Origin of the sequence: Xanthomonas sp. SS (assembly GCF_014236835.1) — a bacterium.
GTDB lineage: Bacteria > Pseudomonadota > Gammaproteobacteria > Xanthomonadales > Xanthomonadaceae > Xanthomonas_A.
Map to the genome: position 1 here is coordinate 3074451 of NZ_CP051190.1, position 230686 is coordinate 3305136.

The following is a 230686-nucleotide window of genomic DNA, read 5'->3' on the forward strand; positions in this document are numbered from 1 at the left end:
GCGAGGCCGCCAGCATGCCCGCCGGTGCGCCTTCCACCGCGGCCAGGCGCTGCGCCACGTCGCCGAGCGTCTGCTGCCGCTGCGGGTGCAACAACTGCCACACTTCCTCCCACAGCGCCTTCCAGTCCATGTCCGGAAACGGCAGGTGGGTCGGCCCGCTGAGCACGATCTGCGGCGCCAGCCGCCCGCTCGGCTGCGCGTCGCATTCGGCCAGGGCGCGGTACACCACCTCGCTGCACACCATGTGCGAGGGATTGTCGCGAACCAGGTGGTCCAGCGCCTCGCGCACCACGATCCGCGCCAGCCAGTGCTGCGGCCACTTGCCGCGGATCGCCACCAGCACGCCCAGGGTGGCCAGGCTGTCCAGCGGATACGGCACGCCGAGCAGCGACTGCGCCTTGGCCAGCACGCTGGCGCGATCGGCATCGTCCAACGCGACGCCGGCGTAGCTGAGCGGGCGGTAGGCGTCGATCAGCAGATAGTTGCCGGTATCGGCCAACCGTTGCTGCAGCGGATAGCGGCGCACGCCCTTGGCCGCGGCCTCGATGAGGTCGCCCTGGTCGGCCACGATCGCGGCATGGCTGTAGATGCTGTCGCCGCACCAGGCGATCAGTTCCGAAACCGGACCGCGGCCCAGCTGCAGCAGGATGTCGGCGACACGCAGTTGCGTGGGATCGATCGGAGAAACGGCGGGACGTGCAGTCATGGCGGCGACTCCTCGTGGGTGGACGTGATCGGGGATACGCTGACCCGGTTGCGGCCGGCGGCCTTGCTGGCGTAGAGCGCGGCGTCGGCACGCTGCAGCAGCGACTCGATGCTCTCGCCCGGTTGCCATTGGGCCACGCCGACGCTCAGCGTGCATGACAGCGTCTGCCCGCCGTGCTGCAGCGGCTGTTCGTGCAGATGCCGGCGGATGTCTTCGGCCACGCGCTGCGCCGCGGCGAGCGTGGCGCCCGGCATCAACACCAGCATTTCGTCGCCGCCCTGGCGGCCGAGCGTGTCGGTGCTGCGCAGGCGCGCGCGGGCGCAGGCGGCGACCCAGCGCAGGCAGTCGTCGCCGGCACCGTGACCATGCACGTCGTTGATGCGCTTGAAGTGGTCGATGTCGATATAGGCCACGGCCAGCGGCTGCGCGGCGGCCGTGGCGTCCAGCATCGCCTGTGCCAGGCGCTGCTGCATCGCCGCGCGGGTCAGCATGCCGGTGAGGCCGTCCACCGTCGCCAGCCGGTTCACCCGGTCGCGGTCGCGGCGCAGTTCCAGCATCTGCTCGGCCAGGCCGATCGTCACCAGCAGGCACGAAGTGGCCAGCGCCAGGCTGATGCCGTGCGCCACCCAGGGCGTGGCCTGGTCCAGGCGCAGCCATCCGCTCAGTTCCAGGCAGCGCAGCACGCAGAACGCCAGCAGCGGCGCCCACGACGCCAGCAGGTGCCAGGCGTAGCGCTGCCCGCGCAAGGCCAGCAGCAGCGAGCACGGCAGCAGCAACATGGCGCTGACGATCAGCGTGAGGTTGCCGAGCAGGCTCAGCCAGGACGCCGTCGAGATCACGCAGGCCGCGGCGATGCACAGCAGGAAGATGGCGCAGGCCCGCAGCACACGGTCCAGCCGCGGCAGATGCCGGTGCATTTCCAGCTGCCGGCGCTGGAAGTTGATGATGAAGAAGCCGCCGATCGCCGCCACGATCCGTATCGGCGCCGGCGAGGAAGCGAACAGCACGTCCAGGCCCGGTACCGCCCGCGCTTCGCCGCCGATGCCCAGCAGGTACAGCAGCACGCACAGGACGTTGGCGGTGAAATAGCCATATACCCGCTCGCGCAACCGCGCCCACAGCGCGATCGCCAGGATCGCCAGCACCGCGGTCGAGCCGACGATGAAGGCGCGCCAGCCGACGTAGTGCAGATCGTCGCGGTGCACCTGCGCCAGCGGTGCGATCGACACCGGCATCGGGACCGCCGCCGGCGCGTGTACCCGCAGCCACACCGAGGCGCCCTGCGGCAGGCCGTGCGGCAGCGCGATGACCAGCGCGCGGGTCGAATAGCGCAGGTCGGCGTCGGCGCCGTACAGCGCGTGCCGGGTCGGCGTGGCCTGGCCCGGCACCCAGGCTTCCACCTGGGTCAGATACGGCGCCTGCAGCACCAGTTGCGGATCGCCGTCGCTGCCGATCGCGCGGTCGGCGCGGACGCGCCACCAGGTCGGCGTCTTCAGCGGCTCGTACAGGGCGCTGCCATGCGCACCGTCCTGCAATTGCGCCAGATGCGCCCCCGTCACCACCTCGGCGGCGGGCGGATCGGCCGGCAGGCGTTGCAAGTGCACATGCTGCGCGAACGCGGCTTCGGCCACGCATAGGCACAGCAACAGCAGCCAGCGCGAGCAACGGCACAAACGCGTCATACGTCGATCAGGGCCTGTCGGCGCGACGGGGCTGGGCCATGTCGCGGTGTCCGGCGTGCGACCGCTGGCGCCTGGCGCCGCAGCCGGCGCACCGCGCGTCGGCGACGCGCGCCCCCGCCTGGACGACGGCCACGGCAGACCGACGGAACGCGCTTGAGCGCGCCCGGTGCGGCGGCATCGTGCGCTCGCTCATCGGCCTACATCCCACTCGGTCTTCCTCGTCGCGTCCGCGCCAACACGGCGTTGCCCGTCCCGCACCGGACTGACGGCCCCCTGAAATCTGCACCCGAGCATAGCGCAGCCGCCGCCACCGATCGTATCCAAATGCGGCCGCGGACCGAACCTGCGGCAGCCATGCTGCTTTGCGGTATAACCGTAAAGCGGCCTGCGTAAAAACGGCCGGCCCGGCGCCGGCACAGGCGCGCAATGCGCAATCGCAGTCCCCGCGGTGGTTCGCCGCGGCGTTCGCTCTCCCTCCCCCCGTCCAGGAGATGTGCGCAATGACGATCGACAAGCTCAAACCCTCCCTCGGCACCCTGCACCTGTGGGGCATCGCCGTGGGCCTGGTGATCTCCGGCGAATACTTCGGCTGGAGCTATGGCTGGGGCGCCGCCGGCACGCTCGGCTTCCTGGTCACCACGGTGCTGGTGGCGGTGATGTACACCTGTTTCATCTTCAGCTTCACCGAACTGACCACCGCCATTCCCAACGCCGGCGGTCCGTTCGCCTACAGCCTGCGCGCATTCGGCACCGCCGGCGGGATGATCGCCGGCATCGCCACGCTGATCGAGTTCGTGTTCGCGCCGCCAGCGATCGCGATGGCGATCGGCGCCTACCTCAACGTGCAGTTCCCGACCCTGGATCCGCGCCTGGCCGCGGTCGGCGCCTATGCCATCTTCATGACCTTGAACATCCTCGGCGTCGGCATTGCCGCCACCTTCGAACTGATCGTCACCGTGCTGGCGGTGATCGAGCTGCTGGTGTTCATGGGCGTGGTCGCGCCGGGCTTCAGCGTGGCCAACTTCGCGCGCGGCGGCTGGGCCGGGTCGGACACCTTCAGCCTGGCGGCGGTCGGCGGCATCTTCGCCGCGATCCCGTTCGCGATCTGGTTCTTCCTGGCGATAGAGGGCGCGGCGATGGCCGCCGAGGAAGCCAAGGACCCCAGGCGCACCATCCCGCGCGCCTACATCGCTGGCATCCTGACCCTGGTGACGCTGGCGTTCGGGGTGATGATCATGGCCGGCGGTGTCGGCGACTGGCGCACCCTGTCCAACATCAACGATCCGCTGCCGCAGGCGATGAAGGCGGTGGTCGGGCACAACTCGACCTGGCTGCACATGCTGGTGTGGATCGGCCTGTTCGGCCTGGTGGCCAGCTTCCACGGCATCATCCTCGGCTACTCGCGGCAGTTCTTCGCGCTGGCGCGTGCCGGCTTCCTGCCGCACGGCCTGGCCAGGCTGTCGCGCTTCCGCACCCCGCACCGCGCGATCCTGGCCGGCGGCGTAGTCGGCGTGGCGGCGATCTACAGCGACGGGCTGGTGCAGGTGCAGGGCATGTCGCTGACCGCGGCGATGATCACGATGTCGGTGTTTGGCGCCATCGTCATGTACATCATGAGCATGCTCAGCCTGTTCAAGCTGCGCCGCGCCGAGCCGCAGCTGGAACGCAGCTACCGCGCGCCGGGCTATCCGCTGGTGCCGGCGCTGGCCTTGCTGCTGGCGCTGGTGTGCCTGGCGGCGATGGTGTGGTTCAACGCGCTGCTGGCGCTGCTGTTCCTGGGCCTGATGCTGCTCGGTGCCGGCTGCTGCGCGTTGAGCCTGCGCGGCAACGGCGGCATCGTCGCCGCCGAGGCCAGCGGCGAGGCATGATCGAGAACACGGCGCCCGCCGCGCGCGGGCGCCTGCAGGAGAACCCGGCATGAGCGGTTTCGCACACAGCGTCGGCGGCCAGACCTGGCGCTTCGACGACCTCAAGGACCTGCTGGCCAAGGCCACGCCGGCGCGCTCGGGCGACCGCCTGGCCGGGCTGGCCGCGACCAGCGAGCCGCAGCGGGTGGCGGCGCAGATGGCATTGGCCGACTTGCCGCTGCGGCACTTCCTGCACGAGGCGGTGATTCCCTACGAGGACGACGAGGTGACCCGGCTGATCGTCGACAGCCACGACGCGGCCGCGCTCGCGCCGGTGGCGCACCTGACCGTCGGCGGCTTCCGCGACTGGCTGCTCAGCGAAGCGGCCGACGAGGCCGCGCTGGCGGCGCTGGCACCGGGCCTGACCCCGGAGATGGCCGCGGCGGTGTCCAAGCTGATGCGGATCCAGGACCTGGTGCTGGTGGCGCAGAAGATCCGTGTGGTCACCGCGTTCCGCAACACGCTCGGCTTGCGCGGGCGGCTATCCACCCGGCTGCAACCCAACCACCCCACCGACGACCTGGCCGGCATCGCCGCCAGCGTGCTCGACGGGCTGCTGTACGCCAACGGCGATGCGGTGATCGGGATCAACCCGGCCAGCGACAACACCCAGACCATCTGCGAACTGCTGAAGATGCTCGACGCGGTGATCTCTGGCTACCAGATCCCGACCCAGGCCTGCGTGCTGACCCACGTCACCACTTCGATCGAGGCGATCGAACGCGGCGTGCCGCTGGACCTGGTGTTCCAGTCGATCGCCGGCACGCAGAAGGCCAACGCCAGCTTCGGCATCGACCTGGCGCTGCTGCAACAAGGCTACGAGGCCGGGCTGAGCCTCAAGCGCGGCAGCGTCGGCGACAACGTGATGTATTTCGAGACCGGCCAGGGCAGCGCGCTGTCTGCCGATGCGCACCACGGCGTGGACCAGCAGACCTGCGAGGTGCGCGCCTACGCGGTGGCACGCCGCTTCAAGCCGCTGCTGGTCAACACCGTGGTCGGCTTCATCGGCCCCGAATACCTGTACGACGGCAAGCAGATCATCCGCGCCGGCCTGGAAGACCACTTCTGCGGCAAGCTGCTCGGCGTGCCGATGGGCTGCGACATCTGCTACACCAACCACGCCGAAGCCGACCAGGACGACATGGACGTGCTGCTGACCCTGCTCGGCACCGCCGGGATCAACTTCATCATGGGCATCCCCGGCTCCGACGACGTGATGCTCAACTACCAGACCACCTCGTTCCACGACGCGCTGTACGCGCGCCAGGCGCTGGGTCTGCGTCCGGCGCCGGAATTCGAAGCCTGGCTGGAACGGCTGGACATCCTGCGCCTGGACAACGGCCGCTTCCGCCTCGGCCACGAGCCGCCGGCCGCGTTCCGGCGCGCGCTGGCGCAACTGAGCTGAGCGGGCCGCGCATGCACGACGACAGCGACCGCCCTGCCCGCGCCGATCCCTGGGCCGCGCTGCGCCGGCTGACTCCGGCGCGCATCGCCCTGGGCCGCACCGGCACCAGCCTGCCGACTGCGGCGCAGCTGGATTTCCAGTTCGCGCATGCGCAGGCGCGCGACGCGGTGCACCTGCGCTTCGATCCGGCGCCGCTGGCCGCGGCGCTGGACGCGCGCGGCCGCGATCACGTCGCGCTGCGCAGCGCCGCGGCCGACCGCCACATCTACCTGCAGCGCCCCGACCTGGGCCGCCGGCTGAGCAAGGACGCGGCCAGCGAACTGCGCGGCCGCATCGCCATGCAACGCCGCAGCTACGACCTGGCCGTGGTGGTGGCCGACGGGCTGTCGGCGCTGGCGGTGCATCGCCATGCCACGCCGATGCTGGAACGCATCGACGCGCTGGCCGCGGCCGAAGGCTGGACGCTGGCGCCGGTGGCGCTGGTCGAACAGGGGCGTGTGGCGATCGGCGACGAGATCGGCGAACTGCTGGATGCGCGCATGAGCGTGGTGCTGATCGGCGAGCGCCCCGGCCTCAGTTCGCCGGACAGCCTCGGCCTGTACTTCACCTACGCCCCGCGCGTTGGCCTCAACGACGCCTGCCGCAACTGCATCTCCAATGTGCGCGAAGCCGGCCTGAGCTATGCGCAGGCCGCGCACAAACTGGCCTGGCTGATGCGCGAGGCGTACCGGCGGCAGCTCTCCGGCGTGCAACTGAAGGACCAGGCCGACACGCCGGCGCTGTCGGCCACCGACGAGGCCGCGCCCAAGTCGCTGGGCAATTTCCTGATTCCGGAGTGAGCCGCGCCCTGCCCGTCCGTGCGATGAGCAGGGCCGGCGCGGACGCATCGGTGCGCGCGCACGCCATGTCCAGGCAAGCATCGGCGCTGCGCGCGGCCCGGCTTGCGCAACGCGTCTTCATCGACGCTGCCGGCACCGCTGCCATCACCCGAATCCTGACCCGACACCCCTCAGGCGTCGCGCAGCGCCGTGGCGCAACGCAGCAGCCGGAGCGAAGCGCTAGCGCTGCCGCCGGCTGACCTGGGATCCGCTTCCGCCCAAGCACAGCAATCCATCACACAAGCTGTGCCGGCGGACGCATTGCCTGGAAACGCCTACCGCGCCAAAACGTGATCGCTCCGCCACAACCGGGATTTGGCTGCGGCATCGAACGGCAGCACGCCGAGGCGCGCCTAGCATTCGCGCCGGCCACGCCATGGCCGCCGATCGCCTCCCTGCGGCCACCGAATGACACCGGTATCAATCCGGTGTCGACGACGCCGCAGCCGGGCTGCAGCAGGTCCCATCCCAAACCCGAGAGCACACGCCATGACCGTATCGCGCTGGTTCCAGATTCCCGCCACCCTCGCCCTGGCCGGCGGCGCCATCGCCACCGCCTGGGCGCTGACCGGTACCGCCTCCAGGCCGCAACTGACCAGTTCGGAAGCGGCCAACCAAACTGTTGCCAAGCACCTGGCCCAGGCCGGCACCATCGGCGCGCTGACGACCGACAACTGGAACCCCAGCGCCGGCGTCGCCCTGCTCACTGCCGACTACGCGGTCGCCGCCGACGGCTCCACGCGCTACCGCACCGTGCAGGCCGCGGTCGATGCCGCGGTCGCAGCTGGCGGCACGATGCGGCGCTACATCAGCGTCAAGCCCGGCACCTACAAGGAAGTGGTCTGCGTGCCCGCGGCGGCGCCGCCGATCACCCTGTTCGGCCTGGGCAGCGCGCCGGCCAACACCACCATCAGCTTCGGCAACGCCAACCCGACGCCGAAACCCAGCGGCAGCGCCACCCACCCCTGCGCCAGCAACGCGTCCAGCAGCACCGTCGGCACCTCCGACAGCGGCACCGTCACCGTGCGCGCGGCGCAGTTCCAGGCGCGCAACCTGGCGATCGTCAACAGCTACGTCGAGGACACCTACGCCAGCAGCAACCAGTCGGCGGTGGCGCTGGCGCTGCGCGGCGACAAGGCGGTGCTGGAGAACGTGGCGCTCACCGGCAACCAGGACACCCTGTTGGTCAGCGGCGGCAGCGCCAACACGGTGATCCGTGCGTTCTTCAAGGGCGGCAGCATCGAGGGCGACACCGACTTCATCTTCGGCTCGGGCGTGGCCGTGTTCTCCGGCAGCACCATCCGCTACACCGCCGTGCGCCGCGGCGCCGGCAACGGCGGAGTGATCTTCGCGCCCAGCACCCGTCCCGGCAGCGGCTACGGTTTCCTGGCCGTGGCCAGCACCTTCGACGCGGTCGGCAGCCCGTCGGCGAACACCGTGTACCTGGGCCGCGCCTGGGACGAGAGCGTCGGCAGCCTGTCCAACTACGTCAACGGCAGCTCGCCCAACGGCAAGGTGGTGATCCGCGAGTCCAGCCTGGGCGCCCACGTGCGCAAGACAGCTCCATGGAACGCGTCCACGGTCGGCCGCCCTTATTGCAGCAGCGGCTGCACGCAATCGGCCAACCGCTTCTTCGAGTACGCCAACAGCGGCGCCGGCAGCGCCAACTGAGCAGCGCGCCTGGATCGGCCGTGCCCGGCGCTCAGCCCAGGCCGGCCCACCAGGCGCGCCACAGCGTGGCCATCTGGCTCGGCGGCTTGCGCGCGGCGCGGGCCTGCTGCGCGATCCGCGCACGCGCCAGCGCCGACACGATGCGCCGCGGCCGCGGCCCGTCCACGCGCCGCGGCCAGCGCTGCAGCAAGGCCTGCGCCCAGCGCTGCTGCGCCTGCGCCGCCTCGCCGCCGCGCAGCGACAGCGGCACCGCGGCGATGCCGGCATCGGCCAGCCGCTGCGCCAGTACCTGCGTGGCCAGCGCCGCCGCCGCGTCGCGCTGTCCCTCGAACAGCGCGCATTCGACCTGCGCCGCGGCCAGCGCGAACGCCTCCAGGCGCTCGTAGGCATGCGCCGGATCGGCCGCGGCCGCGCGCGAGGCGAGCAGCCCCGGCAAGGCCTCGGCCAGTTGCGCCCATGGCGCGGCGACCGGCTCCAGCACCCGTCCCAGCGGATGCCGTGAGCGCTGCCCGGCCCAGCTGCGCAATTCCTCGCCCCACCACGCCAGCTTGGCGTCGGCCGGCAGCGGATCGCCGGCGATGTTGAGGATGTCGTCGAATTCCTGCAGCAGCGCGAACCAGGCCACCGCGCGCGTGCGCTGCTGCTCCGGCACGAAGGTCTCGGCCACCGTCCATTCCGGCCAGCGGCTGCGCCATTTGTCGAGGAAGGCATCCAGGGCGGAGGTGCTGCTCATGCGATCGCGGAATTCCGGAAGGTCAGGGGTGTTGCGACGCGCCGGGCCAGGCGCTCGCATCGAACAGGTCGGACGGCGCGGCGACCAGCGCATCGGCGCGCCAGGCCAGCGGATCCTCGCCGTCCAGGCGATAGCCCCACAGCACCGCCACCGAGGCCATGCCGGCGGCGCGCGCAGCGAGGATGTCGCGTTCGTCGTCGCCGACGTAGGCGACCTGCGCCGGCGGTACGTCGATGCGCTGCGCGGCGACCTGCAGCGGCAGCGGATGCGGCTTGCGCTCGGCCAGCGTGTCGCCGCCGATCAGCACCGCGCAACGCCGTTCCCAGCCCAGCTGCGGCAGGATCAGCCGCGCCAGGTATTCGGGCTTGTTGGTGACGATGCCCCACACGCAGCCGGCATCTTCCAGCCGCTGCAGCAGCACCGCGATGCCGTCGAACAGCTGCGAATGCCGGCCGATCCGCGTTTCGTACTGGCGCAGGAAATCGGGAATCAGCGCATCGCGCTCCGCGGCCGGCAACTCGGGAAAGGCGACGCCCAGCATCGCCCGCGAGCCCTTGGACACCACCGGGCGCAGCTGCTCCAGGGTCAGCGCATCACGCCCGCGGTCGGCCAGCAGCGCATTGGCCGCGGCCAGCAGATCCGGCGCGCTATCGAGCAGCGTGCCATCCAGGTCGAACAGCACCGCGCGCGGGAAATTCCGCGATACCGTGGCCTGCGGCGGCTGAGCGCTGCGATCCTGGCTTCGGGAATCGGAAGGCATCACGCGCACGCACACATGCTTCTGCCAATCCCGAATCCCGACTCCCGAATCACGGCTTCACCGCACACGCCAAGTAATTCACCTCGGTGCGCGTGGACAGCCGCGCGCGGTTGCGCCACGGCTCGTACAGCATGCCGCTGACGTCGTGCAGCTGCAGCTCGGCCTGGCGCAGCCACGCCGCCAGTTCGGCCGGCTTGATGAAATCCTGGTAGCGGTGGGTGCCGGTGGGCAGCAGCCGCGCCACGTACTCGGCGCCGACGATGGCCAGCGCGAACGCGGCCGGGGTGCGGTTGAGCGTGGACAGGAACAGCTGGCCGCCGGGCTTGAGCAGGGTCGCGCAGGCGCGCACGATCGCCGCCGGATCGGGCACGTGCTCGAGCATCTCCATGCAGGTGATCGCGTCGAAGCTGCCCGGGCGCTCGGTGGCCAGGTCCTCGACCGACTGCACGCGGTAGTCGACCTCCACCCCGGATTCGAACTGGTGCAGCCGCGCCACCTTGACCAGTTCCGGCGACAGGTCGATCGCGGTGACCTGCGCGCCCTCCTTGGCCAGCGCCTCGCTGAGCAGGCCGCCGCCGCAGCCCACGTCGAGCACGCTGGCGCCGCGCAGCGGCAGCCGCTCGGCGACGTAGCGCAGGCGCACCGGGTTCAGCGCATGCAGCGGTTTCTGCGGACCGTCGGCGTCCCACCAGCGGGTAGCTAGCGCGCCGAACTTGTCCAGTTCGGCCTGATCGAAATTGGCGGACGTATTGGAAGCGGAAGCGGTCATGGCGGCGTCTCGGTTGGGCCGCGCGCGGATCGCGGCACGGCAGTAAAGCGGATCAGGCGTGCACGCTGCGGATGCGTTCGCGCCATTGCCGCGCGTTGGCGACCAGCGCGTCGGTATCCATGTCCACCAGCACGCGCTGATCGAGCTTGCGCTGGCCGGCGATCCACACGTCGCTGACCTGCTGCCGGCCGGCCGCATAGACCAGCTGCGACAGCACGTTGTGCAGCGGCTGGGTTTCCAGCGCCGACAGGTCCACGCAGATCAGGTCGGCCTGCTTGCCGACCTCGATCGAACCGATCTTCTCGCCGAAGCCGAGCGCGCGCGCGCCGCCCAGCGTGGCCGCGCGCAGCGTGGTCGCCGCGTCCAGCGCGGTGGCGTCGTTGGCCACCGCCTTGGCCAGGATCGCCGCGGTGCGGTTCTCGCTGAACATGTCCAGGTCGTTGTTGCTGGCGCAGCCGTCGGTGCCGATCGCCAGGTTCACGCCCGCGCGCTGCAGCGCGCAGGCCGGGCAGAAGCCGGAGGCGAGCTTGAGGTTGGATTCGGGGCAATGCACCACGCTGACCCCGCGCTCGGCGCACAGGTGGATCTCGGCGTCGGTGAGCTGGGTCATGTGCACCGCGATCAGGCGGTCGTTGACCAGGCCCAGCCGGTCCAGCCGCGCCAGCGGGCGCTGGCCGTACTGCTTGAGCGAGTCGGCGATTTCCTGCGCGGTCTCGTGGGTATGCAGGTGCACCGGCACGTCGAGCTGGTCGGACAGCATCCGCACCCGCTCGAAGTTCGCGTCGTTGACCGTGTACGGCGCGTGCGGGGCGAAGGCGATGCCGATCAGCGGATCGTCGCGCCACTGGTCGTGCACCTCGCAGGCGCGTTCGAAGTATTCGTCGGAGGTCTTGGCCCAGGCGGTCGGGAAATCGATGATCACCGTGCCCACACGCGCGCGGAACCCGTGCTGCTTGTACACCGCGGCCTGCACGTCGGAGAAGAAGTAGTTCTCGTTGGCGCAGGTGGTGCCGCCGCGCAGCATCTCGGCGATCGCCAGCGCGGTGCCGTCGGCGACGAACTCCGGGCCGATCACCGCGGTCTCCACCGGCCAGATGTGCTGCTGCAGCCACACCATCAGCGGCAGGTCGTCGGCGATGCCGCGCAACAGCGTCATCGGGTTGTGGGTGTGCGCGTTGACCAGGCCCGGCAGCAGCGCCGCGTCCGGGCGCGACACGGTGCGGGCGGCGGCGAAACGCGCGCGCGCCTCGGCGATCGGCAGCACCGCGACGATCTCGCTGCCGCGCACCGCCACCGCGTGGTCTTCCAGCACCACCGCATGCGGCTCGATCGGGACCACGTAGCCGGCTTCGATCAGCAGGTCGCAGGATTCGGGGATGGAGGTCATCGCAATGCTCTGGGAAAGGAAAGAATCAAGTCGCCGCGGCGGCCTGCAGGATGCGCCGCCGGTACACGCGCATCACCACCCACTGCAGCACGAACACCGCCACGAAGCCCAGCCGCCCGAGTACCGGAGCGACCATCGCCAGCGGGATGCACAGCGCGAACACCACCGGCGCGACCGCCACGCGCAGCGTCATCGCCCGCGCCTGCAGCGCGCCCAGCCGCTGCACCAGGCCTTCCTTGCGCACCGCGTAGGCATGCATCAGGTAGGCGGCCGCACCGATCGCGGCCAGGTGCGCGCAATACACCGCGAACGCCTGGTGGTTGCCGAAATAGTCCGAATACAGCGCAGTGGAAAACGGCAGCAGGCCGATCAGCAACAGTTGCAGCACATTGAGCCAGATCAGCCGGTCGTCGAACTGGCGGATATGCCGGCACAGCTGCAGGTGCGACTTCCAGAACAGCGCGGTGACCAGGAAGCTGACCGCGAAGCCGATGAACAGCGGCAACATCTGGTCCAGCGCGGCCAGGATGCCGCCGGCGGCCTCGACCTGGGCATGCCCCGGCACCTTGATCTCCACCGCCAGCAAGGTGATGGCGATGGCGAACACCGCATCGCTGAAGAACACGACGCGGTCGTGCGGGTACTTGGCGTCGGCGCTGTCGGCGTGGCTCATGGTCGCGGGAATTCCTGGAAACGGATCGGCCGCGCTCGCCGCACGGCGATTCGGCATTGCATGGGCATGGCGGCCGCACGCGGCGAACGCATGCGACCGGCTGCCGTCCACCGCAGCCGCTGCCGGCTGCCGGCGGGCGGCCACGTGCCGCCCGGCCGCGCGGGCCGTCGGCTTACTTGACGCGCGAGAAGTACTCGCCCGAGCGCGTATCGACCTTGATGATTTCGTCCTGGCCGACGAACAGCGGCACCCGTACCACGGCGCCGGTTTCCAGCGTGGCCGGCTTGCCGCCGCCGCCGGAGGTGTCGCCGCGCACGCCGGGGTCGGTCTCGACGATCTTCAGTTCGACGAAGTTCGGCGGGGTGACCTGGATCGGGGTGCCGTTCCACAGCGTCACCACGCAATCCTCCTCGCCCTTGATCCACTTGGCGGCGTCGCCGACGCCGGTCTTGTCGGCCTGCACCTGCTCGAAGGTTTCCTGCTGCATGAAGTGCCAGTACTCGCCGTCGGTGTACAGGTACTGCATGTTGGTATCGACCACGTCGGCCGCTTCCAGGCTGTCGGTCGCCTTCATGGTCAGTTCGACCACGCGCCCGGACTTGATGAAGCGGTACTTGATGCGGGTGAAGGCCTGGCCCTTGCCCGGCTTGACGTATTCGGTATCGGTGATGATCGCGGGCTCGCTGTTGACCAGGATCTTCATCCCGTTCTTGACGTCGTTCATGCCGTAGCTGGCCATCTGAAACTCCTCGGGTAAGGCAAACCCGCCGCGTTCGGCGGCCGGCCGGATAGAATGGAAAGCCCCGCCGCAACCGGCGGGCACTCGTTTTATGACCGCATATGATAACCGCAGCCCCCCGCCCGATGCAGCCGTCCCCGTCCCCCGCCGTCCTGGCCGCGCCGCGCTGGCAGCAGCTGTGGCGCGATGCCGTGCGCGACCCGCGCGAGTTGCTGGCGCTGCTGGGGCTGGACCCGCAGGCGCTCGGCGTCTCCGAACAGGCTGCGACACAGTTCGCGCTGCGCGTGCCGCGCGGCTTCGTGGCGCGCATGCGCCATGGCGACGCGCACGATCCGTTGTTGCGCCAGGTGCTGCCGATCGACGCCGAACTGCGCCGGGTGCCGGGCTTCGCGCTGGACGCGGTCGGCGACGCCGCGGCCAAGAAGGCCGACGGGGTGATCCAGAAATACCGCGGCCGCGCGCTGCTGGTCGCCACCGGCAGTTGCGCGGTGCATTGCCGCTACTGCTTCCGCCGCCACTTCCCGTATGCCGAGGAAACCGCCGCGCGCGATGGCTGGCGCGAGGCGGTGGCGGCGATCGCCGCCGATCCGGATATCGACGAAGCGATCCTGTCCGGCGGCGACCCGCTGTCGCTGGCCACCTCCAAGCTGATCGAACTGACCGAAGCGCTGGCGGCCATTCCGCATCTCAAACGCCTGCGCATCCATAGCCGCCTGCCGATGGTGCTGCCCGAGCGCGTCGATGCGCCGCTGCTGGCCTGGCTGCGCGCGCTGCCGTGGCCGGTGGCGTTCGTGATCCACGCCAACCACGCCAACGAATTCGACGCCAGCGTGGATGCCGCGCTGGCGCAGCTGCGCGACGCCGGCGCGCAACTGCTGAACCAGGCGGTGCTGCTGCGCGGGGTCAACGACAGCGTCGCCGCGCTGGCCGCCCTGAGCGAGCGCAGCTTCGCCGCCGGCGTGCTGCCCTACTACCTGCACCAATTGGACAAGGTCGAAGGCGTGGCCCATTTCGAAGTGGACGACGCCACCGCGCGTGCGCTGCACCAGGCCCTGGCCGCGCGGCTGTCCGGGTACCTGGTGCCGAAGCTGGTGCGCGAGATCCCTGGCGATACCGGCAAGCGCGCGCTCTGAGGGGCCGGGATTCGGGATTTGGGATTGGGGATTCGGAAAAGCGGGTTCCGGTGCGCGATACCTGAAAGGGCGCAAATGGCTTTCGCTTTTCCGAATCCCCAATCCCGAATCCCCAATCCCAGCTCTTCAAAGGGAGACCTCGATGAATGCCTTGACCAAGACCTGGTGCCGCCGGCGCTGCCGTTTCGGACTCGTGGCGCTGCTTGCGGCGACCGCAACCGCAGCGGTCGCGGTGGAGCCGACCCCGGCCGTCGGCTCCAATCCGATCGTCCGCGACACCTTTACCGCCGACCCCGCACCGCTGGTGGTCGGCGACACGCTGTATCTGTACGTCGGCCACGACGAAGCGCAGCGCGACGAGATGTTCACCATGCGCGAGTGGCTGGTGTATTCAACCCAGGACATGAAGACCTGGACCGCCCACGCCCCGATCATGAACGTCAAGGATTTCAAGTGGGCCAAGCAGGATGCGTGGGCATCCCAGGCGATAGAAAAGAACGGCAAGTTCTATTTCTACGCCGCGGTAGAGCACGACGCCACGCATCCGGGCAAGGCGATCGCGGTGGCGGTGGCGGACACGCCGACCGGCCCGTTCGTGGACGCGCGCGGCTCGGCGCTGATCAGCAACGAGATGACGCCCAAGGGCACGCACAGCTGGGAAGACATCGACCCGACCGTGCTGACCGACGACGACGGCAGCACCTGGATCGCCTGGGGCAACCGCCAGTGCTACCTGGCCAAGCTCAAGCCGAACATGATCGAACTCGACGGCCCGATCCGCGAGATCACCCCGCCGCATTTCGAGGAAGGCCCGTGGCTGCACAAGCGCGGCGATCTGTATTACCTGACCTATGCGTCGCTGGACCGGGCCACGCAACGCGACGAACACGTGTCCTATGCGACCGCGCCCGCCATCACCGGGCCGTGGACCTATCGCGGCGAACTGACCGGCTCGGGCAAGTACAGCTTCACCATCCATCCGGGCATCGTCGAGTTCAAGCGGCACTGGTACCTGTTCCTGCACAACGCGACCTTGGCGATCGGCGACTTGAACGGCGCCATCGGCCGGCGTGCGGTGACGGTGGAGTACCTGCATTACAACCCGGACGGCAGCATGCGACCGGTGCGGCAGAGCGAGGCCGGGGTGTCGATTCCAGACGTGACGCGATGATGCACCGCCTTTTGTAGGAGCGGCTTCTGCCGCGACGGGCGTTACTGACGATGCCTGTCGCGGCTGAAGCCGCTCCTACAAAAACGGACGCGATCTTGCGAATCGGGACCGCGCCTAGTCGCGCGGCATGCCCTCGTTCGCCAGCAGTTGCCGGAACTCGGCGGCGCTGAGCGGATGGCTGAGCCAGAAGCCCTGCCCCAGTTCGCAGCCGCGCTCGCGCAGCAGCTCGAACTGCACTTCCTGCTCGATGCCCTCGGCGACCACGGTGATGCCCAGCGAATGCGCCATGGCGATGATCGCGGTGGTCAGGGCCAGGTCGTCGGGATCGCGCTGCAGGTCGGCGACGAAGCTCTTGTCGATCTTGACCCCGTCCACCGGCACCTGGCGCAGGTGGCTAAGCCCGGAGAAGCCGGTGCCGAAGTCGTCCAGCCACACCTTGACCCCGGTGCGGTGCAGCCGCGCCAGCATGCTCGCGGCCTGCAGCTCGTCGCCGATCACCGCGGTCTCGGTCAGTTCCAGGTGCAGCTGCGCCGCCGGCAGCCCGGATTCGCGCAGGCAGTCGGCGACGATTTCCGGCAGGTCGCCGCTGCGCAGCTGCCGCGGCGACACGTTGACCGACACGAACAGGTCGCGGCTGCCGTCGAAGCGCTGCCATTGCGTGGCCTCCATGCAGGCCGCGCGCAGCACCTTAGGGCCGATGCTCTCGATCAGCCCGCTCTGCTCGGCCACGTCGATGAACACCGTCGGCGAGATCGTGCCCAGCGCCGGATGCTGCCAGCGCAACAGCACTTCCACGCCGACCATGCGCCGGTCCAGGGTGCGGAAGATCGGCTGGTATACCAGCTTCAGTTCGTCGCGGTCCCAGGCGCCGCGCAACTCGTGCTCCATGTGCACGCGCCGCTCCACCGCATAGTCCATCGCGCGGCTGTAGAACCGGTGGCAGTTCTTGCCGGCCAGCTTGGCCTGGTACATCGCGATGTCGCCGTTCTTCAACAGCGCCGAGGCGTCCTCGGCATCGCCGGGATAGACGGTGATGCCGATCGAGGTGCCCATGAACACCTCGCGGTCCTGGATCCGCAGCGGCTCGCGCAGCTCCTGCACCAGGCGCTCGGCCAGGCCGGTGGCGACCTGCACCACGTGCTCGTCCTCGACCAGGATCACGAATTCGTCGCCGCCGAAGCGCGCCAGCAGCGCGTCGTGCCCGCCCAGCTGATCCACCGCCAGTTGGATGCGCCGCGCGAACTGCAGCAGCGCCTCGTCGCCGGCCTCGTGGCCGAGGGTGTCGTTGATCCGCTTGAAGTCGTCGATGTCGGCGAACAGCAGCGCCAGGCGCCGGTGCGAGGCGCGTGCCGACAGCATGCGGTGGTCCAGCGCCTCGCGGAACGCGAGCCGGTTGGTCAGCCCGGTCAGGGCATCGGTATACGCCATGTGGCGCACGTCGCGGTCGTGGCGGGCGATCGCCTCGCTCATGCGCCCGAACGCGCGCAGCAGTTCGCTGACCTCGTCGTGGCGGCCGCTGTCGCGACGCTCCACCACGTAGTCGCCGGCCTCGATCTGGCGCGCGGCCGCGGCCAGCCAGCGCACCGGCGCCACCAGCGTGCGCTGCACGTAGATCGCCACCATCACCGCGGTCAGACCCAGCGCCGCCAGCAGCAGCGCCAGCCAGCCCAGGTGGCGCTTGCCCAGCGCGTCCAGGCGCTCGTCCAGGTTCTCGCCGGCCTTGCGCTCGTAGACCAGCGCCCGCGTCCAGGACATGCCCACGCGCACCCCGCCCACGCGCTGGTCGCCGATCATGATCGGCATCGACACGTCCAGGATCTCGTCGGACTCCTGCGCCAGCAGGCCGTTGGCCTTGATCGCCGCATCGGCCATCGGGCCGCGCATGCGCTGGCCGTAGCCGGGCAGATCGTCGCTGCCGTCGTGGATCAGGCGCCCTTCGGCGTCGTACACCAGCACGTAGGCCACCGCCACGTAGCCCAGCGCCGCGCGCACCTGGGTGCCGATCGCGTCCAGGTCCGAGTAGTACACCGGATTGGCCAGCGAATCGGACAGCTGCCGCGCCAGGGTTTCGCCGCGGGTACGCATGCTGCGGTCGAACAGGCCGTGGATCACGTTGCCGCTGAGCGTGCGCACCTCGTTCTGCATCGCCGCCTGCCGCTCCAGCATCAACGCCAGGATCGCCATGATCAGCAACGCGGCCACGCCCATCGCCAGCAGGAACCTGGCCTGCAATCCGAAACGCAGCCTCTTCATTCGACTTCCAGCTTGACCTGCGCAACGCCGGCACGCAGCTGGTCCAGCCGCTTCTGCGAGGCCCGGTCGACCGGGTAGAAGCCGGAGGTGCCGAAGAACTTGTGCAGCGCGGCGCTGCCCTGCGGGTCGTCGGCGGCTTCCAGCAGCACCTCGCGCAGGCGCGCCTCCACCGGCGAGGCCAGGTCGCTGCGCACCATCTCCACCGCGCGCGGGAACGGCTCGGTGCGGTAGATCACCCGGAAATCGCGGCGGAACGCCGGCGGCACGCGGCGGTCGTCGTCCCAGTCCAGGTTGCTCAGCGCGCCGGCGTCCACCAGGTGCTTGTGCACGTAGGAGGCGATGTTGAGCTCGGAGCGCGCGAACACGTAGCCGACCGTGTTCGCCGAGGCCTGATCCTTCGGCGAGAGCAGGATCTCCGGATGCAGATCGTGCTCGAACAGGGTCATCATCGGCACCAGGTAGGCGCTGGTGGACAAGGTGCTCTGCAACGCCAGGGTGCGGCCCTGCAGGTCGTGCAGGGTGTGCACCGGCCCGTCGCGGCGCACGAAGAACACCGTGTGGTAGTCGCGCACGCCGCTGCGCTCGGTCAGCAGCAGCGGCCGCACCCCGCCGCGCTGCTGCAGCGCCATCGCGGTGGCCGCGGTCTCGGTGACCCAGTCGACGCGGCCGCGGCGCAGGTAGCTGCTCATCTGCTGACTGTCGCGGGCCATCAGGATCTGCCCGGAGGTGATGCCGACGTCGCGCATGCGCGGCACCACGTAGTCCAGCAACGGCTTCAGCTGCTCGTAGTGGGCCTTGGGGTTGTCGCTGATGCGGCCCAGGACCAGCACCGTCGGACGCGCGTGCGCCAGCCCAGGCCAGCAGATCGCCAGCGCCAGCCACACCATGACGAAACGCCACCGCGAGTTTTGCAAACCACATTCCCCATGTAGAGGCTATAAGCCTAGCCGAAAGCGTCAGCCGGCGACAGCTGGTGAAGCCGGGACGCGGGACTGGGGACTCGGGACTCGGAGCGGCCATGGCGCGGCAAGGAAGCGAACATCCCATGCACCACGACAAGCGACCAGCCACCAAGGACTCGAAATCTCTGCTCTGCCGAGTCCCCAGTCCCCAGTCCCCAGTCCCGAGTCCCGAATTAGCTGCGCGCCTGTCCCGCCAGCCGCGCCATGCGCTGCGCATCGGACAGGATGCCGCGCAGCAGCCGCACTTCCTGCTCGGTCAGCGCGTTGCGCAGGAACAGCCGGCGCAGCTTGCGCATCGCCGAATCCGGCGCGCGGCCCTTGTGGAAGTCGATGTCGTCCAGGGTGTCGGCCAACTGCCCGAACAAGCCCTCCAACTGCGCATGACTGGCCGGCGCCTCGCGGAAACCGGGTTCCGCCGCAGCCGGCGCCGCGGCCTCGCCGCGCAGCAGCGCCAGGCGCAGTTCGTAGGCCAGCACCTGCACCGCCGCGGCCAGATTGAGCGAACTGAACGCCGGATCGGAGGGAATGTGCACCGCTGCGTGGCACAGCTGCAGTTCCTCGTTGGTCAGGCCGGTGCGCTCGCGCCCGAACACCAGCGCCACCTCGGCCTGTCCGGCGGCCGCGGTCACCAGGCGTTGCGCGCCGTCCGCCGGCAGCAGTTCTTCCAGCGACACCCGCCGGCTGCGCGCGGTGCAGCCGAGCACCAGTTGGCAGTCGGCCACCGCCTCGGCCAGGGTGGCCAGCACCGGCGCCTGCTGCAGCACGTCCTCGGCGCCGGCCGAGCGCCGGTAGCCGTCCTCGTCGAGCGCGCGCTCCGGCGCCACCAGCACCAGCCGCGCCTGGCCCATGGTCTTCATCGCCCGCGCCGCGGCCCCGATATTGCCGGGGTGCTGGGTACCGACCAGAACGAAGCGGATGTGAGCAGAAGCGGTCATGGCAGGAAGATGCGGAGCGAACGGGGCGTAGATGGTAAACTGCGCGGCCGGTCTTCGCGCCGGACTGTTCTTTTCCTCCGCCAGATCCTTCTCCGCCCTCTCGGGAGCCGTTGCCATGCAAAAACCCGCCGTCACCGTCATGGTCAAGGCCGCCCGCCTCGCCGGCAATGTGCTGTTGCGCCATATCAACCGGCTGGAAGCGCTGAACGTGGTGCAGAAGGACCGCATGGACTACGCCAGCGAAGTCGATGCCGACGCGGAGAAGGTGATCGTCAAGGAACTGCGCCGCGCCTACCCCGATTACGGGGTGATGGGCGAGGAAGGCGGCGTGCAGGGCGGCGGCCGCTACATGTGGGTGATCGACCCGCTCGACGGCACCAGCAACTACCTGCGCGGCTTCCCGCATTACTGCGTGTCGATCGCCCTGGTCGAAAACGGCGAGCCGATCGACGCGGTGATCTTCGATCCGCTGCGCAACGAGCTGTTCACCGCCAGCCGCGGCAACGGCGCGGTGCTCAACGACCGCCGCATCCGCGTCAGCGAGCGCAAGGAACTGAACGGGGCGATGGTCAACACCGGCTTCGCCCCGCGCGAGCGCAAGCGCACCAGCGCCCAGCTCAAGTGCGTAGACGCGCTGATGGTGCAGGCCGAGGACATCCGCCGCACCGGCTCGGCCGCGCTGGACCTGGCCTACGTGGCCTGCGGCCGCACCGACGCCTACTTCGAGGCCGGGGTGAAGGCCTGGGACATCGCCGCCGGCGTACTGCTGGTGCGCGAGGCCGGCGGCCGCATCACCGACTTCAAGGGCGCCACCCCGGGCCGCATCGACGACCGCGGCACCCCGCAGTACCAGATCGTGGCCGGCAACATCAAGGTCAGCGACGCGCTGCAGAAGCTGATCGTCAACACCGGGTATGCGGCGGAGTTCGACGCGAAGTTTTGATGAGCCGGGATTGGGGATTTGGGATTGGGGATTCGTAAGAGCAATTCCCCGGTGCCGATCCTCTCTCGATCCACCACCCCAAAACGAAAAAAGCCGCGCATCTGCGCGGCTTTTTTCGTTGCACAACTGGGAACCCGCTTTTGCGAATCCCCAATCCCGAATCCCGAATCCCGGCTCCTCAGGGCCTACGCGCCAACGCCTCGACGTCCTTGGTCTTGGGCAGCAGGTCCTGCTTGGTGACCTGGAACGGGCCGATCGACAGCAGCGGCACCGCCACGATCACCGAGGACACCACCACGATGATCGCGCCGATCATGTGGGTCAGGGCCAGGCCTTCCATCGAGTTGCCGCCGTACAGGTACAGCGCCAGCGCCGACAGGAAGAACATCACCGCGGTGATCACGGTGCGCGACAGGGTCTGGTTGATCGAGCGGTTCAGCACTTCCACCGGCTCCACGCGCAGGCTGCGGAAGTTCTCGCGCACGCGGTCGAACACCACGATGATGTCGTTGATCGCAAAGCCCATCACCGACAGCAGGCCGGCCAGCACGGTCAGGTCGAACTCGCGGCCGGTGAGCGAGATGTAGGCCACCGTCACCAGCAGGTCGAACAGCGCGGTCAGGCTGGCCACCACCGCGAACTTCCACTCGAAGCGGAATCCGATGTAGATCAGGAAGCCGACCAGCATGAACACGGTCGCGTAGACCCCGTTCAGCGCCAGGTCCTTGCCGACCTGCGGGCCGACGAATTCGCCCGGCTTCACCGTCGCCGGGTTCTCCGCGGTGGTCACCGCCTTGCGCACCTGCTCGGCGAGGTTCTTGGTCACGTCTTCGTTATTGTGCTCGCCCTGCGGCTGCAGGCGGATCACGATCTCGTTGCCGCTGCCGACGTTCTGCACCTGCGCGTTCTCGAAGCCGGCGGTGGCCAGCTGCGCGCGCACATGGTCGATGTCCACCGGCTTCTGGAAACTGGTCTGCACCAGCGCGCCGCCGGTGAACTCCAACGCGTAGTTGAAGCCCTTGGCGAAGATCACCCCGAGCGAGGCCACCGCCAGCACCAGCATCAGCACCAGGGTCGGACGCCGCCAACGCATGAAGTCGATCTTGGTGTCGTTCGGGATCAGATGAAGCGGGAAGATTTTCATGGAGACATGCTCTTCATAAATTTGGACCCCGCACATGGAGGTGCGGGCTCTTGCGAGGGACTCGCATTTTCGCCCCCCGCACATGGATGCGCGGGCTCTTGCGAAGGACTCGCATTTTTCATCCCCTGCGCAGCGCCGCGCAGGGTCTTGCGAAGGATGCGCGTGCGGGTCAGATCGCCAGCGACTTGAGCTTCTTGCGACGGCTGTAGATCAGCGTGGCCAGCGCGCGCGACACGGTGATCGCGGTGAACATCGAGGCGAAGATGCCGATGATCATGGTCAGCGCGAAGCCCTTCAGCGGGCCGGTCCCGAACGCGTACAGGGCCACGCCGACGATCAGGCCGGTGAGGTTGGCGTCGAGGATGGTGCCGCCCGCCTTCTCGTAGCCTGCGACGATCGCCGACTTCGGCGGCATGCCCTGCCGCAGCTCCTCGCGGATACGCTCGTTGATCAGCACGTTGGCGTCCACCGACAGGCCGACCGACAAGGCCAGGCCGGCGAAGCCGGGCAAGGTCATGGTGGCGCCGAACAGCGACATCACCGAGACCACGATCAGCAGGTTCATCAGCAGCGCCACCGAGGTGATCGCGCCGAACATGCGGTAGTACACGCCGAAGAACACCAGGGTGAACAGGAACGCGTACAGCACCGCGGTGACGCCGCGCTCGACGTTCTCCGCACCCAGGCTCGGGCCGATCACGTATTCCTCGACGAAGTCCATCGGCGCGGCCAGCGAACCGGCGCGCAGCAGCTTGGCCAGGTTCTCGGCCTCGACCTTCTCCAGGCCGGTGGTCTGGAAGTTCTTGCCGAACACGCCGGCGATGCGGGTCGGCGCCAGGGCTTCTTCCTTGACCCGCACGCTGCGCACTTCCTTGCCGTCGACCATGCTCACGGTCGGGATGCGCTCGATGTAGACCACCGACATCAGCTTGCCGGTGTTGGCGCTGGTGTAGTCGAACATGCGCTGGCCGGCGACGTTGTTGAGCGTGACCGACACCGCCGGCAGGCCGTTCTGGTCGTTGCTGACGGTGGCGTTGACCATCTGGTCGCCGGACACCAGCACGCGCTTGTTCAGCAGCACCGGGGCGCCGCTGTCGCGCAGGCGGAACACCTTGGCTTCCGGCGGGATGTTGCCGGTGCGCACCGCGTCCTCGGCGTTGCCCTCGACCACGCCGCGGAACTCCAGCGTGGCGGTGGCGCCGATCATGCGCTTGGCCTCGGCGGTGTCCTGCACGCCCGGCAGCTCGACCACTATGCGGTCCTCGCCCTGGCGCTGGATGATCGGCTCGGCCACGCCCAACTGGTTGACGCGGTTGCGCAGCGTGGTCAGGTTCTGCTCGATCGCGCCGGCGGCGATCTGCTTGAGCTCGGCGTCGGGCACGCCGACCGCGATGGTCTGCCCGGACACGGCATAGCTCAGCGTCGGCTGCGCCTTGCTCAGCGCGGCGCGCGCGGCATTGACGTCGGCGCCCTCGCCCAGGCCGACCTGGATGCTGTTGTCGGCACGACGCTCGACCGAGCGGTAGGGAATGCGGCTGTCGCGCAGCGTGGTGCGGATGTCCTCGGCGAAGGCATCCAGGCGCTTGTCCAGCGCCGCCTTCTGGTCCACCTGCAGCGCGAAGTGCACGCCGCCGACCAGGTCCAGGCCCAGCACCATCGGCTTGCCGCCGATCGCCGACAGCCAATGCGGCACGGTCGAGGCCAGGTTCAGCGCCACCGTGTAGTTCTCGCCCACCTGCTGGCGCAGGATGTCGTTGGCGCGGGTCTGCGCCTGCAGGCTCGGCAGGCGCACCATCAGGCTATCGCCCTCCTTGGCCACCGACTTGGGAGTGATCCCGGCCGCCTTCAGCTCGGCGCTGACCCGCTCGCGCAGGGCCTCGTCGAGCTGGCCGCCGCGACTGGCGGTGATCTGTACCGAAGGGTCCTTCTGGTAGACGTTGGGCAGCGCGTACAACGCACTGAACGCCAGCACGATCAGGATGAGGAAATACTTCCAGCGCGGAAACTCGAGCATTGCAGGACCCCGCGCAACGCCACGCCGGCGCCGCGCCTAGCAGTAAGAGAAATGAATCAGGCGGACTTCAGCGTGCCCTTGGGCAGCACGTTGCCGATGGCGCCCTTCTGCACGCGAATGCGCACGTTGTCGGCGATTTCCACGGTGATGAAGTTGTCGCCGATGTCGGTGACCACGCCGGCCACGCCACCGGAGGTGATGACCTCGTCGCCGCGACCGAGCTTGTCCAGCATCGACTTGTGCTCCTTCTGCCGCTTCATCTGCGGGCGGATCATCACGAAATACATCACCGCGATCAGGATGATCGGCAGCAGGAACATCTGCATGCCGCCGCCAGCGGCAGGAGCGGCACCGGCGGTCTGCGCCTGGGCCACGGGAATCAGGAAATCGAGCGGGTTCATCGGTGTGTCCTATTGGTTTGGGCAGCCCGTCGCCGGTGAAGGCACGGACTGCTGGTTTGTCGCCGGAGGCGGCAAGCAGCCGCCGATTATGCCACGATCTCCCCTTGCCCCCGGAACGACCGTCGCGCCATTCCCTTCTCCCTTCGGGAGAAGGTGCCGCGCAGCGGCGGATGAGGGTACGGGCGCAGCCTCGTATGCCTTCGATACTCGCGAGGCTGCGCCCGGACCCTCACCCCAACCCCTCTCCCGGTGGGAGAGGGGCTTATTCCTGCTACGACAGGCCACCGCCACTTACTGAAGCAGGCCGCAGCCCCCCTTCTCCCCCCGGGAGAAGGTGCCGCGCAGCGGCGGATGAGGGTACGGGCGCAGCCTCGTGTGCCTGCGATGCCCGCGAGGCTGCGCCCCGTACCCTCACCCCAACCCCTCTCCCGGTGGGAGAGGGGCTTTATCCCTGCTACGAGGGCAGCGGTGTGGCTTCCGCCCCGCGCGCCGCATAGAAGGACCGCCGGAACTGGGCAAAGGTTCCCGCGGCGATCGCCGCGCGCATGTCGGCCATCAGTTTCTGGTAGTACCAGAGGTTGTGCAGGGTGCCCAGCATCGGCGCCAGCATCTCGTTGCAGCGGTCCAGGTGGCGCAGGTAGGAGCGGGTATAGCCGCCGCTGCAGGCATGGCAGCCGCAGCCCGGCTCGATCGGCGCCAGGTCGCGCTCGTAGCGGGCGTTGCGGATGCGCACGGTGCCGAACGAGGTGAAATAGTGGCCGTTGCGCGCGTTGCGGGTCGGCATCACACAGTCGAACATGTCCACGCCGCGGGCCACGCCCTCGACCAGGTCCTCCGGCCGCCCTACCCCCATCAGGTAGCGCGGCCGGTTGGCCGGCAGCTGCGGATGCAGGTGTTCGAGCATCGCGTTGCGCTCGTGCTCCGGCTCGCCCACCGCCAGTCCGCCGATCGCGTAGCCGTCGAAGCCGATCGCCTGCAGGCCCTCGATCGAGCGCGTGCGCAGGTCCGCATGCACGCCGCCCTGGACGATGCCGAACAGCGCCGCATCGTTGTCCAGGCCGTCGTGCGCATCGCGCGAGCGCTGCGCCCAGCGCAGGCTCAGCTCCATCGAGCGGCGCGCGACGTCCTCGGTGGCCGGGTACGGGGTGCACTCGTCGAAGATCATCACGATGTCCGAGTCGAGCACCTTCTGGATCCGCATGCTCTCCTCGGGCCCCAGGAACACTTTGGCGCCGTCGGTCGGCGAGGCGAAGGTCACCCCCTGCTCGCTGATCTTGCGCCGATGCGCCAGCGAGAACACCTGGAACCCGCCCGAATCGGTGAGGATCGGCCCATCCCAGCGGGCGAAGCCGTGCAGCCCGCCGTGATCGCCGATCACGTCCAGGCCCGGCCGCAGGTACAGGTGGAAGGTATTGCCGAGGATGATCTGCGCGCCCAGCGCCTTGATCTGCTCGGGCAGCACGCCCTTGACCGAACCGTAGGTACCGACCGGCATGAACGCCGGGGTCTCCACCGTGCCGCGCGGAAAGGTCAGGCGGCCGCGGCGCGCGGCGCCGTCGGTGGTATCGAGCTGGAACTGCAATCGGGACATGGTCGGGCGGAAGTCGGCTAGCCGGCTATTGTCGCATTGCCGGAGCGCCGAGGCTCGGGCCGGCACCTGGCGGCCAGGCAAGCCCGTGTTTCAAGCGACTTTTGCGTTCGCGAAGGCCGCGGCCGCGCCAGCATGCCCGGCTCCGAGGGACCGCCGCGCCGCTGCACCGCAGCCCCGGCAGCGCAAAGGGGCCGACGCCGGACCGGCGCCGGCACCCGTTTGCGCCATCAGTAGCCGTAGATCTCGATTTCCGAATAGGCCAGCCAGGAGTACGGGTTGTTGGCCTCGATCTTCAGGTAGCGCGCGCCACCGCTAAGCGCGATGTAGACCGGCGCCACATCGGATTGATCGGCCTCGGTGTAGTAGACCGGCGTGCCATAGCTGACCTGCCCGCCGCCGGTACTGCCGCCGAACACTGCGCCAGGAACGCCGGACGACACTGAGAAGTCGATCGGTTGCGCCGCCCCCGCCAGATCGCTGGCCGCGGTGCGCACGGTGATCCGCACCCCGGTCACCGTGCGCAGCTGGCCCAGGTCCAGGGTCACGCTGCCCCAGTTGGTCTGCGCATTCCAGTAGTCGACGTCGCTGAAGAACTTGCCGTCGTACAGCGACACCAGGTTGGCCGAATTGGTCGGCGACGTCGCCGCCACCACCGGCAGGCGCTTGGGAATATTGAATTGCGCGGGCGCGACGTACTGCACCTTCTTCAGCGGCAATCCGGCTTCGCTGTAGCCGGTGGCGGCCAGGCCGGCCTTGATGTAGGCCTCGCGCTCGATCGGCCGGGTCTGGCTGTCGCCGTAGCGCGACGCGATCGCCGCCACGATCGGCGCGGCGAAGGACGTGCCGGACACCGCCTCGGTGCCGCCGCTGTAGATCAGATTGGTGATCTCGTGCGCCGGCGCCCACGCCTCGATGCAGGGGCCGACAGTGGAGCCGCTGGCGAATCCGCCCCATTGCGCGCTGTTCTCCGCGCCTCCGAAACGCGAGCCGTCGCGCTGCAGGCCGCCGACCACGACGATGCCATCCATGTCGCGTGCCGTGCCCGCATTGTCGTAGGCCAGCTTGCAGGCGTCGGTCTCCAGCGGCGATCGCCCATCGGTGTAGGCATTGCCCGCCGACTGGGTGATGAAGAAACGGTTGCTGGCGGCGCGGATCCGGCGGCCCCATTTCTGACTCGACGCGAACCAGTTGGCCGACCCGGGATAGGTGTTGAACGACATGTTCAGCACGGCGAACTCGCCGATCCCGTCGGCGTAGCGCGCGGCTGCGTCGAGCGCAGTGGCCACGGTGTCCTCGTTCAAGTCGTTCAAGCCGAATGCCTTGATCGGCTGGCCAGGATTGACCCCGCGCACCAGTTGCCCGTTCTGCCTGGCGCCGACCAACCCGGCCACGGCGGTGCTGTGCAGCGGATTGGGCACGGCCGACGGCGAATCCTGGCGGTACACGACGTTGAGTTCCGGATGCGGCGGGTTGTCCAGCACCGCGTCCAGCAGATAGACCGGGTTGGACGTGGTGAAGGCATCGTTGGTGTTGGTGTACGGCAGGGCCCACGAGGCGATCTCGGCGCCGTTGACGCTATCGCCCGCGGCCGAGAATGTCGCAGCGGATGCCTCTACTCCACGTACCGAGACGACGTAGTCGATCCGTGCCAGCTGCGCGGCCACGCGTTCCGGCATCCACGCATAGACGGTGTTGGAGACCGTCGAGAGCACCCGCTCGATCTTCACCCCTGGCATCCGCGCGATCTGGTCGGCGAAATGCACCATGCCCTTGCTGTTCTGATGCGGACGGATCGCCGGGTCGATGCTGCGGAAATCCGCGGGGCTGGTCTTCGCGTACAACCGTTCGGTTTCCTGCAGCACGAACGGGTTGAGGTTGATCGCGTAAAGCCGGCGACCTTGCGCGTCGCTGCGCGGCGTGCCCGCCTCTAGCAGCATGCGCTTGGCCGGAAACTTGCCGCCGCCCGCGGTCTGGGTCTGCGCATGCGCCGAGGCTGTCGCCAGGCTCATCAGCAGCGCGGCGAGCAACAGGTCGGTGGATGTCTTCTTCATGGAATCGTCCTTTGAGTGAATGACATGTCCCGCTCATCGGGACATCCGGAGCGCTGGCTCCGCTCATCAAGACGAGATGCTTGCGTCCATCCCCCAACGCCGCGCGGCATCGTCTACGCAAGAAGACGTTGCGCGTCACCCATCACAATCCCGCACGATCGACGTTGCCGGACAGGCGGCTTGCGGCAGTACGCTGCCGCGCGATCTCGCGCGCACGCGCCGATCCGCAGACAGAACGCAAACGCCAGATCGCGCCTTCGGGTACGAATCCCGAATCCCTACTCCCGGCCCCACAACAGCATCGCATCGCCGTAGCTGAAGAAGCGGTAGCGCTGTTCGATCGCATGTCGGTACGCGTCGAAGATGCGTTCGCGGCCGGCGAAGGCCGAGACCATCATCAGCAGCGTGCTTTCCGGCAGGTGGAAGTTGGTGACCATCGCATCGACGCTGCGGATGCGGTAGCCGGGCAGGATGAAGATCTGCGTCTCGCCGGCGAACGGATGCAGTTCGCCGTCCTTCGACGCGCTCTCCAGCGCGCGCACCACCGTGGTCCCGACCGCGATCACGCGGCCGCCGGCGGCGCGCGTGCGCCGTACCTGCTCGACCAGGCTGGCGCCGACGTTGAGCCATTCGCGGTGCATCACGTGCTGCGCGAGCGCCTCCACCCGCACCGGCTGGAAGGTGCCCGCGCCCACGTGCAAGGTGACATGGCCGACGCTCACGCCGCGCGCCTGCAGCGCCTCCAGCAACGGCGCATCGAAATGCAGGCCGGCGGTCGGCGCGGCGACCGCGCCGGCCTCGCGCGCGAACACGGTCTGGTAGCGCTCGCGGTCGTCCAGCCCAGGCTCGCGGCGGATGTACGGCGGCAACGGCAGGCGCCCGGCCTGTTGCAGCCACGCCTCCAGCGTGTCGGGCACGTGGAATTGCAGCACGTAGAACTCGCCGTCGCGGTCCAGCACCTCGGCCTCGCCGCCGGCATCCAGGGCGATGCGCGCGCCGGCCTTGGGCGACTTGCTCACGCCCAGCTGCGCACGCGCACGCTGGGCGCCGAGCAGGCGCTCGATCAGGATCTCCACGCGGCCGCCGCTGCTCTTGTTGCCGAACAGCCGCGCCGGGATCACCCGGGTGTCGTTGAACACCAGCAGATCGCCCGGCTGCAGCAGCTCGGGCAGATCGCGCACCTGGCGGTCGGCGAACGGCGCCGGTGCCGGCGGCACCAGCAGCAGGCGGCTGGCGGAGCGTTCGGCCAGCGGCGCCTGCGCGATCAGTTCCTCGGGCAGCTCGTAGCGGAAATCGGACTTCTTCAAGGCCGGCGTATCACAGTGCAGGTGGCCGGTCATTGTAGCTGGAGGGCCGGGATTGGGGATTCGGCATTGGGGATTCGCAAAAGCGCGGCGCCTGGCTCCGCTTTACCCAATCCCTAATCCCGAATCCCCAATCCCGGCCCCTCATCGCTCGAACTTGGTCGAAAGAATGATCGACGAGGTCGTCCGCTCCACCCCGTCGACCGCGCCGATGCGGTCGGTCAGCACGTCCATGTCGTTGACGCCCGGCACCACGCCCAGCGCGATCAGGTCGTAGGAGCCGCTGACCGAATGCAGCACGCGGACCTCGTCGATCTCGCGCAGCGCCTTGACCACCGAGGTCATCTTCTTCGGCAGCACGGTGATCAGGATGTGCGCGCGGATGTGGCCCTGCTCGAAGTCGTCGCGGGTACGTACGGTGTAGCCGCAGATCACCCCCTCGCGCTCCAGCCGCTCGATCCGGCTCTGCACGGTGGTGCGCGACAGGCCGAGCTTGCGGGCGATCTGCGCGGTGGAGGCGCGGGCGTCCTCGCGCAGCAGCGAGAGCAGGCGTTCGTCGGAGGAAGTGATCTTCATACGCGGCCGAATTTCGTCGAATCGACGAAATTATCCGATTTCCTGCACAAATCAACTCTGCCAACCGACGATCCGGTCCCGATAATAGAAGGTCTATCGCTGAACGCCCCGCCTCCAGGAGATCCCGCATGACCGTACTCGGCCCCCTCGCCCCGCTGCGCGCCCATGCCGGCGAACGCCTGACCGCCGGCCTGGACGATGCCAGCATCGAACGCCTGGCCGCCTCGCACCCGCAGCTGCGGGCCGCGATCGACGCCGCCGCCGCGGACCATCCGCGCCTGGCCGCGGAGTTCGCCGACCTGCTCGAGCTGGACGAGATCGAACAGATTCGCACGCTGCAGGCCGGCTTCGTCAACTTCTACGCCGACGACGCGGTGACCCCGTACGTGGCGCTGGCCGCGCGCGGGCCGTGGGTGGTCACACTGAAGGGCGCGGTGCTGTACGACGCCGGCGGCTACGGCATGCTCGGCTTCGGCCACACCCCGGACGCGGTGCTGGAGGCGATGGCGCGGCCGCAGGCGATGGCCAACGTGATGACCCCGAGCCTGTCGCAGCTGCGCTTCGAGCGCGCGCTGCGCGCCGAGATCGGCCAGCAGCGCGGCGCCTGTCCGTACAGCAAGTTCATGTGTCTCAACTCCGGCTCCGAAGCGGTGGGCCTGGCCGCGCGCATCGCCGACATCAACGCCAAGCTGCAGACCGACCCGGGCGCGCGCCATGCAGGCGCCCGGATCAAGCGCATCGTGGTCAAGGGCAGTTTCCACGGCCGCACCGACCGTCCGGGGCTGTATTCCGATTCCAGCCGCAAGGCCTACGTGCAACATCTGGCCAGCTATCGCGGCGAAGATTCGGTGATCGCGATCGCGCCCTACGACGTGGACGCGCTGCGCCGCGCCTTCGCCGATGCCGAGCACAACGGCTGGTTCGTCGAGGCGGTGTTCCTGGAGCCGGTGATGGGCGAAGGCGACCCGGGCCGTGCGCTGCCGCCGGCGTTCTACGCCGCCGCGCGCGAGCTGACCCGCGCCCACGGCAGCCTGCTGCTGGTCGATTCGATCCAGGCCGGGCTGCGCGCCCACGGCGTGCTGTCGGTGGTGGATTACCCCGGCTTCGAACAGCTCGATGCGCCGGACATGGAAACCTATTCCAAGGCGCTCAACGCCGCGCAGTACCCGCTGTCGGTGCTGGCGGTGACCGAGCATGCCGCGCAGCTGTACCGCAAGGGCACCTACGGCAACACCATGACCAGCAACCCGCGCGCGCTGGACGTGGCCAGCGCCACCCTGGCGCAGCTGACCCCGCAGGTGCGCGCCAACATCCGCGCACTCGGCGCCGAGGCGGTGCAGAAACTGGAGAAGCTCAAGAGCGAGCTCGGTGGATTGATCACCCAGGTGCAGGGCACCGGCCTGCTGTTCTCCTGCGCGCTGGCCCCGCAGTTCAAGTGCTACGGCGCCGGCTCCACCGAGGAATGGCTGCGCCAGCACGGGGTCAACGTGATCCACGGCGGCGAGAACTCGCTGCGCTTCACCCCGCACTTCGCGATGGACAGCGACGAGCTGGACCTGTTGGTCGGGCTGATCGGCCGCGCGCTGCGCGAGGGTCCCCGCCTGGCGCAGGCCGCAGCCGCCTGAGGCCGGCTGGCGCATGCTGCAGGAACTGGCCGAGGCGATCGCCCGGCCGCTGTTCGAACTCGTCCTGCAGTTGTTCGGCTACTGGAGCGGGCGCATGCTGCTACCGGTGCTGTCGCTGGGCTGGATCCGCGCCGAAGCCCGCCGCGACCGGCTACCGCGCCGGCCCGGCAAGCGCCGCCACGGCCAACCGTTGCTCTATCGCAACGCCAGCGGCAGCCTGATCGCCAGCGACGATGCAGTGATGATCCTGGGCCTGGCGTGCTGGGCGCTGCTGGCGCTGGCCGCGTTCCTGCTCTACCGCCTGGCGCCATGACGCGGCACTAACCAGTCGCTGGTCTATTACATCGCCTTGAAGAAGGCCGGCGTTCCCGTGGAAATGCATCTGTATCCGCACGGCGGCCATGCCTTCGGCTTGCGTCCCAGCGAGTTCCCGATCACCCGGTGGCCTGCGCTGGTGGACACGTGGTTGCGCACGATCGGCATGACGTCCGGGTAAGTTGCAATCCGATTCGTCCGCTCCGCATCTCGCGGCCGCGCTGGACGACAGGTAGTCCCGGAATACCTGGCCGCCGCCGCGCCGGCTGCGGCACACTGTGCGTATCCCCCTTGCGAGCGCGCCCATGAAGATCGTCGAAGTCCGCCATCCGCTGGTGCAGCACAAGATCGGCCTGCTGCGCGATGCCGCGCTGAGCACCAAGGGCTTCCGCGAACTGGTCACCGAACTCGGCACCCTGCTCGGCTACGAGGCCACCGCCGACCTGGAGACGGAGACGCACACGATGGACGGCTGGGCCGGCCCCACCCAGGTGCAGCGCATCGCCGGCGCCAAGATCACCCTGGTGCCGATCCTGCGCGCGGGGCTGGGCATGCTGCCCGGCGTGCTGGCGCTGATTCCGGCGGCGCGGGTCAGCGTTGTCGGCCTGCAGCGCGACGAGGAAACCTTGCAGCCGGTGCCCTACTTCGAGCGCCTCACCGGCCGCCTGGAAGAACGCGACGCGCTGATCCTGGACCCGATGCTGGCCACCGGCGGCACCCTGATCGCCACCGTGGACATGCTCAAGCGCGCCGGTGCGCGGCGGATCAAGGGCATCTTCCTGGTCGCCGCGCCGGAAGGACTGCAGGCGCTGGAAGCAGCGCATCCGGACGTGGAGGTCTATACCGCCGCGATCGACGACCACCTCAACGACAAGGGCTACATCCTGCCCGGCCTCGGCGACGCCGGCGACCGCATCTTCGGCACCCGCGTGGGTTGAAGGCGTGTCGTCGCTCCTGCAGTAGGCCGCATCGCGGCCAGCAGGCAATCGACTGGCGCTGCTGTGTGCTGCGTCGAACGGCGGTTGGGTTAGGCCATGCGGCGCAGGACGCGATTGAATAGGCCCAGCCGCGCTTGGGACAGCGCAAGGAAGAAGAAGCCGGCTCCAGCAGCGGCCTAGCCCGATTTCGCCCCGCGCATGCTCAAGTGCAGACCATCGTGCCCGCCCACAATCGCATCGCCAGCCGCTGAGCTCACAACGCGGCAGCGCGCGCGTTCATCCCTTTAGCGCCCCATCACAGGGCGCCACCGGGATGGAGCCGCGCGATGCTTACCTGCAGGGAAAACCAGGTCCTGAACCTGATCGGCCGGCGCCTGCGCTGCCGGCAGATCGCGCGCGTGCTGGCGATCGGCGAATCGACCGTGCGCAAGCACCGCGCCAATATCTGCAGCAAGCTCGGCTTCCACCACACCGCGCAACTGGTCGCGCATGCGCTGCGCACACGCCCGGCGGCGGCGGCCGATATCGGCAACGGTCCGTGGCAGACGCTGCGGCCGCGCGAATGCGAGATCGTGCGCGAACTCTGCCGCGGCCAGACCAGCAAGCAGATCGCGCGGCAACTGCGGATCAGCCATCGCACGGTGGAAAAGCATCGCCAGAACGCGATGCGCACGCTCTACGTGCACGACATGGCGACGCTGATGCGTCTGGCCGAGGACAACAACGGGAACGCATAGGCGGCACTCGCGGCAGTCGCCGATCGCGCAGGTATGCGTGGGAGTTAGGCGCGGCGCGCGTGCGGCCGTGCAAGGACGCGGTCCGCGCAAGGAGCTGATGCCCCTGGCATTTCGGAACCGATGCCGCAGACAGGAACACGGGGATGAAACGGACGCGCCGAAGCCGGCGCGTCCGTCGCGGATCAACGCGCCTCGACCCTGCCTTCCACGTCCACCGCGCGGGTCTGTCCGGGCCAGACGCCGAACAGATCGATGGTGCGCACGCCATTGAGCCACTGGCCGAGCGGCCGCTGCCAATGGAAGTGGCGGCGGTCGGTGGAGCGGATGCCGCGGAACCCCAGCTCCAGGCGCAGGTTGCTCGCATCCAGCGGAATGTCGCCGATGGTGGAGGTCAGCCCGCCGCTGATCGTCACCCGTCGCTGCTGCGCGCCGCGCGGCGTGTCGAACTGCAGATGCGCATCGACGATGTAGGTGCCGCCATGGTTGTTGCGCAGGATCAGGGTGAACGCGCCCAGATGGGTGATCCAGTTGGGCATCGGCAAGCGCTCGCCGAACGAGGCGAACGCGAAGGCCAGAGGCGCCTGCGTGTCGGCCAGCCGGCCGGCCTCGCTCGGCCACAGGTGCAGATCCACGCTGCGCTGCGCGCTGGTGGAGACGAACGAGCCGCGGCCGCGCACCTGGCCGAGCATCTTGTCCACCGCGCCGGCGTTGCCGGTGATGGAAAAACTGTTGTCAGCCGACTGCGATGCCACATTGACCCCGCTGCGCGCGTACAGCACGTCGGTGATCACCCCGAACCCCTGGGCGATGCCGTGGCCCTGCTGCATGCCCGCCTCGTGCGCGCGCTCCAGCAGCCAGTCCAGGTGCTGGGTCAGCAGCGCGGTCGGGTCGTTGAGCCCGACCGTTTCCTCCAGCGCGCACTGCGACACCATCGAGCCCTGCCGGCCGAAGCTCCAGGTGACCTTGGTGCCCGCGGTGATCTTGAGCCCGGTCTCCGGATCGGTGACCGAACCGTCCAGCTGCGCGGCCGCGCGCGTCTGCCGCACGTCGCTGGTCATCATGCTCCAGTCGATGCTGAGCGGCTGCCGACGCAACTGCGCCTCGCCCAGGCCCGGCAACGCCGCGGCGATTCGGCGGAAGCTGCCGTTGTGCGGATCGACGATGCCGACCGCGCCGGGCGCGATGTCCGGGCTCAAACCCCAGTTGCCCCAGTAGCCGGGATGGCTGTTGCGCACCATCTGCGTGAACTGCGAGTTCCACTGTGTCATGGCGATGTCCCTGCTCGATGCGAATTGCATCGCGGCCACGCTGGCATCGGCGGCAAGCGGTTTGAATTGCACCGAATGCGTAGCGCTGCGCCGTTGCTGGCGCGCTACGCATTCGGAAGAATTTATCGCGCAGGCCGACGCAGCCAAGCTTGCCGAGACGGCGAATGGCCGCCATTGCAGAGGAGCACGACATGCCCTACCAGTTCGAGCAGGCGAGCAGCCCGCAACAGATCGCCGAGCGCCAGTTCGCCTCGGTCTCGCTGGAAGCCGGCCCCACCACCGGCACGCTGTTGCAGTTCACCCCCTTCACCTCGTGCATCGGGGTGGCGGTCAACAACAACGGCATCCTGATCGGCGTGCACCTGTCGTTGTTCGGCGCCGACGGCACGCCGTTCTCGGCCGAAAGTGTGGATGAGGTGATGCGCCTCACCGGCAAAGATCAGCAGCCGGGCGCGCCGTGCATCGTGTTCGGGCAGACGGCGTACTGGGAGAACTCGCTGCCGGCCGCCTACCAGCTGCTGCTGCAGCAATTGCAGCCGAACGAGGTCTACGCGCTGGCCGACCTGACTCCGGGCGTCGGCGTGGACAACCTGGGCCGGCCGATCCTCACCGAGTACTGAGCGGCACGCGGTCGGGAATCGATGCACACGGTTCCTGGGGCGACCTGGATCGCCTGCCGATGCCGCGTCGCGATCGGGCGCCGCCATGCATCGCGCGGCACCCCGCCGACACCGACACCACTGAGCGCCGGCATCCGCGGGCGATGCCGGCGCTCAGCGCTGCAGGTTCTGCAGCGCCGCGCTCACGTATACCAGCGGCGCGTTCCAGTTGATCGCCACTTCGTTGCTGGCGTAGCTGCACTCCTGGTCAAGGTAGGACAGCGCCGGCAGCGACGAGGTGTAGGCGTGCTTGCACTCCTTGGCGTCCTGCTGGCCCGGCTGCGGACCGCCGACCAGCAGGCCCGGCACCGGCAGGGCGACGCCGTCGGCGATGGAGATGCGATGGTGAATGTGCAGCGGCGAACGCGAGCCGATGCCGGTCACGAACGACATGCCCAACGGATTGCGCCCGAGCACGTAGTCCAGCTGCGACTGCGCGGCCTGCAGGTACTCCGGCTTGCGTTGCAGCTGATAGGCCTGCAGCAGCAGCATCGCCTGGTTCAGCGCGGTGCTGTTGCTGCCCCAGTGGAAGTCGCCCGGGGCCATCGCCACTTTCCACGCCGAACCCTGCCAGGCATGCAGCAGGTGCGTGGCCACGGTATCGATCTCCTGCGCGATGCGCGCCTGGTCCGCATGCGCGGTCAGCCGCGTGCGGTGCTGCGCCAGCGACAGCCACGCCAGCCCGCCCACCGACCCCCAGTTCGGCACGCTGGCGTGCACGTTGCGCGCCAGCGCCGCGTCGTAGAACGCGTCCTCGCCGGTGGCCAGGTACAGCTCGGTGGCAGCCCAGGCGAACTCGTCGTCGAACTTGTCGTCGTTGTAGCCGCCGGTGTGCACGTCCGCAGGCTGCCGGTAGACCGCGTCCGGATGCGCCTGCGCCCAGGCCCAGGCACGGCGCGAGGCCTGCAGCATGCGCTTGGACACGCCGTCGAAGCGGTCGTCGAACGGTGCGTAGATGCGGCTGGCCTGGGCCATCACCGCCGCGAAATCGAGCGTGGCCGCGGTGCTCTTCTGCACAACGTAGCGCGGCGCGCGCGCCTGGTCCGGCATCTGCATGCCGCCGAAGTCCAGGTTGGTCAGCTTGTGGTAGACCCCGCCGTCGCCCGGATCCTGCATCGCCAGCAGCCACTGCAGGTTCCAGTCGACCTCGCGCAGGATGTCGGGCACGCCGCCGCCGCTGTCCGGAATGCCCTCTTTCTGCGCGGCGAAGTAGGCCGGGAATTGTTCGTAGGCGGCCAGCAGCGTGTACACGGTGATGCCGGAATTGACCACGTACTTGTTGTAGTCGCCGGCGTCGTACCAGCCCTTCGGCGCGGAGATCACGGTGCCGGCCGGGCGCCCCGGCGAGGCCGCCGAGGCGTGGATCAGCACGTGGGTGTCGGGGTGCCCTTCCGCACGCGCGTGGCGGCCAGCGTACTCGCCGGGCAGCGCGGTGCTGGCGCGATTGAAGTAGTAAGCCTTCAGCGCCGCGCGCGTCACGCCATCGTAGGCGTCGGCGGCGATGGCGAAGCTGTCCGATGGCGCCAGCCCGTCCACGCGCAGGCGATAGCGGCCCGGTTCGCGCAACGCGGAGAAGTCGGCGATGCGCACCGTCTGCTGCACCGGCGCCCAGGTCGCCGCCGGCCCCAGCGTGCCGCGCAGCACCACCTTGCCCGAGTCGGCGCGTTCGACCGCGAAGGCGTCGCCGTGGCCATCGGGCACCACCGCGAGCTTGCTGGCGGCCGGCAGATAGCCGACCTGGTTGAGCCGGATCGGCGACATGGCGGCATCCTCGGAACGCGAGGCGCAGCCACCGACGACCAGGCAGGCGAGAAGCAGGCAACGCAAGGCGGTAGGCAGATTCATGCGCCGATACTGGCCGGCCGCGATGACGGCTGCAAGCGCCGCGCGGTGGGCTTTCAGCCGCCAGCCGGAATGCCGTGGCGCCTGCAGCGCGTCGGCACGATCGAGGGCGGTACCCTAGCCCGCCAGCGACCGCGCCTGCAGCGACGGCACCTCGTGCGTGGTGAGGAAACGGCCCTTGCCGTCGCGCGCCAGTTGCGCCAGCGCGCAGTCCGGGTCGTGGGTAAAGAACAGGTGCACGTTGCGCGCCAGCGCGTCCTCCAGGAACGCGCGCTTCTCGTCGATCAGCAGTTCGGCGTTGCGGTCGTAGCCCATCGTGATCGGCACATGCACCCAGGAGCGCCCCGGGATCAGATCGGCGCAGAACGCGACGCCGCCATGCGCCTGTCCATCGACCTGCTGCGCGCCGACGATCTCGGCCAGCATCAGCCCCGGCGTGTGCCCGTCGCTGAAACGGAAGCGCACCGCCTCGCCCAGGGCGCGCGAATAGTCGCCATCGACCAGCTCCAGGCGGCCGCTGGCCTGCAGCAGGCCGGGCAATTCGGGAATGAAGCTGGCGCGGTCGCGGGGATGCGGCTGCAGCGCGCGCTGCCAGTGCGCCGCGCCGACCAGGAAGCGCGCGTTCGGGAACAGCAGCTCCGGCGCGGCGCCCTCGCGCCATGGCGCCAACAGCCCGCCGGCATGGTCGAAGTGCAGATGGCTCAGCACCACCACGTCGATGTCGGTATGTGCGACGCCGGCCTCGTGCAACGACTCCAGCAGCACGTGGCGGTCTTCCTGGATCCCGTAGCGTTCGCGCAGCGCCGGCGCGAAGAACGCGCCGACACCGGTCTCGAACAGCACCGTCTTGCCGGCCAGCGGGCGCGCCAGCAATGCGCGGCAGGCCAGTTCTATGCGGTTGCCATCGTCGGGCGCGGCCCACTGCTGCCACATCGCCTTGGGCGCGTTGCCGAACATCGCGCCGCCGTCGAGTTTCTGGGAGTTGCCTTGGATCGACCAGAGTTTCATTGCAGGGATTCGGGATTGGGGATTCGCAAAGCGGGCGGCGTGCGGCTCAGCGCGCTGGCGCTGCCAGTTGCAGGACCTCGGCGCTGCCGACCTCGTTGCGCGGATCGCTGCCGCCGCTGAGCACGTTGTTGCGCTTGTCCCACTCCACCGTCTGCAGGTTGCCCCACACGTGGCTGGAACCGCGCCCGCCCTCGGCGCTGTCGCCGGGCAGCTTGAGCGTGTGGCCCATCGCCTGCAGGCCCTGCACGGTGGCCGCGTCGAAGGTGCCGGTCTCGGCCTCGATCACGTCCGGCAGCCACTGATGGTGGTATCGCGGCAGCGCGGCGACCTGCTGCGCGCTCAGGCCGTCGTCGTAGCCGAGGATGCCGAGCAGGACCATGGTGATGATGCGGCTGCCGCCCGGGGTGCCGAGCACGATGGTCTTGTCGGCGTTCTCCATGAAGGTCGGCGTCATCGAGCTGAGCGGGCGCTTGCCCGGCTTGGGCGCGTTGGCGGCGTAGCCCATCACCCCGAACGCGTTGGGCGTGCCGGGCTTGAGCGCGAAGTCGTCCATCTCGTCGTTGAGCAGCACGCCGGTGCCCTTGGGAATCAGCCCGGAGCCGAACAGCAGGTTCACGGTCTGGGTCGCGCCGACCCGGTTGCCCTCGCCGTCGATGATCGAGAAGTGGGTGGTCTCGTCGTCTTCCAGCGGCGTCGGCTGGCCCGACAGCAGGTCGCTGGGCGTGGCCTTCTCCGGGTTGATGGTCGAGCGCAGGCCGATCGCATAGTCCTTGCTCAGCAGCACGCGCTGCGGCACCGCGGTGAAATCCGGATCGCCGAGAAAGAAGGTGCGGTCGCGGTAGGCGCGGCGCATCGCTTCCACCACCAGGTGGGTGCGGTGCACCGGGTCCATCGCCTTCAGATCGTAGCCTTCCAGGATCTGCAGCATGCTGGCCAGGGCGATGCCGCCGGACGACGGCGGCGGCGCGGTGGTGATGGTCCAGCCCTTGTAGTCGAACCGGATCGGCGTGCGCTGCTTGACCGTGTAGCCGGCCAGCTCCTCGGCGGTCCAGTGGCCGCCGGCCTGCTTGACCCCGGCCAGCAGCTTCTTGGCGGTGGCGCCGCGGTAGAACCCGTCGAAGCCCTTGGCGCCCAGCAACTGCAGCGTGTTGGCCAGTTCCGGCTGCTTGAACAGGTCGCCTTCGGCGATCGGCTTGCCGTTGCGCAGATACACCTCGCGGGTGCCGGGATAGCGCTCCATCACCTTGCGCCGCGACTGGTAACCCTCGGCCATGCGCCGGTACACCGGGAAGCCGTCGCGGGCGATGCGGATCGCCGGCGCCAGCGACTGCTGCAGCGGCAGCTTGCCATGCTTGGTCGCCAGCTCCACCAGCGCCGCCGGCAGGCCGGGAATGCCGGCCGACCACGGGCCGTTGACCGAGCGGTCGCGGTCCAGCGCGCCCTTGGCATCCAGGAACTTGTCGGCGCTCGCCGATTCCGGCGCGACTTCGCGCGCGTCCAGCATCACGTCCTTGCCGGTCTTGGCGTCGTGCAGCAGGAAGAAGCCGCCGCCGCCCAGGCCGGAGCTGATCGGCTCGACCACCGCCAGCGTCGAGGACACCGCCACCGCCGCGTCGAACGCATTGCCGCCCTCGCGCAGGATCTGCAGGCCGGCCTCGGTGGCCAGGCGGTGGCCGCTGGCGACGGCGGCGCCGGGCGGATGCGCAGCAGCGGCAGCGACCGGCGCCTCGGCCCACGCCGACGGCGTCAGGACCAGGGCGAGCAGCAGGACACGGCGGACGAGCGTTCTCATGCGGCGGGGGGCTCCTGTCGGTAAAACTCGGGATGATCGCGCTGCAGTTGCAGCAGCTTGGCCAGCAACTGGTCGTGGCTCTCCGGGATCGCCGGATCCGGGTCGATGCATTCGACCGGGCACACCACCACGCACTGCGGCTCGTCGAAATGGCCGACGCATTCGGTACAGCGGGCCGGATCGATCACATAGATCGTCTCGCCCATCGCGATGGCCTGGTTCGGGCAGGCCGGCTCGCAGACGTCGCAGTTGACGCAGAGCTCGTTGATCTTGAGGGACATTTCGCTGGATTCGGCACTAACCGCGCCATCTTACCGGATCGGGCGCTAAGGCCCCGGCATCGCGGTCACGTCCGGCGGGACGCTGCGTCGCGCAGGCGACGGCTTGATGCGCCAGAAGGCCGGACTGGCGGCGCAGGATGCCTATGGCAGTTGCTTGTGGCGTCCCAGGGAACGCAGCTGCCGCCCTGCTGGACCTAGGCGCGTGCAGGAACTGGATTGGACAATGGATGCCGCTGGCTACATGGAGACGCTGCCGGCGATGGCCGGACGGTCGCGGCCGCAGGCCAGCCGAAGCTGGCCCTGCGTCGGCCGGCGTGCCCATGCAGGCACGCCGGCGCTATGGCGCTTACTTCGCTTCGACGAAGATGTACTCGGCGCCGGTCGGCTGGATCACGGTCTGCACGCGCGCGTTGTCGGCGGCGTTGCCGATGTAGACCACGCGCACGCCCTTCATCGTGTTCGGCTCGACCTTGGCGAAGGCGGCGGCGATCAGGTCGGCCATCTTGGCCGAGGCCGAGGAGCCGAACGCCAGCATGTTGCCCGGCTGGATGCCGCGGCCGATGGCGGTGGTGGCGCTTTCGACCTGGCGATCGTACTTGGCCTGGAAATCCGCATCCGACTCCGGCGGCAGGTAGTACAGGAACGGGCTGTTGGTGATGGTGCCCATGTTCTGCAGCGCCACTTCCTGCAGGTACTTCTTCCAGCCGGCATCGTCGTCCTTGGACGGCGCGGTCAGCGCCGGCTGCGCGTCGGCGGCGGGCGCGGCGGCCTCTTCCTTCTTGCAGGCGGTGAAGCCCAGTGCCAGCGAGGCGATCAGCAGCACGCGTACGGTGTTCTTCATGGATGGCTCCCTTGTTTGTATGTGAATGACGGACGGCTCAGCGCTGCGCCGCGGCCTGGCGGGCCTGGACCAGCGCCTGCACCACCGACGGCGGCACGAAGCCGGACACGTCCCCGCCCAGCCGCGCGATCTCGCGCACCAGCGACGACGAAATGAAACTGTGTTGCTCGGCCGGGGTGAGGAACAGCGTCTCCACTTCCGGGATCAGATGCCGGTTCATGCTCGCCATCTGGAACTCGTATTCGAAATCCGACACCGCGCGCAGGCCGCGCAGCAGCACCCCGCCGCCGACCGAGCGCACGAAATGCGCCAGCAGCGTGTCGAAGCCGATCACCTCCACGTTGCGGTGCCCGGCCAGCGCCTCACGGGCCAGGCTCACGCGCAATTCCAGCGGCAGCGTCGGCCCCTTGGACGGGCTCTGCGCCACGCCCACCACCACCTGCTCGAACAGCGGCGCGGCCCGGTTGACCAGGTCGATGTGACCGTTGGTGATCGGATCGAAGGTCCCGGGGTAGACGGCGATGCGGCTGTGGGCCACGGTCATGCGTTGGATACCGCGTGAAGGTCGCCGGGAAGTGTAGCAGCGGTGCGCCGGTACAGGGCAGCGCGGACCTCGCGGCTGCCGCCCTCGCGGTACAGCGCCCACGGCGCCGGTACGGCCGGCACCTGCCCCGCCGGCGACTCCAGGTACAACCAGGCGTCGGCCGCCAGCCGCACCGGCAGCCGCTGCAGCACCGCCTCCCACAGCCCGTCGGCGAACGGCGGGTCGACGAAGGCGATATCGGCCGGGACGTCGGTGCCCGGCGCCTGCAGCCAGCGCAGCGCGTCGTCCTGCACCACCTGGATCTGCGCCTGCGCCTGCAACTTGGCGACTGTGGCCCGCAGCTGCGCGGCCAGCGCCGGGTCGCGTTCGACCAGGCAGGCCGAGGCCGCGCCGCGCGACACCGCCTCCAGGCCGAGCGCGCCGCTGCCGGCGAACAGGTCCAGCACGCGCGCACCAGGCAACGCCGGCAGCAGCCAGTTGAACAGGGTCTCGCGGACCCGGTCGGAGGTCGGGCGCAGCCCCGGCAGGTCCGGCACCGGCAGCCGCGTGTTGCGCCAGCGCCCGCCGATGATGCGCACCTGGCCCGCGCCGGCGCGGCTCATCGGCGGCCTCGCGACGGCCGGGAATCGGGAGGCAACGGGCACGGGATCGGCATCGACGGCGGCGGCACGGAACGGGGCCAGGATGATAGACCAGGGCCATGGCGCCCGCGCGCGCCGCCTGGCGCTTGAAGCCGGGCCCTGCCGCCACCATGTCCGCTGGCAGAGTCGCGCCCTCCTCCGCGCGGCCAGCCATCACCCATGGAGCAAGCACCGATGAGCGTGGAAACCCAAAAAGAAACCCTGGGCTTTCAGACCGAGGTCAAACAGCTGCTGCAGCTGATGATCCATTCGCTGTATTCCAATAAAGAGATCTTCCTGCGCGAGCTGATCTCCAATGCCTCCGACGCGGCCGACAAGCTGCGCTTCGAGGCGCTGGTCAAGCCCGAACTGCTGGACGGCGATGCGCAGCTGCGCATCCGCATCGGCTTCGACAAGGACGCCGGCACCGTCACCATAGACGACAACGGCATCGGCATGAGCCGCGAGGAGATCGTCTCGCACCTGGGCACCATCGCCAAGTCCGGCACCTCCGATTTCCTCAAGCACCTGTCCGGCGACCAGAAGAAGGATTCGCACCTGATCGGCCAGTTCGGCGTGGGCTTCTACAGCGCCTTCATCGTCGCCGACCAGGTCGACGTGTACAGCCGCCGCGCCGGGTTGCCGGCCAGCGAGGGCGTGCACTGGTCCTCGCGTGGCGAAGGCGAGTTCGAGGTCGCCACCATCGACAAGCCCGAGCGCGGCACCCGCATCGTGCTGCAGCTGAAGGAAGGCGAGGACAGCTTCGCCGACGGCTGGAAGCTGCGCGGCATCGTGCGCAAGTATTCCGACCACATCGCACTGCCGATCGAGCTGCCCAAGGAACACCACGGCGAGGACAAGGACAAGCCGGAAACCCCGGAGTGGGAAACCGTCAACCGCGCCAGCGCGCTGTGGACGCGGCCGCGCACCGAGATCAAGGACGAGGAATACCAGGAGCTGTACAAGCACATCGCGCACGACCACGAGAACCCGGTGGCGTGGAGCCACAACAAGGTCGAGGGCAAGCTCGACTACACCTCGCTGCTGTACGTGCCCGGGCGCGCACCGTTCGACCTGTACCAGCGCGACGCCTCGCGCGGACTCAAGCTGTACGTGCAGCGCGTCTTCATCATGGACCAGGCCGAACAGTTCCTGCCGCTGTACCTGCGCTTCGTCAAGGGCATCGTCGATTCCAGCGACCTGCCGCTGAACGTGTCGCGCGAGATCCTGCAGTCCGGCCCGGTGATCGACTCGATGAAGTCGGCGCTGACCAAGCGCGCGCTGGACATGCTGGAGAAGCTGGCCAAGGACGAGCCCGAGCGCTACAAGAGCGTGTGGAAGAATTTCGGCCAGGTGCTGAAGGAAGGCCCGGCCGAGGACTTCGCCAACCGCGAGAAGATCGCCGGCCTGCTGCGCTTCGCCTCCACCCACAGCGGCGACGCCGAGCACAGCGTGGCGCTGGCCGACTACGTGGCGCGGATGAAGGACGGCCAGGACAAGCTGTACTACCTGAGCGGCGAGAGCTACGCGCAGATCAAGGACAGCCCGCACCTGGAAGTGTTCCGCAAGAAGGGCATCGAAGTGCTGCTGCTCACCGACCGCATCGACGAGTGGCTGATGAGCTACCTCACCGAGTTCGACGGCAAGTCCTTCGTCGACGTGGCGCGCGGCGACCTGGACCTGGGCAAGCTGGACAGCGACGAAGAGAAGCAGGCCATGGAAGAAGCGGCCAAGGCCAAGCAGGGCCTGGTCGAGCGCATCCAGCAGGCGCTGGGCGAGGACGTATCGGAAGTGCGCGTGTCGCACCGCCTGACCGATTCGCCGGCGATCCTGGCGATCGGCCAGGGCGACCTGGGCCTGCAGATGCGGCAGATCCTGGAAGCCAGCGGCCAGAAGCTGCCGGAGAGCAAGCCGGTGTTCGAGTTCAACCCGGCGCACCCGCTGATCGAGAAGCTGGACGCGGAAGCCGACGGCGAGCGCTTCGGCGATTTGGCGCGGGTGCTGTTCGATCAAGCTGCGCTGGCCGCTGGCGACAGCCTGAAGGATCCGGCGGCCTACGTGCGTAGGCTCAACAAGTTATTGCTAGAGCTGTCGGCGTAAGTTGTGGCAAGCAATATGTGGAACAACGAAGCCGGCGACCTGCCGGCTTCGTTGTTCTGGGCCTAGGTGGCAGCTTATGGAACAGGCGACGCGACGTCCGGAACCTGTTGCGCATCGGGGCCGGCGCGCAGCCGCGATGGCAACCGCTGGTGTACGCAATAGTTGACGCACGGCGCGGACATCTATATATCCATCGATGTGCGCATATGCGGCCCGCTTCGCACGAGAGAATCATACGACTGCGGTATCGCTGCAGCACGTGTGAAGGTAGTCTCGCGACATAAGGCCGCGCGCGCATCAAAGGAAATGCATGCCGCAGACCATATTTAAATTTTTGATGGCTGCACGCACACGCACGGTGCGCCGAGGGCTTCGGTGTGAAAGTTGATCCATGTTCGCGGTCGCAGGTAATGGATGCGAAAGATGGCATGGCCTGGCGTCGAATGCACCACGATGACGACAAGATGCACTGGCCGACTGGCTACATCACTAAAATTGCCATCATCTAATCCACATTAGCTAGCCAGCCGCCTTTTCCCGACTTGCACTCAGCCGAAACGACCTATTGAAGCTCCACATCAGCACCCGCCACCCAGCGCTCAATACACCTTGTCAACTCGACAGCTGGCGAATTATTTTTTGCATCCAATTTTAGAAAAATCAATAATTTCAGCAAGTTTTCGCGATGTTGATTCATAATTAATTTCATTCATCTCAACGACTGGATATCTATACTGAACAAGCAGAGTCATATCTACTTCATCAAGATTTTCATTGCAGGAAATAACCTTTTCCTTCATCAAAACACTCTTTTTACAATCCCCAGTTTCATTTTTATTATATTTAGGCCACAATGATAACCTAAGGACATCCTTAGTCAGATCAGGAGGAAAACTTTGAACATTGAGTAGAATTCCTATAGCTGGAGCAGCAGGTCCTCGCCCTCCATCTATTGGAAAAAAAATCATCTCGCGCTTTAATTCAACCACTCCAACATCTTCAACGTTAATATCTCGACACAATTTATCTCCATGTGAACATCCTGCGACCAAGAGCGCAATAAAGAGCAAAGCAAACCTTACCTTAACCATATCAGCACCCATTCATTTGCCCATTCCTACACATATAATTGTACATATGCCAATCCGCCTGCTTCTCCGTACTCAGCTTACTGGGATCACGCGTATTTAGGTAGCCCTTAAAGTCGAAATATTTCCCGTTATTAAATATATCCTTGCTGAATATATGCCCAACGACAGGACTTACCCCATTCTGATATTGCCAGACATGCGTTAGTTCGTGAATGAACCAGCCACCATGCGCCCCCCCGTCACATGAAATAAAATCCTTGCATGACTCCATGTTGCCAGGGAAATGGATTGTATTGGCAGGCGTATAAGCAGCGCCCCAAGCATCATAATCTATCTTAATTGAATCAGCATCAATATTTGGGAATTCATCCTCCGCTGCATCTTTTTCATTTCTTGTCAGTGGGCGGCCGTACCAATCCCCCCATTTGGCCGGTTGCTGCCAGTTCCCCATGACCGAAGGTTGCCGCTGGGAATTAGGATCTTTTGATTCTGCCCTAGGCGTTGTAGTGTAACTGTCAGAGCCAGGACACCTCCCATCGCTATCAGAAATATGAGATCCCACGCATCTCCCATCCGGATCGAAAAACTTATAAGGATTATTACTCCCGTAACCGTAGCGATTGAAGTTATTCCCAGATTTTGAATTTACTGCAACCGGATCAATCGACAAGAACCGCCCAATCACTGGATCATAGTACCGCTGCTGCATGTACGTCAGCCCTGTGGCCGCATCCTGCACATGGCCAGTGAACCCGGGCCCATCGGTCACCGGGCGATTGAGCAGCTTGCCGTACGGCTCGTACTCGCTGGTCTCGATCAGGTTGCCGCTGGCGTCGGTGACCGCGACCGGGGTGCCGAGGGCGTCGGTGTGGATGTACTCCACCGTCTCGGCAGCCGCATGCAGCGGCAGCGCGAGGGCCAGCAGCCACAGCAGCTTGGTCAGGGGCTTGGCGATTCCTTTCATCTCGTATCCGATGCTCATTAGCCTCTCCCCTCAAGCGTCGGCGTGAAGACGGCTGACCAGGCCGAGCATCCGTTCTCGTTGCAAGCGCGCACCTGCACCGTGTTGACGCTGCCGGTCTTGCTCAATGTAACGAAGGTCTTGGGGCCGGAGTAGCTGACCGCACCACTTATCTCGTACCGTGTGGCGCGCGCGCTGGCGGTCCAGTCCAGTTCGAAAGTGGCTGGGGAGGTGTTGATGTAGCGATAGCCTGTATTGAACGACGGTGTAGTTGGTGGCGAGGTATCCACCGCCGTGGTCTGCGTATTCGAGTACGGTCCGCAGCCGGCGATGTTGCAGGCCTTAGCCCGGTAGGCATAGCTACCGTTGCCCTTGCCGGAGAACGCCTGGCTGGTGGCATTGGCGTTCTGAGTAGCCGTCCAGCCGCCGCCGTTGGCGCTTTCTTCCAGCGTGTAGCTGCTGGCAGTGGCCACCCCGCTCCAGCTCACCGTGTAGCCGTTGACGCCGGCGCTGGCTGGGGCACTCAGGCTGGGTGCGCCAGTGGGGGCGAAGATCACCTGGGTGGAGGCGTTACCGGAGTACGGTCCACAGCCAGCCGCGTTGCACGCCTTGATCCGGTACAGATAGGTGCCGGCACCGCGACCGCTGACACTTGCGCTGGTTCCGCCCACCGAGGCGATCCCGCTCCAGTTGCTGCCGCCGTTGCTGCTTTCTTCCAGGTTGTAGCTGACGGTGGTGGCAACCGTGCTCCAGCTAAGCATGTAGCTGCCGCTGGTATTGATTGCCGGCGCGCTGAGCGACGGTGCCGAACCCGGGGCATACACTGCCTGCACGGTCCCGGTTCCCGAGTACGGCCCACAGCCGGCCGGGTTGCAGCCGCGCACGCGGTAGGCATAGCTGCCCGCGGCCTTGCCGCTATAGGCATTGCTCTGCGCGCTGCCGCTGTAGGACACGCTCCAGCTGCCGCCGTTGGCGCTCTCTTCCAGCGAGTAACTGGCTGCGCCGGTGACCGTGCCCCAGCTGATGGTGTAGTTGCCGACCACGCCGGTGCCGGGCACGCTGATGCTCGGCGCATCGCTGGGCGCGAACTGCACCACTGTCGTGCCGGTGGCGCTCCATCCGCCGCAGTAGCTGCCCAGGCAAGCGCGGGCGCGATAGCCGTAGTTACCGGCAGGCTTGCCGGAGACCGCCTGGCTGGTCGCGGTGCCGGAGTAAAGCGCGGTCCAGTTGCCAGCGGTGGCCTGTTCCTGCAGTTCATAACGGTTGGCCGAGGCCACCGCCGACCACTGCACGGTGTAACTACCGGAACTGCTGTAGCCGGGAACGGTCACGCTGGGCGAGGCCAGCGTCGGCAGGTTGCTGACCTTGGCCAGCAGGCTGCCGCCCAGGTACACGTACTCGGTGATCTTGCCGACGCGTTCGTCGCGCTGGTAGCGCAACACGCCGTCCTGCCCATACAGCGAGACGATGTTGCCCAGGCTCGGGCTGTTGGCCAACACGCGACGGCCCTGCGCATCGTAGCGATAGGTCTCCACACCGGTGACCTCGCGCAGGCGGTTGCCCTTGTCGAACAGGTAGTGGATGCCGTTCTTGTTGGACAGATTGCCCTGCGCGTCGTAGCTCAACCCGATCACAGCCGAACTATCGGAGCTGTTGTTCACGCTCAGCAGCTGCCGGTTGGCGTTGTAGAAATAACTGTAGTCGCGACTGCCGCCAACCTTGACCGCGGTCAGGTCGTCGAGCACGTTGTAGCTGTAGCGCGCCAGGTTGTCGCCGCCGAACATCGCCGACTGCGTGGTGGACAGGCGATCCAGCCCGTCGTAGCTCATGCTGCGGGTCTGCCGGCCGCGCGCGTAGTCGGTGATGCCGCCGACGTTGCCGTTGGCGTCGTAGGTATAGCCCAGGTCCAGAGGATTGCTGGCGCCGCTGTCGCTGCTGCGCGCCGGCAGCTGGCGGGCGTTCTGCGCCATCGTGTGCACGATGCCGTTACCGTAGGTGAACTGCTTGATCGCCCCGTTCGGGTAATAGCCGACGCCGAGCGCATAGCCGTTGGCCTGGGTGGCCTGGCCCAGTGCGTTGGGCGCGTAGTTCAACGCCAGGCCCGAGGGATAGGTGACGCCGGCCGGATGGCCGTTGGCCGTATAGGCATAACCGATGCTCAGCGCGCTGGACCCCGGCTGGGTCATGCTCTCGCTCAGCAGCAGGCGCCGCTTGTTGTAGGTATACGCATTGACCACGGCGTTGCCGCCGTTGCTGTTGTTGGTGGTGACCTGCGCGGGCAGGCCGTCGGCGGCGTAGACGAAGGACTGGTTGCCGACGCCGTCCGGGAACGCCAGCGTGGCCAGACGGTTGCGCGCGTCGTAACTTCTGCCGACCTTGACGCTGGCAGCGACGTCGGCGCTGTTGCACGACGAGGTCGCCGTATAGCTCTGCCCGCTGGCCGACCAGGCCAGGTTGCCGGCCGCATCGTAGTCCATCACCGTGGCGCCGGTTTCAGGCTCGATGGTCTTGCACAGCTGCTGATAGCCGTCGTAGACGTAGCTGCGCGTGACCGACAGCGAACTGTCGGCATTGCGGCGGCGAATCGACGTCGGCTTACCGAACACATCAAGCGTGATATCGGTATTGGCGCCTTCCGGATGCATGATCCACACCGGCTTGGCGTAATCCGGCTGATCGAATATCTGGAAACCGCTCACCGTCTGCTGGCCGCGCGGATTGGTCACGCGGGTCTGGTTGTTGGGCAGATATTCGGTGCGCGTGGTCAGCAGGCCCAGTTCGCTGTCCTGCGATACCGAGGTTGCGCGCCCCAGCGCGTCGTACTCGCTCCAGGTGCCCGTGCTCAGCGTATCGCTGGTTCCCGGGTAGGAACTGAAGGTGGTGCGGCCGTCGTAGTCGTAGGCGAACTTCTGGAAGCGCTGGGTACTGGCTTCGTTGCCGACTTCGAACTCGCGCGTGAGCAGCGGGCGCCACAGCGCATCGAAATAGGTCAGCTTGCGTCCGTTGCCGGTGGCCACGGTTTGCCGCCAATGTCCGGCGTCCAGCCCATACTCGCTGCCATTGACCTGCTCGAACGCCTGCGTCGTGGTGTTCCAGGCCACGTTGTCGTTGGCCGGATAGCCGATGCTCGCCAGCCGTCCCATCGTGTCGTAGCCATAGGTGGTGGTGTAGCCGTTCTCGTCGGTGGTCGAGGTGATCCAGCCGCTGTCGTTGACCGTGGCCGACTCGGTGCTGCCGTCGGCGTAGCGGATCGACTGCGGGACGCCACGCTTCCAGTTGGAGACGGTAGTCGTATTGTTGTTGCCGTCCTTCACCGTCGCCAGCGTGCCGTCGCTGTTGTAGCCAAGCGTCAGGCGCAGCTTGCCGAACGACCAGCGCTGCGACGGCATCGCATTGGCGTCGTAGCTGGCCTGCGATTCCACCAGCCCGGTGTTGCTGTTGGTGTTCTTGGCGCGTTGGCCGACGATCCACTTGCCCAGGTCGTCGTAGTACTCGGTCGCATCGGTGCGTGAGTGCCAGGGGCTGGCGCGGGTGACGCTGAGCGTGCGTGCGAACGCGTCGAAGCCGTTCGCCGTCCACGTGTAGCTGATGCCCTCCTGCTGTACCACCTTGCTGCGCAGCGGACGCAGCACGTTGGTCAGGGGATTGGGGATTCCGAGCAGGGATTGGCCCATTTCTGCAGGAAAGGGCTGCGCGTCCACGTCGGCATCGGCGAAATAGGTGTTGCTGGTCTTGGACACCGTATTGCCATTGGCGTCCAGCGCCGTGGTACTCAGTAGGCGTCCGTCGTTGAGGCCGTACATCATCCCGAACTCGTAAGCCGTGGCTGTACCGTCGGGATCGACAACCTTGGCTGTTTTGCTCGGCCTGCAGGTCGGGCAAGGATCGGTCGCTTTGCCCGTCTTGTAGAGCTGAGTCGTTCCATCGCCAGCCAAGTAATGCCAGACCAGCTGCGCAAGACCCGGTCCGGTCACGGTCTTCGACTTGAGAGCATAGTTGTCGAAATAGCTCGGCACGTAAGGAGTTGGCGGCTCTTGGCCAAAAGGCACATCGCATCGACCAGCGGGCGTATGAGTGCGGTACTGGCGCTGGTACTCGAACGCGAACAGACCGGTGGCACCGGAGGGATGGGTGACCTGCAGGGATACAGCGCCGTTCATCGGATCCGGTTCGGAGACGCAATTGCTAGCGCCGCCACCGGCTGGCGGCTCGCGTGTAGGCAGCATGCTGCCGCTGACGATGCTGTAGGTCCATTGCGAACCGTCGGGCTGGGTGACGGTCTTCAGACGATAGGCACCTTGAGGCGTCGGGTAGGCCGTGCTGAGTTCGTAGCCGTAGTTCCACGTCTGGCCGTTGGCCTGGATGCTGCTGATCAGATCGCCGTTGTAGGTCAGCGTGATCGCACGGCCATCGTTGGATTGCACCGAGGTTAGCTTGCCGTCGGTATAGCTATAAGTAACCCAGTTGCCGAAGCGATCCTCGACACGGCTGGCCATCAGTGCAACGCGTGTACGCTGGGCATAAGTAAAGCCGCCGGGAAGACTAGCCATCGGGAGCTTGTAGCTTTTGATGGCGGTAACAACCGCATAGTCGAAGTAATACTTGACGCCGCTAGGCGAAATGGCCAGGAAGCCTTCGCCGGCATAGTTGCTGACGCTGGCAAGACAACCCAGCCGCCAGCCTTCCTTGGTGATCCAGGGTCGTGCGACGCCATCGGTCGGGCGCGGGGTCTTGGTTTGGTTATCGACCAGCAATTCCTGATCGCCGGCACCGGGGACATGCAGGTAGTAGCCGTGCCAGATGTCGTCGGCTGTGCCGGGATATGTGTTGCTGCCGACTGTCATTGCTGCATTTGGTCGGGCAGGAACGGAACACCGCGCAGTAGGCGAGGCGCTGATTGTGACCCACCCCTTGTCTGCAAGGAACTCGCCGTACACGCGCGGCGTGTCGATTTCCCAGTCGCCGAAGCCTTTCGCCACGTACTCGGTGCGCCGGTTCATGACCTTGAATTCGCGCCCGACCGTCACCGGCAGCGCGTTGTTGCCCGGCACGTCCACATCGGTGGCATGGAAGCCAACACTCATGTCATACAGGCTGATGTTCTCGCCGAAGATGTCGCCCTTCAACGGACCGACGACCTGCGATGCCTTGATCTTCTTCTCGTATTCTTCGTAAGGCGCCACCTCGTCCGCCGCGTGCGCACGCGCACCCAGGCACAGCAGCAGCATGCCGATCACCAGCCGTACTTTGAACATCCGCCCGCCTCTTCCTTTTCAGCCCGTTGCAGGCCAAATTCCCTGAACGATCGCGAGACTCCCAGCCGCAAGTATCGCGATAACGAAAATCGTAAAAAACGCAATACGAATCCATCGCGCCAAGGCACGAGGCAATGAGTTGAACGGAAAACCCCCTGCGGGCCGGATCCCGGCCTTGTCGAATTATCGGACTAATTCAGGGATAGCTGTCAACAAAATTTTTCGGCACCCGACAAGCGGTATCGTCTCCTGAAACGTTCGACACCGTCAGCTTGGTCGCTGCGCAATTCGCCCATAGCCGAGTCATTACAACGTCACCTAAGTATGTCGGCGTCGCGTGTGGCGCGATGCCTAATCGGCACGCGGGTCAAGCGACTCGGTACCTGGCAACCCGAGGGTTTTCACGAAGCGCGGCACGGGCGAGAATCCGGGTCACTCTCTTTCGTGCTTTTCCCATGAATGCCAGCGATACCGTCGCACTGTCCCTGGACCAAGCCGCCGCGTTGGTCGAACGTATCCTGCGCCACGCCGGCTTCGGCCTGGCACATGTGCGAACCCTTACCGCCACTATCGTCGCGGGCGAACGCGACGGCTGCGCGTCGCATGGGCTGTACCGCACGCTGGGATGCGTGGCAACGCTGCGCAACGGCAAGGTCGTGGGCGATGCCGAGCCGGTCGTGCACGATCAGGCACCCGGGATCGTTCGCGTCGACGCATGCGGCGGCTTTTCGCTGCTGGCATTCGAGCGTGGCCTGCCGTCGCTGATCGAAAAGGCGCGCGGCAATGGACTGGCGGCGCTGGCGATCAACCATTGCGTGCATTTCTCCGCGCTATGGCCGGAAGTCGAACGCATCACCGAAGCCGGGCTGGTCGCGCTGATCTGCAATCCCAGCCATGCCTGGGTCACGCCGGCCGGCGGCCACACGCCGTTGCTGGGAACCAACCCGCTCGCGTTCGGCTGGCCGCGCGTGGACGCGCTTCCATTCGTGTTCGATTTCGCCACCAGCGCGGTGGCGCGCGGCGAGATCGAATTGCACCGCCGCGCCGGTCTGCCGATTCCCGAAGGCTGGGGCGTGGACGCCACCGGCAAGCCGACCACCGATCCGAACGTGGTCGCCGGCGGCGGTGGTGCGATGCTGACCTTCGGCGGACACAAGGGGTCGGCGCTGTCCGCCATGATCGAATTGATCGCCGGGCCGCTGATCGGCGACCTCACCAGCGCCGAATCGTTGGCGCACGACGCAGGCGCCGGCTCCTCCCCGTACCACGGCGAACTGATCCTGGCCTTGGATCCGGTGCGGTTCCTCGGCGCGGAGTGGGCCGGGCACATGGCGCGCGCCGAAGCGTTCTTCGCCGCCTATCAGGACACCGGTGCACGGCTGCCCTCGCAACGCCGCTATCAGGCGCGTGCACGCAGCGTCCTTGAGGGCGTGCGGATTCCGCAAGACCTGCACCAAGATCTGTTGAAGTTGCTGGAGTAAGCCGGCGCAGCGCGGCTGCGGCGCGAGCGCCAAGCGGCACCCAACGTCATAGCTGCGCAGGCAACAAAGCGCCGCACCAATCGATCCGAAAGCCGTGGCTATCCAGCGTCAACGACAACCAGACATAACGCCCATCAACGGGATTGTCCGGATTCCTGCGGTCGCAGATGTACCGGCACCCTTGCACTCGCCGAACCAGTAGTCGGCGCCGTCACGGTCGCGCGGCGGGCCGGCGCCATGAGCGTTGATCGCCACACCGTAGCGATCGTTCCACAACACCCCAGGGGGATCTGCCCGGCGCCAGCGGCAGCCATATAAGGGCTGCCGCCAGCATCGCGCGACTACGTCGAGGCACGCGTGCAGACGCCGACCGGGAACGGCATCCGCAACGCCCCGGTTCGGACTGGCCGAACGCAGGCTTAGAACTTCACCGTCGCCCGCGCCCAGTAGTAGCGGCCGAGCAGATCGTAGGTGGCCACGTCGGTGTTGGCGTTGCCGACGTTGTTGGCGTAGTACAGCGGCGGCTGCTTGTCGGTGAGGTTGTCAACGCCGAACTCGACACGGGTGCGCCACTGCGCGAACTGATAGCCGACCTGCGCGCTGTGGTAGACGTAGGCGCCGATGCCACGCACCACGCTGGCCTCGCCGACGTCGGCCGACAGGTTCTGCCGCGCGTCGGCGCTGCCGATCTCGGTGGCGCCGATGTAGCGCATGCGGTAGTTGGCGCTCCAGTTGCCGAGGTTCCAGCCCAGGGTGCCCAGCGCGCGCCAGCGCGGGAAGTTGCCGTAGGCCTGGGTGTACTTGCCGGCGTTGTGGATGGTGACGGTGTTCGGGTCGGTGCTGTCCGGATTGACGTCGTAGCGGATCGTGTAGGTGCCGTTGAGGCCGGCGTTGAAGCTGCCCCAGGCGGTGTCCGGCAGGCGGTAGTTGAGGCTGAAGTCGGCGCCGCTGGCCCACAGCTTGCCGAGGTTTACAGTGGGTTCGGCGACGTAGTTGATGGTGCCGTTGTCGTTGCGGTGGATCAGCGCGCAGAACGCGCTGCCCGAGTTGGCGTAGCACTGGTTGAACACGGTCTGCGCCGATACCTGGGTGATGGTGTCCTGCAGGTTGATCTTCCACAGGTCCGCGCTCATCGACAGGCCATCCAGCCAGCCCGGATCGTAGACCACGCCGAAATCATAGGACTTGCCGGTCTCCGGCTTGAGCTGGTAGCCGGCCACCACCGCACCGGACGCCTTGGCGCCGACCTGGTTGTCCGCCTGCTGGTAGCTGCCGTCGGTGGGCACGTTGACGCAGGCGCCCTCGTGGCCGCCGGTATAGCCGTTGCACGGATCGTTGACCGTGGCCGAATCGCCGGCCACGCCGGCGTACAGTTCGTTGATGTTCGGCGCGCGGAATACCTGCGACACGGTGCCGCGCAGCAGAAGGTTTTCGATCGGACGGTACTCCAGCGAGACCTTGCTGTTGGTCTTGCTGCCGACGGTGTCGTAGTCGGAGAAGCGGCTGCCGATGGTCAGGTTCAGCGAATGCACCAGCGGCAGATCGGCCAGCAGCGGGAACAGCGCCTCGGCATAGGCTTCCTTGACGCTGAAGCTGCCGCCGAGCACGGTGGCGCAGAATTCGATCACCCCGCACATGCCGTTCTCGTCGCCGGTCCACAGCGGATCGGCGGCGGTGGAGGTGCTTTCCTTGCGGTAGGACACGCCCGCGGCCAGGCTCACCGTGCCGGCCGGCAGGTCGAACAGGTTGCCGTTGGTGTTGGCCTCGAACTGCTTGACCGTGTAGACGCTGGTGACGATCGGGTTGACCACCAGCGCTTCCAGCGCGGCCTTGTTGCTTTCGCTGTTGAGGTTGAACACGTCGATCGGTGTACAGCCGGCGATCGCCGCGCCGGCGCTGCCGCACTTGACCGTGCCGTCGCTGTCCAGGAACGAGGGACCCACCGCGGCGTTGAAGCCGGCGTAGTCGAGGAAGCCTTGGTTGATCGACTTCTGCTTGACCTTGCCGTAGTTGACGCTGGCATCCCACTGCCAGGAGCTGTCGCCGAAGCTGCCGCGCAGGCCGGGATTGATCTGGAAATTGTAGGTGTTGTACTCGTAGCGGCGGTTGCCCAGCACCGTGGCGCGGCTGTTGAAGCTGTTGTACGAGGTGCCGGTGCTGCGGTCGGTGCCGAAGTTGACGCCGAACGGGTTGTAGTAGCTGTCGGCGGAGACCAGGAAATTGTCGCCGTTGGCGAAGATCGGAATCGGCGCGATGATCGACGACGAGGTGGTCTTGCTGAAGTAGGTGTTGACGTAGCCTTCGAGGTGATCGTTGAAGCGGAAGCTGCCGATCACGAAGGCGTTGGTGCGTTCCTGCGGGGTCTGCAGCAGGTTGTACGGCTGGTAGTTGTAGGAGTCGGCCGAGGCGTTGTAGCAGTGGTACTGGCCGGCATTGGTCGGGCTGCCGCTGCCGCCGTTGAAGGTGACCCGCGAGCAGCCGTTGCTCGCCGCCAGCGCCTTGGACTGGGCGGAACCTTCGTCGAAGCTGATGCTGCCGGTCGGCGTGGCCGAGGACCCCTGCTTCACCGGCACGCCGTCGATCAGCGACAGCGCATCCTTGGAATAGCCGCGCTCGCCGGCCGAGACCGGATCGATGTTGTGGTAGGACAGGCCGGCGACGATGCTGCCGCGCTCGCTGGTCTTGCCCGCGGTCAGCGAGAAGTTGCGACGGTTGCCGTCGCTGCGCGAACTGGTGCCGAAGTCGGTGCTGGCCTCGATGCCGTCGAAGCCCTTGCGCAGGATGAAGTTGACCACGCCGCCGATCGCGTCCGAGCCGTACACCGCCGAGGCGCCGTCGCTGAGCACTTCCACCCGCTCGATCATCGTCGCCGGAATCGCATTGACGTCGTTGCTGGCCAGGCGCGTGCCGTTGACCAGGATCAGCGTGCGCTTGTCGCTCAGGCCGCGCAGCGAAATGGTCGAGGCGCCGGTGCCGCCGCCATTGTTGGTGTTGGGATTGGTCGCGTTGCCGGCGATCGACGGCAGTTCCTGCACCAGATCGCCGAGCGTGGCCTTGCCGGTCGCCTCGATCTGCGCGCGGTTGATCGTCACCACCGGATTGGCGGTCTCGGTATCGACCCGGCGCAGGCGCGAGCCGGTGACCACGATGCTGTCCAGGGTCTGGGTCTTGCCGTCGTCCGCGCTCGCCTCCTGTGCCAGCGCCGACCAGGAGCTGCCCAGCGACAATGCGGCGACCACGGCCAGGGCCAGCGGCTGTTGCACCGGTGCGCGACGATGGGAAGGATGGGATGCGTGCGGGAACGACATGAAGATCTCCTGAGCGATGGCGACACGTGGCGTAAGCGAAAACGATGGGCCGAACGGCTCCACGCCGGCTTGCGCCAGCGACGGAACATGCAATGAGGACGACGCTGCACAGCGACGCCGGTGATACGCATCCTGCGCCGCGGCCTCAACAAGGCCGGACACAATCTCGGGGATGCTGGTTGTCCTTCGCACGCAGCGCGTGCGCAGATCCCCGGTCCTGCGGTGGGTGGCGAAGGGCGGTGGCGGATCCTGTCCCGCGCACCGGCCGCTGGGCCGGAAAACAAAAGGTCATCACGTTTTAACGATGCGATCACAATGTGCCCGGAACCACGGCTGGCGTCTTGTCGCAATTAGCGGTTCTGCATGCGGAATAACGCATGGTCGCGACACAGCGGCGCGATCGGGCGACCGACCGGCATGCATGTTCGTTGCTTTCCATTCAGCCAGGCAGTCGGTGCACGTCGGCGCTTCGCTGCGTGCAACTCGGCACAATGTCGTCGAACTATGGCAATGGCTGCGATATATCGCCAAGCAACGCCACGCACGAAACAGGCAGGACGAACCACGCGCGTAATGGCGCGTCATTCGCCCTCCCGTCGAACTCAATGCAGGCGCGCAGCAGCCGGCGGCGACAGCCGCAGCAACACCACGCCATGCGCGGCGACCTGCACGCTGCGCAGCTCGCCGGCAGGCCGGCTGCCACCGCGCCACAGATCGCGCCAGCGGCGTCCGCGCAGCGCGCTGCCGGCATCCTCCGCCGACAGCGCCACCTGATGCGGCTGCGCATCGCGATTGAACACGCCGAGCGCGACGCCGCCATCGACCAGCGGCTTGCGCCAGATCTCGATCGCGCCGTCCTTGCGCACCGCCCTGCCCTGCACGCCCAGCGCATCCTGGTCGATCGCCAGCACGTCGCGGTTGCGCAGCAGCGCCAGCGTCGCCGGCGTCATCTGCCGCAGGTCGTTGCCGAGCAGCAACGGCGCCGCCGACAGCGCCCACAGCGCCAGGTGCGTGCGGTACTCGTCCACGCTCATGCCGCCGTTGCCGACCTCGAGCATGTCCGGATCGTTCCAGCCGCTCGGCCCGGCGTCGGCGGGATCGCCGTTGCGGTCGAAACCGATCGAGGCCATCTTCGCGTAGCTGTCCTCGATGTCGCCGGTGGTGCGCCACAGGTGGCCGCCGACTTCGCGCCCCCACTGGCCGACATGGTCGCGGCCGTACTGGCACAGGCTGTAGACGATCGGCCGCCCGGTCGCGCGCAGCGCCTGGCCCATCTGCAGGTAGGCGCGGCGCACCTGTTGCGGCTCGCGAAAGATGCCTTCGCCGGAGCACAGGTCGTACTTGACGTAGTCCACGCCCCAGCCGGCCCAGGTGCGCGCGTCCTGTTCGACGTGGCCGTAGCTGCCGGTGTAGCCGGCGCAGGTCTTGGGTCCGGGCGAGCTATACAGGCCCAGCTTCAGGCCCTTGCCGTGCACGTAGTCGGCCAGCGCGCGCATGTCGGGAAAGCGCGCGTTCGGCTGCAGCACGCCGTCGCGGTCGCGCTGGCCCTGCCAGCCGTCGTCGATGTTGACGTAGACGTAGCCGGCATCGCGCAGCCCGGAGGCGACCATGGCGTCGGCGATGCGGCGTACGGTGGCGTCGTCGATGTGCTCGGCGAAGCGGTTCCAGCTGCTCCAGCCCAGCGGTGGGGTCCGCGCCAGGCCATCGCTCGGTAGCGCTGCGTAGTCCGGCAGCGGTGCGACCGGAAACGCCAGCCGTGCCGCGTCGGCCTCGCTGCCGCGGCTTGCGCGCACATCGACCTGCTCGTCCCAGATGCGGCCGGCCACGTGCAGCTGGCCGTGCTCCAGGGTCGCGGTCCACGGCTGCGCCGGCAGCCGCGGATTGCCGTTGTCGATCTGGAAGTGGGCTACGTCGCCGTCGATGCGCAGTTGCTGCATCGGCACGTCGCCGTACCAATCGGTGGTGATGCTGCCCTGGGCCTGGCCGTCGCGCTGGACGATGCGCAGGTAGCGCGGACCGGGAAACGACGGCCCCTGCGCGATCACCCAGATGCCGTGCAACGGGCTGGCCGGCACCACGGTCGCGGCCTGCGGCGGCGCATGCGCGCAGCCGCCACTGCCGGTCACCGCGAGCGCGAGCAGGCCACGCCACAGCCAGCGGCGGGCGGGAAAAGCGAAGCGCGTGCCTGACGCCATCGATGGTGCCTGCCGGGGCGCGACGCCAGCGCCGCGTGCGTGCGCTGCCGCAGCCGTCACGCGCTCGCGGCCGGGATCAACCAGCCGCCGAACAGCGGCCCGGCGGTATCGCCGTGCTGCGGCTCGATGCGGAAGGTCAGCTGCTTGGCGCCGGTCAGCGCGGGCGGCAACACATAATCGCGATCGACGAAGTCGATGACCTGGCTGCGGTCCACCTGCACTTCCACCGCCAGCTTGCCGTCGATCAGGATGTTGAAGCGGCCCTTGTCGCTGCCCCAGAAACGCAGGCGCAATGCCAGCGGCTGCGCGCTGCCTTTCATCTGGAACTCGACGAAGCCCTTGCCGCGCACGTCGCGGCATTGCTGCCGGCGGTAGGCGCCGCCGAAGGAGGTATCGCTGCGCAGCTTGTGCGCCTGCTCGGAGGCCTCGTCGCCGAACTGGATCATGTCCACCGCGGTGGCCTGCAGCGCGGCGCGCTCGGCCTGCTGGCGCGCGCGCCGCGCCGCTTCCTGCGCCCACTGCGCCGGCGCCAGGCGCTTGAAGTACAGCGCGCTGCGGCGTTCGTACTGCGCGTAGAACGGCACGAAGGTCAGCCCCGGCGGCTGCGTGGCGGCGGCCAGGAAATGCCCGGGCTGCGGCAACTCGGCGAACCCTGCCAATGGATCGGCCGCGGCCACCAGCGCCGGGTCCGGCGCGTCGTAGGGCTCGGCGATGGGACCCAGATCGGCGGCCAGCGCCAGCGGACCGCGCATCACCACCACCGTGTCGGCGTCGCCGGCGGCATGCTCCAGGCGCAGCGGCATCGCCAGGTCCAGTTCGATCACGTCGCCGCTGCGCCACTGCCGCTCCAGCGCCAGGTAGCCGTCGGCGGCCGTGCCGCGCTGGGTCTTGCCGTTGACGCGCAGCGTGTAGCCGCCCTGGCACCAGGCCGGCAGCCGCAGCAGCAGGCGGCGCGGCGTGCGTGCGCCGGCGCGGCGCAGTTGCAGCCGCACCTTGCCGTTGTCGGGCACGCCGCTGTCCAGCTCCAGCGCCAGATCGCGCTCGGGCCAGTCTAGGGTCGAGGGGATGTACAGGTTGACGTAGAGCGAGGACGCGTCCTGCCAATAGATCGAGTCGCCGAACTGCGCGTGCGCCTCCATGCCGCTGCCGACGCAGCACCAGAACGAATCGAACTTGTCGGAGAAGCCGCGCTCGCCGCCGCTGATCATCGGCGTCATATAGGTGAACATGCCGGTGGCCGGATGCTGTGCGGCCATCGTGTGGTTGTGCAGGGTGCGCTCGTAGTAGTCGAAATAGCGCGCCTGCGGCGTCCACTGGTACAGGTGCCGGGTCAGCTTGAGCATGTTGTAGCTGTTGCAATGCTCGCAGGTCTGCTCGGTCAGGAACGCGGCGATGGTGTCCGGTTCCTGGAAATACTCGCGGTCGGCATTGCCGCCGATGACATAGCTGTAGTGGCCGGTCACCGTCTCCCAGAAGAAACGCGCCGCCGCCGCCGCGTCGGCATCGCCGGCGACCTCGAACTGGCGTGCCTCGCCGATGAACTTGGGCACCTGGGTATTGGCATGGATGTGCGGCAGCTCGTCGCGGCCGGCCGCGGCCGGATCGATCACCTTCTCGTGGCGCAGGCGCTTGCCCAGCGCGATCCAGCGCGGATCGCCGGTGCGCGCGCCCAGTTCGATGTAGGACTCGTTGAGGCCGCCGAACTCGGTGTCCAGCAGGGTCTGCATCTGCGCGTGGTCGAGCGCGTCGAACACCCCGCCCAGATAGCCGGCCAGCGGCAGCAGCACCTGCAGCGCCTGCGCGTTGCCGGCCAGTTCGTGCGCATCGAGCAGGCCGGCGAACAGCTTGTGCACCGTGTACAGCGGCGACCAGCTGCCGTTGAGATTGAACTTGCTGCCCTTGATGATGCCGCGGCGTACTTCCTCGAACACCACCTTGCCGTTGTCGATGGCGCCCTTGTCGTTCTTGCGGGTGAGCCCGCCGACGTAGCCGTCCGCGTCCTTGGCCTGAGCGCGTGCCAACTCGGCGACGATGTAGTCGATGCGCTGGCGCAGCGCCGCATCGCGGGTCTGCGCATGCATCTTGGCCAGCGCGCTGAGGTAGTGGCCGAGCGTGTGCCCGGCAATGGTGTCGCCCTCCCAGCCGCCGTAGACCTCGCCCTTGGGCGGCAGGCCGGCGTACTGCAGGAAGTTGTGCAGCAGGCGGTCCGGTTCCAGTTCCAGCAGATAGCGGCGGTTGGTCTGCAGCGAATCCAGGAACAGCGACGGCTTGAGCGTGACCTGCTTGAGCGGCAACGCCTGCACGGCGCCGGCGCTGGACGCGGCCGCATCCAGCGGGAAGCGCAGCAGTCCCGCGGCCACCGCGAGCGCGCTCCATTGCAGGAACCGGCGCCGCGACGGATCCAGCGCCGCCATATCGGCGTCCGCGGACGCGCTGTGCACGCAGTGCGCGCTGTGAACGTGTCCGCAGCGCGCGTTCATCGGGCACCGCGCGAAGGGATGGTCACGGGGAACCGAGAGGAAATGCGAGACGGCATTGCTTGCTCCTTTGCGCTTGGCGGCGGCCGGCGCAGGCCCGACCGCGGCCACGAACGGGCGGCCTGTCGCCACTGTGTCATCGATACGTCATCGCGTCTTGTCGCCACGGCTGCGCGAACATGCGGATTTGTGCCGAATCGCGTCTGGCCTTCACAGCGCCAGGCGGATCCCGCCGTAGTACATGCGCCCGATCACGTCGTACACGCCGGCGTGGTAGCCGAGCTCGAAATTGGCGCCGCCCGCCTCCGCCCCCGGCACCCGCGGCGGCGCGCGGTCGAACAGGTTGCTGACCCCGCCGAACACTTCCAGCCCCGACTTGAGCCGGTAGTAGCCGGACACGTCGCTGTAGAACACGTTGCCGGTCCACACCTTCTGGTACTCGGTATCGGTGATCTGGGTGCTGCTGCGCATCTTGGAGAAGTGGCGCAGCGACCAGGTCGCACCGGCATGCGCATTGGACCAGGTGCCGCGCAGCACGCCCTTCCAGGACGGCGAGCCGAACACGCCGGCGAAGCGGGTGACCTCCTCCGGCTGGTCCGGATCCAGCGTGTAGTCCTGGCGGATCAGGTGGGTGTAGTTCAGGTCGAACGACAGCGCGCCGGCATTCTGGCCCCAGCGCTCTGCCAGGTCGTAGCGGTACTGCGCGAAGAAGTCGACGCCGCGGGTCAGGTAGCGCGACAGGTTGAGCTTCTGGGTGACCGCGTTGAGCAGGTTGCCGTCGGCATCGCGACTGACGAAGGAGCAGAACTGGTTGTCCAGGGTCGGCGCGTCCACGCACTTGTTGATGATGGTCTGCGCCGGGAACGAATCGATCGCGCCGCGCAGGTCGATGTTGTAGTAGTCCACCGACAGCGAGAAATCCTTCAGGAAACGCGGGCGCAGCACGATGCCGACGGTGCGGGTCTTGGCGGTTTCGTTGGCCAGGTCCAGGTTGCCCTTGGTGATGATGTCGCGGTACAGCCAGTAGGTGCTCTTGTCCGACGGATTGAGCTGCGCGCAGTTGGCCGCGGTGTACTGGGTGCGGTCGGTGCGGTAGCGCTGGTTGTAGGTGTTGCACGGATCGGTGACCCACATGCCGCCGATGCTGCTGGCGGTGTACAGCTCGCCGATGTTGGGAGCGCGCACCGCCTTGCCGTAGGTGCCGCGCAGGGTGATGTCCTGGATCGGCGCCCAGTCGATGCCGAACTTGTTGGTGACGGTGCGGCCGGCGGTGTTGTAGTCGGACACGCGCACCGCCGCGTCTACGCCCAGGCGCTGCGCGAACAGCTTGTCGGCCAGCAGCGGCAGGTGCAGCTCGCTGTAGAGTTCCTTGACGTCGTACTGGCCGACCAGCGGCAGTTGGGTGGTGCCCAGGCTGGCGTTGTAGGCCGGATTGGCCGGATCGTACTGGGCGATCGCGCCGATGTCGTTGCGCTCCTTGCGGTACTCGCCGCCGAACGCGATCTGCGCCTCGCCGCCGGGCAGGTCGAAGATGCCGCCGGAGGCGTAGGCCGACAGCACCTGCTGGGTCATGGTGGTGGTGGCCCAGTCCGAGGTGTAGCGCAGGTAGCCGATCTCCTGCGCGGTCAGGCGCTTGAACGGATTCAACGGCACGCAGCCGTTGCCCGGGTCGGTGAGCGTACTGCGGCAGATCGCACTGCCGTCGGCGGCGGCGGTGGAATCCACCGCAAGGTAATAGCGCTTGTAGGACACCGTATCGATGTCGCGGTTGCGCTGCTCGGTGCGGCCGTAGGAGTAGTAAGCGCTGTAGTTCCAGGCGCGCCCGCCCAGGCTGAAGTCGCCCTCGAGGCCGACCACGCCCTGCAGCAGCTGGCGCCGGTACTGGCTGCCGCCCTGCCCCAGTTCGTCGTCGAAGTGCCGCGCGAAATAGACCCCGTCGGTGATCGTGCCGCCGTTGGCCGCGCGCATTTCGTCGGTGATGAACGGGCTGTCGGCCGGCACCGCCTCGCTGCCGAACGCGCTCAGCGCGCGCCACGCCGATTGCGAGGTGGTACGCGAATAACCGACGTTGGCGAAGAAGCGCAGGCTGTCGCTGAAATCGAAGTTGAGCGTGGCGCGGCTGGCGAAACGATCCGACGGCACCGCCAGGTACCACGAGTCGTAGCGGCCGCCGTACTCGCCGCCGTCGGTGAGCAGGCTGCCCAGCGCGGTGGATGGATCGGCCAGGCTCAGCGGCACGCTGTTGACGTAGCCGCCCGGGCCGAGCACCGGCGCGCGCAGCTGGCCATCGGCGGTCATCGCATAGTGGCGGCCGCCGAGGATGAGCTGCGCGTCCTCGGCGTTGTTGATGTTGCGGTTGTTGTCGGAGATCCAGTAGCGCTGGTTGCGGTTGTTGCGCGTGTACATCGGGTAGCCCATGGCGGTCCACGGCCGGTCCTGGCCGGACACCGAATCGGGCTCGCGCTCGTAGAAACCATACACGGTGACATTGCCGCGGTTGTCGGCGAAGTTGTGCCCGAACAGCGCATCGACGCTGCTGCTGCGCATGTCGCCGCGGCTGGAGATGCCGTAGCGCGCGCTGGCGTCCAGGCCCTGGAAGTCCTTCTTCAGGATGAAATTGGCCACGCCAGTGACCGCGTCGGCGCCGTACAGCGCCGAGGCGCCGCCGGTGATGACTTCCACCCGCTCGACCAGGCTGGACGGAATATTGCTCACGTCCACCGCCGAGGTGCCCGGGATCGCCGGCACCTGGCGGCGGCCGTCGACCAGCACCAGGGTGCGCTGGGTGCCCATGCCGCGCAGGTCCAGCGCGTTGATGCCGGGATTGCCGGCCAGGTTGCTGGTCTGGCTGGTCTGGGTCAGCGCCAGGCTCGGCAGCTGGTTGACCACGTCGGCGATCTCGGTATAGCCGGCCGCGCGGATCTGCTCGGCGCCGATCACGGTCAGCGGCGTGGGGCCGTCCAGCGCATCGTTGCGGCGGATGCGCGAACCGGTGACGACCACGCTGTCCAGGGTCTTGGCGTCGGCGGCGCTGTCGCTGCCATCGGCCGCCGCGGTGGCGGGGTCGCGCACGGTAGCCGCCTCCTGCGCCGCCGCCGGCAGCGCCGCGAGCAGCGCCATGCCGATCGCAGCGCACAACAGCGTGCGCCCGTGTCCGCGTCGATCGCGACAGGCGGAGACCGGAGGTGGGGAAGGCAAACGAACGTCGCGCATGGGTTGTCTCTCGGTTGAGCGGCCTGCACGCAAAATCCAGGCCGCACGACGCCGCGCCCGCGCTGCGCATGGCAACGAGAACCCGCATCGATCGATGGAGGCCGTGCATCCCCGCACGGCGCAGAATGCGGTGCGCTTATTGCGCATCGGAAACCCGTTGCGCGTCTTCGCGTTTTGGGAAAACCCGTTGCGCGTCGCTGCGTACCGCAACTGCAGAGTTTCACGTCGGCACGGTCAGCGTCTTGTGGAAAAACGTCGCCTTTGACGTGGAAATCTGTCGATATGTTGCGCTGTGTCGCAGCGACCGCCACACGCCGCGCGCCACCTCATGCAGGCACGCGCGCAACCCTCAGTGCGCGACGGGCGCCGATGCCGCCGCCTGCCGGTTCCAGTCCGGCGTCGGCGCCTGCTGCAGCCAGCGCACGAAGAAGTCCGCCAAGCGGCGCCGGCCGTAGTCGCCGCCGGCGCCATGATCGCCGCCCGGCACCACCAGCAGATCGAAATCCTTGCCGGCCTTGATCAGCCGATCGGCGACCTGGAAGGTGCTGGCCGGATCGACGTTGTGGTCCATGTCGCCGGTCACCAGCAGCAGATGCCCCTGCAGGCGCGCGGCGTTGTCGACATTGGACGAGGCCGAATACCACGGCCCGACCGGCCAGCCCATCCATTGCTCGTTCCACCAGATCTTGTCCATGCGGTTGTCGTGGCAGCCGGAATTGGCCACCGCGGCGACGTAGAACTCCGGATGGAACAGCAACGCGCCGAGCGCGCTCTGGCCGCCGGCGGAGGTGCCGTAGATGCCCACACCCTGCTCGATCGCGTACCACGGATACTGCGCCGCCACGGCGCGGTGCCAGGCGATGCGATCGGGGAAACCGGCGTCCTTGAGGTTGCGCCAGGCCACGTCGTGGAATGCGCGCGAACGGTTGTTGGTGCCCATGCCGTCGATCTGCGCCACGGCGAAGCCGAGCGCGGTCAGCGCCGGCACGCGCGCGCTGAAGGTCTTGGGCACGAACGAGCCGTGCGGCCCGGCGTAGATGTTCTCGACCACGCGGTAGCGCTGCCCGTCGGCTTGCGCCTGCGGCCGATGGATCACGCCCCAGATCTCGGTCTTGCCGTCGCGGCCGGGCGTGTGGAACGGCAGCGGCGGCAGCCAGCCGGCCGCGAGCAGCCGGCTCAGGTCGGTGCGCTCGACCTGCCGCACCAGCGCGCCGTCGTCGCTGCGGCGCAGTTCCAGCACCGGCCCCAGGTCCACCCGCGAATACAGGTCGAGCAGCCAGCGTCCGTCGGGCGACAGCACGACCTCGTGGTCGGCCTGCGCCGGGGTCAGCGCGGTCAATCCGCTGCCATCCACGCCGATGCGATAGGCGTGACGGTAGTAGGGATCCTCGCCGGGCGTCATGCCCGAGGCGATGAAGTAGATCTGCTGCGCGACCTCGTCGACGCGCTCGACCTTGCGCACCACCCACTCGCCGCGCGTGACCTGGCGCGGGGCGCCGCCGCTGCGCGTGTCGTACAGGTACAGCTGCTCCCAGCCGTCGCGCTCGGAGGCCCACAGGGTGTGCGCGCCATCGGCGAAATCGTGGCGATAGCGTTTGCCGCCATTCTCGTGGGTGCCACTGAGATCGGAATACTCGATGAAGGTCGGCGAGGTTTCCTCGATCAGCGTGCGCGCCTGCGCACTGCGTCCATCCGCCTCGATCACCCGGTAGCGCTGATGGCCGCGTTCGTTGTACTCGAAGGTGAAGCCGCTGCCGTCGCTGCGCCACTGCGCCCAGCTCAGCGCGAACGCATTCGGGAACAGCGCTGCCGGCACTGCCTTCGCCTGCCGCGAGGCCAGGTCGAACAGCACCGGCTGCAGCACCGGCAGCGGATCGCCGGGCTTGGCGTAAATCTGCTGGTGCAGCTTGGGCTGCAACTGGTCCGGCGGCGCCGACTCGATGTAGTACACCGTGCGCGGCGCTGCCGGCTTGATGCGGTAGGCGACCAGCCGGGTCGAATCCGGCGACCAGGCGATGCTGTCCGCCGCGTAATACTCGGCGGTGCTGCCATCATGGCTGAGCGCGACCGGGCTGCCGCCAGCGGCCGGCGCGACCACCACGTTGCCGGCCTCGACCCAGGCACGCCACTTGCCGTCCGGCGACGCCTGCGCATACGCCGGACCCTGCTTCAACGGGATGCTCATGTCGTAGGAATCGGGCGGCAACGCGCCCATCTCGGTGCGCGTGCAGCGGTACTGCGGCAGATCGCACTGCCAGCGCACGCGATCGCGCTCGAACACCAGCCGCTGCGCGTCCAGCTTCACCTCGTCCAACCGCAACGCCGCCGCATCGACCGGCTTGCCGCTGGCCGCGGACATCGCCGCCGCCAGCCGCGCGTGATCGAACGCAGGTTCGTTGCGGCCGTCGGCGACCGCGACCCGGCGGTACTCGATCGCCGGTGCGGCGCCGCTGCGCGCGAGCGTACGCCGATACAGGAAATGCCCGGCGTCCAACCACACCGGCTGCGACGGCTGGCGGTCGACCAGCGCCTCGTAGCGTTGGCTCAGCGCCTGCGCGCGCTGATAGTCGTCCGCGCTCGGCGCGGCCAGCGCGCAGGGCGCCAGCGCCGCCAATGCGAGCAGCAGTGCGCCCGGCGCGGCGACGCGCCGTCCGTTTCGATCCGTCTTCATCCGTCAATCACCCGATGCATCAAAGCGTGTCGCAGCGCTGCGCATCCGCAACGCCGGCCTGGGCCAGGCGCTGCGCGCGCGTGGCCCACATTTCCCATTCCTGCACCGCCAGCGCGGCATAGCGGCCGTCGCCGCCGGAGGCATCGAACACCGCGCGCACGCAGCGCGTGGTCACCGGCGCGAAACGCAGCGTCTGCACCTGGTCGGCAACCGCGCCGCTCTTCGCCTCCGCCAGCGGCAGCCACTGCCCGTCCTTGCGGTATTCCAGGTGCCACCGCGCCGGAGGGGCCACACCTTCGTTGGCGCCGGGCGGATGGTCGGCCCAGAACACGATGCGGCTGCGCTGCAGCGTCACCGGCTGCGCCCAGCTGTACTGGATCCACTGCTGCGGCGGATTGTGCGCGGTCCAGCTGCCCCACATCTGCGGCGGCAGCGGATTGCGCTTGACCACGCCGTCGTTGAGCGCGGCGATCCAGTATTGATGCGGGATGTCCGGGCCGTTGGAAGCGCTGGCGGATGCGTAGCGGGCGACGTTGCGCTGCAGCGGCTGCGGCGGCTGCGGCGCGCGCGTGGCCAGCACCGGGCGAATGCGTGCCGGCCGCTGGGTGTCGTCCCAGTCCAGCCGGTCGATCGCCACGCTGCGGCGGAAGTGGCCGCCGCCCTTGGCATCGGCGGTGTGATAGACCAGATACCACTGGCCCTTGAACTGCACGATGCCCGAATGCGAGGTGGTGGAGGACACCGGCGGCAGGATCACCCCGCGGTAGGTCCACGGCCCCAGCGGCGACGGCGCGCTGCCGTAGGCGATGCAGGCGTGATACAGCGTCGGCGTGCACTCCGAGTCCGGCCCGGCGCGGTTGCCGGCGTAGGCCATGTAGTAGGTGCCGTTGCGCTTGAACAGCCACGGCGCCTCGAAATAGCCGTCCAGCGTGGTCACCGCCACCGCCGCGCCCTTGGGTGTGACCATGTCGCGTTCCAGTTCGATGCCGAACAGCTTGCCGAAGGTGCCCCAGTACAGATACACGCGGCCGTCGTCGTCGACCAGCACGGTCGGGTCGATGTTCTGGATCGTGTTCTTCACCGGCAGCGACTGCGACAGGATCGGCCCTTGCGGATGCGCATCGCGCCACGGCCCCAGCGGGCTGTCGGCGACCGCCACGCCGATCGCGAACGGATCGGCGTTGGGCGAGTGTTTTTCCTCCACCGGCGCGTACAGGTAGTAGCGTCGGTCCGGTCCCTGCACGATTTGCGCGGCATAGGCGCGGCCCGCGGCGGCCCAGGCGAACACCTGTTCCGGACGCAGCAGCGCCGGATAGTGGGTCCAGTTGCCGCTGCCGACATCGTGGGTCGCCAGCATTTGCCAGCGCTGGATCACGAAGTCGTTGACGTCGGGCGGCGCCTCGTCGCGGCCGGCGATGATGTACAGCTTGCCGTCGGCGACCAGCGGCGCCGGATCGGCGGAATAGTCGCGGCCGTCGGCCAGGATCGGATTGCCGGCGCTGTGCACGCTGCGCGCGGGCAACGCTGCCGCCTGCGCGCCGGCAACGGCAAGCGCCAACAGCAGGCAGGCACCGACGCGCCGGGCAACACGCGCGCCGCGACGCAGGCTCATGGCGCCACCGCCGCGTCGACCACGATCTGCAGCCGCACCGGCAACTGCCCGCTGCCGCCACGCCCCTGCGCGCTGCCGACGATGCTGCTGGTGCCCGGCGCGGCATACGCGGTCGGCGCCAACGGCGGCCACTGCACCGGCACGCGTTCGCGCGAGCCGTCGTTGTACTGCACGCCGACGAAGGCCGGCAGCGCCGGCACCTGCCCGGCATGCACATGCAGCGGCGGCGGCGCCTGCACCGTGTTGATCTGGCCCGGCGCGGTGGCGCGCACCCAGATGCTGGCGCTCACCGGCAAGCCGCCATCGGCCAGGCCCTGCACCTGCACACGGCCTTCGCCGGCCAGCGACGACGCGTCGAGTTGCGGCCAGCGCACACCCAGCCAATCCCAACTGCCGTCGGCGAAGTAAGCGGCGATGCGTTGCGGCAGCACCGGCATCTCGCCCGGCGCCACCCGCACGTCGATCGGCTCGACCGCAGCGGCGCGCTCGGCGAACACCTGCCATTCGTCGATGCCGACCGCGGCGTGGCCGTCGCCCTGCACCGCGGTATCCAGCACCGCACGCAACGCGCTGGTGGTCACCGCTGCGAACGCCACGCGGCTGGCTTCGCCGCGCGCGGCAACCGGATAGCCGCCGCGCACTGCGATGTCGCGCCACTGCTCGCCATCGCGGTATTGCAGCTTCCACGCGCGCGGCGGCGCCACCCCGCCATCGGGCTGGTCGTCCCAGAAATACAGCGCCGCTGCGTTCAAGCGCTGCGGTTGCCGCCATTGGTACTGCACCCACACCGAGGCCGGCTGCGCGCGACCCCAGCTGCCCCAGCGGCGATCCGCGGACGGCACTTGATCCGGCGCGGGCAGCAGGCCGTCGTTGAGCGCCTGCAGCCGGTGATGGCCGGCGGTGACCTGCGCGCTGGCCTCGGCCTCGCCCTGTACTTCCAGGCCCTGCCCGGCCGGCGTCGGCGCGGCGACCACGGCCACGTCGGCATGGCCCTGCAACGCACCATCGTCGGCCTGCAAGCGCAGCGTGTAGGCGCCTGGCGCGGTGAAGCGTACGCTGCTGCTGGCCGCCTGCGGCTCCTCGAAGATCGCCGCGCCGCCCGGCGGCGCCTGCAGCACGCTCCAATGCAGCGCCAAGCTGCCGTTCGGCAGCGCGTCGTCGCCGACGCGGCCAACGACACGCAGCGCGCCGCCGCCAACACCGTCCTGCTGCCACGCCTCGACCTGCGGCGCCTGATTGGGCTTCGCTGCCGGCACCCGCGCGCCGCTGGCATAGGCCTGGATTTCCTTGATTCCGGTGCGCAGCGCGCCGGCATGGGTCACCAGCACGCGCAGCCGTTGCACGCGCAGCGCCGGGAAGCGCACGCGATTGCGGTTGCCCTGCGCGATCGGCGCATCGCGCACCTGGCCGGGCACGGTCTTCCAGGCATGTCCGTCGAAATACTGCAGCACGTACAGCCACGGCGGCGCGTAGCCGGCGCGGGTGCCGGAAGCAAAGCCGTGCTGCTCGCCGGGCGGCGAGGAGCTGCGGTAGAAGTACAGGCGCACGTCGTCCAGCAGTTGCGGCCGGCCCAGGTCGAGTTCGATCCAGTCGCTGCGCGACGGCGACCCGGCCGTGCCCCAGAACGGTTCGTTGGCGGTGCTGCCGTCCACCACCGCGCTGGCCGGGAAACCGTCGGCGGCATAGCTGGCGCTCACCGCCGCGCCTTGTGCGAGGTTGTGCGCGGTCGCCGGCAGCGTGGTGTCCACGCCGGCGTCGGCCAGCACCGCGGTGATCCGCGCATCGGCGGCGAAGCGCACCTGCGCCGGCGTCTGCACGGCGATGGCCTTCGAACCGAGCACACGCAACTGCGCGGCATCCGCATTGAGCGCATCCGGCAGCGCCTGCACGCGGCCGCTGGCCGGGTCGTAGAGCACATGCGCCAGGCGATCGACGGTGAACGCCAGCTTCCCGTCCAGATACAGCGAATAGCCCTTGGGCAGCGCGCCGCCGTAGTGGCGGCCGTCGCGGTCCCAGACGATGGACAGGTCGCGATCGCGGTAGCGCACCGCGTCGGCGGCGAAATGATCCCAACCGATGTCGATCGGATACAGCTCGATCTGCGCGTCGCTGCGCGGACGCAGGCCCATCGCATCCTCGATCACGGTGAAGTTGGTCGCGCCGAGCTGGGTGTGGTGGATCCACGAACGGTAGCCGATGCTGCCACCGTCGGCGGCGCTGCCCTGCGCCCAGAACTCGTTCTGGTCCGGATAGCGGTTGTCGCCGTCGATGTAGTGCGCCCAGGCGTTCCAGTACAGCAGCTTGCGGTAGCTGCCCGCGTCCAGATATGGACTGGGATAGTCGCGCAGCGCGCTGCCGAGCAGGCGGAAGGCGACGGTGGAGTTGATCACCGAGAAATTGTTGCTGCCGCCGGCGCCGCGCGCCTGCCGGTCGGCCTGGTTGGCGGTATAGAACGGGAAGATCGGGTACTGCCGCGTATCGGCGAACAGGCGCAGCGCGCGCACGTACTTCGGATCGTAGTCGGCATCGCCCTGCTTCGGCATCAAGCCGACGCTGAACGGGTAGTAGTTGTTGGTCTCCTTCCAGTCCACCGGCAGCCGCGCGCCATCGGCCTGGCGCTGCTTGAGCAGGTCGCCGTGCAGGCCCATGCCGTCGGCGGTGGCGCTGTGGTCCTGCCACAGCACGGCGAGCACGGCGCTGCGGATCTTCGCCGCCAGCGCCTGCATGCGCACAGCGGTGGCCGCATCGCCGGCGAGCTGCGCGGCCTGCGCCGCGGCCAGCGCGTTGGCGTAGACGTAGGCGCTCTCGCTGCGGTCCATGCGGATCTGGCCGTGCTGCTTGGCCCAGTCGAAGGACACCGCGTCGGCGTCGTTGCCGGTCATCGCCGCCCAGTCGTACTCGATCAGGCCGTTATTGTTGCGGTCGTAGGCGCGCAACAGCGCGTCCACGTCGGCGCTGGCGTAGCGTGCCAGCTGCGCCGCTACAGCCGGCGGCCCGCCGTGCAGCTGGTAGGCGCGCCAGGCGGCGGCGCTGAGGTATTGGGCGTAGGAATTGGACCAGTTCTCCGGCGCGCCGGGATTGTCCACGTACTTGCCGCCGCCGGCGGTCTCGCCGGCGCCCAGCCACGAGCCGTAGGCGTAGCTGGGATCGCGCAGGTACTTGAGGTCGTCGATGAACATGCCGGTGGTCAGCACGATCGCATTGTCGTAGCCGAGCACGCCTTCGATCGCCACCGGGAACTGATAGTCGTTGCCGGGCACCGCGGCGTCGAGGAAATTGAAGCGGAGCAGCCACCAGCGATAGAACAACGTCTTGTCGATGTTGTCCTCAGGCGTGTCCAGGTACGGCAGGTTGTCGGCCCACCAACGGTTGTAGGCGACCACGTGCTCGCGGTACGCCTGCTGCGGCGACTGCGCGGCGATGCGCCGGTATTCGCTCAGCGACGCCGGCAGTTCGCGCGTGACCAGCCCGAGCTGCACCTTCAGCGTGGCCGCTTCGCCGCTCGCCGGCAGCGCCACGCGGCGCGCGATGGAACCGCCCTCGACCGCGAAGCCGTCGCCCGACAGGCGCGGGAAGACCGTGGTGATCGCATTGTGGGTGGCGAACGCGCCGGTGAGCTCGGCGCCGTCGGCATGCGCGGCCATCGGCGAGATCGCACGCAGGGTCAGCGTGCGCGCCACGCCGTCGCTGCTGGACAGCGTGGCCTCGGCCACGGCCACGTTCTGCTCGCTGATGAACTTGACCAGGCGCAGCCGCACGCCGGCGTCAGCATCGGCGTAGACGCTGCTGAAGTAGCTCGGCGTCTGCCGCCGCTGCGCGCTTTCCTCGACCAGGTGCAGCGGCTTGCCGTCGATCTCCGCCTGCAACCGGAACAGCGCATCGTGGCCGGTCTTGTGCGCATAGGCGACATCGCCGACGAAACCCGGCTGCTGCGGCTGGTGGGTGTACATGTACGCGGCGCGGCCGCGGCTGAACAACCAGTTGTTGTCGTCGTCGAACCCACCGCCGGTGCCGCTGCGCGCGAGCATGCGGTCGATCCAGAAATCCTTGCCCGGCGCCGTGCCGGCGCCGGCCGCCAGATCGGCGGCGAACACCCGTTGCAGATGCCCGCCCGGCGCGAAGGCCACGCCGCTGTCCGGAATCGGTGTCGGCGTACCCTTGAAATGCGGATAGCCGAGCGAAGCGTTGCTGGCCTGCAATGCTTCGCCATCCGCGGCGGCGACGGCGCTCGCCGTCACCGTGCCGCATGCCGCGCCCAGCAGCACCGCGAGCAATGCGGCGGCGGCGCGCGGCCGCCGCCATGCCGCGGCCACGCCGCTTACCCGCAACCTCAAAACTCGGTCCTGAGCCGCGCCCAGAAGTAGCGTCCCAACGTGTCGTAGGTGAACGCGTCGGTATTGGCCGCGCTCGCATAGCCGTAGTACTGCGGCGGCTTGCGATTGCCGACGTTGTTGGCGCCGGCCGACAGCGTGGTGTGCAGGCTCTCGAACTTCCGGCTCAGCGAGACGTCGTGATAGGTCACCGTGCCGACCTTGAAGTAGACGCAGCTGCCGTCGGCGGCGGTGTTCACGCAGAAGTCCTCGTAGGCGCTGCCGACCGTGGTCGGGCCGAGCAGGCGGGTGTTCCAGCTGGCGTGCCACGGCCCGTTGTCCCAGCCCAGGTTGAAGCTGGCGCGCCAGCGCGGCATGTTGCCGTAGCTGGACATCTCGCCGACGTAGTTGTGGTCGTCGCCGCTGAACTTGTAGCTGGACAGGAACGTGGCATCGACGCCGGCCTGGAAGTTGCCCCAGGCGGTATCGCGCAGCGCGTACTTGATGCCGATGTCGTAGCCCCGGATGTCGACCTTGCCGCTGTTGATCGCGAACGGCACGGTCACGTTGACCAGTTGCCCGCTCGCGTTGCGCTGGATCAACGGGCAATACGCGCTCTGGCCGTCGTAGCAGTTCTGCAGCACCTGATCCAGGCCAGTGCCGTTGATCATGTCGTCGAGGGTGACCCGCCAGCTGTCCAGGTTCACCGACAAGCCGTTCGCCCAGCCCGGATCGTAGACCGCACCGACGTTGTAGGAACGCCCCTGCTCGGGCTTGATCGCAAAACCGGCATTGGCCGAGCCGGTGGTCAGCACGTTGAACGAAGAGGTGTTGACGAAGCTGCCGTTGGTCGGCACGTTGGCGCAGGCTGCGGCGTTGCCGCCGCCGGTATAGCCGTTGCACGGGTCGGTGTAGGTGCCGGTATCGTCCACCACCGACTTGAACGGCGAGCCGTACAGGTCGCCCAGCGCCGGTGCACGGAACACCTCCGAACCGGTGGCGCGGATCAGCAGGTTGTCGATCGGGCGCCATTCCAGCGCGATCTTGCTGTTGGTGGTGTTGCCCCAGTAGTCGTACTTGGAATAGCGCGTGCCCAGGTTGAGGTTCAGCGCCTGCGCGCCGGGCACGTCCTTGAGCAGCGGGATCAGCACTTCGGCGTAGGCTTCCTTGATCGTCTCGTCGTGGCCCTGGTTCATGATGCAGCCGTCGTTGTAGTCGCAACCGCCTTCGGGATCGGCGGCGGCGACCGGATTGCTGGTGCCCTGCGAGAACCCGTTCTTGCGGAACGACAGCCCGAACGCGGCCTGCACCATGCCCGCCGGCATCGCGAACAGGTCGCCGTTGACGCTGGCCTCGGCGAACTTCATGGTGCTCTCGTCGATCAGGTCGACCGCGCTCTGGGTGGCCTTGATCCCGGCGATGGTCGCCGGATCGTCCGGGTTGAACACGTTGATCGGAGTACAGCCGGAGATCACGTTGCCCGGCGTGCCGCACTTGACCACGCCGTCGCTGTCCAGGAACGAGGCGCCGACCGCGTTGTTCAGCGCCGAGGTGATCGAGAAGCCGTTGCGCACCAGGGTGTCCTTGTAGCGCGCATAGCCGGCCGCCGCATCCCACTGCCAGCTGGTGTCGGCGAACTTGCCGCGCAACCCGGCCACGATGTTGGTCTGGTACATGGTCGAGGTGTAGACGCGGGTGTTGGCCGCCTCCGAGCGCAGCAGGTAGCGCGACAGTTGGCTGCCGAACGGGTTGTAGTAGTTCTGCGCGGCGTTGGGCAGCTCCAGGCCGTAGGCGGTCAGCTGCGAGGTGGTCTCGCTGCGGGTCCAGAACATGTCCAGGTAGCCCTGCACGTTCGGGGTGAAATCGAAGCTGGCGTGGGCGGAGAAGTTGGTGCGCTGCACCGGGGTGATCAGATATTGGCCGTAATAGGAGTTATAGCCATCGGTGGCACTGTTGTAGGTGCGGAAATCGCCGGCATCGACCGCGCCGGGCGCCAGGCCGCTGTTCGGGGTCAGCACGCTGCCGTCGCCGAGGAAGGCGCGGGTGCCGTTGCCGCGGCGTTCCACCACCTGGCCGTTGAGGTAGTTCACCGCGGTCTTGGCGTAGCTGCGGTCTTCGTCGTACAGCGCGTTCATCGAGCTGCGGCTCAGGCCCAGGATCAGCCCGCCGCGCTCCCAGGTCTTGCCCCACTCCACGCCCACCGAACGGCGGTTGCCGTCGCCGTGCGTGCTCTGGCCGTAGTCGACGGTGGCGGCGGCGCCGTCGTACTTGTCCTTGAGGATGATGTTGACCACGCCGGCGATGGCATCGGAACCGTACACCGAGGACGCGCCGTCGGTCAGCACCTCGATCCGCTCCACCATCGCCGCCGGGATCGCGTTGATGTCCACGCCGGGCGCAGCGGACACGCTGCTGGCCGGCCCGGCCATGCGGTGGCCGTTGACCAGCACCAGGGTGCGCTCGGCGCCCAGGTTGCGCAGCGAGACCAGCGCGCGGCCGTGGCTGAAGCCGGAATTGAGCGAGATGTTTGGCATGTTGCCGGCCATCGCCGGCAGTTGCTGCAGCAGTTGGCCGAGCGTGTCCTGGCCGCTGTCCTCGATCCGCTGCCGGTCGATGGTGATCACCGGGCTGGCGGTCTCCGCATCGACGCGGCGGATATGGCTGCCGGTCACCGTGACCTTTTCCAGCGTGGTGGCGGCCGCGCCATCGGCGCTGGCGTCCTGCGCCAGTGCGGCCGGCGCCGTGGCGGCCAGCGCCAGTGCGGTACAGATCGCCGCTGTCAGCGGGCCCGGCCGCTGCGCGCGGCGCCACGAAGACGGGAAGAGCGGCGCAGCGCGTTCAGACAAAGACGACATCGGATTCTCCTGGGCGGCGACGCGTGGCGATCGGCAGGGCCGGCATGCCCTTCCCCGGGCTGCCATCCCCATCGCCAGCGGTCGTTGGCGGGGCGGAACAGGGCGTCGTATGCAAGGCGCGACGGCAGCGCGAGCTGCCGCCGTCGCCGCTGCGTGCGGCGCTGCATCGTGCAGGAATCTCCCCCGGAGACTTCATTGCACCGACACAATGTGCGCGTACTGTGATGGCGTCGTCTTGTCGTATTTATCGGCTAAACGTGCGGAATATCGCACTGCGCGACGCGCAACGGGACATTTCCGACTTTTTCGCCACTCAGCCGTAGGCGGCCGAAATCGTCATTTCCCGCGCCGCGCCGGCGGGCACCTGCACGCGCTCGTCGCGCGGCCCGGACAAGGCCACCGCACGCCCGTCGATCAGCACCTCGCGCAATTGCGTGCCGGCCGGCACGCGCAGGGTCAGCCAGGTCCGCGCCGGCGCCTGCGCCGGCAGGGTCAGCGTGCCGTCGATGCGCTTGCCGGCCGGATCGCCGCGCAGAGTCAGCGACACCGCGCCCCAGCGGGTCGGCGCGGCGGCGATCGCGACCTCCTCGCCGCTGCCCAGCCACTCGCGCGGCAGCGCGCGCGCCAGGAACAGTTCTTCGCCGGCGCTGTCCTCGAACACCAGCATCCAGCGCAGCAGTAGCGGGATGGTCATCTGCGCCGGAATGCAGAACAGCGGCATGCCGCCGGTGATGCCGCTGACTTCGCCCGCGGTCCAGCTGCCACGCGTGTGCACGTGGTAGCGGTGCGCGTACAGGAACAGCAGGTATTCCTCGATCCGGTCCAGGCGCAGCAGTTGCTGCGCGTAGCCGTAGGAAATGAAACCGAGCAGATCGCGCCCTTCCGGCGTCGGCGGCGCGATGTTGCCGACCACACCAAGGCTGGTGCCGCCATGGCCGCGCACGCAATCGATGACCAGGTGCGCGAGGTCGGCGGGCAACACGTCGGCCTGCAGCAGTTCGGCGTAGGCGCGGTGCGGCCAGCCCTGTTCGCTGGGGCTCTCCTGCTGCAGCGACTGGCGGAAGGTCAGCTTCACTCCCGGCAGCGGGCCGATGTAGGGCGGTTTCAGGTCGTGGCGGATATTGGCCCGCAGGGTCTTGTGCAGTTGCGCGGTCAGTTGCTTCGCACGCCGCTGCCACTGCGCCGCGGCGGTTTGCGCGCCCGGCCCGGCGATCGCGGCCCACACCGCGGCGATGTCCTGCCAGCCGCGGATCGCCAGCGCGCTGTTTGCGTAGTACGGCTTCCACCACAGGGTCGGATCCGGGAACAGGCAGGCGTCGGATTCGTTCCAGCCATGGATCAGGCCGTACCCGGGCGTTTTGGTTGGCAGCTTGAGGCTGGCGTCGTGCAGCTCCAGCAGCACCTGCACTGTCGCTTCGATCTTGCCGCGGTGCTTGCGCAGCAACGCCGCATCGCCGGTGTAGCGCAGGTAGCGCGCCAGCAGCGACAGGGTCAGGCCGAACTGGCCGGTCTCCGCGCCGCGCATGTTGACCATGCCGTCGTCCTGCACGAAATCGCTGAAATAGCCGTCCAGCACCGCCGCGGCCTGGGCGAAGCGGCCCCACTCCAGGTTCGCGTACAGCGAGCTGGTGAAGGTGTCCTGGAAGCCGTCGTATTCGTTGCCGTAGTAGTCGCGATCGACCGCGCCGTATTTCGGATAGGTGCCGCCGGGGCGCACCACCAGTTCGCGGGCGAAGGCAAAACGCGCCATGTCGCTCCAGCTGGCGTCGGGCAGTTGCGCCTGCACGGTGTCGGCAAGCAGGCCCTGCCAGTAGCCGGCGAAGGCGAGCAGGCCGCGGTAGAAGTCCTCGGCGCTGCGCGGGCCGCGCCGCGGCGGGTAGTCGGGATAGCTGTAGCCATACACCACCTTGGTCACCTTGCCGTGCTCGACCAGTGCGCTGCGGTGCCAGGTCTGCACGATGAAGCGGTCGGTGGCTAGCACGTCGGCGAACAGCAGCACGTCGTAGTAGCGGCCCTCGCCGGCCGGCACCACCTTGCGCACCGCCGGCATCCAGCCGCCGATCAGGCCTTCGTGGCGGCGCGCGACCAGCTCGGCCTTGCCCAGCTCGGGAAAGGCGTGCAGCGCACGATAGGCGCGGGTGCGGCCGTCCGGATACACCGGCATGGTGTCGGCGCATTCGCGGGTGCCGACGAAGGTGGTCCACGGCAGGCGCCCGTTGTAGTCCTTGGGATCCAGTTGCGAGGCCGGCGGCGGCGCCGCATCGCGTACTTCGTCCATGCGCGGATCGCCGTCGCGCAGCAGGCGGTCGGCGAGCAGGTCGGCTTCGGCCATTGCGACGTCGGCCAGCTTCATGCCGAAATACGGCGCCTGCGCGCTGGGGTAGACCGCTTCGGTGCGCTTGCCGAGCACCAGCGCGCCGCCGGGGCCGAGCAGGGTCAGGTCGCCATCGGCGCTGCGCAGGTCTTCGTACACCTGCCACTGCGCGCCGGCCTCGGTGAAGCGGCACTGCAGGGTGTGGCCGGCGAGCGCATCGGCGGACAGCGGTTGCAGGCGTGGCGCCGCCGGCACTGGCGGCGTGGCCGGCGCGGCGTTGGCGGGTGCGGCGATGCCGCCGGCCAGGGCTTCGACACCGGCGACTGCGCCGACCGCCAACCCCTGACGCAGGAAATCTCTCCGATCCATGTACCGTCCCCCGATGAGCAATAGCGCATCATCGTGCGCCGCAGGGACGGCGACGTCTTGTGCGCTGTGTCGAGGATCGGTGCGGAAAATTGCATAGCGTTGGGTGGCGCAACGGTGGCTGCACCGGGCTTCGCGGGTACTTTCAGGGTTAAACAGGAGCAGGTGCGCGAGGCTTCGCCCGTACCCTCATCCGCCCCTTCGGGGCACCTTCTCCCGGAGGGAGAAGGAACAGCCTTAGCCCCTCTCCCACCGGGAGAGGGGTTGGGGTGAGGGTCGGCGCGAAGCGTCTCGCGGAGTTGGGCGCACGAGGCTGCGCCCGTACCCTCATCCGCCCCTGCGGGGCACCTTCTCCCGATGGGAGAAGGAACAGCCGCTAGCCCCTCTCCCACCGGGAGAGGGGTTGGGGTGAGGGTCCGGCGCGAAGCGTCTCGTGGAGTTGGGTGCACGAGGCTGCGCCCGTACCCTCATCCGCCCCTGCGGGGCACCTTCCCCCGAGAAGGGGGCCATGGTCCCGAGGGGAGAAGGAAGAGCGGCGTGGCCTCAGGCCAGGACGTCGAGCAGGCTGCCGATGGTGTCGTCTGCCGCGCGCAGCACCCGCGCGTTGGCCTGGAAATCGTTGCGTGCGGACAGCCCGCCGACCATGTCGTCGACCAGGTCGCTGCCCTCGCCGCCCGCCGCCTGCACCTGGACGCTCACGCCGCCGCCGGGCGCTTCCTGGTTGGCCGTCACCTGGCGCTGGAAGCCTTCGGTGGCGGCGTTGGCGACATTGTTCGCGCGCGCCTGCAGACCGGATGCGGCGGCGCGCATGCCGGACAGGGCGATCGAGGACACCGAGGCGATGGAACTCATGCGCGTTTGCTCGTCGGGCGGCCGCACTGCGGCCACAAGGTCAGTAGGTTCCCACGGTCACCCGCAGCACGTAGGGATCGCTGCGCCGAAAGTTGAGCCCGTAGTCGGTCTCGTCGCCGTTCAACAGGCGCACGAACCGCCACTGGCCATCGACGTAGCGGCCCTGCTCCACGCGCAGCAGTTGCCCGTATTTGCCATCGGCACGATCGCGCACAAATTCAACGCGGGAATTGAATCCTGTGACCAGGAACACGTTCGGCTGCAGTTCCTGCACCAGCACGCGGCCATCGTGCTGCGGCGTGCCGGGCAGGATCGCCGGCGCCTCGCCCCAGCCCGGCGCGCCGAACGACACCTGCGCCTGCCAGGGCCCGAAGCGCAGGCTCTGCTTGGGCACCCCCGCCTTCTCCACCGCCGCCTGCAAGGTGCCGGCGAAGGCGCCGGCGGCCAGTTCGCGCTGCAACGGCGCGAGCAGGCCGAAACCGGCCGCGTGCGCGGCGATCGCGGCCTGGTTCTCCGGCGTGTCCTCGTTGCCGTCGATGCCGAACACCGAGAACCCGATGCCGCCGCGGCCGAGCACGTGGAAGTGGTACGGCGCGGTGGCCGCCTCGAAACCGGTTTCCGAGACCCACGCCGGGTTGTCGGCGCGCGCGTACTGGCCGACCACCTTGGTGTATTCGTCGTAGTCGCTGGTGTAGATGTCGGTGCCGATGAAGTCGATCGCCGGCGTGGCCAGGCGCCACAGGTCGAACACGTTCCAGGTGGCACCGCCGGCCGGGTATTCCTCGCCGGGCTTGGTGCGGCCCTTGTAGCGTAGCCAGGTGTTCACATACAGCGGCAGCGGATACGCCACCTTGCCGGCGGCGGCGACCTGCTGGATGTAGCTGGCGTTGCTCCAGGCGCTGAACATCTCCTCGGCATCGCTTCCGAACACCTGACTCCAGCTGCCGGCCGGCTTGCCCAACCGTTGCAGCACTTCCGCCGGCACGGCGGCATCGAACGCGCGCTCGCCGGCCTCGCCATGGTCGCGCACGGTACCGATCGCGCCGGGCTCGTTCTGCACCTGCACCGCGATCACCGTGTAGCGGCCGGCGTCGATCTTGCGCAGGTGCTGCATCAGCGCGGCGAAGGCGCGCGCGTCGGCCTGCACATTGGCTTGGGCATGCGGCGACAGCACATCCACCGGCTCACCCTTGGCGTCGCGCATGCGCGGATACGTGGCCGGATCGCGCTTGATCCATTCCGGCACGTAGTGCATCTGCCCGTTCTTCCAGGTGCCGAACCACAGCACGATCAAACGCAGCCCGCGCGCGCGGCTCTGCTCGACCAGCGCATCGACGTTGCGGTAGTCGTAGCGGCCCGGCTCCGGCTCGAACTGTTCCCAGTACACCGGCGCCTCGACCGTGTTCGCATGCAGCGCCTGCACCGCGTCCAGCGCCTGAGGCAACACCTGCGGCCAGGCGCTGGAGTTGTGCAGCTGCGCGGCCATGATGCTGTACGGCGCGCCGTCAACGAACAGCGCGTGGTGGCCGTCGCGGCTGACGTAGCGCGGCATGTCTTCGGCGTGGGCGAGCAGCGGCAGCAGCATGGCCAGCACGGCGTAGCGGACCAACGAGGCCGTTTTTTGTAGGAGCGGCTTCAGCCGCGACACCGGCACCGAATGGATTCTGGTTTCGGAAACATCTGTCGCGGCTGAAGCCGCTCCTACAAAGGCGTGCGGATGGCGTTCGATCATTTCGCTCCTCCTGCGGAAATCGCATTCCAGCGCGGCGTCTGCGCGCCCAGCAGATGCCGCACGAAGAAGTCGTACTGGCGCCGCTGCACGTAGTCGATCGGGCCAGTAGAGCGACCTACCGTGTGCTCGCCGCCGGGCACGTTCAGCAGGTCGAAATCCCTGCCGGCCTTGATCAAGGCATCCACCACCTGCGCGGTCGAGGCCGGATCCACGTTGCTGTCCTGCTCGCCGACGATCAGCAGCAATTCGCCACGCAGTTTGGCCGCGTTGTCCACGCCGGAGGCGGCGGCGTAGCTGGCGTCCACCGGCCAGCCCATCCATTGCTCGTTCCAGCTGATCTTGTCCATGCGGTTGTCGTAGCAACCGGCGAACGCCACGCCCACCTTGTAGAAATCCGGATGCCGTTCCAGCGCGCCGAGCGTGCTCTGCCCGCCGGCCGAGGCGCCGTAGATGCCGACGCGGGAGATATCGTAGGACGGATCCTGCGCGGCCAACGCCTTGTGCCAGGCGATGCGATCGGGGAAGCCGGAATCGCCGAGGTTCTTCCAGGCCACGTCGTGGAACGCCTTGGAGCGGTTGGCGGTGCCCATGCCGTCGATCATCACCACGATGAAGCCCAGGTCGGCCTGCGCCTGCATGCCGATCTGCTTGTCGCCGCCGGAGTGGTAACCGAACGGCCAGAAGGTCTTGGGCACGAAGCTGTCATGCGGGCCGGCGTAGATGTTCTCGATCACCGGGTATGTCTTGTGCGGGTCGTAGTCGCGCGGTCGCACCACCATGCCCCAGATGTCCGTGCGACCGTCGCGGCCCTTGGCCACGAAGGTCTGCGGCGCGCGCCAGCCGGCGGCCAGCAGCTTACCGATGTCGCCGCGCTCCACCACCTGCAGCAGCGTGCCCTCGATGGCATGCAGCTCCATCAGCGGCGGCAGGTCCGGGCGCGAATAGGTGTCCACGTAGTGGCGGCCGTCGTCGGCGATGGCCACGTCGTGGTCGGCGTCGGCGGTGGTCAGCCGGGTCAGGTGGCGGCCGTCGAAATCCACCGCGAACAGCTGCCGGTAGTACGGGTCCTTGCCCGCATCCATGCCGCTGGCGGAAAACCAGATGCGGCGCTGCGCGTCGTCCACGCGCAGCACGTCGCGCACGATCCATTCGCCCTTGGTGACCTGCGCCTTGACCTTGCCGCTTTGGCCATCGAACAGATAGAGATGGCGCCAGCCGTCGCGTTCGGAGATCCACAGGATCTCCTTGCCGAGTCCGTCCACATCGTGGCGGTAGCTGCGGTCGGCGTAAACGAAAGTTTTGGCGTCCTCGCCCACCGCCACGCGCGCGCGGCCGCTGGCCGCGTCCACCGCGATCGCGCGCATGCGCTGGAAGCCACGCTGCACATAGTCGAACACGAAGCTGCGGCCGTCGGTGCGCCACTGGATCGGCGACAGCTGGTACGGATTGGCGAACAGCGCATCGTCGATGGCGATGCGCCGCGCGCCGGCGCCCGCGGCCACGCCGGCGAGATCGAACAGCACCGGCCGCTCGATATCCACCGCGTCGCCGGGCTTGGGATACAGCTGGGTGCGCACGCGCGGCTGGCCGCCGCCAGGCGGCGCCGCCTCCACCCGCGTCACCCGCCGCGCGAAACCCGGACGCACTTTGTATACCGCAAGCCGCTGCGAATCCGGGGACCAGGCCAGCGTTTCCGGATCGTAGAAATCGTCTGCGCGACCATCCTCGCTCAGGCGCAGCACGTGGCCGTCGGCGACGCTGCGCAGCACGATATCGTGACCGTCGGCGAACGCATCCCAGCGCCCGTCGGGCGAACGCCGCGGCGTGTTGTCGGCGGCCACCGCCGGATCGCGGACTACGCCGAAGCCGCGCGGCCGCGACTGCGCGCCGGCATCGGCGCGCGCGCAGACATAGTCGGCGAGCGTGCAGCGCCACGGCGCGTAGTCGATCTGGAACACGATCGCGGCGTTGTCGCGGCCGGCATCGGCCGCATAGCCGAAGCGCTCGAACGGCAGCCGCAGCGCCGGGTACTCGGTCCCGGCGGCGGTGCTCAGCCCGCGCGCCAGCCGCAGCGCATCGAACGCCGGCTGCTTGCTTTGCGTGGCCACGTCCTCGAGCACGAAGGCGAAGCCGCCGGGCACCGTCTTGCGGTAATAGAACGTGCCGTCGTCGCGCCATTGCGCCGGCCAGGCGAGGTTCTCGGTCAGCGTCATCCACGCCTCGCGCAGGCCGAGCGAGCGCTGGTAGTCGGCGGCGCTGGGCGCGGCCTGGGCGTGGCCGGCAGCGATGGACACCGCGGCCAGCAAGATCGATGCAGCGAATCTGTTCATTGCGTTCCCATTCCCCCTGAAACAGCTTTTTTTGTAGGAGCGGCTTCAGCCGCGACAGGATGTGTCAGCAAGTCTGTCGCGGCTGAAGCCATTCCTACACAAGCGCGCACACCCTATTCCCCGTCGTCCTCTTCCAGCGCCAGCTCGTCGCTGCGCAACCCGGTGCGCGCGCCCCAGTGGTAGCAACCGAACGCGATCACCGCCACGCTCAGCGTGTCCCACGGATGCGCGATCTGGCCGGTGCCGCCGAAGGTGCCCAGGTAGGACACCAGCAACACCAGCACGAAGAACCCGATCAGCCACAACGCGCCGCGCACCTGCCGCCACAGCTGCGCGCGCCCGGCCGCGCTCGGCAGCCGGTACAGCACATACAGCGCGAACATCGCCACCTGCAGGCCGAGCAGCCACGACAGCGTGTTCCAGGTGGACCAGTAGACGATCAGCGCGGCGACGATGAACGACAGCGGCCCGAGCACGGCGAAGCCGCGCAGCAGGAACGGCCGCGGCAGCTGCGGCGCACTGCGGCGCAGCGCGGCCACGGTCACCGGCGCCACCGCATAGCTCAGCACCAGCGCCGCCGACACCACCTGGATCAGCGTCTCCCACGACGGGAACGGCAGGGTCCAGAACACCGACAGCGCCAGGCTCAGCCACAGCGCCGGACGCGGGATGCCGGACTTGGCGTCGACCCGGGTCAGCACCGACAGGAAGCCGCCGCTGCGCGCCCAGCCGTAGACCACGCGCGGCGTGGCGTTCATGTAGATGTTGCCGGTGCCGCTGGGCGAGATCATCGCATCACAGATCACCAGCGCCGCCAGCCAGCCCATGCCCAAGGCCAGCGCGATGTCGTGGTATGGCAGCGCGAACGCCTTGTCGATGCCGCCCCAGCCCTGGGTCAGGTACTCGGCCGGCACGCTGCCCAGGAACGCCAGCTGCAGCAGCACATAGATGACCGTGGACAGCGCCACCGACAGGATCAGCGCGATGGGGATGTTGCGCTGAGGATCGCGCACCTCGCTGGCCACCGACACGATCGGGGTCAGCCCCAGGTAGGCGAAGATGATGCCGCCGGCCGAGATCGCCGCCTCCACGCCGGCCGCACCCGACGGCGCGAAGCCCTGCACGTGCAGGTTCTGCGGATTGAAGTGCGCCATCAGCAGCACGATCACCAGCACCGGCACCAGGAACTTGAACACGCTGACGATGTTGTTGGCGGTAGCGAAGGTCTTGACGCTGAAGTAGTTGAGCAGGAAGAACGCCACCAGCAGCGCCAGCTGCAGCAGCCAGCCGGCCACGCTGGGATGGGTGCTGCCGGCCTGGTTCAACGACGGGAACCAGGCGGCGGCGTACTGCCGCGCCGCCTCGACTTCGATCGCGATCAGGCTGGAGAACGCGATCAGGGTGATGAAGCCCATCAACCAGCCGAGCAGCGCGCCGTGCGAATACTCCGGGTAGCGCACCACCCCGCCGGCACGCGGCAGCGCCGCGCCCAGTTCGCAATACACCAGGCCCAGCAGCAGCACCGCCACGCCGCCGGCGATCCACGACACGATGCCGGCCGGGCCGGCGATGGCCGACACATGGCTGGCCGAGAACAGCCACCCGGAGCCGAAGATCGAACCGAGCCCGATGAAGGTCAGGTCGGTCAGGCTCAGACGCTTGTGGAACTTGCCTTGTGTGGTCATGGTGCCCCCGTTTGAAAGGTTGTAGCCGATTCCCAACTACCTGTAGCTGTGTCCCCTTCTCCCCCCGGGAGAAGGTGCCCCGAAGGGGCGGATGAGGGTACGGACGAAGCCTCGTGTCGTTCCGACTGCATGAGGCTTCGCGCCGTACCCTCACCCCAACCCCCGCTCCGCGCCCCGGCCCGCGCCAGCGGCGCGGGCGCTCCAGCACGCGCGCCAGTGGCGCGCAAGCTGTGCCCTGTCGCCCCGATGAGAGCGGGGCTTCAGCATGCCTACTGCTTTGACGCCTCCTGCGCCCACGGCGACTTCCCGCCCTCTGCAATGAACCGATCGATGCGCTGCTCCAGCACCGGCAGCGGCACCGAGCCGGTTTCCAGGATCGCGTCATGGAACGCACGAATGTCGAATTTCTCGCCCAGCGCGGCCTCGGCCTTGCGCCGCAATTCGATGATCTTCAACTCGCCCAGGTAGTACGACAGCGCCTGCCCCGGCCAGGCGATGTAGCGGTCCACTTCGGTGGTGACCTCGTGCTGGCTCAGCGCGGTGTTGTCGCGCAAATAGGCCTGCGCCTGCTCGCGGGTCCAGCCGTAGTGGTGGATGCCGGTGTCGATCACCAGCCGGCATGCGCGCCACATCTGGTAGGTCAGGTAGCCGAAGCGGTCGTACGGTGTGTCGTACAGGCCCATTTCCTGCCCCAGGTACTCCGAATACACCGCCCAGCCTTCACCGTAGGCGGAGATGAAGGTGTAGCGGCGGAAGTCCGGCAGGTTGTCCTGCTCGGCCGCCAGCGGCATCTGCAGCGCGTGGCCGGGCGAGGACTCGTGCAGGGTCAGCGCGGTCAGGTTGTACAGCGGGCGCGACGGCAGGTCGTAGGTGTTGACCAGGTAGATGCCGGGGCCGCCGCGGCCGCCGGTGTAGAACGGCGCCAGCTCCGCCGGCACCGGTTCGATCGCGAAGCGGCGCCGCGGCAGGCGGCCGATGTAGTCGCCGACCTTGGCATCCACCCGCTTGGCGATCCAGGCCGCGTCCTTCAGCAGTTCCTCCGGGGTCTTGGCGTAGAACCGCGGATCGGTGCGCAGGTAATTCAGGAACGCGGGGAAGGTCTGCTGCCCGGCCGGCGTCTTGAAGCCGCTGTCGGCGATGGTCTGGTCCATCTCCTTGCGCAGGCGCGCCACTTCCTTCAGGCCGACTTCGTGGATCTGCTCCGGGGTCATGTCCAGCGTGGTGTATTCGCGGATCTGCGCACGGTAGTAGGCCGCGCCGTCGGGCACCGACTCGATGGCCAGCGCCGGGCGCGTCTTGGGCAGGTATTCCTCGCGCATGAAGCGCAGCAGCTTGGCGTAGGCGGGCGCCACCTGCTTGGCGATCGCCGCTTGCGCCTGCGCACGCAGCTGCGCCTGCACCGCGGCGGGAATCGTCGCCGGCATCTGCTTGAAGGGGGCATAGAACAGGTTGCCCTCGCCCTGCGCCTGCGCGACTTCGGCGATCGACTCGGTGCGGCCGTCGAGGGTCACCTTCGGTTGCGCGAAACCGCGCGCCAGGCCGGCACGCATGTTGGCGATCTGCTCGTCGAAATAGCGCGGGATGTCGGCCAGCTGGCCGAGGTAGCGCTGGTAGTCCTCGCGGCTGTGCAGAGTGCTGCGCGCGGTGAAGCCCAGGTCGCTCCAGAACGCGCTGTCGCTGTTGAACGGCATCTCCCAGGCACGGAAATGCTGCTGGTCGAGCAACACCTGCAATTGCTGCCGGTAGACCTGGTAGTTCACCTGGTCCTGCGCCGACAGCTGCGCCGGGTCGATCGCCTCCAGCTCGCGCAGCGCCTGCTGCCAATACGCGGTGCGCTGATCCTGCGTGGCCGGATCCACCTTCGGCAGATGGTCGGCGGCCTCGCCCTGGCTGTCCTCATCGTCGGCGCCGGCGGACTGCTGCTGGCGCCATTTCCACTCGCGCAGGTACAGCGCCTTGAAGCGTGCGCCGGCATCGCTGCTCGCCGCGGCGGCCGCAGGTCGCGCGGGTTCGGCGGCAGTGGCGACGCCCTGCCCTGCCAGCGCGCACAACATGGCCAGCAGCAGCGGCGCACGGAGTCGGGAATTCGGGCTCATTGCGGTTTCTCCGGAGTGGCGGGTGCGCCGGCCTTGGCCTGCGCGATCCAGGCGTCGATGCGTGCATCGAGCAGGTCCAGCGGCATCGCGCCGCCGCCGAGGATCTGGTCGTGGAAGGCGCGGATGTCGAAGCCTGCGCCGAGTTCGCGCTTGGCCTTCTCGCGCAGCGCCAGGATGTCCAGTTCGCCGAGCTTGTAGCCCAGCGCCTGGCCCGGCCACACGATGTAGCGGTCGGTCTCGGCCTGGATGCTGGGTTCGTCGTCGGACGGATGCGCGTGGAAGAAATCGATCATCTGCTGCCGGGTCCAGCGCTTATAATGCACGCCGGTGTCCAGCACCAGGCGGTTGGCGCGCAGCAGTTCGCCGGCCAGGCGCCCGTAGTCGCTGTACGGGTCCTGGTAGAAGCCCACGTCCTTGCCCAGCCGCTCGGCATACAGCGCCCAGCCTTCGACGTAGGCGTTGTAGCTGGATTGCTGGCGGAACGGCGGCAACGGCAGGCTCTGCGCGAGCGAGATCTGCAGGTGATGGCCGGGCACGCCTTCGTGATACGCGGTGGCCTCGATGTTGACCAGAGTGCGCTGCGCGTAGTCGCTGGTGTTGACCATCACCAGCGCCGGCTTGCTGCCTTGCGCATCGCTCTGCCAGTACTCGGCGCCCGGCGCGGTGCTGCGGAACTCGGCCATCGCGCGCACTTCCAGCGGCGTCTTCGGCAATTTGCCGAACAGCTTGGGCAACTGCGGCTGCATCTGCGCGATGTCGTCGCGGTAGCGCTGCAGGATCTGCTCGCGCGAACTGGCGAAGAACTTGCGGTCGCGCGCCACCGCCTTGCGCAGCGCGGCCAGGTCGGCATAGCCGAGCTGCTTGGCGATGGCGCTCATCTCGCCCTCGATGCGCGCCACTTCGGCCAGGCCGATCTGGTGGATCTGCTCGGGCGATTTGTCGGTGGTGGTCTGGGTATGGATCGCGTAGCGGTAGCGGCGCTCGCCATCGGGCAGCGACCACAATCCTTCCTGCGCGCGGCCCTGCGGCGCGTATTCGTCGGCGACGAAATCGGCCAGCTTGGCGTAGGCCGGACGCACCTGCTGGTCGATCGCCGCGAGCATCGCCTCGCGCAGGCGCGCGCGCTCGGCCGCCGGCACCGCATCGGGGAACGTCTTCAGCGGCAACGCGAACGGGCTGTCGGCGCCGGCCGGCGCGGCGATCGCGCGCACCTGCTCCGGGATCCGCTCGAGCAGGTATTTCGGCTGCACCAGCCCGTCCTTGGCGCCGGCGCGCGACAGCGCCACGACCTGGTCGAGCAAGGCCGGGATCGCCTGCAGGCGCTTGATGTAGTCCTCGTAGTCCTTGACGCTGGCGAACGGGAACGCCTGCGCGTAGCCCGGCAGCGTCAGCTGGATGCCGCCGACCGGCTCCAGCGGCATCTCGTCGTTTTTCAACGCGATCGCTTCCAGCCGATCGCGCAACTGGCGCAGCATCATCTGCAGGCTCAGTTGGTCCTGCGCCGACAGCGCCTTGCCGTCGATCGCCTCGAACCGCTTCAGGAAATCTGCGGTCGCCTGCTGCTCGGCCTGCAACGCCGCCGGCGAATAATCGCTCCAGCGGTCGTTGTAGCGCGTGTCGCCGATGATGCTGGCGAACTCCGGATGGTGTGCGAGCTGGTATTGCCACTGCGCGTCGAGCAAGGCGGCGAAGGCCTGGCCCGGCTGTTGCGTCGGCGCGCCCGCCGCGGCCGCCGGCTGCGGCGACGCGGGCGGCGTGGCCGGCTGGCAGGCGGCCAGCAACGCCGCGGCCAGCGCGCAGGGGACGAACAGGCGGGCGAATCTCATCGACGGACTCCGGTAAGCGAATGGAACCTCTGCGGCGGCGCCGCGACGGCGGCCGCCGCCTGCATCAGGCGAACGGCCGGTCGATCGCCGGCGACGGCGGCGTGAACCACTGCGCGCCGTGTTCGGTGACGTAGAAATGGTCTTCCAGGCGCACCCCGAACTCGCCCGGCACCACGATCATCGGTTCGTTGCTGCAGCACATGCCCGGCGCCAGCGGCAACGCATTGCCACGTACCAGGTACGGCGCCTCGTGGATGCTCATGCCGCAGCCGTGACCGGTGCGGTGCGGCAATCCCGGCAGGCGATAGTCCGGGCCCAGGCCCGCCGCCTGCAGCACATCGCGCGCCGCCTGGTCCACCGCCGCGCAACTCACGCCCGGACGCACCGCGGCGAACGCGGCCGCCTGCGCATCGTGCTCCAGCTGCCAGATGCGCCGCTGCTTCTCGCTCGGCTCGCCGAAGATGTAGGTGCGGGTGATGTCGGAGTGGTAGCCGTGCACGGTGCAGCCGGTGTCGATCAGCACCAGTTCGCCCGGCCGCAACGCCTGCACCCCGGGGATGCCGTGCGGATACGCGGTGGCATGGCCGAACTGCACGATGCAGAAGGTGGAACCGTTGTCGGCACCGAGCGCGCGATGCGCCTGGTCGATGAAGCGCACCAGTTCGGCGGTGGTGATGCCTTCGTGGATCAGCCCGGCGGCCAGCCGCTGCACCTGCAGGGTCATGTCGCAGGCCTGCTGCATCAACGCCAGTTCCGCCGCCGACTTGCGCATGCGGCAGCCATCGACGATCGGCGTCGCGTCGCGGATCGCGACCCGGTCCAGCACCGCGCTCAGCCCGCTGTGCACTGCGAAGGCGATGCCCGGATCCAGCGCCAGCGCCTGCGCGCCGAGTTCGCTCAGCGCCTCGGCGACCAACCCGTGCGGGTCCTCGTGTTCTTCCCACAGCCGCTTGCGCACCGGGATGCGCAGCACCGCATCCAGCGAGCCTTCCTCGAACGCCGGGCAGATCAGCAGCGGATCGCCTTCGGCGGTCAGCAGCATCGCCACCAGGCGCTCGCTGGCGCCCCACGGCACGCCGGTGAAATAACGCAGCGAGGCGCCGGCGCCGATCAGTAGCGCATCGGCGCCCTGCGCGCGCAGAAACTCGCGCGCCCGCGCCAGCCGCTGCTGGTATTCCTGCGGCTGGATCGGCGGCGCCTGGGTCGGCCATGGCGCCAGCTGCGCCTGCGCCATTGCCAGGCTCAGCCCGCCGATCTGCGCGGATGCGCTCATGCCGCGCGCTCCACGTCGGCCACGCTCCACTGGCCGTCGATCAGGCGCTGCACGCCGCCGGGATTGCGGTCGCGCAGCAGTTCCGGCAACAACGCATCGGGCAAGCCGTCGTAGCTGTGCAGCGCGGCGAAGCGACGGATCGCCGCCGGCATGCCGACCGCGGTGAAGCCCGGATGGCCGGTGCTCGGGTATGGGCCGCCGTGATTCATCGCCGCACTGACCGCCACGCCGGTCGGCATCTTGTTGCAGATCAGGCGCCCCACCCGCGGCCGCAGCGCGGCGGCCAACGCCGCGAACAGCACGTCGTCGCTGCCGTCGGCGGCACGGTACACGGTGCCGGTGAGGTTGCCCTCAAGGCTGTGCGCCAGCGCGGTCATCTGCGCCAGGCCGGCGGCACGCACCACCAGGCTGACCGGGCCGAACGCCTCGGTCTGCAGCGCCTCGGGCTGTTGCAGGAAGTCCTGCGCCGACACCGCCAGCAGGGTCGGCGCGTGCCGATAGCCCGGCTCTGGCGCGGCATCGCCGCCGGCCAGCACGCTGGCGCCGGCATTGCGCAGCGTGGCCACGCCGCGCTGCAGGTGCTCGAGCACGCCGCGCGAGAACAGCAGGCTCGGCGCCGCGCCAGCGAAGTGCGCACTGGCCGCGGCGACGAACGCATCGCCGTCCTCGCCCTCGGGCACCACCACGATGCCAGGATTGGTGCAGAACTGGCCGCTGCCCATCGTGCACGAGGCGAAGAATTCCTGCGCCAGCGCGGTGCCGCGCTCGGCCAGCACGCCCGGCAGCAGGAACACCGGATTGACGCTGGACAGCTCGACGTAGGCCGGCACCCCGGCACGGTCGGCCGCGGCCTTCAGCGCCAGCCCGCCGGCACGGCTGCCGGTGAAGCCGATCGCGCCCAGCCGCGGATCGCCGGCCAGTTCCAGGCCCAGCGTGTTGTCGAAGTGGTACAGCAACTGCACCGCCGCGGCCGGCAGGCCGTTGTCCAGCAGGGCCTGGTGCGCGAGCTGCGCCAGGCGCTGGCTAGTGGCCGGATGCGACGGATGCGCCTTGGCGATGACCGGATTGCGCGCGGCGATGGCCGAGGCGAAATCGCTGCCGGCCACCGCGTTGAACGCGAACGGAAAATTGTTCGGGCCGAACACCAGCACCGGCTTGTGCAGCGGCCCCAGCTGCGCGCGCAGCCCGGCCGCGGTATCGATCACCGGCTGCGTCCAGCTATGGCTGCGCACCGCCTGCGCGGCCTGGCGCAGTTGCCCGCTGGCGCGCGGCAACTCCACCTTGGCCAGGCGCGGTTCCATCGGCAGGCCGGTCTCTGCATGCGCCAGCGCGACCAACTGCTCCACGTCGGCATCGATCGCCGCGGCGTAGCTGTCGAGGAATCCGGCGATGCGCTCGGGCGCCGCCGCGGCCAGCGCGTCGGCGACCAGCACCGCCGCACTCAGAGCAGCTTCCAGATCGGCGGCGCCGCTGACCGGGAACTCCGGTCCGAACGCGTTCCCGTCGCGCGGGTCCTCGGCGCGGAAGCTGCCGCGCGCTTCCAGCGACGGCTGCCAATGGCCGGCAAGCAACAGCGGCTGCATGCTCATCTCACAGCCCGGGGTGAGTGGCGATGGCGTGGTCGATCACCTTCAGCGCCGCTTCGCGCTCGGCGCCGTCGACCACCAGGCGCGGTGCGCGCACGCGCTCGCTGCCCAGGCCGACCTTCTCCTGCACCAGCTTGATCAGCTGCACGAACTTGGGCACGGTGTCCAGGCGCAGCAGCGGCAGGAACCAATCGTACAGCGCCTTGGCCGCCGGGTAGCCGCCGTCGCGGGCCAGCTCGAACAGCTTCACCGACTCCTTCGGATACGCATTGACCAGGCCGGCGATCCAGCCCTTGGCGCCCATGCTGAGGCCTTCGACGATCGCATCGTCCATGCCCACCAGCAGCACCAGGCGGTCGTTGAGCAGCTCGCCCAGCGCGGCGAAGCGGCGCACGTCGCCGGAGGATTCCTTGACCGCCTGCAGGTTCGGGAATTCGGCGGCCAGCTCGGCGATCTGCGCCGGGCTGAAATCGGTCTTGTAGGCGACCGGGTTGTTGTACAGGATCACCGGCAGGTCGGTGGCGGCGATGACCGCACGCGCATGCGCGCCCATCTCGCGCCAGTCGGTGGAGTAGACGTACGGCGGCAGCACCATGATCCCGCCGCAGCCGACCTGCTTGGCCGCCTGCGCCAGGCGCACGGCTTCGTCGGTGGACAGCGCGGCGATGCCCGGCACCACCGGGATGCGGCCGTCCAGCGCCTGCACCAGGGTCTTCAGGACCGCGACCTTGTCGTCGAAGCTGAGCGTGGCGGCCTCGCCGAGCGAGCCCAGCGGCACGATCGCGGTGCAGCCGGCGTCGACCATGACCTGCGCATGCTTGGCCAGGAACGCGTGGTCGATGCTGCCATCGGCGTTGAACGGGGTGGTGATGGCCGGCAGCACGCCGTACCAGAAAGAAGCCTTGCTCATGGGATTACACCTTGTCGAGGGTTGTGAGTGGAGGTTGGGAAAGAAATGGATCGGGAAGCGATTGGGCGAGCGCGTCCAGGCGCACCGGGAACAGCGGCGGCCGGCGGCCGTCGTCGGAAAAATCGTCGTGCCGCGGCGCCAGCCCCAGCTCGGTCAGCGCGCTGCCGCAGATGCGGCCCTGGCAGGCGCCCATGCCACAGCGCGAGACCAGCTTGGCGTCGCGCAGGTCGGCATGGCCGCGCAGCGCCGACAACGGCACGTCCTCGCAGCGGCATACCAGCGTATCCGGTGCGGCCAGCGCGTGGATGCGCGGGTCCAGGGCGAACTGGCGCTGCAGCAGCGCGGCGAACGCGCGCGCGCGCCGCCGCTGCGGTTGCAATGCCTGCGCGGCGGCCTGCTGCCCCGCCGCCAGGTGCCCGGCGATGGCGCCTTCGACGCGCGCACAATCGCGCCCGCCGATGCCCAGCGCCTCGCCGGCGGCGTACACGCCTGCGACGCTGGTACGCAATTGCGCGTCCACCGCCACGCACGGATGCGCGCCGCTGCGCGCCAGGCGGCAGCCGAGCAGTTGCGCCAGCTCCACGTTCGGCACCAGACCGTAGCCGACCGCCAGCTGGTCGCACTCGAGACGGCGGCGGCCGCGCGGGCCGTCGATCTCCACCGACCGCAGCTGGCTGTCGCCATGCGCCGCCAGCACCACGCTGCCGCTGTGGTAGCGCACGCCGGCCAGCTGCGCGCGCAGGCTCAGCGCCTGCAGCGCCTTGTCCGGCCAGCGCCACGGCAGCTGCGCGGCGAAGCCGGCCAGCGCGCGCAGCGGGGCCTGTTCGACGATGCCCAGCACCTGCGCGCCGTGGCGGCGCAGCGTCGCCGCGCTGGCCAGCAGCAACGGGCCGCTGCCGGCGACCAGCACGCGCTTGCCGGCCAGCGGCCAGCCCTGCTTGGCCAGCGCCTGCGCGCCGCCGGCGCCGGTGACGCCGGGCAGCGTCCAGCCGGGGAACGGCAGCAGCAGTTCGCGCGCGCCGGTGGCCAGCACCAGCGCGTCGTAGCCGATCCAGCGCGCGCCCTGCGGGCCGTCGGCCAGCAGTTGCCGGTCCTGCACCATCAGCAACTGCGTCTGCGACAGAAATTCGATCTTGCTCGCCGCCAGTTGCGCCAGCACGCGCGCGGCCAGCTTCGGCGGCGCATGGGCCACGTCGTGGCGCCAGATCTGGCCGCCGGCGCGCGCCTGCAGGTCGACCAGCGCCACGCGCCGGCCATGCCCCGCGGCGGCCAGCGCCGCCGCCAGTCCGGCCGGACCGGCACCGGCCACGACCACGTCGTAATGCAGCGCGCGCGGCTCAGCCATCGGTCCACACCTGCATGCCGTCGCGAGCCGGAGTGATGCAGGCGCGCAACTGGCCGATGCCGTCGATGCGCACCCGGCACTCGCTGCACACGCCCATGCCGCACAGCGGCGCGCGCGGCTGGCCGTTGCGCGAGCGGCGGAAATGCACCGCCACCTGCGCTACCGCCGCGGCCACGCTGCTGCCGTCCAGCACCTCGAGGGCCTGGCCATTGACCTGCAGGCGCAGCATCGGCGCGCTCACGAAAGCGCCCGCGCCGGCGCGAACGGCGCCGGGTCCAGGGCGGGCGCGCGCTGCAGCAGCAGATCCAGCAGCAGCCGCGCGCTGCCCAGCGCGGTGGTCACGCCCAAGCCTTCGTGGCCAGCCGCGACCCACACGTCGGCACGCCCCGGCACCGCGCCCAGGTAGGGACGGCCGTCGGGCGTGGCCGGACGCAGCCCGGTCCAGACCCGGATCGCCTGCAGCTGGCGCAACGCCGGCAGGAACGCGAACGCGCGCTCGAGCATGCGCTGCAGCATCGGCATCGACACGCTGCGATCGCTGGCATCGAATTCGCGCGAGGAACCGATCAGGATCTGCCCGGTCGGCCGCGGCTGCACGTTGAACGCCACGCTGCTGCCGTCGCTGCCGTGCGCGCTGTCGGCATAGCCCAGCTCCAGCAATTGGTGCCCGACGAAGCCGGGATAACGATCGGTGATGACCAGTTGGCCCTTGCGCGCGCGCATCGGCAGTTCCGGCAGCAACTCCGGCAACGCGCAGCCGGTGGCGACCAGCACCGGCCCGCTCAACGTGCTGCCGTCGTCCAGGCGCAGTCCGCCGGCGGCCAGCGCCAGCGCGCGGCGCCCAACATACAGCTGCGCGCCGGCGGCGAGCGCACGCTCGACCAGGTGCCGCGCCATCCGCGGCGGATACACCACCGCTTCGGCGGCCACGCGCATGCCGCCGGCCAGGCCCGGCACCAGCGCCGGCTCCAGCCGGTACAACGCCTCGGCATCGATTGCCTCGGCGTGCACGCCGGCCGCGGCCAGGCGCTGGATCTTGGCCGGGATCGCCTCCAGCTCGCGCGCCTGCCGCGCCACCCACAGCGTGCCGCAGCGGCTGAACTCGGCCGCCGGCAATTGTGCGAATTCTTCCCACAGGCGCAGCGAATACGCCGACAGCGCCAGTTCCGCAGGATCGTCGTCCATCGCCACCAGATGGCCCATCGCCGCGGCGGTGGAACCGCCGCCGATCGTGCCCGACTCGACGATCGCCACCCGCAGCCCGGCGGCGGCGGCCGCATCGGCGCAGGCCGCGCCGACGATGCCGGCGCCGACGACGATCAGGTCGAAACCGCTCATCCGGCGCCGATGCCCCAGGCGAACGGATCCTGCGCATCGATCAGCAACTGCGCGCGGGCGGTGATGTGCGCCTGGCCGGTGATCCGCGGCAGCACGCCACGGCTACCGGGCACGTAGCTGCCTTCGAACAGGCTGCCGAGGATGCCTTCCTGGCGCCACACCTGGCCGGCGGCCAGCTTGCCGTCGGCGGCCAGGCACGCCAGCTTGGCGCTGGTGCCGGTGCCGCACGGCGACCGATCGTAGGCCAGGCCCGGGCACAGCACGAAGTTGCGCGCATCGGCGCCGGCGTGCGGCGCCGGGCCGTTGATCTCGATATGGTCGATCTCGCCGTCGTCGGCACCGCGGATGCCGGCCGCCTCCAGCGCCAGCCGCAGCGCCTCGGTGTAGGCGGTCAGCGCGCGCTGGTTGCGCAGCTCCAGCGCGCACGGGGTCTGCTCGGTGATGAAGAACCAGTTGCCGCCCCAGGCCACATCGCCGCGCACGCGGCCATAGTCGGGCACCTGCACCTCGATGCCGGCGGCGTGGCGGTAGCTTTCCACGTTGTCCACCGACACCCGGCCGTCGGCGTACAGTTCTACGCCCACCGTGCCCACCGGGGTCTCGATGCGATGCGTGCCCGGCGCCAGCCGGCCCAGTTCGGCCAGCGTGCGCACCAGGCCGATGGTGCCGTGGCCGCACATGCCCAGGTAGCCAACGTTGTTGAAGAAGATCACCGCCGCGCATGCGTCGGCCGCGATCGGCGGCAGCAGCAGCGCGCCGACCATGGTGTCCGAGCCGCGCGGTTCGCAGGCGATGGCGCTGCGCCAACGATCGAAGCGATCGCGGAACAGATCGCGCCGTTGCGCCAGCGGGCCGGTACCCAGGTCGGGGAAGCCGGCGACGACGACACGGGTCGGTTCGCCGCCGGTATGCGAGTCGATCACATCGAGTGTATGCATAGGTCCATGCTCACATTCCGGGCCGCCGGCGGCTAGCAGCGTTTGCTTGTCATAAATGCGGAAATTCGCACAACCCCGGCGTCCCCGCAGGCCCGACTTAGGCTAGGATCGGTCCTCAGGGGTGGGCATGCCGCGGCGTGCCTGCCGCCGCAGCCTACAACCGCCCGGTGAGTGCAGATGGATACTTTGATTTCCGCGTCGGAAATGCAGACGCTGTTCGATGCGTTGCCGGACGTGGTGTTCTTCGTCAAGGACCGCGACGGCCGCTACACCCACGTCAACCTGACCCTGGTGCGGCGCCTGGGCAAGAAATACCGTGCCGACCTGATCGGCAAATCGGCGCTGGAAGTGTTCCCGCTGCCGCTGGGCGGCAGCTACCTGATGCAGGACCGGCGCGTACTGTGCGGCGAGATGATCGAGAACCAGCTGGAAGTGCACCTGTTCCCGAACCGTACCCCGGGCTGGTGCCTGACCTTCAAGCGCCCGCTGTGCGAGCACAACGAGGTGATCGGCGTGGTCGGCATCTCCCGCGACCTGGGCCAGCCCGACAGCCGCCATTCGGCCTACGAACGCATCAGCCGCGCAATGGAGCACATGCAGATCCACTACGGCGACAACCTGCGCGTGCAGACCCTGGCCGACCTGGCGGAACTGTCGGTGGCGCAGCTGGAACGGCACTTCCGCCGCGTGTTCCAGCTGACCCCGCAGCAGCTGCTGACCAAGATGCGCATCGAAGCGGCGATGCGCCTGCTGCACGGCGAGGACAGCATCGCCAGCATCGGCCAGGCCTGCGGCTTCGCCGACCAGAGCGCGTTCGCGCGCCAGTTCAAGGCAACGGTGGGCATGACCCCGCGCGACTACCGCTCGATGAAGGGAAAGCTCTGAGGGGCCGGGATTCGGGATTGGGGATTGGGGATTCGTAAGAGCGCTGCGTCTGCTGGAGGCAGGAATGCCGCTGTTGCGAATCCCGAATCCCAAATCCCCAATCCCGGCCCCACAGGGGCGTAACAGGCCCAAGTGGTAGCATTCCCGGTTTCCGGTACACGCGTTATCCATGGTCAGCCTATTCCGTCGCAACAAGCCCCAGGACCACGCTGGCGATAGCCGCAGCACCCAGCGCTACAGCATCGAGGAGCTGGCCGCCGCCTTCCCCAAGCCAGCTGATGAAGCCGCCACGCCGGCACCGGTGCCGGCAGCACCTGTAGCGCCCGCGGCCGAAGCCGCGCCGGCATCGCCGCCGCCGGAGGTAGCCGCGCCCGTCGCCCTGCGCGAGGCGCCCACGGTCGCGCCCGATCCCATCCCCGCGCCCGGCCACGTCGCGCTCCCGCCACAGGCGCCCACGCCGCCGCCCGAGGTGCACGTGCCGGCGCCCGCGGCGACCCCGGCTGCGGCTGCGCCGCTTCCCGATCCGGCCGCGGCATTCGCCGCCGCGTTCGACGTGCGCGCCGACGCGCCGCCCGCCGCCACCGCCGGCAAGTCCGGCTGGCGCGAACGCCTGCGCAACAGCACCATCGCGCGCAGCTTCGGCGGCCTGTTCTCGCGCAACCCCAAGCTCGACGACGACCTGCTCGACGAGATCGAGACCGCGCTGATCACCGCCGACGTCGGCGTGCCGGCCACCACCGCGCTGATCGAGAACCTGCGCAAGCGCATGAAGGCGCGCGAATTCGTCGATGCGCAGGCGCTGCTGCGCGCGCTGCGCGCCGACCTGATCGCGATCCTGCAGCCGGTCGCCAGGCCGCTGCAGATCGACCGCAATGCCAAGCCGTTCGTGGTGCTCACGGTCGGCGTCAACGGCGTCGGCAAGACCACCACCATCGGCAAGCTGGCCAAGCGCTTCAAGGACGAAGGGCACAGCCTGATGCTGGCCGCCGGCGACACCTTCCGCGCCGCCGCGGTGGCGCAGCTGCAGGCCTGGGGCGATCGCAACGGCGTCACCGTGATCGCGCAGGGCCAGAACGCCGACGCCGCCTCGGTCGCGTTCGACGCGCTGCAGGCCGGCAAGGCGCGCGGCACCGAGGTGCTGATCGCCGATACCGCCGGGCGCCTGCACACCCAGACCGGGCTGATGAACGAGTTGGGCAAGATCCGCCGCGTGCTCGGCAAGCTCGACCCGGCCGCGCCGCACGAGGTGCTGATGGTCATCGACGGCACCACCGGCCAGAACGCGCTGTCGCAGCTGCGCCAGTTCCATGCCGCGGTCGGCGTCACCGGGCTTGTGGTGACCAAGCTCGACGGCACCGCCAAGGGCGGCGTGGTGTTCGCGCTGGCCCGCGAGTTCGGCATCCCGATCCGCTTCGCCGGCATCGGCGAGCGCCCGGAAGACCTGCGCGTGTTCGACGCCGAAGCCTTCGTCGACGCCTTGCTGCCCGAAGCGCTGGGCGCCTGATCTTGAGCCCCTCTCCCACCGGGAGAGGGGTTGGGGTGAGGGTACGGCGAAGTCCGCTGCGCAGGCACTTGCGCTGCCCAAACCGCACCAGGCTTCGCTCCGTACCCTCATCCGCCCCTTCGGGGCACCTTCTCCCGATGGGAGAAGGAACGACTCGATGCCAGCATGCGCCAGCCCCCAGACACCTTCGCCCCCCGCCTGCTCGCCTGGTTCGACCGCAGCGGCCGCCACGACCTGCCCTGGCAGCATCCGCGCAGCCCGTATCGCGTATGGCTGTCGGAAATCATGCTGCAGCAGACCCAGGTCGCGGTGGTGATCCCGTACTTCCTGCGCTTCCTGCAGCACTTCCCCACCCTGCCCGACCTGGCCGCGGCCGACACCGATGCGGTGATGGCGCAATGGGCCGGGCTGGGCTACTACGCCCGCGCGCGCAACCTGCATGCCGCCGCAAAGCGCTGCGTGGAGCTGCACGATGGCGAACTGCCGCGCGACTTCGACGCGCTGCACGCGCTGCCCGGCATCGGCCGCAGCACCGCCGGCGCGATCCTGAGCCAGGCCTGGAACGACCGCTTCCCGATCCTGGACGGCAACGTCAAACGCGTGCTGACCCGCTACCACGGCATCGCCGGCTATCCGGGCCTGCCGGCGGTGGAGAAACCGCTGTGGGCGATCGCGCAGGCCCACGTGGCCGCGGTCGCCGACGGGCGCATGGCCGACTACACCCAGGCGCAGATGGATTTCGGCGCCACCCTGTGCACCCGCGCCAACCCGGCCTGCGTGCTGTGCCCGCTGCAGGACGATTGCGTGGCGCGCCGTGACGGCCTGACCGAGTCACTGCCAACGCCCAAGCCGGGCAAGACCCTGCCCGAACGCGAGGCGCTGGCGCTGCTGCTGGAAAACGCCGCCGGCGAGTTGCTGCTGCAGCGGCGCCCGCCGAGCGGCATCTGGGCCTCGCTGTGGACGCTGCCGCAGGCAGAGAGCGAGAGCGAACTGCGCGCCTGGTTCGAACGGCAGACCCGCGACCGCGACTTCGACGCGGCCGAGCCGATGCCGCCGATCGTGCATACCTTCAGCCACTATCGCCTGCACCTGCAGCCGCTGCGCCTGCGCAAGGTCGCCTTGCGCGACGCGGTACGCGACAATGACGACCTGCGCTGGGTCGCGCGTGCCGACCTGTCCGCACTTGGCCTGCCCGCCCCGATCCGCAAACTGCTCGACGGCCTCTGATCGTCGCCCACCGCGCCACCAGGAACCGCCATGTCCCGCACCGTCTTCTGCCAGTACCAGCAACGCGACGCCGAAGGGCTCGACTACGTGCCGTATCCCGGCGAACTCGGCCAGCGCGTGTTCGCGCACATCGGCAAGGCCGGCTGGCAGGCGTGGCTGGCGCACCAGACCATGCTGATCAACGAGAACCGGCTGTCGCCGCGCGATCCCAAGCATCGCGCCTTCCTGGAAACGGAGCTGGACAAATTCCTGTTCCAGGGCGGCGCGCCCAAGCCCGAAGGCTACGTGGAACCCGAACAGGAATCCTGAGCCGCCCACACCCAGCTCACTGTAGGAGCGGCTTCAGCCGCGACAGAACCCATCCGCAAAGCCCGCTGCGGCTGCAGCTACGCCTACAAGCTGCAACCACCCGTTCGAAACCGATCGAAACCCGCTGACGCCTGCGCTATTGCGCCGGCGCCGGCTGCGCCCGCTCCTGCACCTTGGCCTCGCGCAATTCCTTTTCCGAGATACGCAGCGCCTTGATGTCGAGCGGGCGGATGCTCTGGATGCGGCACGGCAGGCGGATCGCGCCCGGGCTGCCGCCGATCACCAGCACGTCGTCGAAACGCGCCGACACCCGGTCGCTGAAGTGGGTGATGGCGATCGTGGGCGCGAAGTCCAGATCGGCGCAGCGGCCGCTCAGTTCCAGCAGATAGGCCTGGTTCGGCCGCGTCCACACCGCCAGCGCGCTGTCGCCGAGCGCGGTCCAGCCGCTGATCCGGTTGTAGTACTGGAAGTCGCGCACCGGCGCGGCGGCATGGCCGCGGTACAGCGCCAGGCGCTCTTCGTCGCTGATCCGGTTGGTGGCGCAGCCGGCCAGCGCGGCCAGTCCGAGCAATGACAGCAAGAGGCGTTTCATGGCGAATGCTCCGGTGGCGATGCGCGAATGATGCACCCGCGCCATGCGGTGCCACGTGCGCGCACGCAGCGCGTTCAGCCACAAGGCAGCATGGCGGACCGAAGCGCGGCCGCGGGCCAAACCCCGTTGCCGGCCGTCGCGCGTTTACAGCCTCGGACCCACACCGAGCGCCCACCATGCAGCCACGCCCGCACCGCATCCTGCCGTCCCTGATCCTTGCCGCGCTGCTGGCAAGCTGCAGCACCACCAGCGACGATCGCGTCGCCGCACGCACGCCGGCAGTGACAGATGCCACCGCCTTGCCCGAGGCCTACGCCGCCAGCGAAGGCCTGGCCGAACCCGCGCCAGCACCGGCACGGATGCTCGCCCCGCCCTCCCCACCGGCGCCGCCGGCGCAGGCCGCGGCACCAGTCGCGCCGTCGGTCGCCGGCGACACCTACATCGCTGACGCCCGCATGCGCATGGCCAAGCCCGCGGCGCCGATCCCGCCGCTGGACCGCGAACGCTACGAACACCCAACCGACAACCCGGTGCACAGTGCGCGCGAACAGCCGCTGTCGACCTTTTCGATCGACGTGGACACCGGCAGCTACGCCAACGTGCGGCGCATGCTGCGCGACGGCCAGCGGCCGCCGGCCGACGCGGTGCGCGCCGAGGAATTCATCAACTACTTCGACTATGCGCACCCGGCGCCGCGCGACCGCGACACGCCGTTCCGGGTATCCACCGAACTGGCGCCCGCGCCGTGGAATCCGCAGCGGCAGCTGCTGATGATCGGCATAAAGGGCTACGACGTCCCGCGCCAGGCATTGCCGCCGGCGAACCTGGTGTTCCTGATCGACACCTCCGGCTCGATGGAAAGCGCGGACAAGCTGCCCTTGCTCAAGCAGGCCTTCGCCATGCTGGTGCCGCAGCTGCGCGCGCAGGACCGGGTCTCGATCGTGGTCTACGCAGGCGCGGCCGGACTGGTGCTGCCGCCGACGCCGGGCGACCGCCATGCCGAGATCCTCGCCGCGCTGCAACGGCTGCAGGCCGGCGGCAGCACCAACGGCGGCGACGGCATCCGCCTGGCCTATGCGACTGCACGGCGGAGCTTCATCGCCGGCGGCAGCAACCGGGTGATCCTGGCCACCGACGGCGACTTCAACGTCGGCACCGTCGACCGCGGCGCGCTGGAGACCCTGGTCGCCGACCAGCGCCGCAGCGGCGTGGCACTGAGCACGCTCGGCTTCGGCCGCGGCAACTACAACGACGCGATGGCCGAACGCCTGGCCGACGTCGGCGACGGCAACCATGCCTACATCGACTCGGCGCGCGAGGCGCACAAGGTGCTGGTGCAGCAGATGCAGGCCACGCTGCTGACCATCGCCCGCGACGTCAAGATCCAGGTCGAGTTCAATCCGGCGCAGGTCGCCGAATACCGCTTGATCGGCTACGAGAACCGGCTGCTGGCGCGCGAGGATTTCGCCAACGACAAGGTCGATGCCGGCGAGATCGGCGCCGGCCACAGCGTCACCGCGCTGTACGAGATCACTCCGGTGGGCGGCGCGCCGCAGCGCCTGCCGGCCTTGCGCTATGCCGTACCGGCGCAGGCGGCGCAGACGCCGCTGCACGCCGGCGAACTGGCGCAATTGCGGCTGCGCTACAAGCTGCCCGGGCAGGAACGCAGCCGCCTGTTGCAGAGCACGATCGCGACCGCCGCGGCGACGGCGCAGCCAAGCGCGGATCTGCGCTTCGCCGCCGCGGTCGCCGCCTACGCCGACCTGCTGCGCGGCGGCACCCACATCGATGGCTGGGACTGGGCGCAGGTGACCAGCGCGTCGCGCGCGGCGACCGGCGAGGACCGCAATGGCGACCGCCGCGAGTTCGTCGAACTGCTGGCGATCGGGCAGCGCCTCGTCGCGCCACAGGCGGCGGACACGGACGCAACGGAAGATGCGGCAGCAGCAGCGGACGCGGCGGCAGAAGCGGCAAAGACCGCGGCGGTGCAAGTGTCCAAGCACTGAGCACAAGCGCGCGCGGACTGCGCATACCCCGGCGTGCGCAGCTGAAGCCGGGGAACGGCGGACGCCAGCTCAATCGCCCGCGGCCGCCACCACGCTCATCGCTGCGCCGTCTTCGCCGATTCGCAGAAGCGCTGCCGGTACTCCATCGCCTTGGGCATCAGCGCCTGCAGGTTCTGGATCCGCGTACCCGGATTCGGGTGGGTGGAGGAGAACTCCGGCGGCGCCTGACCGCCACTGCTGGCGCTCATCCGCTCCCACAGTGGCACCGCCTCCTGCGGATCGAAGCAGGCCGCCGCGGCCAGCATCAGCCCGACCTCGTCGGCCTGGGTCTCGTGGCTGCGTGCGTACGGCAGCAGGTAGCCATAGCCCATCGCCGCCATCGCCATCTGCTGCTGTTGCGGGTCCATGCCGCTGGCCGCGCCGGCCATCTGCCCGATCTGGGTCAGCTTCTGCTGCGCCATGCGTTGCGCGCCGTGGCGCAGCAGCGCGTGCGCGATTTCGTGGCCCATCACTACCGCCATCGCATCGGCATTTTTGGCCACCGGCAACAGGCCGGTGTAGACCGCCATCTTGCCGCCGGGCAGGCAGAACGCATTGGCCTGCTCGGACTCGATCACGTTGACGTCCCAGTCGAAGCCGCGCGCGTAGTGCTTGGCCTGCATGCCGTGCTCGGCAGCCAGGGCGTCCTCGACCACATCGACCTTGGCGATCAGCCGCTGCGCGATCGCGCGCACCTGCTGCGCCACCTGCGACTGCGGATCGACCGGATGTTCCTGCGCCAGGATCTCCTGGTACGCCTGCAGGCCCAGCGCCTTCTCGTCCTCGACGCCGAGCGAATTGTCGATCAGCACCTTCTCGCCGGTGTACGGATCCTCGCTGCGGTTGGAGAACCAGTAATACCCGGCGTACACCGCGAAACCCAGCAGCACCAGCCAGCGCACGCCGCCCAGCGGCCCGCGGCGGCCCCCACCCTGTTCCCCGCCCTGGCGGCCGAAGACGTTGCTCATATCCAATCCCCTTGCTGGCTGGTGGGCGGCGATGGCGCCTGCCTGTCCGCGGCACTGTAGCGACGGGCGGCGCGAGGCCGCGTCAAATTCCGCGCACCAGGCGGAAACCGACGCGGGCGCTGGTGGTGTCGGAGTCCTGCATCAGCCGCCAGGCGGCACGGGTCTGTTCCGGCGCGTTGGCCCAGTTGCCGCCGCGCACCACCCGCGAGCGGCAGCCGGGGTTGTACCAGGCGGCGCCGTCGGCCGGCGCACGGCGGTAGCTGGAATGCCAGCAATCGGCGACCCACTCGCTGAGGTTGCCGCCCATGTCGTGCAGGCCCCAGGCGTTGGCCTTGAAGCTGGCGACCGGCGCCGGCCCCCAGAAGCCGTCGGCATAGCCGACGAAGGCGTTGTTCCAGTGCCGGCCGCTGGGCGAGACGTCGCCGCCGCCGGTGAAGTTGCCGGCGCCGCGCGGCGGGGTGCCGGCGTTGCCCCAGGGATAGCGGCCGCGGCCGCCGGCGCGCAGCGCGTATTCGAACTCGGCCTCGCTGGGCAGCCGGTAGTGGCGCCCGGTCTGCTGCGACAGCCACGCCGCGTAGGCCTCGGCATCGCGCACGCTGACGTGCATCACCGGGCTGTTCGGCGCGGCGCGCGCACCGTTGTAGCCGGACTGCCAGTCGGTGCCGCTGCGGCGCACGAAGTTGCCGCTGCGCTCGTCGTAGACGATCGAATGCCCGCGCCGGGTCGCGCGCGGCCGCGCGCCGCTGACCTCGACGAAGCGACGGAACTCGGCCACGGTGACCTCGGTGATCGACATCGCGAAGCCGCGGTCGAAGCGCACGTAGTGCAGCGGCTGCTCCGCCGGCATCGCGCCCGGCTCGGTCTCGCTGGCGCCCATGCGGAAGCCGCCGTGCGGCACCACGATCATCTGCGGCCCGCGCTCGCCGTTGCTCATGCCGTCGGTGAACACCTGGCCGGGGCGGAAGCTGCCGTAGTGGGTGGCCAGGTCGATGCGCTCGCGCAGCATCGCCGCCACCGCATCGCCCGGATCGGCGATGCGCAACACCTCGCCCAGTTTCTCGCGCGCCGCCTTCAGTCCGGCCGGCGTGGCCAGGTCGCGCAGGCCGGCATCGCGCAGGCCGGCGATGCGCGCGCTGCGCACGCCTTCCACCCGCGCACGCGCGTCGCGCACGGTGGCGGCGGCGTCGCGGATCCGCGCCGCCCGCGCCAGCCAGCTGCCGGCGGCGGCGAAATCGGACACCGTCGCGGCCGCCTCGGCGCGCCGGATCAGCGCGCTCTCCACCGCCGCCACGCCCTGCCGCGCGCGCGCATCGTCGGCGTCCAGTTGCAGCGCGTCGCGGAAGTTGGCCAGCGCGCCGTTGCCGTCCTCGCCGAGCCGACCGGCACGCAGATCGTCTTCACCGGCACGGTTGTAGGCCAGCACCCGCTGCGCGGTCTCCACCCGCTGCTGCAGGCGCCGCACCGCCGGATCGTCGGCATCCAGCGACAGCGCCACCATCGCGATGCGATCGGCGCGCTCCAGCGCCTGTTCCTGCTGCTCCGATGCGCGCAACAGTTCGTCGCCGCGTTGCAGCAGCCGGCGCCGCGCGGTGCGCAGGCCGTCGCGCGCGACCGGGTCCTGCGGCGCCAGCGCGCGGATCGCCAGGTACAGCGGGATCGCCGATTGCGCGTCCTCGAACAGGCGGTCCTCGGCCAGCGCGCGCGCGGCGTCGCGGCGCGCCTGCGCCAGTTGCGCGCGCTCGAGCGTCGGCAGCGGCGGCTGCCAGCGCGCCACCGTCTCGGCCGCATCCTCGCCGCCGATGGTGACGCTGGGCGCCTGCACCGGCTTGCCGGCGGCCGTTGCCGGCGCCTGCGCAGGCTTGGCGGGCGCCGGTCTGGCGGGTTGCGCCGGCGGCGCAGGCGCCGGCCCGCTGCAGCCGCACGCCAACGCGGCCAACAGGTTCCAGGCGATCACGGTGCCGCTCGTACGCACGCTTCCTCCCAACGACATTGGCCTCCCGATGGCATCCGCGCCACCCCGTCCGTGCGGCCGGCGGGCCGACGTTAGGCTATTCTCGCCTGCCTGAGCAAACCCTGCATTCGACGGAAACCACGTGCCCTATTGGATCAAGCAACCCGCCGAGCTGGCCGAACGGCTGGCGCAGCGCCCGGCCAGGATCGGCCTGGATACCGAATTCGTCCGCGAACGTACCTACTGGCCGCAACTGGCGCTGGTGCAGATGGCGGTGGCAGACGAAATCCTGCTGATCGACCCGCTGATTCCCGGCATGCCGCAAGCGCTGGCGCCGTGGCTCTCGGACCCGGCCATCCTCAAGGTCATGCACAGCGCCAGCGAAGACCTGGTCGCGTTCAAATGCGCCTGCGGCGCGCTGCCGCGGCCGTTGTTCGACACCCAGATCGGCGCCGGCCTGGCCGGCATCGGCGCCGGCATGGGCTACCAGAAGCTGGTGCTGGAAATCACCGGGGTGCACCTGGCCAAGGGCGAAACCCGCTCGGACTGGCTGCGCCGCCCGCTGTCGCCGGCGCAACTGGACTACGCCGCCGACGATGTGCGCCACCTGTTCGCGATCCACGATGCGCTGCAGGAACGGCTGCAGCGGCTGGACCGCAGCGCCTGGCTGCACGAGGACGGCGAGCGCCTGCTCGGCACCGTGGAGCATGACGAAGGCGAACGCTGGCCGCACCTGGGCATGCGCTCGGCGCAGTTCATGGACCGGCCCGCGCAGCAGCGGCTGTTGCGCCTGCTGCGCTGGCGCGACGTGCAGGCGCGGCACAGCGACAAGCCGCGCAGCTGGATCCTGGACAACGAACTGGCCGCCACCCTGGCGCGCTTCCCGCCTTCCGACCGCGACGAACTGCAGGCGATGCTGGACAAGCACCCCAAGGCGCCGCGCAAGCTCGGCGACGCGCTGTGGCAGGCGCTGACCACGCCGCTGCCCGACGAAGCGGACGCGCCGCTGGCGCTGACTTCCAGCGACGACAACAAGGCGGCGTTGAAGCGGCTGCAGGACGCGGTGTCCGCACGCAGCGCCGCACTCGGCCTGCCCGACGGCCTGCTCGCCTCGCGCAAGCACCTGGAAGCCTTGCTGGAAAGCGGCCAATGGCCGCAGCCGCTGGCCGGCTGGCGCCGGCGCGAACTGGAAGCGACGCTGCAGCCACTGCTCGGCAACGCGGGCTAACGACCTGAAGCTATTTGTAGGAGCGGCTTCAGCCGCGACGGGCGTTACCGATAGCGTCTGTCGCGGCTGAAGCCGCTCCTACAGGGGGCCACAGCGGCGACACGGTCGCAGCGACGACTATGTCGCCGCCGGCCTTCGATTATTCCAGGCGCATTCCCTTCAACGCCCCGCTTTCTCCGCCACGGTTTTTATCCGCGACAAAGCGCAGGCGGCGCCAATGCCGCGCATAAAATCATCGCGCATAAAAAAGGCCAGGAACCCTGGCCTTTTTCGACCGATCAGTATTTGACCAGCGGGAACTTCAGATCCGGATGGCGCGCCTTCCATTCGTTGTAGGCGGCGGTGCCTTCCCATGCGGCGAACGCCTTCGGCGTGCGGCCGCGCCCGGACCAGGTCTCGCCGGTGTGCGGCAGCTGGTACTTCGGCTTGACCTCGCTGCGGCCGCCGGCGGACTTGGTGCTGGCAGCCTTCGGCGCGGCGCTGGTCACGTAGGCGGCGATCTCGTTGCGCTGCTTGGCGCTGAAGAACTCGGCGAACTGCTCGAGCAGCGACAGGATGTTGGCGTGCGCAGCGCTGGTCTCGCCTTCGCGCGCCTGCTTCTCCTGCTCTTCCAGCTTGCGAATCTCTTCGTGCAGCTTGGCCTTGGCTTCGGCGAGTTGTTGCAAGTTGCGAACTTCCGTCATTTTTTCAAAGACCCGTGGATAAAAGATTTGGAACGGACGGAATATTTCATCCGGAACGACGAAATCGTCTGGCGAAGATTTCGGCCCACGATTATATCGACTCTGCCTGGCGGTTGCCCGGAGACGGCGTCGCATTCCCGCGTTCAGCGACGGCGGACCGGCAGGTGTGCGAAGGCCCTGCGCGCGCCGCGCCGCCCTCGCCCCGCATCGCCCCTCTTGGCACGCATGCCCCGGGCCAGTTAGACTATGCGTCTGATGTGGGGCGGTAGCTCAGCTGGGAGAGCGTCGCGTTCGCAATGCGAAGGTCGAGGGTTCGATCCCCTTCCGCTCCACCACTTGTTCAGACGAAAAGCCTCGGAGTCGCCTCCGGGGCTTTTTTGTGTCTGCGCGTTTGTGTCTGCGCGCTGGCGCCACGCCGCGGCCACCACGCAGGCCACGGCGATGGCGGCGCGCGAAACGCGGCTCAGCCGGTCTTCTGGCCATCGCCGGACTTGGGCCCGCGCTCGTGCGCTTCGCGCAACTTCTCGTCCTCCAGGCCGGGGCGCTGCTTGGCCACATCGTCCTGCGCGCGGTCCTGCCGACCGTCCTGGATGCCCTGCTGCTGGTCGGGCTGCTTGTCGTTGTCTGCCATGTCCGGATCTCGCGATGGCGGGCGGATGCCCTGTTGCGCAGACACTAGCGAGGCGGCCGTTATGCGCATATCACGGCGAGCGCCTGTCGCTTCGGACGATGCCGCTTCTGGCCGGCACACCACCGCCTGCGGTGCCCGCGGCCGCAGCGCCCGCGTTGCGCAGGCGCCGAGTCCACACCGCCACGAAGCATCCAACCACCGCGCCGGTGCAGTGGCGCGGCTGCGCCGCCTCAGGCCGCGGCCGGCAACGCCACGTCGGCGATCTCGTCCACGCGCAGCAGGCGCGCGCGATCCAGCAGGATCACCAGCCGGTCTTCCAGCTTGCCCATGCCCTGCAGCAACTCGTCGCGGATGCCGCTGCCGAACGAGGGCGCCGCCTCGATCTGTTGCGCCGGGATATCCAGCACGGCGCTGACCGCATCGACCAGCAGGCCGAACGCCTGGATCGTGCCGCCTTCCGCGGCGCTGACGATGACGATGCAGCTGCGCCGGCTGATGCGGCTGGGCGCGCGACCCAGCCGCAGTTGCAGGTCCACCACCGGCACCACCGCGCCGCGCAGGTTGATCACGCCGCGCACGCAGGCCGGCATGGTCGGGACCGGCGTCGGCGCACGGTATTCGATGATCTCGTGGATGCCGTCGATGTTCAGCCCGAACAGCTCCTGTTCCAGCTGGAATGTCAGGAACTGCGACGGCGCCTCCTGCGTCTGCAGCGGCACCGCCGCTGCGTTGTCCAGATGCGTAGCCATGGTCTGCTCCTCAGAAGCTTGCGAACTGGGATTCGTCCGGATTCGCCATCGCGTACGCCGGCTGCGCCACGCGCGGGCGCGCACGCTTGGATTCGACGCGGCTGCTGCCGACGGCCTTGGCGCTGGGCTTGTCCACGGCGCGCGGCGGGCGCGGCGCTTCGCCATGGCCCAGGCGGAAGAACGCCATCGACTGCTGCAGGTATTCGGCCTGCGAACTCATTTCCTCGGCGGTCGCGGCCAGCTCCTCGGACGCGGTGGCGTTCTGCTGCGTGGTCTGGCTCAGCTGCACTACCGCCGAATTGATCTGCGCCACGCCGGAGGACTGCTCCTGCGACGCCGCGGCGATCTCCTGCACCAGGTCCGAGGTCTTCTTGATGCTGGGCACGATGGTCTCCAGCAGGCGACCGGCCTTCTCCGCCAGTTCCACGCTGGAGCCGGCGACCTCGCCGATCTCCTGCGCGGCCACCTGGCTGCGTTCGGCCAGCTTGCGCACTTCCGCGGCGACGACGGCGAAGCCCTTGCCGTGCTCGCCGGCGCGCGCCGCTTCGATCGCCGCGTTCAGCGCGAGCAGGTTGGTCTGGTAGGCGATGTCGTCGATGATGCCGATCTTCTGCGCGATCTGCTTCATCGCCGCCACCGTGGCGACCACCGCTTCGCCGCCTTCCACGGTTTCCTTGGCGGCCTGCGCGGCCATGCCGTCGGTGATGCGCGCGTTCTCGGTGTTCTGCCCGATCGAGGCGGTCATCTGCTCCAGCGAGGCGCTGGTTTCCTCCACGCCCGCGGCCTGCTCGGTCGAGGCCTGGCTCAGCGACTGCGCGGTCGCGCTGACTTCCTCCGACGCGCCGGCAAGGGTCTGCGCGCTGGCGTTGACCTCGCCGACCACCTGCTGCAGTTTCTCGACCATGCGCTGCATCGCCAGCAGCAGTTGCCCGGCCTCGTCCTTCGACGTGCTCTCGATCACGATGCTCAGGTCGCCCTCGGCCAATGCATTGGCGACATCCACCGCCCTGCCGATCGGCCTGGTCACGCTGCGGCTGATGAAGAAGCCCAGACCGATGCCGAGCAATACGCCGCCGGCGATGATCGCGGTCAGCATCCTGGTGCCGCTGACATGGATGGCGGTGGTCGCAGCGCTGGCCTCAGCCGCACGGGTTTCCTTGATGGTGGCCAGTTCGCTCATCAGCGTGTCGAGTTCGTCGGAGGCGCCACGCACCGCGGCCGACAGCGCGATGAGTTCCGGATTGGGCTGCTGCAGCGGTTGCTGCGCCGCTTTTTCGATGAACTGGGCGCGATGCGTCAGGTACTGCTTCCATACCTCGTCGAAGCGCGCCAGCTTGGCCTTGGACTCGGGACTATCGAACGAGGTACGCGCCTTGGCCACGTAGTCGATCACGTTAGCCGTGTATTTATCGATGCTGGCCAGATGCTTGGCGCGCTCTTCCTGGGTGGTGGCCAGTTGCAGGTTGGACCGCGCGCGGCCGGCATAGATCAGGTTGACGTTGGCTTCCTTGATGTTGGACAGGCCGAGCAGTTCGCGCTCGTACAGCACCGTGGCGTAGTCGTTGATGCGTCCGGAATTGCGGATGCCGATCGCGCCGATGCAGGCGCCGATGGCCGCCACGATCAAGAACGCGCAGGTGAGCCTGACGCCGATTTTCATATTGCCCAACATGATGTCTTCCCCGATTGTTTGCTGACGACCGCGCCACGACGACGCGTCTGGATGTCCTTCCCGCTGCACCTCGTGGATCGGGAACGATGGCGACGGCGTATGCGATGCGACCGAGAGACCCGACGCGGCGCTGCGTTCGCCCGTTGCCTGAAGGCTATCGGCAACCCGGAAAGTCGCCTTTAATCGACGCAGCAGCTGCGGAATTCGGCACACAAGCGCTCGTTTGTAATGCTTTTGTGAATACGGGCAGAGCCTTTAGGAACGTTGTTTTAGCGGCGCAGAACGAGGCTCGGCCAGGCTCGGAGGTGCATGCAGCACTTGTCCTGCATGGCGGATTCCGCCCGTTTGCAGGCAGATTCGAACTGGGATGCAAACCTAGGATATTTGTAGACAAGACGTGAAAATTTCACCCGCGGGCAACGTCGCCGTGCAGTCCCTGAATGAAATACGTTACTGAACAGGGGTGTCGGCGAGCGTCGCGCGTCCGCGCAAGCCGGCAAGCATCGCGGCGATCGCATCCCGAGTGCCCGATCCCGCCGTCTCGGTCAGCCTTTGCCGCGCCACCGCGCTGTCGGCCGCGCTCAGGTCCTGCAACGGCTCGAACCGCTCCGCCACCCACGTCGCCATCGGCACGCCGTCGCGGTACAGCACGCGCGCGCCGGGCACGCGCGGCACCCGGTTGCCCGGCAGCACGCTGCCGAGCAGGTTGGCCGGATCGGCCGCGGCCACGCACAACCAGGCGCCGTCGTGCGGCTGGCGCCGCACCTGGCGCAGCAGGCCGATCGCCTCGGGCAACGCGAACTGTTCGCCGGACAGCCCGCTGATGAAGCGCCCGCCGCGGATCTCGCCGCGCGCCTCCAGGCGCTGATAGACGCGCAGCAGCTCGCGCCACGGCGGCAGCCACGCTGCCTCGCGTTCGAGCAGGCGCCAGCAGATCACGCCGTAGCGGCGCAGCAAGGTCCGCGCCAGGTGGTCGAGTGCCTCGCCGCGCGCCGCGGCGTCGCCGGCATCCGCAGCAACGCGCAGCAGCGCCCAGCGTCCGGCATCCTGGATGCCGTACAGCGGCACCCGCCGTCGGCGCCGCGCCAGCGCCGACGGCCGCTTCGATGCCGGCACCAGCAATGCGCGCAGGCCGGCGTAGCTGTCGCAGTGGATGCGGCCTGCGGCCACCAGCTCGGCCAGCGCCTCTTCCAGTTCGGTGGACAGCAGCCGCGTCGCATCGGCGATCTCGTCGAAGAACGAGGCGCCGTGCGTCCCCAGGTAATCGGCGACCTTCTGCGCGCGCGAACCGAGCGTGCCCGGCTCAGCCGCCGCCGGCGCCAGGCGCGACCACTGCGCGGCGCTGCGCCGCGGCAGCAGCAGGATCGGCGTGCTGCGCAGCGAGCCGGTGCCGCCCGCACCGACTGCGCTGGCCGCGGTCGGGCGCAGCCGCGTCCACAGCGTGCGCCCGGCACTGCACAGTTCGTCCAGCCAGGCCGGCGCGTAGTCGCGCACCCGTGCCGGCAGCAGGTCGGCCTCCCACAGCGCCGCCGGCGCCTCGAAGCCCTCCAGCTGCGCCAGCACGCTGGCCAGCGCTTCCGCGCCGGCGACGCGGCCTTCGCCGTCCAGGTGCTGCCAGCGGAACAGGAAGCGCGCGTAGTCACGCGGCGCCACCGGTTCGATCTCGCGGCGCAGCCGGCCCAGCGTGTAGCGGTGGATGCGCGCCAGCAGATGGCGCTCGCACCACTCGTCGGCGCCGGCCTCGGGAGTGAAGCGGCCGGGCAGGATGTAGCCATCCTGTTGCAACGCCAGCAGGGCCGCCTGCACCTCGCGCAGCGGCATCTGCAGCGGCGTGGCCAGCGCCGCCGCGGTCACCGGCCCCAGGGCCGCCAGGCGCGAGCGCAGCAGTTCGCGCAGCGCGTGGTCGCGCTGCCATTCGTCGATCGCGTAGCCCTGCGGCACCGCGATGCGTGGCTGCGCGGCGGCCTGCGGATACAGCGGCGCGATCAGCGCCAGCGACTCGGCCGCGACCCACAGCGCGATGCCGTCGCCGCCGCTGCCCTGCAAGCGGGTGGCACGCGCATCGGCGGCCAGCTCGGCCAGCCAGTTCGACCACGCCGGGTGTGCGGCGGCCTCGCGGTCGGTCAGCACGCCGAGCGCGACCAGCGCCTCGTGCATCTCGTCGCGGCTGCGCGGCTGCGGCCAGGCTTCCTCGCGCACCGCGGCGATCGCCTCCGGATCGAGTTGACCAAGGTCGTCGGCGCTGCCCGGATCGTGGTAGCGGCGGCTGTGCACGGCCTGGGTGCGGCGCTCTTCCAGCGGCGCATCGTCGAGGAACGCGTACGGCCGCGCGTCCAGCGCCTCGGCCGCCAGCGGCGACGGTGCCGCCAGATCGCGCGCCAGCACGCGCACGCTGCCGTCCTCGATGCCGCGCAGCAGCTGCAGCCAGCCGTCGCTGTCCATCGCCTCGTGCAGGCAGTCGTGCAGGGTCTGCGCGACCAGCGGGTGTTCGGGGATCTCGCGCTCGCCGGCCAGGTTCTCGGCGCAGGCGACCTGGTCCGGGAACACCGTGGCCAGCAGGTCTTCCGACTTCATCCGCTGCAGCTGCGGGGCGACCTTGCGCCCGCCGGTGAAGCGCGGCAAGGCCAGCGCGTTGGTGGCGTTCCAGCGCCAGCGCACGCCGAACAGCGGCGCATCCAGCAAGGCCTGCACCAGCACCTCCAGCGCCGACGACGCATGCAGATAGCGCGCGACCTCTTCCAGCGCGAAGCTGTGCCGGGTCGACAGCGACAGCACGATCGCGTCCTCGGTGGCGGCCGCCTGCAGTTCGAAATTGAAGGTGCGGCAGAAGCGCTTGCGCAGGGCCAGGCCCCAGGCGCGATTGATGCGGCTGCCGTACACGCTGTGGATCACCAGCTGGGTGCCGCCGCTGTCATCGAAGAAGCGCTCCAGCACGATGCAGCGCTGCGTGGGCAGCGCGCCCAACGCGGTACGCGCGCGGCCCAGATAGTCCAACAGTTGCTGCGCGGCGGCGGCGTCCAGCGCCAGTTCCTGCTGCAGCCAGGCCAGCGCCTGCGCCGCGCCGCCCTGCTCCAGACACTGCTCCAGCTGCGCGCGCAGCCGCGACACGCCGGCCGACAGCTCGTCGCTGCGCCCCGGCGCCTCGCCGAGCCAGAACGGGATGTTCGGCGGCGCGCCGCGCGCGTCTTCCACCCGCACCTTCCCCGGTTCCACGCGCAGGATGCGATAGCTGGCATTGCCGAGCTGGAACACGTCGCCGCTGAGGCTCTCCACCGCGAAGTCTTCGTTGACGGTGCCGATGGTCTCGGCCTGCGGCTCCAGCAACACGCTGTAGTCGCCGGTCTCGGGAATGGTGCCGCCGGAGGTCAGCGCCGCCATGCGCGCGCCGCGGCGCTCGCGCACGCGGCGATGCACCGCGTCGCGATGCAGATAACCGGCGCGCGGACCCAGCCGCGTGCTGAAACCGTCGCACAGCATTCGCAGCACCGTGTCGAAGCGCTCGCGCGGCAGCGTCGCGTACGGCCAGGCGCCGCGCACCAGCGCGTACAGCGCGTCCTCGTCCCATTCCTGGCAGGCCACCTCGGCCACCAGTTGCTGCGCCAGCACGTCCAGCGGCGCGTCGAGGATGCGCAGCGCATCCAGTTCGCCGCGGCGCACGCAGTCGAGCAGTGCCGCGCATTCGACCAGGTCGTCGCGCGACTGCGGGAACAGCCGCGCCTTCGGCGTGCCGCCGACGGCATGCCCGGAACGCCCGGCGCGCTGCAGGAAACTGGCGATCGAACGCGGCGAGCCGAGCTGGCACACCAGGTCCACGTCGCCGATGTCCAGGCCCAGTTCCAGCGAGGCGGTGGCGACCAGCACCTGCAGTTGGCCGGCCTTGAGCCGCTGCTCGGCGAGCAGCCGCGCCTCGCGCGCCAGGCTGCCGTGGTGCGCCGCCACCGCATCGTTGCCGAGCAACTCGCCCAGGTGCCGCGCGGTGCGTTCGGCCATACGCCGGGTGTTGACGAACACCAGCGTGGTGCGATGCGCACGCACCAGCTCGGCCAGGCGCGCGTACACCTGCTGCCACTGGTCGTTGGACATGGTCACGCTGAGCGGCGTCGGCGGCAGCTCCAGCGCCAGGTCGCGGGCACGCGCATAGCCGATGTCGACGATCGCGCAATCCGGTTGCCCCGCGTGCACCGCCGCGCTGCCGACCAGAAAGCGCGCGACCGCATCGATCGGCTTCTGCGTCGCCGACAGGCCGATGCGCAGCGGCGGCGTCGCGCACAGCTGCTGCAGCCGCTGCAGCGACAGCGCCAGGTGGCTGCCGCGCTTGTTCGCCGCCAGCGCGTGGATCTCGTCGACGATCACCGTGCGCACGTGGCGCAGCGCGTCGCGCCCGGACGCCGACCCGAGCAGCACGTACAGCGACTCGGGCGTGGTCACCAGCACATGCGGCGGACGCCGCCGCGCCTGCGCGCGCTCGCGCTGCGGCGTGTCGCCGGTGCGCACCGCGGTGCGGATCTCCACATCGGGCAGGCCCAGCGCAGCCAGCTCGGCGCGGATGCCGGCGAGCGGCGCCTCGAGATTGAGCTGGATATCGTTTGAAAGCGCTTTCAGCGGCGATACGTACAGCACCTGGGTGCGATCGGCGAGCCCGCCACCGCGCAGGCCTTCACGCAGCAGCGCATCGAGCGCGGCAAGGAACGCGGTGAGGGTCTTGCCGGAACCGGTGGGCGCCGCCACCAAGGTATGCCGCCCGCCCTGGATCGCCGGCCAGGCGGCCAGCTGCGCCGGCGTCGGCGCGGCAAAAAAGCGCTCGAACCAACGGGCGACGGCAGGATGGAAGCGTGCTTGCACGAACGACATGCGGTCTCCTGCGACGCACCGTCGCGATCGAATGCACTGCGGCGAAAAGAGGGAATGTCCGGATTGTCCTCGGTACGACAATCGAGTCAATCGCGTAATCGAAAACATGGTGACGTTACCAACGCAGATCAAGCGCGCCTGCGCGGCGCAGCTGTTTTCAAGGGGGTTTCGGTTAATGGTTCAGTGAAAGCGTCGCTGTCTACCACGCACCCCGACATGCGCGGTTATGTTGTCGATGACGTCACGTCTGCGCATCCAGGATTCGCGCAACGGACGTGAAATTCGCTTCGGGGAGCCTTGCATGCAGCATGGCAGCATGATCGAACAACCGCGTCGACGCCGACGCAGCCACGCCGTCGCGGCACATGCCTGCGCGCAGGCGGTGGCATTGCGCAACGCACGCATGGTCCGCGCTGGCGTCAACGCGCAACAGCGCATCGCGACGCGCGTGCGCGGCATCGGCGGACATCGCGGCAACGTCCGCACTGGCGACGATCGTTTCTCCGCTCCATCCATTCGCTCGCCATCGGCGGCATGGCGATTCCGCGTCGACTCCACCTCTTCACTTCACTAGCCAAGGAGCATCACCAATGGCACACAGCAGCTCGAATGTTTCCACCGCCCACTGGGTGCAGCGCGTCAACGAGAGCAGCGATGCGCTGGAGCTCACGCCCAGCGTGTTCGAACGCGACGACCCGGTGTCCATCGCCCGTTCGCTCAAGCACTCCGCCGACCAGAGCGCGCGGCGCCGCACCGGTCCCTACCGTTCGGCGATGTCGATGCTGACCTTCTACATCAACCGCGCCGGCAAGCAGCTGCCGGCCCAGCGCCGCGAGGTGCTGGAACAGGCCAAGGACGAACTGCGCAGCCTGTACGGCAAGCCGCGCAAGGGCGCCACGGGCTGAGCGCCGCGATACGGCATCCGGCGGCGCAGTGGGATGCGCACGGCAGTTCCGTGCTTCGCTAGCGCAACCCCGGCGCGTGCCGATTGCCCTGCGCCGAACCATGAGCGCATGATCGCGGCATGACCAAGGAACCCGACGTTTCGGACTGGGTCCAGCGCCCCGCCGATACCGCTGCCGAACGTGGCCCCGTTGCCTCGGCGATGAGCGAGGATGCGCTGCTGCTGTCGCGGATCATCCTCGCCCAGGGCGAGATCGCCGCCGCCGGCAGCGACCCATTGCAAGTGGTCGATGTGGTGACCCGCCGCGCGCAGGAGCTGACCCGCTCCAACGGCGCGGTGGTGGAGATGTGCGACGGCAACGACATGCTGTACTGGTCGGCCAGCGGCACCGCCGAACAGCATCTGGGCCTGCGCCTGCCCAGCAACGGCAGTCTGTCCGGACTGTGCATGCGCAGCGGCAAGGTGCTGCAGTGCGACGATTCGGAACAGGACCCGCGGGTCAATCTCGATGCCTGCCGCAAGGTCGGCCTGCGCTCGATGCTGGTGGTGCCGCTCAGCTATGGCGATCGCGGCATCGGCGTGCTCAAGGTGATGTCGCCCTACCCCTGCAGCTACACCCCGCAGGACGTGCGCACGCTGGAAATGCTGGCGACCCTGGTCGGCGCGACGCTGGCGCTGGCGATGGACCGCGCCGCGCTGCAGACCGATATCGCGCGCCGCCAGAACGCGGAGAAGCACGCGTTCCGCGAGAAGGCGGCGATCGCCACGCGGATCCGCGAGGTGGTCGCCAACGAGCGCCTGCAGATCGTGACCCAGCCTGTGCTGACGCTGTCCACGCAGCGCATCGTCGGCGTGGAAGCCTTGTCGCGATTCCCTTCCAATCCCGGCCTGGCGCCGCTGCGCTGGTTCGACGACGCGAGCAAGGTCGGGCTGGCGCTGGAACTGGAGCTGGCCGCGGCGCGCAAGGCGCTGCAGTTGCTGGCGCAGCTGCCGGCGCCGCTGTACCTGGCGATCAACGTCTCCGCGCAGACCCTGCTGCACCCGCAATTGGAGGCGCTACTGCACGGCCACGACCTGTCGCGGGTGGTGCTGGAGATCACCGAGCAGTTGCAGGCGCCGGACTACCCGCGCCTGTCCGAGCATATCGGCGCGCTGCAGCGACAAGGCCTGCGCATCGCGCTGGACGACGCCGGCACCGGTTTCGCCAGCCTGCGCCACCTGCTGCACCTGTCGCCGGACATCATCAAGCTGGACCTGACCCTGACCCGCGGCATCGACGCCGAACCGCGGCGCCAGCGGCTGGCGCTGGCGATCCTGTCCTTCGCCGCCGAGACCGATGCCAGCGTCATTGTCGAGGGCATCGAGACCGAGAGCGAACTGGCCACGCTGCAGGCGCTGGGCGCGCGCTACGGGCAAGGCTATCAACTGGCGCATCCGGGGCCGCTGTCGGCGCACCTGGCGCGCTATGCGGCGATCGGCGACGAGGCGGACTGAGTCCCTCGCTAGAACTTCTGGATCGCTCTTGTAGGAGCGGCTTCAGCCGCGACCGAAGTCTTCCTTCTTCCCGGTAACGCCCGGTCGCGGCTGAAGCCGCTCCTACAGGGGGATCGCAGGGAATCGCGAGGGACCGCGGCCTGCCGCATTCCAGCCGCTCGCGGAGCGCATCGCGCGCAAACGCCGTGCATGAAAAAAGCGGGCCGAAGCCCGCTTTTTCCTTGGTGCAACGTTGACGCCGACGGCTTACTCGGCCGTCACGCCCTCGCCTTCTTCCACGGCCTTCATCGACAGGCGGATACGGCCCTGCTTGTCGACTTCCAGCACCTTGACCTTGACCAGATCGCCTTCCTTCAGCACGTCGCTGACCTTCTCGACGCGGTCGCTGGAGATCTGCGACACGTGCACCAGGCCGTCCTTGCCCGGCAGAATGGTGACGAACGCACCGAAGTCCATGATCTTGGCGACCTTGCCTTCGTAGATGCGGCCCGGCTCCACGTCCGAGGTGATCTGCTCGATGCGCGCCTTGGCGGCCTGCGCAGCGATCGCGTTGACCGAGGCGATGACGATGGTGCCGTCGTCCTGGATGTCGATCTGGGTGCCGGTTTCCTTGGTGATCGCCTGGATGGTCGAGCCGCCCTTGCCGATCACTTCGCGGATCTTGTCCGGGTGGATCTTGATCGTCAGCAGGCGCGGCGCGTAGTCGCTCAGCTCCGAACGCGGGGTGGTCAGCGCGCTGGCCATCTCGCCGAGGATGTGCAGGCGGCCGGCCTTGGCCTGCGCCAGGGCCTGCTTCATGATCTCTTCGGTGATGCCTTCGATCTTGATGTCCATCTGCAGCGCGGACACGCCTTCGGCGGTACCGGCGACCTTGAAGTCCATGTCGCCCAGGTGATCTTCATCGCCCAGGATGTCCGACAGCACCACGAAGTCGTCGCCTTCCTTGACCAGGCCCATCGCGATGCCCGCGACCGGCGCCTTCACCGGCACGCCGGCGTCCATCAGCGCCAGCGAGCTGCCGCACACCGAGGCCATCGACGAGGAGCCGTTGGACTCGGTGATTTCCGAGACCACGCGGATCGTGTACGGGAACTCTTCCATGCTAGGCATCACTGCCAGCACGCCGCGCTTGGCGAGGCGGCCGTGGCCGATCTCGCGACGCTTCGGCGCGCCGAAGCGGCCGCACTCGCCCACCGAGTAGGGGGGGAAGTTGTAATGGAACAGGAAGTTTTCCTTGTACTCGCCGCTGACCGCGTCGATCACCTGGCCGTCGCGGGCGGTGCCCAGCGTGGTGATGACGATCGCCTGGGTCTCGCCGCGGGTGAACAGCGCCGAGCCGTGGGTACGCGGCAGCACGCCGGCCTTGACGCTGATCGGACGCACCGTGTCCAGCGCACGGCCGTCGATGCGCACCTTGGTGCTCAGCACCGAACCGCGCATGGTCTGGTATTCCAGCTCGCCGAATTCCTTGGACAGGTCGGCAACGACCCAGCCTTCGACGGCGGCGCGCGGCGTCAGCTGCGCCAGCACGTCCTTCTTGATCGCCGAGATCGCGTCGCGACGCTGCAGCTTGTCGCGCACCTGGAAGGCCGAGGCCAGTTGATCGCCGACCGCTTCCTTCAGCGCCGCGATCATGCCGTCGTTCTTCGCCGGGGCGACCCAGTCGGACGGCTTGGTGCCGGCTTCGACGGTCAGCTCGTTGATGATGTTGATGACCTTCTGCATCTCGCGATGGCCGAAGGTGACCGCGCCCAGCATCACTTCTTCCGACAGCAGCGCCGCTTCGGACTCGACCATCAGCACCGCATTGGCGGTACCGGCCACGACCAGCTCCAGCTGCGAATCCTTCAGCTCGGTGATGGTCGGGTTGAGGATGTACTCGCCGTTCTTGTAGCCGACCTTGGCGGCGCCGATCGGGCCGTTGAACGGGGTGCCGGCCAGCGACAGCGCGGCCGAGGCGCCGATCAGCGCGGCGATGTCGCCGTCGATGTCCGGGTTCATCGACATCACCGTGGCGATGATCTGCACTTCGTTCTTGTAGTCCTCCGGGAACAGCGGACGGATCGGACGGTCGATCAGACGCGAAATCAGCGTCTCCTTCTCGGTCGCACGACCCTCGCGCTTGAAGAAGCCGCCGGGGATGCGGCCGCCGGCGTAGAACTTCTCCTGATAGTCGACCGTCAGCGGGAAGAAGTCCTGACCTTCGCGCGCGCTCTTGGCGGCGACGGCGGTGACCAGCAGTACGGTGTCGTCCATCTTGACGATGACGGCGCCGCCGGCCTGGCGGGCGATCTCGCCGGTTTCGAGGGTGACGGTGTGCTTGCCGTACTGGAAGGTTTTGGTGATTTTTGCCACGGGGTTTCCTTGGATGATGCTGTCTTCGAATGGACCGCTGACGGCCCATGCCGCTGGCGGGTGGCCGGGAGGATCCGGCCGGCGGCGCGGAGCATTCCCCGGGCCACGGTACTACCCAAAACAAAACCGCGGCGCATCACTGCGCCGCGGTGGGGTTCGTTGCCTCAGCGACGCAGGCCGAGCTTCTCGATCAGCGCCTTGTAGCGCTCGCCATCCTTCTTCTTCAGATAGTCGAGCAGGCTGCGGCGGCGGTTGACCATCTGCAGCAGGCCGCGGCGGCTGTGGTGGTCCTTCTTGTGGGTCTTGAAGTGGCCGGTCAGCAGCTCGATGCGCGCGGTCAGCAGGGCGACCTGCACTTCCGGGGAGCCGGTGTCGGCGGCGCCGCGCTTGTTTTCTTCGATGACTTTCTGGGTGTCGATGGACATGGTGTGTTTTCTCTAAAGATGCGGGGCCGGCAGGAACGTGCTGATGGACGCACCGCCTGGCTCGCCGATTGCGAAGGATGCGCCGGAGCGCAGGGTTGCCGTAAAGGCCGCCGAATTGTACCGGCCCCAGCCCGGACGAACAAGGTGTTAACGCCGCGTCACGGCCAGGCCGGCGCCATGGCAGCCCGCGCCGGGCCGCTCGGCAGGCCGCGGATCAGAGGTTGAACATGCGCTGCGGCGCCAGCAGCCCGCCGCCATCGACCTGGCCCAGCCCCAGCGGCAGGCCGTCGTCGCCGAACACCGCGACCGCGCCCGGCGCCCAGGCGGCATCGCGCAGGCGCTGGCCCATGCGGAAACGCTGCGCCGCAGCAGGGTCCAGGCGCAACGGCGGGAAGTCGACCAGGCCGGCGGCCAGCGGCAGCAGCTGCGTTTCCAAAGCCTCCGGCTCCTGCGCGGCCAGCTGCTGCAGTTGCTCAAGTGTCACCATCTGCGGTTGCCGGAACGGCTCCACCCACAGGCGCCGCAGCCCGGCGATATGCGCGCCGCAGCCCAGCGCCTCGCCCAGGTCGCGGGCCAGGCTGCGGATATAGGTGCCGGAGCCGCAGGCCACGTGCAGGCGCAGGCGCTCGCCTTCGTGGGCGAGCACATCGATGGCGTGGACCTCGACCTCGCGCTCCGGCGCCTCGATCGCCTCGCCGCGGCGCGCCTTGGCGTACAGCGGCTCGCCGCCCTGCTTCAGCGCCGAATAGATCGGCGCGCGCTGGCGGATGCGTCCGCGCAGCGGCGCCAGCGCCGCCTGCAGGGTCGCCGCATCGATCGGCGGCACCGGCCGGGTGCGCAGCACCGCGCCGTCGGCATCGTCGCTGTCGGTGCTCACGCCGAGCACGATCTCGGCTTCATAGGCCTTGGCCGATCCCAGCAGCAGCCCGGCCAGCTTGGTCGCCTCGCCGAAGCACAGCGGCAGCAGGCCGGTGGCCAGCGGATCCAGGCTACCGGTATGGCCGCCCTTCTCGGCACGGAACAGCCGCCGCGCCGCCTGCAGCGCCGCGTTGGAACTCATGCCGGCCGGCTTGTCGAGCAGCACGATGCCGTCGAGGCGGCGGAAGGAGATGCGGGGCAGTCGGGGGCCGAAGACGGGCATGGGGCAATCGGGACCGGGGACTCGGGACTCGGGACTCGGAAAAGCGAATCGGGAGTCGGACGGTGAGGCCTGCGATGCTGCAGGCCGGACTTGGGGAAATAGCCGCCGAGCTGCGGCGGACAGCGGATGCGACTACGGCAGGCGACGACGCTGGAGCAGCACGGCCACCGATGCACAGAAGACCTGCTTGCCGCTCGTCAACACGACTTGCATACGGCATCGATGCTTGCGCATCGTGCGACCGCTCACTCCTTGGACGGAGCCGGCTCGTTGTCGCCGTCGCCGTCGTGGTCTTCCGGCTGCTGCAGTTCTGGCATGTCGCGCAGCAGGTTGTCGATGCGCTCGCCGCGATCGACCGAATCGTCGTAGTGGAAATGCAGTTCGGGCACGTGGCGCAACTTCATCGCCCGTGCCAGTTCGCTACGCAGTTGCGGCGCCAGCTCTTTGAGGCCCTTGACCGCCTCGACCGAGCGCTCGGGCAGCAATGCGGTGACGAACACCTTGGCATGTGCCAGGTCGCGGGTGACTTCGACATCGGAAACGCTGACCGACGGCAGGCCGTGATCGCGCACGGCCGAATGCACGATCGTGCCAAGGTCGCGGCGGATCTGCGCGGAAACGCGATCGGTACGGTGAAAGGATTTTGTTGCCATGGTCCGGAATCTCTTTAATGCGGGACTCGGGACTCGGGACTCGGGACTCGGAAAGCAAGAGCTGTCGCCTTTGCTTTTCCGTGTCCCGAGTCCCGGGACCCGAGTCCCGGCTATATCACAGCGTGCGCTGCACTTCGATGCGCTCGAAGCACTCGATCTGATCGCCCGGCTTGACGTCGTTGTAGGCCTTCACGCCGATACCGCACTCGGTACCGTTGCGCACCTCGTCGACGTTCTCCTTGAAGCGACGCAGCGATTCCAGCTCGCCCTCGAACACCACGGTGTTGTCGCGCAGCACGCGGATCGGCTTGTTGCGCTTGACCACGCCCTCGATGACCATGCAGCCGGCGACCGCACCGAACTTGGAGCTGCGGAACACGTCGCGCACCTGGGCGGTACCGATGATCTCTTCGCGGATTTCCACGCCGAGCAGACCGGACGCCACCTGCTTCACCTGGTCGATCACGTCATAGATGATCGAGAAGTAGCGCAGGTCCACGCCGTTGGTTTCGATGATGCGCCGCGCCGAAGCGTCCGCACGCACATTGAAGCCGATCACCGTGGCCTTGGAGGCCAGCGCCGAGTTCGCATCGGACTCGGTGATGCCGCCGACGCCGGAGTGGATCACGTTGATGCGGATCTGCTCGTTGGACAGCGCCACCAGCGACTGCTTCAGCGCTTCCACCGAACCCTGCACGTCGGCCTTGATCACCAGATTCAGCGACAGCTGGCCTTCGCCCTTGCCGAGCTGCGACATGATGTCTTCCATGCGGCTGCCCGCCGAGGACACCAGGCGCGACTCGCGGCGCTTGGCCTCGCGCTGCTGCGCCACGTCCTTGGCCAGGCGCTCGTCGTCGACCACGACGAAGTCGTCGCCGGCATCCGGCACGCCGGACAGACCCAGCACCTGCACCGGGATCGACGGACCGGCCTCGGCCGGCTGGCCGCCGGTCTCGTCGAACAGCGCACGCACGCGTCCGTACTGCACGCCGCACACCAGGTAGTCGCCGCGCTTCAGGCTGCCCTGCTGCACCAGCACCGTCGCCACCGGGCCACGGCCCTTGTCCAGCGAGGATTCGATCACCACGCCGCTGGCGCGGCCATCGAACACCGCCTTCAGTTCCAGCACTTCAGCCTGCAGCGAGATCGCGTCGAGCAGCGTGTCGATGCCCGCGCCGGTCTTGGCCGAGACTTCGACGAACTGGGTGTCGCCCCCGAATTCTTCGGCGACCACGTCTTGCGAGAGCAGTTCGTTCTTGACCCGCAGCGGATCGGCGCCGGACTTGTCGATCTTGTTGACCGCCACGATCAGCGGCACGCCGGCCGCCTTGGCGTGCTTGACCGCCTCGATCGTCTGCGGCATCACGCCGTCGTCGGCCGCCACCACCAGCACCACGATGTCGGTCAGCTTGGCGCCGCGCGCGCGCATCGAGGTGAAGGCCGCATGGCCCGGGGTATCCAGGAAGCTGATGACGCCGCGATCGGTTTCGACGTGGTACGCGCCGATGTGCTGGGTGATGCCGCCGGCTTCGCCCGAGGCGACCTTGGTGCGGCGAATGTAGTCCAGCAGCGAGGTCTTGCCGTGGTCGACGTGACCCATGATGGTGACCACCGGCGGCCGCGAGCGCTTCTCGCCCTGCTCGTCCTCGGTGTGCGCCAGCAGCGCGTCCTCGGCATCGGCACTGCCCGCGCGCACCGGCTTGTGGCCGAGCTCCTCGGTGATCAGCGCCGCGGTGTCGTGATCGATGGACTGGGTGATGGTGGCCATCACGCCCATCTTGAACAGCGCCTTGACCACGTCGCCGCCCTTCAGCGCCAGCTTCTGCGCCAGGTCGGCCACGGTGATGGTCTCGCCGATCGCCACTTCGCGCACCACCGGTGCGGTCGGACGCTCGAAGCCATGCGCGCCGCCGCCGCTGCGCGAGACCTCGGGCTGGCGACGGCCGCCGCTGTTGCCGCCACGCGGCTTGCCGCGCACGTTGGAACGGCGCGCGCGATCGGCGGCGGACAGGTGCAGCTGGCCGGCGAAGCGGCTGGTGCTGTCGTCGTCCTCGACGCCGGCGACCATCACGTGCGAGCCGCGGGTCTTGTGCTTGTTGCCGGCGTTGCGGTCGTCGCTGCGCGGCGCGGCCGGCTTCGGCGGATGGTGCGGTGCGCTGGCCGGACGCGGCGCGCGCGGCGCGGCGGCGGCACCGGTGCCGGCATTCGGGGTCGCAGCGGCGGCAGGCGCAGCCGCGGACGCAGCTGCCGGCGGCGCCGACTGGGCTTCCAACGCGGCCTGCGCGGCCTTGCGCTCGGTTTCCACGCGGTCGCGCGCATCCTGCTCTTCCTTGCGCTTGCGCTCGATTTCATCGGCGCGCGCACGGTCCTGCTCGGCGAGCTTCTGCTGTTCGGCCAGGTTGCGCTGCTTGGAGGCTTCCAGCTTGCGCAGGATCTCCGCGCGCTCGTCATCCACCCGTCCGCCCGACGACATGCCCGCGCGCTCGGCAGCGAGGTCTTCGGCGGTCTTGACGTAGGTCCGCTTCTGCCGGACCTCGACGTTGACCGTGGTCTTGCTGCGACCGGCGCTGACCGTCACTTCCTGCAGCTTGCGCCGGTTCAGGGTGATCTTCTTCGGCGCGGCCTGGGCTTCTTCCTCGACCGGCTTGTCGGTCTTGCCGTGGGTACGGCGCAGGAAGCCGAGCAGCTTCATCTTTTCGGTACTGGTCACGACCTGGTCGGGACCGCTGAACTTCATTCCGGCCTCGGCCAGTTGAACCAGCAGTTTATCGACCGGCGTATTCACCAGTTCGGCCAGCTTACGGATGGTGGTTTGCTGCGACATTCGGATCCTATGATCTGGTTGGCGCCCCCTCACGTGCGAAGGTAGCGCGGATTCTAAGCCCTGATCGGTTCAGGGCGGCATTCATCGCTGACTCATTCGCCGCGTTCCAATCGGGCGATCTCCTCGGCACGGGCTGCCAGGATGAGCGCAGCGGCGCGCTCCTGGTCCACATCCTCGATGCCGAACTCGAGGATTTCGTCCGCAGCCAGATCCGACAGGTCCTCGCTGGTCCGCACGCCATGGCTGGCCAGCGCGTACGCGGTAGCCTCGTCCATGCCTTCCAGCGCCAGCAAATCCGCCGCCGGCACGCCGCTGTCGTCGCTTTCCTCGGCGGCCAGCGCCTCGTTGAGCAACGCATCGCGCGCGCGGGCCCGCAGTTCCTCGACGATGTCCTCGTCGAAGCCTTCCACCGCCAGCAACTCGCCGACCGGCACGTAGGCGATCTCCTCGACCGAGTTGAAGCCCTCGGCGACCAGGATCGCGGCGATTTCCTCGTCCACTTCCAGCTTTTCCATGAACAGCTGGCGGGCGACGGTCTGCTCGGCCTCGGACTTGGCCGCGACCTGCTCGGCGGTCATCACGTTGAGCTGCCAACCGGTCAGGCGGCTGGCCAGACGCACGTTCTGGCCGCCCTTGCCGATCGCCTGGGCCAGCCGGTCTTCGGCCACCGCCAGGTCCATCGAGTGCTTTTCTTCATCTACGATGATCGACTGCACCTCGGCCGGCGCCATCGCGTTGATGACGAAATTGGCCGGGTTGTCGTTCCATAGCACGATGTCCACGCGCTCGCCGTTGAGTTCGTTGGACACTGCCTGCACGCGCGAACCGCGCATGCCGATGCAGGCGCCGATCGGGTCGGTGCGGGTGTCGTGCGCCAGCACCGCGATCTTGGCGCGGTCGCCCGGATCGCGTGCGCAGGCCTTGATCTCGACCAGGCCCTGGCCCACTTCCGGCACTTCCAGCTTGAACAGCTCGATCATGAATTCCGGCGCGGCGCGGCTGATGAACAGCTGCGGGCCGCGCGGCTCCGAGCGCACTTCGGCCAGGTAGCCGCGGACGCGGTCGCCGGCGCGCAGCACATCGCGCGGAATGCCCTTGTCCTTGGGAATGAAGGCCTCGGCGTTGCCGCCCAGATCGACATAGATGTTGCCGCGCTCGGCGCGCTTGACTATGCCGGTGACCAGTTCGCCGATGCGGTCCTTCCACGCGTCCACCACCTGCTGGCGCTCGGCCTCGCGCACGCGCTGCACGATCACCTGCTTGGCGGCCTGCGCGGCGATGCGCCCGAAATCCGGGTTCTCGATCTGCTCTTCGATGTAGTCGCCCACATCCACGCCTTCGGCTTCGTCGACCGCGTCCATCAGACGGATCTGCCGGTCCGGCGATTCCATCACCACGTCGTCGGCCACCACTTCCCAGCGGCGGTAGGTTTCGTAATTGCCGTCCTTGTGATCGATGGTGACGCGCGTCAACACGTCCTGATCGGGGTAGCGCTTCTTCGCCGCCGAGGCCAGGGCGGCCTCGATCGCGTCGAAGATCACTTCGCGCGGCACGCCTTTTTCGTTGGCCACCGCGTCGACTACCAGCAACAGTTCCTTGCTCATTCTTTCGCTCCGCGCGCAGCCTTGTCGGCTGCCGGTTCGTTGGATGGTTTCTTATTGGATTTTGCGGTCTTGCCGGCCAGCTTGGGGCGCTTGGTGGGGCGCTTGGCCGGCAGCTTGGGAGTGCTACCCGGCTGCTTGGGGGGCTTGCCCGGCTTGGTCGGGGCCAGGCCCAGGGCCGCCCAGTCAGGCAGGATCCGCGCCTTGTCGATATTGTCGAAGTCCACCGCCAGTTCGGCGCCGTCGACCTCGAACACGATGCGGCCGGCGTCCACGTCCACCTGGGCGATGCGCCCCTGCAGGCGCCGACGGCCCTGCTGCGGCAGCTTCAACACCACCTTGGCCGACTCGCCCTGGTGGCGCGCGAACTGCGCGGCGGTGAACAGCGGACGGTCCACGCCGGGCGAGGACACTTCCAGCGTGTAGTTGCCGCTGATCGGATCTTCCACGTCCAGCTGCGCCGACACTTCGCGGCTGACCCGCTCGCAATCGTCGACATTGACGATGCGCTCGGGCTGCTCGGCCAGCGGCACGTCGATATACAGGCGCAGCGTGGCGCCGCCCGGGGCCGGCAGGTATTCCGCCCCCAGCAGTTCCAGGCCCAACGCGTCCACGGTCGGGCCCAGCAGATTCGCGATTTCGTTTGCCTTGTCGCTCACAGCCTGCCTTGCATTTGAATGAATGAAATCAATCGGTCCTGGCGGTTTTCTCGGACCCCGGAAACGACAAAGGGCCCGTTGGGCCCCTTTCCGGTACGACTCCGGTAAAACTGGATTCCGGTTGCAAAGACGGGAACATGCGTCTTCGCGAAGCCCAAATTTCCCTACCGCAGGCAACCGGTGAACTGGTTGCCGCTGTAGACAAATATGGTAGCGGGGGCAGGATTTGAACCTGCGACCTTCGGGTTATGAGCCCGACGAGCTGCCAGACTGCTCCACCCCGCAGCAGAAGCGGAATTATGAAGAACCAGCGCGATTATTGCAAGCCCTGATTTTCATCCGACCCGGTGGCGATGCCGCCGGTCTTCGAGCGACATGATAACCGCAAGCGACCGATAACGGAATAGCGATAGCATCGTTCGATGCACAAACGACAACGCCGCCAAGATGGCGGCGTTGTCGCAAACAGCTTGAAAACAGCGCTTTCGCGCGCGATCAGGCCAGATGCGCGAACGCGCGCTGGCACCACGCCATCAGCGGGCTCCAGGCCAGGCCCAGCGCCAGCAAGCCGATCGCATTCACACCCAGCACCACGCCGAGCACACGGTCGTCGTTGGCCGGCAACGGCTCGCCGACCGGCTCGTCGAAGTACATCACCTTGATCACGCGCAGGTAGTAGAACGCGCCGATCACCGCGCACAGCACCGACAGGATCGCCAGGCCGGTCCACCAGAGGTTGTCGGTCGGCACCGCGAGCACCGCACCGAGCACCGCCAGCTTGGCCCAGAAGCCCAGGAACGGCGGCACGCCGGCCAGCGAGGCCATGATGCACAGCACCAGCAGCGCCATCCACGGGTTGCGCGCGTTCAGGCCCTTGAAGTCGTCGATGTGCTCGGCCTCGAAGCCCTTGCGCGACATCGCGATGATCGCGCCGAACGAGGCGGTGGACATCACCGAATAGCAGATCGCGTAGAACAGCGCCGCCGCATAGCCGCGCTCGCCGCCGCCGGCCACGCCGAGCAGCAGGAAACCGATGTGCGAGACAGTCGAATACGCCAGCATGCGCTTGAGGTTGCTCTGCGCCAGCGCCATCAGGTTGCCGACCAGCAGCGACAGCGCCGCCAGGCCGCCGATCACCCAGTGCCACTGCTCGGCCAGCGGGCCGACGCCCACTTCCAGCAGCCGGTAGGCCATGCCGAACGCGGCCAGCTTCGAGGCCGAGCTGATGAACAGCGCGATCGGTGCCGGCGCGCCCTGGTACACGTCGGGCAGCCACATGTGGAACGGCGCGGCGCCGAGCTTGAACGCCACGCCGGCGATCATGAAGATGGTGCCGGTCAGCAGCAACGTGCGCTCGTGGGTGGAGCCGATCGCCTCGTGGATGCCGGTCAGGCTCAGCGTGCCGGTGGCGCCGTAGATCAGCGACATGCCGTACAGCAGCAGGCCCGAGGCCAGCGAGCCGAGCACGATGTACTTCATCGCCGCCTCGGTGGCCATGCCGTTGTCGCGGTTCGACGCGACCAGCGCGTAGGAGCACAGCGCCAGCAGTTCCAGGCCCAGGTACACCATCAGCAGGCTGCCGGCCGAGACCAGGATCATCATGCCGACCGTGGCGAACAGCACCAGCACCGGGATCTCGCCCTGGTACAGCTTGCGCTCGCGCAGGTAGCTCCAGCCGTAGATCAGGGTCAGCGCGCTGAGGCCGACGATCACCGTCTTCATCACGTCGGCGGCGGCGTCGCGCACGAACATGCCGTTGAACACCTCGCCCTGCCCGCCCACGCCGGCGAGTAGCATCGCGAACACCGCGACCAGGATCGCCACCGAGACGATGTGGGTCCAGGCCTTGTTGCGCTCGCTGACGAACAGATCGAGCATCAGCAGGGCGAAGGCGCCGCCGGTCAGCACCAGCTCGGGGAGCAGGGGCGGCAGGTCGACGGCGGTCAGGGGCAGTAGCGCAGGGGTGGTCATCATCAAATCTCTGGAATCATTTCGCTCGACGGCCCGATTACAGCTTGCTGGTGGCGATCTGCGCCGCCAGCTTTGCGATCGAGGGTTCCATCAGGTCGGTCAGCGGCTTCGGATACAGGCCCAGGACCAGCACGCCCACCGCAAACACGCCCAGCACCAGCGCCTCGCGGCCGTTGATGTCCTTCAGCTCGGCCACGTGCGCATTGGCCACTTCGCCGAAGAACACGCGCCGGTACAGCCACAAGGTATAGGCGGCGGTGATCACCAGGGTCGTGCCCGCACCGACGGCCAGCAGCGGATGGGTCTGGAAGCTGGCCATCAGCACCATGAACTCGCCGACGAAACCGCTGGTTCCCGGCAGGCCGGCATTGGCCATGAAGAACAGCATCGAGAACGCGGCGAACCACGGCATCACGTTGGCCACGCCGCCGTAGTCGGCGATGCGGCGGGTATGCATGCGGTCGTAGAGCACGCCGACGCAGGAGAACATCGCGCCGGACACGAAGCCGTGCGAGATCATCTGCACCATCGCGCCCTGCAGGCCCAGGCGCGCCGCATCGGCGCTGCCGAAACCGACCAGGGCGAAGGCGATGAAGGTGCCCAGGGTGACGAAGCCCATGTGCGCGATCGACGAATACGCGATCAGCTTCTTCATGTCGTCCTGCACCAGCGCGACCAAGCCGACGTAGATCACCGCAATCAGCGACAGCGCGATCACCAGCCAGGCCCATTCGTTGCTGGCGTCGGGCAGGATCGGCAGGTTGAAGCGCAGGAAGCCGTAGCCGCCGATCTTCAGCGCGATTGCGGCCAGGATCACCGAACCGGCGGTCGGCGCCTCGACGTGCGCGTCCGGCAGCCAGGTGTGCACCGGGAACATCGGCACCTTGACCGCGAACGCGATCAGGAACGCGAAGAACAACCAGGTCTGTTCCTTGGAGGTCAGCGACAGCTGGTACAGGTCGGCGAGCTGGAAGCTGCCGCCCTTCAGGTACAGGTAGATCAACCCGACCAGCATCAGCACCGAGCCGAGGAAGGTGTACAGGAAGAACTTGACCGCGGCGTAGATGCGGCGCGGGCCGCCCCAGATGCCGATGATCAGGAACATCGGGATCAGCATCGCCTCGAAGAACACGTAGAACAGCATCGCGTCGGTGGCGGCGAAGATGCCGACGGTGACGCCTTCCAGGATCAGGAACGCGGCCACGTACTGGTTGACCCGCTTCTCGATCGAGGTCCAGGCGCCGATCAGCGCCAGCACCGTGACCAGCGTGGTCAGCACGATCAGCGCGATCGCGATGCCGTCGACGCCGAGGTTGTAGCCGATGTCGTAGGCCGGGATCCACGCATGGGTCTCGACGAACTGCAGCGCGTCGCTGGCGTAGTCGAAGCCGGTGAGCAGCGGCAGGCTGAGGGCAAAGGTCAGCAACGCGACCAGCAGCGACGCCCAGCGCGCCGCCTTGGCGTCGCGCAAGGCGAGGATCAGCGCGCCGCCGAGGATCGGCAGCCAGATCAGGAGAGTCAGTAGGGGCCAGTTCGACACGTGTTCTTATTCCGTACAGGTCAACGCCAGAAATGCATCAGCACGCCCAACAGGGCAATGAGACCGATGATCATCGCGAAGGCGTAGTGATAGAGGAAACCGGATTGCGTGCGACGCAGCAGATTGGCCGCCAGGTCGATCACGCGCGCGGTGCCGTTGACCATGACGCCGTCCACGACATGCGTATCCACCGCGCGCGACACCTTGCCCAGGCCCAGCCCGCCGCCGGCGAAGCCGTCGATCCAGAGCTTGTCGAAACCGTACTTGTTCTCGAGGATCCACACCGGCAGCGAGAACGTCTTGCGCGCCTTCGCCGCCAACTCGGGCTTCCACAGGTACAGGATCCAGGCCAGGGCGAAGCCGGCCAGGGTCAGGAAGAACGGCGGCTGGGTCAGGCCGTGCAGCGCGAACGCGACCGGGCCGTGGAACTCTTCGGCCAGCGCGCCGACGCTGTCGCGCGCCGGGTTGTAGAAGTCGATGATGCCGCTGAAGAAACCGACCGCCTGGCCCTTGATCGCCACCGCGGCATGGTGCCCCGCCCAATCGGTGCCGAACAGCATCGGGCCGATGGTGAAGAAGCCGATCGCGATCGACGGGATCGCCAGCAGCACCAGCGGCACCGTCACCACCCACGGCGATTCGTGCGGCTCGTGCGCGCCATGGTGGCCGTGGTCGTCGTGCGCGTGATCGTCGTGCGCATGCGCCTGCACCTCGGCATCGGTGTGCGCGCTGTCGTGGTGTGCATGCACGTCGTGCGCATGCGCATCGCGGAAGCGTTCCTTGCCGTGGAAGGTCAGGAACAGCAGGCGGAAGCTGTAGAAGCTGGTGATCAGCACGCCGCCGAGCACCGCCCAGTAGCCGTAGGTCGCGATCCAGTTGTGCGATTCGTGCGCATGGTGCGCGGCCGCCTCGATGATCGTGTCCTTGGAATAGAAGCCGGCGAAGAACGGGGTGCCGACCAGCGCCAGGGTGCCGATCACGCTGGTCCAGTAGGTGACCGGCATGTACTTGCGCAGGCCGCCCATCTTGCGCATGTCCTGCTCGTGGTGCATGCCGACGATCACCGAGCCGGCGGCCAGGAACAGCAGCGCCTTGAAGAAGGCGTGGGTCATCAGATGGAACACCGCCGCCGAGTACGCCGACACGCCCAGCGCCACGGTCATGTAGCCCAGCTGCGACAGCGTCGAATAGGCGACCACGCGCTTGATGTCGTTCTGCACGATGCCGATCAGGCCGGTGAAGAACGCGGTGGTGGCGCCGATGAACAGCACGAAGTTCAGCGCGGTCTGCGACAGCTCGAACAGCGGCGACATGCGCGCCACCATGAAGATGCCGGCGGTGACCATGGTCGCGGCGTGGATCAGCGCCGAGATCGGGGTCGGGCCTTCCATCGAGTCGGGCAGCCACACGTGCAGCGGCACCTGCGCCGACTTGCCCATCGCGCCGATGAACAGGCAGATGCAGATGATCGTCGCCACGTTCCACGGATGGCCCTGGAACAGCTGCACCTGGGCCAGGCCGCCGGCCGCCTCGTTGCCGAGCACCGCGGTTGCGTTGGCGAACACGCTGGCGTAGTCGAGCGTGCCGAACCACAGCAGCACGCCGGCGATGCCGAGGATGAAGCCGAAATCGCCGACGCGGTTGACCAGGAACGCCTTCATGTTGGCAAACACCGCGCTCGGACGTTTGAACCAGAATCCGATCAGCAGGTACGACACCAGGCCCACCGCTTCCCAGCCGAAGAACAGCTGCAGGAAGTTGTTGCTCATCACCAGGCTCAGCATCGAGAAGGTGAACAGCGAGATGTAGCTGAAGAAGCGCTGGTAGCCCGGGTCCTCGGCCATGTAGCCGATGGTGTAGATGTGCACCAGCAGCGACACGAAGGTCACCACCACCATCATCATCGCGGTCAGCCGGTCGACCATGAAGCCGACGTGGGCCGAGTAGTGGCCGACCTCGAAGAAGGTGTACAGGTTCTGGTTGAACGGCGAGGCGCCCTGCCCGACCAGCTGGTACAGGGTCCAGCACGACAGCGCGCAGCTGACCGCCACGCCGAGGATGGTGACGGACTGGGCGCCCTTGCGCCCGACCTGGCGACCGAACAGGCCGGCGACGATGCTGCCGAACAGCGGCGCAAGCACCACCGCGATCAACAGACTCTTGGAGAGAGTGATTTCCATCTACGGGTCAGCCCTTCAGCGAATCGACTTCGGCCACGTTGATCGTGTGGCGGGTACGGAACAGCGTCACCAGGATGGCGAGGCCGATGGCGGCCTCGGCCGCGGCCACGGTCAGGATGAAGAACACGAACAGCTGGCCGGCGGCGTCGCCGAGTTCGCGCGAGAACGCGACGAAATTGATGTTGACCGACAGCAGCATCAGCTCGATCGACATCAGCAGCACGATGACGTTCTTGCGGTTGAGGAAGATGCCGGCCAGGCTGATGCAGAACAGCACCGCGCCGAGCGCCAGCATGTGGCCTAGGGTGATCATGGCTGGCCCTCCTGCGGTGCCGGAGCCGGGGTGTGCAGCGTGGGCTTTTCGGCATCCATCTTGACGATGCGCAAGCGGTCGCCGGCCTTGACCCGCGCCTGCTCGCCCGGGTTCTGGGTCTTGATGCCGGTGCGCTTGCGCAGGGTCAGCATCACCGCCGCCACCACCGCCACGGTCAGGATGATCGCGGCGAATTCGAACGGCAGCAGAAACTGGGTGAACAGGGTCTTGGCCAGCCAGGTGATGTTGGAGGTGTCGGCGGCCTGCGCAGCGGCGTTGTCGGCCGGGAACGGGGTGGCGGTACGCGCCTTGACCCCGATCAGGGTGACCATTTGCACCAGCATCGCCACCGCCACGACCAAGCCGACCGGCAGGTAGCGCACCCAGCCCTGGCGTAGCCGCGCGGTATCGATGTCGAGCATCATCACCACGAACAGGAACAGCACCATCACCGCGCCGACATAGACCAGCACCAGGGTCACGCCAAGGAACTCGGCGCCCACCAGCAGCCACACGCAGGCGATGGAGAAGAAGGTCAGGATCAGGCACAGCACCGCGTACACCGAGTTGCGCACGCTGATCACCGCGCCGGCCGAAACCGCGGCGGTGGTGGCGAAGATCCAGAAAGCGATATTTACCCAATCCATTTCAGGACCTCAACGGAAGGCGGCGTCGGCGGCGCGGCGCTCGGCGATCTCGGCTTCGAGCCGGTCTCCGATCGCCAGCAGCTGCGGCTTGGTGACGATGTTCTCGCCGCGGTTCTCGAAGTGGTACTCGAGCACGTGGGTTTCCACGATCGAGTCCACCGGACAGCTTTCCTCGCAGAAACCGCAGTAGATGCACTTGAACAGGTCGATGTCGTAGCGGGTGGTGCGGCGGGTGCCGTCCTCGCGCTTGGCCGAATCGATGGTGATCGCCAACGCCGGGCACACCGCCTCGCACAGCTTGCAGGCGATGCAGCGTTCCTCGCCGTTGGGATAGCGGCGCAGCGCGTGCAGGCCGCGGAAGCGCACCGACTGCGGGAACTTTTCCATCGGGTACAGCACGGTGTACTTGGGACGGAACGTGTACTTCAGGGTCAGCCACAGGCCGCCGAGCAGCTCGAGCAGCAGCAGGCTCTTGAAGTAATGGGTGACTTTATTCATCGCTTACACGCCCTTGTGGATCACGCCGTAGAACACCATCAATGCCGTCACCGCGATCCATACGATCGTCAGCGGGATGAACACCTTCCAGCCAAGGCGCATGATCTGGTCGTAGCGGTAGCGCGGGAAGCTGGCGCGGAACCAGATGTAGGCGCTGGCGAAGAACAACACCTTCATCAGCAGCCACGGCCAGCCGCCGGTCCAGATCCAGTTGACCCACGGCGAAATGTCCGCCGTGATCCAGCCCTGGATCGGGCTCAGCCAGCCGCCCAGGAAGAAGATCGAGACCAGGAAGCTGACCAGGATCATGTTGGCGTATTCGGCCAGGAAGAACAGCGCGAACGCGCCGCCCGAATACTCGACCATGTGCCCGGCGACGATTTCCGACTCGCCCTCGACCACGTCGAACGGCGCGCGGTTGGTCTCGGCCACGCCGGACACCCAGTACACGATGAACAGCGGGAACAGCGGCACCAGGAACCAGTCAAAGAAGCCGGAGTTGCCGGCCTGCGCCGCCACGATCGTGCTCAGGTTGAGGCTGCCGGCGGCGATCATCACCCCGACCAGGGCGAAGCCCATCGCGATCTCGTAGCTGACCACCTGCGCGGCCGAGCGCATCGCGCCCAGGAACGCGTACTTGGAGTTGGACGCCCAGCCGGCCAGGATGATGCCGTACACGCCCAGCGAGGTCATCGCCAGCAGGTACAGCAGGCCGGCGTTGGCGTTGGACAGCACCAGCTTGGCGTCGAACGGCACCACCGCCCAGGCCGCGAACGCCGGCGCCAGGGTGATCAGCGGCGCGATCACGAACATCGCCTTGTGCGAACTGCTGGGCTGGATGATTTCCTTGAACAGCAGCTTGAACACGTCGGCGAAGGCCTGGAAGATGCCCATGCCCACGTACATCGGCCCGTGGCGCACGTGCATCCAGCCGATCAGCTTGCGCTCCCAGACCACGTAGAACGCCACCGAGATGATCACCGGCATGGTGATCAGCAGGATCTTCAGCACGATCCACAGGACCACGCCGATCGCGCCCAGGCCGACGAACCACTGGTGCAGCGGATCGACCACGTTCAACAGCATCTCGTTCATGCAGCCACCACCGTTACCCGGCCGGCACCGATCGGCGCCGTCGCACCATGGCCGGATTCGATCCAGGCCACCCCTGCCGCGACCCGCGGATCCAGCACCACCGGCAGCGTCGCGTTGCCGACGGCGTTACCGACCTTGACCACCTGCCCGGCGGCCACGCCCAGTTGCGCGGCATGCTCGGGATGCAGGCGGATCGCCGGCGCGTCGTTGAGCGGATGCGCCTGCAGCGCGGGCGCACGGCGCACCACCGCATCGGTGCGGTAGATCGCCGGCGTCGCCGCCACTTCGATGCCCTCGCCCGCCGCCGCGGCCTGCGCCGAACCGCGCAGGCTCACGCTGCGCGGCTGCACGCCGGCACGCAGGCCGGCCAGGTCGGTGAAGTCGAAGCCGGCCAGCTGCAGTTCGCCGCCAAGCGCACGCAGCACCCGCCAGCCTTCGCGCGCCTGGTCCGGCAGCTTGCCGGCGGCACGCGCCAGCTGCTCGACGCCGTCCAGGTTGGTCAGCGTCGCGTCGATTTCCGGCAACGCGCCGATCGGCAGGATCACGTCGGCGACGTCGCGGGTGGAGGCGCAAGCGAACTGGCTGAACGCCACCACCTTGGCCGCGCCCAGCGCGGCGCGCGCGGCGCCGGCATCGGCGAAGTCCAGGCCCGGCTCGATGCCGTAGAGCACATAGGCGTTGCGCGGCTCGGCGAACATGCCGGCCACGTCGCGCGCGCTCGGCAGCACGCCAAGCTTGGCCAGGCCGACCGCATTGGCGCCCTGCGGCACGCGGCACAGCGCCGCGCCGGTGGCGGCGGCGAAGTCGCGCGCGACGGCGCGCAGCGCGGCGGCCTGCGGATGGTTCTCGACCAGCGCGCCGACGATCAGCACCGCACGCCCGGCGGCGCCCTGCACTGCTTCGCGCAACGCCGCATCGGCGAGCGCGGCGGCGAAGCCGGACGGCGCCACGATCTGCTTGCCGGCCTGGTCGAAGGCGAAATCGAAATCGACCGGGTTGATCGAATACACGCGCGCCTGGCGCTGCATGCGTGCCTTGCGGATGCGGGCGTGCAGCAGCGGCAACTCGTGGCGCAGGTTGCTGCCCAGCACCACGATCACGTCGGCCTGTTCGATCTGCGCCAGCGGCACCGCGAACGGCTCGGCCACGGCGGCATCGGAGAAATCGCGGTTGCCGATGCGGTAGTCCAGGTTGCCGCTGCCCAGGCCATCAGCCAGGCGCGCCAGCAAGGCGCCTTCCTCGTTGGAGGTGGCCGGGTGCGCGAGCACGCCCAGCGCATCGCCGCGGTTGCTCTTCAGGATGTCGGCGGCGGCGGCCAGGCCATCGGCCCAGGACACTTCCTGCCACTGGCCATCGATCTTGCGCAGCGGCCGCGTGGCGCGGTCGGCCGCGTACAGGCCCTGGTGCGAATAGCGGTCGCGATCGGACAGCCAGCACTCGTTGACCGCTTCGTTGTCGCGCGGCACGGTGCGCAGCACTTCGCCGCGGCGCACGTGCAGGAACAGGTTGGAGCCCATCGCGTCGTGGTAGCCGAGCGATTCGCGCGCGGTCAGTTCCCACGGACGCGCGCGGAACTGGAACACCTTGTTGGTCAACGCGCCGACCGGGCACACGTCGATGACATTGCCCGACAGCTCGGTGGTCAGCGGCTTGCCGTCGTAGGTGCCGATCTGCAGGTTCTCGCCGCGGTACATGCCGCCCAGCTCGTAGGTGCCGGCGATGTCCGCGGTGAAGCGCACGCAGCGCGTGCACTGAATGCAGCGGGTCATCTCGGTGGCGACCAGCGGACCGATGTCCTCGTCGGCCACCACGCGCTTGCGCTCGTTGAAGCGGCTGACCGAACGGCCGTAGCCCAGCGACACGTCCTGCAGTTCGCACTCGCCGCCCTGATCGCAGATCGGGCAGTCCAGCGGGTGGTTGATCAGCAGGAATTCCATCACGCTGCGCTGGTACTTCAGCGCCTTCTCGCTGCGCGTGGCGACCTTCATGCCGTCCATCACCGGCGTCGCGCACGCGGGCGACGGCTTCGGCGACTTCTCCACGTCGACCAGGCACATGCGGCAGTTGGCCGCGATCGGCAGCTTCTCGTGGTAGCAGAAGCGCGGGATCGGAATGCCTGCCTTGTCGGCGGCCTGGATGATCATCGAACCCTTGGGCACGACCAGGGACTGGCCGTCGATCTCGACGGTCACATGTCCCTCCGGCACCACGGCCGGGGTCGCGCCAGGATTGTTGGGTTGCGCGCTCATGCGGCGGCTGCCTCCAGCTTCTTGCCGTCAACCATCGAATGGCCGTTGACGATGTAGTACTCGAATTCGTCCCAGAACTGGCGCAGGAAGCCCTGGATGGGCCATGCCGCCGCTTCACCGAACGCGCAGATGGTGTGGCCTTCGATCTGGCCGGCCACCGTCCTCAACTGGTGCAGGTCTTCCATCGTGGCCTTGCCGGCGACGATGCGCTCGAGCACGCGGTGCATCCAGCCGGTGCCCTCGCGGCACGGGGTGCACTGGCCGCAGGATTCCTTGTGGAAGAACTGCGAGATGCGGCAGGCGAACTTGACGCAGCACACGCTGTCGTCGAGCACCACGATCGCGCCCGAACCCAGGCCGGTGCCCAGCGCGCGCAGGGTGTCGTAGTCCATCTGCAGGCCCTTGAGCTGCTCGGCCTTCAGCACCGGCATCGACACGCCGCCCGGCACCGCGCCCTTCAGCGTGCGGCCCGGCTTGAGGCCGCCGGCCATCTCCAGCAGTTCGTCGAAGGTGGTGCCCAGCGGCACCTCGAAGTTGCCGCCCTTCTGCACGCAGCCGGAGACCGAGAAGATCTTCGGCCCGCCGTTCTTGGTCTTGCTCAGGCCCAGGAACCATTCCGGACCGTTGCGGATGATCGCCGGCACCGAGGCGTAGGTCTCGGTGTTGTTGATCGTCGACGGCTTGCCGTACAGGCCGAAGTTGGCCGGGAACGGCGGCTTGTAGCGCGGCTGGCCCTTCTTGCCTTCCAGCGACTCCATCAGTGCGGTCTCTTCGCCGCAGATGTAGGCGCCGGCGCCCAGCGCGCCGTAGATGTCGATGTCCACGCCGCTGCCGAGCACGTTCTTGCCCAGCCAGCCGTTGGAGTAGGCGTCCGCCAGGGCCTGTTCGAAGTGCTCGAACGGCTCGTGGTGGAACTCGCCGCGCAAGTAGTTGTAGCCCACCGTGCTGCCGGTGGCGTAGCAGGCGATGGCCATGCCCTCCACCACCGAATGCGGGTTGTAGCGCAGGATGTCGCGGTCCTTGCAGGTGCCCGGCTCGGATTCGTCCGAGTTGCACAGGATGTACTTCTGCGGCGCGCCCTTGGGCATGAACGACCACTTCAGGCCGGTCGGGAAGCCGGCGCCGCCGCGGCCGCGCAGGTTCGACTGCTTGACCATCTCGACCACCTGCTCCGGCGCGATCTTCTCTTCGAGGATCTTGCGCAGCGCGGCGTAGCCACCGGTCTTCAGGTAGCTCTCGTACGACCACGGGGTGTCGTAGTGCAGCGTGGTCAGCACGACCTGGTGCGGCAGTGGGGCCGGCCCGACCGGGCCGGTGGGAGCGTGGGGATGCTGTGCCATTGCCGTTACTCCAACCCGTCCAACAGCGCGTCGACCTTGTCCTTGGTCAACTGCTCGTGATAGTGGCCGTTGATCACCATCATCGGCGCGCCGGCGCAGCCGGCAAGGCATTCTTCTTCGCGCTTGAGGTAGACGCGGCCATCGGCGGTGGACTGGCCCAGCTTGCAGCCGAGCTTCTTCTCCGCATGCGCGACCAGGTCTTCGGCGCCGTTGAGCCAGCAACTGATGTTGGTGCAGAAGGCGACGTTGTTGCGGCCGACCTTCTCGGTCTCGAACATCGAGTAGAAGCTGGCGACCTCGTAGGCCCACACCGGCGGCAGCTCCAGATACTTGGCCACGCCGACGATCAGCTCGTCGGTCAGCCAGCCCTGGTTCTGCTCCTGCGCGGCGTGCAGGCCCTGCAGCACCGCCGAACGCTTGCGGTCCGGCGGGAACTTGGCCAGCCAGTGATCGATGTGCGCGCGCGTCTTGTCGCTCAGCACCAGCATCGGATCGACGTCGCGCGCCGCTTCGAAATTACCTGTCGCCTTCATCGGTCGACCTCACCAAACACCAGATCATAGGTACCAATCATCGCCACCACGTCGGCCAGCATGTGCCCGCGCACGATCGCGTCCATCGAGGACAGATGGGCGAAGCCCGGCGCGCGCAGGTGCACGCGGAACGGCTTGTTGGCGCCGTCGGACGCCAGGTAGCAGCCGAACTCGCCCTTCGGCGCCTCGACCGCGCAATAGGTCTCGCCGGCCGGCACGCAATAGCCTTCGCTGAACAGCTTGAAGTGATGGATCAAGGCTTCCATGTCGTCCTTCATCTCCGCGCGCTTGGGCGGGGCGACCTTGAAGTTCTCGACCATCACCGGGCCAGGATTGGCCTTCAGCCACTTCACGCACTGCTGGATGATGCGGTTGGATTCGCGCATCTCGGCCACGCGCACCAGGTAGCGGTCGTAGCAGTCGCCGTTGGTGCCGACCGGGATGTCGAAATCCACCGCGTCGTACTTGGCATAGGGCTGCTTCTTGCGCAGGTCCCACTCGATGCCCGAGCCGCGCAGCATCACCCCGGTCATGCTCCAGCCATAGGCCTGCTCCGGCGTGACCACGCCGATGCCCACGGTGCGCTGCTTCCAGATGCGGTTGTCGGTGAGCAGGGTCTCGTATTCGTCGACCCGGCCCGGGAAGGTGTTGGTGAAGTCTTCCAGGAAGTCGAGCAGCGAGCCTTCGCGCGCGGCGTTGAGCCGCTTCAACGCGTTGCCCTTGTGCCAGCGCGATTCCTTGTACTTGGGCATGCGGTCCGGCAGGTCGCGATAGACGCCGCCGGGCCGGTAGTAGGTCGCGTGCATGCGCGCGCCGGACACCGCCTCGTAGCAGTCCATCAGCTCTTCGCGCTCGCGGAACGCGTACAGCATCACCGCCATCGCGCCCAGATCCAGGCCGTTGGAACCGACCCACATCAGGTGGTTCAGGATGCGGGTGATCTCGTCGAACATGGTGCGGATGTACTGCGCGCGCTCCGGCGCCTCGATTCCCATCAGGGTCTCGATCGCGCGCACGTAGGCGTGCTCGTTGCACATCATCGACACGTAGTCGAGGCGATCCATGTAGCCGATCGACTGGTTGAACGGCTTGGACTCGGCCAGCTTCTCGGTGCCACGGTGCAGCAGGCCGATATGCGGATCGGCGCGGACCACGGTCTCGCCGTCCATTTCCAGGATCAGGCGCAGCACGCCATGCGCGGCCGGATGCTGCGGGCCGAAGTTCATGGTGTAGTTGCGGATCTCCTGCTTGCTCTCGGCAGGATTGCTGGCGAAGGCGTCGTGCGCCTGGTGGTACTCGCTCACTTGGCGGGCTCCTTGAATGCTTCGCCCGCGGCGGTCTGGTAACGCGCATCGTCGCGGATCACGCGCGGCACGCCGACGCGCGGCTCGACCGAGGTCACCGGCTCGTAGACCACGCGCTGCTTCTCTTCGTCGTAACGCACTTCGACGTTGCCGATCAGCGGGAAATCCTTGCGGAACGGATGGCCGACGAAGCCGTAGTCGGTGAGGATGCGGCGCAGGTCCGGGTGGCCGGCGAAGACCACGCCGAACAGGTCGAACGCCTCGCGCTCGAACCAGTTCGCGCCCGGCCAGATGTCGGTGACCGAGGCCACCACCGGCAGGTCTTCGTTCGGCGCATAGCAGCGCACGCGCAGGCGCTGGTTGTGGCGATAGGAGATCAGCTGCGCGAGCACCGCATAGCGCTGCAGCGGCACCGGCAACGGCTGGATGTCACCGGCGGTCTCGCCGCTGGGGAACTCGCCCCAGCCGAACCGGCCCATGCCCTTACCTTCGACGCCGCGGCTGAAGCCCTGCGACGACACGTCGGCGGTATCCCACTCGTCGCTGCCGTAGCCCAGGTAGTCCACGCCGCACAGGTCGGACAATTGCTCGAAACCGAACTCGTCGCGCAGCGCCAGGCAGGTGGCGTGCCAGGCGTCGGCCGGCACTTCCAGGGTGACTTCGCCACGCGGGAGGACCACGAACACCTGGCTGCCGGGGAAACGGGCGCCGAGTCGGTCGCTAAAGGAAGATGCTTGCTCTGCCATGGGGGCTTGGCGTGCTCTTAAGAAGTAAGAGGAATCAGCGCGCGATGGTCTGGGTTCGCCAGATCTTCTTCTGCAGCTGCAAGATGCCGTAGACCAGCGCTTCGGCGGTCGGCGGGCAGCCCGGGACGTAGATATCCACCGGCACGATGCGGTCGCAACCGCGCACCACCGAATACGAATAGTGGTAGTAGCCGCCGCCGTTGGCGCAGCTGCCCATCGAGATCACCCACTTCGGGTCGGGCATCTGGTCGTAGACCTTGCGCAGCGCCGGGGCCATCTTGTTGACCAGGGTGCCGGCGACGATCATCACGTCGGACTGGCGCGGCGACGGGCGGAACACCACGCCGTAGCGGTCCAGGTCCAGGCGCGCGGCGCCGGCGTGCATCATCTCCACCGCGCAGCAGGCCAGACCGAAGGTCATCGGCCACATCGAGCCGGTGCGCGCCCAGTTCAGCAGCGCATCGACGCTGGTGGTCACGTAGCCCTTCTCGAGCAACGGGTTCTCGCCTTCGGGACGCAGGATGTCGTCTACCCGCCCTTCCGGGATCGGGTTGGTCATCAGGCGATCCAGGGTCTGAATCACTCCCATTCCAGCGCTCCCTTCTTCCACACGTAGATAAAACCGAGGAACAGCATGCCCACGAACAGGCCCATGGTGACCAGGGAGCGAGCCCCCAGATCCATGAACACCTGCGTCCACGGCACGATGAAGATGATTTCCAGATCGAAGACGATGAACTGGATGGCGATCAGGTAGTAGCGCACGTCGAACTTCATGCGCGCGTCTTCGAAGGCCTCGAAGCCGCACTCGTAGGGCGAGAGCTTCTTCGCGTCGGGACGCCGGGGACCGAGGAACCGTCCCACCAGCATCAGCGCGACGCCGATTCCGGTGGCCACGATCAGAAACAGTAGGGTGGGCAAATATTCGGCCAGCACTCGCAATTCTCTCTTGCCTGTGCCCGCGCGCGTGCCGCGCAGGCATGGGATAGACGATCTTCCGGCAAGGGACGTGACGTTCCTGCGCAGAAACCGTAGCCAAACAATGGTGCCCAAGAGGGGACTCGAACCCCTACGACCTAAGTCGCTACCACCTCAAGGTAGTGCGTCTACCAATTCCGCCACCTGGGCTTGCGTATCGCGCGCGGCATCCCGCCGCGCAACATATTGTAACCGTCTTCAGTCTTTCTGCGATGGGGCAGGCGACTTTTGTTGTGCATTTTCCGGCGGCTGCTGCGCGGGCACCGCAGCGGCAGGTGCGGCGGCGGCCGGCGCGGTCGAGGCCGGGGCCTGCGGGATCTGCAGCTCGCCGGCCGGCGCGGCCGGCGACGGGGTCGCGGCCTGCGACATCACGCCGAGATTGGCCTCCGCGGCCGGGCGCGCGCTGTGGCCGGCATACCAGGCCATGAACAGACTGATGCCGAAGAACACCACCGCCAGCCACTTGGTCGACTTGGACAGGAAGTTGGACGCGCCGCGCGATCCGAACACGGTGCCGGACGCACCCGCGCCGAAGCCCGAACCCGCCGCCGCGCCGGAACCGCGCTGCATCAGGATCAGCGCGATCATCGCGATCGCCACCAGCACGTAGACCACATTGAGGATGACCATCAGCATTTCGAAATCCGTCCGGACAGTTGCGACTTGAGTAGCGAGCGGCCGCCAGCATGGCGACCGTTCGGTTAACGGGCGGCCGCCGCTCGCGCGATGGCCAGGAACTCTTGGGCGACCAGCGAAGCGCCGCCGACCAGCCCACCATCGACGTCCGGCTGTGCGAACAGCTCGGCGGCGTTGTCGGGCTTGACGCTGCCCCCATACAGGAGCGGCAGCGAATCAGCGATTCTAGCATCGTGGGCGGCGACTTCGCCACGGATGAAGGCGTGTACCGCCTGCGCCTGGGCCGGGCTGGCGGTGCGCCCGGTGCCGATCGCCCACACCGGCTCGTAGGCGACCACGGCCTGGGCGAAGCCCTGCGCGCCGACCAGCGCCAGCACCGGCGCCAGCTGCGCGGCGATGACCGATTCAGTCTGGCCGGCCTCGCGCTGCTCCAGGGTCTCGCCCACGCACAGGATCGGGATCAGTCCCGCATGCAGCGCCGCGGCGAACTTGCGCGCGACCAGCTCGCTGTTCTCGTGATGGTACTGGCGCCGCTCCGAATGCCCGACCAGGCCGTACTCGGCGCCGACATCGACCAGCATCGCCGCCGACACCTCGCCGGTATAGGCGCCCTTCTCGTTGCTGCTCACGTCCTGCGCGCCGAAGCGCAACGCATGGTCCTCGAAATCCTCGATCAGGTCGCCCAGGTACGGCAGCGGCGGCAGGATCACCACCTCCACGCCGTCGGCGGGCAGGCCCGCGGCCACCTCGTGCACCAGCGCTGTGGCGAAATGGCGATTGCCGTGCAGCTTCCAGTTTCCGGCTACGATCTTGCGTCGCATCGGCGCGTTCTCCGGCGAAAAAGTGCCGAAAGGATAGCCCATGCGCGGTGAGGCCCGGCGCCGCCGCCCCGCTTCGCCGCCTCCGCTGCCGCCCTGCCCCACCCTTTGCCGCCTTCTGCGAGACCGCCATGCCCCAGCCTTCCGGCCATGCCCTGATCACCGGCGCCTCCAGCGGCATCGGCCGCGAGATCGCCCGCGAATACGCGCGCCGCGGCGTGCCGCTGATCCTCAGCGCGCGGCGCGAGGCGCTGCTGCAGGCGCTGGCCGAGGAACTGCGCGCGCAGGTGCCGGTGCAGATCGTGGTCGCCGACCTGGCCGACCCGGCGGCACCGGCCGCACTGGTGGCCGAACTGGAACGGCGCGGCCTGGCGGTGCGGATCCTGGTCAACAATGCAGGCTACGGCGTGCCGGGGCGCTTTCCCGACAGCGACTGGGCCACCCACGCCGCGTTCCTGCAGGTGATGGTCGGCGCGGTCTGCGAACTGACCTGGCGCCTGCTGCCGGCACTGCGCGCCAGCGGCCAGGGCCGCATCCTCAACGTCGCCTCGTTCGCCGCGCTGGTGCCCGGCGCCGACGGCCAGACCCTGTACGCGGCGGCCAAGAGCTTCATGCTGCGCTTCAGCGAATCGCTGGCGCTGGAAAACGCTGACCGCGGCGTCAACGTCTGCGCACTGTGCCCGGGCTTCACCTGGTCCGAATTCCACGACGTGACCGGCACCCGCGAACAGATGGACAAACTACCGCGCTGGGCCTGGCTGCAGACCGCCGCGGTCGCACGCGCCGGCATCGACGGCGCCGAACACGGCCGCGTGCGGGTGGTGCCGGGCGCGTTCTACCGCGCCCTGCTGGGCCTGGTCGCATTGCTGCCGAATGCGCTGCTGCTGAAAGTGATGCGACGCGGCTCCCAACGAATCAGGCCGTTGTGAGCCGGGATTGGGGATTCGGGATTAGGGATTCGCAAGAGCGGATTCCCGAGCCGGCGTTTGTATCCGCAGCGCACGCCCCGCTTTTGCGAATCCCCAATCCCGAATCCCAAATCCCGACTATTTCAGCTTGATCTCGCGCAACCGCTCTTCCAGATAGCCCTGCGCGGTGATCGGCTCTGGGTAGCGGCTCGGGTTGTCGGCGCTGATGCACGAGGGCAACACGTCGATGACGAAATCCGGGTTCGGGTGCAGGAAGAACGGTACCGAGTAGCGCGGCTGCCGCGCCTGTTCGCCCGGCGGGTTGACCACGCGGTGGGTGGTCGAGGGATACACGTGGTTGGTCAGGCGCTGCAGCATGTCGCCAATGTTGACCACGATGGTGTCGGCGTCGGAGGTGAACGGCACCCACTCGCCTTGCTTGGACTTCACTTCCAGGCCAGCGGCGCTGGCGCCGACCAGCAGGGTGATCAGGTTGATGTCCTCGTGCGCGCCGGCGCGCACGTTGGGGATATCGTCGGCGGTGATGGGCGGGTAGTGGATCGGGCGCAGGATCGCGTTGCCCGAATCGGTCTTGTCGGCGAAGTAGTGCTCGGGCAGGCCGATATGCAACGCCAGCGCCGCCAGCACGCGCGCGCCGAGCTGGTCCAGCGCCTGGTACAGGCCGTAGCCGTGCTCGCGGAAGCCCGGCACTTCGCTCGGCCACAGGTTCGGCAGCATCACGTCGCGATATTTTGAATCCTCGCCAATCTCGCGGCCGATGTGCCAGAACTCCTTCAGGTCGAAGTGCTTGGAGTCCTTGGCGGTTTCCACGCCGAACGCGGTGTAGCCGCGCGCGCCGCCACTGCCGGGCACGTGGTACTTGCGCTTGACCTCCTCCGGCAAGGCGAAGAACGCCTTGAACACGCCATAGGCCGCATCGATCTGCGCCTGCGCGATGCCATGGTTGCGAATGCCGGCGAAGCCCCACTCGCGGTAGGCCGCGCCCAGCTCGGCGACGAAGGCGTCGCGGTCAGTGTCGAAGCGGGTGATGTCCAGGGTCGGGATGCGCGCAGTCATGGCGGTAACCGTAGTCGTGAAAGGGAAAGACGCCGCGATCAGATCAGCAGGCGGTACAGCAGGTAAAAGGTGGTCGCCTTGGCGATGACCACCACGATGCCGATGGCGATCGACTCACGCCGCGTCACGGACCGCCTCGGCGAGCTTTTCCAGGGTGTCGCGCATCAGCGCGGCGTCGTCGGCCTCGACCGTGACCCGCACCACCGGCTCGGTGCCGGACGGACGCAGGAAGGCGCGCCCGCGCCCCTGCACCGCCGCCTGCGCCGCGGCCAGCGCGGCCTGCACGCTGGCCGCCTCGGCCGGGCGCGCGCCTTGCTGCAGGCGCACGTTGACGGTCTGCTGCGGCACCTTGCGCAGGCCCTGCAGCGCCTGGCGCAGGCTCTGCCGCGAGCGCTTGAGTACCTCCAGCACCTGCAGCGCGCTGACGATGGCATCGCCGGTGGTGGCGCGGTCCAGGCACAGCATGTGCCCGGAGGTCTCGCCGCCGAGCACGCCGCCGTGCTCGACCAGCGCCTGGTGCACGTAACGATCGCCGACCTTGACCCGCAGGAACGGCAACTGCAGCGCGGCTAGGGCCTGTTCCAGCCCGTAGTTGGTCATCAGCGTGCCGACCACCGGCCCGCGCAGGCGGCCGCTGGCCTGCCAGCCGCAGGCCAGCACGTACAGCAGGTCGTCGCCGTCGACCGGGTTGCCCTGGTCGTCGGCCATCAGCACGCGGTCGCCGTCGCCGTCGAAGGCGATGCCCAGCTGTGCGCCATGCTGGCGCACGTTGCTGGCGAGGTTGTCGATGTGCATCGAGCCGACCCCGGCATTGATGTTGAGCCCGTCCGGCGCGGCACCGATCGCGATCACCTCGGCGCCCAGCTCGCGGAACAGCAGCGGCGCGATGTGGTAGGTCGCGCCGTGCGCGCAGTCCAGCACCACCTTCAGCCCGCGCAGGTCGAAACCGCGCGGCACGCTGGCCTTGCAGAACTCGATGTAGCGGCCGATCGCGTCGCGCGCGCGCATCGCCTTACCCAGACGCTCGGATTCCACCGTGGCGAACGGCGCGTCGAGCGCGGCTTCGATCGCGCTCTCGGTGGCGTCGTCGAGCTTCTCGCCCTCGGCGGAAAAGAACTTGATGCCGTTGTCGTAGTGCGGATTGTGCGAGGCGCTGATCACGATGCCGGCGTCGGCGCCGAGCGTGCGGGTCAGGAACGCCACCGCCGGGGTCGGCATCGGCCCAAGCAACTGCACATCGACACCGGCAGCGACCAGCCCGGCCTCCAATGCCGATTCGAACATGTAGCCGGAGATGCGCGTGTCCTTGCCGATCACCACCGTCGGCCGCGCAGTGCCGGCGGCGCCGGCGCCGAGCACGCGGCCCAGCGCATTGCCCAGGCGCATCACGAAATCGGCGGAAATGGCGCCCTGCCCGACCCGGCCGCGGATGCCGTCGGTGCCGAAGTACTTGCGGGTGCTCATGCGGCTGGGAATCGGGAATCGGGAATCGGGAATCGGGCAAAGCCCGGGAATTGCGTCGGCCCAACGAAACGCGCGCTCGCCGCGCAATCCATCGGCCGCGCGGGACCACGAATCCCGAATCCCGAATCCCGAATCCCGGCCGTCATGCCACCACCTCGGTCTTGGCCGGAGCCGGCTGGCGCATCATCATCGCCAGCAGTTCGGACAGGCGGTCGCGCAGTTCGCGGCGGTCGCAGATCTGGTCGATCGCGCCATGCTCGAGCAGGAACTCCGAGCGCTGGAAGCCTTCCGGCAGGGTCTCGCGCACGGTCTGCTCGATCACCCGCGGGCCGGCGAAGCCGATCAGCGCGTACGGCTCGGCGATGTTGATGTCGCCGAGCATCGCGAAGCTGGCCGAGACGCCGCCGGTGGTCGGATGGGTCAGCACCGACACGTACGGCAGGCCGGCTTCGCGCAGGCGGCCGAGCGCGGCCGAGGTCTTGGCCATCTGCATCAGCGACAACAGGCCTTCCTGCATGCGCGCGCCGCCGCTGGCGGAGAAGCACACGAACGGCGCGCCGATCTGCAGCGCGGTCTCCGCGGCCAGCGCGAAACGCTCGCCGACCACCGAGCCCATCGAGCCGCCCATGAAGGCGAAATCGAACGACGCGGCGACCAGCGGCTGCGCCTTGAGCAGGCCCTGCATCGCGATCAGCGCGTCGTACTCGCCGGTGCTCTTCTGCGAGATCTTGATGCGTTCGCTGTACTTCTTCTGGTCCTTGAATTTCAGCGCGTCGGTCGGACCCAGGCGCGCACCGATCTCGGTCGGCGTGGTGTCCGGATCGAACAGCGAGGCCAGGCGCGCGCGCGCGCGGATCGCCATGTGGTGGCCGCACTTCGGGCACACCTCCAGATTCTCCTCCAGCTCCGGCCGGTACAGCACAGCGCTGCAGTTGGGGCACTTCTCCCACAGGCCTTCGGGGACGCTGCGCTTCTTGCTGGGCGTGCTATCGGTGCGGATGCCGGAGGGCATCAATTTGCTGAGCCAACTCATGCGGAATGACGATCCAGTCGCGCGGCCCACCAGGCCGCCAAGGGGCGACAGTCTAGCGCGGAGCTAGATATCGCGCCGCAACGAGATCACGCGGGCCGCAGCGCCACGCCGGTTGATGCGCCGCAACATCCCTACCCCGTCGCCGGCGCGCAATCGCGTCGCATAGCAAGCGGGGCCTGGCCTCTGGCTTCCGGCGGGGTTAGGGGGCAAGGCATGCGCCGCTACTGGCAGGCGTGCCGTGAAGCGCCAGCCATTGGTGCGGGCCGGGGCGCGGAGCGGGCGCAGCGGCGAAGGTACGGGCGAAGCCGCGCAACCTACCCTCGTCTCCAGAAAATCCGCAGCCGAGCGCCCCACCGCAAACGCCTGCCAACCTTACCGATGGATGGCGCCAGCCGCCGGTGGATCCAGGCCCTCAGTCCTGGTCCAGCGCCTGCCGCAACGGCGCCAGGAAGGCCAGCGCGCGTTCGCGCACCGCCTCCAGGGTCGTCGCCTCGGCCAGCGCCGCGACCAGCGCGCTGCCGACCACCACGCCGTCGGCGTCCACCGCCATGGCCTTGGCGCTGGCGGCGTCCTTGATCCCGAACCCGGCCACCACCGGCACCGCCGAACGCGCGCGCAGCTGGCGCAGGCGGTCGCCGGCGGCACGGGTGTCGAGGTGGTCGGCACCGGTGACGCCGGCGAAGCTGACGTAGTACAGGTAACCGCGTGCCGCGTCGCACAACAGGCCGATGCGCGCGTCGCTGGTGGTGGGCGAGGCCAGCACGATCAGGTCCAGGCCGGCGGCGGCGAAGATCGCCAGGGTTTCGGCCGACTCTTCCGGCGGCAGATCGACCAGCAGCACGCCATCCACGCCGGCCGCCACCGCTTCCTCGGCGAAGCGTGCGGTGCCGTGGATCTCGACCGGATTGAGGTAGCCCATCAGCACCACCGGCGTGGCCGCATCGTCGCGGCGGAACGCGCTGACCGTCTCCAGCACGTAGGCCAAGCCGGCGCCGCGCGCCAGGGCGCGCTCGGAGCTGCGCTGGATGGTGGGACCGTCGGCCATCGGGTCGGAGAACGGCACGCCGAGTTCGATCACGTCGGCGCCGGCCTCGACCAAGGCATGCATCGCCGGCACCGTCGCCTCCAGCGACGGATCGCCGGCGGTGACGAACGGGATCAACGCCTTGCGCCCGGCCTGGCGCAGCGCGTTGAAGCGCGTAGCGATGCGGTTCGCGGCGCGGCTCATGCGCAGCCCTCCATCAATTGCACGGCGTCCCAGCTTCCCCAGTACATCGATGTCACGGTGCCTTCTCCGGTGTCGTAGCGAACCGCGAACCCGTGTTGCGGGTCGCGCCAAGTCAGATAAAGATCGTTGCCGCCGCCGCGCCCACTCACAGCACCATGCCTTCGCGCGCGGCGATGGTGTGCACGTCCTTGTCGCCGCGGCCGGACAGGTTGCACAGCACCAGCGCATCCTTGGGCAACTCGCGCGCCAGCTTGATCGATTGCGCCACCGCGTGGCTGGATTCCAGCGCGGCGAGGATGCCCTCGGTATGCGCCAGCAGGTGGAACGCGGCCAGCGCTTCGTCGTCGGTGATGCCCTGGTAGACCGCGCGGCCGCTGTCGGACAGGAACGCGTGCTCGGGGCCGACGCCCGGGTAGTCCAGGCCGGCGGACACCGAATGGGTTTCGATGATCTGGCCGTCGTCGTCGCAGATCACGTAGGTGCGGTTGCCGTGCAGCACGCCAGGCCGGCCGGCGGCGATCGAGGCGGCGTGGCGGCCGGTGGCGATGCCGTCGCCGGCGGCTTCGGCGCCGTAGATCTTCACCCCCGGATCGTTGAGGAAGGCGTGGAACAGGCCGATGGCATTGCTGCCGCCGCCGACGCAGGCGCTGATCGCGTCCGGCAGGCGGCCGTAGTCCTCGAGCATCTGCACGCGCGCCTCGCGGCCGACGATGGCGTTGAAGTCGCGCACCATGCGCGGATACGGATCCGGGCCGGCGACGGTGCCGATGATGTAGAAGGTGTCCTGCACGTTGGTCACCCAGTCGCGCATCGCCTCGTTCAGCGCGTCCTTGAGCGTGGCCGAGCCGGAGGTCACCGGCACCACCCGCGCGCCGAGCAGCTGCATCCGGTAGACGTTGATCTTCTGCCGCTCGATATCGGTGGCGCCCATGTACACCACGCATTCCAGACCCAGCCGCGCGGCGACTGTGGCGCTGGCCACGCCGTGCTGGCCGGCGCCGGTCTCGGCGATGATGCGGGTCTTGCCCATGCGGCTGGCCAGCAGCGCCTGGCCGATGGTGTTGTTGATCTTGTGCGCGCCGGTGTGGTTCAGGTCCTCGCGCTTGAGCAGGATCTGCGCGCCGCCGACTTCGCGGCTGAGCCGCTCGGCGTGGTAGATCGGGCTGGGCCGGCCGACGTAGTGCTTGAGGTCCTTGTCGTACTCGGCGATGAAGGCCGGATCCTGGCGCGCCTGGTCATAAGCCGCGGCCAGTTCCTGCAGCGGCCCGATCAGGGTCTCGGCGACGAAGCGGCCGCCGTAGCGGCCGAAGTGGCCATTGGCGTCGGGATAGGCGTGGAAGTCGCTGATGGGGGCGGAGGACATGGCGATCACGGCGAGTAGGACAGGCCTGCACTTTAGCGCACGCGTCGCCCGGCAAAAACCGATAAAGTCTGCGCATATCCGTCAGGAAATCTCACATGTCCAGTCTGCGCCGCCTGCCCTCGCTGAATGCCCTGCGCGCGTTCGAGGCCGCCGCGCGGCTGCGCAGCGTCGGCGGCGCGGCGGCCGAGCTGCACGTCACCCATGGCGCGGTCAGCCGCCAGATCCGGCTGCTGGAAGAGGAACTGGGGCTGGCGCTGCTGCAGCGCGAGGGCCGCGGCATCCGCCCGACCGCGGCCGGCGAGCGGCTGCGCGACGCGGCCGGCGACGCCTTCGCCCAGTTGCAGGACGCGGTGGCGGAACTGCGCCGGCCGGCGCGGCCCAGCGCGCTGGTGCTGGGTTGCCCGGGCAGCATCCTGGCGCGCTGGATGATTCCGCGGCTGCAGGCGCTGCAGCGCGACCTGCCCGCGCTGACCCTGCACCTGTCCGCGCACGAAGGCGAGTTCGGCCCCGAGCTGGACGGCCTGGACGCCGCGCTGCTGCTCGGCCAGGCGCCGTGGCCGGACGGTTGGCAGGTGCACGTGCTGGCGCCGGAGCGGATCGGCCCGGTGCTCAGCCCGGCCATGCCGCAAGCGCAGGCGCTGGCGGCCGGCCCGCCCTCGGCGCTGCTGCAACAACAGCTGCTGCACACCGCCTCGCGCCCGCAGGCGTGGCCGTCCTGGGCACAGGCGCATGGCGTGGACCCTGCCGCGCTGCGCTACGGCACCGGCTTCGAACACCTGTACTACCTGCTCGAAGCGGCGCTGGCCGGCATCGGCGTGGCGATCGCGCCGCAGCCGCTGGTCGCCGACGACCTGGCCAACGGCCGCCTGCTGGCGCCGTGGGGCTTCGCGGAGACCGGCGGCGAGTGGGCGCTGTGTGCGCGCCGGGAGCAGCAGGAGGACCCGCGGGTGCAGGCGCTGGCGCGGTGGCTGGCGGGCGAGTTGCAGCAAGGCGGCGATTGAGCGTCTTTCGCTTGTTTGCCGGGAACCAGCGCTACGGCAATGACATCGAGCAGGCGGCCCTCGGGTGCGAGGCGTTGTTGAATGTCTGTCGCGGCTGAAGCCGCTCCTACAGGGGCTCGCCGGCTGCTGAAAGGCATCGGCCGCTGCGTGCGACCGGCGCGACCGCGTCAGCCGGCAGGGGTCGGCGCGGCCAGGCGCTGCTGCAGCTCGTCGCGCAACCGCGCCAGCTCGACCTCGGCCGCGCGCCGCTGCTGCATGCCGTCGCGGTGGATCTCGCGTACCTCTTCCACCGTGGCGATCAACTGCTCGTGCACGTGGCGCAGCGTGTCCATGTCGATCACCGCGCGCTGGTTGGCGCGCGCGGTGTCCACCGAGGTCTGCCGCATCAGTTCGGCGTTGCGGCGCATGATGTCGTTGGTGGCATCGTCGATGGCGTTGGACAGCGCCGCGGCATTCTGCTGCTCGCTCAGCGACAGCTGGATCGCGAACTGGCGCTTCCACGACGGGATGGTGATGTCGCGCACGGTGTTGAACTTTTCGATCAACTGCAGCGCGTTGGCCTGGATCAGGCGGATCATCGGCAGCGCCTGGTCGGCCGCATGCTGCATCACCTGCAGGTCGCCGACGCGCTTGTCGAGCAGCCGAATGGCGGTGTCGATCTCGGCGCGCTGGCCGCGCGCCTGCGGATCGTCCTGCCCCGCCAGCGCCAGATGCTGATGCTGCAGTTCGGCCAGCCGCAGCTTGCCGGCAGCGACGTGCAGGCCCAGCTCGCGGCGTTCGGCCTGCACCATCTGGTGCATGCGGTCGAACTCGCCCACGCGCTGGCTCAGGCTCGCCTGCTGCGCGCCGACATCGCGCAGCAGCTGTTCGATCTGGCGGTTGGTGTCGCTGAATTTCTGCACCAACTCGCCCTTGGAGGCACGCAGCCGGTCGATCAGGCCGCCGATCAGCGGCACCCGCGAACGTTCACCTAGCTGGTCCAGCTTGAGCGCGCGGGCGATGCGCACCACCTCGCCGAGCTTGTCGCCGGTGGCTTCGAGATCGCGGTTGCGCACCTGCTCCAGCAACTGGCTGGAAAAGGCCGCAGTATGCGCGGCGACCTCGCTGCCGAACAGGTGCAGGCTGCCCGGAGTCAGCTCGCGCAGCCCTTGCGCAAGCGCGGCGATCTGCTCGCGATCGTCGGCCACCAGGCCCAGCGCCTTGAGCTCGGCCTCATCGGGTGTGGCCGGCGCAACCTGCGGCAGCAGCGGATTTTCCTGGGTCATCGTGCTTCTCTCCTTCGATAGCGGGACGCGGCGGCTCGGGCGCAGGCTCAGCGCAGTCTAGCCCGCATCGCCTGGAGTTCGGCCAGGATGCGCTGCTGCGCCTGCGCGGCGCGGGTGGTGTGGGCCGCGCCATGCGCCGCCTGCAGCGCCGACTCGGCCTGGCGCCATGCCGGCAGCAGCACCTCGCGGATATGTCGATAGCGCTGCAGCAACTCGTTGCCCTGCTGTTGCAGCAGGCGCCACTGCGCGGCCTCCAGCCGCCAGGCGGCGGCGACGCGCTGCAGGTGATCCAGGCGCCGGCTCCAGGCCTCGGCCAGTTGCGTGCCGCTCGCCGGCACCGACACGGCGGCGATCCAGCGTTCGAGCGCGGCGACGCCGGCATCCGCCGCAGCAACCATCGCGCCATGACCATCGAGACGCTGCTGCAATCCGGCCGCCTGCTGATCGGCGCGCAGCAGCACCACGCCCATCTGCGAACTCAGGGTCTCGGCCTCGGCCTGCGCTTCCAGGTCGCGCCCGAGCAGCCGCCCGAGCACGCCGCTGGCGCGACGGATGCGCTGCGGATCGCGCGCTTGCAGCGCCTGCTGGATGTGCTCCAGCTCGCGGACCAGCGCGGCACCGCCATCGGCTGCGGTGTCGCGCTGCGCCAGCGCCTGGCCGACGGCGTCCAGCAACGGCGCCGCGTAGCTCGCCGCGGCCTGGGCGTCGCCCATCTGCAGCGGCGCGGCAGGCGGCTGCGGCAGCGCCGGGGCGATGTCCGCGCTCACGCCGGGCCGGGCTCCGGATCGTCGCCGCGCGCGGCCCCGGCCTCGCCGTAGAAATGCCGCGCCAGCGCTTCGTCGAGTTGGCGTTCGGCCAGCGTGCGCGGGCGGCGCTCGCGCGGCGCGACCGCGGCCGGCGGCGCCGGCTCGCGCAGATAGGCGCGGACTGCCTCGGCCAGGCCCGCGAGCGCCTGCCCGGCCTGGGCGTGGCCTTCGTGCGAGCGCGCCAGCGCGTCCAGCAACGGCTGCAATTCAGGCATCGGCGGCGAAGCAGGCGGCGGCGCCGAAGCGGATTCGGAAACGGCAGGGGCCGGCAGCGCACGCTCGCGCTCGGCCAGCACCTGCTGCAGCAGCGCCAGCATCTGCTCCCAGCGCTGTTGCGCCGATGCGGGTTCCTCGCGCAGCACCTGCAGGCCGCTGGCGATGTCGGCCAACTGCGCCACCATGCGTCCGCCGACATCGGCCTCGTCCGCGCCCATCGCCTTGTTGCGCAGGAAATCGCGCTTGATCTGTTCCCAGCGCGCCAGGTCCTCGGCGCCCATCGCGCCGCGCAGTTCGGCCAGCTTGAGCAGGTTTTCCTCGGCACCGCTGGTCAGCAATTGCGCCTCGCCCAGGTAGTGGTCGGAGATCAGCTGCTGCAGCTCGGCCTCGTTCATCACCGGCGAGATCTTCTCCGCCAGCTTGTTCATGTTGCGGTAGCTGCCCTGCAGCCGGAACGGCGGCTCGCTGCGGTAGCGATCGTCCTGCGCGGCGCTGGCGATGTACTGCTGGTTGACCCGGTAGACCACGTCGCGCACGCGCAGCATGCGCTGCAAGGTGGCGACGATCTCGTTGATCTCCGCGCCGCTGTAGGCGTGGCTCAGCGCATTGGTGGAAATCTCCTTGCCGCGCGCGCGCTCGACCAGCAGGTACAGATCGGCCAGCTCGCGGGTGGCCAGCGGCGCCAGCACCGGATTGGAGGTCAGGCTGTTCTCGATGTAGCTGAGCACGAACGCGTCCTCCATGCCGCCGAGCACGTCGCCCAGGTTGTAGACGTCGGCGCGGTTGGCGAGCATGTCCGGAATCTTGAACACCTCGCCGGACTCGGTGTACGGATTGCCGGCCATCACCACGCAGAACTTCTTGCCGCGCATGTCGTAGGTGCGGGTGCGGCCCTTCCACACGCCCTCGATGCGGCGGGTGCCGTCGCACAGCGAAATGAACTTCTGCAGGAATTCCGGATGGGTGTGCTGGATGTCGTCGACATACAGCATGGTGTTGTTGCCCATCTCCAGCGCCAGGTTGAGCTTGAGCAGTTCCTGCCGCGAGGTGGCGTCCGGCGCCTGCGCCGGATCCAGCGAGCGCACCGCGTGCCCCAGCGCCGGGCCGTTGATCTTCATGAAGACCAGGCCGAGGCGGCTGGCCACGTATTCCATCAGCGTGGTCTTGCCGTAGCCCGGCGGCGAGATCATCAGCAACAGACCCATCAGGTCGCTGCGCTTGTTCTCGCCGACGGTGCCCATCTGCTTGGCCAGGTTGTCGCCGATCACGCCCAGATAGACTTCGTTGATCAGCTTGTTGCGCACGAACGAGGACAGCGGCCGCGCCTTGAACTCGGACAGGCGCAGCTGCTCGCGTTCGCGCACGATGATCTGCTGGCGCAAGGCCTGGTAGTGGCGGAAGCCCGGCACGAAGGTTTGCTCGTGGCGGTGCAGGCGCGCCAGGAAATCGTCGATGGCGATGGTCAGGCGGCCGCCCTCGATGCGCGGATGCTCGCCGAGCAAGCCCTCCACCGTGGTCATCAGCAGCACCTCGCTGTGCTGGCTGCGCAGCCGCGAGGCCAGCAGCACGATCGCCACCGCTTCCGGCACGTAGCCGGCATAGGCGACGAAGCGCGGATCCTGGCACAGGCCGTGCAGCCAGTGGCTGGCCAGGGCCCAGCCGGCGGCGAGCTGGCCGCGCACGCGCTCCAGCGAACGATCGAACTCTTCGCGCAGGCCGGCCTCGCCCAAGCGCGTATGCAAGGCGTCGAGCAGCTCGCGCGCGTGGCGGCTGAGCGGGAAGGTCGGCTCGCCCAGCGCCAGCTCGGCGGCCAGATAGGCGGCGGAGGCCGCCGCGTGGCCGCCATCGAACGGCAGCAGGCTATCGTCGATGAAGCGCTGCAGCGCCTGCTGCATCTCGGCCTGCAGCGCCTGGCGGCCCTCGCCTGCGCCGAACAGGCGGAAGATCGCATCGGCGCCGGCTTGCCGCGCGACCCACGCCGCGACCGCAGCGTCGCGCTGGCGCTCGGCCCAGAACGCCATCGCCAGCGCGCGCGCGGCCGGCGCATGCACCAGCGTGCCGGCCGCCTGATGCAGCGGCAGCAAGGCCTGCAGGATGCGCGTGGCGTCGTGGTCGTGGATGCCGCGCTCGTAGCCTTCGCGATAACGCGGCGCGGCGAAATCGCGCACGCTGCGGGCCAGCGCGTCGGGCGTGGCCGCCTGCTGCTGCAGGCCAGGCAGGTCGAGTCCGTCGCGGCCGGCCAGCGCGGCTTCGAGCAGGCTGCCGGCCAGGTATTCGCCGCGGTACAGGTCCGGCGATTCCGAATCCAGCGTCACCTGCCAATAGGCGCGCGTGGCCTCCAGTGCGGCGTCGTGCAGCGGCTCCAGATAATCGGTGCCGGTGAGGTGCAGGGCCAGTCCGTCCTCGCGCGGCAACAGGGTCAGGTCCAGCGCCTGGGTGTTGACGCTGAAGCGGTGCCGCGGGCCGAGCCGGACCACGTTGCCGCCGGACTCGAACAACTCGCTGCGGTCGCGCAAGGCGCGCACCGCCTGGTCGCGCACGCCCTTCAGCCGCGCCTCGACATCGTCGGCCTTGACGCTGTCGCGGTAGCCGCGCAGGCGTTCGGCCAGTTCGCGCAGCTTGAGGATCAGCGGATCGCCGGCGAAGAAGGCATTGAGTTCGTCGGCCGTGGCGAAGCGTTCGGTGCGCCTGGGCAGGCCATCGAGGATGCGCGTGGCGGCGTCGAGCAGCGAGCGCGCCTTGCGCTGGCGCTCGTCGAGCAAGGCCTGCTTGTGGCTGTCGAAGGCCTCGATCAGTTCCTCGCGCTTGCTGAGGATGTCGCCGAGGAACTGCTCGTGTTCGCCGAACTGGCTCTCCAGTTCCTCCAGCTGCAGCAGCAACCGCGACAGCTGCTCGTCGGCGCGCTCGGGATCGGTGGACAAGGACAGCGCGCTGGTGATGGCCTGGCCGAACAGCGCGAACTGCGCCGCGAACTGGGCCACGCTCTCGGCCGAGCCCAGGGTCTTGCGCCGCTGCTCGGCGCGGGCGCGCGCCTGATTGAGCCGCGCATAGACTTCGGACAGGGTTTCGACCACGCGGGTGCGCTCGGTGGCGTCGTCGACCTTGAGCCCGGCCATCAGCTCGGAGAGCAGGTCCAGGTCGTTGGACAGCGCCTGCATCGCCTGCAACTGTTCGGACAGCGCGCGCGCGGTGTCCGCCGCTTGCGCCGCCGCGTCCAGTTCGGCCAGGCGTGCGTTCAACGGCGCCAATGCGGTCTCGCTGCCGAGGAAGCGGCCGGTGGCCGCGCCGACCGTCTCGTGCGCCTGCTGCAGCGCCGCCCCCATCGCATCGATCGCCGCGGTATCGATGTAGCGGTATTCGCGGATCGTCAGCAGTTGACCGCGCTGGGCGGCGATGGCATTGAGCGGCTCGACGAACTCCTGGATTCCAGTCCAGTTTTCTGGCTGCAGCCGTGCCAGCAGCGCCTTGTGCGCGGCGACGGCGTCGACCATCGCCTGCTCGGACTGCTGGCGGATCGACAGCACCTTCTCGTATTCGTCGAGCACTGCTTCGCCGGTGGCGCTGATGCCGCGCAGCACGCCGCCGAGACCGCCGCAGTGTTCGTCGTCCAGCCAGTGGTGGGCGTCGAACAGGCGCCGCGCGTCCTCGACCAGCAGCTCGTAGCGTTGCACCGAGACCTCGTCGTGCTCGATCGCGCGCGCCAGCCCGAACAGGTTGGAGATGCCGCGCACCAGTTCGGCGTTGCCGATGCGGCCGAGGAAGCTGTTGCCCGGCGCGCGCCTGGCGGCGAATTCGTCGCTGCTGAACGGGGTCTGCCAGACCTGCATCGGATGGATCCGGGTCGGCTCGGTGCCTTCGGCATGGAACAGCACCATGCGCCCGTCCTGCAGCAGCGCATAGCCGTGGCCGAACACCGGGTTCTGCAGCGCGCGGCGGATGGTGTTGTAGACGAATAGCGCCGACTTGCCGCCTTCGCGCTCGTAGAAGATGTACAGCACGTCCTCGCCGTTGGGCGAGCGGATCGCGCGCTTGAACTGCATGCCGTCCATCGCCGCGTCGAACGCCTTGTGGTCGCCGTTCTGCAGGTAATAGCCGCCGGGGAAGATGATGCCGTGGTCCTCGGGCAACTGCACGCAGGCCTGCACGATGGCGTCGTTGCGCACGATACGGCCGCTGAGCGTGTTGTAGATCAGCCCGCGCCATTGCGTCTCGCGGTACGGCAGCACCTTGAGCAGGACCAGGGTGCCGACCCGCGCGAAATCGAACTGCGCGTCGTCCAGCGACTGGGTCTTGTCCTCGACCGGCTCGCTGTAGATGCCCTGCCCGGTCTCGGTGTTGTTCTCGACCTTGATCGTCAGGTCGCCGCCGATGGTCTCCACGAACAGGGTGTCGAGGATGTTCAGGTGCGAATGGCGGCCGTTCACCGCCATCTCGCGGGTGGCGCGGGTCCATTCGAAATCGAACGGCGGCGGCAGCGCGATGTCGCGTTCGCCGCGCGCGTCGATGTAGCTCAGCTCGCCGGCTCTGTCGATCGCCCAGCGGAACACGCGCACGTCGGCGCTGCGCTCGCCGATCTGGAACGACGCCAGCAGCTTGCCGCCGATGACGATCAGCTGCAGCAGCCGCGCGTGCTTGTAGTAGGCGTACAACTCGCCGAAGTCGTGCACGAAGCCGGGCTGGCCGAGGAAACTGCCGGCCAGGTCGATCGGGCTGACGTCGTAGCCGTCGGCGCCCTCGACCAGCCGGTACAGGCCGAACACGTCCTCGATGCGGGTCTGGTTCTTGAGCCCGAGGAACACGTTGTAGCCGAACAGCAGCATGTCCTGGCCGACCTGCACGATGTCGCGGCCGACGCAATTGTTCTCGGTACGGATGCGGAAGCGCCCGACCACCTCGAGCCGGCTGTCGCCGAATTCCTGCAGGCGCTGCGCGTTGAGCGCCTCGACCGCTTCGTGCAGGCGCGCGCCCTGCTCGACCAGGCGCCGGCGCAGCACGTCGTAGGCGCCGCCCTGGGCGACGGCCTGGTCGACCTGGGACGTATTGGCGCCCTCGGGCTGCGGATCGGTCGGGGATTGGGTTGCTGCCATCGTCAACGGCTCCTGCCGGCTTGCATGCGGCCGGCGCGCGTCGCCGCGCGCCGTGTTCTCAGCGGGGTCCGGCGGCACGCGGCCGCCGCTGGATCGCGCAGCGCGCGCGGATCAGCCCTCGTCCAGGCTCACGGCTGCGCGACGGGCAGCGCGACGGCGCCCTCCGCCGCCACCGGCTTGTGCCGCTCCACGCCCAGGTAGCGCTGCATCAGGTCCTGCACGATCGGACTCTTGTCGGCCAGGCCCTCGATCGACTTGCCGAGCGAGACCGCCTTGATCAGGTTCTCGAACATGCCGCCGTCGCCGCCGACCAGGTCGATATCGGCATTGCGCAGCGCGCTGGCGATGACCTCGGCGTTTTCCTTGGACACTTCCTTGCCGGCCTCGATCGAGGCCAGCGCCTGCTTGAGGCTGGTGTCGAGCATCATCCGGAACTCCTCGTGGCCGCGCGCGGTGTCGCTGAGCGCGCCGATCGCCTCGAACTTGCGGGTCAGGCCCTCGGCCTCGGCGAACAGGCGCTTCTCGACCACGTTCGCCTCGGCCAGGCCGATCGACTCGGCCGCGCTGGCCTTGGCCTTGCCCATCTGTTCCTCGCCCTGCGCCTTGGCCTGCAGCGTCTCGGCCAGCACGCGCGCATCGTTGCTGCCCTGCTTGAAGCTGGCGTCGGCCTTGGCCTCGATCACCCGCGCCTCGGCGATGCCCACCTTCTCGATCGCCAGCGCCGAGGCTTCCTTGACCTGCGCGTCGGCCAGGCCGGGCGCGGCCTTTTCGGCGCGCATGCCGTCGGCGAGCAGCTTCTTGGCTTCGGCCTGCTTGCCCGCGGCCTCGTGTTCGGCCTGGGCCAGGGTGGTCAGTTCGACCGCGCGGTGCTTGGCCGCGGTCTCGCTTGCCTGCGCTTCCTTGACCTGGCGCACCAGCTGTTCCTGCGCCTTGGCCTCGGCTTCCAGGATCGTCACCTGCTTGTGCCGGTCGGCCTCGGCCACTTCGCGCACTTCCTTGATCCGCTCCTCTTCCTGGGCCACGGTCTTGTCGATGGCGATGCGCTCGCGGGTGATGTTGGCCACGTCCATCTTGCCGTTCTCCACCACCTTGTCGCGCTCCACGCCCTGCAGCTGGACCTCGCGATCGGTGGTGACCTGCTCCAACTGGCGCGCGCGTGTCACCCGCTCGACCTCGATGGCGACCGCGCGCTGGCGGTTCTGTTCGGCGACCTCGACCTCGCGCATGCGGTTCTGCTCGCGGATGTCGATCAACTGCTGCGCCTCGATGCGCGCGTTCTCCGACAGCTGGCGCTGTTCTTCCTGCACCTTCAGCGTCTCGGCCTGTTCGCGCGCGCGGATCGTGTCGACCTCGCGCTTCTGCCGCGCCTCGGCCTCGGCCTGCTGCCGCTCCAACGCCAGCAGCGCCTCGCGCGCTTCCACGTTCTTCTTGGTGATCGCCAGCTTCTCGTTCTGCTCCAGCTCGTTGGTCACCACGTTCTGGGTGGCGGTCAGCTCGGTGATCTTGCGGATGCCCTCCGCGTCGAGGATGTTGTGCGGATCCAGCAGCGACTTCGGCGTCTGTTCCAGATAGTCGATCGCCACGTCCTCGAGCACATAGCCGTTGAGGTCGTTGCCGATCACCGCGATGATCTCGTCGCGGAATTCCTGGCGCTTCTCGAACAGCTCGGTGAACTGGAACTTCTTGCCGACCGTCTTCAGCGCCTCGGAGAACTTGGCGTTGAACAGCTCGTCGACCGCATGCTTGTCCGAGGCGCGGTCGGCGCCGATCGCCTTGGCCACGCGCAGCACATCGGCCTGGGTCTCGTTGACCCGCAGGTAGAACGCGACGGCGATGTCGGCGCGCATGTTGTCGCGGCAGATCAGGCCTTCCTTGCCGCGGCGATCGACCTGCAGGGTGATCAGGCTGATCCGCATCAGCTCGGCGCGATAAAGCACCGGCACGATCAGCGCGCCGGTGAAATGCACCTTCGGCGTCGAACTCATGTCGTTGACGATCAACGCCACGCCCTGGTCGACCTTGCGGTAGAACGCCTTGAACAGGCCGGCCAATCCCAGCAGCAGCACCAGCAGGATGCCGACGCCGATCAGAAACGGCGCCATCGTCGCAAAACTCATCGGTGGATCTCCTTATCGCCCGCAATCAGGCTGTGGGGTAACGGCGAACCCGGCTGATCCTGCTCGCGGGCCACCAGGTAATGATTGTGCGCATGCACGTAGTCGACCAGCACGACGCGCTCGCCGCGCAGGTACTGGCTGCCGGCCGGCGCGCGCACCTGCAGCACCAGTCCGGCGCCGCCGTCGTCGACATTGGCGTAGCCGCTGCCGGCATCGACGCGCGGCGAGGCGATCACCCCGACCTTGCCGAGCAGCGACTGCTGCGCGACCGGACGCAGCTTCAGCAGCAGGCGCCGCAGCGGCCGCAGCATCCACGAGGTCAGCGGCACCGCCGGCACCAGCGCCAGCAACGCGACCGCACTGCCCAGGCCCCAGCGCAGCCCGTCCGGCAATGCCTGCAGCAGGAACAGATGCGCGAAATAGGTGCCGGTCCAGGCCCAGAACGACAGCAACGCCACCACCAGCATCAGCGGCGCGCCGCCCAGGCCGAGCCGCGCGAAGATGCCGGAAATGCCATGCAAGCCGTGCTCGGCGCCGTGCGCGCCATCCACATGCAGATGCAGATGCCCGTCAGCGAGGTGGTGATCGGCAATGCCGGTCGCGGCCAGCAGCCAGTAGATCGCCGAGAACCCCAGCAAAATGCTGTACGGCAGCGTGGGAAACCCCAGTGCGACGCTCAAGAACTCGGCCATTCCCTCTATCCATCCCTGTGCGGGCAGCGCACACCGCCATCGGGCGCGTACGCTGTCGCTTCATCCTCATCGGCCGGCAGCGCGCATCACGCGCGGCGCGGCATCGCCGACCGACCCCTGGCCCGGATCATACGATAAAGGCGTGACCGCACCCAGCGCGGCGCAAGCGCCATGGCGGTGGCGCGTCTGGATCTGGCGGCGCGCGGAGCGGCCGATTGCGCAGCCATACTGCTGCGTACGCGGCCTTGGCGACCTAGCGTGGCGGCGCAGTCCGCTCTAGCAGTTGGTGTTCAACTCGTGGCAATCGGCGCGGCGCACTTCCTCGACGAACTTGCGCATCTTGTGCCCGTCCTTGATGCCCGGCTGGCTCTCGATGCCGCTGGACACGTCCACGCCCCACGGCAAGGTGGCGATGATCGCGTCGAACACGTTGTCGGAGGTGATGCCGCCGGCGAGCAGGAACGGCCGGTGCAGGCCGGTGGGCAGGCGCGTCCAGTCGAAGGTCTTGCCGGAGCCGCCGCTCTCGCCCGGGGCGTGGCTGTCGAACAGGAAGCCCGCCGCGTTCGGGTACTGCAACTGCAGGGTGCGCGCGTTGATGTCGCTGCCGCCCATCGGTACCGCTTTCAGGTACGGCAGGTTGAAACCGCGGCAGAAGCCGTCGTCCTCGTCGCCATGGAACTGCAGCAGGGTCGGCCGCACCGTGCGCAGCACTTCGCGCACCTCGTCCTTGGGGTTGTCGCGGAACAGCGCGACCACGTCGACCATCGGCGAGGCGGCCTGGCGCATCGCGCGGGCTTCGGCCGGCGCCACCCGCCGCGGGCTGCCGTGGGCGAACACGAATCCCACCGAATCCACCCCAAGTTCGCCCGCCAGGCGGATGTCGCCGGCACGGGTCATGCCGCAGAACTTGATGCGGGTGCGATACAGGGTTCGATTCATAGGGTGACCTCGGCCGGTAGCTTCCAGATATCGGGGTAGAGAGGACCGACGAAGACCAGTCCCTGCGGCGGCGCCGTCGGGCCGGCGACGCTGCGGTCGCGCCCGGCAAGCAGTTCGCCGATCCAGGAAACCGGCTTCTCGCCCGTTCCTACCATGATTAAGGAGCCTACGATATTGCGCACCATGTGATGAAGGAATGCATTGGCCTGGACCTGGACCTCGACGACCTCGCCGATCCGGGTCACCGCGATCGCCTGCAGCTCGCGCCGCGCATGCAGCGCCTGGCACTGGATGCTGCGGAACGCGCTGAAATCCTGCTCGCCCAGCAACGCCTGCGCGGCGGCATGCATCGCCTCGGCCTGCAGCGGCCGCCGCTCCCAGCTCAACGTCTGCCGGTACAGCGCCGGGCGTACCTGGCGGTTGAGCAGGCGGTAGCGGTAGCGCCGCGCGCGCGCCGAGAAGCGCGCGTGGAAATCGTCCGCGGCCGGCACGCACCAGCGCACGCACACCGACGCCGGCAAGCGCGCGGTGGCGCCGAGCATCCAGCCGCGCGGCGCGCGCGGCGCATCGCAATCGAAATGCACGACCTGGCATTCGCCGTGCACGCCGGCGTCGGTGCGCCCGGCGCAGACCACGCTCACCGGCGTATCGGCCACCGACGACAGCGCCGCCTGCAGCGCCGCCTGCACGCTCGGCCCGCCGGATTCGCCGAGCTGCTGCCAGCCCTGGAACTCGCTGCCGTCGTATTCCACGCCCAGCGCATAACGCATCGCGCCCTACTCCGTCACAACGCGCAATGCGGGCCGCAGCGGCCACGGCGCTGCGCTGCGGCACGCTAGCGCATATGGGTTCGTGCGAGGCCCAGCGGCGCTCGCCGCGGGCGGGCGCAACCGCGGCAACAGCGCAGCCGCGATGCAGGTCCCCGGCGCCGCCATGCTTGCCTCGCGCGCCAGCCGGGACAGCGCCTGGCGGCGTGTCGGCGGCATCATCGCAAGGTCGAGGAGGTGTTCGCGCATCGTCGCATTCCCTGTCGAGGCAGCGCGGCGGCGGCGACTGCGCCGCACGCCGCCTGCGCGCATCAGCTCAAGCGGGCCAGCAGTTGCTGGGCTTCGGCACGCGCCGCCGGATCGCCGCCGGCCGCCACTTCGGTCAGCAGGGTGCGCGCGGTTTCGTTGTCGCCCAGGTCCATGTAGGCCACTGCCAGCTCCAGGCGCTCGCGGCCGATCGGCGGATACGCGGGCGTCGGTTCGACGCTCGATTCGGCGGCGGCAGGCAGATCGCCCTGGTGCCAGGTCGGCTCCTGGCGCTCTGCAAGCACCGGCGCGACCGGCGTCGGCGCCGACACCGACGGCGGCTGCCGCCATGGTTCGTCGGCATCGAGCGGCGACTGCGTCGCCGGCGCGACCTCGGCGTCGGGCTGTAGCGCGAACTGCGGATGCTCCGCGGCAGGCGCAACGTCGGCGTCGGCTTCGTCGTGACGCGGCGCATGGCCGGCAAGCTCGCGCTCGAATGCGTGGTTCTGGTACGCCCGGTCTTCGTCGGCCGCGTCTTCGGCCAGTTCGCGCTCGTGTTCGTCCAGCGGCGGCAGGTCCGGCGCGTCCACCTCGCGATGCGCCACCACCGGCACCGCCGCGGCCAGTTCCGCCGCGTCGTAGCCATGCCGCGGCAACGGCGGCAACGGCGAAGGCTTGCGCCGGCGCGACAGCAACAGCGCGCCGATGCCCAGCACCAGCAGCGCCAGCCCGCCCCACAGCCACAGCGGCCAGCCGTTGGAGGCCGCGGCCGGCGCGGGTTGCGCCTGCGCCTGGGTCTGCCCGGATTGCGCCAGGCGCTTCTGCGCCGCGGCCAGGTCGCTGTCCTTCAGTGCGATCAGTTGCTGCTGCTGGGCCTTGAGCTTTTCCAGCTGTTCGACCCGCGAGCGCAGTTCCTGGACCTCGGCATCGCGTGCCGCGAGATCTTCGCGCGCCTGCTGCAATTGTTGAGTCGCCACCATGTCTCCCTCGTCGCCGGCACCGGTGCCGGACTTGGTTCCTGCGTTGTCGCGCTGCGCCGGCACCGCCGGCGCGATTTCCAGGCGTGCGCCCGACGCCGCCGTGGCCGTCGCGGCGGCGGGTTTGGCGGCGGCCGGCGCAGGCGCATCGACCTGCTGCGCCTGTGCCGGCTGCGGCACCGGCGCACGCGCCTGGCGCCATTGTGCGGCCTGTTCGCGGACGATGGCGGTGGCCGCAGCGGCATCGATGCTGGCCAGTTCTTCCTGGCGCGGCGTGCGCAACACCGCGCCCTGCTTGAGCAGGTTGACGTTGCCGCGGATGAACGCATCCGGGTTGGCGCGCAGCAGCGCGACCATGGTCTGGTCCAGCGAGTGGCCGCCGCTGCGCGCCAGTTGCCCGGCGATCTGCGACAGGGTCTGCCCGCGCTGCACCGGCGCCAGCGCATCGCCCGGCGCCGCCGCGGGCGCCGGGACGCTGCGGACCGGCGTGGCGGGAGCGGCCGACAGCGCAGGCGGCGGGGTGTTGGCGACCGCTGGCGGCGCCGTTGCCGGCCCCGGCAACGGCTCGCTGCGGACGATGCGGTCGGACGGCGCGGCAGCGGCCGGGGCGTCGATCGCCGGCGCGTCGATCGCCGCGGCGGTGTTCGGCGCGTCGAGCAACGCCGAATATTCGCGGATCAACCGGCCCTGGCCCCAATCGACCTCGATCAGGAAGCTCAGCGACGGCACCTCCACCGGCATCTGGCTGCTGACGCGGATCACCGCGCGACCCTGGTTGGTCTGCGCGAAGCGGAACTGCAGGCTCCCGACCAAACCGTCCGGGCGCTCCAGCCCGACCCGGGCGAAGGTCGCCGGCGAGGCCAGCGCGACGCGTGCGTTTTCCAGCTCGCCCGGTTCGTTGGAGATCACCGGGATCTCGGCCAGGAACGGCTGGCCGGGTTTGGACAGGACGCGGATGTCGCCCAGTCCCAGCGCCAGCGCGGCCTGGCTGCAGGCCAGCAACAGCAGCGCGCACGCCGCGCGCAAGCCGCGGCTCGTGCCAAATGGAATGGAAATGCCTGCGCCGCCATTGCGGCGGCGGAAGAAGCGTGGTTGTAGGCGCATCACGCCCCTGCCCTTGGTGTCATGGCGTGCAATATAGCCGTTGCCCTTTGGATTGTGGCGTTCGTCTACGCGGCTGTGCGACGGGACCCTTGCAGCAACGCGTCGCCTTGCTCCCCTTCTCCCATCGGGACCACGGCCCCCTTTTGGGGGGAAGGTGCCCCGAAGGGGCGGATGAGGGTAAGGGCGAAGCCTCGTAGGATCGAAACAGTACGAGGGCTTCGCTCCGTACCCTCACCCCTACCCCTCTCCCGATGGGAGAGGGGGTCTTGGCTTCGGTTGTTGTGTTGCACGCTCGGGCAGCCATCCCTTCTCCCACCGGGAGAAGGTGCCCCGAAGGGGCGGATGAGGGTACGAGCGAAGCCTCATGCAATCGAAACAGTGCGAGGGCTTCGCTCCGTACCCTCACCCCCGGCCCCTCTCCCGAGGGGAGAGGGGAGTCTCGGCTTCGGTTGTTGTGCTGCGCGCTCGGGCAGCCATCCCTTCTCCCACCGGGACCACGGCCCCCTTTTTGGGGGAAGGTGCCCCGAAGGGGCGGATGAGGGTACGGGCGAAGCCTCGTGGGATTGAAACAGTGTGAGGGCTTCGCCCCGTACCCTCACCCCCGGCCCCTCTCCCGCCGGGAGAGGGGAGGCATCGCTCAGCCTTCCTGCGCCACCAGCTCGGCCAGTTGCACCGCGTTGAGTGCGGCGCCCTTGCGGATGTTGTCGGAGACGATCCACAGGTTGAGGCCGCGCGGATGCGAGATGTCTTCGCGGATGCGGCCGACGTAGACCGCGTCGTTGCCGGAGGCGTGGGTGACCGGGGTCGGATAGCCGCCGGCCTTGCGCTCGTCGACCACTTCCACGCCCGGCGACGCGGCCAGCAGCGCGCGCGCCTGCTCGGCGCTGACCTTGCGCGTGGTCTCGATCGCCACCGCTTCGGAGTGGCCGTAGAACACCGGCACGCGTACCGCGGTCGGGTTCACCTGGATGTTGTCGTCGCCGAGGATCTTGCGCGTCTCCCAGACCAGCTTCATCTCTTCCTTGGTGAAGCCGTTTTCGAGGAAGTCGTCGATGTGCGGGATCAGGTTGAAGGCGATCTGCACCGGGAAGCGCTGCGGGTCGATGGCCTGGAAGTTGAGCAGCTGACCGGTCTGCTTGCCCAGTTCTTCCAGCGCCGAACGGCCGCCGCCGGACACCGACTGGTAAGTGGCCACGTTGATGCGCTCGATGTTGTACTCGCGGTGCAGCGGCGCCAGCGCCACCAGCATCTGCATGGTCGAGCAGTTGGGGTTGGCGACGATGCCGCGCGGGCGCTGCTTCAGCGCTTCCGGGTTCACTTCCGATACCACCAGCGGCACGTCGTCGTCGTAGCGGAAGGCCGAGGAGTTGTCGATCACCACCGCGCCGGCCGCGGCGAACTTCGGCGCGTACTCCTTGGAGATGCCGCCGCCGGCGGAGAACAGCGCGATGTCCACGCCGGTCGGGTCGAAGCTGGCCAGGTCAAGCACGGTGACCTTCTGGCCCTTGAACTCGACCTGGCCGCCGGCCGAGCGCTCGGAGGCCAGCGGATACAGGGTGGCGATGGGGAAGTCGCGCTCGGCGAGGATGGCCAGCATGGTTTCGCCGACAGCGCCGGTGGCGCCGACGACGGCGACGTTGAAACGACGGGATTCGTTGCTCATGGGAGATTTGTTCGATCGGGTAGGAGAAAGGGGGAACAGCCGCAGTGCCAGCTGGATTCGGGGAACCTCCCGAGCGCGCCGCTCAGGTCGCCGGAGGTTCCCTATCGTTTTTTGCCCGCGATGCCGCCGTCGCCATTGCCGGCGCCCGCGATCGCATCCAGGTTCAACGCATTCGGCGGACGCCCGGCGTCGGCGCCGAAACCCAGTGCGGCCAGCAGGTTGTCCACCGCCAGCGCCACCATCGCGCGGCGGGTGGCGGCACTGGCGCTGCCGATGTGCGGGGTCAGCACCACGTTGCGCAGCGCCAGCAGCTCCGGGCGCACCGCCGGCTCGCCTTCGTACACGTCCAGCCCGGCCGCGGCCAGGCGCCCGTGCGCGAGCGCATCGGCCAGCGCCAGTTCGTCGATCAGGCCGCCGCGGGCGATGTTCACCACCGTGGCACCCGGCTTCATTTGCGCCAGCGCGGCGGCATCGAGGATGTGGTGCGACTGCGCCGAATACGGCAGCACCAGCAGCAGGTGATCGGCGCGTGCCAGCAGCTCGTCGAAGCCGACGTAATCGGCAGCGTGCGCGCGCTCCACCTCGGCCGGCAGGCGGCTGCGGTTGTGGTACAGCACGCGCATCGAGAAACCGGCGGCGCGGCGCGCGATGGCCTGGCCGATGCGGCCCATGCCGAGGATGCCAAGGGTGCTGCCGTGCACGTCGGCGCCAAGCATGGTCTGGAACGACCACTGCCGCCACTGCCCTTCGCGCAACCAGCGCTCGGACTCGGTGATGCGCCGCGCGGCGGCCATCAGCAAGGCGAAGCCGAGGTCGGCGGTGGTTTCGGTGAGCACGTCCGGCGTGTTGCTGGCGACGATGCCCGCCGCGCTGAGCGCGTCCAGGTCGAGGTTGTTGTAGCCGACGCCGACGTTGGCGATGGCGCGCAGCCGCGGCGCGCCGGCGATCTCGGCCGCGCCGATGCGCTCGTTGAGCGTCACCAGCGCGCCGTCCAGCGGCGCCAGCGCCGCGGCCAGCTCTTGCTGCGAATACTTGGTCACGTCCGCGGTGGTGGTCAGCGCGCAATGTTCGCCGAGCCGTGCGACGACATCGTCGAACAGCGGCTGGCTGACCCATACCCGTGGCCGCGACTCAGCCATCGCCACCGCCGGGAATCCGCGGGGTCACGCCGCCGACGTCGCCGCACTGCGCGCGGTGGCGCAGCGCCTGGTCCATCAGCACCAGCGCCATCATCGCCTCGGCGATCGGGGTGGCGCGGATGCCGACGCAGGGGTCGTGGCGGCCGGTGGTGATGACGTCCACCGCCTGCCCGTCCACGTCCACCGTGGCGCCGGGGAGGCGCAGGCTGGAAGTGGGCTTGAATGCCAGCGAGGCGACGATCGGCTGGCCGGTGGCGATGCCGCCGAGCACGCCGCCGGCATGGTTGGACTGGAAACCGTCCGGTGCAATCAGGTCGCGGTGCTCGGTGCCCTTCTGCGCCACCACGGCGAAGCCGTCGCCGATCTCCACGCCCTTGACCGCATTGATGCTCATCAGCGCCGCGGCCAGTTCGCCGTCGAGCTTGCCGTAGATCGGCTCGCCCCAGCCCGGCGGCACGCCGTCGGCGACCACGGTGACCTTGGCGCCGATCGAATCGCCGGACTTGCGCAGCGCGTCCATGTAACTTTCCAGCTCCGGCACCTGCGCCGCGTGCGGCCAGAAGAACGCGTTGTCCTCGACCGCGTCCCAGGCGAAACCCTGCGGCAGCACCGGCCCGAGCTGCGACAGGTAGCCGCGCACGCGCACGCCGTAGCGCTGCGCCAGCCACTTCTTGGCGATCACGCCGGCGGCCACGCGCATCGTGGTCTCGCGCGCCGAGGAGCGGCCGCCGCCGCGCGGGTCGCGGATGCCGTACTTCTGCCAGTAGCTGTAGTCGGCATGGCCCGGGCGGAACTGGCGGGCGATGTCGGTGTAGTCCTTGCTGCGCTGGTCGGTGTTGCGGATCAGCAGGCCGATCGGGGTACCGGTGGTGCGACCCTCGTAGACCCCGGACAGGATCTCCACTTCGTCGGCCTCGCGCCGTGCCGAGGTGTGGCGGCTCTTGCCGGTGGCGCGGCGCTGCAGGTCGTGGGCGAATTCGGCCGCGTCCAGTTCCAGCCCCGGCGGGCAGCCGTCGATCACGCAGCCGATCGCCGGCCCGTGCGATTCGCCGAAGGTGGTGACGGTCAGCAGGGTGCCGAAGCTGTTCGCGCTCATGGCCGCCGGCTCACCGGCTCGCGGCCAGGTCGGCGATGCGCGCGTGGTGCGCGACCAGTTCGCTGGCTTCCACCGCGAAGATGCCCATCTGCCCGACCTTGAACTCGACCCAGGCGAAATCCACTTCCGGCAGCAGTTGCACCAGCGCGCGCTCGGATTCGCCGACTTCGCAGATCAGCAGGCCGTCCTCGCTGAGGTGCGCCGGCGCGTCGCGCAGGATCTTCAGCGCCAGGTCCAGGCCATCGTCGCCGGCGCGCAGCCCCAGTTCCGGCTCGTGCGCGTACTCGGGCGGCAGCGCGTCGGTCTCGGCGTGGGTGACGTAGGGCGGGTTGGTCACGATCAGTTCGTAGCGGCGGCCATCCAGCCCGGCGAACAGGTCGGACTTGACCAGCTCGACGTTGTCGGCCAGCAGCCGCGCCTTGTTCTCGGCGGCCAGGGCCAGCGCATCGTCGCTGATGTCGACCGCGTCCACCTGCCAGTTCGGGTTGTAGTGGCCCATCGCGATGGCGATGCAGCCCGAGCCTGTGCACAGGTCCAGCGCGCGGCTCACCTCGCGCCCGGCCAGCCACGGCTCGAAGCCGGCCTCGATCAGCTCGGCGATCGGCGAGCGCGGCACCAGCGCGCGCGCGTCGCTCTTGAAGCTGAGCCCGGCGAACCAGGCCTCGCCGGTCAGGTAGGCGGCGGGGATGCGCTCGGCGATGCGGCGCTCGAACAGCGCCAGCACCTGCGCCTTCTCCGGCGAGGTCACCCGCGCGGCGCCGTAGGCCGGGCCGAGGTCGTGCGGCAGGTGCAGCGCGTGCAGCACCAGTTGCGTGGCTTCGTCCAGGGCGTTGTCGTAGCTGTGGCCGAAGCTCAGGCCGGCGGCGTTGAAACGGCTGGTGCCGTAGCGGATCAGGTCGATGATCGTGTGGAGTTCGGCGGCCGCGTGGGCAGTCATGGCAACAGGCAAGGCAATTCGGCCCCCGATTATAGAGGCCCGGCCGCTATCATGAGCGTTCGTTGCAAGGGAAATCAGTATGTTCAACCGCAACTTCGGCATCGTCCTGGTAGTCGCCCTGGCCGCCGGCCTGGGCCTGCTGCTGGCCCAGAAGTACTTCGGCGGCGGCGCTTCGGCGTGGCCCGAGACCCGCAGCGTGCGCCTGTACCCGCAGCCGCGCGCCCTGCCCGACTTCCACCTGCGCCAGTCCGACGGCACCCCGCTGATCCCCGGCGAGCTGAAAGGCCACTGGACGCTGGTGTTCCTGGGCTTCACCGCCTGCCCGGACGTGTGCCCGACCACCCTGGCCGACCTGGCCCGCGCGCAGAAGCAGTGGGAATCGATCCCGGACACGCTGCGCCCGCGGGTGCTGTTCGTTTCGGTCGACCCGGAGCGCGACACCCCGGCGCGGCTGGGCGCCTACGCGCACGGCTTCCACAAGGACACCCTCGCCGCCACCGCCGACGTGCCGGAGCTGGAACGCTTCGCCACCGCGCTGGGCTTCGTGTTCCAGAAGGTGCCCGGCAAGCATTTCCAGGAAAACCCCAACGACTACAGCATGGACCACTCCGCCGCGATCGCCGTGCTCGACCCGCAGGGCCGCCAGGCCGGGCTGATCCGCCCGCCGTTCGAGCCGGCGGCGATCGCCGCGGACCTTCAGGCGCTGACCAAGGCGACCGCGCCATGAGCCTGCTGACCTCGCTGACCTACGTGCTGCCGCACCGGCTGCTGTCCTCGCTGGCCCGGCGCCTGGCCTACTCGTCGCGGCCGGGGCTGAAGCAATGGCTGATCGACACCGTGGTGCACCGCTTCGGGGTGGATCTGGCCGAGGCCGCCGAGCCCGATCCGCGCACCTACCCGACCTTCAATGCGTTCTTCACCCGCGCGCTGAAGCCCGGCGCACGCGTCGCCGCCCCCGACCCGCAGGCGCTGCTGATGCCGGCCGACGGCCGCATCAGCCAGCTCGGCCCGATCCAGGACGGGCGTATCTTCCAGGCCAAGGGCCAGTCGTTCACCGCCGCCGAACTGCTTGGCGACGACGCGGCCGCGGCACCGTTCGCCAACGGCCTGTATGCCACCGTGTACCTGTCCCCGCGCGACTACCACCGCGTGCACATGCCCTGGACCGGCACCCTGCGCGAGACCGTGCACGTGCCGGGACGCCTGTTCAGCGTCGGCCCGGACGCGGTGCGCAACGTGCCGCGGCTGTTCGCGCGCAACGAGCGGCTGGTCTGCCATTTCGACACCGAGTTCGGCCCGATGGCCTCGGTGATGGTCGGCGCGCTGCTGGTCAGCGGCGTGGAGACGGTATGGAGCGGCGTGGAAATCCCGCGCTACGGCGACCGCATCACCCGCAAGGACTGGCGCGGCAAGGGCATCGTTTTACAGCGATTCGAAGAAATGGCCCGTTTCAACTACGGCTCGACCGTGATCGTGCTGTTACCGCCGGGGGTGGCGCAGTTGGATCCGGCACTGGCGGCGGAAACCGCGGTCCGGCTCGGCCAGGCGCTGGCGCGGCGGCAGCAAGGCTGACGCACGGCGACGCGACGGACGCAGGGGCGCCGTCCTTGTCCTGCGGCGCGGCACGATTTCAATTACGGCTGCGCCGTGATCGTGCTGCCGCGGACAACCATGGCGACGCTCGATCCGGCGCTGGCAGCGGAAGCGCCGGTCCGGCTCGGTTAAACGCCGGGCACGCAGGCGCTCATCCAACGTCGCGGTATTGGGGGGCAACAGTGCGCCCTGGCGGCCTTGCATTCCTGGCGCTGCCGTACCCTCACCCCAACCCCTCTCCCGACGGGAGAGGGGCATCATGGCTTCGCTTCTGATGTGGGGCGCGACTGGATCATCGCGGCGCGTTGCATGCGCCGCACGCCCCTTCTCCCCTCGGGAGAAGGTGGCGCGCAGCGCCGGATGAGGGTGCGTCCGCAAGCAGTGCTTGCGAGAAACCTTCTAGCGTCACCCGCCTGGCTGCTGCGCCGTACCCTCATCCGCCCTTCGGGCACCTTCTCCTGAGGGGAGAAGGGAAGCCCTACTTGTCGCAGCCAGTCATCTTCAGCGACTGCCCCGGCTTCAAGGCATAGCCCGGCGCGCGCAGGCCGTTGGCCTTGGCCAGTTGCTTGATGTCGCAGCTGTAGCGGTCGGCGATGCGGCCCAGGGTGTCGCCCTTGGCCACGCGGTAGCTGCGCACCTGCTTGGGCTTGGGCTTGACCGGCGCCGGGCGTCCGGTGGCGATGGTGGTCGGCACGCCGGCCACCGGGGTCACGTCGCCCACCGCCACGTTGCCGGTGGGATCGGCGACCACGGGCGTGTTGCTGCGGATCGCGGCATTGACGTCGGCGGTGATCAGCGCACGCGCCAGGTCGGCACGCGGGCCGCTGACGCAATAGCGGTTGTACAGGCCGACGATCTTGGTGGTGGCGTTGATGGTGACCCCGGCCGGGATCCAGCCATCGGGTTCGTAGCGCGGGTTGAGGTTGCGCAGCGCGCGCATGTAGCCGTCGCGGGTGCCGTCGCTGCCCAGGCAAATGGTCAGCTCGTAGATCGTGGTGGACTTGGCCAGGCGCAGCGTCGCCGGCTGCGCGTTGATCTTCGGGAACGCCACGCCGTACTGCTGCGGGTGCAGGAAGATCCACGCCGCGGCGATCACCATCGGCACGTAGTCCTTGGTCTCGGCCGGGAACTGGTTGTACACCTGGGCATCCCAGAAGCTGCGCCCCTGCATCTGGTTGTACACGCGCGCGGCACGGCCCTCGCCGCCGTTGTAGCCGGCCAGCGACAGTTCGATGCTGCGGTTGAGCTCGGCCATGCGCTCGTTGATGTACACCGCGCTGGCCTCGGCGGCGCTGCGCGCGTCGTAGCGGGTATCGAAGCCGGTGCCGTCCGGGCCCAGCCCGAAGCGGCGCCCGGTGGCCGGCATGAACTGCATCAGCCCGGCGGCGCCGACCCGCGAATTGGCGTGCACGCGGCCGTTGGATTCCTTGGCGATGATGCCGAACAGCAGCGCCTCCGGCAGCCCGCGCTTTTCCCATTCCGGCCACATGATCGCGCGCAGGTTCTGGTAGTTCTCGTAGCTGTTCATCAGCGACGGACGCATGTCGGTGAGCCAGCGGCGGATGCCGGCCTGCACCGCCGGGTTGTATTCGACCATCGCGTCGAAGGCATGGCGCTGGTCGTTGAGCAGGCTCGCCGCGCGCGCCGCTTCCGGCACATTGGCGGCCAGCGGACTGATGTGGTCCGGATCGGCCTGCAGCGGCGTGGCGTCATCGTCGCTCGCATCGGCATCGGTCGCCGCGCCCTGCGCGTCGGCCTTGGCCTTGAGCAGGCGCTTGTACGCGCTCAGGTAGGTACCGACCTGGCAGCCGCGCTGCTTGATGCAGGCATCGACCACGTCCTCGATGTCCTCCAGCGCCGCATCGCTTTCCTGGGTGCCCTTGGGGTCGCTGTTGCCGACCAGCACCATCGCGTCGTTGTAGCGCTTCTCGGCCGCCGCCAGGCGCTGGTCGAGGACCTCGATGGCGGCCTTGTCGCGCGCGGAGACGCGTTCGGCGTGGGCAGAAGGCGCGGCGCAAGCCAGCGCCAAGGCAGCCACGGCGGGCCATCCATGGGTGATACGGAACGAAAGGGGCATGATGGGACGCGACGACGGAAAGGCCGCAGGGTAGCCGCCGCTGTCACATCGCGGCAAGGTCGGGCACGCGCCGGCACCGCGCCGGCGGGGCATCCGTTCATCGCTCAGGCCAGGCAAACCGCGGCCCCGGCGCCGTCGCGGCGAGCGGGCGCCGGCGCGAACGCCTAGAATCCGCCCACCTCACCGCGGAGCTGTTCATGGACCCGATCCTGCTGGGCAAAGGCCTGACCGACGACATCGCGGTGCTGCTGCAGCCGCGCCTGGGCAATCGCCACGGCCTGGTCGCCGGGGCCACCGGCACCGGCAAGACCGTGACCCTGATGACCCTGGCCGAGGGCTTCTCGCGGATCGGCGTGCCGGTGTTCATGGCCGACGTGAAGGGCGACGTGGCCGGGCTGGCGGTGGCCGGCGACGGCAGCGAGAAAGTGCTGCAGCGCGCCAAGGACATTGGCGTGGCCGACTACGTCCCGGCCGCCAACCCGGTGGTGTTCTGGGACCTGTACGGTCAGCTCGGGCACCCAGTGCGCACCACCGTCAGCGAGATGGGGCCGACCCTGCTGGCGCGGATCCTGGAGCTCAACGACACCCAGGCCGGGGTGCTCGACATCGTGTTCAAGCTGGCCGACGACCGCGGCCTGCTGCTGCTCGACCTGGACGACCTGCGCGCGCTGCTGGGCCTGGTGGTGGAACAGCGCAAGGACATCTCCACCGAATACGGCCTGGTCAGCGCGCCGTCGGTGGCGGCGATCCAGCGCGCGCTGCTGCGCCTGGCGCAGGACGGCGGCGAAGGCTTCTTCGGCGAACCGGCGCTGGACCTGGCCGAACTGATGCGGGTCGGCAGCGACGGCCGCGGCGTGATCGGCATCCTCGCCGCCGCGCAGCTGGTGCTCAAGCCGCGGCTGTACTCCACCTTCCTGCTGTGGCTGCTGTCGGAGCTGTTCGAAAAATTGCCGGAAGTGGGCGACCTGGACAAGCCCAAGCTGGTGTTCGTGTTCGACGAGGCGCACCTGCTGTTCGACGACGCGCCGCCGGCGCTGGTGCAACGCATCGAGCAGGTGGTGCGGCTGATCCGCTCCAAGGGCGTGGGCGTGTACTTCTGTTCGCAGTTCCCCGACGACGTGCCGGACAACATCCTCGGCCAGCTCGGCAACCGCGTGCAGCACGCGCTGCGCGCCTACACCCCGCGCGACCAGAAGGCGGTGCGCACCGCCGCCGAGACTTTCGTCGCCAATCCCAAGCTGGACGTGGCCAAGGCCATTTCCCAGCTCGGCACCGGCGAGGCCCTGGTCTCCACGCTGCAGGACAAGGGCGTGCCGATGCCGGTGCAGCAGACCCTGATCGCGCCGCCGCGCTGCCGGATGGGCGCGATTTCCGACGCCGAGCGTGCGCAGGTCCGCGCCGCCAGCGTGGTCGGCAACCGCTACGACACCGCGGTCAACCGCGATTCGGCGGCGGAAATGCTGGCGCGCCGGGTCGAGCAGGTGGCCGAGAAGACCGCGGCACCGGCGGCGCGCACCCGCGAGCAGGACGACGCGCAGGACAGCGGCTTCGGCCAGGCGGTCAAGGACGCGGTGTTCGGCACCAAGCGCCGCCAGGGTATGCTCGAGACGATGGCCAAGCAGACTTCGCGCACTGTCGGCAACCGCATCGGCCAGCAGATCGTGCGCGGCATCTTCGGCAGCATCTTCGGCGGCAAGCGCTGAGCGCGGCGGACCGCAAGGCCGGTGGCGCGGCGATGCGCGCGCCTTGCGGACACGGCCAATACATTTCAGATCCCGGCACCCCACCTGTAGGAGCGGCTTCAGCCGCGACCTATACTCCGAAACCACCCGCAGCCAATCCCAAACACGTACAGAACCACTAAAAAAACGCCCTACCCCAGCAGCCCATGCAGCCTGGCGTACTGCAACAACATGATGGTCTTGCCATCGGCGATCTCGCCGGATTCGATCATCGCCAGCGCCACGTCGAGCGCCAGCTCCAGCACCTCGATCTCCTCGCCCTCGGCGGCAACGCCGCCGCCCGTGCCGACCTTGTCGCGATCGAAATACTCGCCCACGAAGAAATACAGCTTTTCGGTGACCGAGCCCGGACTCATGAACGCCTCGAACACCTTGCGCACGTTCTCGATCCGGTAGCCGGTTTCCTCTTCGGTCTCCTTGCGGATGCAGGTCTGCGCATCGTGCTGGTCGAGCAGCCCGGCGCAGGCTTCGATCAGCATGCCGTCGGGATTGCCGTTGAGCAGCGTCGGCAGCCGGAACTGTCGGGTCAGCATCACCGTCCGCTTGGCGCGGCTGTAGAGCAGGATGGTGGCGCCGTTGCCGCGGTCATAGGCCTCGCGCGACAGCGTCTGCCAACTGCCGTCGCTGCGCTGGAAATCGAAGATGACCTTGCGCAGCACGTACCAGTTGTCGGACAGCACCTCGACCTTTTCGATACGCACACGTGGATTGCCTGTGGCGGATGGGTTCAAGCGACACTCCATGCGTTGAGCTGGCAGTGCCGGTGCCCGCAGCGGATTGCCGCCTGGGAATGCCGACAATCGCCGTGGAACATCCATTCTAGCCGCCGTACCGCATGCCGCAGCGAGGCCACAGAGGACACGCCGTGCCTGTCGCAGCGCCCAGCCCAGTGCAACACTGCACGCCGCGAACTGATCCTGCCTGACTTGCGCTGCGCACCTGTACCGCATCGCGACCGCGCATTGGCCCCACGAGCGCGATGCGCGGAGGGACTTAAAGGCGCCCTGCCGGGCACGACCTCGCCCGGACCAACGCGCCAGCGCGCCCCGATTGCACGCCCGCCTGGCGCGTCGCACAATCGGCGCACATTGAACGCAGGGGGCGTCATGGAAGACCGTCATCGCGCCGGCGCAAGCCGCGCGCGCCAAAGCACACCCGAACCTTTCTGGGCGCGCACCCGCGCCATCGCGCTGTATCCGCTGCACGGCGGCGCGCTGTTCGCACTGATCGCGCTGACCCTGTGCCGCCTGCTGGGAATGCTGCCGGGCATCGGCTGGATCATCGGCATCGTCACCACGCTGGCGATCTACAAATACGCCTTCGAGATCCTGCGGCATACCGCCGACGGGTACATGGATGCGCCCGAGCGCGGCTTCGACATCGGCGACGGGGTGGTGCTGCGGCTGCTGGCGCTGATGATCGTGCTCGGCGCGGTAGTCGCCGCTGCGGCGCTGCTCGCCGGCCCGGTCGCCGGCCTGCTGACCTTGCTGGCGGTGGTGCTGCTGCAGCCCGGCTTCCTGATCTCGCTGGCCATCGACGGCAGCCTGCGCCGCGCGCTGAATCCGGCCGTGTCGATCGGCCTGGCGCTGCGCATCGGCTGGCCGTACCTGGCCGCGTTCGGCCTGCTGTTCGTGATCCAGGCCAGCGCGCTGACCGCGGCCCGATGGCTGCAGCACTACCTGCCGCCGCTGGCCAGCGACCTGGCGGTCGGCGTGGTCACGATCTGGGGCCTGTTCGCCGCCTTCCATCTGATGGGGTATCTGGTCTACCAGTACCACGAGGTGCTGGGCTACGAACCGGCCGCCGGCGACGACGCCACGCATGGCCGCCACGATCCGGACCAGCGCGTGCTCGACGAAGCCGAACAGTTCGTGCGCGACGGCCACGCGCCCGAGGCGCTGCAGCTGCTGCGCGGCGAAGTGCGCTCGCGCGCGGTCAGCCTGGCGGTGCACGAGCTGTACCAGCGCCTGCTGCGCAACGGCGGACGCGCCGACGACCGCCGCGACCACACCCGCCAGTACATCAATCGCCTGCTGCAGGAAAAGCAGGAGCGGCGCGCACTGGCGCTGCTGCGCGAGGCCCTCGACACCGATCCCGACTTCGCCCCGCTGCTGCCGGAACAGGCCTCGCTGCTGGCCGAGCGCGCGCAGCTCGCCGGGCAGTTCAAGCTCTCGCTCGACGGCCTGCTCGCCGCCCTGCGCGCCTGGCCCAAGGCGGCGGAATTCGGCGCCTGGTCGCTGAGCGCGGCGCTGTTGCTGGCCGAGCGCTTCGGCGACGACGCACAGGCGCGCGCGCTGCTGCAGGACGCGCTCGCGCGCTGCGAGGACGAGGCGCAACGCGGCAAGTTGCAGGCGGCGCTGAAGGCGCTGACCATCGCGCCGGCCTAGCACCGGCGCGCGACCGGGCGCCATGCCGTCGCCAACGGCACTCACGCGTTGGCGAGCAGGAACCGGGCCTTGTCCGCCTGCGGCTGATCCGGGTAGCGCTCGATCACCGCGAGCAACAGGCGGCGCCACTCCGAGGGCGTCTGCTGCTCGCCATGGCCCAGCGCGAGCCGGAACCAGTGCTGCGCCTGTTCGGCGCGCGGCACCGCCGCATCCTGTGCCAGCAGCGCTTCGGCATCGCGCAGCCGGCCCAGCGCCAGCCAGCGATCGAACAGCAGCGCTCGCGTCGCCGCGTCCACGGCGATGGCACCGGCAATGCAGTCGCCGAGCAACGCTGCCTGCGCTTGCGCTTCCTGCGCCGTGGTCGCCGGCAGGCGCAGCAGTTCGATCGCGCGCGCCTGCGCGGCACGCGCATCGCCGGCATTGCGCGCGACCCGGTAACGCGCCTGCGCCACATCGAAGCGGCGCGGCTGCTCGGCGGCGAGTTCGTCGAGCAGGAACGCGGCCTCGCGGTTCTCCAGTCGCCCCAGATGCCGCTGCGCACGCTCCCAGCGGTCGTCCGCAGCGGCCACGGCCTCGTCGCGCATGAAGGCTTCGCGGGTCTGCCGCAGCGCCACCAGCGCCGCACCGAGCAGCGCGCCGGTGACCAGGCCGCCGGCATGCGCATCGAAGCCGATCCCCGCATCGCCGTTGGCCAACAGGTTGTACAGCTCCCAGCCCAGCCACAGCGGCAGCAACGCGATCGCCGGCCCGCGCACGTAGTCGAACACCACCGCGAACCAGTAGAAGAAGCGCACCGGCCGCCGTCCCCAGACCACGCAGAACGCGCCCATCAGCGCGGCGATGGCGCCGGACGCGCCCAGACCGCCGCCGGCCTCGCCCCAGCGCCAGCACAGGCTGACCGCACTGGAACCGATCGCGCCCAGCAGGTAGACCAGCAGGAACCGCCAGCGCCCGATCGCGCCTTCCAGCAAGGTGCCGAGCACCACCAGGAACAGCATGTTGCCGAACAGATGCAACGCGTCGGCATGCAGGAACGCCGAGGACAGCATCCGCGCCGGCGACCATTCGGAGCTGCGCTGCAGATGGCGCAAGGTGAACACGCGGCCCAGCAACGCGTCGTAGCGGGCGCGCAGCAGCGCCCAGGCCTGCTGCGCGGCGGGGTCCTCGAACGCCTCGCCGCTGCGCAACGCCTGCACGAAGCGCACGTCGTTGAGGCTGGCGGTACCGACGAACTCCGCCTGCTGCGCAGCCGGCACGCGCTCGAACTGGGCCAGCGCCTCCCCGCGCCCGCTATGCTGCAGGTAACGCGCGTAGGCCGGCGCTTCGTAGGCGCCGAGTCCGGAATCGAGGTAATAGCGTTGCGCCTGCTGCAGCGGCACCGCGTCCTGGCGCTGCCAGCCGAAATAGACCGCCGCGTTGAGCAGCACCAGCAGCAGCGTGATCAGCGGAAAATTCTCCCGCGACAGCGGCTTGTGCAACGGCAGGATCAGCATCGAACAACGTCCGTGTGGATGGCCGCGCCAGCTTCGGCCATCGTCCGCGCGTGCGCAAGACTGACGCACGCGCTAGCATCGCCACCCCGCTCCACCGCAGTGCCGACCCCGATGAGCCGCTGGCGTCCTCCCGCCGAGAAAAGCACCGCCCTGATCACCGCCGAAGGCCACGCCCGGCTCAAGGCCGAGCTCGAGGACTTGTGGCGCGTGCGCCGGCCGGAGGTGGTCAAGGCGCTGGCCGCGGCCGCAGCCGAGGGCGACCGTTCGGAAAATGCCGAGTACACCTACCGCAAGAAACAGCTGGGCGAGATCGACCGCCGCGTGCGCTACCTGAGCAAGCGCCTGGAGGCACTGCGCGTGGTAGACACCGCGCCGTCCGATCTGCAGGCGGTGTTCTTCGGCGCGGTAGTCGAGCTGGAGGATGCCGACAGCGGCGAACTGCTGCGCTACCGCATCGTCGGCCCGGACGAGACCGATGCCGGCCGCGGCTGGATCAGCATCGACTCGCCGCTGGCGCGGGCGCTGCTGAAGAAGCGCATCGACGACGAGATCGAGGCGCAACTGCCCGGCGGCCGCCACAGCTTCGTGGTGGTGTCGGTGGACTACGCGGCGCGCTGAGCGACCGGCTGTCGCGCACGCGCGATTGGCAATGCCTTGCGGGCTTCACAGCACCTGCAGATTCAGTGCCTGCCGCGGTTGCGCCGTGCCCATCGGCAATGCCTCGCCGAATAGATCGTGCTCGTCGCTGTCGGTGATCTCCACGTCGACCAGATCGCCCGGCTGCAGGCCGCACTTGGCGCCGTTCTGGATGTGCACCAAGCCGTCGATCTCCGGCGCATCGGCCTTCGAGCGTGCCACCGCGATGCCGTCCTCGAGCAGATCGACCAGGCATTGCTGCACGCTGCCGATCTTGGCTTGCAGCCGCGCCGGCCTGGGTCCGAGGGTGCCAGGAGAAAAACGCGCAGGTTATAACGCTCGGCCGGACCGCGCGGCGAACACCGCAAGCCGCCGCGCATGGCACACCCCATCCCAATCGCGTTGACAGCCGCCTAGCCGCCGGCGTGGATAATCGTCGCTTCTCTCCCCCGCCACAGGAACACACCATGGGCCACTGGACTACCCTCGATACCCCGCACGGTCAGGTCTCCGCCTGGCACGCCGTGCCGGAAGGCGCCCCGCGTGGCGGCCTGGTGCTGATCCAGGAGATCTTCGGCGTCACCGCCTATATCCGCGAGGTCGCCGACTACTACGCCGCGCAAGGCTACGAAGTGCTGGCGCCGGGCCTGTTCGATCCGGTGGAGAAGGACATGCAGCTGAACTACGACCAGGACGGCGTGAACAAGGGCCTGGAACTGGTCGGCGCGCTCGGCTTCGACAAAGCGCTGGACATCGTGCAGGCCGCGGCACAGGCGCTGGCGCCGGCCGGCAAGGTCGGCACCGTCGGCTATTGCTGGGGCGGCAGCGTCGCGCTGCTGGCGGCGGTGCGGTTGGGCCTGCCGTCGGTGAGCTACTACGGCGGGCGCAATACCCAGTTCCTCGACGAAGCCCCGAAGGCGCCGGTGCTGTTCCACTTCGGCGCGCAGGACAGCAGCATTCCGCCGGACTCGGTACAGCAGCACCGCGAGAAACTGCCGCAGATGCAGACCTACGTGTATCCGGCCGGGCATGGTTTCGACCGCCATGTGGATCCGAACCACTACGATGCCGACAGCGCCGAAAGCGCGCGCGAACGCAGCCTCGCGTTCCTCGCCGAACACCTGCGCTGAGCCGCGCCGATGGCCGATTTCGCACTCGATCCGCGGCTGCAGGCCGACAGCGCGTTCGTCGCCGACGGCCCGCTGTCGCAGGTCCGGTTAATGGACGACGCGCGCTTTCCGTGGCTGCTGCTGGTGCCGCGCGTCGCCGGCGCCAGCGAGTGGATCGACCTGGACGGCGCCCAACAGCGCCTGCTGCTGGCCGAGATCAACCAGCTCTCGCAGCTGCTGCGCGGCGAGCCGGGCGTGCACAAACTCAACATCGGCGCCCTGGGCAATATCGTGCGCCAATTGCACGTGCACCTGATCGGGCGCCACGAAGGCGACGCGGCCTGGCCCGGGCCGGTATGGGGCAGCGGCACGGCGCAGCGGTTGGACGCCGATGTGCTGCAGACCCGTGTTGCGGCGTGGCGGCAACGGCTACGATAGGCGCCCTTTTAGCGGAAGCCGCGTCTCCATGAAATCCAATGTGATCGCCGCCATCGTGCTGATCGTGATCGGCCTGGTGTTCCTGGCCAACAATCTGGGCTGGACCAATCTCAGCCTGGGCCGGCTGATCGCCACTTGGTGGCCGGCGATCCTGGTCGCGGTCGGCGTGGGCATGCTGTTCGGGCGCGGCAAGTAGTAACTGTCGGGATTGGGGAGTCGGGATTGGGGATTCGCTGCAGCGATCTCCACTTCCCGACTGCCTGAGCCATGCGATCGGCCCTGGCGCGGTCGCGCCGTTGCCGGCCGCCGATGCGCGGCGGCCGGCACGTCCGCATCAACGGCGGACGTTGACCACCTGGGTGCCTGCGATCAGGTCGTGCAGGCAACGCTTGTCCTTGCGGAAGATGAACAGCGCATCCACCAGCGCATAGAAGTTGCCTATGATCGGCACCAACGCCAACAGTTGGGTCGGCAGGTAGCGCAGCGCGATCAGCCGCCACAGCGGCGGTTGCCCGCCCTCCAGATCGGCGATACGGATCCACAGCAGCTTCTTGCCCCAGGTCTGCCCGGTCTTGGCCAGCGGATAGCCCTGCACCGCCAAGAACACCACGAACGACAGCACCGCGTAGCCGGCCATGGTAAGCCACGGCATCGGCTCGCCACCGCGCGCCGCGTCCATAACCCTGCCGAAATAGCCGGTGAGCGCGGCCAGCGGCAGGAAGGTCGCCAGCGCGATCACGCCGTCGATCAGCGCCGCGCCGAAGCGCTCGCCGCGGCCGGCCAGCACCTCGGCGCCGTCCAGCGCCAGCGGCGCCGATGGCAACGGCGCTTCGGGCGCCTGGTAGGGATTGGGGTCGTTCATTGCGCGCTCCTTGTGCAGTTGGGAAAAATCAGGTCCTGGGCAGGGTCACGCCGGTCTGGCCCTGGTACTTGCCGCCGCGGTCCTTGTAGCTGGTCTCGCACACGTCGTCGGCATCGGACTGGAAGAACAGCATCTGCGCCACGCCTTCGTTGGCGTAGATGCGCGCCGGCAGCGGCGTGGTGTTGCTGAATTCCAGGGTGACGTGCCCTTCCCACTCCGGCTCCAGCGGCGTGACGTTGACGATGATGCCGCAGCGCGCGTAAGTGCTCTTGCCCAGGCACACCACCAGCGTGTCGCGCGGGATGCGGAAGAATTCCACGGTGCGCGCCAGGGCGAAGCTGTTGGGCGGGATGATGCATTCGTCGGCCTCGATGTCCACGAAGCTCTTCGGATCGAAGCGCTTGGGGTCGACGATGGTCGAGTTGATGTTGGTGAACACCTTGAACTCGCGCGAGCAACGCACGTCGTAGCCGTAGCTGGAGGTGCCGTAGCTGACGATGCGCTCGCCGTTGAGCTGCTTCACCTGGCCCGGCTCGTAAGGCGCGATCATGCCGTGCTGCTCGGACATGCGGCGGATCCAGCGGTCGCTCTTGATGCTCATACGTCTTCCTGATGCCTGTGGCGGCAGGCCGGAACCTGCCCGCCGGGAGCGCGGCCGACGCCGGAGCGGGCCGCAGTGACCGGCGATTCTAGCCGGTCGCGGCGCGTTCGCGGCGGCCGTGGCGGCGCTCAGAGCAGCGAGGCGGAAATCGGGATCGACGCGCGTGGCCGCTTGCGCAGCTCCTCGGTCAGGCGCTGCGCGGTCGCCAGATAGGCCAGCGCGGCAGCCGAGTCCGGGGCCGCGGCGACGATCGGGGTGCCGGCGTCGCCCTGCTCGCGGATCGCGATCGCCAACGGCAGCGATCCCAGCAGCGGCACGCCGTACTGCTGCGCCATGCGCTGGCCGCCGCCTTCGCCGAACAGGTGCTCGACATGGCCGCACTGCGTGCAGGTATGCACCGCCATGTTCTCGACGATGCCCAGCACCGGCACCTCGACCTTCTCGAACATCTTCAGCGCCTTCTTCGCATCCAGCGTGGCGATGTCCTGCGGCGTGGTCACGATCACAGCGCCGGCGACCGGAATCTTCTGCGCCAGGGTCAGTTGGATGTCGCCGGTGCCCGGCGGCAGGTCGATCAGCAGGTAGTCCAGGTCGTCCCACAGCGTATCGGTGAACAGCTGGGTCAGCGCCGAGGTGGCCATCGGCCCGCGCCAGATCATCGGCGTGTCCTGGTCCACCAGCAGCCCGATCGACATCGCCTCGATGCCGAACGCGCGCATCGGCTCGATCGACTTGTTGTCGGGGCTGTCCGGGCGGCCGCTCAGGCCGAGCATGGCCGGCACGCTGGGGCCGTAGACATCGGCATCCAGCACCCCGACCCGCGCGCCCTGGCGCTGCAGCGCCAGCGCCAGGTTCACCGCGGTGGTGGACTTGCCCACCCCGCCCTTGCCGGAACCGATGGCGATGACATTGCGGATCCGCGGCAGCGGCGTGAGGTTTGGCTGGACGGCGTGGACGGGAATGCGGGGACGGTCGGTCATCGGAAAACTCGTAGAGGAAACGTCGCAGCGCGCCGGCGCGCGGCGGGAACAGGGATGGCAGCGGCGAGCGCCGTCTGTCGGGAGGGCGTCGCAACGGATCGAATTGGGGCATGACTATACAAGTGCGGCGTGCCCTCCATGTCGGTGCAGCCGCCAGGCAGCCGCGCGACGTTGCGCCAGCGCAATCCCGTCTCGGCAGCGCGCAATCGCAGCCTCGGCCAGCGAGCCGGCGACCCAAGCATGGGACATCGGTCTTCCGCCAAGACGTAGCGTCGGCCGGCAAGCGCGCCACGCTATGGACCTCTGTACCGATCATCGCGCCCCATTATGGCGAAGCACGCTCACCGAATTGGTGCAGGACCACCATCATTGGCGAGGCCGCGCCAAGTCGCCGGATGCCCGGTTTGTGGGCCCTCCGGCAAATTGCCGCGTTATCACAAATGCCTATTCAGTTATATGGCCGATGCCACGCCCCCGAATGGTGCAAAGCAGCGTGAAAGGTGTCGCCACGGGCATACAACGCCACGTTTGGCGGGCGTTTGCTGCCAGATAGGCGCAGATCGACCCTGTAGACGAAAAAGGTGACACGGCTGTACAAATGGCGTTAAGTTCATGTTACGTTTGGGTTGCTCGCATGGATGCGGAACCGATTTCAAGGCATATGTCGTGGCACGACGCCCCTCGCCTTTTCTTTATTGATTTCCGGGGATAGAGATAAATGACTGCTCGTCAGACACGTAGTTTCAAGCACAGCCGCCTGAGCGCGGCGTTGGTGACCGCCATGGTCGTGCCGGCCGCGTTCAGCGCCTTCGCGCAGGACAGCACCGACACCAAGGCCACCGACCTTGAGAAGGTCACGGTCACCGGCTCGCTGATCCCGCAGAGCGAGATCGAGACCGCCACGCCGATCACCACCATCACCGCCGAAGACATCAAGGCCCGTGGCTTCAATTCGGTGGCCGATGTGCTGCAGAAGAGCTCGTTCGCGACCGGCGCGGTGCAGGGTGGCCAGAGCTCCGGCACCTTCACCCAGGGCGCGAAGACGGTCAGCCTGTTCGGCCTGTCGCCGGGCTACGTGAAGTACCTGATCGACGGCCGGCCGATGTCGAACTACCCGGCGCTGTACAACGGCAGCGACACCTTCAACAACATCAGCGGCATTCCGATCGACCTGGTCGACCGCATCGAGATCCTGCCGGGTGGCCAGTCGTCGCTGTACGGCTCCGACGCGATCGCCGGCGTGATCAACGTCATCCTCAAGAAGAAGATGGACGGCGCGGTGTTCAGCATCCGCGGCGGCGGCTTCTCCGAAGGCGGCGGCAGCAACTTCCGCGCCACCTTCGCCGACGGCTGGACCTCCGCCGACGGCCGCACCTCCGTGCTCGGCGGCGTGCAGTACGAAGAGAAGGATCCGATCTGGGCCTACGATCGCGGCCTGACCAAGCAGTACAACACGCAGGGCTACAGCGCGCCGCTGATCAGCCGCGACTTCCTGGTGTACAGCCCGTTCACCAGCTACAAGTTCCTCGACCCGGCCAACTGCGGCAACGTTTCCGGCCTGTTCGGCGGCACCATGGCGCTGCAGCAGCGCCCGGGCTTCGGCGACGAGTACTACTGCGGTTCCAAGTACACCCCGGGCTACCGCACCCTGGACAACGGCCAAAAGTCGCTGCAGGCGTACGTGCACGGCACCTTCGACCTCAACGACAACGTGCAGCTGTACGGCGACGTGCTCTACAGCAAGGACCAGGTCAAGTACAACTCCGGCGGCAGCTATCTGTGGTGGGGCACCGCTTCCGACTTCGGCTATTACTACGATCCGAACCTGGACGACCTGGTCAACCTGCAGCGCTCGTTCGCGCCTGAGGAAGTCGGCCCGAACGGCTTCAACGACACGATGAGCCGCGACACCAGCGAGTCGGTCCGCGTCACCTTCGGTGCGCAGGGCACGCTCGGCCAGTCCAGCTGGGACTACGACGCCGGCGTCACCTATACCCAGTACAAGCTGGAAGAGCGCAGCCTTGTCCGCTTCAAGGACCCGATCGACCAGTTCTTCATCAACAAGGTGCTGGGACCGCAGCAGGGCCTGGATCCGATCTACAACGCCTATCCGGTCTACACCCCCAACTACGCGGCGTTCTACTCGCCGATCACGCCGGAAGAATTCGCCAGCTTCACCGGCCATGCGACCAACAAGAGCAAGACCTCCGACGGCATGCTGCGCCTGCAGCTGACCAACGCCAAGCTGTTCACCCTGCCCGGCGGCGACGCGGGCCTGGCCGTGGTCGGCGAATACGGCAAGCAGAAGTGGGACTACGATCCGGCGCCGGAGATCCTCAACGGCGAAGTGTGGGGCCTGACCTCGGTGGCCGGCGGCGGCGACCGCGACCGCTACGCGCTGACCTCGGAACTGCGCATGCCGGTGTTCGAGCCGCTGACCATCACCCTGGCCGGCCGCTACGACGCGTTCAAGGCCAGCGGCACCACCGTCGACAAGCCGACCTACAGCGTCGCGCTGGAATACCGTCCGTTCCAGTCGCTGCTGCTGCGCGGCAAGTACGGCACCGCGTTCCGCGCGCCGACCCTGTCCGACCAGTTCCAGGGCGAGAGCGGCTACTACAACTCGGTGGTCGACTACTACCAGTGCGCGCAGCGCGGCTACTTGCCGGGCAACACCGACAACTGCCCGGCCGCCTACTCCAGCCGCCAGTTCCGGGGCACGCAGTCCGGCAACCTCGGCCTGAAGCCGATCAACGCCGATGTGTGGAGCGCAGGCTTCGTGTGGTCGCCGGTCGACCGCATGGCACTGACCTTCGACTACCTCAACTGGGACATCAGCGATGAAGTCACCCAGCAGAGCGCCGACGCGCTGAGCCTGCAGGATTATCGCTGCCGCGCCGGCATCGACGACATCAGCTCGGCGCTGTGCACCAGCGCGATGGCGCAGGTCACCCGCAACGCAGCCGGTCAGATCACCGGGATCTATACGCCGAAGATCAACGTCTCCAATCAGAAGCTGGAAATGGCCGTGGCCTCGTTCCGCTACGGCTACGACTTCGGACGTTGGGGCGACCTCAGCTCGGTGGTCAGCTACACGCAGAAAATCAGCCACGAATACACCCAGTATGCTGGTGACGAACCGATCGACATGCTCAACAATCCGTACTGGAGCACGGATCCGAAGCGCAAGGCCGATGCCTCGCTGACCTGGGAAATCGGCGACTTCGCGACCACCTGGTACGCCAGCTGGTTCGACAAGACCCCGAACTACGCGGCAAATCTCAGCACCGCCGGTTACGATGCGCCGCGCGCCGGCAAGCTGCCGTCGCACATCACCCACAACGCCAGCGTCACCTACACGGCGTTCGAGGGCATGGAGCTGTCGCTGATGCTCACCAACGTGTTCAACAAGATGCCGCCCTTCGACGCGTCCTACCCGGGCAGCGCGACTTCGCCGTACAACGCGTACAACTACGATGCATACGGCCGCGCGTACTACCTGGAAATGCGTTATTCGTTCGGCAAGTAATCGAGCCTGAAGCGACACCAAAGCCCACCCGCGAGGGTGGGCTTTTTTTATGCGTGGCGCCTGCTGGCGGGATATGTGCGACAGCGACTGCAAGCACCCGCTTTGGCGCCCGCAATGACCCGCGGCCGCACGCGCGATGCTGCGACCCTGGCGTTCGGTCGATCCGTTATCGGAAGATCCGTGCCGCCTCAGCGGCTGCCTTGCCCCGTCGCTTCGAGCGATTGCGTATCCAGCAACTGTTTCAGTTCGGCGAGATCCTCGCCGTAGCGCTGCCAACGCCCCATGTAGGCACGGGTCATCGAGGTGCGCACCTGGACCACGCTGGCGGTGGCCACAGGCGCCTGGTTGCGCTCGAAATGCAGGCAGGCCTCGTCCCACGGCAAGCCGCAGAACTCCAGCAAACGGCGTGTGGTCGGCTCCTGCTCCAGCACCAGGTCCGCGTAGTCGATTTCCAGCAGACGCTGCGGGAACAACGCGCGCCAATGCGCCATCAAACGCTCGAACATCAGGTAATAGCGGCCGACGTCCATCAGGTCGAAGGAATAGTCGTAGTACGGCGAGGACAGCGCGAACAGCTGACGGAAGTTGCTCAGGCAGGTGTCCATCGGATCGCGCCGCAGGCAGACGATGCGCGCGTTCGGTAACGCGCGCGCGATATGCCCCACGTACAGGAAGTTGTGCGGCAGCTTGTCCACGAACCGCGGCTTGGCGGCGGTGCCGGGACGGGTGGACTCGACGTAGGCGCGGCCGAGTTCGCGCCAGTCCAGCCCCTGCAGCTGGGTCAGCGTGGCCACGTCCAGAATCGCCGACGATGGCGTGCGCACCAGGCGCTTGAGCGCCACCGAGAAATTCTGCAGCTCGCCGGCCGAGTGCACCTGCGGATGGCTGGACAGGATCCGGTCCACCAGGGTGGTGCCGCTGCGAGGCATGCCGACCACGAAGATCGGCTCTTCGCTGTCGAAGCCCGGCGCAGGCGCAGCGTCGGCGCGGAAGGCCTGCTGCAACGCCTCGAACAGCACCGCATCGCGCTCGGACGTGTAACCGCGCGCGCGCTTCTGCACCGCCTTGCCCTGCACGTAGCCACGGAACGCGGCATGGTAGTCGCCGAGATCCTCATGCTCCTTGGCCAGCGCCAGGTTGAGATACAGCACCGCTTCCGGCGCGTCGCCGGCAGAAGCCAGCGCCTGCTCCAGCAAGGCCAGGTTGTTCTCGTCCGCGCTCCACTTGCGCAACTGCGACAGCGACAGATAGACCTTCCAGTAGCGCGGCTCCAGGGCCAGGCAGGCCCGGTATTCCTGCTCGGCTTCCTGCAGGCGCCCGGAGAACAGCAGCGAGGTGCCGAGGTTGTAGCGAAAGCTGGCGTGTTGCGGCGCGAGCTGCACCGCCTGGGTGAACGCGTCCAGCGCGGCGACGTGTTCGTTGACCTGGGTGTAGACCACGCCCAGCGTGTCCAGGGTATGCGCGTCGGCCGGCCGCAACGCCATCGCCTGGTCGGCGAAGTGATGCGCCTCCTGCATGAAGCGCCCCATCGCCAGCACCTTGGCCAGCTGCGTCGCGTAGTCGGCACGCTGCGGATTCAACGTCGTCGCCTGATACAGGTGCGCCGCGGCAGCTTGCATCTGCTTCAGTTCCAACGCCGCCACGCCGGCCACGAACTGCACGCCGGCGTGTTGCGGCAACGCGCGCAGAAGATGCTGCGCGAGCCGCTGCGCCTGGCCCCAGTCGCGCTGGTTGAGCGCGGCGACAGCCTGGTTGTAGAGCTGAACCTGTTCGGTCATGGAGGGGCCTGATGTCGGAGGAAGCCGGCGCTGGGGCGAGGACGCCACGGTTAGAGCGAACGGCCAGCCATTATGCCCGGCGATCGGAACGATGGTCTTGGCGCGGATGCCTGCGCCATGTCGCATCGGATCCGCGCACCGACGCGGCGCGATGTGCGGCAGCGGCGCACCCGTCCGTGAAACGAATGCGCCGCATCGCGGTGCCGGCAAGCGGCACAGCGCTCAGTCAGCGCCGCCCATCGTCCAGCAGCGCCATCGCCGCATTGTGTCCTGGCGCGCCGGTCACGCCGCCGCCCGGGTGGGTGCCGGAACCGCACAGGTACAGGCCGGGAATCGCGCCGCGGTAGTTGGCCTGGCCGAGCATCGGGCGGGCGCTGAACAACTGGTTGAGGCTCAGCGCGCCATGGAAGATGTCGCCGCCGATCAGGCCGAACGTGCGTTCCAGGTCCAGCGGGGTCAACGCCTGCCGGCCCAGCACCGAGTCCGCGAAGCCCGGCGCGTAGCGCTCGACGGTGGCGATCATCAGCTCGGCGACTTCGTCGCGGTGCGCGTCCCAACTGCGCCCGTCCGGCAACTGCGGCGCCACGTGCTGGCAGAACAGGCTGGCCACGTGCTGGCCGGGCGGCGCGAGCGAATCGTCCAGGGTGCTGGGGATCAGCAGTTCGACGATGGGATCGCGCGACCAGCCGCGGTCGCGCGCATCGCGGTAGGCGCGGTCCATGTAATCCAGGCTCGGCGCCAGGATGATGCCGGCGGTGAGATGGTCGCCCTGCCCCGGCAACGCGCGGAACTGCGGTAGCCGCGACAGCGCCACGTTCATCCGGAACGTGCCCGAGCCGCAGCGCCACTGCGCCATGCGCTCGCGGGTGGCGGCCGGCACGTGCGCCGGGTCGAGCAGGCGCTCGTACAGCAGCTTGGGATTGACGTTGGCGACGACCCGGCGCGCATGCAGGCGTTCGCCGTGTTCGGTGACCACACCGACCGCGCGCCCGTCCTCGACCAGGATCTCGCGCACGCCGGCGTCGGTGCGGATCTGCGCGCCGGCCGCGAGCGCCGCCTTGGCCATCGCCTGGGTGATCGCGCCCATGCCGCCAAGCGCGTGGCCCCAGGCGCCCTTGACCCCGTTGCTCTCGCCGAACACATGGTGCAGCAGCACGTAGGCCGAGCCCGGCGTGTAGGGGCTGGCGTAGTTGCCGACGATGCCGTCGAAACCGAACAGCGCCTTGACCGGATCGCTCTCGAACCAGCGCTCCAGGTATTCGGCGGCGGAGATGGTGAACAGGTCCAGCAGCTCCTGGCGCAGGCCGGGATCGAGCGCATGCAGGCGGCGGCCGAGGCGGCCGGCGCGCAACAGTTCCGGCAGCGCCTGCATCCAGCCGCCATCGGTCACGTTCGGCGGTGGCTGCAGCGCCAGCGCGCGCAGCACGTCGGCGATGCGTTCCAGCCGCACCTCGTAGGCCGGCAGGCGTTCGGCGTCGCGCCGCGAGAACTTCGCCACCTGCGCCTGGGTGATGCCGGCGCCTGCCAGCAGGTAGCGGTCGTCGGGCAGCGGCACGAAGTTGTTGCAGCGGCGCGGCACGATGCGCAGCCCGTGCGCGGCCAGGTCCAGATCGGCGATCACCTTCGGCTGCAGCAGCGACACCGTGTAGGACGCCACCGAATTGCGGAAGCCCGGGTGGAATTCCTCGGTGACCGCAGCGCCGCCGACCACGCCGCGCCGCTCCAGCACCGTGACCTTCCAGCCGGCGCGCGCGAGGTAGGCGGCGCAGACCAGGCCGTTGTGGCCGGCGCCGACGATCAGGGCATCGCAGGACGGTTCGCGCTTCATCGTGTAGATAGTATGCGAGTCCCTCGCAAGAGCCCGCACATCCCTGCAGCGGCAAATCATAAAGCCCCTCTCCCCCGGGAGAGGGGTTGGGGTGAGGGTGCGGCGCGAAGCGTCTCGTGGATTTGGGAGCACGAGGCTTCGCCCCGACAATCATCCGCCGCTGCGCGGCACCTTCCTCCGAAAAGGGGCCATGGTCTGGTGGGAAAAGGGGTGCGCTGGCCTGCGCGCGCGGCGCAGCGGCGGCCAGTCGGCCGCGCCCCGGCTGATCGCAGCACCCGGCCCATGACCTTCGACACCCCTGAAACCCCGGGCAGCGGCGTACAGTCTCGCCACGGCCCCTCGGGCCATTCCGTATCCACGCTGGCTTGGAGCCTCCTAGTGACCTTTCGCAATCCCCAGATGCTGTTGTTGACCCTGGCCGTGAGCGCCGCCCTGAGCGGCTGCAACAAGCCCGACGCGGCGGCGCCCGCCGCCGACACCGCCAAGACCGAGGCCGCCGCGCCAGCGCCTGCCGCTGCGCCGGCCGAGCTGAAGCTCGACGCCAGCAAGCTGCCGGCCTACAACGCGTTCAGCGCCAACGACCTGGATCCGACCAAGGAGGCCTGCAGCGACTTCGCCGGCTACGTCAACGGCAAGTGGCTGGCCGCCAACGAAATCCCCAAGGACCGCAGCAGCTGGGGCGCATTCTCGATCCTGGACGAGCGCTCGGTCGCCGTGCAGCACCAGCTGGCCGAGCAGGCCGCCGCTGCGGCCAACGCGCAGGGCGTGGACAAGATCGTCGGCGATTTCTGGTCCTCGGGCATGGACGAAGCCAAGGTCAACGCGCAGGGCATCGAGCCGCTGAAGACCGACCTGGCCGCGATCGACGGCCTCAAGGACGGCCCGGCGGTGGCCGAGTACCTGCGCCAGAGCGCGGCCAAGGGCGAGAACGGCCTGTTCGGCTTCGGCGCCGAGGCCGACTTCAAGAACTCCTCGATGAACATGGCCTACGCGATGCAGGGCGGCCTGGGCCTGCCCGACCGCGGCTACTACTTCGATGCCGACAAGAAGGACAAGCTCAACGCCTACCAGGCGCACGTGGCCAAGGTGCTGGAGCTGTCCGGCGTGCCGGCCGCCGATGCGGCCAAGCAGGCCAAGGACGTGGTGGCGCTGGAAACGCGCCTGGCCAAGGTCTCCAAGTCCAGCGAGGAAATGTCGCGCGATGCCGAGCTGTCCTACAACCCGGTGACCCCGGCCGAGGCCGACAAGCTGGCCCCGAACTTCCCGTGGACCAAGTTCTTCGAATCGCAGGGCGTGGCGGTGCCGGAGAAGTTCTCGCTGGCGATCCCGGCGTTCCACGAGGAAGTGAGCAAGGCGCTGGGCGACACCGACCCGTCGGTGTGGCGCGCCTACCTGCGCTTCCACACCGTGGACAGCGCCGCGCCGTACCTGAGCGACGCGTTCGCGCAGGAGAGCTTCGCGTTCTACGGCAAGGAGCTCAACGGCCAGGCCGAGATGAAGCCGCGCTGGAAGCGCGTGCTCGGCAGCATCGAGGACGGCGCCGGCGAGGCGATGGGCCAGATGTACGTCAAGGTCGCCTTCTCCGCCGACGCCAAGGCCAAGATGCAGCAGTTGGTGGACAACCTGCGCCAGGCGCTGAAGGCGCGCATCGAGAACGTCACCTGGATGAGCCCGGAGACCAAGGCCAAGGCCATCGCCAAGTGGGAGACCTTCACCCCGAAGATCGGCTACCCGGACAAGTGGCGCGACTACAGCGGCCTGAGCACGCAGCGCGACAGCTACCTGGACAACGTGCGCGCCGCCACCGCGTTCAACTACAAGTACAACCTGAGCAAGATCGGCAAGCCGGTGGACAAGACCGAATGGGGCATGACCCCGCAGACGGTCAACGCCTACTACAACCCGCTGCAGAACGAGATCGTGTTCCCGGCCGCGATCCTGCAGCCGCCGTTCTTCGATCCCACTGCCGACGACGCGTTCAACTACGGCGGCATCGGCGCGGTGATCGGCCACGAGATGACCCACGGCTACGACGACCAGGGCGCGCGCTTCGGGCCGACCGGCAACTTCGAGAACTGGTGGACGCCGGCCGACGCCAAGAACTTCGCCAGGCTCACCGGCAAGCTGGTCAAGCAGTTCGACGAGTACAAGGTGGACGGCAAGCCGGTCAACGGCAAGCTGACCCTGGGCGAGAACATCGCCGACCTGGGCGGCCTGTCCACCGCCTACGACGCGATGAAGAAGGCCACCGAGGGCAAGGACGATCCGAAAGTCGGCGGCATGACCCGCGACCAGAACTTCTTCCTCAACTGGGCCACCGTGTGGCGCACCAAGTACACCCCGCAGAACGCGGCGGTGCGCCTGACCACCGACCCGCACGCCCCGGCGCAGTTCCGCGCGATGGGCGCGCCGTCGAACCTGCCGGCCTTCGCCGCCGCGTTCCAGTGCAAGGCCGGGTCGCCGATGGTGCGCGCCGGCGACAGGCAGGTCGTGATCTGGTAAACGCGTCAGCTCCTCCGCAACGCGAAAAGGCCCGGCATGTCCGGGCCTTTTCTTTGCGCGCTGTACGCGCCGGGCCGCATGCGCATCGCGCGGGAGACGCAGCGGCGACACCCCCACGCCCGCCTGGCGCATGCCCGCGCATCCATCTGAACAGGTTGGGGAAAGCCGCGCCATGCCAGGGACACAGCTGCGGGCCGCAGCTTGTTAAACTCCGCCGACTTTAATCCTGACCGGATTCGCTCCCGATGCTCAATGCCCGTCCGCTTGCCCTCGCTGTCGCCCTCGGCCTGATCGCCCTGGCGTCCACCGCCGATGCCGCGCCCAAGAAGAAGCGCGCCGCCGCCAAGGCGCCCGTCGTCAGCGCCGCCTGCACCGATTTCTACGATTACGCCAACGCCGACTGGCTGAAGAGCAACCCGCTGCCGCAGACCGGCGCGGTCACCGCATTGGGCCAGCTGTCCGCGCGCGCGCAGCAACAGCAGCGCGACCTGCTCGATGCGTCGATGCAGTCGCCGCAGAATTCGGTGCAGAAGGCGCTGGGCGATTTCTGGGCCAGCGGCCTGGACGAAGCGGCGGTGGAGAAGGACGGCTCCAACCCGATCGCGCCGCTGCTCAGCCGCATCGACGCGATCAAGAAGGCCAAGGAAGTGCCAGCCTCGATCGCCGCGCTGCACCAGGTCGGCATCCCGGTGGCGTTCAACTTCGGCGCCGACGTCGACCTGAAGGCGCTGGACCGCCACATCGGCTACTTCATGCAGGGCGGCATGGGCCTGCCCGACCCGGCCTTCTACACCCGCACCGACGCCGACACCGTCGCGCTGATGGGCCGCTACCGCGCCTACGTCAAGCAGATCCTGACCCTGACCGGCACCCCGGCGGCCAAGCTCGAGGCCGACACCCAGTCGGTGCTGCAGATCGAGACCGCGCTGGCGCGCAGCGCCAAGTCGCTGGCCGGCATCAACAACCCGTTCAACAACTACGCGCCGATCTCCACCAAGGAGTTGAACAAGCAGTATCGCAACCTGCAGTTGGACGCGTTCCTGAAGGCGCAGGGCGTCAACGACGACCTGGTGTCGATGGCCGACCCGGACATGTTCAAACAGCTCGACGGCATGATCGTCAGCATCAAGCCCGACCAATGGAAGGCCTACCTGCGCTGGCGCGTCGGCGACGCGATGGCGCCGTACCTGTCCAAGAGCTTCCGCGACGCCAGCTTCGAGTTCCGCGGCCGCGTGCTGGAAGGCCAGACCCTGCCGCCGCAGCGCTGGTCGCAGGTGCTGGACGCGATCAACGTCGCCGCCGGCCCGATGCTGGGCCGCGAGTACGTCGGGCGCTATCTCAACGCCGACACCCGCCGCCAGGCCGAGAGCATCGCGGACCAGGTGCGCGACACCGAGATCGCCGCGCTCAAGCGCAACACCTGGCTGAGCGAGTCGGCGCGCGTCGAAGCGCAGGCCAAGCTGGCCGCGCTGAAGATCGAAGTCGGCGCGCCGCGCCGCGACCTGGACTACAGCGTGCAGCCGATGGGCCGCGGCAGCTTCGGCGGCAATATGCTGATCGCCTCCACCTGGCGCCACCGCGAGGAAATGAAGCGCATCGGCAAGGGCAACGCCGACCGCCGCTGGGACGTGCTGCCGCAGCAGCCGGCGCTGACCTACGACCTCGCCCAGAACCGCCTGATCGTCACCGCCGCGCTGCTGCAGCCGCCGGTGTTCGTCGCTGGCGGCGATGCCGCCGCGCTGTACGGCGGCTACGGCGCGCTGGTCGCGCACGAACTGATCGGCGCGATCGACAGCAAGGGCAGCCAGGTCGACGCCAAGGGCGAACTGCGCAGCTGGTGGACCCCGGAAGACAAGAGCGCGTGGAATGCACTGAGCGCGCGCGCCGCGGCGCAGTACGGCGCCTACGACTTCCCCGGCGTGAAGGGCGCCAAGGTCAACGGCCAGCTGACCCAGGAACAGGACCTGACCGACATCGGCAGCGTCGAACTGGCCTGGCAGGCGTATGCCGCCGCCCAGCCCGCCGCCGGCGACGCCGGCAAGCAGGCGTTCTACAAGGCCTGGGCCGGCCTGTGGGCGCAGCAGCTGTCGCCGAACGAAGCGGTGCAGCGCGTCACCGCCGACGTGCACGCGCCGGGCCGCTGGCGCGCCAACGGTCCGCTGGCCAACCTGCCCTCCTTCGCCGCCGCCTTCACCTGCAAGGCCGGCCAGCCGATGGTGCGCAGCGACGCCGAGCAGATCCGCGTCTGGCCGTAACCGCAGTTCGCTAAGCAGTGCAGGCACGACGGCGCGGGCAACCGCGCCGTCGTCCGTTGTGGCGATGGCGATCGGCAAACTCCGCCAGCCTCGCGGCGCCTGGCAACGACCATCGGCGCGACGAAGCCAACGCGCCGCGCCATCAGCCGATGGCGCGGCGCAAAGTCACCCTCATCTGCGACGATGCGTCTCGAAGGACTACCCGCTGCGCTCGAACGCACGCTCGCTCAGTTGCGGCGCACGGATGCATCGACCCTCGAAATGCGCTGAGTGCGCATCGCAGACATCACTGCCGAAGTGGAAGTGGCCGCTTTGCGTGGGGCTATGTCGGATCGCCACTCAGGATCGTTCGCGGCGCACGCCGGATCATCTCACCGCAGCGGCGCCCGTCGATGCAGGCCGATACCCCTCAGCGCACGATCCGCGGCCGCGGCGGCTTGCGCTTGCCGAACGGCGGCTGGCCGCGCCAGTAGCGGATCAGCAGCCAGCCGAACAGCATGCCGCCCAGGTGCGCGAAATGCGCCACGCCCGGCTGCCAGCCAGTGAACCCCATCACCAGCTCCAGCGCGCCGAACACGATCACGAAGGTGCGCGCCTTCATCGGGATCGGCGGGAACAGCAGCATCACTCGCTGGTTCGGGAACAGCATGCCGAACGCCAGCAACAGGCCGAACACGCCGCCGGAAGCGCCCAGGATCGGGTACGGCTCGCCGCCGTTGCTGACCGTCCACCAGCCCACCAGCAGCTGGCACAGGCCGGCGCCGGCCACGCACACCAGGTAGTAGGTCAGGAAGCGCTTGTTGCCCCAGGTCTGCTCCAACGGGCCGCCGAACATGTACAGCGCCAGCATGTTGAACAACAGGTGCGAGAAGCCGCCATGCAGGAAGCCATAGGTCAGCAGCTGCCAGATCTGGAAATTCTGTCCCGGCGAAAACGCGTCGAAAGCGCCGATCGGCCACAGCATGAAAGGCGCGAAGGTGTCGTCGCCCAGCAGTTGCTGCAGCAGGAACACCGCCACATTGCCGATCAGCAGGGCTTGGGTAACAGGCGGAAGTCTGGGAAACATGGTCGTGTCCGTGGCAACTGCCGACCATCATAGCCGCTCGCTATTGCGGGCCCCATAACGCCGCGTCGAGGTCGCGCGCCGGTGTTGGGGCACGCTTCACCCGTCCGCCCTGCACCGCCACGCCTTCGGCGCGCAGCCGCTGGCACTGTTCGCGAAAGCCGCGCGAACCTTCCGGGAAGGCGATGCGTCCATCGCTGCGCAGCACCCGGTGCCAGGGCAGCGCCGGATCGGCGTTGCCGCCTAGCACCCGCGCGACCAGCCGCGCGCGGCCGGGCAGCCCGGCCAGCATCGCCACTTCGCCGTAGCCGCGCACCTGGCCGGACGGGATCGCGCGGATTGTCGCCAGGATCCGTGCCTGCGCCGCCGCCGAGGCCTCGGCGGCCGGCGTGGGACGCGGCCCGCTCATGCCGGCGGTGTCCGTGCGGGCCGCGACACCGTCAGCACCCCGCCCAGCACCAGCAGCGTGCCGGCGATCTGCCACGGTCCCATCGCCTCGCCCAATAGCAAGACGCTGAGCACGATGGTCGAAACCGGACCGAGCATGCCGATCTGCGACGCCAGGCCCGAGCCGATCCGCCGCACCGCCAGCATCGTCGCCAGCACCGGCACCGCCGTGCACAGGGTGCCGTTGAGCAGCGACAGCGCGTACACCGGCGTCGGCAGCAGCAGGGCGTGCAGCGGCCGCAGCAGCAGGAACTGGGCGATGCACAGCACGCAGGCGACCAGGCTGGCGTAGGCGGTCAGCCGCACCGCGCCGATCCGCGCCACCATCTGCCCACTGCCGACCAGGTACAGCGCATAGGCCAGCGCGCTGCCGAACACCAGCAGGCTGCCCCAGGCGGTGTGCGCGCCGCCGACCTGCAGGTCGTGGCCGAAGGCCAGCAGCACGCCGAGATAGCTCAGCGCCAGCGCCCACAGCTGGCGACGTTGCGGCCGGCGGCGGAACACGAGCACGCCGATAAGCAATACCAGGGTCGGGGTCAGGTACAGGATCAGCCGCTCGAGCGTCGCGGTGATGTAGGCCAGGCCGAGGAAATCCAGGTAGCTGGCCAGGTAGTAGCCGAGCACGCCGAGCGCGACGATGCGCCAGCGGTCGCCGCGCTGCAGCGGCGGCGCGCGGCGCGCGGCCCACAGCGCCATCGCCGCGAAACACGGCAAAGCCACAAGCATGCGCAGCGCCAGCAGGGTCACCGCGTCCACCCCGTAGCGATAGCCGAGCTTGACGATGATCGCCTTGCCGGAAAACGCGATCGCGCCGCCGGCGGCCAGCAGCACGCCGCCCAGGTCGGCATGCGCAGTCGCCAGCGGAGCGGCGGTCGAGCGCTCGGACGCGCTCATCGCGGACCGGCGCCGAAACGGAAACGGAAACGGAAACGGACATCGTGCATGCCGCCCATTCTACGGCGGCTGCGCCCGCACCCTCATCCGGCCCTGCGGGCCACCTTCCCCCGAAAAGGGGTCCATGGTCCCGACGGGAGAAGGGAACAGCCGCGGCGTGCAGAGCCCCTCTCCCATCGGGAGAGGGGTTGGGGTGAGGGTACGGCGCGAAGCGCCTCGCGGATTGGATGCACGAGGCTGCGCCCGCACCCTCATCCGGCCCTGCGGGCCACCTTCCCCCAAAAAGGGGGCCATGGTCCCGACGGGAGAAGGGAACAGCCGCGGCGTGCAGAGTCCCTCTCCCATCGGGAGAGGGGTTGGGGTGAGGGTACGACGCGAAGCGCCTCGCGGAGTTTGGTGTACGAGGCTTCGCCCGCACCCTCATCCGGCCCTGCGGGCCACCTTCTCCCGACGGGAGAAGGGAAAAGCCGCGGCGTGCAGAACCCCTCTCCCATCGGGAGAGGGGTTGGGGTGAGGGTACGGCGCCAAGCGCCTCGCGGATTGGATGCACGAGGCTGCGCCCGCACCCTCATCCGGCCCTGCGGGCCACCTTCTCCCGATGGGAGAAGGAAACAGCCGCGGCATGCAGAGCCCCTCTCCCACCGGGAGAGGGGTTGGGGTGAGGGTATGGCGCGAAGCGCCTCGCGGATTTGGATGTACGAAGCTTGCGCCCGCACCCTCGTCCCGCCCTACTGGCCACCTTCTCCCGTGCAGACGACATCGCGGCGCGGCGTGCCGGATTGGCATGCAGACCCGAAAAGGGGATTGGCGGGTCGGACCGCACTCGCCGTCCTGACCTCAGGGCCATGCCGTATGCAGCGGCGCTGCAACGCCGCGCATCTCAGCGCCTCAGCGCATCAGCACCACTTCCTCGGCCGAGGTCGGATGGATCGCCACCGTGTCCTCCAGTTGGCGCTTGGTCACGCCCAGCTTCAGCGCCACCGCGAAGCCCTGCAGGATCTCGTCGGCGCCGTCGCCGAGCAGATGGAAACCGACCACCCGTTCGTCCTCGCCCACGCAGACCAGCTTGAACAGGCTGCGCTGCGGCGAGTCCGCCAGCGCATGCAGCATCGGCCGGAAATTGCTGCGATACACCGACACCGCGTCGCCGTAGCGCGCCCGCGCCTGCTCTTCGCCCAGGCCGACCTGACCCAGCGGCGGATGCGAGAACACCACGCTGGGCACGTTGTCGTAGTCCAGCCGCGCCTGCGGCTGGTCGCCGAACAGGCGATCCATCAGCTTGCGTCCGGCGGCGATCGCCACCGGGGTCAGGCCGACCTTGCCGGCCACGTCGCCGATCGCGTACAGCCCCGGCACGTCGGTGTTCTGGTAATCGTCGACCAGCACCTCGCACTTGTCGCCGATGCGCACGCCCAGCGCTTCCAGGCCGATGTCCTTGCTGTTCGGACGCCGCCCGATCGCGAAGAACACCTGGTCCACCGCCTCGCTCGGCTGCCCGTCGCCGTCGTGCAACTGCAAGCCCTGCTCGCCGCGGCGCAGGGCCGTGGCGCGATAGCCGAAATGCAGGCGCACGCCCTGATGGCGCAGGTTCTCGGCAAGCTGCCGCGCCAGTTCCGCATCGAAACGCTCCAGCAGGCGCTCGCCCTGCACATACAAATCGACGCGGCTGCCCAGCGCCTGCAGCAGGCCGGCCAGTTCCACCGCGATATAACCGCCGCCGACGATGGCCACGCGCGGCGGCGCCTCGCACAGATTGAAGAAATCGTCCGACACCAGGCCCAACTCGGCGCCCTCGATCGGCGGCCGCAGCGCATGCGCGCCGGTGGCGATCACCACGTGGCCGGCGCTGACCCGCACGCCGTCGCCGCATTCCACCGTATGCGCGTCCAGCAGCCGGCCACGCTGCGGAATCAGCACCACGCCGTCGGCATCCAGGCGCCGCCGGTAGCTGCCGTGGATATTGCCGATATAGCCCTGGCGATGCGCCACAAGTTCCGGCCACGACAAGGTGGAACTGGGGATGGAAAAACCGATGTCGCGGGCAAGATCGATGCGCCCGACCAGATCGGCCGCCAGCCACATCGCCTTCTTCGGCACGCAGCCGATATTGACGCAGGTGCCACCGAGCGCGCCCGGCTCCAGGATCGCCACGCGCGCGCCGAGGCCGGCCGCACGGAACGCGGTGGCCAGGCCGCCGGAACCGCCGCCGAGCACCAGCAGGTCGTAGTCGTAGACGGCATCGCTCACTGCAAACGCTCCACGCGGTACGGCGTGGTGTCGATCGCGGGCGACTGCCCGTAAATCAGGTCGGCCATCGGTTGTCCTGTCGTGTTGCTCATGCTGATTGCGAGCATGCCACGAGCGGTGGCGCGGCACGCGTGAGGATGTCGTGGCGGATCGATGCTCGGCACGTCGTCGCGGGCCGTCGTGTTCACCGCATCCGTTTCACTGCGCGCCATGACGGCGCAGCGGTTGCCAACGCAGATAGCTCGCCGAACGCCACAGCCATTCCGCCGGACCGAAGCGGAAATGGCGCAGCCACAGCTGCGACAGCGCCACCTGCAACGCGAACAGCGCGAACGCGAACGGGACCTGCCAAACGCGCGGTAGCCGTTCGAAATACCCCAGGCCATAGCCATAGAACAGCATGGTGCACAGCAACGACTGCAGCAGGTAGTTGCTCAGCGCCATGCGCCCGGCCGGTGCCAGCCAGCGCAACGCCGGGGCGAAGCGCAGCAGCCAGGCAGCATAGCCCAGCGCCATCATGCCGCTGGCCACGGTGGCCAAGGCGAACGCGCCGGCCAGGCGCAGGTCCAGGCGTGCCGGATCCATCCACGGCTCCAGCTGGAAACTCAGCAACATCAGCGCCATGCCCAACGGCAACACGCCCCAGCGCAACGCCGCCAGCAGCCGCGGACGCCGCAGCGGCTGCTGCGCCAGGCCGCTGCGCACGCACCATGCGCCGAGCAGGAACATGCCGAAGATGGTCGGCGCATTGAACACCAGCGTGCCCAGCGTATCGATCAGATCGCGCAGGCGCTGCGCGGTCGCCTGCGCATAGCTGCCATGGCCGAACACCTGGCGCTGCTGTTCCAGCGCCGCCGCCGCGCGCTGCGCCTGCTCGGCCATGTCCTGCCGCCACTGCATGGCGCCGTGCGGGTCGGCCTGCGCCGCCGAGCCGATCGCGCCAGTCAGCAGCGACAGCAGCGGCGAGCACAGATAGACCACCAGCGCCATCCACGGCAGCCAGCGCGTCGGCGCCTCGCGAAAGGCCAGCAGCATGAACGCCAACAGCGCATAGCTGACCAGGATGTCGCCGGACCACAGCAGCACCGCATGCAGCACGCCGATCAGCAGCAGCACCGCGCTGCGGCGCACGAAAAAGCCGCCGAACTGGCGCCGCGCCGCCTCCGCGCGCTGCGCCATCACCGCAAAGCCCATGCCGAACAACAACGAGAACAAGGTGTAGAACTTGCCCTGCACCAGCAGGTAGACCGCCGCATCGGCGATGCGGTCGGCGCCGCGCAACAGCGGATCCAGCCCGGTCATCGCCGTGTCCAGCGGACCGACGAAACCCTCGATGTTCATCAGCAGGATGCCGAGCAGCGCGAAACCGCGCAGCACGTCCATAGTGACGATGCGTTCGGCGGGCGCGACGGGCTGCAGCACGGGAGCGGAGGAGGCCAAGGCGTGGCACCGGACGGAAGGCCGGCGATCATCCATCGCCGCGGCGCGCATGCGCCAAGGCGCATCGCGAAGTAAGTGAAGTACGCATGCGGGCTAGCGGCGAGCGCGGCAACGCCGCTCGCCAAGCCCATCAATCAGGCAGCGCCAGCAACGAAGCGCGCACCCCCACGGCGGAGACGGATCCCGCGAACGGGACCCGCGCCGCGCTCACTCAATGGTGATGACCGCCCTCGCCGTGCACGTGGCCGTGCTCGATCTCTTCCGGCTTGGCTTCGCGCACCTCGAGGATCTCCACGTCGAAATGCAGGTCCTTGCCCGCCATCGGATGGTTGAGGTCGACATCGACCACGCTCATGCCGACCTTCTGCACGGTCACCGCGCGCGGGCCGAAGTTGGTCTGCAGGACCACCTGGCTGCCCGGCTGCAGCTTGGTCGCGCCGAAATGCTTCTTCGGCACGCGCTGGGTCAGGCCCTCGCGGTAGTCGCCGTAAGCGTCCTTGGCGGCCACGTCGACGCCGAAGCTGGCACCGGCTTCCTGCTCCAGCATCGCGTTCTCCAGGCCCGGGATGATGTTGCCGTGGCCGATCAGGATCACCAGCGGATCGCGGTCCTTGGACGTCTCGATCGGCGCCTGGCCGGCTTCGGAGACGGTGTAGTGGAAACGGACGACGCGGTCTTTTTCGATCTTCATGTGCAACTCTGCGCTGTGGCTGCCGATGGCAGACGGTGTGGACGGCTTGTCGGCCGACGAGGGCGCCGCCATGATGGCGGCCATCTAAGGTTGCGCATTATCCCGGCTCCATGCAGAACAAGCCAGTTGCAACGTCCACGCGGCGCCGTCTTCCCTGTTGGGCGGCCCTGCTGTGCATGGCCGTGCTGGCCGCCTGCGGCCGCCACGAGGTGCGCCCGTCGCGCCCGCCGCCACCGGTGGCGGTGCGCAGCTGGCCGCAGGTGGCGCCGGCCGACCCGGCCGCGGCCAACGCGGTGCTGATGCGCGCGCTGGGCCTGGTCGGCACGCCCTACCGCTACGGCGGCAACACCCCCGATTCCGGCTTCGACTGCAGCGGCCTGGTCGCCTATGTCTACCGCGACATGCTCGACCTGCAGCTGCCGCGCACCTCGCGCGAACTGGCCGCGGTGCAGGGTCCGCGGATCGATCCGCAACGCCTGAGCACTGGCGACCTGGTGTTTTTCGGCAGCGGCGGCACGGTCAGCCATGTCGGCATCTACGTCGGCGAGGGCCGCTTCGTGCATGCCCCCAGCACCGGCGGAACGGTCCGCCTGGACTATCTGGACGGGGCCTATTGGCGCGACCACTACACAGGCGCCAAACGCGTCCTGCACTGAACTGTGGTTGCGCTCACATTCATAATTACGAAATATTAACGTAATTTGAACTTCCTCTTGCCGTCTACAGGGCATGATCGCCCATCGTTTGAATTTGTGATCGAAGCGTGACGACCGAAGCCAAGACCTCTCCAGGCAAGACCTCCGTCCCCCGCCGGGCCGCCTTCCGCTTAATCTGTACCGCCTCGCTCTGCCTCTCGGCCGTTCCGGCCCTGGCCCAATCGGCCCCGGCCGACACCGTGGTCCCCGAAGCGATCGCCCCCGTGGCACCGGCGCAGATGACCGCCGCCGGCACCACCAGCACCACTCCCACGACTTCCCAGCCCGCGACCGCCAAGCCGGTCGCCGCGCAGGCCCCGGCCACGGCACGCAGCAAGGCCGACGCCGCCGCCACCGCCACCCTGGCCGCCCTGCTCCCGCATCTGGCCGCCAACGACACCATTCCGCTGATGGACCGCTCGGCGATGTTCGCCGGCGACATCAGCCGCCTGCTGGCCAACTACGACGTGTCCCAGGCTCCGCTGCGCGAAGGCGTGGTCCCGGGCGGCGACAAGGTGCAGTCGGTGCTCAAGCGCGCCATGGCGCTGCTCGGCACCCCGTACCGCTGGGGCGGCGAAGACACCGAAGGCTTCGATTGCAGCGGCCTGGTCGGCTACGTGTTCCGCACCGCGCTGGGCATCGAGCTGCCGCGCGTGTCGCGCGAGATGGCGCGCGAGGCCAATGCCGAACTGATCAAGGACCGCGACGCGCTGGCACCGGGCGACCTGGTGTTCTTCGGCCGCAAGGGCCGCGTCGACCACGTCGGCCTGTACGTCGGCGAAGGCCGCTTCCTGCACGCGCCGAGCCGCGGCAAGGACGTGCGCGTGGACACGCTGACCAGCGGCTACTGGAGCGAGAAGTTCGTGCAGGCGCGGCGCGTGGCGATGTAAACCGCGCGGCTCGCAGGCAACCAACGAAAGGCCGCTGGAGACAGCGGCCTTTTTGTTGCTGCGGGTCGCGCCGCCCTGCGCTGCATGTCCGGGCCGCGCGCCGGCCCGGGAACGTCACCGCGCCTGCGGCACGGCCCAGACCGGCGCCAGGCTCAGGCCTGGTAGTGGGAGATGGTGTCCTCGATGCCCTTGCTCAGCTCCATCACCTTCAGCGCGTACTCGGACAGGCGATGGTCCTCCGGCGTATCCGGAGTCCACGACGGCACCGGGGTCGGCTTGCCTTCCACCCCGTCCAGGGCCACGAACACGATGATGCAGTGGGTGCACAGCCGCGAGTCGCCGCCCATCGGGTCGCGCGCGCGCACGTCGATCGCGAAATGCATGCTGGTGCTGCCGGTGTAGACCAGCTTGGCGGTGACCGTGACCATGTCGCTGATCCGGATCGGCGAGACGAAGCGGATCCCGCCCACCGCCACGGTCACGCTGTAGCGCCCGCTCCAACCCACCGCGGCGGCGTAGCCGACCTGGTCGATCCACTTCATCACCACCCCGCCGTGGACCTTGCCGCCGTAGTTGACGTCGATCGGCTCGGCCAGAAAGCGGAAGGTCAGTTCGCGTTGCGTGCCGCTCATCGGGGCTCCAGGGAAGGAAAAGAAGCTGAAGTCTGCCACGTACCGATGCTGCGGGCGCCGCGCCGCGGCGACACGCGGATCGGCGGTTCAGGGCCGGCGACAGCATCGCGCAGGATCGCCACGCCGCGCACCTTCGCCTCGCCGGTGAAGCCCGCTCGCGATCGCGACGGCCTAGCCAGCCGCCAATGCCGGGTTGTCGCGCTTGCGGATGCACAGCCACGGAAAGTGCGGTTGCCGCCAGCGCAGCGCGCGCAGGCAGCGGGCGCGCAGGCTGCGCGGATCGAACAGCACGCGCAGCGCGATGCCGTCGAGCGCGGCCCAGGTGTGCTGGTGGTACTGGCTGGCCAGTTCCGCGCAGCCCAAGCCGCTGAAGTAGCGCAGGCTGCGCGCGGCGCTGGCCTGCGCCTGTGCGGCGTCGGCGTAGAACGGACTGTCGATCACGTGCAGTTCGCCGTCGTGCTGCAGCAGGCCGAGCAGGCGCGCGATCAGCGCGCGCGGGTCGGCGAAATACTGGATGCAGGCCGGCAGCACGACCACATCGAAGCGCTGCGGCGGCAGCGGCAGCGTGTGGATGTCGCCGGCGACGAAGCTCACGCGCGCACTGGCCGCGAACACGCGCGCGGCCTGCGCCAGCTCGGTACGGTTGACGTCGACGCCGCAGACCTCGCGCTGCAGGCCCTCGGCCAGCCGCTGCGACAGCCAGCCGTTGCCGCAGCCCAGTTCGAGCAACGGCCCGCTGCCGCCGCGCGCGCGCAGGTGGCGCAGCAGGCGCCGGCACGACTCGGCACGCACCCGCCACTCGTGGCTGGCGGCCAGCGCCCCGCCGGGATGCGGCAGCGTGCGTACCTGCGCGTCGCTGTAGACGCGGCCTTCCTGCTGCCGGACCGCGAGGTACTGGCGCTCAAAGGGATCGGCGGCCAGCGCCTGCTGCACCAGCACCCCATCGATCGGCGTCAGCCCGGGAAGCCGCAGCAACTGTTCGCGCAAGCGCGTCGCGGACGTGCTCACCGCGGAATCAACGCAGCTGGCCGGACCCGTCGGCCGGCGGATCTTCCAGGCCGACATTGCTCGAGGCCGCCTCGTACACGCGGCGGTCGAGCAGGCCGGTTTCCTTGGCCACCAGCACCGGCACCAGCATCTGCCCGGTGACGTTGGTCATGGTGCGCATCATGTCCAGCACGCGGTCGATCGCGTACAGGTAGCCGATCACCTCCAGCGGCAGGTTGGCCGCGCTCAGCACCACCGTGGCCATCACCACCGCGGTACCGGGCACGCCGGCGGTGCCGAAACTGCCCAGCACCGAGGCGATCAGCACCACGAAATACTGGTTGGCGGTCAGCGGCACCCCGGTGTACTGGGCGATGAACACCGCGCACAGCGCCGGGAAGATCGCGCCGCAACCGTCCATCTTGATGCTGGCGCCCAGCGGCACCGCGAACGCGGCGTAGTCCTTGTTGACGCCCAGGTTATGGGTGATCGAGCGCATCGCCACCGGCATCGCGGCGAAACTGGAGGAACTGACGAACGCCACCTGCATGCCCGGCGCGGCGCCGCGGAAGAACTTCCACGGGTTCAATCCATGCGCCAGCAGCAGTCCGCTGTACACCACCAGGATGTGAATCGCGCAGGCCAGGTACAGCGCCAGCACGAAGTTGCCGAACGGCAGCAGCTTCTCGAAGCCGTAGCTGCCGACCAGCGAGGCGATCAGGCCGAAGGTGCCCAGCGGGGTCATCTCCAGCACGAAGCGGGTGACCTGGATCATGATCTCGCTCATCTGCCCGGCGAGCTTGCGCGCCTGCGCCACGCGCTCGCCGAGCTTGACCATCGCAAAACCGAGCAGGCCGGCGAAGAAGATCACCGGCAGGATCGAGCCGCGCCCGGCCGCCAACACCGTTTCGCCGGCCGCATTGGTCTTGGTGCCGATGCCGGTCAGCGCGTAGAACGGATTGGACGGCACCACGTCCAGCAGCACCTGGATCGGGCTGGGCACGTCGCGCGGCTTCCAGGCGCTGTCCACGCTCAGGCCGAAGTGGCCGGCGCCCGGCTGCAGCAGCGTGCCCACGCCCAGGCCGACGCCGACCGCCAGCGCGGCGGTGAGCACGAACCACAGGAAGGTGCGCCCACCGAGCTTGGCCACCGATTGCTGACCGTGCAGCGAGGAGATCGCGTTGATCACCGCGAAGAACACCAGCGGCACCGCGATCATCTTGATCAGGGTCACGTACAGGTCGCCGAGCGGCCCGAACCAGGTGTCCGCCGCCGGTCCCATCGCCCAGCCGGCCAGCGCACCGAGCACGAAGCCGGCCACCACGCGCTGCCAGAACGGGATGCGCAACCAGGCGGTCACCACTTTCATCGATGCTGTCCAGAAAATCTCGGGGTCCTGCACCATAGCGCAAGCCGGCGCGGGCGACGACGCCATGGCTGGAAAGGCGCGATGTCATCGGCGTGCATTGTCGCAGCCGGCATAATGCGCAGGACTTCGTGCCCAGGGGCCGTTCCTCGCATGCGCCATCTCGTTCCCGCTTTCGCCGCCGCTTCCACCCTGCTGCTGGCGGCCTGCGCCAGTGCGCCGCGCGCGCCCGCCAGCGCCGCCGTCGCTCCCATCGCCGTGCCCGCCGTCGCCCATCCCGGCGGCGAGACGCCGGACTGGTGGTACCGCAGCGGCGCGGCCAAGGCCGCCAACAACGGCGCGATGCGCGGCAAGGCCAAGAACGTGATCCTGTTCCTCGGCGACGGCATGAGCCTGACCACGGTCGCCGCCGCGCGCATCCTCGACGGCCAGCGCAAGGGCGCCTCCGGCGAGGAGAACCAGCTGTCGTGGGAGGCGTTCCCGGCCACCGCGCTGAGCAAGACCTACAACACCGACTCGCAGACGCCGGACTCGGCCGGCACCATGACCTCGATCACCACCGGGGTGAAGACCCACATGGGCGCGATCGGCGTGTCCGCCGGCAAGCGCGAGGCCTGCGCCGACAGCCTCGGCAAGCAGTTGCTGACCTGGCTGGAACTGGCCGACAGCGCCGGCCTGAACACCGGCATCGTCACCACCACCCGGCTGACCCACGCCACCCCGGCGGCGACCTACGCGCACACCCCCGAACGCAACTGGGAAAGCGACACCGATCTGCCCGAGAAGGCGGTGGCCGAAGGCTGCCGCGACATCGCCCAGCAGATGGTCAGCGCGCGCTACGGCCGCGGTCCGCAGGTGATGCTGGCCGGCGGCCGCAGCCAGTTCACCACGGTCGAGCAGCGCGACCCCGAATACGACGACAAGGTCGGCCTGCGCCTGGACGGCCGCGATCTGGTCGGCGAGTGGCGCCAGCGCCACCCGCAGGGCGCCTATGTCTGGAACCGCGGGCAGCTGGAAGCGGCGCAGAACGCGCCGGCGCTGCTCGGCCTGTTCGAGCCGGACCACATGCAGTTCGACCACGACCGCGACCAGAGCGCGGCAGGCGACCCGAGTCTGGCCGAGATGACCCGCGCCGCGATCCGCACCCTGTCGCGCGGCAAGGACGGCTACGTGCTGATGGTCGAGGGCGGCCGCATCGACCACGCCCACCACGCCGGCAACGCCTACCGCGCGCTGGACGAGACCATCGCCCTGTCGCAGGCGGTGCAGGCCGCGGCGGAGGCGACCTCGGCCGAGGACACGCTGATCGTCGTCACCGCCGACCATTCGCATACGCTCAACTTCGTCGGCTACCCGCAGCGCGGCAACCCGATCCTGGGCAAGGTGCGCGGCACCAGCGGCGAAGACGCCAATACCGGCGACCTGGCGCTGGACGGCAACGGTCAGCCGTACGCCACGCTCAGCTATGCCAACGGCCCCGGCTACACCGGCGCCAGCAACCAGCAGCCGGCCGGGATCAAGACGTTCCCGCATGCGCCGAGCAGCTTCGAACCAGTCAAGGGCCGCCCCGACCTGACCCATGTGAACACCGAGAGCCCGGATTTCATGCAGGAAGCGTTGGTACCGACCAAGGCCGAGACCCATGGCGGCGACGACGTCGGCATCTGGGCGCGCGGCCCCGGCAGCGATGCGTTCCGCGGCAGCCTGGAAGAGAACGTGATCTACCACGTGATCGTGCAGGCCACGCCGAAGCTGCGCGGCCGCCTGTGCCAGGCCGGCACCTGCAACGGCGACGGCGTGCCGGTGCAGTTGCCGAAGCCGGACGCGTTCGTGGCCGAGGCTGCGAGCGCCACCGCGAAATGAGCTTGGCGCGGCAGCGGTACACGCCGATGGCAAGGCGACGGGCAGCGGCGCTGGTCGCGCTGGCCGCGCTCGCGGCGGCGCCAGCGGCCTGGGCGCAGGCGGAAGCGGCGTGCCGGATCGCCGATCCGAACTCCGACCGCGCCATCGTGCCCGGCTGCAGCGTCGCGGCCGATGGGCGCCTGCGGCTTGCGCCGCAGACGGCGCAGCGCTTGCAGTTCGACGCCGATGGGCTTTCTGTGCTGACCGTGGGCGACCAGTTCTACTACGTGCGCGCCGACGGCAGCAGCCTGCCGGTGATCCTGTGGGACAACGGCCCGGACTATTTCACCGAAGGCCTCACCCGCGGCATCTTCCATGGCCGCATCGGCTTCTACGACCGGCAACTGCGCGAAGTGATCCCGCCGGTCCACGATTTCGCCTGGCCGTTCGAGAACGGCGTGGCCCGGGTCTGCGACGGCTGCCGACGCGGCACGCCCGATGGCGACGGGCATACACCGATGGAGGGCGGACGCTGGTACGCCATCGACCGCAACAACCGCGAAGTGCCCGAACCGCAGTCCTGAGCGCGGGCACCATGGGGGCGACAGCGTCGACCTGACGAAAACATGGCAAGCAGAACAGTGCCCTCTCTCCCCTGGGGCGCAGCGCACGGCTTGCGCGCCGCTGGCGTGTGCCGGGACGCAATCGCGCCGTCCTCTGGCCGCACCCCGCTTCGCTGCCGCGTCGCCAGCCTCTAAAGTGATGCGATGAGCCGCCGTTCCGATCCCGACCCACACTGCACCGTGAGCGCCGCTCTGCCCGACCCGGCACCGGCCGCGGTCCTGGTCGGGCTCAGCGGCGGGCTGGATTCCAGCGTGCTGCTGCACGCGCTGGCGCAGCAGCCGCAGTACCGCCGCGGCGGGCTGCGCGCAGTGCACGTGCACCACGGCCTGCATGCCGACGCCGATGCATGGGCCGAGCACTGCGCCGCGTCCTGCGCTGCCCTGGCTATCCCGCTGCAGGTTCTGCGCGTGCAGGTGCCGCGCGACAGCGGCCACGGCCTGGAGGCGGCGGCGCGGCAGGCGCGGCGCGCGGCCTTCGCCCAAGTGCTGGGCGAAGGCGAGTGGCTGGCGCTGGCGCAACACCGCGACGACCAGGCCGAGACCTTCCTGCTGCGCGCGCTGCGCGCGTCCGGTCCGGATGGGTTGGCGGCGATGCAGCCGCTGCGCAGCTTCGCCCACGGCATGCTGTGGCGTCCGTTGCTGGCCCTGCCGCGCAGCGCATTGCACGCCTATGCGCAGCGGCACGCGCTGCGCTGGATCGAAGACCCGAGCAATGCCGACCCCGGCTTCGACCGCAACTTCCTGCGCCTGCAGGTGTTACCGCTGCTGCGCCAGCGCTGGCCGCATGCCGATGCCGCGCTGGCGCGCAGCGCGCAGTTGTGCGGCGAGGCCGGCGCGCTGCTGGACGACGGCGACCAGGCCGCGCTCGACGCGCTGCGCGACGACGACGCTGCGCCGCTGTCGCTGCCGCGCCTGCGCGCGCTGCCGGCGCCGCGCCGCGCGCGGGTGCTGCGGCGCTGGGTCGCGCAAGCGGGCCTGCCGCCACTGCCGGCGGCCGGCGTGGTGGCGATCGAGCGCACGCTGCTGCACGCGCGTGCCGACGCCGCCGCGCAGTTCGCCTGGCACGGCGCGACGCTGCGCGGCTGGCGCGATGCGCTGTACGCCGAGCGCGATCCGCCACCACTGCCCGCCGACTGGCAGGCGCAATGGGACGGCCGCGCACCGCTGGGTCTGCCCGACGGACGCTGCCTGCGGCTGCACGCCGACACGCCGCTGCTGTTCGACACCCCGCTACTGGTGCGCTTGCGCCAGGGCGGCGAACGCATCCTGTTGCCCGGGCGCGTCCACTCCCAGGCGCTCAAGCAGGTGCTGCAGGAACACGCCGTGCCGCCCTGGCAGCGCGCGCGCCTGCCGCTGCTGTTCGACGCCGAGCGCCTGCTCGCCGCCGGCGACCGGATCGTCGCCGCGCCGCTGCACGCCTGGCTGCAGGCGCGGCACGCGCAGTTGGCGCTCGACAACGCCACCACACCATCGTCACCCGCCTCGCATTGACCCTGCCGCCGACGCCGCGCACACTTCCGCGATGCCCAAGAAGTCATTAGAAGACGCCTCCCCGGTCGCCCGCTTCGAGCAATCGCTCGAGGAACTAGAAGTGCTGGTGGAGAAGATGGAAACCGGCGACCTGAGCCTGGAGCAGTCGCTGAGCGCCTATGAGCGCGGCGTCGGCCTGTACCGGCAGTGCCAGCAGGCGCTGGAACAGGCCGAACTGCGCGTGCGCCTGCTCAGCGACCCGGAGCAGCCGGACAGCGCCGAGCCGTTCGATCCCGCCCCGCTCCATGGCGGCTGACGCCGCGTTCGCGCGCTGGCGCCAGCGCGTGGAAGCCGGCCTGGATGCGCAGTTGCCCAGCGCCGCGGCCGCGCCGCAGCGCCTGCACGCGGCGATGCGCCACGCCACCCTCGGCGGCGGCAAGCGCATGCGTCCGCTGCTGGTCTACGCCACTGGCACGCTGTTAGAGGCCGACGAAACCCGACTGGATGCGCCGGCGCTGGCGGTGGAACTGATCCACGCCTATTCGCTGGTCCACGACGACCTGCCGGCGATGGACGACGACGCCTTGCGCCGGGGTCGTCCCACCGTGCACATCGCCTTCGACGAAGCCACCGCGATCCTGGCCGGCGATGCGCTGCAGAGCCTGGCCTTCGCCCTGCTGGCCGGCGCCGACGGCGCCGATGCGGCATTGCGCGTGCGCTGGCTGCAGACCCTGGCCGACGCGGCCGGCGCAGCCGGCATGTGCGGCGGCCAGGCGCTGGATATCGACGCCACCGGCGCGGTGCAGCCGCTGGCCGACCTGCAGCGCATGCACGCATTGAAGACCGGCGCGCTGATCCGCGCCAGCGTGCGCCTGGGCGCGCTCGGCGGCGGCGCCGACGCGGCCGCGCTCGCGCAGCTGGATACCTTCGCCAGCGCGCTGGGCCTGGCGTTCCAGGTACGCGACGACATCCTCGATATCGAGGCCAGCTCCGAACAGCTCGGCAAGACCGCCGGCAAGGACGCGGCGCAGGCCAAGTCCACCTATCCCGCGCTGCTCGGCATGGACGGCGCCAAGGCCAAGCTCGCCGAACTGGCGGCGACGATGCGCGACAGCCTGCACAGCCACGGCGCCCGCGCCGACACGCTGGCGGCGCTGGCGCGGCTGGCAGTGGATCGCTCGCACTGACGCGACCCAGCCGCCGTCCCTGTACGCCCCTGTAGGAGCGGCTTCAGCCGCGACAGAGGCAGCAGCAGGATCGGATAGATTCGGCGCCTTCGGCTGCAGGTTCATGTGGGAGCGACTTCAGTCGCGACGGGCTCCACCGGTAGCCCTCCCACGCGACTGGCGCTGGCACCTTGTAGGAGCGGCTTCAGCCGCGACCGGGGCTGTCCTACGCAGGAACGACCCGGTCGCGGCTGAAGCCGCTCCTACAGGTTCCAGGCACGCCCTGCCAATGGGCGCGAAAACCCGCGCGCTAGCGCGGACGCAGCTCCACCAGCACCACATCGTTGGCGCGCATCGCAACATCCACTTGCGCGTTGCCATCCTTGCCGACCCGCACGCGCCGCACTTCGGGCGCATCCGCGGTCATGAGTTGCAGCTTGCGTACCTGTTCAGCGCTCAGCGCCTTCGGCGATCCCATGCGCAGATACGCGCTGTACGCATCGTTGGCATCGAAACCGGTGCGGCGAATGGCGAGCGCATAGGTACCCGGCGCCAGTCCACGCAGTTGCAGGCGCAGCGGCGCGGTCGCGGCCGCCGGCAGCACCTGGGTGAAGTACGGGCGGTTGCTCTTGTCCTGCTGCGGCGTGACGAACTCCCAGGCCAGCAGTTTCAGCACGCCGCCGTCGTAGGTCGCATAGCTCTGCGCATCGGCGTTGCGCAACTGCCGCTCGCCCAGCGCGTTGAGGTACTTGTAGGCGAAGTACGCCGGCTTGCGGATGCCCTGCGGATTGAGCAGGCCGAAGCCGCCCTGGAACGGCGCGGTCGGCGGGCCCGGCTCCTCGAACAGGTCGCTGTAGGTCCAGTAGCTCATGCCCTGCACCAGCCCTTCGACGGCCTTGAGCTTGCTCAGGATGTAGGCCGCGCCGAGGTAGGCGTCGTGCACCGGATCGCGCGGCGTGTAGCTGGTGCTCCACTCGGTGAAGTACAGCGGCAATCCCGGCATCGCCGAGGCCTCGATCTGTTCGCGCACGCGGCGCACGTCGCCGACGATCGCATCGGGCGATGGCGACAGCTTGGTGTCGCTCTCGCCCTTCTCGTCGAGGAAGCCGCCGTCCACGCCATAGGTATGGGTGGTGATGAAATCCGGCGGCGTGCCGGCGGCATGCTCGTGCGCGATGAATTCCGGCACCCAGGCCGCGCCCGCGGTCGACGGCCCGCCGACCTTGAGTTGCGGGTCGATGCGCTTGATCGTCTTGGCCGTCGCGTCGTACAGCGCGAAGTACGCGGGCTGGTCGGCGCCTTCCCAGAAGCCGGCCAGGTTCGGCTCGTTCCAGACCTCGAAGTACCAGCGGCGCACTTCCTCCTCGCCGTAACGCTGGCGCGCATGGCGCACGAATGCATCCACCATCGCGCTCCACTTGTCCAGCTGCGGATGCGAGGTGTTGCCCTTCCAGTAGAAGATCTGCTGATCGGAACGCTTCATCGCCTCCGGGGTGAAACCGAGTTCGACGAAAGGACGGATGCCCATGCCGAGCATGCGGTCGTAGAGCTGATCGATCCTGCTCCAGTCGTAGACCGGACGCCCATCGACCTCGCGATAGGTGCCGAGCACGTCGTGGAAGATCGCGTGGAAGCGCAGATAGCGGAAACCCAGTTCGTCCCGGGCGGTGCGCAACTGCGACAGGCTGTCTTCGCGCAGCAGCGTGCCCGGATAGTCCGAGCCCACCGACAGGTCGTAGAAGCGATCGCGCGGCGCAGTCGGCCCCTGCACGTCCAGCACGATCGCGCGGACCGCAGGCTGCGCCGCGGCAACCGCTGTCAGCGAAACCAATGCGGTAGCCAGCAACAACCGTAGCACTCCCATGACGTCCCCTCTCCCAAGGCGCGAACGCCCGACTCTAGCATCGACATGCGCACCGGCGAACGCGCGCGGCGAGACGACACACGCGCTTCCATCGCAGCGAATCGATGCAGCGCTTTCTTCGCGCGAACGTCGTTTGTGGGACCGATCGCTCGGTTCGCTGGACGGAATCGCAGACAAACGCGCAAACGCCGGTTGTCCGCGGATCGTCGGGCTAGTTTGCATACGCCCTCGCATGGGCATCCACTTTTCGACGGAGAGAGCCTGCATGAAACACGCATCCCTGATCTCGGCAGCCATCGGCTTCAGCCTGGTCGGCCTCATGTCGGCGGCCACTGCGCAATCGCAGCTGTCGCGCACCACCACGCCGCTGCAGGTCGAACTGGCGCCGGTCGCCGACGCGGACGGCCAGTACCGCGGCCAGATCGCGGTCACCGTGCGCAACACCGGCGAGCGCGTGGCGCGCGTGCCCAAGTGGGAATTGCCGCTGGGCGAACTCGATGCCAGCCTGTTCGAGATCCAGCGCGACGGCAGCACGGTCGATTACGTCGGGCGCCTGGTCAAGCGCGCCGCGCCGCGCGCGGAGGATTACGTGACCCTGCAGCCGGGCGAAGCGCGGCACACGCAGATCGACCTGGCCAGCACCTACGACCTGTCGCGCAGCGGCAACTACACCATCAACCTCAACGCATCGCTGCAATACGCCGCGTTCGCCGACGGCAGCAGGATGCAGCGCGCCGACGGCCAGCCGCAGACGGTCACCGGTACACCGCTGACGCTATGGCTGAACGGCCGCGGCCGCGCAGTGCGCAACGAGCTGATGGCCGGTCCGCAGGCCGTGGTCAACGGCATCAACTACGCCTCGTGCAGCAGCAGCCAGATCAGCACCATCGGCAGCGCGGTGAACTCGGCGCGCACCTACTCGCAGAACGCCAAGACCTATCTCAACGGCGGCAGCACCGGCGCGCGCTACACCTCCTGGTTCGGTGCGTACAACGCCAGCCGCTACAGCACCGCCACCTCCAACTTCGTCAACATCGACGCGGCGATCGACCAGAACAACGGCCAGGTCACCATCAACTGCGGCTGCAGCGACAGCTCCTACGCCTACGTCTACGCCAACCAGCCGTACCAGATCTACGTCTGCAACGCGTTCTGGAGCGCGCCGCTGACCGGCACCGACTCCAAGGCCGGCACCCTGATCCACGAGATGAGCCACTTCACCGTGGTCGCCGGCACTTCGGACTACGCCTATGGCCAGAGCGCGGCGCGCAGCCTGGCCACCAGCAACCCGGCGCGTGCGGTGAAGAACGCCGACAGCCACGAGTACTTCGCCGAGAACAGCCCGGCGCAGAACTGAGCCTGGCAGCGTACCCAGCGTACGCGCGACCGGTGCCGGCAGGCCATGCCGGCACCGGGGTCGCAGCAGCAAGGGTCAATGGCCGCCGCATCGGACGCCGAGCGGCGGCCATGTCCGTCGTGCATGCGGCAACGGATTGGACGCCGTAGAGCCCACGTCGGCCTGCCCTCTCAGCGCGACAGCACCAGTCCCTCCATCGCCCGCACCGCACCGCTGCCCGGAAACACCTGCGTTTCCAGCGCCGCTTCGGACACGCCCAGGTGGGCGCTCAAAAGATGCTTGAACAGGCCGCGCAGGTCGGCCGTCGCACGCAGATCGCGGCCATCGTTCAAGGCCCGCGGCGACAGCCCCGGCCAGTCGCCGGCAATGCGCCCGCCGCGGATCGCGCCACCGGCCAGGAAGGCGACGCCCCCGGTGCCGTGATCGGTACCGCCGGTACCGTTGACCGCCGCCGTGCGTCCGAACTCGGTCACCACCGCGACCACGCTGCGCTCCCAGCTGGCACCGGCGCCGTCGTGGAACGCGCGCACTCCGGCATCGAGCTCGGCCAGCTTGCGCTGCAGCACCGCGGCCTGGTTGCCGTGCGTGTCCCAGCCCGAATCCTCGACGAAACCGATCCGCGGGCCGTCGGCCTTGGCCATGAAGCTGGCGGCGGCGCTCATCGCCTGCGGCAGCTGCCCGCCCTTGACGCTGTCCACCTGCATGCCCTGCCCGCGCACCGCGCGCGCGAAGCCGTCGGCCAGTTGCGCGTCCGCGGCGTACAGGGGCTGCAGCCGCTGCAGCAGGATCGGATTGACCGCGGTCGGCAACGGCGGCGACCAACTGCTGACCGCGCCCGGACCGCGCATGATCAACGGCGTCACCGTGCTCACCGAGAGCGCCTCGGCACCGTGCAGCGCCGCCGCGCAACGGTTGAGCCAGCCGCTGGAGGCGCCGCTGGGCCGCGCGGTGCCGTTTTCCAGGCAGTCCTGCGCTTCGAAATGCGAGCGTTGCCGATACGGCGGCGCCACCGCCACCACCGGCAGCCACTGCTTGCGCGCATACAGCTCGTGGGCGAAGGCCAGCGCCGGGTGCAGCGCGAAGCTGCCGTCCAGGGCCAGGGTCTGCTGCGGCGCCAGCGCGCCACGCAACCGCGCGTAGTCCGCATCGTCCTGCGGCACCAACGCATGCAGCCCATCCAGCGCGCCGCGCAGCAACACCACCAGCAGCCGCGTGTCCGGCCCCGGCGTGGCCAGACCGGAGCCGGACCACAGGCTCAACAACGTGGCCGCACCGCTGGCGGCGAGAAAACGGCGGCGTGTCAGCTGCATCGGGCGTTCTCCGCGATCGTGATGTGCGACGCGCCGCTCAGGCGCGCCATTGGAAGGCCGGGCTGGCCAACAGCAAGGCCACGCCGTCGCGCGGCGATTCGGCGCGGCGCAAGGCCGTGCCGGTGTCCTGGTCCAGCGTCGTGGCGAACACGGTGCTGGCCAACGCCAGCGGATCGGTCGGTGCGGCCAGCCCGGCCAGCGCCTCGGCCGCCTGCACCCGCTTCCACAGCGCATCCGGCCCGCTCCATTCGGCGGCCACGTCGGCATAGCCGGCCGGCGAGCGCGGCGTGAACGGCGGTTGCCCCATCCGCATCAGCAGGCCGAACACCATGTTCTGCTGTGCCGGCGCCTGCGGCCATTCGCCGCTGGCGCGCAGCGCCGACAGCACGAAATCCTGCGGCGGCTTGAACTTGCGCGCCTGCGCGCTCCACGCTTCGGGGCTGTCGATCAGCGCGCGGTACACGCTGGGCAAGTGCCCATCGCTGCGCAGCCAGGCGTCGGCCATGCGCTGCACCAACGCAGGCGGCGGATCGTCGTGGACGAAATGCCGCGCCAGCTTCAGCGATACATGCCGTGCGGTGGCCGGGTGCCGGGCCAATGCGGCCAGGATCGCCTCGCCCTGCTCCAGCCCGGCTTCGGCATAGCGCCGGCCCAGGACCTGACGGCTGCCAGCGGCATGCGCCGGAGCGCGAAACACGAAAGCGCGATCGGGCGCGCCCTGCTCGAAATCGCGTGGCATCGGCACGCCCCAGCCGGTGATCGCGCGCGCCAGTTCGGTGACGTCGGCCTGGGTGTAGCCGCCGTCCACGCCCAGCGTGTGCAGCTCCAGGATCTCGCGCGCCAGGTTCTCGTTGAGTCCGGGCCGGCGCGGCGGCGCATCCTGGCCCTGGCGCGCCGCGCGCCGCTGCGCGCGTTGCGCCAGCACCGAGTCGGGACCGATCGAATTGGCGTTGTCCAGGTAGCGCAGCATCGCCGGATGCCGCTCCACCGCCAGCAGCAGGTCGGCGAAGCGGCCCATGCACTGCGGGCGGATCGCTTCGCGTTCCATCGGCGCGGCGTACAGCGCGGCCGCGCGCTTGTCGACCGAGACCGCGAAATGGTTGGACCAGAAATGCACGAGACGTTCGGCGAAGCCGTCCGCGCTGGCCACCGCGACCGCGTAGCGCGCCGCCAATTCCTGCGCCTGCGCCTGCCGGTACAGGCCGCGCGCGCCCTGCTGCGCGGGCTTGGCATCCGCTGGCGTCTGCATCCGCGCCTGACGCCGTTCGCGCTGATAGGCCGCTTCGCGGCGCAGATAGTCCAGGCTGTCGGGCAAGCCTCGCATGGCGGGGACGGCTGCGGGCGGCGCGCGCAACTGCGCGGCCAGCCACGCGCGCGGATCGTCGATGGTCGCCAGTTCGCCGGGGCGTGCGCCCAGGCCGAAGCGGTTCGCGGCACTCAGGGTTTCGCGTCGGATCATGCGGCACTCCGGTTCGGCATCGGTAATGCAAACGCCCGACACGCGCCCGGGTTGACCCGGCGCAGACGCGATCTGCTGCGGCGAGAGGAGATCGCGGACCAGCAAGCGGTGCAGGCGCCACAGCGCCCACGGACTCGGTCAAGCCGCCGCGCGCTCCGGGCGGATGCCGAACCAGCACAGCGCGCTCGCGCACAGCAGCAACGCCACGGAAATGCCGATCGCCGCATGCATGCCGCGCATGAAGGCCGCGGCCGCGGTATCCCGAATCAGATAGCCGAAGATCGCCACGCCGAGCATGCCGCCGACCTGCCGTGCGGAATTGAGCACGCCGGACGCGATCCCCGCGCGCGACGCGTCCACCGCCGACAGCGTCGCGTTGGTCATGGTCGGCACCAGCAGCGCGATGCCGCTGGCCGCCAGCAGCATCGGCACCACCAGGCGCCAATAGCCGCCATCGATGCTGACCGGCAGCAGCAGCGCATAGCCCAGCGCCGCCAGCAGCAAGCCCGCGACCATCAAGCGCCGGCTGCCCACGCGGGTGATCAGCCGCCCCGCCAGCACATTGACCGCCATCAGCACCAGCGTCATCGGCAGGAAGGCCAAGCCCGCCAGTTGCGGCGAGAGCTGCTGTTGGATCTGGAAGAACAGGCTGAACACGAAGATCAAGCCGTAGTAGGCGAAGTTCACCACCACGCCGGCGACCGAGGCCACGGCGAAGGTCGGAATCCGCAACAGCGGCAACGGCAACATCGGCGCGGGGCTATGCGCCTCGATCCAGACGAACCCCAGCGCCGCCACCACCGCCAGCAACAGGCTGACTAGGACCAGGCCATGGGTCCAGCCGAGCGGGCCGGCTTCGGTCAAGGCCATGGTCGTCGCCGCCAACGCCACGATCGCCGTCGCCTGCCCGCCCCAGTCCAGGCTGCGCCGATGGCTGCCGCCATGCGCGGCGACATGGCGCAGCGTCAGCCAGATTCCGAGCGCGCCGAGAGGCAGGTTGAGCAGGAAAATGCTGCGCCAGCCCAGGTGGGTCACCAGCACTCCGCCCAGCACCGGCCCGGCCGCCAGCGAGATGCCGCCGCAGGCGCCCCACCAGCCCACTGCACGGCTGCGCCGCTCGCGATCCGGGAACGCCTGTTGCAGCATGGACAACGAATTGGGCACCAGCAGCGCCGCGCCCAGACCCTGCACCAGGCGCGCGGCGATCAGCAGCGGCAGGCTGCCGGCCAGGCCGCATGCGGCCGATGCCAGGGTGAACACCACGAAGCCGAGCAGGAAGATGCGCCGCGCGCCGTAGCGGTCGCCGAGCGCGCCGCTGCTCAGCAGCAAGGCGGCGAACACCAGCGTATAGGCGTTGATGACCCATTGCAGGCCGGCCACATCGGTGGCGAAGCGCTGGCGCAAGGCGTCCAGTGCCACATTGACCACGCTGACATCAAGCAACACCACGACGAAGCCGAGCGCGGCCGCCAACAGCGTGCCGCGCGCGGAAGGAGAAGACGAAGACATGGAATGCGTCCGAAATGCGATGACGCCGCATGCTAGGCGCCGCCCATGTCCGCGCAAATTCCCTAAAATCGCCAGCCAGCCTGGAGAAAACGCACAGATGTTCGATTGGGAGAACTTTCGTCATTTCCTGGCGGTGGCGCGCGCCGGCACCTTGTCCGGCGCGGCCCGCGCCCTGCACGTAGACCATGCCACGGTCAGCCGGCGGCTGACCGCGCTGGAAACCGAGCTGCAGGCAGCGCTGGTCGAGCGCCTGCCGCGTTGCTGCCGCCTGACACCCATTGGCGTGCACCTCTACGAACACGCCAAAACGATGGAAACGGCCGCCTTCGCCGCGGAACGCCTGGTCCGTGCCGACCACACGCCGCTGAGTGGAACCGTGACGCTCAGCGCGCCGCCAGTGCTGGTGACGCACCTGCTGGCACAGCGGCTGCCCGATTTCCGCAACGACTACCCCGGCATCCGCCTGTCGCTGCTGGCGCAGGCGCAGCAGGTCTCGCTTAGCCGGCGCGAAGCCGACGTCGCCCTGCGGCTGGTGCGCCCCACCGAAGCCAGCAGCGTCGTGCGCAAGCTCGCGCAGATGCCGTTCGCGCTGTACGCGAGCCGCGACTACGCGGCGGCGCACCGCCCCGAGGACTGGACCTTCATCGCCTACGACGCGCAATTCGCCGACATGCCGCAGCAACAGTGGCTGCTGGATATCGCCGGCAAGCGAACGGTCGGCTGCGAACTCAGCGATATCGGCAGTCACCTGGCCGCGGCGCGGGCCGGGGCCGGCGTCGCCGGCCTGCCGTGCTTTCTGGGCGACGCAGACCCCGCGATGCTGCGGCTGGAACACACGGGAAGCATGTTCTCGCGCGATATCTGGCTGGTCGTTCACCGCGATCTGCGCCGCGCTGCGCCGGTGCGCGCGGTGCTGGACTTCGTGGCCGCGGCCGTCGCAGCGGCACCGGGACTTGGCCTCGAACCGCCGGTTGCCAAGCGGTCGAAATAAAAAAGGCCCGGCGAATGCCGGGCCTTCTTCGCAAACCGGATCGCGCGCTTACTTGATCAGGCGCAGCGCGAACGGGTAGCGGTAGGCCACGCCTTCGTTGGCCTTGATCCCGGCCAGGATGCAGAACACCAGGTTCACCACCCACACCACCGGCATCAGCAGTCCGCCGATCACGATGACGCTGAGCACCACGCAGATCACATAGGCGATGGCGACGGTGATCTGGAAATTCAGCGCTTCCTTGGCCTGATCGTTGAGGAACGACTTGGCCGGGTTGTCCTTGTTGATCAGCCAGATGATCAACGGGACGATGAAGCCGGCGATGATGCCCGACAGATGGGTGATCAAGGCGACCGTGCGGTCTTCCTGCGGGCCGGCAGCAGCCGGCGGCGGCGGCGGTGCGGTCACGTTGTCGAATTCGCTCATCGGTATTCCTTTCCTTATGGGTGGTGAGTGGGCAATGCGCTTCGCGCGCCACTCTCGGTGGCCCGCGCGAGCCTGTCAAGTCATGCGAACGCCGCGCCGCTGCGACGGGCGCCTGCTCAGGCGTCGCCCCGGGGCAGCAGCGGATGGCGGTAGCGTTGGCCAAACGCGGCCGCGACCGCAGCGGCCAGGCCGAACGCCATGCCTACCAGCAGGACCACGATCAGCAGCGGCAGCACGATCAACGCAGCGCCAAAGATCAGCAGCGCTGGCGTCAGCAGCAGCACGCACAGCAGCGACAGGCAGGCGCCAAGGGCCACCGCCTGCGCGCAATGCGCGGCAGCGAAGCGAAGGCGCCGCCTGGTCGCCAGCCACAGGCAGGCTGGCGGCAGCCACAGCAACGGCAGCGTATACATTAGATAGAAGAGATGGACGTTCGCCGCGGCGAACGCGCACAGCCACATCGACAGATGCGCGGTCACCGCCAGCGCGCGCTGCAGCGCCGACGCGGCCGGATCCAGCACCCCGGCGCCGACGCGCGCGGCGGTCGCGTTCGCCCACGCCGCCGTCCGGACCGGGCAGCGGCTGCCTCAGTCGCTTCCGGCCACCGTCATCTTGCCGACCAGCACCGCACCGATGTGCACGTGCGAGCGCACGTCGATGTCGCGGCCGACCGCCTCGATGCGCTGGAACATCTCGCGCAGGTTGCCGGCAATGGTGACCTCGTCCACCGGATAGGCGATGGCGCCGTTCTCGATCCAGAAGCCGCCGGCGCCGCGCGAATAGTCGCCGGTGACCGGGTTGACGCCGCTGCCCATCAGTTCGGTGACCAGCAGGCCGCGCGGGATGCCGGCGGCGATCGACGCCAGGTCGTCCGCGTTGGCCGCGACCTGCAGGTTGTGCACGCCGCCGGCGTTGGCGGTGGTCTGCAGGCCGAGCTTGCGCGCCGAGTAGCTGCCCAGCACGTAGCGCTGCAGCACCCCGCCGGCAATCAGCGGCGCGGCACGGGTGGCCACGCCCTCGCCGTCGAAGGTCGACGAGCGCAGGCCGCGGCGCAGGTGCGGCAGTTCGTCGATCGCGAACCAGTCCGGGAACAGGCGGGTGCCGACGCTGTCGAGCAGGAAGCTGGCGCGGCGGTACAGCGCGCCGCCGGACACCGCGCCGAGCAGGTGCCCGACCAGCGAACGCGCCATCTCCGGGGCGAACAGCACCGGCAACTCGCCGGTCGGCAGCGAGCGCGGCTGCAGCCGGGCCACGGTGCGCTCGGCGGCGCGGCGGCCGATCGCCGCCGGCTGTTCGAGATCCTCGCGCGCCAGCGCGCTGCTGTACCAGCCGTCGCGCTGCATGCCGTCGCCGTGGCCGGCGATCAGCGCGCAGCCGATCGAGTGGTGGGTGCTGCGCTCGCGGCCGACGAAGCCGTGCGAGTTCGCGTACACCGACAGGCTCTCGCTGCTGCCGGCCGAGGCGCCGTCGGAATTGGCCACGCGCGGGTCGGCGTCGCGGCCGGCGGCCTCGCAGGCCAGGGCCAGTTCGATCGCCTGCTCCGGCTCCAGCGCCCACGGATGCCAGCGGTCCAGCTCGGGCATGTCGCGCGCCATCAGCGCCGCGTCGGCCAGCCCGGCGGCGACGTCGTCCTCGGTGTAGCGGGCGATCGCGCAGGCCTGGGCGACGGTCGCCTCGAGGCTGGATTCGTGCAGGTCGGCGGTGCTGGCGCTGCCCTTGCGCTGGCCGAAGTAGACGGTGACGCCGATGCCGCGGTCGCGGGTGGCCTCGACCGTTTCCACCGCGCCCAGGCGCACGTTGACGTCCAGCCCGCGGTCTTCGCTGCAGCTGACCTCGGCCTGGCTGGCGCCCAGCTCGCGCGCCCGCGCCAACAGTCGCTCGGCGATGTCGGACAGGCGCTCCAGGCGTTCCAGGCTGTCGTCGCGGCGCAGTTCGGAAGTGATCGCGTTCAATGCTTTATCCTGTAGAGGTAACGGCTCCGCGCAACGCGGAGCGAAAAATTCGAATTGGAAAGACCATGCGCGGACGCGACGAAGACACCGGTGAATTCCGCGGCGACAGCCGCAGCCAGCAGCGCCGCGCGGCGCTGGAAGTGCTGACCCTGGGCGAGAAGCTGGTGGCGCTGACCCCGGCGCAGCTGGCCAAGCTGCCGGTGCCCGAGTCGCTGATCCCGCATATCGAGGAAAGCAAGCGCATCACCTCGCACATCGCGCACAAGCGGCAGCTGGCGTTCCTGGCCAAGCAGATGCGCCGCGAGGACGACGCCACCCTGGACGCGATCCGCGAGGCGATGGACGCCAACAGCGACGGCGCGCGCCGCGAAGTGGCGGCGATCCACCGGGTCGAGGACTGGCGCACGCGCCTGCTCGCCGACGGCGACAGCGCGCTGTCCGAACTGCTCGGCGACTACCCCGAGGCCGACCGCCAGCGCTTGCGCCAGCTGATCCGCAACGCCAAGGAAGAGCGGCTGAAGAACAAGCCGCCGCACGCCTACCGGGAATTGTTCCGCGAGTTGCGCGAACTGGTGCTGGGGGCGGACTCGGGACTCGGGACTGGGGACTCGGGACTGGAAGAAGCGGACGACGACGAGTTCGAGGACGACGCGCGCGACTGAGCCACGGCGGCGGCGGCACCGCACGGTCGCGTACCCACGACCGCCTCGGCACGCTGAGCGGCGACGCCGACCAATTGCACCGGCATCGCCATGGCCGTCCCGCGCGGCGCTACCGATTCCCGTTTCCCGGTTCCCCATTCCCGGCACTCAAGCCGTCCCGCCCACGGTCAGCCCGTCGATCAGCAGCGACGGCTGGCCGACGCCGACCGGCACGCTCTGCCCGTCCTTGCCGCACACGCCCACGCCTTCGTCCAGCGCCAGGTCGTGGCCGATCATGCGCACCTTCTGCATGGTCTCCGGGCCGTTGCCGATCAGGGTGGCGCCCTTCACCGGCGCGGTGACCTTGCCGTCCTCGATCAGATAGGCCTCGGTCGCCGAGAACACGTACTTGCCGCTGGTGATGTCGACCTGGCCGCCGCCGAAATTGACCGCGTATAGGCCCTTCTTCACCGAGCGGATCATTTCTTCCGGATCGTGCTGGCCGGCCAGCATGTAGGTGTTGGTCATGCGCGGCATCGGCAGGTGCGCGAACGATTCGCGGCGGCCGTTGCCGGTCGGCGCCACGCCCATCAGCCGCGCGTTCAACGAATCCTGCATGTAGCCCACCAGCACGCCGTCTTCGATCAGCGTGGTGCAATTGGTCGGTGTGCCTTCGTCGTCCACGTTCAGCGAGCCGCGGCGGCCGTCGAGGGTGCCGTCGTCGACGATGGTCACGCCCGGCGAGGCCACGCGCTGGCCGATGCGCCCGGCATAGACGCTGGTGCCCTTGCGCGCGAAGTCGCCTTCCAGGCCATGCCCGACCGCCTCGTGCAGCAGCACGCCGGGCCAGCCGGGACCCAGCACCACCGGCATCACCCCGGCCGGGGCCGGCACCGCCTCCAGGTTGACCAGCGCCTGGCGCAGCGCTTCCTTGGCGAAGGCCTCGGGGCGGCCGTCGGCGAACAGCACTTCGTAGCCGTAGCGGCCGCCGCCGCCGGCATGGCCGGATTCGCGGCGCCCGTTCTGCTCGACGATCACCTGCACGTTGAGTCGCACCAGCGGGCGCACGTCGGCGGCGAGCACGCCGTCGCTGCGCGCCACCAGCACCGTGTCCACGCCGCCGGACAGGCCGACCATCACCTGCTGCACGCGCGGGTCGGCGGCGCGCAGGAACTGGTCCAGGCGCCGCAGCATCTCGACCTTGAGGTCGTTGCCCATGCCGTCCACCGGGTCCAGCGCCGGATACAGCGCGCGCCCGTTGCCGCGCAGCAGCGATTGCGCCGGCTGCGCGCCGCCGTCGCGGGAAATCGCGCGCGCCGATTGCGCCGCGGCCAGCAGTGCGTCGCGGTGGATGTCGTCGGAATAGGCGAAACCGGTCTTTTCGCCGGAAATCGCGCGCACCCCCACGCCCTGCTCGATGGAATGGGCGCCGTCCTTGACGATGCCGTCCTCCACGCTCCAGCTCTCGCGCCGCGAATGCTGGAAATACAGGTCGCCGAAGTCGATGCCGGGGCCGAGCAGCGTGCCGAAGGCACGCTCCAGGCTGGTGGCATCGAGGCCGGCGGGAAGCAACAGGCGGGTTTCGGCGAGGGCGAGGGCGTTTTCGGTCATGGGACTCAACATGGGGGACGGGGGCGCTCAGCGCAAGCGCCGGCGGCGCGGCGCAGGCGCCGATTCAGGGACTTCTGGACGACGCGGGCGGCGCCGGCGGACGCGCCGATTCGCGCTCGACCACCTCCACCTTGGGATCCTTCCACGGGCCGGTGACACGGTAGGTGCGTGCGCCGATCGCGCCCAGCGGCTTGCCCAGCACCGCGTTGGCGGCCGCGCCGACCGCCGCGCCGACCGGGCCGCCGGCGACCGCGCCGACCACGGTCAGCAGATTGCCGGATTTGGGATTGACGTCGATGGTCTGGTCGAACTGCTGCGCGCGCAGGTCGGCCTGCCCGCGCACCTTGATCTCAGCGGCCGGGCCGTCGATCAGCATCGATTCGCTGCGCGCCACGCCGTCGCCGAACTGGACCTGGCCGTCGATGCGGTTGAAGGCGAAGCCCTTGGAGAAGAAATCGCGGAAATCGAACATCAGCCGGCGCGGCAGCTGCGCCACGCTGAGCAGGCCGAGCACGCGCCCGGCGCCGGGGTTCAGTTCCAGCAGCTGACCATTGCGCGCGGCCACGTCGAGCTGGCCCTGCAGCGTGGCCAGCTGGAACCCGGCCGGATCGCCGGGCCAGGCGGCGCGCAGGCTGAGCGTGCCTTCGCCACCGCGCAACTGGCCGCCGAAGTCCAGGTTCTGCATCAGTTCGCCCAGGTCCTGGCTGTCCACGCTAGCGCTGAGCTGGGTGCGCGCGGTGGCGCCCTTGCCGCGCCAGTCGCCGCTGATGTCGATCTTCTGCTTGTCCGAGCGCAGGTGCAGTTGGTCCACCTGCATGCCGTCGCCCAGCTTGCGGGTGCGCAACGAGGCGGCGCCGAGGTTCATCGCGCCGAAACGCAGGTCGTCCACGTCCAGCGCCAGCGCCGGGATCGAGGCCGGGTCGATCGCCTCGGTCAGCGGCCGCACCGCCGCAGCGGCAGACGCAGCCGCGGGTGTTGCATCGGACGCCGCGTTGGCCGGCGCCGCGGCCGCGGACGCAGGCGCGCTCGCCGCCGGCGCGGCGCGCCAGTGCACCCGCGCCAGGCGGCCGCCGAGTACCCCGCCCTCCTTGCTCGGCACGCTGAGTTCGCCGGCCAACGCCGGCCCGTCCAGATGCACCGCCACCGTGTCGGCCTGCGGCTGCAGCCGCAGCCGGGTGTTGTCGAATACGCCGCCGAGCAGCAGCAAGTGGTCGGCCAACACGTCGATCTGGCGCAGCGGCATCGGGTCTTCGGCGCCCGGCGTGGTCGACTTGTTCGGATCCGGGCGACTGACCAGGCCGATCCAGTCGATCGCGTTCAACGAGGCGGTGCGGCCGCTCACGGTCAGGCCGCTGCTGGGCGGATCCTCGGCCACGTGGTCGCTGCCCATCACCACCTTGACCCCGGTCTTGCCGTTCTGGCTGCGCGCGACCAGCGCCATCAGCTTGCCGAAGGCCACCTCGATGCGCCCAGTGCCGACCGGCAGCGGCACGTTGACCGAGGTCGCCAGCGGCGCGGCCACGCCCTTGTCCATCGGCGCCGGAAACAGCAACTGCGTCCCGACCAGATCCGAATGCAGCTGCAGGCGGGTCGGCGGCTGTACCCCGCCATCGGCGGTCTTGGGCATGCCGACGCCGATGTTCCAGCGCGAGCGACCCTGCACGAACGGCTTGAGCCAGGCCATTTCCGGCGCCCGGTCGAGCAGTTCGTCGGCGTCCACCGAGGCGCTCAGCGCCGCCTCGAAGGCCTGCTGCGGATCGCTCACGCCATCGCCAGCGCGCAGCGCCAGTTCGCCGGCATGGCCGGCGTACTGCACCGCCAGCTTGGGCGCCTCGAAGCCGGTGTCGCGATAGTCGGCACTGCCGCGCATGTCGTCGAAGGCCACATCCCAGCGGCGGTCGGCGATGTGCGCGCCGAGCAGTTCCACCTTGCCGCGCAGATGATGCACGCCCACGTCGCGGCGCAACGGCTGCAGCAGGTCGAAACTGACCTCGGCCGGGCCGGAGGCGCTGAGCGCGTCGAGGGTGTCGCCATAGCGCTTGCGCAGCGGACTCTGGCGCAGCATCGCCAGCAACTGCCCGGTCTCGGCGCGGCTGCTGGCCAGCACGCTGAGCTGGCCCTCCTTGTAGTCCGGCAAGGTCGCCGACAGCCGTTCCACCGGCACCCCGCCCATCTCGCCGCGGCCCTGGACCTGGAAACCGTTGCCGATGAACACGACATCGGCGTCCACCTTCTCCACCGCCGGCCATTCGCGCTGGAAACGGACCTTGCCGTCGTCCAGCCGCGCGCTGGCCTCGAAGCGGCCGTTGTGGTCGACGAACGGCCACTGGTCCAGATCGCCGGACACCAGCGCGCGGCCGCCGCGCAGGCGCCCGCCCTGCAGCGCGGCGTCCAGCCAGTCGGTGGCCGCCTTGCTCATCTTCGAATGCACCCAGAATTTCTTCGCCGCCACCACCGGCGCGTCCTGCAGCTCGGCGGCCAGATCGATCCATGGCCTTGAGCCGTCGGCCTGGAAGCGCAGCCCGCCGCGGAAGTCGGCGCCGTAATCGGTGCCCTGCACGCGCAGCGCAGGCGTCGCCACGCGCAGGTCCTCGCCATCGCGGAACACCACGATGCGCCCGGCCAGTTGCACGTCGTGGGGCACGCCGAACCCGCTGGGCCAGTCGAAACGCACCGGGCTGGCGGCGTCCAGCACCAGCTCGCCGCCCTGCGCATCGCCATCGAAGCGGCCGCGCAGGCCGCTGACGCCGGGCGACTGCCCGACCGGCGCGAACGCCAGCTCGCTCAGACGGCCCTGGCCGTACAGCGGCCCGCCGGCGGTGCCGGTCAGCGCCACCTGGGTCAGCTGCAGCCGCGGCCGCGCCGCGTGCAACCAGGCGCGCAGGTTCGGAGACAGGCCGTCGCTGAGCGCGGCCACCGCCAGCAGCGGCGCCAGGTCCAGGCGCTCGCCGAGCAACGCGAAGCGGCGCCCGCCGGCCACGGTCAGTCCGTCCAGGCGCTGCGTCGGCTGGCCCGCCTGGCCGATCTGCAACTGCGGCGCATCCAGCCGCCAGCCGCCGTCGATCTGCCGCCAGCGCGCGGTGGCGCGCAGCGTGGTGAACGCGGTCTGCGGCCGCGCGCCGCCGGCGGCCGGCGCCGCGCCGCTCAGGCGCAGGTCGCGCAGCGTGGCCTCGACGCTGACCCCGACGATCCGATGCTGCCGCAACTGCGCCCAGCCCTGCACCTGGCCGGCGCCGCCATCGACACGGATGCCGCCGGCCTGCAGCAGCCCCGACCAGCCGGCCAGCTCGGCGGGGCGCGCGGCCACATAGGCCTGGCCGTTGCCGCGCCGGCGGTCCATGTCCAGCACCGCGGTCAGCGGCGCCTGCCGGGGATCGATCCAGCCCTGCGCACCGACGCGCAGGCGGTCGCCGTCCACGCGCAGGCGCAGATCGATCTTCGGCAACGTCGCCTCCACGCCCAGTTCCGGCGCATGCACCGCCAGCCGGCCATCGATGACCTGCAGCTCGCCCAGGCCCTGCAGCGCATCCAGCGGATCGCCGCCCTGCTGGGTGGTCGGCAGGCCCTGCACCGACCAGCTGCCGTCGGCGCCGCGCAGCAG

171 protein-coding genes, 3 tRNA genes and 3 pseudogenes (2 of these 177 only partly in view) are annotated in these 230686 nt (G+C 68.8%); 48 read left to right on the forward strand and 129 right to left on the reverse strand.

What is annotated here, in order from left to right; all coding sequences use genetic code 11:
• On the reverse strand, positions 1-706 hold the 5' portion of the coding sequence (locus HEP74_RS12805; protein ID WP_255427739.1) for a C40 family peptidase. Its footprint begins 251 nt before the window's first position; only the first 706 of its 957 coding nucleotides appear in the window; it begins with the start codon at positions 704-706; its stop codon lies off the left edge, out of view.
• Positions 703-2388 (reverse strand): sensor domain-containing diguanylate cyclase, encoded by a 1686-nt coding sequence (locus tag HEP74_RS12810; protein WP_185813197.1) that lies wholly within the window; start codon positions 2386-2388, stop codon positions 703-705. Before HEP74_RS12810 ends, HEP74_RS12805 begins: the two co-directional genes overlap by 4 nt.
• Positions 2389-2888: 500 nt before the next feature.
• Between HEP74_RS12810 and eat the strand changes: the two genes are divergently transcribed.
• The 4 genes from eat (at position 2889) to HEP74_RS12830 (ending at position 8249) form a co-directional block, all read left to right on the forward strand.
• Positions 2889-4256, forward strand: a complete 1368-nt coding sequence (eat, locus tag HEP74_RS12815) for a permease (RefSeq protein ID WP_524540738.1) — start codon at positions 2889-2891, stop codon at positions 4254-4256.
• A 49-nt stretch (positions 4257-4305) separates the two neighbouring features.
• A complete protein-coding gene (locus HEP74_RS12820; RefSeq protein ID WP_185813199.1) occupies positions 4306-5700 on the forward strand; it encodes an ethanolamine ammonia-lyase subunit EutB in 1395 nt (464 codons plus the stop codon).
• An 11-nt stretch (positions 5701-5711) separates the two neighbouring features.
• A complete protein-coding gene (eutC, locus tag HEP74_RS12825; RefSeq protein WP_185813200.1) occupies positions 5712-6539 on the forward strand; it encodes an ethanolamine ammonia-lyase subunit EutC in 828 nt (275 codons plus the stop codon).
• Positions 6540-7067: 528 nt separating this feature from the next.
• Positions 7068-8249: a putative acyl-CoA thioester hydrolase gene (locus HEP74_RS12830; protein WP_185813201.1), complete on the forward strand. Its 1182-nt coding sequence runs from the start codon at positions 7068-7070 to the stop codon at positions 8247-8249.
• A 31-nt stretch (positions 8250-8280) separates the two neighbouring features.
• Here the strand turns inward: HEP74_RS12830 and HEP74_RS12835 are convergent, their stop codons facing one another.
• The 6 genes from HEP74_RS12835 to efp form a co-directional block, all read right to left on the reverse strand.
• A complete protein-coding gene (locus HEP74_RS12835; RefSeq protein WP_185813202.1) occupies positions 8281-8982 on the reverse strand; it encodes an isoprenoid biosynthesis enzyme family protein in 702 nt (233 codons plus the stop codon).
• A 22-nt stretch (positions 8983-9004) separates the two neighbouring features.
• Positions 9005-9742: a phosphoglycolate phosphatase gene (locus tag HEP74_RS12840; RefSeq protein WP_185813203.1), complete on the reverse strand. Its 738-nt coding sequence runs from the start codon at positions 9740-9742 to the stop codon at positions 9005-9007.
• Between the two features lie 49 nt (positions 9743-9791).
• On the reverse strand, positions 9792-10511 hold the full coding sequence (ubiG, locus tag HEP74_RS12845) for a bifunctional 2-polyprenyl-6-hydroxyphenol methylase/3-demethylubiquinol 3-O-methyltransferase UbiG (RefSeq protein ID WP_185813204.1): 720 nt from the start codon (positions 10509-10511) through the stop codon (positions 9792-9794).
• A 52-nt stretch (positions 10512-10563) separates the two neighbouring features.
• Positions 10564-11898 carry a TRZ/ATZ family hydrolase gene (locus tag HEP74_RS12850; protein ID WP_185813205.1) on the reverse strand — a complete coding sequence of 445 codons (1335 nt, stop codon included), beginning with the start codon at positions 11896-11898 and terminating at the stop codon, positions 10564-10566.
• Positions 11899-11923: 25 nt separating this feature from the next.
• A complete protein-coding gene (locus HEP74_RS12855; protein ID WP_185813206.1) occupies positions 11924-12571 on the reverse strand; it encodes a TMEM175 family protein in 648 nt (215 codons plus the stop codon).
• A 172-nt stretch (positions 12572-12743) separates the two neighbouring features.
• Positions 12744-13310 (reverse strand): elongation factor P, encoded by a 567-nt coding sequence (efp, locus tag HEP74_RS12860; RefSeq protein ID WP_003466096.1) that lies wholly within the window; start codon positions 13308-13310, stop codon positions 12744-12746.
• A 101-nt stretch (positions 13311-13411) separates the two neighbouring features.
• Between efp and epmB the strand changes: the two genes are divergently transcribed.
• Together epmB and HEP74_RS12870 are read left to right on the forward strand one after the other, a co-directional pair.
• Positions 13412-14443, forward strand: a complete 1032-nt coding sequence (gene epmB / locus HEP74_RS12865; protein ID WP_185813207.1) for an EF-P beta-lysylation protein EpmB — start codon at positions 13412-13414, stop codon at positions 14441-14443.
• Between the two features lie 142 nt (positions 14444-14585).
• The gene (locus HEP74_RS12870) at positions 14586-15614 is read left to right on the forward strand and encodes a glycoside hydrolase family 43 protein (protein WP_185813208.1); all 1029 of its coding nucleotides are present in this window, start codon (positions 14586-14588) and stop codon (positions 15612-15614) included.
• A gap of 114 nt (positions 15615-15728) precedes the next feature.
• On the opposite strand, the gene HEP74_RS12875 is transcribed toward HEP74_RS12870, so the two are convergent.
• The 3 genes from HEP74_RS12875 to HEP74_RS12885 all read right to left on the reverse strand — a co-directional run bounded on the left by HEP74_RS12875 (position 15729) and on the right by HEP74_RS12885 (position 19764).
• Positions 15729-17867 carry a putative bifunctional diguanylate cyclase/phosphodiesterase gene (locus tag HEP74_RS12875; RefSeq protein WP_185813209.1) on the reverse strand — a complete coding sequence of 713 codons (2139 nt, stop codon included), beginning with the start codon at positions 17865-17867 and terminating at the stop codon, positions 15729-15731.
• Entirely contained in the window at positions 17864-18754 is an 891-nt protein-coding gene (locus HEP74_RS12880) for a phosphate/phosphite/phosphonate ABC transporter substrate-binding protein (protein ID WP_185816623.1), read from the reverse strand. Before HEP74_RS12880 ends, HEP74_RS12875 begins: the two co-directional genes overlap by 4 nt.
• A gap of 248 nt (positions 18755-19002) precedes the next feature.
• On the reverse strand, positions 19003-19764 hold the full coding sequence (locus HEP74_RS12885; RefSeq protein ID WP_185813210.1) for an RNA methyltransferase: 762 nt from the start codon (positions 19762-19764) through the stop codon (positions 19003-19005).
• A gap of 115 nt (positions 19765-19879) precedes the next feature.
• Here HEP74_RS12885 and HEP74_RS12890 point away from each other — a divergent pair, with 115 nt between their 5' ends.
• Positions 19880-20707 carry an inositol monophosphatase family protein gene (locus tag HEP74_RS12890; protein ID WP_185813211.1) on the forward strand — a complete coding sequence of 276 codons (828 nt, stop codon included), beginning with the start codon at positions 19880-19882 and terminating at the stop codon, positions 20705-20707.
• A 178-nt stretch (positions 20708-20885) separates the two neighbouring features.
• On the opposite strand, the gene secF is transcribed toward HEP74_RS12890, so the two are convergent.
• From secF to HEP74_RS12925, 7 genes are all read right to left on the reverse strand, one after another.
• Complete coding sequence (gene secF / locus HEP74_RS12895) at positions 20886-21851, reverse strand: protein translocase subunit SecF (protein WP_185813212.1); 966 nt, start codon at positions 21849-21851, stop codon at positions 20886-20888.
• 169 nt (positions 21852-22020) lie between these two features.
• Positions 22021-23865 (reverse strand): protein translocase subunit SecD, encoded by a 1845-nt coding sequence (gene secD, locus HEP74_RS12900; RefSeq protein ID WP_185813213.1) that lies wholly within the window; start codon positions 23863-23865, stop codon positions 22021-22023.
• A 56-nt stretch (positions 23866-23921) separates the two neighbouring features.
• Complete coding sequence (gene yajC, locus HEP74_RS12905) at positions 23922-24266, reverse strand: preprotein translocase subunit YajC (RefSeq protein WP_145700623.1); 345 nt, start codon at positions 24264-24266, stop codon at positions 23922-23924.
• Between the two features lie 454 nt (positions 24267-24720).
• The gene (gene tgt, locus HEP74_RS12910; protein WP_185813214.1) at positions 24721-25857 is read right to left on the reverse strand and encodes a tRNA guanosine(34) transglycosylase Tgt; all 1137 of its coding nucleotides are present in this window, start codon (positions 25855-25857) and stop codon (positions 24721-24723) included.
• A 227-nt stretch (positions 25858-26084) separates the two neighbouring features.
• A complete protein-coding gene (locus HEP74_RS12915; RefSeq protein WP_185813215.1) occupies positions 26085-27908 on the reverse strand; it encodes a S8/S53 family peptidase in 1824 nt (607 codons plus the stop codon).
• A 278-nt stretch (positions 27909-28186) separates the two neighbouring features.
• Complete coding sequence (gene queA, locus HEP74_RS12920) at positions 28187-29248, reverse strand: tRNA preQ1(34) S-adenosylmethionine ribosyltransferase-isomerase QueA (protein WP_185813216.1); 1062 nt, start codon at positions 29246-29248, stop codon at positions 28187-28189.
• Between the two features lie 108 nt (positions 29249-29356).
• Positions 29357-29788, reverse strand: coding sequence for an Lrp/AsnC family transcriptional regulator (locus HEP74_RS12925; protein WP_053837440.1), 432 nt, complete (start codon positions 29786-29788; stop codon positions 29357-29359).
• Between the two features lie 128 nt (positions 29789-29916).
• Between HEP74_RS12925 and HEP74_RS12930 the strand changes: the two genes are divergently transcribed.
• The 5 genes and pseudogenes from HEP74_RS12930 (at position 29917) to HEP74_RS12945 (ending at position 33403) form a co-directional block, all read left to right on the forward strand.
• Positions 29917-31413, forward strand: a complete 1497-nt coding sequence (locus HEP74_RS12930) for an aminotransferase class III-fold pyridoxal phosphate-dependent enzyme (RefSeq protein ID WP_185813217.1) — start codon at positions 29917-29919, stop codon at positions 31411-31413.
• Between the two features lie 13 nt (positions 31414-31426).
• Positions 31427-31726 carry a hypothetical protein gene (locus HEP74_RS12935; protein ID WP_185813218.1) on the forward strand — a complete coding sequence of 100 codons (300 nt, stop codon included), beginning with the start codon at positions 31427-31429 and terminating at the stop codon, positions 31724-31726.
• 3 nt (positions 31727-31729) lie between these two features.
• Positions 31730-31909, forward strand: a pseudogene (locus HEP74_RS21945) (alpha/beta hydrolase); the annotation flags it as partial.
• 124 nt (positions 31910-32033) lie between these two features.
• Entirely contained in the window at positions 32034-32666 is a 633-nt protein-coding gene (gene upp / locus HEP74_RS12940) for a uracil phosphoribosyltransferase (protein ID WP_185813219.1), read from the forward strand.
• Between the two features lie 326 nt (positions 32667-32992).
• Positions 32993-33403 carry a LuxR C-terminal-related transcriptional regulator gene (locus HEP74_RS12945; RefSeq protein WP_185813220.1) on the forward strand — a complete coding sequence of 137 codons (411 nt, stop codon included), beginning with the start codon at positions 32993-32995 and terminating at the stop codon, positions 33401-33403.
• Between the two features lie 182 nt (positions 33404-33585).
• Here HEP74_RS12945 and HEP74_RS12950 read toward each other — a convergent pair whose 3' ends face one another.
• Positions 33586-34671 carry a hypothetical protein gene (locus HEP74_RS12950; RefSeq protein WP_185813221.1) on the reverse strand — a complete coding sequence of 362 codons (1086 nt, stop codon included), beginning with the start codon at positions 34669-34671 and terminating at the stop codon, positions 33586-33588.
• A 191-nt stretch (positions 34672-34862) separates the two neighbouring features.
• Between HEP74_RS12950 and HEP74_RS12955 the strand changes: the two genes are divergently transcribed.
• Positions 34863-35291, forward strand: coding sequence for a hypothetical protein (locus tag HEP74_RS12955; protein WP_185826266.1), 429 nt, complete (start codon positions 34863-34865; stop codon positions 35289-35291).
• A gap of 153 nt (positions 35292-35444) precedes the next feature.
• Here the strand turns inward: HEP74_RS12955 and HEP74_RS12960 are convergent, their stop codons facing one another.
• The 7 genes from HEP74_RS12960 to rsmD form a co-directional block, all read right to left on the reverse strand.
• A complete protein-coding gene (locus HEP74_RS12960; protein WP_185813223.1) occupies positions 35445-37175 on the reverse strand; it encodes a glycoside hydrolase family 9 protein in 1731 nt (576 codons plus the stop codon).
• A gap of 114 nt (positions 37176-37289) precedes the next feature.
• Entirely contained in the window at positions 37290-38180 is an 891-nt protein-coding gene (locus tag HEP74_RS12965; RefSeq protein ID WP_185813224.1) for an MBL fold metallo-hydrolase, read from the reverse strand.
• A gap of 46 nt (positions 38181-38226) precedes the next feature.
• Positions 38227-39972 (reverse strand): gamma-glutamyltransferase, encoded by a 1746-nt coding sequence (ggt, locus tag HEP74_RS12970; protein ID WP_185813225.1) that lies wholly within the window; start codon positions 39970-39972, stop codon positions 38227-38229.
• Positions 39969-40253: a YfhL family 4Fe-4S dicluster ferredoxin gene (locus HEP74_RS12975; protein WP_179563903.1), complete on the reverse strand. Its 285-nt coding sequence runs from the start codon at positions 40251-40253 to the stop codon at positions 39969-39971. The genes ggt and HEP74_RS12975 overlap by 4 nt, the downstream gene beginning before the upstream one ends.
• A gap of 346 nt (positions 40254-40599) precedes the next feature.
• A complete protein-coding gene (locus HEP74_RS12980) occupies positions 40600-41094 on the reverse strand; it encodes a hypothetical protein (RefSeq protein WP_185813226.1) in 495 nt (164 codons plus the stop codon).
• A 37-nt stretch (positions 41095-41131) separates the two neighbouring features.
• Entirely contained in the window at positions 41132-41638 is a 507-nt protein-coding gene (gene coaD, locus HEP74_RS12985) for a pantetheine-phosphate adenylyltransferase (protein ID WP_179563901.1), read from the reverse strand.
• Entirely contained in the window at positions 41635-42240 is a 606-nt protein-coding gene (gene rsmD, locus HEP74_RS12990; RefSeq protein ID WP_185813227.1) for a 16S rRNA (guanine(966)-N(2))-methyltransferase RsmD, read from the reverse strand. The genes coaD and rsmD overlap by 4 nt, the downstream gene beginning before the upstream one ends.
• A 213-nt stretch (positions 42241-42453) precedes the next feature.
• Between rsmD and htpG the strand changes: the two genes are divergently transcribed.
• Positions 42454-44358, forward strand: coding sequence for a molecular chaperone HtpG (gene htpG, locus HEP74_RS12995; RefSeq protein WP_185813228.1), 1905 nt, complete (start codon positions 42454-42456; stop codon positions 44356-44358).
• A 632-nt stretch (positions 44359-44990) separates the two neighbouring features.
• Here the strand turns inward: htpG and HEP74_RS13000 are convergent.
• Genes HEP74_RS13000 through HEP74_RS13010 form a run of 3 tightly spaced genes read right to left on the reverse strand, consistent with a single transcriptional unit; the run spans position 44991 to position 51665 of the window.
• On the reverse strand, positions 44991-45461 hold the full coding sequence (locus HEP74_RS13000) for a hypothetical protein (RefSeq protein WP_185813229.1): 471 nt from the start codon (positions 45459-45461) through the stop codon (positions 44991-44993).
• The gene (locus tag HEP74_RS13005; RefSeq protein WP_185813230.1) at positions 45451-46431 is read right to left on the reverse strand and encodes an RHS repeat domain-containing protein; all 981 of its coding nucleotides are present in this window, start codon (positions 46429-46431) and stop codon (positions 45451-45453) included. Before HEP74_RS13005 ends, HEP74_RS13000 begins: the two co-directional genes overlap by 11 nt.
• A complete protein-coding gene (locus HEP74_RS13010) occupies positions 46431-51665 on the reverse strand; it encodes an RHS repeat domain-containing protein (protein WP_185813231.1) in 5235 nt (1744 codons plus the stop codon). Before HEP74_RS13010 ends, HEP74_RS13005 begins: the two co-directional genes overlap by 1 nt.
• 455 nt (positions 51666-52120) lie before the next feature.
• Between HEP74_RS13010 and HEP74_RS13015 the strand changes: the two genes are divergently transcribed.
• Positions 52121-53146, forward strand: coding sequence for an Ldh family oxidoreductase (locus HEP74_RS13015; protein ID WP_185816624.1), 1026 nt, complete (start codon positions 52121-52123; stop codon positions 53144-53146).
• 419 nt (positions 53147-53565) lie between these two features.
• Here the strand turns inward: HEP74_RS13015 and HEP74_RS13020 are convergent, their stop codons facing one another.
• The 22 genes from HEP74_RS13020 to HEP74_RS13125 form a co-directional block, all read right to left on the reverse strand.
• The gene (locus tag HEP74_RS13020) at positions 53566-56454 is read right to left on the reverse strand and encodes a TonB-dependent receptor (protein WP_185813232.1); all 2889 of its coding nucleotides are present in this window, start codon (positions 56452-56454) and stop codon (positions 53566-53568) included.
• A gap of 602 nt (positions 56455-57056) precedes the next feature.
• Positions 57057-58649 (reverse strand): glycoside hydrolase family 27 protein, encoded by a 1593-nt coding sequence (locus HEP74_RS13025; RefSeq protein ID WP_185813233.1) that lies wholly within the window; start codon positions 58647-58649, stop codon positions 57057-57059.
• Positions 58650-58705: 56 nt separating this feature from the next.
• Positions 58706-61129 (reverse strand): glycoside hydrolase family 127 protein, encoded by a 2424-nt coding sequence (locus HEP74_RS13030; RefSeq protein ID WP_185813234.1) that lies wholly within the window; start codon positions 61127-61129, stop codon positions 58706-58708.
• Positions 61130-61336: 207 nt separating this feature from the next.
• Positions 61337-64246 carry a TonB-dependent receptor plug domain-containing protein gene (locus HEP74_RS13035; RefSeq protein WP_255427740.1) on the reverse strand — a complete coding sequence of 970 codons (2910 nt, stop codon included), beginning with the start codon at positions 64244-64246 and terminating at the stop codon, positions 61337-61339.
• 442 nt (positions 64247-64688) lie between these two features.
• On the reverse strand, positions 64689-67010 hold the full coding sequence (locus HEP74_RS13040; protein ID WP_185813235.1) for a S9 family peptidase: 2322 nt from the start codon (positions 67008-67010) through the stop codon (positions 64689-64691).
• Positions 67011-67029: 19 nt separating this feature from the next.
• The gene (locus HEP74_RS13045) at positions 67030-68622 is read right to left on the reverse strand and encodes a family 43 glycosylhydrolase (RefSeq protein ID WP_185813236.1); all 1593 of its coding nucleotides are present in this window, start codon (positions 68620-68622) and stop codon (positions 67030-67032) included.
• Positions 68619-72956, reverse strand: coding sequence for an Ig-like domain-containing protein (locus tag HEP74_RS13050; protein ID WP_255427741.1), 4338 nt, complete (start codon positions 72954-72956; stop codon positions 68619-68621). The genes HEP74_RS13045 and HEP74_RS13050 overlap by 4 nt, the downstream gene beginning before the upstream one ends.
• Complete coding sequence (locus tag HEP74_RS13055) at positions 72953-75787, reverse strand: TonB-dependent receptor domain-containing protein (protein WP_185813237.1); 2835 nt, start codon at positions 75785-75787, stop codon at positions 72953-72955. Before HEP74_RS13055 ends, HEP74_RS13050 begins: the two co-directional genes overlap by 4 nt.
• Before the next feature lie 313 nt (positions 75788-76100).
• Positions 76101-78470 carry a glucosidase family protein gene (locus tag HEP74_RS13060; protein WP_185813238.1) on the reverse strand — a complete coding sequence of 790 codons (2370 nt, stop codon included), beginning with the start codon at positions 78468-78470 and terminating at the stop codon, positions 76101-76103.
• A 540-nt stretch (positions 78471-79010) separates the two neighbouring features.
• Positions 79011-79319: a flagellar basal body rod C-terminal domain-containing protein gene (locus HEP74_RS13065; RefSeq protein ID WP_185813239.1), complete on the reverse strand. Its 309-nt coding sequence runs from the start codon at positions 79317-79319 to the stop codon at positions 79011-79013.
• 40 nt (positions 79320-79359) lie between these two features.
• On the reverse strand, positions 79360-80904 hold the full coding sequence (locus tag HEP74_RS13070) for a DUF5597 domain-containing protein (RefSeq protein WP_255427976.1): 1545 nt from the start codon (positions 80902-80904) through the stop codon (positions 79360-79362).
• 143 nt (positions 80905-81047) lie between these two features.
• Entirely contained in the window at positions 81048-83381 is a 2334-nt protein-coding gene (locus tag HEP74_RS13075) for a S9 family peptidase (RefSeq protein WP_185813241.1), read from the reverse strand.
• A 113-nt stretch (positions 83382-83494) separates the two neighbouring features.
• Positions 83495-85066: an APC family permease gene (locus tag HEP74_RS13080; RefSeq protein WP_185813242.1), complete on the reverse strand. Its 1572-nt coding sequence runs from the start codon at positions 85064-85066 to the stop codon at positions 83495-83497.
• Positions 85067-85335: 269 nt separating this feature from the next.
• A complete protein-coding gene (locus tag HEP74_RS13085; protein ID WP_185813243.1) occupies positions 85336-87162 on the reverse strand; it encodes a DUF885 domain-containing protein in 1827 nt (608 codons plus the stop codon).
• Positions 87159-88988 (reverse strand): DUF885 domain-containing protein, encoded by a 1830-nt coding sequence (locus HEP74_RS13090; protein ID WP_185813244.1) that lies wholly within the window; start codon positions 88986-88988, stop codon positions 87159-87161. The genes HEP74_RS13085 and HEP74_RS13090 overlap by 4 nt, the downstream gene beginning before the upstream one ends.
• Positions 88989-89052: 64 nt before the next feature.
• Positions 89053-90261: a M24 family metallopeptidase gene (locus HEP74_RS13095; protein WP_185813245.1), complete on the reverse strand. Its 1209-nt coding sequence runs from the start codon at positions 90259-90261 to the stop codon at positions 89053-89055.
• Complete coding sequence (locus HEP74_RS13100; RefSeq protein WP_185813246.1) at positions 90258-91850, reverse strand: aldehyde dehydrogenase family protein; 1593 nt, start codon at positions 91848-91850, stop codon at positions 90258-90260. Before HEP74_RS13100 ends, HEP74_RS13095 begins: the two co-directional genes overlap by 4 nt.
• Before the next feature lies 1 nt (position 91851).
• Positions 91852-92757 carry a dihydrodipicolinate synthase family protein gene (locus HEP74_RS13105; RefSeq protein ID WP_185813247.1) on the reverse strand — a complete coding sequence of 302 codons (906 nt, stop codon included), beginning with the start codon at positions 92755-92757 and terminating at the stop codon, positions 91852-91854.
• Positions 92758-92761: 4 nt separating this feature from the next.
• A complete protein-coding gene (locus tag HEP74_RS13110; RefSeq protein ID WP_185813248.1) occupies positions 92762-94102 on the reverse strand; it encodes an NAD(P)/FAD-dependent oxidoreductase in 1341 nt (446 codons plus the stop codon).
• Entirely contained in the window at positions 94095-94331 is a 237-nt protein-coding gene (locus HEP74_RS13115) for a (2Fe-2S)-binding protein (protein ID WP_185816627.1), read from the reverse strand. Before HEP74_RS13115 ends, HEP74_RS13110 begins: the two co-directional genes overlap by 8 nt.
• A gap of 8 nt (positions 94332-94339) precedes the next feature.
• Positions 94340-95440, reverse strand: coding sequence for an NAD(P)/FAD-dependent oxidoreductase (locus tag HEP74_RS13120; protein WP_185813249.1), 1101 nt, complete (start codon positions 95438-95440; stop codon positions 94340-94342).
• Positions 95437-96378, reverse strand: coding sequence for a 4-hydroxyproline epimerase (locus HEP74_RS13125; RefSeq protein ID WP_185813250.1), 942 nt, complete (start codon positions 96376-96378; stop codon positions 95437-95439). The genes HEP74_RS13120 and HEP74_RS13125 overlap by 4 nt, the downstream gene beginning before the upstream one ends.
• A gap of 177 nt (positions 96379-96555) precedes the next feature.
• On the opposite strand from HEP74_RS13125, the gene HEP74_RS13130 reads away from it, so the two are divergent.
• From HEP74_RS13130 to HEP74_RS13145, 4 genes are all read left to right on the forward strand, one after another.
• A complete protein-coding gene (locus HEP74_RS13130; protein WP_185813251.1) occupies positions 96556-97263 on the forward strand; it encodes an AraC family transcriptional regulator in 708 nt (235 codons plus the stop codon).
• Between the two features lie 169 nt (positions 97264-97432).
• Entirely contained in the window at positions 97433-98767 is a 1335-nt protein-coding gene (gene ftsY / locus HEP74_RS13135) for a signal recognition particle-docking protein FtsY (protein WP_185813252.1), read from the forward strand.
• 165 nt (positions 98768-98932) lie between these two features.
• Positions 98933-99994, forward strand: coding sequence for an A/G-specific adenine glycosylase (gene mutY / locus HEP74_RS13140; protein WP_185813253.1), 1062 nt, complete (start codon positions 98933-98935; stop codon positions 99992-99994).
• A gap of 30 nt (positions 99995-100024) precedes the next feature.
• Positions 100025-100303 (forward strand): oxidative damage protection protein, encoded by a 279-nt coding sequence (locus HEP74_RS13145; RefSeq protein WP_185813254.1) that lies wholly within the window; start codon positions 100025-100027, stop codon positions 100301-100303.
• A gap of 136 nt (positions 100304-100439) precedes the next feature.
• On the opposite strand, the gene HEP74_RS13150 is transcribed toward HEP74_RS13145, so the two are convergent.
• The gene (locus HEP74_RS13150; protein WP_185813255.1) at positions 100440-100895 is read right to left on the reverse strand and encodes a DUF6491 family protein; all 456 of its coding nucleotides are present in this window, start codon (positions 100893-100895) and stop codon (positions 100440-100442) included.
• A gap of 176 nt (positions 100896-101071) precedes the next feature.
• Between HEP74_RS13150 and HEP74_RS13155 the strand changes: the two genes are divergently transcribed.
• Positions 101072-102901 carry a vWA domain-containing protein gene (locus tag HEP74_RS13155; RefSeq protein WP_185813256.1) on the forward strand — a complete coding sequence of 610 codons (1830 nt, stop codon included), beginning with the start codon at positions 101072-101074 and terminating at the stop codon, positions 102899-102901.
• Positions 102902-102996: 95 nt separating this feature from the next.
• Here HEP74_RS13155 and HEP74_RS13160 read toward each other — a convergent pair whose 3' ends face one another.
• Positions 102997-103908 (reverse strand): M48 family metallopeptidase, encoded by a 912-nt coding sequence (locus HEP74_RS13160; RefSeq protein WP_185813257.1) that lies wholly within the window; start codon positions 103906-103908, stop codon positions 102997-102999.
• An 82-nt stretch (positions 103909-103990) separates the two neighbouring features.
• Positions 103991-105898 carry a formylglycine-generating enzyme family protein gene (locus tag HEP74_RS13165; RefSeq protein WP_185813258.1) on the reverse strand — a complete coding sequence of 636 codons (1908 nt, stop codon included), beginning with the start codon at positions 105896-105898 and terminating at the stop codon, positions 103991-103993.
• Between the two features lie 103 nt (positions 105899-106001).
• On the opposite strand from HEP74_RS13165, the gene rnd reads away from it, so the two are divergent.
• Complete coding sequence (rnd, locus tag HEP74_RS13170) at positions 106002-107087, forward strand: ribonuclease D (protein ID WP_185813259.1); 1086 nt, start codon at positions 106002-106004, stop codon at positions 107085-107087.
• A 278-nt stretch (positions 107088-107365) separates the two neighbouring features.
• On the opposite strand, the gene HEP74_RS13175 is transcribed toward rnd, so the two are convergent.
• Positions 107366-107770: an H-NS histone family protein gene (locus tag HEP74_RS13175; protein ID WP_185813260.1), complete on the reverse strand. Its 405-nt coding sequence runs from the start codon at positions 107768-107770 to the stop codon at positions 107366-107368.
• 259 nt (positions 107771-108029) lie between these two features.
• On the opposite strand from HEP74_RS13175, the gene HEP74_RS13180 reads away from it, so the two are divergent.
• Positions 108030-108105: transfer RNA gene (locus tag HEP74_RS13180), tRNA-Ala, on the forward strand.
• A 128-nt stretch (positions 108106-108233) separates the two neighbouring features.
• Here HEP74_RS13180 and HEP74_RS13185 read toward each other — a convergent pair.
• The 4 genes and pseudogenes from HEP74_RS13185 to HEP74_RS13200 form a co-directional block, all read right to left on the reverse strand.
• Positions 108234-108401 (reverse strand): hypothetical protein, encoded by a 168-nt coding sequence (locus HEP74_RS13185; protein ID WP_185813261.1) that lies wholly within the window; start codon positions 108399-108401, stop codon positions 108234-108236.
• A gap of 230 nt (positions 108402-108631) precedes the next feature.
• Positions 108632-109150 carry a chemotaxis protein CheW gene (locus HEP74_RS13190; protein ID WP_185813262.1) on the reverse strand — a complete coding sequence of 173 codons (519 nt, stop codon included), beginning with the start codon at positions 109148-109150 and terminating at the stop codon, positions 108632-108634.
• A gap of 141 nt (positions 109151-109291) precedes the next feature.
• Positions 109292-110822 (reverse strand): annotated as a pseudogene (locus tag HEP74_RS13195) (methyl-accepting chemotaxis protein); the annotation flags it as partial.
• A gap of 450 nt (positions 110823-111272) precedes the next feature.
• Positions 111273-115673, reverse strand: coding sequence for a DEAD/DEAH box helicase (locus HEP74_RS13200; RefSeq protein ID WP_185813264.1), 4401 nt, complete (start codon positions 115671-115673; stop codon positions 111273-111275).
• A 235-nt stretch (positions 115674-115908) separates the two neighbouring features.
• On the opposite strand from HEP74_RS13200, the gene HEP74_RS13205 reads away from it, so the two are divergent.
• From HEP74_RS13205 to HEP74_RS13215, 3 genes are all read left to right on the forward strand, one after another.
• Positions 115909-116247, forward strand: a complete 339-nt coding sequence (locus HEP74_RS13205) for a hypothetical protein (RefSeq protein ID WP_185813265.1) — start codon at positions 115909-115911, stop codon at positions 116245-116247.
• Positions 116248-116263: 16 nt separating this feature from the next.
• Positions 116264-116578, forward strand: a complete 315-nt coding sequence (locus HEP74_RS13210; RefSeq protein ID WP_185813266.1) for a DUF3175 domain-containing protein — start codon at positions 116264-116266, stop codon at positions 116576-116578.
• Between the two features lie 119 nt (positions 116579-116697).
• Positions 116698-118071, forward strand: a complete 1374-nt coding sequence (locus HEP74_RS13215) for a sensor domain-containing phosphodiesterase (RefSeq protein ID WP_185813267.1) — start codon at positions 116698-116700, stop codon at positions 118069-118071.
• A gap of 246 nt (positions 118072-118317) precedes the next feature.
• Here HEP74_RS13215 and pnp read toward each other — a convergent pair whose 3' ends face one another.
• From pnp to tpiA, 25 genes are all read right to left on the reverse strand, one after another.
• Positions 118318-120426, reverse strand: a complete 2109-nt coding sequence (pnp, locus tag HEP74_RS13220) for a polyribonucleotide nucleotidyltransferase (RefSeq protein WP_185813268.1) — start codon at positions 120424-120426, stop codon at positions 118318-118320.
• 164 nt (positions 120427-120590) lie between these two features.
• A complete protein-coding gene (rpsO, locus tag HEP74_RS13225) occupies positions 120591-120851 on the reverse strand; it encodes a 30S ribosomal protein S15 (protein WP_003467392.1) in 261 nt (86 codons plus the stop codon).
• Between the two features lie 214 nt (positions 120852-121065).
• Positions 121066-121992, reverse strand: a complete 927-nt coding sequence (gene truB, locus HEP74_RS13230) for a tRNA pseudouridine(55) synthase TruB (protein WP_185813269.1) — start codon at positions 121990-121992, stop codon at positions 121066-121068.
• Between the two features lie 245 nt (positions 121993-122237).
• Complete coding sequence (gene rbfA / locus HEP74_RS13235; protein WP_185813270.1) at positions 122238-122645, reverse strand: 30S ribosome-binding factor RbfA; 408 nt, start codon at positions 122643-122645, stop codon at positions 122238-122240.
• Positions 122646-122760: 115 nt separating this feature from the next.
• Positions 122761-125469: a translation initiation factor IF-2 gene (gene infB, locus HEP74_RS13240; RefSeq protein ID WP_185813271.1), complete on the reverse strand. Its 2709-nt coding sequence runs from the start codon at positions 125467-125469 to the stop codon at positions 122761-122763.
• Between the two features lie 92 nt (positions 125470-125561).
• A complete protein-coding gene (gene nusA, locus HEP74_RS13245; RefSeq protein WP_185813272.1) occupies positions 125562-127073 on the reverse strand; it encodes a transcription termination factor NusA in 1512 nt (503 codons plus the stop codon).
• A complete protein-coding gene (gene rimP / locus HEP74_RS13250; RefSeq protein WP_185813273.1) occupies positions 127070-127729 on the reverse strand; it encodes a ribosome maturation factor RimP in 660 nt (219 codons plus the stop codon). The genes nusA and rimP overlap by 4 nt, the downstream gene beginning before the upstream one ends.
• 208 nt (positions 127730-127937) lie before the next feature.
• Positions 127938-128014 (reverse strand) — tRNA-Met (locus tag HEP74_RS13255).
• Positions 128015-128224: 210 nt separating this feature from the next.
• Entirely contained in the window at positions 128225-129700 is a 1476-nt protein-coding gene (gene nuoN, locus HEP74_RS13260; protein WP_185816628.1) for an NADH-quinone oxidoreductase subunit NuoN, read from the reverse strand.
• 37 nt (positions 129701-129737) lie between these two features.
• Positions 129738-131240 (reverse strand): NADH-quinone oxidoreductase subunit M, encoded by a 1503-nt coding sequence (locus HEP74_RS13265; protein WP_185813274.1) that lies wholly within the window; start codon positions 131238-131240, stop codon positions 129738-129740.
• Positions 131241-131260: 20 nt separating this feature from the next.
• Positions 131261-133420: an NADH-quinone oxidoreductase subunit L gene (nuoL, locus tag HEP74_RS13270; protein ID WP_185813275.1), complete on the reverse strand. Its 2160-nt coding sequence runs from the start codon at positions 133418-133420 to the stop codon at positions 131261-131263.
• Between the two features lie 7 nt (positions 133421-133427).
• Positions 133428-133733, reverse strand: coding sequence for an NADH-quinone oxidoreductase subunit NuoK (gene nuoK / locus HEP74_RS13275; RefSeq protein WP_179563852.1), 306 nt, complete (start codon positions 133731-133733; stop codon positions 133428-133430).
• Positions 133730-134380 (reverse strand): NADH-quinone oxidoreductase subunit J, encoded by a 651-nt coding sequence (locus HEP74_RS13280; protein WP_185813276.1) that lies wholly within the window; start codon positions 134378-134380, stop codon positions 133730-133732. The genes nuoK and HEP74_RS13280 overlap by 4 nt, the downstream gene beginning before the upstream one ends.
• Positions 134381-134389: 9 nt before the next feature.
• Complete coding sequence (gene nuoI, locus HEP74_RS13285; RefSeq protein ID WP_003467418.1) at positions 134390-134878, reverse strand: NADH-quinone oxidoreductase subunit NuoI; 489 nt, start codon at positions 134876-134878, stop codon at positions 134390-134392.
• Between the two features lie 3 nt (positions 134879-134881).
• Positions 134882-135973 carry an NADH-quinone oxidoreductase subunit NuoH gene (gene nuoH / locus HEP74_RS13290; protein WP_185813277.1) on the reverse strand — a complete coding sequence of 364 codons (1092 nt, stop codon included), beginning with the start codon at positions 135971-135973 and terminating at the stop codon, positions 134882-134884.
• Positions 135970-138222 (reverse strand): NADH-quinone oxidoreductase subunit NuoG, encoded by a 2253-nt coding sequence (gene nuoG / locus HEP74_RS13295; RefSeq protein WP_185813278.1) that lies wholly within the window; start codon positions 138220-138222, stop codon positions 135970-135972. Before nuoG ends, nuoH begins: the two co-directional genes overlap by 4 nt.
• Positions 138219-139562: an NADH-quinone oxidoreductase subunit NuoF gene (gene nuoF / locus HEP74_RS13300; protein ID WP_185813279.1), complete on the reverse strand. Its 1344-nt coding sequence runs from the start codon at positions 139560-139562 to the stop codon at positions 138219-138221. Before nuoF ends, nuoG begins: the two co-directional genes overlap by 4 nt.
• A gap of 5 nt (positions 139563-139567) precedes the next feature.
• Positions 139568-140095, reverse strand: coding sequence for an NADH-quinone oxidoreductase subunit NuoE (nuoE, locus tag HEP74_RS13305; protein ID WP_185813280.1), 528 nt, complete (start codon positions 140093-140095; stop codon positions 139568-139570).
• A complete protein-coding gene (locus HEP74_RS13310) occupies positions 140092-141399 on the reverse strand; it encodes an NADH-quinone oxidoreductase subunit D (RefSeq protein ID WP_185813281.1) in 1308 nt (435 codons plus the stop codon). Before HEP74_RS13310 ends, nuoE begins: the two co-directional genes overlap by 4 nt.
• A complete protein-coding gene (locus HEP74_RS13315; protein ID WP_003467426.1) occupies positions 141396-142145 on the reverse strand; it encodes an NADH-quinone oxidoreductase subunit C in 750 nt (249 codons plus the stop codon). The genes HEP74_RS13310 and HEP74_RS13315 overlap by 4 nt, the downstream gene beginning before the upstream one ends.
• 34 nt (positions 142146-142179) lie before the next feature.
• The gene (locus HEP74_RS13320; RefSeq protein ID WP_003467428.1) at positions 142180-142734 is read right to left on the reverse strand and encodes a NuoB/complex I 20 kDa subunit family protein; all 555 of its coding nucleotides are present in this window, start codon (positions 142732-142734) and stop codon (positions 142180-142182) included.
• Positions 142725-143081 (reverse strand): NADH-quinone oxidoreductase subunit A, encoded by a 357-nt coding sequence (locus HEP74_RS13325; RefSeq protein WP_179563846.1) that lies wholly within the window; start codon positions 143079-143081, stop codon positions 142725-142727. Before HEP74_RS13325 ends, HEP74_RS13320 begins: the two co-directional genes overlap by 10 nt.
• 107 nt (positions 143082-143188) lie before the next feature.
• A tRNA-Leu gene (locus tag HEP74_RS13330) sits at positions 143189-143273 on the reverse strand.
• 48 nt (positions 143274-143321) lie between these two features.
• Positions 143322-143759, reverse strand: coding sequence for a preprotein translocase subunit SecG (gene secG, locus HEP74_RS13335; protein WP_185813282.1), 438 nt, complete (start codon positions 143757-143759; stop codon positions 143322-143324).
• A 65-nt stretch (positions 143760-143824) separates the two neighbouring features.
• On the reverse strand, positions 143825-144580 hold the full coding sequence (gene tpiA / locus HEP74_RS13340) for a triose-phosphate isomerase (RefSeq protein ID WP_185813283.1): 756 nt from the start codon (positions 144578-144580) through the stop codon (positions 143825-143827).
• A gap of 128 nt (positions 144581-144708) precedes the next feature.
• On the opposite strand from tpiA, the gene HEP74_RS13345 reads away from it, so the two are divergent.
• Positions 144709-145506, forward strand: a complete 798-nt coding sequence (locus HEP74_RS13345; RefSeq protein WP_185813284.1) for an SDR family NAD(P)-dependent oxidoreductase — start codon at positions 144709-144711, stop codon at positions 145504-145506.
• A 117-nt stretch (positions 145507-145623) separates the two neighbouring features.
• Here HEP74_RS13345 and HEP74_RS13350 read toward each other — a convergent pair whose 3' ends face one another.
• The 5 genes from HEP74_RS13350 to trpB form a co-directional block, all read right to left on the reverse strand.
• Positions 145624-146562 (reverse strand): isopenicillin N synthase family dioxygenase, encoded by a 939-nt coding sequence (locus HEP74_RS13350; RefSeq protein WP_185813285.1) that lies wholly within the window; start codon positions 146560-146562, stop codon positions 145624-145626.
• Between the two features lie 114 nt (positions 146563-146676).
• Positions 146677-148026: a phosphoglucosamine mutase gene (gene glmM, locus HEP74_RS13355; protein ID WP_185813286.1), complete on the reverse strand. Its 1350-nt coding sequence runs from the start codon at positions 148024-148026 to the stop codon at positions 146677-146679.
• A 142-nt stretch (positions 148027-148168) separates the two neighbouring features.
• Positions 148169-149059: an acetyl-CoA carboxylase, carboxyltransferase subunit beta gene (gene accD / locus HEP74_RS13360; RefSeq protein WP_009590585.1), complete on the reverse strand. Its 891-nt coding sequence runs from the start codon at positions 149057-149059 to the stop codon at positions 148169-148171.
• Between the two features lie 412 nt (positions 149060-149471).
• Positions 149472-150287 carry a tryptophan synthase subunit alpha gene (gene trpA, locus HEP74_RS13365; protein WP_185813287.1) on the reverse strand — a complete coding sequence of 272 codons (816 nt, stop codon included), beginning with the start codon at positions 150285-150287 and terminating at the stop codon, positions 149472-149474.
• A 145-nt stretch (positions 150288-150432) separates the two neighbouring features.
• On the reverse strand, positions 150433-151650 hold the full coding sequence (gene trpB / locus HEP74_RS13370; protein WP_185813288.1) for a tryptophan synthase subunit beta: 1218 nt from the start codon (positions 151648-151650) through the stop codon (positions 150433-150435).
• 95 nt (positions 151651-151745) lie between these two features.
• On the opposite strand from trpB, the gene HEP74_RS13375 reads away from it, so the two are divergent.
• A complete protein-coding gene (locus HEP74_RS13375) occupies positions 151746-152651 on the forward strand; it encodes a LysR family transcriptional regulator (RefSeq protein ID WP_185813289.1) in 906 nt (301 codons plus the stop codon).
• Positions 152652-152818: 167 nt separating this feature from the next.
• Here the strand turns inward: HEP74_RS13375 and HEP74_RS13380 are convergent, their stop codons facing one another.
• From HEP74_RS13380 to prmB, 12 genes are all read right to left on the reverse strand, one after another.
• Positions 152819-153916 carry a toxic anion resistance protein gene (locus HEP74_RS13380; RefSeq protein WP_185813290.1) on the reverse strand — a complete coding sequence of 366 codons (1098 nt, stop codon included), beginning with the start codon at positions 153914-153916 and terminating at the stop codon, positions 152819-152821.
• Between the two features lie 47 nt (positions 153917-153963).
• Complete coding sequence (locus HEP74_RS13385) at positions 153964-154683, reverse strand: hypothetical protein (RefSeq protein ID WP_255427742.1); 720 nt, start codon at positions 154681-154683, stop codon at positions 153964-153966.
• A complete protein-coding gene (locus HEP74_RS13390) occupies positions 154680-160025 on the reverse strand; it encodes a DNA repair ATPase (protein ID WP_185813291.1) in 5346 nt (1781 codons plus the stop codon). The genes HEP74_RS13385 and HEP74_RS13390 overlap by 4 nt, the downstream gene beginning before the upstream one ends.
• Positions 160026-160153: 128 nt before the next feature.
• A complete protein-coding gene (locus tag HEP74_RS13395; protein ID WP_185813292.1) occupies positions 160154-162142 on the reverse strand; it encodes a flotillin family protein in 1989 nt (662 codons plus the stop codon).
• Complete coding sequence (locus HEP74_RS13400) at positions 162139-162834, reverse strand: hypothetical protein (protein ID WP_185813293.1); 696 nt, start codon at positions 162832-162834, stop codon at positions 162139-162141. The genes HEP74_RS13395 and HEP74_RS13400 overlap by 4 nt, the downstream gene beginning before the upstream one ends.
• 276 nt (positions 162835-163110) lie before the next feature.
• Positions 163111-163773 (reverse strand): phosphoribosylanthranilate isomerase, encoded by a 663-nt coding sequence (locus HEP74_RS13405; RefSeq protein WP_179563833.1) that lies wholly within the window; start codon positions 163771-163773, stop codon positions 163111-163113.
• Positions 163770-164543, reverse strand: coding sequence for a tRNA pseudouridine(38-40) synthase TruA (truA, locus tag HEP74_RS13410; RefSeq protein ID WP_185813294.1), 774 nt, complete (start codon positions 164541-164543; stop codon positions 163770-163772). The genes HEP74_RS13405 and truA overlap by 4 nt, the downstream gene beginning before the upstream one ends.
• Before the next feature lie 308 nt (positions 164544-164851).
• Entirely contained in the window at positions 164852-166789 is a 1938-nt protein-coding gene (locus HEP74_RS13415; protein ID WP_255427743.1) for a type IV pilus assembly protein FimV, read from the reverse strand.
• Positions 166790-167504: 715 nt separating this feature from the next.
• Entirely contained in the window at positions 167505-168530 is a 1026-nt protein-coding gene (locus HEP74_RS13420; protein WP_185813296.1) for an aspartate-semialdehyde dehydrogenase, read from the reverse strand.
• A 101-nt stretch (positions 168531-168631) separates the two neighbouring features.
• Entirely contained in the window at positions 168632-169669 is a 1038-nt protein-coding gene (locus HEP74_RS13425; RefSeq protein WP_185813297.1) for a 2-hydroxyacid dehydrogenase, read from the reverse strand.
• Positions 169662-170765, reverse strand: coding sequence for a chorismate synthase (gene aroC / locus HEP74_RS13430; protein ID WP_185813298.1), 1104 nt, complete (start codon positions 170763-170765; stop codon positions 169662-169664). Before aroC ends, HEP74_RS13425 begins: the two co-directional genes overlap by 8 nt.
• 10 nt (positions 170766-170775) lie before the next feature.
• Positions 170776-171702 carry a 50S ribosomal protein L3 N(5)-glutamine methyltransferase gene (prmB, locus tag HEP74_RS13435; protein ID WP_185813299.1) on the reverse strand — a complete coding sequence of 309 codons (927 nt, stop codon included), beginning with the start codon at positions 171700-171702 and terminating at the stop codon, positions 170776-170778.
• 79 nt (positions 171703-171781) lie between these two features.
• Here prmB and HEP74_RS13440 point away from each other — a divergent pair, with 79 nt between their 5' ends.
• The gene (locus tag HEP74_RS13440) at positions 171782-172429 is read left to right on the forward strand and encodes an SCO family protein (protein ID WP_185813300.1); all 648 of its coding nucleotides are present in this window, start codon (positions 171782-171784) and stop codon (positions 172427-172429) included.
• The gene (asd, locus tag HEP74_RS13445) at positions 172426-173274 is read left to right on the forward strand and encodes an archaetidylserine decarboxylase (protein ID WP_185813301.1); all 849 of its coding nucleotides are present in this window, start codon (positions 172426-172428) and stop codon (positions 173272-173274) included. The genes HEP74_RS13440 and asd overlap by 4 nt, the downstream gene beginning before the upstream one ends.
• A 499-nt stretch (positions 173275-173773) precedes the next feature.
• Here the strand turns inward: asd and HEP74_RS13450 are convergent, their stop codons facing one another.
• The gene (locus HEP74_RS13450; RefSeq protein ID WP_185813302.1) at positions 173774-175372 is read right to left on the reverse strand and encodes a transglycosylase SLT domain-containing protein; all 1599 of its coding nucleotides are present in this window, start codon (positions 175370-175372) and stop codon (positions 173774-173776) included.
• Between the two features lie 197 nt (positions 175373-175569).
• Here HEP74_RS13450 and HEP74_RS13455 point away from each other — a divergent pair, with 197 nt between their 5' ends.
• A complete protein-coding gene (locus tag HEP74_RS13455; protein WP_185813303.1) occupies positions 175570-177075 on the forward strand; it encodes a helicase HerA-like domain-containing protein in 1506 nt (501 codons plus the stop codon).
• A 170-nt stretch (positions 177076-177245) separates the two neighbouring features.
• Here the strand turns inward: HEP74_RS13455 and nudK are convergent, their stop codons facing one another.
• Positions 177246-177845: a GDP-mannose pyrophosphatase NudK gene (nudK, locus tag HEP74_RS13460; protein ID WP_185813304.1), complete on the reverse strand. Its 600-nt coding sequence runs from the start codon at positions 177843-177845 to the stop codon at positions 177246-177248.
• Positions 177846-178220: 375 nt separating this feature from the next.
• On the opposite strand from nudK, the gene HEP74_RS13465 reads away from it, so the two are divergent.
• Entirely contained in the window at positions 178221-179501 is a 1281-nt protein-coding gene (locus HEP74_RS13465; protein ID WP_185813305.1) for a hypothetical protein, read from the forward strand.
• Between the two features lie 41 nt (positions 179502-179542).
• Here HEP74_RS13465 and HEP74_RS13470 read toward each other — a convergent pair whose 3' ends face one another.
• On the reverse strand, positions 179543-180994 hold the full coding sequence (locus HEP74_RS13470) for a rhomboid family intramembrane serine protease (RefSeq protein ID WP_185813306.1): 1452 nt from the start codon (positions 180992-180994) through the stop codon (positions 179543-179545).
• A gap of 111 nt (positions 180995-181105) precedes the next feature.
• On the opposite strand from HEP74_RS13470, the gene greB reads away from it, so the two are divergent.
• Entirely contained in the window at positions 181106-181612 is a 507-nt protein-coding gene (gene greB / locus HEP74_RS13475) for a transcription elongation factor GreB (protein ID WP_185813307.1), read from the forward strand.
• A gap of 45 nt (positions 181613-181657) precedes the next feature.
• On the opposite strand, the pseudogene rimO reads toward greB, so the two are convergent.
• Positions 181658-181957: pseudogene (gene rimO, locus HEP74_RS13480) on the reverse strand (30S ribosomal protein S12 methylthiotransferase RimO); the annotation flags it as partial.
• Positions 181958-182097: 140 nt separating this feature from the next.
• Here rimO and HEP74_RS13485 point away from each other — a divergent pair.
• The 3 genes from HEP74_RS13485 to HEP74_RS13495 are packed head-to-tail and all read left to right on the forward strand — an operon-like array spanning position 182098 to position 183373.
• Positions 182098-182760, forward strand: coding sequence for a dienelactone hydrolase family protein (locus tag HEP74_RS13485; protein ID WP_185813308.1), 663 nt, complete (start codon positions 182098-182100; stop codon positions 182758-182760).
• A gap of 9 nt (positions 182761-182769) precedes the next feature.
• A complete protein-coding gene (locus HEP74_RS13490; protein WP_185813309.1) occupies positions 182770-183177 on the forward strand; it encodes an HIT domain-containing protein in 408 nt (135 codons plus the stop codon).
• A 28-nt stretch (positions 183178-183205) separates the two neighbouring features.
• Positions 183206-183373: a LiaI-LiaF-like domain-containing protein gene (locus HEP74_RS13495; protein ID WP_003467495.1), complete on the forward strand. Its 168-nt coding sequence runs from the start codon at positions 183206-183208 to the stop codon at positions 183371-183373.
• Positions 183374-183511: 138 nt separating this feature from the next.
• On the opposite strand, the gene HEP74_RS13500 is transcribed toward HEP74_RS13495, so the two are convergent.
• From HEP74_RS13500 to apbC, 3 genes are all read right to left on the reverse strand, one after another.
• Entirely contained in the window at positions 183512-184039 is a 528-nt protein-coding gene (locus HEP74_RS13500; protein ID WP_185813310.1) for an RDD family protein, read from the reverse strand.
• Positions 184040-184067: 28 nt separating this feature from the next.
• Positions 184068-184640 (reverse strand): dCTP deaminase, encoded by a 573-nt coding sequence (gene dcd / locus HEP74_RS13505; RefSeq protein WP_185813311.1) that lies wholly within the window; start codon positions 184638-184640, stop codon positions 184068-184070.
• 128 nt (positions 184641-184768) lie between these two features.
• A complete protein-coding gene (gene apbC, locus HEP74_RS13510) occupies positions 184769-185620 on the reverse strand; it encodes an iron-sulfur cluster carrier protein ApbC (protein WP_185813312.1) in 852 nt (283 codons plus the stop codon).
• A gap of 781 nt (positions 185621-186401) precedes the next feature.
• Here apbC and HEP74_RS13515 point away from each other — a divergent pair.
• Positions 186402-189149, forward strand: coding sequence for a TonB-dependent receptor domain-containing protein (locus HEP74_RS13515; protein WP_185816630.1), 2748 nt, complete (start codon positions 186402-186404; stop codon positions 189147-189149).
• A 188-nt stretch (positions 189150-189337) separates the two neighbouring features.
• Here the strand turns inward: HEP74_RS13515 and HEP74_RS13520 are convergent, their stop codons facing one another.
• Positions 189338-190927 carry a tetratricopeptide repeat-containing sulfotransferase family protein gene (locus HEP74_RS13520; protein WP_185813313.1) on the reverse strand — a complete coding sequence of 530 codons (1590 nt, stop codon included), beginning with the start codon at positions 190925-190927 and terminating at the stop codon, positions 189338-189340.
• A 226-nt stretch (positions 190928-191153) separates the two neighbouring features.
• Complete coding sequence (locus HEP74_RS13525; RefSeq protein ID WP_185813314.1) at positions 191154-192755, reverse strand: phytoene desaturase family protein; 1602 nt, start codon at positions 192753-192755, stop codon at positions 191154-191156.
• 399 nt (positions 192756-193154) lie between these two features.
• Here HEP74_RS13525 and HEP74_RS13530 point away from each other — a divergent pair, with 399 nt between their 5' ends.
• Both HEP74_RS13530 and HEP74_RS13535 read left to right on the forward strand, forming a co-directional pair.
• Positions 193155-195257 (forward strand): M13 family metallopeptidase, encoded by a 2103-nt coding sequence (locus tag HEP74_RS13530; RefSeq protein WP_185813315.1) that lies wholly within the window; start codon positions 193155-193157, stop codon positions 195255-195257.
• A 245-nt stretch (positions 195258-195502) separates the two neighbouring features.
• Positions 195503-197512 (forward strand): M13 family metallopeptidase, encoded by a 2010-nt coding sequence (locus tag HEP74_RS13535; protein WP_185813316.1) that lies wholly within the window; start codon positions 195503-195505, stop codon positions 197510-197512.
• A 409-nt stretch (positions 197513-197921) separates the two neighbouring features.
• Here the strand turns inward: HEP74_RS13535 and HEP74_RS13540 are convergent, their stop codons facing one another.
• The 7 genes from HEP74_RS13540 to HEP74_RS13570 form a co-directional block, all read right to left on the reverse strand.
• Complete coding sequence (locus HEP74_RS13540; RefSeq protein WP_185813317.1) at positions 197922-198578, reverse strand: rhomboid family intramembrane serine protease; 657 nt, start codon at positions 198576-198578, stop codon at positions 197922-197924.
• 40 nt (positions 198579-198618) lie between these two features.
• Positions 198619-198984, reverse strand: a complete 366-nt coding sequence (locus tag HEP74_RS13545) for an MGMT family protein (protein ID WP_185813318.1) — start codon at positions 198982-198984, stop codon at positions 198619-198621.
• The gene (locus HEP74_RS13550) at positions 198981-199916 is read right to left on the reverse strand and encodes a DMT family transporter (protein ID WP_185813319.1); all 936 of its coding nucleotides are present in this window, start codon (positions 199914-199916) and stop codon (positions 198981-198983) included. The genes HEP74_RS13545 and HEP74_RS13550 overlap by 4 nt, the downstream gene beginning before the upstream one ends.
• 888 nt (positions 199917-200804) lie before the next feature.
• Positions 200805-202163: a glutathione-disulfide reductase gene (gene gorA / locus HEP74_RS13555; protein WP_185813320.1), complete on the reverse strand. Its 1359-nt coding sequence runs from the start codon at positions 202161-202163 to the stop codon at positions 200805-200807.
• Positions 202160-202375, reverse strand: a complete 216-nt coding sequence (locus tag HEP74_RS13560) for a hypothetical protein (protein ID WP_185813321.1) — start codon at positions 202373-202375, stop codon at positions 202160-202162. The genes gorA and HEP74_RS13560 overlap by 4 nt, the downstream gene beginning before the upstream one ends.
• Positions 202362-203639 carry a DUF418 domain-containing protein gene (locus HEP74_RS13565; protein WP_185813322.1) on the reverse strand — a complete coding sequence of 426 codons (1278 nt, stop codon included), beginning with the start codon at positions 203637-203639 and terminating at the stop codon, positions 202362-202364. Before HEP74_RS13565 ends, HEP74_RS13560 begins: the two co-directional genes overlap by 14 nt.
• 175 nt (positions 203640-203814) lie before the next feature.
• Positions 203815-204294: an FKBP-type peptidyl-prolyl cis-trans isomerase gene (locus tag HEP74_RS13570; protein WP_185813323.1), complete on the reverse strand. Its 480-nt coding sequence runs from the start codon at positions 204292-204294 to the stop codon at positions 203815-203817.
• 176 nt (positions 204295-204470) lie between these two features.
• Here HEP74_RS13570 and HEP74_RS13575 point away from each other — a divergent pair, with 176 nt between their 5' ends.
• Together HEP74_RS13575 and HEP74_RS13580 are read left to right on the forward strand one after the other, a co-directional pair.
• Positions 204471-204950 (forward strand): C40 family peptidase, encoded by a 480-nt coding sequence (locus HEP74_RS13575; protein ID WP_255423857.1) that lies wholly within the window; start codon positions 204471-204473, stop codon positions 204948-204950.
• A gap of 107 nt (positions 204951-205057) precedes the next feature.
• Positions 205058-205879, forward strand: a complete 822-nt coding sequence (locus HEP74_RS13580; RefSeq protein WP_185813325.1) for a C40 family peptidase — start codon at positions 205058-205060, stop codon at positions 205877-205879.
• Between the two features lie 152 nt (positions 205880-206031).
• Here the strand turns inward: HEP74_RS13580 and HEP74_RS13585 are convergent, their stop codons facing one another.
• The 3 genes from HEP74_RS13585 to HEP74_RS13595 all read right to left on the reverse strand — a co-directional run bounded on the left by HEP74_RS13585 (position 206032) and on the right by HEP74_RS13595 (position 208867).
• The gene (locus tag HEP74_RS13585) at positions 206032-206511 is read right to left on the reverse strand and encodes an acyl-CoA thioesterase (RefSeq protein ID WP_185813326.1); all 480 of its coding nucleotides are present in this window, start codon (positions 206509-206511) and stop codon (positions 206032-206034) included.
• Between the two features lie 171 nt (positions 206512-206682).
• Positions 206683-207519, reverse strand: a complete 837-nt coding sequence (locus HEP74_RS13590) for a class I SAM-dependent methyltransferase (RefSeq protein WP_185813327.1) — start codon at positions 207517-207519, stop codon at positions 206683-206685.
• A gap of 7 nt (positions 207520-207526) precedes the next feature.
• Positions 207527-208867 carry a dicarboxylate/amino acid:cation symporter gene (locus HEP74_RS13595; protein ID WP_185813328.1) on the reverse strand — a complete coding sequence of 447 codons (1341 nt, stop codon included), beginning with the start codon at positions 208865-208867 and terminating at the stop codon, positions 207527-207529.
• Between the two features lie 150 nt (positions 208868-209017).
• On the opposite strand from HEP74_RS13595, the gene HEP74_RS13600 reads away from it, so the two are divergent.
• From HEP74_RS13600 to HEP74_RS13620, 5 genes are all read left to right on the forward strand, one after another.
• On the forward strand, positions 209018-210727 hold the full coding sequence (locus tag HEP74_RS13600; RefSeq protein WP_185813329.1) for an alkaline phosphatase family protein: 1710 nt from the start codon (positions 209018-209020) through the stop codon (positions 210725-210727).
• Positions 210728-210753: 26 nt separating this feature from the next.
• Complete coding sequence (locus tag HEP74_RS13605) at positions 210754-211290, forward strand: WG repeat-containing protein (protein ID WP_185813330.1); 537 nt, start codon at positions 210754-210756, stop codon at positions 211288-211290.
• A gap of 183 nt (positions 211291-211473) precedes the next feature.
• The gene (gene tilS, locus HEP74_RS13610; RefSeq protein ID WP_185813331.1) at positions 211474-212820 is read left to right on the forward strand and encodes a tRNA lysidine(34) synthetase TilS; all 1347 of its coding nucleotides are present in this window, start codon (positions 211474-211476) and stop codon (positions 212818-212820) included.
• Between the two features lie 31 nt (positions 212821-212851).
• Complete coding sequence (locus HEP74_RS13615; protein WP_185813332.1) at positions 212852-213115, forward strand: exodeoxyribonuclease VII small subunit; 264 nt, start codon at positions 212852-212854, stop codon at positions 213113-213115.
• A complete protein-coding gene (locus HEP74_RS13620; RefSeq protein WP_185813333.1) occupies positions 213105-213986 on the forward strand; it encodes a polyprenyl synthetase family protein in 882 nt (293 codons plus the stop codon). The genes HEP74_RS13615 and HEP74_RS13620 overlap by 11 nt, the downstream gene beginning before the upstream one ends.
• A gap of 289 nt (positions 213987-214275) precedes the next feature.
• Here HEP74_RS13620 and HEP74_RS13625 read toward each other — a convergent pair whose 3' ends face one another.
• Positions 214276-215829, reverse strand: a complete 1554-nt coding sequence (locus HEP74_RS13625; RefSeq protein WP_185813334.1) for a GH39 family glycosyl hydrolase — start codon at positions 215827-215829, stop codon at positions 214276-214278.
• 265 nt (positions 215830-216094) lie between these two features.
• On the opposite strand from HEP74_RS13625, the gene HEP74_RS13630 reads away from it, so the two are divergent.
• Positions 216095-217186 (forward strand): M35 family metalloendopeptidase, encoded by a 1092-nt coding sequence (locus tag HEP74_RS13630; protein ID WP_185813335.1) that lies wholly within the window; start codon positions 216095-216097, stop codon positions 217184-217186.
• 170 nt (positions 217187-217356) lie between these two features.
• On the opposite strand, the gene HEP74_RS13635 is transcribed toward HEP74_RS13630, so the two are convergent.
• The 3 genes from HEP74_RS13635 to HEP74_RS13645 all read right to left on the reverse strand — a co-directional run bounded on the left by HEP74_RS13635 (position 217357) and on the right by HEP74_RS13645 (position 221404).
• Positions 217357-218496 carry a DUF1501 domain-containing protein gene (locus HEP74_RS13635; protein ID WP_185813336.1) on the reverse strand — a complete coding sequence of 380 codons (1140 nt, stop codon included), beginning with the start codon at positions 218494-218496 and terminating at the stop codon, positions 217357-217359.
• 37 nt (positions 218497-218533) lie between these two features.
• Positions 218534-219955, reverse strand: coding sequence for a DUF1800 domain-containing protein (locus HEP74_RS13640; protein ID WP_185813337.1), 1422 nt, complete (start codon positions 219953-219955; stop codon positions 218534-218536).
• 138 nt (positions 219956-220093) lie between these two features.
• On the reverse strand, positions 220094-221404 hold the full coding sequence (locus HEP74_RS13645; RefSeq protein WP_255427744.1) for an MFS transporter: 1311 nt from the start codon (positions 221402-221404) through the stop codon (positions 220094-220096).
• Between HEP74_RS13645 and HEP74_RS13650 the strand changes: the two genes are divergently transcribed.
• Positions 221376-222455, forward strand: coding sequence for a LysR family transcriptional regulator (locus HEP74_RS13650; protein WP_255427745.1), 1080 nt, complete (start codon positions 221376-221378; stop codon positions 222453-222455). The two genes, HEP74_RS13645 and HEP74_RS13650, sit on opposite strands and share 29 nt — an antisense overlap.
• A gap of 48 nt (positions 222456-222503) precedes the next feature.
• On the opposite strand, the gene HEP74_RS13655 is transcribed toward HEP74_RS13650, so the two are convergent.
• The 3 genes from HEP74_RS13655 to pmbA form a co-directional block, all read right to left on the reverse strand.
• Positions 222504-222881 (reverse strand): DUF4870 domain-containing protein, encoded by a 378-nt coding sequence (locus HEP74_RS13655; protein ID WP_185813339.1) that lies wholly within the window; start codon positions 222879-222881, stop codon positions 222504-222506.
• Positions 222882-222997: 116 nt separating this feature from the next.
• A complete protein-coding gene (locus HEP74_RS13660; RefSeq protein WP_255423860.1) occupies positions 222998-223402 on the reverse strand; it encodes a magnetosome magnetite crystal formation protein family in 405 nt (134 codons plus the stop codon).
• Positions 223403-223468: 66 nt separating this feature from the next.
• Entirely contained in the window at positions 223469-224833 is a 1365-nt protein-coding gene (gene pmbA / locus HEP74_RS13665; RefSeq protein WP_185813340.1) for a metalloprotease PmbA, read from the reverse strand.
• A 65-nt stretch (positions 224834-224898) separates the two neighbouring features.
• Here pmbA and yjgA point away from each other — a divergent pair, with 65 nt between their 5' ends.
• Complete coding sequence (gene yjgA / locus HEP74_RS13670; protein ID WP_185813341.1) at positions 224899-225495, forward strand: ribosome biogenesis factor YjgA; 597 nt, start codon at positions 224899-224901, stop codon at positions 225493-225495.
• Between the two features lie 147 nt (positions 225496-225642).
• Here the strand turns inward: yjgA and tldD are convergent, their stop codons facing one another.
• The gene (tldD, locus tag HEP74_RS13675) at positions 225643-227085 is read right to left on the reverse strand and encodes a metalloprotease TldD (RefSeq protein WP_185813342.1); all 1443 of its coding nucleotides are present in this window, start codon (positions 227083-227085) and stop codon (positions 225643-225645) included.
• Positions 227086-227149: 64 nt separating this feature from the next.
• Positions 227150-230686, reverse strand: the 3' portion of a protein-coding gene (locus HEP74_RS13680) for a YhdP family protein (RefSeq protein ID WP_185813343.1). Its footprint extends 363 nt past the window's final position; 3537 of the gene's 3900 nt are visible here — the last part of the coding sequence; the start codon falls outside the window, past its right edge — the gene reads right to left on this strand; it ends in the stop codon at positions 227150-227152.

Bases quoted from the DNA above. Each gene is read 5' to 3' on its own strand.
- HEP74_RS12810 (WP_185813197.1), bottom strand. From the start codon at position 2,388: ATGACGCGTTTGTGCCGTTGCTCGCGCTGGCTGCTGTTGCTGTGCCTA.
- eat (WP_524540738.1), top strand. From the start codon at position 2,889: ATGACGATCGACAAGCTCAAACCCTCCCTCGGCACCCTGCACCTGTGG.
- HEP74_RS12820 (WP_185813199.1), top strand. From the start codon at position 4,306: ATGAGCGGTTTCGCACACAGCGTCGGCGGCCAGACCTGGCGCTTCGAC.
- eutC (WP_185813200.1), top strand. From the start codon at position 5,712: ATGCACGACGACAGCGACCGCCCTGCCCGCGCCGATCCCTGGGCCGCG.
- HEP74_RS12830 (WP_185813201.1), top strand. From the start codon at position 7,068: ATGACCGTATCGCGCTGGTTCCAGATTCCCGCCACCCTCGCCCTGGCC.
- HEP74_RS12835 (WP_185813202.1), bottom strand. From the start codon at position 8,982: ATGAGCAGCACCTCCGCCCTGGATGCCTTCCTCGACAAATGGCGCAGC.
- HEP74_RS12840 (WP_185813203.1), bottom strand. From the start codon at position 9,742: ATGCCTTCCGATTCCCGAAGCCAGGATCGCAGCGCTCAGCCGCCGCAG.
- ubiG (WP_185813204.1), bottom strand. From the start codon at position 10,511: ATGACCGCTTCCGCTTCCAATACGTCCGCCAATTTCGATCAGGCCGAA.
- HEP74_RS12850 (WP_185813205.1), bottom strand. From the start codon at position 11,898: ATGACCTCCATCCCCGAATCCTGCGACCTGCTGATCGAAGCCGGCTAC.
- HEP74_RS12855 (WP_185813206.1), bottom strand. From the start codon at position 12,571: ATGAGCCACGCCGACAGCGCCGACGCCAAGTACCCGCACGACCGCGTC.
- efp (WP_003466096.1), bottom strand. From the start codon at position 13,310: ATGGCCAGCTACGGCATGAACGACGTCAAGAACGGGATGAAGATCCTG.
- epmB (WP_185813207.1), top strand. From the start codon at position 13,412: ATGATAACCGCAGCCCCCCGCCCGATGCAGCCGTCCCCGTCCCCCGCC.
- HEP74_RS12870 (WP_185813208.1), top strand. From the start codon at position 14,586: ATGAATGCCTTGACCAAGACCTGGTGCCGCCGGCGCTGCCGTTTCGGA.
- HEP74_RS12875 (WP_185813209.1), bottom strand. From the start codon at position 17,867: ATGAAGAGGCTGCGTTTCGGATTGCAGGCCAGGTTCCTGCTGGCGATG.
- HEP74_RS12880 (WP_185816623.1), bottom strand. From the start codon at position 18,754: ATGGTGTGGCTGGCGCTGGCGATCTGCTGGCCTGGGCTGGCGCACGCG.
- HEP74_RS12885 (WP_185813210.1), bottom strand. From the start codon at position 19,764: ATGACCGCTTCTGCTCACATCCGCTTCGTTCTGGTCGGTACCCAGCAC.
- HEP74_RS12890 (WP_185813211.1), top strand. From the start codon at position 19,880: ATGCAAAAACCCGCCGTCACCGTCATGGTCAAGGCCGCCCGCCTCGCC.
- secF (WP_185813212.1), bottom strand. From the start codon at position 21,851: ATGAAAATCTTCCCGCTTCATCTGATCCCGAACGACACCAAGATCGAC.
- secD (WP_185813213.1), bottom strand. From the start codon at position 23,865: ATGCTCGAGTTTCCGCGCTGGAAGTATTTCCTCATCCTGATCGTGCTG.
- yajC (WP_145700623.1), bottom strand. From the start codon at position 24,266: ATGAACCCGCTCGATTTCCTGATTCCCGTGGCCCAGGCGCAGACCGCC.
- tgt (WP_185813214.1), bottom strand. From the start codon at position 25,857: ATGTCCCGATTGCAGTTCCAGCTCGATACCACCGACGGCGCCGCGCGC.
- HEP74_RS12915 (WP_185813215.1), bottom strand. From the start codon at position 27,908: ATGAAGAAGACATCCACCGACCTGTTGCTCGCCGCGCTGCTGATGAGC.
- queA (WP_185813216.1), bottom strand. From the start codon at position 29,248: ATGACCGGCCACCTGCACTGTGATACGCCGGCCTTGAAGAAGTCCGAT.
- HEP74_RS12925 (WP_053837440.1), bottom strand. From the start codon at position 29,788: ATGAAGATCACTTCCTCCGACGAACGCCTGCTCTCGCTGCTGCGCGAG.
- HEP74_RS12930 (WP_185813217.1), top strand. From the start codon at position 29,917: ATGACCGTACTCGGCCCCCTCGCCCCGCTGCGCGCCCATGCCGGCGAA.
- HEP74_RS12935 (WP_185813218.1), top strand. From the start codon at position 31,427: ATGCTGCAGGAACTGGCCGAGGCGATCGCCCGGCCGCTGTTCGAACTC.
- upp (WP_185813219.1), top strand. From the start codon at position 32,034: ATGAAGATCGTCGAAGTCCGCCATCCGCTGGTGCAGCACAAGATCGGC.
- HEP74_RS12945 (WP_185813220.1), top strand. From the start codon at position 32,993: ATGCTTACCTGCAGGGAAAACCAGGTCCTGAACCTGATCGGCCGGCGC.
- HEP74_RS12950 (WP_185813221.1), bottom strand. From the start codon at position 34,671: ATGACACAGTGGAACTCGCAGTTCACGCAGATGGTGCGCAACAGCCAT.
- HEP74_RS12955 (WP_185826266.1), top strand. From the start codon at position 34,863: ATGCCCTACCAGTTCGAGCAGGCGAGCAGCCCGCAACAGATCGCCGAG.
- HEP74_RS12960 (WP_185813223.1), bottom strand. From the start codon at position 37,175: ATGAATCTGCCTACCGCCTTGCGTTGCCTGCTTCTCGCCTGCCTGGTC.
- HEP74_RS12965 (WP_185813224.1), bottom strand. From the start codon at position 38,180: ATGAAACTCTGGTCGATCCAAGGCAACTCCCAGAAACTCGACGGCGGC.
- ggt (WP_185813225.1), bottom strand. From the start codon at position 39,972: ATGAGAACGCTCGTCCGCCGTGTCCTGCTGCTCGCCCTGGTCCTGACG.
- HEP74_RS12975 (WP_179563903.1), bottom strand. From the start codon at position 40,253: ATGTCCCTCAAGATCAACGAGCTCTGCGTCAACTGCGACGTCTGCGAG.
- HEP74_RS12980 (WP_185813226.1), bottom strand. From the start codon at position 41,094: ATGAAGAACACCGTACGCGTGCTGCTGATCGCCTCGCTGGCACTGGGC.
- coaD (WP_179563901.1), bottom strand. From the start codon at position 41,638: ATGACCGTGGCCCACAGCCGCATCGCCGTCTACCCCGGGACCTTCGAT.
- rsmD (WP_185813227.1), bottom strand. From the start codon at position 42,240: ATGAGCCGCGCCGGCGCGGGCCAGGTGCGCATCATCGGCGGGCGCTGG.
- htpG (WP_185813228.1), top strand. From the start codon at position 42,454: ATGAGCGTGGAAACCCAAAAAGAAACCCTGGGCTTTCAGACCGAGGTC.
- HEP74_RS13000 (WP_185813229.1), bottom strand. From the start codon at position 45,461: ATGGGTGCTGATATGGTTAAGGTAAGGTTTGCTTTGCTCTTTATTGCG.
- HEP74_RS13005 (WP_185813230.1), bottom strand. From the start codon at position 46,431: ATGAGCATCGGATACGAGATGAAAGGAATCGCCAAGCCCCTGACCAAG.
- HEP74_RS13010 (WP_185813231.1), bottom strand. From the start codon at position 51,665: ATGTTCAAAGTACGGCTGGTGATCGGCATGCTGCTGCTGTGCCTGGGT.
- HEP74_RS13015 (WP_185816624.1), top strand. From the start codon at position 52,121: ATGAATGCCAGCGATACCGTCGCACTGTCCCTGGACCAAGCCGCCGCG.
- HEP74_RS13020 (WP_185813232.1), bottom strand. From the start codon at position 56,454: ATGTCGTTCCCGCACGCATCCCATCCTTCCCATCGTCGCGCACCGGTG.
- HEP74_RS13025 (WP_185813233.1), bottom strand. From the start codon at position 58,649: ATGGCGTCAGGCACGCGCTTCGCTTTTCCCGCCCGCCGCTGGCTGTGG.
- HEP74_RS13030 (WP_185813234.1), bottom strand. From the start codon at position 61,129: ATGAACGCGCGCTGCGGACACGTTCACAGCGCGCACTGCGTGCACAGC.
- HEP74_RS13035 (WP_255427740.1), bottom strand. From the start codon at position 64,246: ATGGCGCTGCTCGCGGCGCTGCCGGCGGCGGCGCAGGAGGCGGCTACC.
- HEP74_RS13040 (WP_185813235.1), bottom strand. From the start codon at position 67,010: ATGAAGACGGATCGAAACGGACGGCGCGTCGCCGCGCCGGGCGCACTG.
- HEP74_RS13045 (WP_185813236.1), bottom strand. From the start codon at position 68,622: ATGAGCCTGCGTCGCGGCGCGCGTGTTGCCCGGCGCGTCGGTGCCTGC.
- HEP74_RS13055 (WP_185813237.1), bottom strand. From the start codon at position 75,787: ATGTCGTCTTTGTCTGAACGCGCTGCGCCGCTCTTCCCGTCTTCGTGG.
- HEP74_RS13060 (WP_185813238.1), bottom strand. From the start codon at position 78,470: ATGGATCGGAGAGATTTCCTGCGTCAGGGGTTGGCGGTCGGCGCAGTC.
- HEP74_RS13065 (WP_185813239.1), bottom strand. From the start codon at position 79,319: ATGAGTTCCATCGCCTCGGTGTCCTCGATCGCCCTGTCCGGCATGCGC.
- HEP74_RS13070 (WP_255427976.1), bottom strand. From the start codon at position 80,904: ATGCTGCTGCCGCTGCTCGCCCACGCCGAAGACATGCCGCGCTACGTC.
- HEP74_RS13075 (WP_185813241.1), bottom strand. From the start codon at position 83,381: ATGAACAGATTCGCTGCATCGATCTTGCTGGCCGCGGTGTCCATCGCT.
- HEP74_RS13080 (WP_185813242.1), bottom strand. From the start codon at position 85,066: ATGACCACACAAGGCAAGTTCCACAAGCGTCTGAGCCTGACCGACCTG.
- HEP74_RS13085 (WP_185813243.1), bottom strand. From the start codon at position 87,162: ATGAGCCCGAATTCCCGACTCCGTGCGCCGCTGCTGCTGGCCATGTTG.
- HEP74_RS13090 (WP_185813244.1), bottom strand. From the start codon at position 88,988: ATGAGATTCGCCCGCCTGTTCGTCCCCTGCGCGCTGGCCGCGGCGTTG.
- HEP74_RS13095 (WP_185813245.1), bottom strand. From the start codon at position 90,261: ATGAGCGCATCCGCGCAGATCGGCGGGCTGAGCCTGGCAATGGCGCAG.
- HEP74_RS13100 (WP_185813246.1), bottom strand. From the start codon at position 91,850: ATGAGCATGCAGCCGCTGTTGCTTGCCGGCCATTGGCAGCCGTCGCTG.
- HEP74_RS13105 (WP_185813247.1), bottom strand. From the start codon at position 92,757: ATGAGCAAGGCTTCTTTCTGGTACGGCGTGCTGCCGGCCATCACCACC.
- HEP74_RS13110 (WP_185813248.1), bottom strand. From the start codon at position 94,102: ATGGCTGAGCCGCGCGCGCTGCATTACGACGTGGTCGTGGCCGGTGCC.
- HEP74_RS13115 (WP_185816627.1), bottom strand. From the start codon at position 94,331: ATGCTGCGCCTGCAGGTCAATGGCCAGGCCCTCGAGGTGCTGGACGGC.
- HEP74_RS13120 (WP_185813249.1), bottom strand. From the start codon at position 95,440: ATGAGCGGTTTCGACCTGATCGTCGTCGGCGCCGGCATCGTCGGCGCG.
- HEP74_RS13125 (WP_185813250.1), bottom strand. From the start codon at position 96,378: ATGCATACACTCGATGTGATCGACTCGCATACCGGCGGCGAACCGACC.
- HEP74_RS13130 (WP_185813251.1), top strand. From the start codon at position 96,556: ATGGATACTTTGATTTCCGCGTCGGAAATGCAGACGCTGTTCGATGCG.
- ftsY (WP_185813252.1), top strand. From the start codon at position 97,433: ATGGTCAGCCTATTCCGTCGCAACAAGCCCCAGGACCACGCTGGCGAT.
- mutY (WP_185813253.1), top strand. From the start codon at position 98,933: ATGCGCCAGCCCCCAGACACCTTCGCCCCCCGCCTGCTCGCCTGGTTC.
- HEP74_RS13145 (WP_185813254.1), top strand. From the start codon at position 100,025: ATGTCCCGCACCGTCTTCTGCCAGTACCAGCAACGCGACGCCGAAGGG.
- HEP74_RS13150 (WP_185813255.1), bottom strand. From the start codon at position 100,895: ATGAAACGCCTCTTGCTGTCATTGCTCGGACTGGCCGCGCTGGCCGGC.
- HEP74_RS13155 (WP_185813256.1), top strand. From the start codon at position 101,072: ATGCAGCCACGCCCGCACCGCATCCTGCCGTCCCTGATCCTTGCCGCG.
- HEP74_RS13160 (WP_185813257.1), bottom strand. From the start codon at position 103,908: ATGAGCAACGTCTTCGGCCGCCAGGGCGGGGAACAGGGTGGGGGCCGC.
- HEP74_RS13165 (WP_185813258.1), bottom strand. From the start codon at position 105,898: ATGTCGTTGGGAGGAAGCGTGCGTACGAGCGGCACCGTGATCGCCTGG.
- HEP74_RS13175 (WP_185813260.1), bottom strand. From the start codon at position 107,770: ATGACGGAAGTTCGCAACTTGCAACAACTCGCCGAAGCCAAGGCCAAG.
- HEP74_RS13185 (WP_185813261.1), bottom strand. From the start codon at position 108,401: ATGGCAGACAACGACAAGCAGCCCGACCAGCAGCAGGGCATCCAGGAC.
- HEP74_RS13190 (WP_185813262.1), bottom strand. From the start codon at position 109,150: ATGGCTACGCATCTGGACAACGCAGCGGCGGTGCCGCTGCAGACGCAG.
- HEP74_RS13200 (WP_185813264.1), bottom strand. From the start codon at position 115,673: ATGTCGTTCGTGCAAGCACGCTTCCATCCTGCCGTCGCCCGTTGGTTC.
- HEP74_RS13205 (WP_185813265.1), top strand. From the start codon at position 115,909: ATGACGTCACGTCTGCGCATCCAGGATTCGCGCAACGGACGTGAAATT.
- HEP74_RS13210 (WP_185813266.1), top strand. From the start codon at position 116,264: ATGGCACACAGCAGCTCGAATGTTTCCACCGCCCACTGGGTGCAGCGC.
- HEP74_RS13215 (WP_185813267.1), top strand. From the start codon at position 116,698: ATGACCAAGGAACCCGACGTTTCGGACTGGGTCCAGCGCCCCGCCGAT.
- rpsO (WP_003467392.1), bottom strand. From the start codon at position 120,851: ATGTCCATCGACACCCAGAAAGTCATCGAAGAAAACAAGCGCGGCGCC.
- truB (WP_185813269.1), bottom strand. From the start codon at position 121,992: ATGCCCGTCTTCGGCCCCCGACTGCCCCGCATCTCCTTCCGCCGCCTC.
- rbfA (WP_185813270.1), bottom strand. From the start codon at position 122,645: ATGGCAACAAAATCCTTTCACCGTACCGATCGCGTTTCCGCGCAGATC.
- infB (WP_185813271.1), bottom strand. From the start codon at position 125,469: ATGTCGCAGCAAACCACCATCCGTAAGCTGGCCGAACTGGTGAATACG.
- nusA (WP_185813272.1), bottom strand. From the start codon at position 127,073: ATGAGCAAGGAACTGTTGCTGGTAGTCGACGCGGTGGCCAACGAAAAA.
- nuoN (WP_185816628.1), bottom strand. From the start codon at position 129,700: ATGACCACCCCTGCGCTACTGCCCCTGACCGCCGTCGACCTGCCGCCC.
- nuoL (WP_185813275.1), bottom strand. From the start codon at position 133,420: ATGGAAATCACTCTCTCCAAGAGTCTGTTGATCGCGGTGGTGCTTGCG.
- nuoK (WP_179563852.1), bottom strand. From the start codon at position 133,733: ATGATCACCCTAGGCCACATGCTGGCGCTCGGCGCGGTGCTGTTCTGC.
- HEP74_RS13280 (WP_185813276.1), bottom strand. From the start codon at position 134,380: ATGGATTGGGTAAATATCGCTTTCTGGATCTTCGCCACCACCGCCGCG.
- nuoI (WP_003467418.1), bottom strand. From the start codon at position 134,878: ATGAATAAAGTCACCCATTACTTCAAGAGCCTGCTGCTGCTCGAGCTG.
- nuoH (WP_185813277.1), bottom strand. From the start codon at position 135,973: ATGAACGAGATGCTGTTGAACGTGGTCGATCCGCTGCACCAGTGGTTC.
- nuoG (WP_185813278.1), bottom strand. From the start codon at position 138,222: ATGAGCGCGCAACCCAACAATCCTGGCGCGACCCCGGCCGTGGTGCCG.
- nuoF (WP_185813279.1), bottom strand. From the start codon at position 139,562: ATGGCACAGCATCCCCACGCTCCCACCGGCCCGGTCGGGCCGGCCCCA.
- nuoE (WP_185813280.1), bottom strand. From the start codon at position 140,095: ATGAAGGCGACAGGTAATTTCGAAGCGGCGCGCGACGTCGATCCGATG.
- HEP74_RS13315 (WP_003467426.1), bottom strand. From the start codon at position 142,145: ATGGCAGAGCAAGCATCTTCCTTTAGCGACCGACTCGGCGCCCGTTTC.
- HEP74_RS13320 (WP_003467428.1), bottom strand. From the start codon at position 142,734: ATGGGAGTGATTCAGACCCTGGATCGCCTGATGACCAACCCGATCCCG.
- secG (WP_185813282.1), bottom strand. From the start codon at position 143,759: ATGCTGATGGTCATCCTCAATGTGGTCTACGTGCTGGTGGCGATCGCG.
- tpiA (WP_185813283.1), bottom strand. From the start codon at position 144,580: ATGCGACGCAAGATCGTAGCCGGAAACTGGAAGCTGCACGGCAATCGC.
- HEP74_RS13345 (WP_185813284.1), top strand. From the start codon at position 144,709: ATGCCCCAGCCTTCCGGCCATGCCCTGATCACCGGCGCCTCCAGCGGC.
- HEP74_RS13350 (WP_185813285.1), bottom strand. From the start codon at position 146,562: ATGACTGCGCGCATCCCGACCCTGGACATCACCCGCTTCGACACTGAC.
- glmM (WP_185813286.1), bottom strand. From the start codon at position 148,026: ATGAGCACCCGCAAGTACTTCGGCACCGACGGCATCCGCGGCCGGGTC.
- accD (WP_009590585.1), bottom strand. From the start codon at position 149,059: ATGAGTTGGCTCAGCAAATTGATGCCCTCCGGCATCCGCACCGATAGC.
- trpA (WP_185813287.1), bottom strand. From the start codon at position 150,287: ATGAGCCGCGCCGCGAACCGCATCGCTACGCGCTTCAACGCGCTGCGC.
- trpB (WP_185813288.1), bottom strand. From the start codon at position 151,650: ATGTCCTCCGCCCCCATCAGCGACTTCCACGCCTATCCCGACGCCAAT.
- HEP74_RS13375 (WP_185813289.1), top strand. From the start codon at position 151,746: ATGTCCAGTCTGCGCCGCCTGCCCTCGCTGAATGCCCTGCGCGCGTTC.
- HEP74_RS13380 (WP_185813290.1), bottom strand. From the start codon at position 153,916: ATGACCCAGGAAAATCCGCTGCTGCCGCAGGTTGCGCCGGCCACACCC.
- HEP74_RS13390 (WP_185813291.1), bottom strand. From the start codon at position 160,025: ATGGCAGCAACCCAATCCCCGACCGATCCGCAGCCCGAGGGCGCCAAT.
- HEP74_RS13395 (WP_185813292.1), bottom strand. From the start codon at position 162,142: ATGAGTTTTGCGACGATGGCGCCGTTTCTGATCGGCGTCGGCATCCTG.
- HEP74_RS13400 (WP_185813293.1), bottom strand. From the start codon at position 162,834: ATGGCCGAGTTCTTGAGCGTCGCACTGGGGTTTCCCACGCTGCCGTAC.
- HEP74_RS13405 (WP_179563833.1), bottom strand. From the start codon at position 163,773: ATGAATCGAACCCTGTATCGCACCCGCATCAAGTTCTGCGGCATGACC.
- truA (WP_185813294.1), bottom strand. From the start codon at position 164,543: ATGCGTTATGCGCTGGGCGTGGAATACGACGGCAGCGAGTTCCAGGGC.
- HEP74_RS13420 (WP_185813296.1), bottom strand. From the start codon at position 168,530: ATGAGCAACGAATCCCGTCGTTTCAACGTCGCCGTCGTCGGCGCCACC.
- HEP74_RS13425 (WP_185813297.1), bottom strand. From the start codon at position 169,669: ATGGCTGAGTCGCGGCCACGGGTATGGGTCAGCCAGCCGCTGTTCGAC.
- aroC (WP_185813298.1), bottom strand. From the start codon at position 170,765: ATGAGCGCGAACAGCTTCGGCACCCTGCTGACCGTCACCACCTTCGGC.
- prmB (WP_185813299.1), bottom strand. From the start codon at position 171,702: ATGACTGCCCACGCGGCCGCCGAACTCCACACGATCATCGACCTGATC.
- HEP74_RS13440 (WP_185813300.1), top strand. From the start codon at position 171,782: ATGTTCAACCGCAACTTCGGCATCGTCCTGGTAGTCGCCCTGGCCGCC.
- asd (WP_185813301.1), top strand. From the start codon at position 172,426: ATGAGCCTGCTGACCTCGCTGACCTACGTGCTGCCGCACCGGCTGCTG.
- HEP74_RS13450 (WP_185813302.1), bottom strand. From the start codon at position 175,372: ATGCCCCTTTCGTTCCGTATCACCCATGGATGGCCCGCCGTGGCTGCC.
- HEP74_RS13455 (WP_185813303.1), top strand. From the start codon at position 175,570: ATGGACCCGATCCTGCTGGGCAAAGGCCTGACCGACGACATCGCGGTG.
- HEP74_RS13465 (WP_185813305.1), top strand. From the start codon at position 178,221: ATGGAAGACCGTCATCGCGCCGGCGCAAGCCGCGCGCGCCAAAGCACA.
- HEP74_RS13470 (WP_185813306.1), bottom strand. From the start codon at position 180,994: ATGCTGATCCTGCCGTTGCACAAGCCGCTGTCGCGGGAGAATTTTCCG.
- greB (WP_185813307.1), top strand. From the start codon at position 181,106: ATGAGCCGCTGGCGTCCTCCCGCCGAGAAAAGCACCGCCCTGATCACC.
- HEP74_RS13485 (WP_185813308.1), top strand. From the start codon at position 182,098: ATGGGCCACTGGACTACCCTCGATACCCCGCACGGTCAGGTCTCCGCC.
- HEP74_RS13490 (WP_185813309.1), top strand. From the start codon at position 182,770: ATGGCCGATTTCGCACTCGATCCGCGGCTGCAGGCCGACAGCGCGTTC.
- HEP74_RS13495 (WP_003467495.1), top strand. From the start codon at position 183,206: ATGAAATCCAATGTGATCGCCGCCATCGTGCTGATCGTGATCGGCCTG.
- HEP74_RS13500 (WP_185813310.1), bottom strand. From the start codon at position 184,039: ATGAACGACCCCAATCCCTACCAGGCGCCCGAAGCGCCGTTGCCATCG.
- dcd (WP_185813311.1), bottom strand. From the start codon at position 184,640: ATGAGCATCAAGAGCGACCGCTGGATCCGCCGCATGTCCGAGCAGCAC.
- apbC (WP_185813312.1), bottom strand. From the start codon at position 185,620: ATGACCGACCGTCCCCGCATTCCCGTCCACGCCGTCCAGCCAAACCTC.
- HEP74_RS13515 (WP_185816630.1), top strand. From the start codon at position 186,402: ATGGTCGTGCCGGCCGCGTTCAGCGCCTTCGCGCAGGACAGCACCGAC.
- HEP74_RS13520 (WP_185813313.1), bottom strand. From the start codon at position 190,927: ATGACCGAACAGGTTCAGCTCTACAACCAGGCTGTCGCCGCGCTCAAC.
- HEP74_RS13525 (WP_185813314.1), bottom strand. From the start codon at position 192,755: ATGAAGCGCGAACCGTCCTGCGATGCCCTGATCGTCGGCGCCGGCCAC.
- HEP74_RS13530 (WP_185813315.1), top strand. From the start codon at position 193,155: ATGCTGTTGTTGACCCTGGCCGTGAGCGCCGCCCTGAGCGGCTGCAAC.
- HEP74_RS13535 (WP_185813316.1), top strand. From the start codon at position 195,503: ATGCTCAATGCCCGTCCGCTTGCCCTCGCTGTCGCCCTCGGCCTGATC.
- HEP74_RS13540 (WP_185813317.1), bottom strand. From the start codon at position 198,578: ATGTTTCCCAGACTTCCGCCTGTTACCCAAGCCCTGCTGATCGGCAAT.
- HEP74_RS13545 (WP_185813318.1), bottom strand. From the start codon at position 198,984: ATGAGCGGGCCGCGTCCCACGCCGGCCGCCGAGGCCTCGGCGGCGGCG.
- HEP74_RS13550 (WP_185813319.1), bottom strand. From the start codon at position 199,916: ATGAGCGCGTCCGAGCGCTCGACCGCCGCTCCGCTGGCGACTGCGCAT.
- HEP74_RS13560 (WP_185813321.1), bottom strand. From the start codon at position 202,375: ATGGCGCGCAGTGAAACGGATGCGGTGAACACGACGGCCCGCGACGAC.
- HEP74_RS13565 (WP_185813322.1), bottom strand. From the start codon at position 203,639: ATGGATGATCGCCGGCCTTCCGTCCGGTGCCACGCCTTGGCCTCCTCC.
- HEP74_RS13570 (WP_185813323.1), bottom strand. From the start codon at position 204,294: ATGAAGATCGAAAAAGACCGCGTCGTCCGTTTCCACTACACCGTCTCC.
- HEP74_RS13575 (WP_255423857.1), top strand. From the start codon at position 204,471: ATGGCCGTGCTGGCCGCCTGCGGCCGCCACGAGGTGCGCCCGTCGCGC.
- HEP74_RS13585 (WP_185813326.1), bottom strand. From the start codon at position 206,511: ATGAGCGGCACGCAACGCGAACTGACCTTCCGCTTTCTGGCCGAGCCG.
- HEP74_RS13595 (WP_185813328.1), bottom strand. From the start codon at position 208,867: ATGAAAGTGGTGACCGCCTGGTTGCGCATCCCGTTCTGGCAGCGCGTG.
- HEP74_RS13600 (WP_185813329.1), top strand. From the start codon at position 209,018: ATGCGCCATCTCGTTCCCGCTTTCGCCGCCGCTTCCACCCTGCTGCTG.
- HEP74_RS13605 (WP_185813330.1), top strand. From the start codon at position 210,754: ATGGCAAGGCGACGGGCAGCGGCGCTGGTCGCGCTGGCCGCGCTCGCG.
- tilS (WP_185813331.1), top strand. From the start codon at position 211,474: ATGAGCCGCCGTTCCGATCCCGACCCACACTGCACCGTGAGCGCCGCT.
- HEP74_RS13615 (WP_185813332.1), top strand. From the start codon at position 212,852: ATGCCCAAGAAGTCATTAGAAGACGCCTCCCCGGTCGCCCGCTTCGAG.
- HEP74_RS13620 (WP_185813333.1), top strand. From the start codon at position 213,105: ATGGCGGCTGACGCCGCGTTCGCGCGCTGGCGCCAGCGCGTGGAAGCC.
- HEP74_RS13625 (WP_185813334.1), bottom strand. From the start codon at position 215,829: ATGGGAGTGCTACGGTTGTTGCTGGCTACCGCATTGGTTTCGCTGACA.
- HEP74_RS13630 (WP_185813335.1), top strand. From the start codon at position 216,095: ATGAAACACGCATCCCTGATCTCGGCAGCCATCGGCTTCAGCCTGGTC.
- HEP74_RS13635 (WP_185813336.1), bottom strand. From the start codon at position 218,496: ATGCAGCTGACACGCCGCCGTTTTCTCGCCGCCAGCGGTGCGGCCACG.
- HEP74_RS13640 (WP_185813337.1), bottom strand. From the start codon at position 219,955: ATGATCCGACGCGAAACCCTGAGTGCCGCGAACCGCTTCGGCCTGGGC.
- HEP74_RS13655 (WP_185813339.1), bottom strand. From the start codon at position 222,881: ATGAGCGAATTCGACAACGTGACCGCACCGCCGCCGCCGCCGGCTGCT.
- yjgA (WP_185813341.1), top strand. From the start codon at position 224,899: ATGCGCGGACGCGACGAAGACACCGGTGAATTCCGCGGCGACAGCCGC.
- tldD (WP_185813342.1), bottom strand. From the start codon at position 227,085: ATGACCGAAAACGCCCTCGCCCTCGCCGAAACCCGCCTGTTGCTTCCC.